Annotated in this window: 165 protein-coding genes, 2 tRNA genes and 1 other RNA gene; 58 read left to right on the top strand and 110 right to left on the bottom strand. The window is 65.0% G+C overall.

Annotated features, from left to right (window positions below; all coding sequences use genetic code 11):
• The 7 genes from GM909_RS11040 to GM909_RS11070 form a co-directional block, all read right to left on the bottom strand.
• The coding region (locus tag GM909_RS11040; protein WP_157016444.1) for a transposase at window positions 1-262 on the bottom strand (262 nt) is incomplete at its 3' end.
• 166 nt (window positions 263-428) lie between these two features.
• Window positions 429-1,163 carry a helix-turn-helix transcriptional regulator gene (locus GM909_RS11045; RefSeq protein WP_157016445.1) on the bottom strand — a complete coding sequence of 245 codons (735 nt, stop codon included), beginning with the start codon at window positions 1,161-1,163 and terminating at the stop codon, window positions 429-431.
• 15 nt (window positions 1,164-1,178) lie between these two features.
• A complete protein-coding gene (locus tag GM909_RS11050) occupies window positions 1,179-1,559 on the bottom strand; it encodes a VOC family protein (protein ID WP_157016446.1) in 381 nt (126 codons plus the stop codon).
• A 67-nt stretch (window positions 1,560-1,626) separates the two neighbouring features.
• A complete protein-coding gene (locus tag GM909_RS11055; protein WP_157016447.1) occupies window positions 1,627-2,211 on the bottom strand; it encodes a DJ-1/PfpI family protein in 585 nt (194 codons plus the stop codon).
• Window positions 2,212-2,243: 32 nt separating this feature from the next.
• Window positions 2,244-2,435, bottom strand: coding sequence for a hypothetical protein (locus tag GM909_RS11060; protein ID WP_157016448.1), 192 nt, complete (start codon window positions 2,433-2,435; stop codon window positions 2,244-2,246).
• A gap of 133 nt (window positions 2,436-2,568) precedes the next feature.
• Complete coding sequence (locus tag GM909_RS11065; RefSeq protein WP_157016449.1) at window positions 2,569-3,357, bottom strand: SDR family NAD(P)-dependent oxidoreductase; 789 nt, start codon at window positions 3,355-3,357, stop codon at window positions 2,569-2,571.
• Between the two features lie 101 nt (window positions 3,358-3,458).
• Window positions 3,459-5,366, bottom strand: a complete 1,908-nt coding sequence (locus GM909_RS11070) for a propionyl-CoA synthetase (protein WP_157016594.1) — start codon at window positions 5,364-5,366, stop codon at window positions 3,459-3,461.
• A gap of 160 nt (window positions 5,367-5,526) precedes the next feature.
• Here GM909_RS11070 and GM909_RS25755 point away from each other — a divergent pair, with 160 nt between their 5' ends.
• Window positions 5,527-5,688, top strand: coding sequence for a hypothetical protein (locus tag GM909_RS25755; protein WP_198174212.1), 162 nt, complete (start codon window positions 5,527-5,529; stop codon window positions 5,686-5,688).
• On the opposite strand, the gene GM909_RS11075 is transcribed toward GM909_RS25755, so the two are convergent.
• From GM909_RS11075 to tkt, 6 genes are all read right to left on the bottom strand, one after another.
• Window positions 5,668-6,375 (bottom strand): SGNH/GDSL hydrolase family protein, encoded by a 708-nt coding sequence (locus tag GM909_RS11075; RefSeq protein ID WP_328600454.1) that lies wholly within the window; start codon window positions 6,373-6,375, stop codon window positions 5,668-5,670. The two genes, GM909_RS25755 and GM909_RS11075, sit on opposite strands and share 21 nt — an antisense overlap.
• A 247-nt stretch (window positions 6,376-6,622) precedes the next feature.
• Complete coding sequence (locus GM909_RS11080; protein ID WP_157016450.1) at window positions 6,623-7,648, bottom strand: class I fructose-bisphosphate aldolase; 1,026 nt, start codon at window positions 7,646-7,648, stop codon at window positions 6,623-6,625.
• A 140-nt stretch (window positions 7,649-7,788) separates the two neighbouring features.
• Window positions 7,789-8,985, bottom strand: a complete 1,197-nt coding sequence (locus GM909_RS11085) for a phosphoglycerate kinase (protein WP_157016451.1) — start codon at window positions 8,983-8,985, stop codon at window positions 7,789-7,791.
• Between the two features lie 200 nt (window positions 8,986-9,185).
• Window positions 9,186-11,036: a potassium/proton antiporter gene (locus GM909_RS11090; protein WP_157016452.1), complete on the bottom strand. Its 1,851-nt coding sequence runs from the start codon at window positions 11,034-11,036 to the stop codon at window positions 9,186-9,188.
• A gap of 176 nt (window positions 11,037-11,212) precedes the next feature.
• Window positions 11,213-12,223, bottom strand: a complete 1,011-nt coding sequence (gene gap / locus GM909_RS11095; RefSeq protein WP_157016453.1) for a type I glyceraldehyde-3-phosphate dehydrogenase — start codon at window positions 12,221-12,223, stop codon at window positions 11,213-11,215.
• A 290-nt stretch (window positions 12,224-12,513) separates the two neighbouring features.
• Entirely contained in the window at window positions 12,514-14,505 is a 1,992-nt protein-coding gene (gene tkt, locus GM909_RS11100) for a transketolase (RefSeq protein WP_157016454.1), read from the bottom strand.
• A 264-nt stretch (window positions 14,506-14,769) separates the two neighbouring features.
• Between tkt and GM909_RS11105 the strand changes: the two genes are divergently transcribed.
• From GM909_RS11105 to GM909_RS11115, 3 genes are all read left to right on the top strand, one after another.
• Complete coding sequence (locus GM909_RS11105; RefSeq protein WP_157016455.1) at window positions 14,770-15,042, top strand: DUF4164 domain-containing protein; 273 nt, start codon at window positions 14,770-14,772, stop codon at window positions 15,040-15,042.
• Window positions 15,043-15,191: 149 nt separating this feature from the next.
• Window positions 15,192-15,572, top strand: coding sequence for a cell division protein ZapA (locus GM909_RS11110; protein WP_157016456.1), 381 nt, complete (start codon window positions 15,192-15,194; stop codon window positions 15,570-15,572).
• A gap of 164 nt (window positions 15,573-15,736) precedes the next feature.
• Window positions 15,737-16,000, top strand: a complete 264-nt coding sequence (locus GM909_RS11115) for a DUF2312 domain-containing protein (RefSeq protein ID WP_157016457.1) — start codon at window positions 15,737-15,739, stop codon at window positions 15,998-16,000.
• An 18-nt stretch (window positions 16,001-16,018) separates the two neighbouring features.
• Here the strand turns inward: GM909_RS11115 and GM909_RS11120 are convergent, their stop codons facing one another.
• Entirely contained in the window at window positions 16,019-17,062 is a 1,044-nt protein-coding gene (locus GM909_RS11120) for a phosphatidylglycerol lysyltransferase domain-containing protein (RefSeq protein ID WP_157016458.1), read from the bottom strand.
• Between the two features lie 63 nt (window positions 17,063-17,125).
• Window positions 17,126-18,316, bottom strand: a complete 1,191-nt coding sequence (locus tag GM909_RS11125) for a vWA domain-containing protein (RefSeq protein ID WP_157016459.1) — start codon at window positions 18,314-18,316, stop codon at window positions 17,126-17,128.
• Between the two features lie 88 nt (window positions 18,317-18,404).
• Between GM909_RS11125 and GM909_RS11130 the strand changes: the two genes are divergently transcribed.
• Both GM909_RS11130 and GM909_RS11135 read left to right on the top strand, forming a co-directional pair.
• On the top strand, window positions 18,405-18,656 hold the full coding sequence (locus GM909_RS11130) for a FitA-like ribbon-helix-helix domain-containing protein (RefSeq protein WP_157016460.1): 252 nt from the start codon (window positions 18,405-18,407) through the stop codon (window positions 18,654-18,656).
• Window positions 18,653-19,111: a type II toxin-antitoxin system VapC family toxin gene (locus tag GM909_RS11135; RefSeq protein ID WP_157016461.1), complete on the top strand. Its 459-nt coding sequence runs from the start codon at window positions 18,653-18,655 to the stop codon at window positions 19,109-19,111. Before GM909_RS11130 ends, GM909_RS11135 begins: the two co-directional genes overlap by 4 nt.
• Window positions 19,112-19,124: 13 nt before the next feature.
• On the opposite strand, the gene GM909_RS11140 is transcribed toward GM909_RS11135, so the two are convergent.
• Both GM909_RS11140 and GM909_RS11145 read right to left on the bottom strand, forming a co-directional pair.
• On the bottom strand, window positions 19,125-19,568 hold the full coding sequence (locus GM909_RS11140) for a GNAT family N-acetyltransferase (RefSeq protein WP_157016462.1): 444 nt from the start codon (window positions 19,566-19,568) through the stop codon (window positions 19,125-19,127).
• Between the two features lie 82 nt (window positions 19,569-19,650).
• Complete coding sequence (locus GM909_RS11145) at window positions 19,651-20,490, bottom strand: AAA family ATPase (RefSeq protein ID WP_157016463.1); 840 nt, start codon at window positions 20,488-20,490, stop codon at window positions 19,651-19,653.
• 142 nt (window positions 20,491-20,632) lie between these two features.
• On the opposite strand from GM909_RS11145, the gene ssrS reads away from it, so the two are divergent.
• The 4 genes from ssrS to GM909_RS11165 all read left to right on the top strand — a co-directional run bounded on the left by ssrS (window position 20,633) and on the right by GM909_RS11165 (window position 23,223).
• Window positions 20,633-20,789, top strand: a non-coding RNA gene (gene ssrS / locus GM909_RS11150) — 6S RNA.
• Window positions 20,790-20,872: 83 nt separating this feature from the next.
• On the top strand, window positions 20,873-21,454 hold the full coding sequence (locus GM909_RS11155) for a 5-formyltetrahydrofolate cyclo-ligase (RefSeq protein ID WP_407941281.1): 582 nt from the start codon (window positions 20,873-20,875) through the stop codon (window positions 21,452-21,454).
• Between the two features lie 98 nt (window positions 21,455-21,552).
• Window positions 21,553-22,377 (top strand): TIGR00282 family metallophosphoesterase, encoded by an 825-nt coding sequence (locus GM909_RS11160; RefSeq protein WP_157016464.1) that lies wholly within the window; start codon window positions 21,553-21,555, stop codon window positions 22,375-22,377.
• Between the two features lie 69 nt (window positions 22,378-22,446).
• A complete protein-coding gene (locus GM909_RS11165) occupies window positions 22,447-23,223 on the top strand; it encodes a TerC family protein (RefSeq protein ID WP_157016465.1) in 777 nt (258 codons plus the stop codon).
• Window positions 23,224-23,230: 7 nt separating this feature from the next.
• Here the strand turns inward: GM909_RS11165 and GM909_RS11170 are convergent, their stop codons facing one another.
• Window positions 23,231-24,052: an MBL fold metallo-hydrolase gene (locus GM909_RS11170; protein ID WP_157016466.1), complete on the bottom strand. Its 822-nt coding sequence runs from the start codon at window positions 24,050-24,052 to the stop codon at window positions 23,231-23,233.
• 250 nt (window positions 24,053-24,302) lie between these two features.
• On the opposite strand from GM909_RS11170, the gene GM909_RS11175 reads away from it, so the two are divergent.
• Complete coding sequence (locus tag GM909_RS11175) at window positions 24,303-25,052, top strand: YebC/PmpR family DNA-binding transcriptional regulator (RefSeq protein WP_157016467.1); 750 nt, start codon at window positions 24,303-24,305, stop codon at window positions 25,050-25,052.
• Window positions 25,049-25,342 (top strand): SelT/SelW/SelH family protein, encoded by a 294-nt coding sequence (locus GM909_RS11180; protein WP_157016468.1) that lies wholly within the window; start codon window positions 25,049-25,051, stop codon window positions 25,340-25,342. The genes GM909_RS11175 and GM909_RS11180 overlap by 4 nt, the downstream gene beginning before the upstream one ends.
• A gap of 89 nt (window positions 25,343-25,431) precedes the next feature.
• Here the strand turns inward: GM909_RS11180 and rpmE are convergent, their stop codons facing one another.
• Window positions 25,432-25,653 carry a 50S ribosomal protein L31 gene (rpmE, locus tag GM909_RS11185; RefSeq protein WP_157016469.1) on the bottom strand — a complete coding sequence of 74 codons (222 nt, stop codon included), beginning with the start codon at window positions 25,651-25,653 and terminating at the stop codon, window positions 25,432-25,434.
• 205 nt (window positions 25,654-25,858) lie between these two features.
• Between rpmE and GM909_RS11190 the strand changes: the two genes are divergently transcribed.
• On the top strand, window positions 25,859-27,661 hold the full coding sequence (locus tag GM909_RS11190; RefSeq protein ID WP_157016470.1) for an ABC transporter transmembrane domain-containing protein: 1,803 nt from the start codon (window positions 25,859-25,861) through the stop codon (window positions 27,659-27,661).
• On the opposite strand, the gene GM909_RS11195 is transcribed toward GM909_RS11190, so the two are convergent.
• The 11 genes from GM909_RS11195 to GM909_RS11245 all read right to left on the bottom strand — a co-directional run bounded on the left by GM909_RS11195 (window position 27,642) and on the right by GM909_RS11245 (window position 37,342).
• Entirely contained in the window at window positions 27,642-28,097 is a 456-nt protein-coding gene (locus GM909_RS11195) for a type II toxin-antitoxin system VapC family toxin (protein WP_157016471.1), read from the bottom strand. The genes GM909_RS11190 and GM909_RS11195 overlap by 20 nt on opposite strands.
• On the bottom strand, window positions 28,097-28,369 hold the full coding sequence (locus GM909_RS11200; RefSeq protein ID WP_157016472.1) for a hypothetical protein: 273 nt from the start codon (window positions 28,367-28,369) through the stop codon (window positions 28,097-28,099). Before GM909_RS11200 ends, GM909_RS11195 begins: the two co-directional genes overlap by 1 nt.
• Before the next feature lie 66 nt (window positions 28,370-28,435).
• Entirely contained in the window at window positions 28,436-29,125 is a 690-nt protein-coding gene (locus GM909_RS11205; RefSeq protein ID WP_157016473.1) for a nitroreductase family protein, read from the bottom strand.
• A gap of 65 nt (window positions 29,126-29,190) precedes the next feature.
• A complete protein-coding gene (locus tag GM909_RS11210) occupies window positions 29,191-30,852 on the bottom strand; it encodes an FAD-binding dehydrogenase (RefSeq protein WP_157016474.1) in 1,662 nt (553 codons plus the stop codon).
• 135 nt (window positions 30,853-30,987) lie between these two features.
• A complete protein-coding gene (locus GM909_RS11215; RefSeq protein ID WP_157016475.1) occupies window positions 30,988-32,019 on the bottom strand; it encodes a peptidoglycan -binding protein in 1,032 nt (343 codons plus the stop codon).
• A gap of 1 nt (window position 32,020) precedes the next feature.
• Window positions 32,021-33,046 carry a MotA/TolQ/ExbB proton channel family protein gene (locus tag GM909_RS11220; RefSeq protein WP_157016476.1) on the bottom strand — a complete coding sequence of 342 codons (1,026 nt, stop codon included), beginning with the start codon at window positions 33,044-33,046 and terminating at the stop codon, window positions 32,021-32,023.
• A gap of 148 nt (window positions 33,047-33,194) precedes the next feature.
• Window positions 33,195-33,884: a PAQR family membrane homeostasis protein TrhA gene (gene trhA, locus GM909_RS11225; protein ID WP_157016477.1), complete on the bottom strand. Its 690-nt coding sequence runs from the start codon at window positions 33,882-33,884 to the stop codon at window positions 33,195-33,197.
• A 91-nt stretch (window positions 33,885-33,975) separates the two neighbouring features.
• A complete protein-coding gene (locus GM909_RS11230) occupies window positions 33,976-34,776 on the bottom strand; it encodes an inositol monophosphatase family protein (protein ID WP_157016478.1) in 801 nt (266 codons plus the stop codon).
• 28 nt (window positions 34,777-34,804) lie between these two features.
• Window positions 34,805-35,368 (bottom strand): elongation factor P, encoded by a 564-nt coding sequence (efp, locus tag GM909_RS11235; RefSeq protein ID WP_157016479.1) that lies wholly within the window; start codon window positions 35,366-35,368, stop codon window positions 34,805-34,807.
• Window positions 35,369-35,732: 364 nt separating this feature from the next.
• The gene (locus GM909_RS11240) at window positions 35,733-36,686 is read right to left on the bottom strand and encodes a tetratricopeptide repeat protein (RefSeq protein ID WP_198174219.1); all 954 of its coding nucleotides are present in this window, start codon (window positions 36,684-36,686) and stop codon (window positions 35,733-35,735) included.
• A gap of 2 nt (window positions 36,687-36,688) precedes the next feature.
• The gene (locus GM909_RS11245) at window positions 36,689-37,342 is read right to left on the bottom strand and encodes a thiamine phosphate synthase (protein ID WP_157016481.1); all 654 of its coding nucleotides are present in this window, start codon (window positions 37,340-37,342) and stop codon (window positions 36,689-36,691) included.
• Between the two features lie 134 nt (window positions 37,343-37,476).
• Between GM909_RS11245 and GM909_RS11250 the strand changes: the two genes are divergently transcribed.
• Both GM909_RS11250 and GM909_RS11255 read left to right on the top strand, forming a co-directional pair.
• On the top strand, window positions 37,477-38,244 hold the full coding sequence (locus GM909_RS11250) for a sulfite exporter TauE/SafE family protein (protein ID WP_157016482.1): 768 nt from the start codon (window positions 37,477-37,479) through the stop codon (window positions 38,242-38,244).
• A 59-nt stretch (window positions 38,245-38,303) separates the two neighbouring features.
• Complete coding sequence (locus GM909_RS11255) at window positions 38,304-39,944, top strand: acyl-CoA synthetase (RefSeq protein ID WP_157016483.1); 1,641 nt, start codon at window positions 38,304-38,306, stop codon at window positions 39,942-39,944.
• Between the two features lie 12 nt (window positions 39,945-39,956).
• Here GM909_RS11255 and GM909_RS11260 read toward each other — a convergent pair whose 3' ends face one another.
• Window positions 39,957-40,529, bottom strand: coding sequence for a histidine phosphatase family protein (locus GM909_RS11260; RefSeq protein ID WP_157016484.1), 573 nt, complete (start codon window positions 40,527-40,529; stop codon window positions 39,957-39,959).
• 430 nt (window positions 40,530-40,959) lie between these two features.
• On the opposite strand from GM909_RS11260, the gene rcdA reads away from it, so the two are divergent.
• Window positions 40,960-41,487: a protease adaptor protein RcdA gene (gene rcdA / locus GM909_RS11265; RefSeq protein WP_157016485.1), complete on the top strand. Its 528-nt coding sequence runs from the start codon at window positions 40,960-40,962 to the stop codon at window positions 41,485-41,487.
• A 3-nt stretch (window positions 41,488-41,490) separates the two neighbouring features.
• On the opposite strand, the gene GM909_RS11270 is transcribed toward rcdA, so the two are convergent.
• Entirely contained in the window at window positions 41,491-42,264 is a 774-nt protein-coding gene (locus GM909_RS11270) for a sulfite exporter TauE/SafE family protein (RefSeq protein ID WP_157016486.1), read from the bottom strand.
• Between the two features lie 127 nt (window positions 42,265-42,391).
• Here GM909_RS11270 and ruvC point away from each other — a divergent pair, with 127 nt between their 5' ends.
• The 8 genes from ruvC to purH all read left to right on the top strand — a co-directional run bounded on the left by ruvC (window position 42,392) and on the right by purH (window position 47,998).
• Window positions 42,392-42,904, top strand: a complete 513-nt coding sequence (gene ruvC / locus GM909_RS11275; RefSeq protein WP_157016487.1) for a crossover junction endodeoxyribonuclease RuvC — start codon at window positions 42,392-42,394, stop codon at window positions 42,902-42,904.
• A gap of 78 nt (window positions 42,905-42,982) precedes the next feature.
• Complete coding sequence (locus tag GM909_RS11280) at window positions 42,983-43,234, top strand: AbrB/MazE/SpoVT family DNA-binding domain-containing protein (RefSeq protein ID WP_157016488.1); 252 nt, start codon at window positions 42,983-42,985, stop codon at window positions 43,232-43,234.
• Between the two features lie 2 nt (window positions 43,235-43,236).
• Window positions 43,237-43,650, top strand: a complete 414-nt coding sequence (locus GM909_RS11285; RefSeq protein ID WP_157016489.1) for a type II toxin-antitoxin system VapC family toxin — start codon at window positions 43,237-43,239, stop codon at window positions 43,648-43,650.
• A gap of 15 nt (window positions 43,651-43,665) precedes the next feature.
• A complete protein-coding gene (gene ruvA, locus GM909_RS11290) occupies window positions 43,666-44,286 on the top strand; it encodes a Holliday junction branch migration protein RuvA (RefSeq protein ID WP_157016490.1) in 621 nt (206 codons plus the stop codon).
• An 87-nt stretch (window positions 44,287-44,373) separates the two neighbouring features.
• Window positions 44,374-44,571 (top strand): AbrB/MazE/SpoVT family DNA-binding domain-containing protein, encoded by a 198-nt coding sequence (locus tag GM909_RS26280; RefSeq protein WP_328600455.1) that lies wholly within the window; start codon window positions 44,374-44,376, stop codon window positions 44,569-44,571.
• Window positions 44,568-45,605, top strand: a complete 1,038-nt coding sequence (ruvB, locus tag GM909_RS11300; protein WP_157016492.1) for a Holliday junction branch migration DNA helicase RuvB — start codon at window positions 44,568-44,570, stop codon at window positions 45,603-45,605. Before GM909_RS26280 ends, ruvB begins: the two co-directional genes overlap by 4 nt.
• A 71-nt stretch (window positions 45,606-45,676) precedes the next feature.
• Window positions 45,677-46,153 carry a tol-pal system-associated acyl-CoA thioesterase gene (gene ybgC / locus GM909_RS11305; protein WP_157016493.1) on the top strand — a complete coding sequence of 159 codons (477 nt, stop codon included), beginning with the start codon at window positions 45,677-45,679 and terminating at the stop codon, window positions 46,151-46,153.
• A gap of 228 nt (window positions 46,154-46,381) precedes the next feature.
• Window positions 46,382-47,998, top strand: a complete 1,617-nt coding sequence (gene purH, locus GM909_RS11310; RefSeq protein ID WP_157016596.1) for a bifunctional phosphoribosylaminoimidazolecarboxamide formyltransferase/IMP cyclohydrolase — start codon at window positions 46,382-46,384, stop codon at window positions 47,996-47,998.
• A 360-nt stretch (window positions 47,999-48,358) separates the two neighbouring features.
• Here the strand turns inward: purH and GM909_RS11315 are convergent, their stop codons facing one another.
• Complete coding sequence (locus GM909_RS11315) at window positions 48,359-49,747, bottom strand: MFS transporter (protein WP_157016494.1); 1,389 nt, start codon at window positions 49,745-49,747, stop codon at window positions 48,359-48,361.
• A gap of 126 nt (window positions 49,748-49,873) precedes the next feature.
• Window positions 49,874-54,658 carry an NAD-glutamate dehydrogenase gene (locus GM909_RS11320; protein WP_157016495.1) on the bottom strand — a complete coding sequence of 1,595 codons (4,785 nt, stop codon included), beginning with the start codon at window positions 54,656-54,658 and terminating at the stop codon, window positions 49,874-49,876.
• Between the two features lie 109 nt (window positions 54,659-54,767).
• Between GM909_RS11320 and GM909_RS11325 the strand changes: the two genes are divergently transcribed.
• The gene (locus GM909_RS11325; protein ID WP_157016496.1) at window positions 54,768-55,343 is read left to right on the top strand and encodes a peroxidase-related enzyme; all 576 of its coding nucleotides are present in this window, start codon (window positions 54,768-54,770) and stop codon (window positions 55,341-55,343) included.
• 7 nt (window positions 55,344-55,350) lie between these two features.
• Here the strand turns inward: GM909_RS11325 and GM909_RS11330 are convergent, their stop codons facing one another.
• The 6 genes from GM909_RS11330 to GM909_RS11355 form a co-directional block, all read right to left on the bottom strand.
• Window positions 55,351-55,965 (bottom strand): LysE family translocator, encoded by a 615-nt coding sequence (locus GM909_RS11330; RefSeq protein ID WP_157016497.1) that lies wholly within the window; start codon window positions 55,963-55,965, stop codon window positions 55,351-55,353.
• A gap of 161 nt (window positions 55,966-56,126) precedes the next feature.
• Window positions 56,127-56,417, bottom strand: coding sequence for a HigA family addiction module antitoxin (locus GM909_RS11335; protein ID WP_157016498.1), 291 nt, complete (start codon window positions 56,415-56,417; stop codon window positions 56,127-56,129).
• Between the two features lie 7 nt (window positions 56,418-56,424).
• Window positions 56,425-56,664, bottom strand: a complete 240-nt coding sequence (locus tag GM909_RS11340) for a type II toxin-antitoxin system RelE/ParE family toxin (RefSeq protein WP_235911850.1) — start codon at window positions 56,662-56,664, stop codon at window positions 56,425-56,427.
• 456 nt (window positions 56,665-57,120) lie between these two features.
• Window positions 57,121-57,196, bottom strand: a tRNA-Glu gene (locus tag GM909_RS11345).
• A 123-nt stretch (window positions 57,197-57,319) separates the two neighbouring features.
• On the bottom strand, window positions 57,320-57,715 hold the full coding sequence (locus tag GM909_RS11350) for a VOC family protein (RefSeq protein WP_157016499.1): 396 nt from the start codon (window positions 57,713-57,715) through the stop codon (window positions 57,320-57,322).
• A 12-nt stretch (window positions 57,716-57,727) separates the two neighbouring features.
• Complete coding sequence (locus GM909_RS11355; RefSeq protein WP_157016500.1) at window positions 57,728-58,123, bottom strand: fimbrial protein; 396 nt, start codon at window positions 58,121-58,123, stop codon at window positions 57,728-57,730.
• 23 nt (window positions 58,124-58,146) lie between these two features.
• On the opposite strand from GM909_RS11355, the gene GM909_RS11360 reads away from it, so the two are divergent.
• The gene (locus GM909_RS11360) at window positions 58,147-59,187 is read left to right on the top strand and encodes an RluA family pseudouridine synthase (protein WP_157016501.1); all 1,041 of its coding nucleotides are present in this window, start codon (window positions 58,147-58,149) and stop codon (window positions 59,185-59,187) included.
• Between the two features lie 180 nt (window positions 59,188-59,367).
• A complete protein-coding gene (rpoH, locus tag GM909_RS11365; RefSeq protein WP_157016502.1) occupies window positions 59,368-60,276 on the top strand; it encodes an RNA polymerase sigma factor RpoH in 909 nt (302 codons plus the stop codon).
• Window positions 60,277-60,370: 94 nt separating this feature from the next.
• Here the strand turns inward: rpoH and GM909_RS11370 are convergent, their stop codons facing one another.
• Both GM909_RS11370 and GM909_RS11375 read right to left on the bottom strand, forming a co-directional pair.
• Window positions 60,371-62,017, bottom strand: a complete 1,647-nt coding sequence (locus GM909_RS11370; protein WP_157016503.1) for a hypothetical protein — start codon at window positions 62,015-62,017, stop codon at window positions 60,371-60,373.
• A 68-nt stretch (window positions 62,018-62,085) separates the two neighbouring features.
• The gene (locus GM909_RS11375; RefSeq protein WP_157016504.1) at window positions 62,086-63,384 is read right to left on the bottom strand and encodes an adenylosuccinate synthase; all 1,299 of its coding nucleotides are present in this window, start codon (window positions 63,382-63,384) and stop codon (window positions 62,086-62,088) included.
• Between the two features lie 191 nt (window positions 63,385-63,575).
• Between GM909_RS11375 and GM909_RS11380 the strand changes: the two genes are divergently transcribed.
• Window positions 63,576-64,463, top strand: a complete 888-nt coding sequence (locus tag GM909_RS11380; protein WP_157016505.1) for a DMT family transporter — start codon at window positions 63,576-63,578, stop codon at window positions 64,461-64,463.
• A 64-nt stretch (window positions 64,464-64,527) separates the two neighbouring features.
• On the opposite strand, the gene serA is transcribed toward GM909_RS11380, so the two are convergent.
• The 16 genes from serA to htpX form a co-directional block, all read right to left on the bottom strand.
• The gene (serA, locus tag GM909_RS11385) at window positions 64,528-66,126 is read right to left on the bottom strand and encodes a phosphoglycerate dehydrogenase (protein WP_157016506.1); all 1,599 of its coding nucleotides are present in this window, start codon (window positions 66,124-66,126) and stop codon (window positions 64,528-64,530) included.
• A gap of 177 nt (window positions 66,127-66,303) precedes the next feature.
• Complete coding sequence (locus GM909_RS11390; RefSeq protein WP_157016507.1) at window positions 66,304-67,479, bottom strand: phosphoserine transaminase; 1,176 nt, start codon at window positions 67,477-67,479, stop codon at window positions 66,304-66,306.
• Window positions 67,480-67,680: 201 nt separating this feature from the next.
• Entirely contained in the window at window positions 67,681-68,376 is a 696-nt protein-coding gene (locus GM909_RS11395; protein WP_157016508.1) for an outer membrane protein, read from the bottom strand.
• A gap of 349 nt (window positions 68,377-68,725) precedes the next feature.
• A complete protein-coding gene (locus GM909_RS11400) occupies window positions 68,726-69,508 on the bottom strand; it encodes an outer membrane protein (protein WP_157016509.1) in 783 nt (260 codons plus the stop codon).
• 188 nt (window positions 69,509-69,696) lie between these two features.
• Window positions 69,697-71,049: a phosphoglucosamine mutase gene (gene glmM / locus GM909_RS11405; protein WP_157016510.1), complete on the bottom strand. Its 1,353-nt coding sequence runs from the start codon at window positions 71,047-71,049 to the stop codon at window positions 69,697-69,699.
• A 297-nt stretch (window positions 71,050-71,346) separates the two neighbouring features.
• On the bottom strand, window positions 71,347-73,284 hold the full coding sequence (ftsH, locus tag GM909_RS11410) for an ATP-dependent zinc metalloprotease FtsH (protein ID WP_157016511.1): 1,938 nt from the start codon (window positions 73,282-73,284) through the stop codon (window positions 71,347-71,349).
• A 117-nt stretch (window positions 73,285-73,401) separates the two neighbouring features.
• Window positions 73,402-74,760: a tRNA lysidine(34) synthetase TilS gene (tilS, locus tag GM909_RS11415; protein WP_235911838.1), complete on the bottom strand. Its 1,359-nt coding sequence runs from the start codon at window positions 74,758-74,760 to the stop codon at window positions 73,402-73,404.
• Window positions 74,754-75,701 (bottom strand): tol-pal system protein YbgF, encoded by a 948-nt coding sequence (gene ybgF / locus GM909_RS11420; protein WP_157016512.1) that lies wholly within the window; start codon window positions 75,699-75,701, stop codon window positions 74,754-74,756. Before ybgF ends, tilS begins: the two co-directional genes overlap by 7 nt.
• A gap of 175 nt (window positions 75,702-75,876) precedes the next feature.
• Window positions 75,877-76,383 (bottom strand): peptidoglycan-associated lipoprotein Pal, encoded by a 507-nt coding sequence (pal, locus tag GM909_RS11425; protein ID WP_157016513.1) that lies wholly within the window; start codon window positions 76,381-76,383, stop codon window positions 75,877-75,879.
• A 294-nt stretch (window positions 76,384-76,677) separates the two neighbouring features.
• Window positions 76,678-77,994, bottom strand: coding sequence for a Tol-Pal system beta propeller repeat protein TolB (gene tolB / locus GM909_RS11430; RefSeq protein WP_157016514.1), 1,317 nt, complete (start codon window positions 77,992-77,994; stop codon window positions 76,678-76,680).
• A 30-nt stretch (window positions 77,995-78,024) separates the two neighbouring features.
• Window positions 78,025-79,080, bottom strand: coding sequence for a hypothetical protein (locus GM909_RS11435; RefSeq protein WP_157016515.1), 1,056 nt, complete (start codon window positions 79,078-79,080; stop codon window positions 78,025-78,027).
• A gap of 6 nt (window positions 79,081-79,086) precedes the next feature.
• A complete protein-coding gene (gene tolR, locus GM909_RS11440; protein WP_157016516.1) occupies window positions 79,087-79,542 on the bottom strand; it encodes a protein TolR in 456 nt (151 codons plus the stop codon).
• Between the two features lie 7 nt (window positions 79,543-79,549).
• On the bottom strand, window positions 79,550-80,260 hold the full coding sequence (gene tolQ / locus GM909_RS11445) for a protein TolQ (protein ID WP_157016517.1): 711 nt from the start codon (window positions 80,258-80,260) through the stop codon (window positions 79,550-79,552).
• 269 nt (window positions 80,261-80,529) lie between these two features.
• Window positions 80,530-82,278 carry a heparinase II/III family protein gene (locus tag GM909_RS11450; protein WP_198174215.1) on the bottom strand — a complete coding sequence of 583 codons (1,749 nt, stop codon included), beginning with the start codon at window positions 82,276-82,278 and terminating at the stop codon, window positions 80,530-80,532.
• Window positions 82,279-82,348: 70 nt separating this feature from the next.
• Window positions 82,349-83,707 carry an RsmB/NOP family class I SAM-dependent RNA methyltransferase gene (locus GM909_RS11455; RefSeq protein ID WP_235911851.1) on the bottom strand — a complete coding sequence of 453 codons (1,359 nt, stop codon included), beginning with the start codon at window positions 83,705-83,707 and terminating at the stop codon, window positions 82,349-82,351.
• Window positions 83,708-83,736: 29 nt separating this feature from the next.
• Entirely contained in the window at window positions 83,737-84,765 is a 1,029-nt protein-coding gene (gene htpX, locus GM909_RS11460) for a zinc metalloprotease HtpX (protein WP_157016519.1), read from the bottom strand.
• Window positions 84,766-84,868: 103 nt separating this feature from the next.
• Here htpX and GM909_RS11465 point away from each other — a divergent pair, with 103 nt between their 5' ends.
• The 3 genes from GM909_RS11465 to GM909_RS11475 all read left to right on the top strand — a co-directional run bounded on the left by GM909_RS11465 (window position 84,869) and on the right by GM909_RS11475 (window position 87,320).
• A complete protein-coding gene (locus GM909_RS11465) occupies window positions 84,869-85,090 on the top strand; it encodes a DUF1674 domain-containing protein (protein ID WP_157016520.1) in 222 nt (73 codons plus the stop codon).
• A 75-nt stretch (window positions 85,091-85,165) separates the two neighbouring features.
• A complete protein-coding gene (locus GM909_RS11470; protein WP_157016521.1) occupies window positions 85,166-85,633 on the top strand; it encodes a thermonuclease family protein in 468 nt (155 codons plus the stop codon).
• 277 nt (window positions 85,634-85,910) lie between these two features.
• Window positions 85,911-87,320: a vWA domain-containing protein gene (locus tag GM909_RS11475; protein WP_157016522.1), complete on the top strand. Its 1,410-nt coding sequence runs from the start codon at window positions 85,911-85,913 to the stop codon at window positions 87,318-87,320.
• A gap of 308 nt (window positions 87,321-87,628) precedes the next feature.
• Here the strand turns inward: GM909_RS11475 and GM909_RS11480 are convergent, their stop codons facing one another.
• The 7 genes from GM909_RS11480 to GM909_RS11510 all read right to left on the bottom strand — a co-directional run bounded on the left by GM909_RS11480 (window position 87,629) and on the right by GM909_RS11510 (window position 96,238).
• The gene (locus tag GM909_RS11480) at window positions 87,629-88,495 is read right to left on the bottom strand and encodes an RNA polymerase factor sigma-32 (protein ID WP_235911841.1); all 867 of its coding nucleotides are present in this window, start codon (window positions 88,493-88,495) and stop codon (window positions 87,629-87,631) included.
• 281 nt (window positions 88,496-88,776) lie between these two features.
• A complete protein-coding gene (locus tag GM909_RS11485) occupies window positions 88,777-89,349 on the bottom strand; it encodes a CarD family transcriptional regulator (RefSeq protein ID WP_157016523.1) in 573 nt (190 codons plus the stop codon).
• A gap of 378 nt (window positions 89,350-89,727) precedes the next feature.
• Window positions 89,728-90,066, bottom strand: a complete 339-nt coding sequence (gene fdxA, locus GM909_RS11490; protein ID WP_157016524.1) for a ferredoxin FdxA — start codon at window positions 90,064-90,066, stop codon at window positions 89,728-89,730.
• 161 nt (window positions 90,067-90,227) lie between these two features.
• A complete protein-coding gene (locus GM909_RS11495; RefSeq protein WP_157016525.1) occupies window positions 90,228-90,611 on the bottom strand; it encodes an RNA-binding S4 domain-containing protein in 384 nt (127 codons plus the stop codon).
• Between the two features lie 10 nt (window positions 90,612-90,621).
• On the bottom strand, window positions 90,622-93,858 hold the full coding sequence (locus tag GM909_RS11500; protein WP_157016526.1) for a helicase-related protein: 3,237 nt from the start codon (window positions 93,856-93,858) through the stop codon (window positions 90,622-90,624).
• A gap of 365 nt (window positions 93,859-94,223) precedes the next feature.
• Window positions 94,224-94,946 carry an acetoacetyl-CoA reductase gene (gene phbB, locus GM909_RS11505; RefSeq protein ID WP_157016527.1) on the bottom strand — a complete coding sequence of 241 codons (723 nt, stop codon included), beginning with the start codon at window positions 94,944-94,946 and terminating at the stop codon, window positions 94,224-94,226.
• A 104-nt stretch (window positions 94,947-95,050) separates the two neighbouring features.
• Window positions 95,051-96,238 (bottom strand): acetyl-CoA C-acetyltransferase, encoded by a 1,188-nt coding sequence (locus GM909_RS11510; RefSeq protein WP_157016528.1) that lies wholly within the window; start codon window positions 96,236-96,238, stop codon window positions 95,051-95,053.
• A gap of 289 nt (window positions 96,239-96,527) precedes the next feature.
• Between GM909_RS11510 and phaR the strand changes: the two genes are divergently transcribed.
• Complete coding sequence (gene phaR / locus GM909_RS11515; RefSeq protein WP_157016529.1) at window positions 96,528-97,136, top strand: polyhydroxyalkanoate synthesis repressor PhaR; 609 nt, start codon at window positions 96,528-96,530, stop codon at window positions 97,134-97,136.
• A 40-nt stretch (window positions 97,137-97,176) separates the two neighbouring features.
• Here the strand turns inward: phaR and GM909_RS11520 are convergent, their stop codons facing one another.
• The gene (locus tag GM909_RS11520; protein WP_157016530.1) at window positions 97,177-98,763 is read right to left on the bottom strand and encodes a gamma-glutamyltransferase family protein; all 1,587 of its coding nucleotides are present in this window, start codon (window positions 98,761-98,763) and stop codon (window positions 97,177-97,179) included.
• A gap of 112 nt (window positions 98,764-98,875) precedes the next feature.
• On the opposite strand from GM909_RS11520, the gene GM909_RS11525 reads away from it, so the two are divergent.
• Window positions 98,876-99,307 (top strand): GlcG/HbpS family heme-binding protein, encoded by a 432-nt coding sequence (locus GM909_RS11525; RefSeq protein WP_157016531.1) that lies wholly within the window; start codon window positions 98,876-98,878, stop codon window positions 99,305-99,307.
• A gap of 123 nt (window positions 99,308-99,430) precedes the next feature.
• On the opposite strand, the gene rpmF is transcribed toward GM909_RS11525, so the two are convergent.
• Window positions 99,431-99,613, bottom strand: coding sequence for a 50S ribosomal protein L32 (rpmF, locus tag GM909_RS11530; protein WP_157016532.1), 183 nt, complete (start codon window positions 99,611-99,613; stop codon window positions 99,431-99,433).
• 166 nt (window positions 99,614-99,779) lie between these two features.
• Window positions 99,780-100,544, bottom strand: coding sequence for a monofunctional biosynthetic peptidoglycan transglycosylase (gene mtgA, locus GM909_RS11535; protein WP_407941285.1), 765 nt, complete (start codon window positions 100,542-100,544; stop codon window positions 99,780-99,782).
• A 131-nt stretch (window positions 100,545-100,675) separates the two neighbouring features.
• Here mtgA and GM909_RS11540 point away from each other — a divergent pair, with 131 nt between their 5' ends.
• Together GM909_RS11540 and GM909_RS11545 are read left to right on the top strand one after the other, a co-directional pair.
• A complete protein-coding gene (locus GM909_RS11540) occupies window positions 100,676-101,593 on the top strand; it encodes a polyprenyl synthetase family protein (protein ID WP_157016534.1) in 918 nt (305 codons plus the stop codon).
• A gap of 185 nt (window positions 101,594-101,778) precedes the next feature.
• Window positions 101,779-104,361, top strand: a complete 2,583-nt coding sequence (locus GM909_RS11545) for a response regulator (protein WP_235911845.1) — start codon at window positions 101,779-101,781, stop codon at window positions 104,359-104,361.
• 121 nt (window positions 104,362-104,482) lie between these two features.
• On the opposite strand, the gene GM909_RS11550 is transcribed toward GM909_RS11545, so the two are convergent.
• Together GM909_RS11550 and ispG are read right to left on the bottom strand one after the other, a co-directional pair.
• Complete coding sequence (locus GM909_RS11550) at window positions 104,483-105,340, bottom strand: lytic transglycosylase domain-containing protein (RefSeq protein WP_157016535.1); 858 nt, start codon at window positions 105,338-105,340, stop codon at window positions 104,483-104,485.
• A gap of 1 nt (window position 105,341) precedes the next feature.
• Window positions 105,342-106,586, bottom strand: a complete 1,245-nt coding sequence (gene ispG / locus GM909_RS11555; RefSeq protein ID WP_157016536.1) for a flavodoxin-dependent (E)-4-hydroxy-3-methylbut-2-enyl-diphosphate synthase — start codon at window positions 106,584-106,586, stop codon at window positions 105,342-105,344.
• 278 nt (window positions 106,587-106,864) lie between these two features.
• Here ispG and GM909_RS11560 point away from each other — a divergent pair, with 278 nt between their 5' ends.
• Together GM909_RS11560 and GM909_RS11565 are read left to right on the top strand one after the other, a co-directional pair.
• The gene (locus tag GM909_RS11560; protein WP_157016537.1) at window positions 106,865-107,647 is read left to right on the top strand and encodes a 3-hydroxybutyrate dehydrogenase; all 783 of its coding nucleotides are present in this window, start codon (window positions 106,865-106,867) and stop codon (window positions 107,645-107,647) included.
• Window positions 107,648-107,674: 27 nt separating this feature from the next.
• Complete coding sequence (locus GM909_RS11565) at window positions 107,675-108,802, top strand: patatin-like phospholipase family protein (RefSeq protein ID WP_157016538.1); 1,128 nt, start codon at window positions 107,675-107,677, stop codon at window positions 108,800-108,802.
• On the opposite strand, the gene GM909_RS11570 is transcribed toward GM909_RS11565, so the two are convergent.
• Window positions 108,796-109,386 carry a TetR/AcrR family transcriptional regulator gene (locus GM909_RS11570; protein ID WP_157016539.1) on the bottom strand — a complete coding sequence of 197 codons (591 nt, stop codon included), beginning with the start codon at window positions 109,384-109,386 and terminating at the stop codon, window positions 108,796-108,798. The two genes, GM909_RS11565 and GM909_RS11570, sit on opposite strands and share 7 nt — an antisense overlap.
• Window positions 109,387-109,508: 122 nt before the next feature.
• On the opposite strand from GM909_RS11570, the gene GM909_RS11575 reads away from it, so the two are divergent.
• The 4 genes from GM909_RS11575 to GM909_RS11590 all read left to right on the top strand — a co-directional run bounded on the left by GM909_RS11575 (window position 109,509) and on the right by GM909_RS11590 (window position 116,892).
• Window positions 109,509-109,973, top strand: a complete 465-nt coding sequence (locus GM909_RS11575) for a (2Fe-2S)-binding protein (RefSeq protein ID WP_157016540.1) — start codon at window positions 109,509-109,511, stop codon at window positions 109,971-109,973.
• A 1-nt stretch (window position 109,974) separates the two neighbouring features.
• The gene (locus GM909_RS11580) at window positions 109,975-112,251 is read left to right on the top strand and encodes a xanthine dehydrogenase family protein molybdopterin-binding subunit (protein ID WP_157016541.1); all 2,277 of its coding nucleotides are present in this window, start codon (window positions 109,975-109,977) and stop codon (window positions 112,249-112,251) included.
• A 330-nt stretch (window positions 112,252-112,581) separates the two neighbouring features.
• Entirely contained in the window at window positions 112,582-113,715 is a 1,134-nt protein-coding gene (locus GM909_RS11585; RefSeq protein WP_157016542.1) for an efflux RND transporter periplasmic adaptor subunit, read from the top strand.
• A gap of 24 nt (window positions 113,716-113,739) precedes the next feature.
• A complete protein-coding gene (locus tag GM909_RS11590) occupies window positions 113,740-116,892 on the top strand; it encodes an efflux RND transporter permease subunit (protein ID WP_157016543.1) in 3,153 nt (1,050 codons plus the stop codon).
• 9 nt (window positions 116,893-116,901) lie between these two features.
• On the opposite strand, the gene GM909_RS11595 is transcribed toward GM909_RS11590, so the two are convergent.
• Entirely contained in the window at window positions 116,902-117,858 is a 957-nt protein-coding gene (locus tag GM909_RS11595; RefSeq protein WP_157016544.1) for an NmrA family NAD(P)-binding protein, read from the bottom strand.
• A 97-nt stretch (window positions 117,859-117,955) separates the two neighbouring features.
• Between GM909_RS11595 and GM909_RS11600 the strand changes: the two genes are divergently transcribed.
• Complete coding sequence (locus GM909_RS11600; RefSeq protein WP_157016545.1) at window positions 117,956-118,843, top strand: LysR family transcriptional regulator; 888 nt, start codon at window positions 117,956-117,958, stop codon at window positions 118,841-118,843.
• Here the strand turns inward: GM909_RS11600 and GM909_RS11605 are convergent.
• Window positions 118,828-120,018, bottom strand: a complete 1,191-nt coding sequence (locus GM909_RS11605) for an MFS transporter (protein WP_157016546.1) — start codon at window positions 120,016-120,018, stop codon at window positions 118,828-118,830. The two genes, GM909_RS11600 and GM909_RS11605, sit on opposite strands and share 16 nt — an antisense overlap.
• 365 nt (window positions 120,019-120,383) lie before the next feature.
• Between GM909_RS11605 and GM909_RS11610 the strand changes: the two genes are divergently transcribed.
• Window positions 120,384-121,337: an SH3 domain-containing protein gene (locus GM909_RS11610; RefSeq protein WP_157016547.1), complete on the top strand. Its 954-nt coding sequence runs from the start codon at window positions 120,384-120,386 to the stop codon at window positions 121,335-121,337.
• A gap of 67 nt (window positions 121,338-121,404) precedes the next feature.
• Here GM909_RS11610 and pyc read toward each other — a convergent pair whose 3' ends face one another.
• The 10 genes from pyc to GM909_RS11660 form a co-directional block, all read right to left on the bottom strand.
• Entirely contained in the window at window positions 121,405-124,863 is a 3,459-nt protein-coding gene (pyc, locus tag GM909_RS11615; protein WP_157016548.1) for a pyruvate carboxylase, read from the bottom strand.
• 144 nt (window positions 124,864-125,007) lie between these two features.
• On the bottom strand, window positions 125,008-126,105 hold the full coding sequence (locus tag GM909_RS11620) for a branched-chain amino acid ABC transporter substrate-binding protein (RefSeq protein ID WP_157016549.1): 1,098 nt from the start codon (window positions 126,103-126,105) through the stop codon (window positions 125,008-125,010).
• Between the two features lie 173 nt (window positions 126,106-126,278).
• On the bottom strand, window positions 126,279-126,635 hold the full coding sequence (locus tag GM909_RS11625) for a DUF6867 family protein (protein WP_157016550.1): 357 nt from the start codon (window positions 126,633-126,635) through the stop codon (window positions 126,279-126,281).
• A gap of 108 nt (window positions 126,636-126,743) precedes the next feature.
• Entirely contained in the window at window positions 126,744-127,478 is a 735-nt protein-coding gene (locus tag GM909_RS11630; protein WP_157016551.1) for an ABC transporter ATP-binding protein, read from the bottom strand.
• On the bottom strand, window positions 127,475-128,887 hold the full coding sequence (locus tag GM909_RS11635) for an ATP-binding cassette domain-containing protein (protein WP_235911853.1): 1,413 nt from the start codon (window positions 128,885-128,887) through the stop codon (window positions 127,475-127,477). Before GM909_RS11635 ends, GM909_RS11630 begins: the two co-directional genes overlap by 4 nt.
• 14 nt (window positions 128,888-128,901) lie before the next feature.
• Complete coding sequence (gene livM, locus GM909_RS11640; RefSeq protein ID WP_157016553.1) at window positions 128,902-130,281, bottom strand: high-affinity branched-chain amino acid ABC transporter permease LivM; 1,380 nt, start codon at window positions 130,279-130,281, stop codon at window positions 128,902-128,904.
• The gene (locus GM909_RS11645; RefSeq protein WP_157016554.1) at window positions 130,281-131,210 is read right to left on the bottom strand and encodes an ABC transporter permease subunit; all 930 of its coding nucleotides are present in this window, start codon (window positions 131,208-131,210) and stop codon (window positions 130,281-130,283) included. The genes livM and GM909_RS11645 overlap by 1 nt, the downstream gene beginning before the upstream one ends.
• A 325-nt stretch (window positions 131,211-131,535) precedes the next feature.
• On the bottom strand, window positions 131,536-132,537 hold the full coding sequence (locus tag GM909_RS11650; RefSeq protein WP_157016555.1) for a 4-hydroxyproline epimerase: 1,002 nt from the start codon (window positions 132,535-132,537) through the stop codon (window positions 131,536-131,538).
• Window positions 132,538-132,558: 21 nt separating this feature from the next.
• Entirely contained in the window at window positions 132,559-133,815 is a 1,257-nt protein-coding gene (locus GM909_RS11655) for an NAD(P)/FAD-dependent oxidoreductase (protein WP_157016556.1), read from the bottom strand.
• Window positions 133,816-133,825: 10 nt separating this feature from the next.
• Window positions 133,826-134,719 carry a dihydrodipicolinate synthase family protein gene (locus GM909_RS11660; RefSeq protein WP_157016557.1) on the bottom strand — a complete coding sequence of 298 codons (894 nt, stop codon included), beginning with the start codon at window positions 134,717-134,719 and terminating at the stop codon, window positions 133,826-133,828.
• A 108-nt stretch (window positions 134,720-134,827) separates the two neighbouring features.
• On the opposite strand from GM909_RS11660, the gene GM909_RS11665 reads away from it, so the two are divergent.
• A complete protein-coding gene (locus tag GM909_RS11665; RefSeq protein WP_157016558.1) occupies window positions 134,828-135,484 on the top strand; it encodes a GntR family transcriptional regulator in 657 nt (218 codons plus the stop codon).
• 12 nt (window positions 135,485-135,496) lie between these two features.
• Here the strand turns inward: GM909_RS11665 and GM909_RS11670 are convergent, their stop codons facing one another.
• The 3 genes from GM909_RS11670 to GM909_RS11680 form a co-directional block, all read right to left on the bottom strand.
• Window positions 135,497-135,910, bottom strand: a complete 414-nt coding sequence (locus GM909_RS11670) for a hypothetical protein (protein ID WP_157016559.1) — start codon at window positions 135,908-135,910, stop codon at window positions 135,497-135,499.
• A gap of 199 nt (window positions 135,911-136,109) precedes the next feature.
• Window positions 136,110-136,436: a hypothetical protein gene (locus tag GM909_RS11675; RefSeq protein WP_157016560.1), complete on the bottom strand. Its 327-nt coding sequence runs from the start codon at window positions 136,434-136,436 to the stop codon at window positions 136,110-136,112.
• 393 nt (window positions 136,437-136,829) lie between these two features.
• The gene (locus GM909_RS11680; RefSeq protein WP_157016561.1) at window positions 136,830-138,326 is read right to left on the bottom strand and encodes a CoA-acylating methylmalonate-semialdehyde dehydrogenase; all 1,497 of its coding nucleotides are present in this window, start codon (window positions 138,324-138,326) and stop codon (window positions 136,830-136,832) included.
• 375 nt (window positions 138,327-138,701) lie between these two features.
• Here GM909_RS11680 and GM909_RS11685 point away from each other — a divergent pair, with 375 nt between their 5' ends.
• Window positions 138,702-139,583 carry a LysR family transcriptional regulator gene (locus GM909_RS11685; RefSeq protein ID WP_157016562.1) on the top strand — a complete coding sequence of 294 codons (882 nt, stop codon included), beginning with the start codon at window positions 138,702-138,704 and terminating at the stop codon, window positions 139,581-139,583.
• Between the two features lie 66 nt (window positions 139,584-139,649).
• Here GM909_RS11685 and typA read toward each other — a convergent pair whose 3' ends face one another.
• The 3 genes from typA to GM909_RS11700 form a co-directional block, all read right to left on the bottom strand.
• Window positions 139,650-141,473, bottom strand: coding sequence for a translational GTPase TypA (typA, locus tag GM909_RS11690; RefSeq protein WP_157016563.1), 1,824 nt, complete (start codon window positions 141,471-141,473; stop codon window positions 139,650-139,652).
• A 140-nt stretch (window positions 141,474-141,613) separates the two neighbouring features.
• The gene (gene qhpR / locus GM909_RS11695; RefSeq protein WP_198174217.1) at window positions 141,614-142,648 is read right to left on the bottom strand and encodes an AraC-like transcriptional regulator QhpR; all 1,035 of its coding nucleotides are present in this window, start codon (window positions 142,646-142,648) and stop codon (window positions 141,614-141,616) included.
• 72 nt (window positions 142,649-142,720) lie between these two features.
• Window positions 142,721-144,724, bottom strand: coding sequence for a copper amine oxidase (locus tag GM909_RS11700; protein ID WP_157016565.1), 2,004 nt, complete (start codon window positions 144,722-144,724; stop codon window positions 142,721-142,723).
• Between the two features lie 253 nt (window positions 144,725-144,977).
• Between GM909_RS11700 and GM909_RS11705 the strand changes: the two genes are divergently transcribed.
• Window positions 144,978-146,000: an LLM class flavin-dependent oxidoreductase gene (locus GM909_RS11705; protein WP_157016566.1), complete on the top strand. Its 1,023-nt coding sequence runs from the start codon at window positions 144,978-144,980 to the stop codon at window positions 145,998-146,000.
• Between the two features lie 18 nt (window positions 146,001-146,018).
• Here the strand turns inward: GM909_RS11705 and GM909_RS11710 are convergent, their stop codons facing one another.
• The 3 genes from GM909_RS11710 to GM909_RS11720 form a co-directional block, all read right to left on the bottom strand.
• Window positions 146,019-147,104: a site-2 protease family protein gene (locus tag GM909_RS11710; RefSeq protein ID WP_157016567.1), complete on the bottom strand. Its 1,086-nt coding sequence runs from the start codon at window positions 147,102-147,104 to the stop codon at window positions 146,019-146,021.
• Between the two features lie 206 nt (window positions 147,105-147,310).
• The gene (locus GM909_RS11715) at window positions 147,311-148,876 is read right to left on the bottom strand and encodes an alkaline phosphatase D family protein (RefSeq protein ID WP_157016568.1); all 1,566 of its coding nucleotides are present in this window, start codon (window positions 148,874-148,876) and stop codon (window positions 147,311-147,313) included.
• A gap of 162 nt (window positions 148,877-149,038) precedes the next feature.
• Entirely contained in the window at window positions 149,039-151,096 is a 2,058-nt protein-coding gene (locus GM909_RS11720) for a M3 family metallopeptidase (protein ID WP_157016569.1), read from the bottom strand.
• Window positions 151,097-151,233: 137 nt separating this feature from the next.
• On the opposite strand from GM909_RS11720, the gene GM909_RS11725 reads away from it, so the two are divergent.
• A complete protein-coding gene (locus tag GM909_RS11725) occupies window positions 151,234-151,710 on the top strand; it encodes a MarR family winged helix-turn-helix transcriptional regulator (RefSeq protein WP_157016570.1) in 477 nt (158 codons plus the stop codon).
• Window positions 151,707-152,972: a multidrug effflux MFS transporter gene (locus tag GM909_RS11730; protein ID WP_235911847.1), complete on the top strand. Its 1,266-nt coding sequence runs from the start codon at window positions 151,707-151,709 to the stop codon at window positions 152,970-152,972. Before GM909_RS11725 ends, GM909_RS11730 begins: the two co-directional genes overlap by 4 nt.
• Before the next feature lie 109 nt (window positions 152,973-153,081).
• Here GM909_RS11730 and GM909_RS11735 read toward each other — a convergent pair whose 3' ends face one another.
• The 5 genes from GM909_RS11735 to GM909_RS11755 are packed head-to-tail and all read right to left on the bottom strand — an operon-like array spanning window position 153,082 to window position 156,181.
• Window positions 153,082-153,495, bottom strand: coding sequence for a nuclear transport factor 2 family protein (locus tag GM909_RS11735; RefSeq protein ID WP_157016571.1), 414 nt, complete (start codon window positions 153,493-153,495; stop codon window positions 153,082-153,084).
• Window positions 153,496-153,554: 59 nt separating this feature from the next.
• Window positions 153,555-154,199 (bottom strand): carbonic anhydrase, encoded by a 645-nt coding sequence (locus GM909_RS11740; RefSeq protein ID WP_157016572.1) that lies wholly within the window; start codon window positions 154,197-154,199, stop codon window positions 153,555-153,557.
• A gap of 52 nt (window positions 154,200-154,251) precedes the next feature.
• Window positions 154,252-155,034: a DUF429 domain-containing protein gene (locus GM909_RS11745; protein WP_157016573.1), complete on the bottom strand. Its 783-nt coding sequence runs from the start codon at window positions 155,032-155,034 to the stop codon at window positions 154,252-154,254.
• The gene (gene pdxY / locus GM909_RS11750) at window positions 155,034-155,912 is read right to left on the bottom strand and encodes a pyridoxal kinase PdxY (protein WP_157016574.1); all 879 of its coding nucleotides are present in this window, start codon (window positions 155,910-155,912) and stop codon (window positions 155,034-155,036) included. Before pdxY ends, GM909_RS11745 begins: the two co-directional genes overlap by 1 nt.
• Window positions 155,912-156,181, bottom strand: a complete 270-nt coding sequence (locus GM909_RS11755; RefSeq protein ID WP_328600456.1) for a hypothetical protein — start codon at window positions 156,179-156,181, stop codon at window positions 155,912-155,914. The genes pdxY and GM909_RS11755 overlap by 1 nt, the downstream gene beginning before the upstream one ends.
• A 199-nt stretch (window positions 156,182-156,380) precedes the next feature.
• Here GM909_RS11755 and GM909_RS11760 point away from each other — a divergent pair, with 199 nt between their 5' ends.
• Together GM909_RS11760 and ppa are read left to right on the top strand one after the other, a co-directional pair.
• Window positions 156,381-156,890, top strand: a complete 510-nt coding sequence (locus GM909_RS11760; RefSeq protein WP_157016575.1) for a GNAT family N-acetyltransferase — start codon at window positions 156,381-156,383, stop codon at window positions 156,888-156,890.
• A 178-nt stretch (window positions 156,891-157,068) separates the two neighbouring features.
• Complete coding sequence (gene ppa / locus GM909_RS11765) at window positions 157,069-157,605, top strand: inorganic diphosphatase (RefSeq protein WP_157016576.1); 537 nt, start codon at window positions 157,069-157,071, stop codon at window positions 157,603-157,605.
• A 12-nt stretch (window positions 157,606-157,617) separates the two neighbouring features.
• Here the strand turns inward: ppa and GM909_RS11770 are convergent, their stop codons facing one another.
• The 3 genes from GM909_RS11770 to GM909_RS11780 all read right to left on the bottom strand — a co-directional run bounded on the left by GM909_RS11770 (window position 157,618) and on the right by GM909_RS11780 (window position 158,951).
• On the bottom strand, window positions 157,618-158,220 hold the full coding sequence (locus GM909_RS11770) for a hypothetical protein (RefSeq protein WP_157016577.1): 603 nt from the start codon (window positions 158,218-158,220) through the stop codon (window positions 157,618-157,620).
• Window positions 158,221-158,335: 115 nt separating this feature from the next.
• A complete protein-coding gene (locus GM909_RS11775; protein WP_235911848.1) occupies window positions 158,336-158,680 on the bottom strand; it encodes a DUF167 family protein in 345 nt (114 codons plus the stop codon).
• Window positions 158,661-158,951, bottom strand: coding sequence for a YggT family protein (locus GM909_RS11780; protein WP_157016578.1), 291 nt, complete (start codon window positions 158,949-158,951; stop codon window positions 158,661-158,663). The genes GM909_RS11775 and GM909_RS11780 overlap by 20 nt, the downstream gene beginning before the upstream one ends.
• A 224-nt stretch (window positions 158,952-159,175) precedes the next feature.
• Here GM909_RS11780 and GM909_RS11785 point away from each other — a divergent pair.
• A tRNA-Ala gene (locus tag GM909_RS11785) sits at window positions 159,176-159,251 on the top strand.
• Window positions 159,252-159,309: 58 nt separating this feature from the next.
• Here GM909_RS11785 and GM909_RS11790 read toward each other — a convergent pair.
• From GM909_RS11790 to hemC, 6 genes are all read right to left on the bottom strand, one after another.
• Entirely contained in the window at window positions 159,310-160,059 is a 750-nt protein-coding gene (locus tag GM909_RS11790; protein WP_407941284.1) for a glutamine amidotransferase, read from the bottom strand.
• A 4-nt stretch (window positions 160,060-160,063) separates the two neighbouring features.
• Window positions 160,064-160,549, bottom strand: a complete 486-nt coding sequence (locus GM909_RS11795; protein WP_157016580.1) for a tellurite resistance TerB family protein — start codon at window positions 160,547-160,549, stop codon at window positions 160,064-160,066.
• Window positions 160,550-160,729: 180 nt separating this feature from the next.
• A complete protein-coding gene (locus tag GM909_RS11800) occupies window positions 160,730-162,361 on the bottom strand; it encodes a heme biosynthesis protein HemY (protein ID WP_157016581.1) in 1,632 nt (543 codons plus the stop codon).
• A gap of 15 nt (window positions 162,362-162,376) precedes the next feature.
• Window positions 162,377-163,825 (bottom strand): COG4223 family protein, encoded by a 1,449-nt coding sequence (locus GM909_RS11805; RefSeq protein WP_157016582.1) that lies wholly within the window; start codon window positions 163,823-163,825, stop codon window positions 162,377-162,379.
• Between the two features lie 78 nt (window positions 163,826-163,903).
• On the bottom strand, window positions 163,904-164,605 hold the full coding sequence (locus tag GM909_RS11810) for a uroporphyrinogen-III synthase (protein ID WP_157016583.1): 702 nt from the start codon (window positions 164,603-164,605) through the stop codon (window positions 163,904-163,906).
• 4 nt (window positions 164,606-164,609) lie between these two features.
• Window positions 164,610-165,539 carry a hydroxymethylbilane synthase gene (hemC, locus tag GM909_RS11815; protein ID WP_157016584.1) on the bottom strand — a complete coding sequence of 310 codons (930 nt, stop codon included), beginning with the start codon at window positions 165,537-165,539 and terminating at the stop codon, window positions 164,610-164,612.
• A gap of 82 nt (window positions 165,540-165,621) precedes the next feature.
• Between hemC and tsaD the strand changes: the two genes are divergently transcribed.
• Genes tsaD through GM909_RS11840 form a run of 5 tightly spaced genes read left to right on the top strand, consistent with a single transcriptional unit; the run spans window position 165,622 to window position 169,169 of the window.
• Window positions 165,622-166,731, top strand: coding sequence for a tRNA (adenosine(37)-N6)-threonylcarbamoyltransferase complex transferase subunit TsaD (gene tsaD, locus GM909_RS11820; protein ID WP_157016585.1), 1,110 nt, complete (start codon window positions 165,622-165,624; stop codon window positions 166,729-166,731).
• Window positions 166,728-167,717: an NAD(P)H-dependent glycerol-3-phosphate dehydrogenase gene (locus GM909_RS11825; protein ID WP_157016586.1), complete on the top strand. Its 990-nt coding sequence runs from the start codon at window positions 166,728-166,730 to the stop codon at window positions 167,715-167,717. Before tsaD ends, GM909_RS11825 begins: the two co-directional genes overlap by 4 nt.
• A 34-nt stretch (window positions 167,718-167,751) precedes the next feature.
• Window positions 167,752-168,048 carry a YciI-like protein gene (locus tag GM909_RS11830; RefSeq protein ID WP_157016604.1) on the top strand — a complete coding sequence of 99 codons (297 nt, stop codon included), beginning with the start codon at window positions 167,752-167,754 and terminating at the stop codon, window positions 168,046-168,048.
• Window positions 168,048-168,473, top strand: a complete 426-nt coding sequence (locus GM909_RS11835) for an EVE domain-containing protein (protein ID WP_157016587.1) — start codon at window positions 168,048-168,050, stop codon at window positions 168,471-168,473. Before GM909_RS11830 ends, GM909_RS11835 begins: the two co-directional genes overlap by 1 nt.
• Before the next feature lie 42 nt (window positions 168,474-168,515).
• Window positions 168,516-169,169: a class I SAM-dependent methyltransferase gene (locus GM909_RS11840; protein WP_157016588.1), complete on the top strand. Its 654-nt coding sequence runs from the start codon at window positions 168,516-168,518 to the stop codon at window positions 169,167-169,169.
• Window positions 169,170-169,188: 19 nt separating this feature from the next.
• Here GM909_RS11840 and GM909_RS11845 read toward each other — a convergent pair whose 3' ends face one another.
• Window positions 169,189-169,725, bottom strand: coding sequence for a L,D-transpeptidase family protein (locus tag GM909_RS11845; RefSeq protein WP_235911849.1), 537 nt, complete (start codon window positions 169,723-169,725; stop codon window positions 169,189-169,191).
• Between the two features lie 148 nt (window positions 169,726-169,873).
• Between GM909_RS11845 and GM909_RS11850 the strand changes: the two genes are divergently transcribed.
• Together GM909_RS11850 and GM909_RS11855 are read left to right on the top strand one after the other, a co-directional pair.
• Window positions 169,874-170,557, top strand: coding sequence for a response regulator transcription factor (locus tag GM909_RS11850; protein WP_157016590.1), 684 nt, complete (start codon window positions 169,874-169,876; stop codon window positions 170,555-170,557).
• Between the two features lie 126 nt (window positions 170,558-170,683).
• Window positions 170,684-171,142, top strand: coding sequence for a cyclic nucleotide-binding domain-containing protein (locus tag GM909_RS11855; RefSeq protein ID WP_157016591.1), 459 nt, complete (start codon window positions 170,684-170,686; stop codon window positions 171,140-171,142).
• Between the two features lie 39 nt (window positions 171,143-171,181).
• Here GM909_RS11855 and GM909_RS11860 read toward each other — a convergent pair whose 3' ends face one another.
• The 3 genes from GM909_RS11860 to GM909_RS11870 form a co-directional block, all read right to left on the bottom strand.
• Window positions 171,182-171,988 carry an exodeoxyribonuclease III gene (locus GM909_RS11860; RefSeq protein WP_157016592.1) on the bottom strand — a complete coding sequence of 269 codons (807 nt, stop codon included), beginning with the start codon at window positions 171,986-171,988 and terminating at the stop codon, window positions 171,182-171,184.
• 115 nt (window positions 171,989-172,103) lie between these two features.
• Window positions 172,104-172,796 carry an outer membrane lipoprotein carrier protein LolA gene (locus GM909_RS11865; RefSeq protein WP_157016593.1) on the bottom strand — a complete coding sequence of 231 codons (693 nt, stop codon included), beginning with the start codon at window positions 172,794-172,796 and terminating at the stop codon, window positions 172,104-172,106.
• 94 nt (window positions 172,797-172,890) lie between these two features.
• On the bottom strand, window positions 172,891-174,509 hold a 1,619-nt coding region (locus tag GM909_RS11870; protein WP_198174218.1), incomplete at its 5' end, for a DNA translocase FtsK.

The following is a 174,509-nucleotide window of genomic DNA, read 5'->3' on the forward strand; positions in this document are numbered from 1 at the left end:
TGTCGGGCTCGTCCGAGCAGGCCTGGAAAAGCCGAATGAAAACATCGGCTTTGACCCAGTCGCGGTATCGCTTGAAGACCGTGTTCCATTTGCCGAAGAAGGCCGGCAGATCGCGCCACGGACTACCCGTGCGCACCACCCACAGGACCGCTTCGATGAAGCGCCGGTTGTCGCCTCCGCTGCGTCCAGGGTCGATCGGCTTACCCAGACAATGCGGCTCCATCTTCGCCCACTGGGCGTCCGTCAGTACGAATCGTTCCATCCGAAGCTTGAATCATGTTCAAGCCGCGGGTGGAATCCTGAATCTCAACAGGCCTTAGAAAAGCGTTCGCAGGCTCACCGCTTCGCGGAATCGGTTCGCCAATCTAACCCTTTGATTCGACGCAATTCCGGACGGAGAACCGGCTTCCACTTCTCCTGGAATTGCTCTAAGCTCCAGCCGCGTCGACGGAGGGGCGGCGCGTCCTGTCGGGCCCGCCGCCTTGCTGCATCTCCATGGCGCGGTAGAAATCGGCAAGCTGCTTGCCGCGCTCCGGCTTGAAGGCACGGCCGGCCGGATCCAGTTCGGCGATACGGTCGATGCGGAAGGCGCGGAAATCGCCGCGCAGTTCGCACCAGGCAACCAGCGTCCACACCTTGCCCCAGAACCACAGGCCGAGCGGGCGCACATCACGCATGGAACTGCGGCCGGCTTCGTCGCGATAATCGAGACTGAGCACCTGTCGCGCGTCGATCGCGCGCTCGATCGCATCGATCGCCTCACGATCGGCCTGGCTCACCACATAGAGCGGCGCGTGGATCTCGGTGCGCGAGATGTGGTCGCGCTCGGAATCGGGCAGCACCGCGCCGATCTTGACCAGAGCCTCTTCGGCCGAGCGGGCCATGGTCGCGCCGCCGAATGCGCGCACCATGCGCGCCCCGGCCACCAGCGCCACGATCTCGTCGCGCGTGAACATCAGCGGCGGCAGGTCATAGCCCGAGCGCATGATGTAGCCGACGCCGGCTTCGCCGTCGATCGGCACGCCCGTCGACTGCAGATCGGCGATGTCACGATAGACCGTGCGCTCGGAGACCTCGAGCCACTCTCCCAGCATACGCGCGGTGACCAACCGGCCGCCGCGCAAATGCTGTACGATCTGGAACAATCTGTCCGCGCGTCTCATGCGGAATCCTTTCGCTCATGCGCCTGATGGCGAGAACAGCCCGATGCTGTTGCCGTCGGGGTCGAGGCAGTAGGCAAATCGCCCGGCCGGAATCTCGATGACCGGCGTGACGACGCTGCCGCCATTGGCTTCCAGCCGTTCCATAGCATCCTCCAGCGGAGCGGGCACGGCGAGGTGGACGGTACTGCCGGTTCCCGGCGCCGCCGGCTTTCCCGGATAGAGATGGCCGGCACGGCCCTTCTCCTTCACGACGAACATTGATATCGGGTTGGGCCCGGGATCGTCGTCGACCAGCGTGTTCTGCAGCACCGCGGCATAAAACGCCTTGGCCCGCTCCATATCGGTGACCGGTATTTCCGCCCAGATGATGGCATGGTCGGGAACAAACGCGTTCATGCGAATTTCTCCAGGATGTTTGATAGCACACTATTGCGGCGCTCCTGACAGCCTTATGTCAGGAGCCTCACCCAGCGGCATGCTCGCTGGCGAACAGCGCGCGCAGCCGTACGATCATGTCTTCGCGCTCCGGCAGAAGCGCTTCCAGGAATTCTGCCGCGAAACTGGCCGGCGCCGAGCCCGGTGCGGAAACCACGTTGCCGTCACGAACTGCATGCGGCACATCCCGGTAAAGGCCCTGGCCGGGATAGGAATCGAGATGATCGGCAATCCAGACACGGCCATTGCTGGTGTGTCTGCGATTCTCGAGCAGCCCGGCGCGGGCCAGCGCCAATGTCCCGCCGCAGATGCCGCCGACAACGCCGCGGCGATCGGCAACGGCCCGCAGCAGCGGTGCGATGTCCGGCGCGTCGGCTGCCTGCCAACAATCCGAGCCGATGACGGCGATGGCATTGAGATCGTCATTGTCCTCCGGGCGGCAATCGCGGCAGTCGGCGAGCATCAGCCCGGATACCGAACGCACGCCCCCGCCCCCCGGCGTAAGCGCGACGATCCTGCCGCCGAACCATTCGACCACGGAGGCCGACAGGAAGCCGTATTCCCAGTCCGCGAATCCTTCGACGAAGATCATACCGACTGTCTTGCCCTTCATGTTGCCCATCTCCCTGTCGCGCTTCGGCTGCCTCACAAGGACCATTGCGAGCGACGGCGCCCGTCCAGGCGACCCCCGCGCGCGTCGGGCCAGCCGATATCCTTGCGGATATGGGCAGGGAGCTCATTGAGTATCCTTTCCGTGCGGATCTCGTCGCGCAACGCGCGCCACCGCGCGCGCTGGCCGTCAATCCGACCGAGCAGGCCACGATAGAACGGGTTCATCATCTGCCTCCATCATTTGTTCGATGAAGGCAGAATGTCACAGGCCAACTGACAACCTTCTGTCAGCACCGCTTGCGCTGCGGCAACGCCATTGCGCGCGCCGGCGCCACGAGCCCGGCTCGAAGGCTGCGCGCTATTCCGGCTTGACGGGAACCGTGTAGTTGAGCGGCAGCCGCCCGCCATCGGCGTAAATCGTCTGGCCGGTGATGTAGCTGGCGTCATCGGAGGCCAGGAACGCCGCGATCGAGGCGATCTCGGAAGGTTCGCCGACACGGCCGAGCGGCGTGCGCGACAGGATGCGATTGCGTGCCGCCGGATCCGAATTCACGCTGGACAGCATGTCGGTCATGATCGAGCCGGGGCCGATGGCGTTGACACGGATGCCGTAGGGCGCGAGCGACAACGCCATCACCTTGGTGAGCTGGTTCACGCCGCCCTTCGACACCGAATACGGCACCTGGTTGGGCAGGCCGAAGACGGCGTTGACGGACGACATGTTGACGATCGAGCCGACGGCTCCGCCTGCCTTGACACGCTCGACCATGTGCCGGGCGACGGCCTGGCCGGTCAGAAACGAGCCCTTCAGATTGATGTCCATGACGCGGTCGAAATCCTCTTCCTTGATATCGAGGAAATCGGCCCCATGCACGACGCCGGCATTGTTGACCAGGATGTCGATGTCACCGAATGTGTCGACTGCAGCGGCGACCAGATTGTGCACGTCGAGCCGCTTGGCGACGTCGGCCTTGACGAACCGCACCTCGCCGAGCGGCGCCAGATCACGCTCGGCCTTCTGGCCCTTCTGCGCATCGATGTCGGCGATGATGACCTTCGCCTTTTCCCGCAACAGCCGTTCGGCGATGGCATAGCCGATGCCGCCGGCGGCGCCCGTCACGATCGCGTTTTTTCCGTCAAGTGCCATGAAACTCTCCCGAATGCCCCGGCAACGCCGACAAGCCGCCGGCGCGCGCGGGCGGACATTGACCCCAATTGGCGCACCGGGTCAAGACGCGTCGGGCCGCCCTATGTTCCTGTTTCGCGCTCGTTCAACGCCGCGGCGATTTCGTCGAGAATTGCCGGGTCGTCGATCGTCGCCGGCGAGGTCCAGCTGTGCCGGTCGGCAATCTTCTGCATCGTGCCGCGCAGGATCTTGCCCGAGCGCGTCTTCGGCAACCGCTTGACGGTGACGACGGTCTTGAAGGCGGCGACCGGTCCGATCTTCTCGCGCACCAGCGCCACGACCTCCCGTTCGATCTCGCGGCCCGGCCGCGCCACACCGGCATTGAGCACGACGAAACCATAGGGCACCTGCCCCTTCAGTTCGTCGGCTACGCCGATCACCGCGCATTCGGCGACGTCCGGATGCTCGGCCACCACTTCCTCCATGCCGCCGGTCGACAGACGGTGTCCGGCAACGTTGATGATGTCGTCGGTGCGCGCCATGATGAACAGGTAGCCGTCCTCGTCGACATAGCCGGCATCGGCCGTTTTGTAATGGTCGGGAAATTCGGCCAGATACGCCTCGCGGAAACGTTCATCCGCGTTCCACAAGGTCGGCAGACAGCCGGGCGGCAGCGGCAATCGGATCACGACATTGCCGAGCCCGCCACGCGCCATTTCCGCCCCGGAATCATCGAGAATGCGGATGTCGTAGCCCGGCATCGGTACGCCCGGAGAGCCATGCTTGACCGGCAGCATGCCGAGGCCGACCGGGTTCTGGCTGATCGGCGCTCCGGTCTCCGTCTGCCACCAATGGTCGATCACCGGCACGCCGAGCTTCTCCTCGGCCCATTTGAGCGTCTCCGGATCGGCCCGTTCGCCGGCCAGGAACAGCGTGCGCAGGCTCGACAGATCGTATCGGCCGATATGCTCGCCCCGCGGATCCTGTCCCTTGATGGCGCGAAACGCCGTCGGCGCGGTGAAGAGCGCGGCGACCTTGTGATCGGCGATGACGCGCCAGAACGTGCCGGCGTCGGGCGTGCCGACCGGCTTGCCCTCGAACAGCACCGTGGCGCAGCCGGCCAGAAGCGGCGCATAGACGATGTAGGAATGGCCGACCACCCAGCCGACGTCGGATGCCGCCCAGAAAACCTCGCCCGGTCTTGCGCCGTACTCGTTCCACATCGACCAGTGGAGCATGACCATGTGGCCGCCATTGTCGCGCACCACGCCCTTGGGCTGGCCGGTGGTGCCGGAGGTGTAGAGGATATAGAGCGGATCGGTCGCCGCCACGGGCACGCAGTCGACCTCGACGTCTGCGTTCTTCGCCGCGGCGACGGCTTGCGCATAGTCGATGTCGCGTCCGGCGACGGTCGTGCAAGGCTGCTCCTCGCGCTGCAGGACGATGCAGTGCTCCGGCTTGTGGTCAGCCATTTCGATGGCATTGTCGATGAGCGGCTTGTAGGCCACGACGCGGCCGGGCTCCAGCCCGCAGGAGGCAAAGATGACGGCCTTCGGCCTGGCATCGTCGATGCGCGTGGCAAGCTCCCTGGAGGCGAAGCCGCCGAAGACCACGGAATGGATGGCGCCGATACGCGCGCAGGCCAGCATGGCAAACACGGCCTGCGGCACCATGGGCATATAGATGATGACGCGGTCGCCCTTCTCGACGCCCAGGTCGCGCAAGACAGCCGCCAGCGCGACCACCTCCTCCTTGAATTCGGCAAAGGAGTAGCGCTGCTGGCGTCCGGTCATCGGGCTGTCATAGATCAGCGCTGCCTGATCGGCGCGCCCGCCTTCCACGTGACGGTCGATGCAGTTGTAGCAGGTGTTGCACACGGCATCGGGGAACCAGCGCCCATAGGGACCCGAGTCGGGATCGAAGATGCGCTCCGGCGGCACGATCCAGTCTATGCCTTTCGCCACCGTGCGCCAGAAGGCATCGGGGTCGCGCTGCCAGCGATCATAGGTTTCCTGATAGTGCGACATTATGCGTTGCCCTCCCTGCAACATGACCGGCCGGTGTTCCGATCCGGGTCCGCCACGATACCCGACGCCCAGCCGGCGTCCATCCTCCATTGGACGGATTTTGACATGAGCGTCGCGCACTGATCAAAGGATATCGACCGCCGATCCGCCCAACGGACCCCGCATGACCAAGATCTTCTCCATTCTCATCGTCGCGATGATGGCGGCGCACATCATCAAGCCGCTCGGTCTGCCCGGCCTGCGCAAGCGCTCCGATTTCTGGAAGCTCGCTTTGGTGGCTCTTGGCGCCATTTCGCTGACGGTGCTACTCAGCCACGGAAACTGAATGCGGCCTGGCCCTGTCGTCCGCGAAGACGAGACCGTAAAGATGTTCCGCCCAGGCCGCATAGCCGGCACGCGAGGCGTGGAAGCCGTCACTTGAAAAGCCCGTTACGGGATCGAGCACCGACAGGCGTTCCGCCGGCACGGCGCCGCGTTCCAGGCACAGCCGCTGGCCCAGATCGTTGATCGCGCGGGCGCGCAGGTCGAGGATCGCCGCCAGCGGCGTCGGCAAGGCGGGAATGGTTGTCATGTCGATGACCGGCGACCAGACGAGGCGCGCCTGCGGCCATTTTGCGCGCAGCGCGTAGATCAGCCCGCCGAATTCGCGCTTGAAGCGGCCGAGCGTATGGAAGTTCTTCACGTCATTGGTGCCGACGGCGAGCACGATGTGGGTCCACGGCTCGGCCGCGAGATTGGGTACGACGTAGTCGCGCAGCGCGCCGGCGGTGGCCGAGTTCGCGCCGGCGGCCCGCCAATGGACCGGACGGCCCGTCTCGTCGTGGAAACGCTGCGCAAGCAGTGCCGCCAGACCGTCGCGATTGTCGTCGATGCCGACGGAGGCGGCCGAGGAATCGCCGACGACCAGCACCCGCACCGGCTCGCCGGCACCGCCGATGGTGCCGAGCGTCGCGCCGGGCGGCGGGGCGCAGGCGCTCGGTACGCAGCCTGACGGCGATCCCCTGCCAGGCATAGAGCGGAAAGGCGAGCCAGGTGAGAAGCGCAAGCAGACGGGTCACGGACATCTCCGGCAGATCAAATCGAACGCGGCGGCAGCGCCGCGGCGCCGAACGCACGGTACGGCCAGAACCGGACAACTGTCGTCCGTTCTCCGAGCGCGGCACCCAATTTGTGTAGCGCTCAGCGGCAAAAAGAAAAAGCCCGGACCGCGCGGCCCAGGCTTTCAATGTCATTGATGGATCGTTCCTGGTCCTGACGCATCAGGCGGCCTTTTCGAGCTCCCCGGTCCACTTGCCCGAAGCGGCCAGGCCGTTCATGCGGGCGCGGTGGGCAAAGGCGCGCTGGCCGGCGGCGACGTTTTCCTTTTTGCCGCCCCAGGCCGACAGCGGCGCGGCCTGCAGCGCGCGGCCATAGGAGAAGGTCAGCTTCCAGGGATGCGGGCCGATGGCGTTCATGGCGTTGAGATTGGACGTCGCCTCCTCGTCCGACTGGCCGCCCGACAAGAAGGCGATGCCGGGAACCGCGACCGGCACGGCCTGGCGGAACAGCTTGAGCGTCTTTTCGGCCACTTCCTCCGGGCTGCTCGGCTTGCCGGACTTCTTGCCGGCGATCACCATGTTGGGCTTCAGGATCGTGCCTTCCAGCTTGACGCGGCAGGCGTAAAGCTCGCCGTAAAGCTTGAGCAAGGTCAGGCGGCTGACCTCGTAGCAGGTGTCGATGTCATGCGCCCCGTCCATCAGAACTTCCGGCTCGACGATGGGCACGATGCCCGCTTCCTGGCATAGCGCCGCATAGCATGCCAGCGCATGGGCGTTGGAAGCAATGGCCGCGCCAGAGGGCACGCCATTGGCCGTGTCGATGTCGATCACGGCGCGCCATTTGGCAAAGCGCGCGCCAAGCTCGTAATACTCGGCAAGCCGCTCGCGCAGGCCGTCGAGGCCTTCGGTGATCTTGTCGCCGGGAAAACCGGCAAACGCCTTGGCACCCTTGTCGACCTTGATCCCGGGAACCGCGCCGGCGGCCTTGATGATGTCGACCAGCGGCGTGCCGTCGGCCGCCTTCTGGCGGATCGTCTCATCGAACAGAATGACGCCGGAGATGCAGTCCTTCATCGCGTCGCCGGCGCGAAACAGCATTTCGCGATAGTCGCGGCGGTTTTCCTCGGTCGATTCGAGACCGATCGTGTCAAAACGCTTCTTGATCGTGCCGGAGCTTTCGTCCGCCGCCAGAATGCCTTTGCCGTCAGCCACCATGGCGGCCGCAATGTCTTCTAGCCGTTCGCTCATTACGCGTACCTCCTGAACAGAATATCTGGCCTCTATCAGAAGGCTCGCCGAAACGGAACTGCGTGTTAAGAGCCTGAATCGATTGAAAGAAATTCAATCGGTTTAGCAATTCCAGGCGAAGCGGGAACCGCTTCTCCGGCTCAGCGCTTCAGCACTTCCACGCCGGGCAGGGGCTTGCCCTCCATCCATTCCAGGAACGCGCCGCCGGCCGTCGACACATAGGTGAACTCGTCGGCCACGCCGGCATGATTGAGCGCCGCCACGGTGTCGCCGCCGCCGGCCACCGAGACGAGCCGGCCATTGCCGGTCTTTGCGGCAGCGTATTTTGCCGCCGCCACGGTCGCCGCGTCGAACGGCTCGATCTCGAATGCGCCGAGCGGACCGTTCCACACCAGCGTCGCGGCGCGCTCGATCCATGCATTGACCGCAGCAACGGTCTCAGGTCCGACATCGAGGATCATCGCATCGTCCGCAACAGAGCCGATCGCGACGGTCTCGTTTGCCGCCCCGGCCTTGAATTCACGCGCCACCACGCCGTCCACCGGCAGGATGATGGCGCAGCCCGCTTCGGCCGCCTCGATCATGATCTGCTTGGCCGTCGCCGCCAGGTCGTGCTCGCACAGCGACTTTCCCACATCCGTGCCGCGCGCGGCAAGAAATGTGTTGGCCATGCCGCCGCCGATCACCAGCGCGTCGACCTTGTTCACCAGGTTCATCAGAAGGTCGATCTTGGTCGAGACCTTGGCCCCGCCGACGATGGCGACGACCGGCCGCACCGGATCGCCGAGGCCCTTTTCGAGCGCCTCCAGCTCGGCCTGCATGGTGCGTCCGGCAAAAGCCGGCAGATGATGCGCCAGGCCTTCCGTCGAGGCGTGGGCGCGGTGCGCGGCCGAGAAGGCGTCGTTGACGTAGATATCGCCATTGGCCGCGAGTGCCTCGACGAATGCAGGATCGTTTGTCTCTTCGCCCTTGTGGAAGCGGGTGTTCTCCAGAAGCAGGATGTCGCCGGCGGTCATGTCCGACACCGCACGCGCCGCTGCCTCGCCGATGCAGTCCTTGGCGAAATGGACCCGGCGGTCGAGCACGGCCTCACAGGCATGGGCGACCGGTTCCAGCGACAGTGCCGGATCGGGCCCGGCCTTCGGCCGCCCGAAATGCGCCAGAAGAATGACCTTGGCGCCCTTGTCGGAAAGCTCCTCGATGGTGGGAACGACCCGTTCGATGCGGGTCAGGTCGCTCACCCGGCCGTCCTTCATCGGCACGTTGAGGTCAACCCGGACCAGCACGCGCTTGCCGGCAACGTCGCCGATGTCGTCAAGGGTTTTGAAGGCGGGCATGGCTGGGTTCCTCTCGCGTGCAATCACAAAACATCGGCAATACGTCACTTCACGTTGTTTTGCCGTCAATCAATGCGCCGGATCAAGCCGTCGATACCAACGAACGACAGGCGCATCCCAAGGGCGGGCCGGACCATACATGCCGTACGGACCGGCGCAAGCGGTCAGTCGCACTGTGACGAAAGACCAGGGCCGCAGCATCAATCCTCGGTTTCCGGCAACTCGTCCTTGTGGCGCGCGCCGCGCCGCTCGCGCCAGCCGCGAAACCATTGAACGAACCGGTCGCGGATCTCGCCGGCGCTCAGGAAGACCGGCACCTTGGGCGGCGCGGCCTGCGGTTCGAAGGACAGACCCACTTCGGTGATTGCGCCCTTGTCGTTGACGTCGCGCACGATCAGCTCGACGGGGCCGATGGCCACGCGATCAGCATATTCGGCGCGCCCGCCGAGACGCTGTCTCATCAGTTCGACGATCGGCATCGCCGCTTCTTCCTCGCTCAGTTGCAGGCCATAGGCAGCGTCGAGATCGGCCGCCGGTCGTGTCGCGTCGATGGCGAAATGGCCGAAGAACTCGTCGTCGTCGGGATCGAGATCGGCCTTGCTGGCGAAAAGCCGGTCGAGCAGCCGCGGATAGCGGTCCGGCACGAAGATGTAGACATGGTCGTCGACCATCAGCCGTCCGGCATACTGGTAGGTCATCGAGCGGCCTTCGCGCACCACCAGGGAGGGACGCGCCCAGCGCGGCACGCGAACGCCCTGGGCGACCGGGCTGCCGGGTGCCACCCGGTAGGCAAGCAACTCGTGATGGGAGGAGCCGGGCAATTCGAGTTCGACCTTGTCGAGCGGGCCGGTGCGCGGCGGCACGACCAGACCGAGCCGGCGGGCCATCGGCGCCAGCGTCCAGCCCTGGATGACCAGCGATACGAGAACGATGATGAAGGCCATGTTGAAGATGGCGTTGCCATTCGGCAGCTCGGCCGTCAGCGGCAGGATCGCCAGCAGGATCGAGACCGCGCCGCGCAGCCCCACCCAGGAGACGAAGGCCGTCTCGGCGCGCGAAAAGCGGAACGGCGCCATGCACAGCCAGACCGCAACCGGACGCGCGATGAAGATCAGGACGAGGCCGAGCGCGATCGCCGGCACCGCGATGGCGCCGAATTGCGACGGCGTGGCAAACAGCCCCAACACCAGGAACATGATGATCTGCGCCAGCCAGGACATCCCGGCCTGGAAGCGCTTGAGCTGGACCGTCGAGCGGATGTCCGAATTGCCGACGATCAGCCCGGCGACGTAGACCGCCAGGAAACCGGAACCGCCGACGGCGCCTGCAACACCGAACAGCAGCAGGGCGAGCGCTATGACGAAGATCGGCGTGAGCCCGGCATCCAGCGTCAGCTTTTCGACCAGCCGCGCGATCAGGAAGCCGCCGGCCAGGCCGGCCGCCAGGCCGAGCCCCATCTGCGTCGCAAAGCCGATCAGGATGTCGACAAGCAGCACCTCCGCTTCCGGCCTGGCCCCCGACGCGATCAGCGAGACGAAGGTGATGGTGAGGAAGATGGCGATCGGGTCGTTCGACCCTGATTCGATCTCCAGCGTCGAGCGCACGCGTTCGCGGATGAGCAGATTGCCGGCGCGCAGCAGGAAGAAGACGGCGGCCGCATCGGTCGAGGAGACGATGGCGCCAAGCAGGAAGGCTTCGGGCCAACTCAGATCCGTCAGGTAGTAGGCGGCAACGCCGAGCAGCGCCGCCGTCAGCGCCACGCCTATGGTTGCCAGGGTTACCGCCGGCGCCGCCGCCTGGCGAAAGGTCGCGACCGGCGTGCCGAAACCGGAATCGAACAGGATGACGGCCAGCGCCAGCGACCCGACAAAGAAGGCGACCGCCGCATTGTCGAAGTTGATGCCGAGACCGTCGACCCCGGTAACGAGGCCGATGCCCAGGAAGATGAGCAGCAGCGGGGTGCCGAAGCGAAAGGCGATCAGGCTCGAAAACGCCGCCGTAAGCACGAGCGCCGTGCCGACCAGCGTTATCAAGTAGATCGAGTTGTCCATGCCCTCGGCGCTCCGCTCACCCTCCCCGTTGGGTTGACAAAGAGTGCGGCGAAGACAAGGCCGATTGCAAGTGCGCGAGACAAAATTTGCGCCGACCCGGCGCGATTAAGACTTTGCCATGCAACGAAAAACGCCCGGTGGTGCCGGGCGTCTCGACGTTCGATGGCGTTGCCGTGTCAGGCGATCGTCTTGCCGATCGCCGCCGCCGTGTCGGCCATGCGGTTGGAGAAGCCCCATTCATTGTCGTACCAGGACATCACGCGCACCAGATCACCGTCGATGACCTTCGTCTGGTCGAGGGCGAAGGTGGAAGAGGCCGGGTTGTGGTTGAGGTCGATCGAGACCAGCGGCTCGTTCGTGTAGGCGAGGATGCCTTTCAGTGCCCCGTCGGCGGCTGCCACCAGCGCGTTGTTGACCTCTTCCACCGTAACCTTCCTCTTGGGCACGAACTTGAAGTCGATGACCGAGACGTTCGGTGTCGGCACGCGGATCGACACGCCATCGAGCTTGCCGTTGAGCTCGGGAAGGACGAGGCCTACGGCCTTGGCCGCACCCGTCGAGGTGGGGATCATCGACATGGCGGCGGCGCGCGCCCGGTAGAGGTCCTTGTGCATCGTATCGAGCGTCGGCTGGTCGCCCGTATATGCGTGCACCGTGGTCATGAAGCCCTTTTCGATGCCGAATGTATCGTTGAGCACCTTGGCCACCGGCGCCAGGCAGTTGGTCGTGCACGAAGCATTGGAAAGGACGACATGGTCGCCGGTGATCTTGTCGTGGTTCACCCCGTAGACGACCGTCAGGTCGGCGCCCGAGGCCGGCGCGGAAACCAGCACGCGCTTGGCCCCGCCGGCAAGATGCGCCGAGGCCTTCTCCTTGGAGGTGAAGATGCCGGTGCATTCCAGGACGATGTCGACGCCCAGATCGCCCCAGGGCAGCCGGGAAGGGTCGCGCTCGGCAAGGACCTTGAAGGAATCCGAGCCGATGGCGATCTCGTCTCCGTTGACCTTCACCTCGGAGGGAAAGCGGCCATGCACGCTGTCGTAGCGCAGAAGATGGGCGTTGGTCTCGACCGGCCCGAGGTCGTTGACGGCGACGACATCAATGTCCTTGCGGCCCGATTCGTAGATCGCGCGCACGACATTGCGGCCGATGCGGCCAAATCCGTTGATGGCAACTTTGACGGTCATGGATTATCCCTTCAGAAGCTGAAGCGCGCGAAGCTGCGCGGATGCTGGTTCGGCCCGCCACGTTCACCGGGTGTCACGGCGGCAAGCGGAAGCCGCTACATAGCGGTGGCCGAACGAAGAATCCAGCCATGCGCAGGCCGCACCTGCGTCACAAGAACGCAGCCGCCTCGATCTAATCGATAATATGTCGCGGCCTCGGGGCGGGCGCCTGGCCGAGGCCGTCCGACTTCGCTCGCCGGCGCCACCGGGAATGCCGAATCAGCCTGCAGACAGGTTGATGCCCGGCATTGTCAGCCGTTGTGGAGCTTTGCTTCCACCTGTTCGACAACCGCCTCCGCGGTAATGCCGAAATGCGCGTAGAGCTGCTCATAGGGGCCGCTGGCACCGAAACCGTGCATGCCGACGAAAATGCCGTCGGGACCGATGAAGCGGTCCCAGCTTTGCCGCACGCCGGCCTCGATGGCGACCCGCACGCCTCCATTGCCGAGGATGGCAGCCCGGTAGTCGGCGCTCTGGGCGGCGAAGCGCTCCATCGAGGGAACGGAAACGACGCGGGTGGGATGACCGTTGGCCTCCAATGCGCGTTGCGCGGCGAGCGCGATCTCGACCTCCGACCCGGTGGCGAAGATCGTGACGGCCGCGTCGTCGCTGGCCGTGCCGATCTCGTAGGCGCCATAGGAGCAGAGATTTTCCTCCACATGCTCGGTGCGCAGCGCCGGCAGGTTCTGCCGCGTCAGGGCGAGCACGGCCGGCCCGCTCTGATCCTCGAGCGCCAATTGCCAGCATTCGGCGGTCTCGACCGCGTCGGCCGGACGGTAGACGCGCAGGTTGGGGATCGTGCGCAGGGCCGAAAGATGCTCCACCGGCTGGTGGGTCGGTCCGTCTTCGCCAAGTCCGATGGAATCATGCGTCATGACATAGACGACCCGCTTGCCCATCAGCGCGGAGAGCCGGATCGCCGGCCGGCAATAATCGGTGAAGACGAGGAACGTGCCGCCATAGGGAATAAGACCGCCATGCAGCGCAATGCCGTTCATCGCCGCGGCCATGCCATGCTCGCGAATGCCGTAATAGATGTAGCGGCCGGAGAAATCGTCTGCCGTGACGGGCGTGGTCTGGCTCGTCTTGGTGTTGTTGGAACCGGTCAGATCGGCCGATCCGCCGACGGTTTCGGGAACCGCGGCATTGATCACCTCGAGCGCCATTTCCGACGCCTTGCGCGTGGCCAGCTTCGGCTTGTCCTGCACGAGCTGCTTCTTGTAGTCGGCGATGGTCGCGTCGAGCCCGCCGGGCAACTGGCCGCGCATACGCCGCTCGAACTCGCCACGCAGCTCCGAATCGACGCCCGCCAGGCGCGCCTCCCATTCCTTGCGCTCCTTGACCGAGCGCAGACCGGCAAGGCGCCAATGGTCGAGAATGTCGGACGGAACGACGAAAGGTTCGGCCTCCCAGCCGAGCGCCTTGCGCGCACCGGCGATCTCCTCTGCACCGAGCGGCGAGCCGTGTGCCTTGTTGGTGCCGGCGCGGGTCGGCGCGCCGAAGCCGATGGTCGTCTTGCAGGCGATGAGCGTGGGTCGGTCAGACGCCCGCGCCGCCTCGATGGCGCTGGCGATGGCATCGGGATCGTGGCCGTCGCAGCGGATCGTCGCCCAGCCGGACGCCTCGAAGCGGGCACACTGGTCCGTGGAATCGCTCAGCGACACCGGACCATCGATCGAAATGCCGTTGTCGTCGAAGAACACGATGAGCCGCGACAGCTTGAGATGCCCGGCCAGTGCGATCGCCTCCTGGCTGATGCCCTCCATCAGGCATCCGTCGCCGGCCAGCACATAGGTGTGGTGATTGACCAGATCGTCGCCGAACTGGGCGTTCAGCATGCGCTCGGCAAGCGCCATGCCGACGGCGTTGGCCAGCCCCTGGCCGAGCGGCCCGGTCGTCGTCTCGATGCCTGCCGCATGGCCGAATTCGGGGTGTCCGGCGGTGCGCGATCCGAGCTGGCGGAAATTCTTGATCTCGTCGAGCGTGATGTCCTCGTAGCCGGTCAGATAAAGCAGCGAGTACAGGAGCATCGAGCCATGGCCCGCCGACAGCACGAAGCGGTCGCGGTCGGGCCAGTTGGGATTGTGCGGATCATGTTTCAGATAGCGGGTGAACAGCACCGTCGCGATGTCGGCCGTGCCCATGGGAAGGCCGGGATGGCCCGACTTGGCCTTCTCGACAGCGTCTGCAGAGAGGAATCGGATCGCATTCGCCATGCGGTCGTGTTTTTCGCGTGTGAACATCATCGCTCGCTGGTCGTGAAACCGACAGAATTGTGGATGCACCGGGCCAGGCGGCCCGCAAAAGCAGGCTCCACATAGCAGGTGGCGTCGCCGAGTCAACAAATCCCGACCGTGCAAATCCTGGCGCGATGCCCTTATTTCGCCGATCTCATGCAGGAATGCTGGGGACCAGTGATTCGGTTTATTGACGATGCATTCATGCTCTGCGTAATCTTTCATGCATAACGCGTTCCAAATGCGAACGATTCGGGACTGCCGCAAAAAATGACTGCGGAAGCGACACTAAACGAGACGATTGGCCGCCTCACCAAAGCCATGGATGCTCTGGAAGACGCCGTCTCTGCACGCCTCGAACAGCAACAGGACTACGCCGACGCGGATGCCGAGGTGCAGCGGATGAATGCCGACCGCTCCCGCCTGGCGCAGGAGTTGGACCAGTCCGAGGCCCGCGCCGACCGGCTCGAAGACGCCAACAAGGAGGTGTCGCGCCGCCTTGTGACGGCCATGGAAACCATCCGCGCGGTCCTTGATCGCTGAAGCGTTTGGCGTTTCTCCCGCGCCATCGGGAGATGGCGATCCTCCCGCGCCATCGGGAGTTCGCGTTTCTCCCGCGTCATCGGGAGACGGCAGGACGTTTGTCGGTTCAGCGCCCAGGGATGACGCTGTCCTGATGAAAGGAGAGGAAAATGGCGCAGATCACGGTGATCATCGACAACAAGACCTACAGGATGGCGTGCGAGGAGGGCCAGGAAGAGCATCTGGTCGATCTCGCTCAGCGCTTCGACCGCTATGTGTCCCACCTGAAAGGTTCGTTCGGAGAGATCGGCGACCAGCGCCTGACGGTCATGGCCGGCATCATGGTGATGGACGAGCTGACCGAGCTGCAACGCCGCCTCAAGGCGCTGGAGGCCGAAGTGGGCACGATGCGCAAGGCACGCGATGAGGCGACGTTGAAATCCGACAAGAGCGACACTGCAATATCGGGTGCGTTGGCCGGCTTGGCCGAGCGTATGGAGACGCTGGCGACGCGGGTCGCCGTGCGGCAGGCTGCGTCACAATCCTCCTGACGAACAGGACCGTCCTGGGGAAGCGGATCGGTTCGCCCGGGCATTTTACTGAATTTGAGCGATTGGTGGCTTGACCGGCGCGGGAGGCTGCGGCATCGAAGCGCCCGATCAACCGGCGCCGGCATTCGTGAGTCGCGTCGCAGACGAGAATTCCGGAGACTGACATGGCCGACGATATCACCAGCGAATCCAGCCAGACCATCGCCGCAGGACAGTTGCGCGCCTTCATCGAGCGCATCGAGCGGCTCGAAGAGGAAAAGAAGTCGATCGCCGACGATATCAAGGACGTCTACGCCGAACTCAAGGGCACGGGCTTCGACACCAAGGCCGTGCGCCACATCATCCGCCTGCGCAAGCAGGACCAGGCCGAGCGGCAGGAGCAGGAGGCCATCCTCGACCTCTATCTGAACGCGCTCGGCATGGCGTGACCGCCGCGGGGCCTTGCCTCAGATCAGCTTGATGAGCCTCAGGAGCGCGATCAGCGTCACGGCGCTGTATCGGCCGGGCGTGGCCACGTAGACGGGGATGTCGCGGCCGCGATAGCGGTCCTTGTAGGCCGCGATGCCCTGCAGGCTGAAGATGCGCGCATTGACCCATTTCGAGCGGTAGGCCCAGGCAAAGATCGCCCGCAGCAGCGGGTCGTCGCGCCCGGGCAGTGGCTTCGTGCGGACCATCGGCAACAGACCGAGCCACAGCGTCTCGTGGCCTTCCTCGCGAAAGCAATCGGTGGCATGGCGCATTATGCCGAGGTCGACATAGCTCGACGTCTCGGGGTAGCGACGCTTGCTGGAGGCGAGATATCCGGTCACCGCGCCGTTTCGGTAGATGGGATCGAAGGAGATGAGCGCGATCGGCTTGCCCGCCGGGTCGACCGCGAAGAAGCGCCTGACGCCTTCCTCGGGCTGCGGCAGGAAGCTGCGGTTCAAGAACCGGATCTCGCGCCTGGAGTTGACCCGCGTGCGGCGCCACTGCTGCGACATGCGCTCGATCGTCTCGGCCGGGAAATCCTCGATGGGGCGTTCCTCGACCGTAATGGCGTTCTGCCTCATCCAGCTTGTCGCGTAGCGGATCGACTTGCCGTCCTTGCCGGCGAAACTGTGTCCCGGCAGATCCAGCACGCTGTCGAGACCGAACTGGGTGATCCGGTAGCCAAGCCCCGCCAGGATCTCGGCCACCTCTCGCGAGATGCCGGCGAAGGACGGCTGGCGGAACGTCGCGATGAATTCCTCGATCAGTTTCGCCCGGTCGGCCGCGCCGGCCACGGGGTCGCCCATGGCGAATGTGTAGCCCATCTTCTGGCCGTAGGCGACGAAGCCGCGTTGATCGCCAAATGATTTCAGATAGGGCTCGGTGGCCGCCGCATAGGCGAGCGGAAAATCGCCATGGGCCACGAGATGGCTCCGCCGCTCGGCCGCGTCCAGTTCGCGATCGGGCGCGCTGATGTGGTTCTTCTCGAGGATATTGTCGACTGTTCGGCGCAGAAGTTTCATTGCCCGATCTCATAGCCGATTCATCGGCGGCAATGGAGAGGTTTTGCGACAGGCGCAGCGATTTCAGTGCTTGCGCGACAGTTCCTTCGTCGCCGCCTCGATCCCGGCGAGCGTCATCGGATACATGCGTTCGGAAAAGATATCGCGCATCATCTGGATGGAATGCGTGTAGCCCCAGTGTTTTTCCGCCACCGGGTTGAGCCAGGCGACATTCGACCACTGGGCAAGCACGCGCTGCAGCCAGACGATGCCGGCCTCCTGGTTCCAGTGCTCCACCGAACCGCCGGCATAGGCGATCTCGTAGGGGCTCATGGAGGCGTCGCCGACGAAGATCACCTTGTAGTCCGGACCGTATTTGTGGACCACGTCATGGGTCGGGATGACCTCGGAATGCCGGCGGCGATTGTCCTTCCACACGCCCTCGTAGAGACAGTTGTGGAAGTAGAAATATTCCATGTGCTTGAATTCGGCGCGCGTGGCCGAAAACAGCTCCTCGACGATCCTGATGTGGTCGTCCATCGAGCCGCCGACATCGAAGAACATCAAGAGCTTCACCGCATTGTGGCGCTCGGGGCGCGTCTTGACGTCGAGATAGCCGTGCTCGGCGGTCGCGTGGATCGTGCCGGGCAGGTCGAGTTCCTCGTTCGCACCCTGGCGCACCCAGCGGCGCAGCCTTTTCAGCGCCACCTTGATGTTGCGCGTGCCGAGCTCGACGGAATCGTCGAAATTCCTGAACTCGCGCTTGTCCCACACCTTCACCGCGCGGCGATGGCGCGATTCGTGCTGGCCGATCCTGACGCCCTCGGGATTGTAGCCATAGGCGCCGAAGGGCGAGGTGCCGGCCGTACCGATCCATTTCGAGCCGCCCTGATGGCGGCCCTTCTGTTCCTCGAGCCGCTTTTTCAGCGTCTCCATCAGCTTGTCGAAGCCGCCGAGCGCCTCGACGAGCTTCTTTTCCTCGTCCGTCAGGTGCTTTTCGGCCAGCCGCCGCAGCCACTCCTCGGGCAGGTTGGCCGCATCGACCGCTCCCTCGCCCGAAACCGCTTCCACCCCCTTGAAGACATGGCTGAAGACCTGGTCGAAGCGGTCGATATGGCGTTCGTCCTTCACCAGTGCGGCGCGCGCCAGATAATAAAAACCCTCCACGTCATAGGTGACGAGATCGGCTTCCATCCCCTCCAGCAGTGCCAGATATTCGCGCAGCGAGACCGGCACTTGCGCGGCTTTCAATTCGAGGAAGAATGGAATGAACATGGACGTGTTTTGCTTCAATGGCCCGGCGAACGCAAGATGGACGCCGTGCTAGCAAAATGCTATATACTGATGGATCGGGAGATTTGCGATGGCCAGCCTTCATGTGCGCAATATCGACGACGAAATCGTTGCCCGCCTCAAGGAGAGGGCGGCGAATAACGGCCGCTCGGCCGAAGCCGAGCATCGGGAAATCTTGAAGTCAGCCTTACTGTGGAATTCGCCTCCCGCTATCGATCGGGCGGAATGGGACAAGCGCGCCGCGCAATTCCGCGAACGACTGAAGGGCCGGCATCACACTCCGTCCGAAGTTCTGCTGCGTGAGTCGCGGGACGAACGTTGACGCAGCAGCTCGTCGTTGACGCCAGCGTCGCCATCAAGTGGGTCGTGCCGGAGGACGGGCAGGAAGAGGCCCGAGCGCTCACGCGAGACCGCCGTCTGATCGCCCCGCAACTGATCTACGCGGAATGCGCCAACATTGTCTGGAAAAAGGTCGCCCGTGGCGAACTCGGACGCGAAGAGGCCATAAAGGCCGCTCAGTTCATCGATACGTTCGAAGTCTGGACCGTGTCCATGCACACGCTCGGTCCGCTTGCCGTGGAACTTGCGCTGGACCTGGGCCATCCCGTCTACGATTGCTTTTACCTGGCGCTGGCTATCGTCGAAGATTGCAGCTTCGTCACCGCAGACATCAAATTGCATCGTAAGGTGCACACGCGGTTGCCGGCATCCGACGCGATACGCTGCGTGATGCTCGAGGCATTTGGGCCAAACCCGGATAGCATCCGCGTGGACTGAGCCGCCCGCCAACCTACCGCTGATATTTGATGAACGGCGTCAGCTTGGCGATGCGATCATAGAGTTTGCGCGCCGTCTCGTTGAAGTCCTGCGTCATCCAGTAGACGTTGCCCGCGCCCGCCGTGTCGGCCTTTTCATACACCGCCTCGATCAGCGCCCGGCCAACGCCTTTGCTGCGCGCAGCCGGGTCGGCGTAAAGGTCCTGCAGGTAGCAATTGTTCTTCACCGACCAGCAGGTGCGGTGGAACATGTAGTGCACCAGCCCGACCGGCTTGCCGTCCAGCTCCGCAATCAGCCCGTTCGGCTCATATTCGCCGTTGTCGAACAGCCGCGCCCAGGTCGTGGCATAAACCTCTTCCGGCACCGAGGTCTTGTAGAACTCCAGATAGGCCGTCCACATGCGGTGCCATTCGGCATGGTCGGCCTGTTCGAGCGGTCGGATGGTTATGTCGGTCATGATCGGCGTCTCCCGGTTGGCGTGCTCCACCGAGCCTGTTCCGACCCATTGCCGGCGCAAAGGTCCAGTTCGAACCAACCCACTATGACTGCCGGCGCGCCATGAAGGCCAGGCGCTCGAACAGGTGCACATCCTGCTCGTTCTTCAACAGCGCGCCGTGCAGCTTGGGCAGGGCGTTCTTGGCATCGGCGCGCAGGTCCTCCGGCTGAACGTCATCAGCGACGAGCAGGCGGATCCAGTCGAGCGCCTCGGAGGTCGACGGCCTCTTCTTCAGGCCCGGCACCTCACGAACCTCGTAGAACTGGGTGAGCGCGGCACGCACCAGGTTCTGCTTGATGCCGGGGTAATGGACGTCGACGATGCGGCCCAGCGTCTCGGCATCGGGGAAGCGGATATAGTGGAAGAAGCAGCGGCGCAGAAAGGCGTCGGGCAGCTCCTTCTCATTGTTCGAGGTGATGATGACGATCGGCCTGCGCTTTGCCCTGACCGTCTCGCCGGTTTCGTAGACGAAGAACTCGTTTCTATCGAGCTCCTGCAACAGGTCGTTGGGAAACTCGATATCGGCCTTGTCGATCTCGTCGATCAGGAGCACCACCTTCTTGTCTGTGGCAAAGGCCTTCCACAATTTGCCGCGCTTGATGTAGTTGGCGATGTCGTTGAAGCGCTCGTCGCCCAACTGGCTGTCGCGCAGGCGCGTCACGGCGTCATATTCGTAGAGCCCCTGCTGCGCCCTGGTGGTCGACTTGACGTGCCACTCGATCAGGTCCAGATCGAGCGCGGCGGCCACCTGCCTGGCCAGTTCCGTCTTGCCCGTTCCCGGCTCGCCCTTGACCAGAAGCGGCCGCTCGAGCGCGATCGCCGCGTTGACGGCCACCATCAGATCCTTGTCGGCGACATAGGCCGACGTTCCTTCAAATCGCATGCTTTTCAGTTGTCCCGGATTAAGGTCGGATTGTCCGGGACGTTAAGGAGCCCGGCGGCAGGGCGCAAGGGGCAGCGGATTTTTGCCGGCCACGCCGAAAGCGGTCTGGCGAAGTGTTCCCCGCGCGCCTATATTCGCCGCCGACGGTCTGCGCTTCACGGCAGGAGTAACTATTCCCCGGGGCCTTACTGATCCCAAGGGAGCTGTCCCTGCCCGGGCTCGTGGGCTCGGGTACACGGCGCCCACCTACGTTGTAGGCACCCGGGATCAACCTCTCCACCGGTCTGTGCGGATCGTCGCGTCCTTCCTCTTCGGCAACGCCGCCTTTGCCCTTTGCATGCCCCTCTGGCCTTGGCCATTCTCAGCCTGTAAGGGTGCAGGCATGATCGTTCCCGTGCGCGATATGAAAAAGCAGTTGCGCGGCGAAGCGCTCGCCCGGCGCGACGCGCTCGACGCAGCCTGGCGCATCGAGGCCTCGCTCGCCATGGCCGAAACGGCAGCGCGCGAGATCGCCGTCGAGCCCGGCACGGTCATTGCCGGCTTCTGGCCGATGCGCTCCGAAGTCGATGTCAGGCCGGCCATGTTCGCCCTTATGGAGGCCGGCGCGCGGCTCTGCCTGCCAGCGATCCTCGACAAGACGACGATCGTCTTTCGCGAACTCAAGCGCGGTGAGGAACTGATCGACATGGGTTTCGGAACCTTGGGGCCCGGCCCGGATGCCGCCGTTCTCGATCCCGCAATCGTGCTCGTGCCGCTTGCGGCCTTCGATGCACGCGGCCACCGCATCGGTTACGGCGCCGGCTATTACGACCGGGCGATCGCGCGGTTGACGGAGGGCGGCCACGCACCCCGTCTCATCGGCATCGCCTTCGATTGCCAGCACGTTGCGGCGGTCCCCGACGAGCCGCACGACGTCGTCATTCCCGAAATCCTGACCGAAAGCGGCTTGCACCGTCTCGGTTGATCCCTGTAGATGAGCCTTTCCTGCCGGAGCGGGATCGCCACCGGACGATCGCTGCCATGTCTGTCCGGCTGTTCCGTCCGGTTTCGACAGGCATGCTGATGAGGCTTCTTTTTCTTGGCGACATGGTGGGACGCACGGGCCGCACGGCGGTCTGGTCGAAGCTCCCGGGATTGATCTCCGATTTCCGTCTCGACTTCGTCATCGTCAATGGCGAGAACGCCGCCGGCGGCTTCGGCATCACCGAAGACATCTATCGCGAGACGCTGAACGCCGGCGCCGACGTGGTGACGACCGGCAACCATGTGTGGGACCAGCGCGAGGCGCTGGAATTCGCCGGCCGCGAGGACCGGTTCCTGAGGCCCGCCAATTTCCCCGCCGGCACGCCGGGACACGGTTCCGGCCTCTACGTGGCCAGAAACGGCGCCCGCGTCATGGTCGCCAACATCATGGGCCGCGTCTTCATGCACCCCGAGCTGGACGATCCCTTTCACGCCGCCGAGAAGGAACTCGCCGCCTGTCCGCTGGGCGAACAGGCCGACGCGGTGGTCTTCGACTTCCACGCCGAGGCGACGTCGGAGAAGATGTGCTTTGGCCATTTCGTCGACGGGCGCGCCAGCCTGGTCGTCGGCACGCACACCCACCAGCCGACCGCCGACCACCAGATCCTCAACGGCGGCACCGCCTATCTGAGCGATGCCGGCATGTGCGGCGACTATGATTCCTCGCTCGGCATGGACAAGGAGGAACCGCTCAACCGCTTCCTGTCGAAGGTTCCCAAGGGACGTTTCGAGGCGGCTTCCGGCCCGGCGACGGTTTGCGGACTGGCGGTCGAAATATCCGACGCGACCGGCCTTGCCGAAAAGGTCGCTCCCCTGAGGCTCGGACCGCGGCTGGAGGAAACCGTGCCGTCATTCTGGGCCTGACGTTGACCTCTAAATGAGCCCAGCCTAACTCTACGCCAGTCCCAACCCCGAGATCGAGGACATTCCGCCATGCCAATCATCGACTTTCTGGCGCCGCATTTCACCTGGCTGGGCAGCGCGGAAGGATGGGCGGCGCTCATCACGCTGGTCGTCATGGAGATCGTGCTCGGTATCGACAATCTGATCTTCATCTCCATCCTGACCAACAAGCTGCCGCAGGAGCATCAAAAACGAGCGCGCCGTCTCGGCATCGGTGGCGCGCTGGTGCTGCGTCTGGTCCTTCTGGCAACCATCTCCTTCATCGTGCAACTCACGACGCCGGTCTTCACCGCCTTTGATCACGGCTTTTCATGGCGCGACCTGATCCTGATCGCCGGCGGACTCTTCCTGGTCTGGAAGGCGACCAAGGAAATTCACCATTCGGTCGATCCCGACGACCCGAAGGACAATATGGTGGGCAAGGCGGTGAGCCTCGGCGTGGGCGCCGCGATCATGCAGATCCTGCTGCTCGACCTGGTGTTTTCCGTCGATTCGATCATCACCGCGGTCGGCATGACCAACGAGATCGCCATCATGTATATCGCCGTCATCTGCGCCGTTGCGATGATGCTGATCGCGGCCGAGCCGCTGTCGCGCTTCATCGCCGCCAACCCGACCATCGTCATGCTGGCGCTGGGCTTTCTCCTGATGATCGGCATGACGCTGATCGCCGACGGCTTCGGCGTGCATGTGCCCAAGGGTTACGTCTACGCAGCCATGGGATTCTCGGCCCTGGTGGAGGGGCTCAACATGATGGCCAGGCGCAAGCGCCGGCTCGACAAGGAAGCGCGGGAACAGGCAAAGTAGACGCAGCTCATACGCCGTCGAGAATGAGGATCGTCGGCTTCTGCGGCAGACTTTCGAGCGAGACGGTGAACGCCGGCTCGCTGCGAAAGACGACATCGAAGCCCTCGCCCATCAACGTCAGGAACTCGCCGATGGGTGTCGAATGGCGGTGCATCGGCAGCACGACCGACGAATAGAGCCGCGTGGTGATCTCGCTCATGTCGACGAGCGACTGCGTCATGCCGCCGTCGACCGGCACCATGACGATGTCGAGCCGACCGATCGCGGCGTAATGCGCATCGGTCAGATCGTGATGCAGATGGCCCAGATGGCCGATGCACAGATCGGCGACCTCGAAGATGAAGATCGAATTGCCGTCCTTTTCCATCATGTCGAAACGCCGGATGTCGGTCGGCACGTTGCGGATATAGACGTCGTCGACCATCAGCGCGTGGCGCGCCGGCCCGTCGTCGTCGGGGTTCCAGCCGCGCAGCACATGCTCGATGCCGGGATCGGGAGTCGGCGTGAAGTGGGTCCGGTGCGCCTTGTTCATCGTGACGACGCGCGGCAGCGGCGTATGGCCATAGGCGCCGGAAAAGTCGGTTGCGATGCGCACGCCGGCCGGCGTCTCGATGATGTAGGTCGAGTGGCCCGCATAGGTGATCGTCACCGCTCCGCTTTGAATGTCGCGCATGGCGGGCGCGAAGGCGGCAAAGGTGACGGACGGCAGGTCCTGCGCGATCGCCAGGCATTGCGAGGGCACCGGGGCGTCCTGCTCCTGGGCGGCGGCATGCGCAAGCGGCATGGCGAGAAACAAGAAAATCATGGCGGCGAAACGGGTGAAAGGCATGGCAGTCTCCGTCGCAGTCGGAAAGCTGCCCCATTAGGCCATGCGCGCAAGGCTGCGCGTCATCACGATTTCGCGAGGCATGGCCGGCGCGGTTCTGGACCTTGGCGCGGGAAATTATTATAAGGCGCCCCAATTCCAGGAGAAGTGGAAACCGGTTCTCCGTGCGGAATTGCGACAGATAAGTGCTAGATCGGTTCCGTCGATCCCGTGAAGCGATGAACCGATCTGGAAAACAGCGAGCAGAGGTGCCATGGCCGGCCATTCACAGTTCAAGAACATCATGCATCGAAAGGGCAGGCAGGACGCCGCTCGCTCCAAGATGTTCTCCAAGCTCGCGCGCGAAATCACCGTTGCCGCAAAAACGGGCATGCCCGACCCGGACATGAACCCGCGTCTGAGACTCGCCGTGCAGAACGCCAAGGCGCAGTCCATGCCGAAGGACAACATCGAGCGCGCCATCAAGAAGGCGAGCGGCGGCGAGGGCGAGAACTACGATGAAGTGCGCTACGAGGGTTACGGGCCGGGCGGTGTCGCGCTGATCGTCGAGGCACTGACGGACAATCGCAACCGTTCGGCGTCGAATGTTCGCGCCGCCTTCACCAAGGCCGGCGGGTCGCTGGGCGAGACGGGCTCCGTCGCCTTCATGTGGGACCGCGTCGGCGAGATCGTCTATCCGGCATCGGCCGGCGATGCGGACAAGGTGATGGAAGCGGCCATCGAGGCCGGCGCCGAGGACGTGGAATCGGATGAGAACGGCCATACGATCCTGTGCGCCTTCGAAGACCTTGGCGACGTATCGAAAGCCCTTGAAGGCGCGCTCGGAGAGGCGGAATCGGTCAAGGCGATCTGGAAGCCGCAGAACACGATTCCGGTCGATGAGGACCGCGCCCAGTCGCTGATGAAGCTGATCGGCGTGCTCGAGGACGACGACGACGTGCAAAACGTCTACGCCAATTTCGAGGTCGACGACGAGACCATGGCCAAGCTGAGCGCCGCATGACGACACCCGCGAAACCGGCCATCCGCATCACCTATTGCACGCAGTGCCAGTGGCTCCTGCGCGCCGCCTGGATGGCGCAGGAACTGCTGCAGACCTTCGGCCCCGATATCGGCGAGGTAACCCTGGTGCCGGGCACCGGCGGGGCCTTCGAGATCACCTGCAACGGCGAGACGATCTGGGAGCGCAAGCGCGACGGCGGCTTCCCCGAAGCCAAGGTGCTGAAACAGAAGGTCCGCGACATCGTCTGGCCGGAGCGCGATCTGGGGCATTCGGACACGAAGCCGGCCTGATTCCGGCCATCGCGCCGGAATGATGGTGCAGCAAAAAAACCCCGCCGGAGCGGGGCTTTTCGAAATGCCATCTGGCGCGCGAACGCGCGCTAGATGCCGAGATTGGCGAACTTGTTCTTGAACTTCGATACGCGGCCGCCGCGATCGAGGAGCGTCTGCTGGCCGCCGGTCCAGGCCGGATGGGTGCGCGGATCGATGTCGAGGTTCAGCGTATCGCCTTCCTTGCCCCAGGTGGAGCGGGTGGAATATTCGCTGCCGTCGGTCATCACGACCTTGATCGTGTGATAGTCTGGATGGATGTTCTGCTTCATCGGTCTTGTCCTGGTCCTGAGGGCCCGCGCCGCCGCACCGGCGCCTGCGGCGATGTCGCCCACTCACTAAAGCTTGAAGCCGCGGCCATTGGGGGCTACGGCTTCAAGAAACGGTCGGCGTGCCTATACATGAGCCGGCAGGGAATCACAAGACCGCGCAGCATGGCGGGCGCCCGGCCCGCACCGGGCGGAAAGAGAGGTTCCGATGGCGGCATTGCCGACCGACGGAGACACGCGAAAAAGGTCCTTGAGACCACTCACCAGCATGCTGCCCTATCTCCGGCGCTATCGCGGCCTGGTGACGGGCGCCGGTGTCTCGCTCGTGCTGGCGGCACTGGCCACGCTGTCCCTGCCGCTGGCGGTCCGGCGCATGATCGACCACGGCTTTACCGATTCCGATTCCGCGTTGATCGCCAACTATTTCTCGATGCTGATCGTGATCGCCGCCGTGCTCGCGGCGGCCTCGGCGCTGCGCTACTTCTTTGTCATCACGCTCGGCGAACGCATTGTCGCCGATCTCAGACGTGACGTCTTCGAACATGTCACCAGCCTGTCGCCGGCCTTTTTCGACCGGGTGCGCTCGGGCGAGATCGTCTCGCGGCTGACGGCGGACACGACGCAGATCAAGTCCGCGCTCGGCGCGACCGTTTTCGTCGCGCTGCGCAACATCATCCTCGGGGTCGGCGCGCTCGTCATGATGGTGGTGACGAGCCCCAAGCTTTCCCTGCTCGTCATCGGCGCGATCCCGCTGATCGTCCTGCCGCTCGTCGCCTTCGGCCGTTCGGTCCGGCGCAAGTCGCGCCTCGCCCAGGACATGCTGGCCGACGCCTCGGCCTATGCGAGCGAGCAGATCGGCGCGGTGCGCACCATGCAGGCCTTCACCAACGAACGACTGGTCACGGGCACGTTCGCCTCTGCCGTCGAGAACGCCTTCCACGCGGCGCAATCCTCCGTCCGCGCCCGTTCGCTGCTCACCTTCTTCGCCATTTTCATGATCTTCGCCTCGGTGGTGGCCGTCTTATGGATCGGCTCGCAGGACGTTCTGGCCGGTTCGATTTCCGGCGGCACGCTCGGCCAGTTCGTATTCTATGCGGTGTTTGCGGCCGGGGCGCTCGGCGCGCTTTCCGACGTGTGGGGCGAATTGAGCCAGGCCTCGGGCGCCGCCGAACGCCTGGCCGAGCTGCTGGCAGAGCAACCGACCGTCACAATACCCCCCGCCCCGCAACGCTTTCCCGTGGACGCGCCCGGCGCGCTGGAGTTCCGCGACGTCGTTTTCGCCTACCCGACGCATCCCGAACGCTCGGCCCTGCACGGGCTCTCCTTTACTGCCAAGCCCGGCGAAACGATCGCCATCGTCGGCCCGTCCGGTTCCGGCAAGAGCACGGTCTTCTCTCTCCTGATGCGCTTTTACGACCCGCAGGAGGGCGCGGTGGCGATCGACGGGATCGACCTCACGCAGGCCGACCCGCGCGTCGCGCGGCAACGCATTGCCCTGGTGCCGCAGGAAATGACGATCTTCGCAACCACCATACGCGACAACATCGCCTTCGGTCGGCCGGACGCAAGCGACGACGAAATCGAAACGGCGGCACGCGACGCGCTGGCCGACGAATTCATCCGCACGCTTCCCAAGGGCTACGCCACCATGGTCGGCGAGCGCGGCATCACGCTTTCGGGAGGCCAGCGCCAGCGCATCGCGATTGCCCGCGCAATCCTGCGCGGCGCGCCGATCCTGCTCCTCGACGAGGCGACGTCGGCGCTCGACGCCGAAAGCGAGACGCTGGTCCAGGCGGCGCTGGAACGCCTGATGAAGGATCGCACGACGCTGGTCATCGCGCACCGCCTGGCGACCGTTCTGAAGGCCGACCGCATCCTGGTGCTCGACGAGGGGCGCATCGTCGAGCAGGGAACCCATGACAGCCTGGTGGCGCAGGACGGCGTTTACGCAAAGCTCGCCCGGCTGCAATTCGAAACCGGCGCCGACGCCTTCAGGAATGCGGCGGAGTAACGGGCTGATCGGGTCGCCAATCGGCGAGCAACGTCATGCATCCCAACGACTTCGTCTTCTCGAAATGCCTTTCATCGGCGGTGAGAAACACACCGCCGCGCATAATCGCCATCGCGTGATAGATCGAGTCCTGGAGTTGTGGAGCACCTCGAGCCGGTGTCCGCGAAGTGGCGATGCGTTCGGCCTGCTTCAATTCCTCGAAATCTGGCTCAAGCAGGAGAAAGCCGACCTGCCGCAAGTCATTCAGCAATCTCATGGGAACGTCGAACGGAACCGAATAGTGCAATGCGACGGACAACACCTCATAGAGCACCAAGGTGGGTGCGATCATCTGGGTGGCGTTCTCCGCGAAATGCTCGATCGCGGACCGCGCCAGGACGCTGTCGTTTTCGTCTCTGAACAGCTTGACTAGAAGGGAGGCATCAAGAACGAACATCAGTGAGGCCGAGCGTGGCGATCGACCTGATACGCTTCGCGCTCGCGGCGCAGTCGGCGCAGCAGTTCGACGCTGTCTTCTTCGCCGCTGGACGTTCCCTGGATTTCGTCGAGGGTTTGCCTTAATCGCGCGACGGCGACCTTTCGCAATGCATCGGCAATCGCCAATTCGACAAAGCCGGAGCGCTTGCTCTTCGGAATGTCGCGGTCCAACTGCTCCTTGACGGCCGCATCGATGGAGAATGTCGCCCTTTCCTTGGATGGCTCTCTCATTTGCATACTCCACAGTAGTACAAAATCGTATGATCCTTATCACATGGCGGCCATTCCCGCCATCGCTCACAGAAACGTCGCGATCTCCGACAATGGCTTCTTTTCCGTCGCATGGGCCGGAATGGTGGCGTTCTCCTTGGGATAGCCGACGACGAGCAGGATATAGGGCTTGTCGTGCGGATCGCGGCCGCAGATCGCGTTCAGAAAACTCATCGGATTGGGCGTGTGGGTGAGTGTGGCCAGTCCTGCGCGGTGTAGGGCTGCGATGAGAAAACCGGTCGCGATCGACACGGATTCGGGCACGTAATAGTTCTTCCGCCTGACCCCGTCGGCCGAGCGGCTTTTGCGCTCGCCGAAGATGCAGATCAGCCACGGTGCCTCCTCCAGAAATGGCTTCGCGGCGTCCGTGCCGAGTGGTTCCAGCGCCTTCAGCCATTCCTCGCCGGCGCGGCCCTCGTAGAAGGCGCGCTCCTCTTCCTCCGCCGCCTGGCGGATCCGCGCCTTGATCGCCGCATCGCCGATCACGGCGAAATGCCAGGGCTGATGGTTGGCGCCGCTCGGCGCGGTGCCGGCGGCCAGGATGCACGTCTCGATGATGTCGCGCGGCACCGGGCGCGAGGAGAAATCGCGCACCGTGTGACGCGTTCGGATGTCCTCGTAAAACCTGTGCGCCCGCGCACGCATCTCCTCGACCGGCAATTCGCCATAGTCGGGCAGCGGGATCGGCCGATACGCGCTTGTCGTGCCTATGCTCATCTTATCTCCTTGTCGCGATATTGGATCGTTGGATCGTTGGATCGTTGCCGGACGCGGGGGTGGCATCAGCCAAGCCGGCTTGCGGCGTGCCGGCCGGCATTGCGGCCGGAAAAGATGCACCCGCCGAGAAAGGTTCCTTCCAGCGCGTTGTAGCCGTGGTAGCCGCCGCCGCCGAAGCCGGCCACCTCGCCGACGGCATAAAGACCGGGGATCGCCTCGCCGCTCCGGTCCAGCGCCTCGCCGTCGAGATTGGTGTGCAGGCCGCCCAGCGTCTTGCGCGTCAGGATATGGAGGCGCACCGCGATCAGCGGTCCGTTGTCGGGGTCGAGGATCTTGTGCGGCGCGGCGGTGCGGACCAGCCTGTCGCCCAGATAGGCGCGGGCGCCGCGGATCGCGGTGACCTGCGCATCCTTGGAAAACGGATTGTCGATCGCGCGGTCGCGCGCCTCGATCTGCGCCTTCAGCCGCTCGCAATCGATCAGCTTCTCGCCGGTCTTGGCGTTCATCGCCTCGACCAGATCGCGCAGGCAATCGCGGACGATGAAGTCCTCGCCCTTCTCCTTGAACGCCTCGACCGGCGGCGGCGCGCCCGCACCGCGGCGGCTTTTGAGCACCGCACGCCAGCTCCTGGCGGTGAAGTCGGGATTCTGCTCCGAGCCCGAAAGCGCGAATTCCTTCTTGATGATCGGCTGGGTCAGGACGAACCACGACCAGTCGTAGCCGGTGGCCAGAATGTACCTGAGCGTCGAAAGCGTGTCGAAACCGGGCAGGCAGGGCGCGGGCAGGCGCTCGCCGCGCGCGTCGAACCACATGGACGACGGGCCGGGCAGGATGCGGATGCCGTGGTTGGGCCAGATCGGCGACCAGTTCTTCACGCCCTCCGTATAGTGCCACATGCGGTCGGCATTGATGACTGCCGCACCCGCGGCCTCGGCCACCGCGATCATCCGCCCGTCGACGTGATGCGGCACGCCGGCGATCATCGAATTCGGGGCCGGCCCGAGACGCTCGACCGGCCAGTTCCGGCGCACCAGGTCCAGATCGCCGCCGATGCCGCCGGAGGCGACGATGACCGCGCTGGCCGGCATCTCGAATTCGGCAATGACGTCGCGGCCCGACTTTTCGCCACGTCCGACCGTCGACGGCGCCAGCACCTCGCCGGCAACCCCTTGTAGGACACCGTTGGAAAGCATCAGCCGGCTGGCGCGGTGCCGGAACTTGAACTCCACCCGTCCCGCCGCGACGTGAGCACGCACGCGCCGCACGAAGGGCTCCAACACGCCCGGACCCGTGCCCCTGGTGATGTGAAAGCGCGGAACCGAATTGCCGTGACCATCGGCGTGGCCGCCGCCGCGCTCGGCCCAGCCGACGACCGGGAACCAGCGCATGCCCATGGCGTACAGCCAGGAGCGCATCTCGCCGGCCGCGAAGTCGACATAGGCCTCGGCCACCTTGCGCGGCCAATAGTCCTCTGCGCGATCGAACTGCGCCGAGCCGAGCCAGTCCTGCCAGGCGAGCTCGCGGCTGTCCTTTATCCGCATTCGCCGCTGCTCGGGGCTGTCGACGAAGAACAGGCCGCCGAGCGACCAGAACGCCTGGCCGCCGAGGGAATTCGGCCCTTCCTGCTCGAGGATCGTCACACTGCGGCCGGCATCCGCCAGTTCCGCCGCCGCCACGAGGCCGGCGAGCCCACCGCCTATGATGATCGCATCCGCACCTTCTGCCACGGCATCCATCCCCGTTTGCAACGCATGGTAAGGGATTGGGCGGCAAGCGCAATTGGCGTCGATCTGTGGGTGGATGAACCGGTGTCAGGCGCCCTCATGGTGAGCCTGCCGAACCGCGAGAGCGTGAAGCTGCCCTCACCGCTCGGTCAGTTTGAGCTCGATGCGTCGGTTCTTCGCCCGCACTTCGGGCGTCTCGCCGGCTTCCAGCGGCTGGTATTCGCCGAAACCGGCCGCCACCAGGCGGTTCGCCGGCACGCCGTTGTCGATCAGGAACTTGACCACCGAGGTCGCGCGCGCCGAGGAAAGCTCCCAATTGTCGGCATAACGCCCCGTGCCCGAAAGCGGCACATCGTCGGTGTGGCCGTCGACGCGCAGCACCCAGCTGATCTCGGGCGGAATCTCGTTCTGCAGGTCGATGAGGGCGTCGGCGAGTTTTTTCATCTCGACCCGGCCGGCGTCGTTGAGGATCGCCGAGCCCGAGGGAAACAGGACCTCCGACTGGAAGACGAAGCGGTCGCCGACGATGCGGATGTTTTCCCGGTCGGACAGGATCTCGCGCAGGCGTCCGAAGAAGTCCGAGCGGTAGCGGTTCAGCTCCTGGACACGCTGCGCGAGCGCCACGTTCAGGCGGCGTCCGAGATCGGCGATCTTGGTGTTGGATTCGCGGTCGCGCCGCTCGGACACGTCGAGCGCCTGTTCCAGCGCGCCGATCTGCCGGCGCAGCGCGGCGATCTGCTGGTTCAGGAGCTCGACCTGGGAAAGGGCGCGCTGGGATACCTGCTGCTCGCTCTCCAGCCGGCCCTGCAAGCCGCTGATGCGGGCCTGTGCCGCCTCACCGGCCCCGGTGTCCTGCGCCAGAAGCTCTTCCAGCCGCGAACGTTCCTCTTCCGTCTCGCTCAGCGAAGCCCGCAGATTGGCGAGTTGGTCTTCGGTATCCTGGGTGTTGGAGCGCTCCAGCGCCAGAAGCTGCGTCAACTCATTGATCTGGGCGTTGAGGCGGTTGAGCACCGCGTCCTTGCCGGTGATCTCGCGGCTGAGCAGGAACTGCGCCAGCACGAAGACAGACAGGAGGAACATGATGGCCAGAAGCAGCGTCGCCAGCGCGTCGACAAAGCCCGGCCAGTAGTCGACGCCGCGCTGCGATCGCCTGGTGCGGGCGAGCGCCATGTCAGCGCGCCTCCTGGTGGCTCTTCAGCGATTCGGCGATCTTTTCCAGCGTAGCGCGGGTGGCGCGTTGTTCTTCCGATTGCGCCTCCACCCAGTCGCGCATCATCTGCTGTTCGTTGCGCATGTTCTTCACCAGCCCGGAGATCCCGTCGGCAAGCGACGCCATGGAGGCAGCGACACGCTGGTTGGAGCCGCCGGTCTCGTGCATGGCCTTCAGCCTTTCGGCCATTTCGCGCAGCTCGTCGGACGATTCGCCCTTCGTCGCGGCGGCCAGCTGAAAATCGGAACCAAGGTCGGTGACGCTCGAAAGCCAATTCTCCAGCTCCGTATAGAAGCGGTTCTGCGCCCGGCCCGCCTGCAGGTCGAGAAAACCGAGAACCAGCGAACCGGCCAGGCCGAACAGCGACGAGGAGAAGGCCGTGCCCATGCCGGCAAGCGGTGCCGACAGCCCGGCCTTCAGCGAGTCGAGCACGTCGTTAGCGTCGCCCGATGCGGGGTCGAGCGACTGGATCGTGTCGCCGATGGAGCCGATGGTCTGCAACAGGCCCCAGAACGTGCCGAGCAGGCCGAGAAACACCAGCAGTCCGATCAGGTAGCGGGAGATGTCGCGGCTCTCGTCGAGGCGCGTGGCGATCGAATCGAGGATCGAGCGCATCGACGCGGTCGACAGCGCGGTCGCCGAGGAGCGCGACAGCATCGCCTTCATCGGCGCCAGGAGAACCGGCTGGCCGGCATCCTGGCCGGTGCGGAAGGCGTTGACCCAGCGCACCTCGCGAAACAGCCTGGTGACCTGCTTGAAGGCCAGCAGGATGCCGACGGCGAGCACGCCCAGGATCAGCCCGTTCAGGCCCGGATTGGTGGCGAAGGCCGACGAGATCTGGCGATAGAGGATCGCCGCCACGAAGCCCGAAATCGCCAGGAAGATGAGCATCGACAAGAGGAAGACCTGGGGGCTCGACAGTTTGTGCGGATCGAACAGGCTGCTCTCGTCCAAGCCGTCCGTTGCCCGAGATCTGAACCATGCCATTTGCAATGCCCTCGAATTCGCTCCGCCCGGCCCGCCACGTCATCGGGACTTCCGCGCGCCGTGCGCGAAATCCGATGGCCGCCGGGCCTATGTCCCGTTGCGACTCTAATCGGAATTGTGACTAAATTGGAAGGCGCATGCAGCCATCTCATGGCCGTGCGATGACAAGAAGGTCCATCATCGCGGCCATATGGCATGCCGCGCCCGATATGACGAAGCCGTGCCACAAGGCACTCTGAAAGCGCAGTTTTTGCCAGATGAAGAAGATCACGCCGAACGAATAGACGATGCCGCCGGCAACGATCAGCCAGACGGTCGAGGCCGGCAGGACGCGGCCGATCTCACCGGCGACAGCCACACCGCTCCAGCCGATCGCCAGATAGAACACGACCGCCAGCCTGTCGTAGCGCCCGGGCAGGACGAGCTTGACCGCCATGCCGAGGCCTGCGGCAGCCCATACGACAAGGCACATGAGAAGCGCGGTCGGCATGTTCAGTTGTGCCAGAAAGGGCGTGTAGGTACCGGCGATCAGGAGATAGATGGCGGCATGATCGAAGCGCCTGAGCGCCCATTTGACCGGCGAAAGGGGCCACAGATTATAGGCGCAGGAGACCGACAGGACCGTCAGCAGCGATATGACATAAAAGACCGCCGCGGCGTATTCGCCTGTTCCGGCATGGCCGAACGACAACGCCAGCAGCGCAGCGCCGGCGGTGATCGCGAGCACGATGCCGACCGCATGCACGATCCCGTCGGCCCAGAGTTCGGCGCGCGAATAGCTGTATCGGCCCGAATAGGGCACATGAGGGCTTCGAAAAGGGCGGGAATTGTCCTCCATGGCCTCCTCCTGCCATGGCAGCGTGACATTTTTTTGAGCCCGCGGTCACAAAGCGGCCGCTGAACCAATTCCGGCAGGCGTCGATCCGGCCTCACTTGCCGGCCAGGGGCTTCCTCAACTGCTTCAGGAGTGCACGGTGGATCGCCTCGTTTCCGGCAACGATCGTGCCCTTGTCGAACATCGCCTGGCCGCCCTCGTCGTCGCTGACGAATCCGCCGGCCTCCCGGATCAAGAGCATCCCTGCTGCCGTGTCCCAGGGCGACAGGCCGGCTTCCCAGAATCCGTCGAGGCGGCCCGCCGCGACATAGGCCAGGTCGAGCGCGGCGGCACCCATGCGCCGAATGCCGGAGACCTCGCCCATGACGTTGCGCAATTCGATCAGCGCATTGCCGTGATGGCCGCGACCCAGATGGGGAATGCCGGTGCCGATCACACAGTCGACAAGTCTGCCGCGCGCCGCCACACGCAGGCGCCGGTCGTTCAAAAAGGCGCCGCCGCCGCGCTCGGCGGTGTAGAGCTCGTCCATGGCCGGATTGTAGATCACCCCGGCGACAAGCTGCCCCTGGCGCTCCAGCGCGATGGAAATGGCGAACAGCGGAATGCCGTGCAGGAAATTGGTCGTTCCGTCGAGCGGATCGACGATCCAGCGATGCTGCGGGTCGTCGCCCTCGACCACACCGCGCTCCTCCATGAGGAAGGAATAGCCCTGCCGGGCCCTGGAAAGCTCGTTGTAGATGATTTCCTCGGCCTTGCGATCGGCCTGGCTGACATAGTCGCCCGGTCCCTTGAGGGACACTTGCAGGTTCTGCACTTCGCCGAAATCGCGGGCGAGCGAGCGGCCGGCCTTGCTGGCCGCCTGAACCATGACGTTGAGAAGAGCCGAGCGGGCCATATATGTAAGTTCCCTTTTCGCCCCAGGCCTAGTCGGCGCGGCGGATGTAAGTCAGTTCACTGGTGTCGACGACGATCTTCTCGCCGGCCTCGATGAAGGGCGGCACCATCACGCGGATGCCGTTTTCGAGCACGGCCGGCTTGTAGGAGGACGTCGCGGTCTGGCCCTTGACCACCGGGTCGGCTTCGGCGATCGCGAGCGTCACCTGGTCGGGCAGCGAGATGCCGATCGGCTTTTCCTCGTAGAGTTCCACCGTCACCGTCATGCCGTCCTGCAGGAAGGCGGCGCGGTCGCCGACGAAATCCTTCTGCAGCTCAAGCTGCTCGTAGGTCTCCGTGTCCATGAACACGAGCGCTTCGCCCTGTTCGTAGAGATAGGAGAAGTCTTTCTGCTCGAGCCTTACGCGCTCCACCGTTGCGGCGGCGCGGAAGCGCTCGTTGAGCTTGGTGCCGTTGATCAGGTTTTTCAGTTCGACCTGATTGTAGGCGCCGCCCTTGCCCGGCTTGACCGCGTTGGTCTTGACCGCGACCCACAACCCGCCATCGTGCTCGATGACGTTGCCCGGTCGGATTTCGTTGCCGTTGATCTTCATGTTCACTTGATCCGGAAATTGTCTTGCATTGCGGCACCACTAGTGTCCCACACCAGCAACCTCATGATTGCAGCGTGGTTTTGGCTCTGAAATTCGTCTCGGCGCGCAATATATGGCATGTCACGAACCTCAAAACGACCACACTGGATGAATTCGCGCTTCCAAGACCATAAATCGGCCCGATAGGCAAGAGAGCGCCGCGCGGCCAGGACTGTCGAGCTGCGACTGGTCCGGGCGAATGCCTGCAGGTCCTAGAACATGTCCCGCTCAAACGGAATCGTTTGAGCGAAAGGTACATGTTCCAACATATTGATCTGGCGCGCATATCTTTGCTTCAAACGTTTCCGTTTGAAGCGAACGCGCGCTAGCGCAAGCGGTTCGCCCGCTCCAGCGCTTCTTTCTGCTCCTCCGCCGTCAGGCCCGCCAAAAGATCGTTGAGAACCGGGTCCTTCAGGCCGGCGCGGCGGGCCAGGATGTACCAGGCCGCCGCCTCGATCGAATCCGGCTCCGTGCCGAGGCCCTGCCAGTAGAGCTTGGCCAGGCGGCTTTGGGCGGCGACGTTGCCGCCATTGGCGGCCAGCTTCATCCAGCGAAAGCCGGTCTCGTAGTCGCGCGGGCCGCCGCGGCCTTCGACCAGCCAGGTCGCCAGTTCGACCTGGGCCGTGTCGTAGTTCTGGCGCGCCGCCTTGGCAAGAAGCGTCCGTGCCGCGCGTTCGTCGGCCATGCGTCCGCCGGTGCCGCGCGCCAGGACCTGGGCCATCGCATATTGGGCGTCGGCCAGGCCCAGTTCGGCCGCCTTCTCGTAATAGTCGATCGCCTTGTCGAGACCGGACGGTCCGGGTTCGCGCTCGATCGTCATCTGGGCATAATTGAACATGGCAAGCCGATTGCCGGCATCGGCCGCCTGGCCGAGCAGTTCATAGGCCCGGTCCTTGTCCTGGGACGCATATTTGCCGTCCATCAGCACCAGGGCGTATTGGAGCTGCGCTTCCGGCACGCCCTGCTCGGCCGCCTTGCCGTACCATTCGGCCGCTGCGGCCGGATCGCGCCGCACGCCCAGGCCGCGCGAATAGATCTCGGCGACCAGGGTCTGCGCGGCCGCATCCCCCTTCTGCGCCCGCGCCAGCCCCAGATTGAGGGCGGTGATATAAAGGCCGCGCTGAAAGGCGCCATAGGCGGCATCCGGCGTCTTCTGACCGAAGCGCTGCGGATCGACGATATCCACGTGGGACGGTCCGGCCCGGTCGCCCTCGGCGGCCAGGGCGGGCACCGCGTACACAAATGCCGCCAGAACGGCCGCGCCGACGAACCGCACCACGCTCACCCGACGTCTCCCGGTGTCCGCACCTCGGCATCCAGCACCGCATTGGCCCGCGCCACGGCATCAGCCGGGTCGGCGTCGGGCGCATAGACGGCCGCGCCAAGGGCGACGAAGTCGGCCCCGGTTTGCGCAACCGCCGCCGCGCTGTCGGTTGTGTTGCCGCCCATGACGACGACCGGGATCTCGACCATCTCGGCCCACCAGCGCCCGAGGGTCAGATTGCGCGGATGCGGTTCCGGCTTGTTGTCGTAGCCGAAGCGGCCGAAAAAGATGTAATCGGGCTGCAACTCGCCCAGAGCGAGCGCCTCGTCGCGCGTCTTTGCGCCGCCGGTGCCGATCATCATCTGGTGATGCAGGCGGTCGACGGCGTCGGCCACCACGTCCCGGCCGCCCTCGACATGCAGGCCGTCGGCCTTGACGCGCGCGGCGATGCGTCCCTCGCCGGTCAGCATGACGGCTATCCCCCGCTCCTGCGCCGCCGGCACGATCTTTTCGGCAAGGCGCTGGTAGCCGGCTTCCTCCATGTCGTAGACGGGCAGAATGAGCGAGGCGACGTCGCCGCCATCATAGGCGGCGGCGAGCCGCGCGGGATCGGGGGTAGGCGGCGCGATCAGCACGAGACGGCAGCGCTCTGGCGGTCTTGATTCGGTCATGGAGCTTCCGGCTTTGGCCTTCGAAAATGTTTGCAGTTTGGCATAGAGCACTCGGACGCCCTTGAACAGTCGTGGCGGCTCGGCGAATAAGGGGCACACATGCGATCAAATTCTCTCCCTCTGCCGGTTCTTCCATGGATGCCGTGATTACCGACCCCGTCTTCTATCTCGCCGCGGTGCCCGCCGTCATCCTCGTCGGTCTGGCCAAGGGCGGGCTGGGCGGCGCCATGGGTTTTCTCGGCGTGCCGCTGATGGCGCTGGTGATTTCGCCGGTCCAGGCGGCCGCAATCCTGCTGCCGATCCTGGTGGTCATGGACATCGTGTCGCTGTGGTCGTGGCGCGGCTATTTCAACCGCCAAGTGCTCGCCATCATGCTTCCCGGCGCACTGGTCGGCATCGCGCTCGGCTGGCTGACGGCGGCACTCGTCACCGCCGACGCGGTGCGCCTCATCCTGGGCCTGGTGACGATCCTGTTCGTGCTGCGCTGGCTGATGCAGAAATTTGCCCGCTCCGAAGGATCCGCATCGCCGCGCACCGGGCTCGGATTGCTGTGGGGCGCCGTCAGCGGCTTCACCAGCTTCGTCGCCCATGCCGGCGGCCCGCCCTACCAGGTCTACACCCTGCCCTTGCGCATGGAGCCGAAGATCTTCGTCGGCACCAGCGTCATCTTCTTCGCCGTCGTCAACGCCGTGAAGCTCGTCCCCTATTTCGCCCTCGGCCAGTTCAGCACGGTCAATCTTGCGACCTCGGCCGCGCTCCTGCCGCTGGCGCCGCTCGCCACGCTTTCGGACGCCTTCGTGGTCAAGCGCATGCGGGCGGAAATCTTCTATCTACTGACCTATGCGACGGTGCTCATCGTGGCGATCAAGCTGGTCTGGGACGGCGCGGCGGCCTTCGGCTGATGACGCGTCCGCAATTGGCGGATAATCTTCTTCGAAAACCAAAAGCGGAGGAAACGCCGGTGGCCAACATCTTCGATATCGGGCTCGATCGCAACGCGGCCAATTTTCAGCCGCTGACGCCGCTGAGCCTTCTCGAGCGGGCGGCCAGGGCCTATCCCGATCATCCGGCGGTGATCCACGGCACAAGCAAGCTCAGCTATCGCGACTTCTATCGACGCTCGCGCATGCTCGCCTCGGCGCTGGCGCAAAAGGGCGTCGGCAGGGGCGACACGGTGACGGTCATGCTGTCGAACACGCCGGCAATGCTGGAGGCGCATTTCGGCGTGCCGATGGCCGGGGCGGTACTCCATTCGCTCAATACGCGGCTCGACGCAGCCATCATCGCCTTCCAGCTCGACCACGCAGAGACCAGGCTGCTGATCGTCGACCGGGAATTTGCCGCCGTCGTCGGCGAAGCGCTGGAACTGGCCAGCGTCGATCCGGTCGTCATCGACTATGACGACCCCGAATATCCCGATGACGCGCCCTACTCCAAGGGCGAGCCGATCGGGTCGCTGGACTATGAAACCTTCGTGCAATCCGGCGATGCGGATTTCGCCTGGACGATGCCCGCGGACGAATGGGACGCCATCGCGCTCAATTACACCTCCGGCACGACGGGCAATCCCAAGGGCGTCGTCTATCACCATCGCGGTGCCGCGCTGATGGCCTATGCCAACACCATCCACGCGCAGATGGGCAAGCATTGCGTCTATCTGTGGACGCTGCCGATGTTCCACTGCAACGGCTGGTGCTTTCCCTGGACGCTCGCCATGCAGGCCGGCACGCATGTGTGCCTGCGCTGGGTGCGCGCCAAGGCGATGTATGACGCCATCGCCGAGCATGGCGTGACGCATCTGTGCGGCGCTCCGATCGTCATGGCGACACTGATCGACGCTCCAGAGGAACAAAAGCGCAGCTTCGCCCAGGCCGTCACCTTCAGCACGGCCGCAGCACCCCCGCCCGAACCGGTGCTGGCCGGCATGGCCGAGGCCGGTTTCACCGTGACACATCTCTACGGTCTGACCGAGACCTACGGGCCGGCCGTGGTCAACGAATGGAAAGGCGAGTGGGACGGGCTCGACAGCGCCGCCGCCACGGCGAAGAAGGCGCGCCAGGGCGTGCGCTATGCCGCGCTCGAGGAGCTTGCCGTGATGGATCCCGCGACCATGCAGCCAGTGCCCGCCGACGGCGCGACGATCGGCGAGGTGATGTTTCGCGGCAACATCGTCATGAAGGGCTATCTGAAAAACCGGGAAGCAACCGAGGAGGCGCTGGCCGGCGGCTGGTTCCATTCCGGCGATCTCGGCGTCATGCATCCCGACGGCTACATCCAGCTCAAGGACCGCTCCAAGGACATCATCATTTCCGGCGGCGAGAACATTTCCTCGATCGAGGTCGAGGACGCGCTCTACAAGCACCCTGCCGTCGCCTCCTGCGCCGTCGTCGCCAAGGCGGACGACAAATGGGGCGAGACGCCGGTCGCCTATGTCGAACTCAAACCGGGCCGAACCGCAAGCGAAGCCGAGATCATCGACCATTGCCGGAGCCTGCTGGCCCGCTTCAAATGCCCCAGTAAGGTCGTCTTCGCCGGGATCCCGAAGACCTCGACCGGCAAGATCCAAAAATTCCGCCTGCGCGAGGAAGCAAAGAGCTTGTAAGGGTCGCCAACGCTATTGCGGCGCGATGGGGCGCCAGGTCGAGAGCATGCGGCGCTCGGCCACGGCGTAGCTCCAAAAATGGCCTTGGAACGGCTGGTCGTGCCGGCGGCTGATCGACAAGCCCGACAGGTGGCACAAGAGCAGCGTTCCGACCCCGCCATGGGCAACGATCGCCACATCGCCGTCTGCGTTGGCGTCGACGATCGAGACAAAGGCGGCACGGACCCGCCGCTGGGCGTCGACGGCGCGTTCCCACCCCTGAACGCTCGTCACCGGCTCCGCAAAGAACCGGTCGGCCAGTTGCTCGAACTTTGGCGCGGGCAGGTAGCCTGTCGCGCTGCGGTCGTTCTCATTCAGACCGGGATGCACCGCGACAGGGAGACCGTGCGCCGCGGCGAGGATGCCCGCAGCTTCAATCGCCTTGGTCTCTTCGCTGGCCCAGACCGCGCCAAGGTCCTGCATCGCAGCCGACGCGGCAAAGCTCCGCATGCGCGCGATGCCCTTGTCGGAGAGATGCCAGCGCGGGACGGGCCGGCCGGGATCGACCACGACTTCGGGATGCGTGATGAAATGGATCATCCTCATGAGCGTTCCTTGTGCAATACCGCTCGTTTTTCCATGAATCCCGGCCCTGTTAACACTCCATTAAGCTTTACGTGCGTTTACTATCTTCATCCAGTGATCTGGATTCCTACTGAGCGGCCGAGCTGCTCTGTTTGACGCCTCCCTGTTAGACTCCTGAGAGCCGCTCCCATGCGGCTCTTTTTTTGTTGCGGCCTGTGCCGCACCCTGGCCGACTATCCAGCCTTTGCCGCTCCATTAACCTTCTGTTAAACACGCCCTTGCCTTGCCGGGGAAGAAGCCGCATTTTCGGCTCGGACCGGTCGGAGACCACCACCACAATCGTGTAGGTGGCGATTGACGATGCCGGCGCAGCGGCGCAGGTTCAGGTGAGAGAGCGCCTTTGCTTGTCCGCAGGACGTGCGGCGCTTCGAGGTTCAGGGATGCGCAGGCAATGAGTGAGCCGAACAGGAAAATGGCCGACACCGTCATACTGGCGGAGCACCGCGTGTTCTCCCCCTCCTTCAAGCCGCTCTACGATGAGGGCATGGCGCTCGTGGAAGAGACGGCGGAATATCTCGACGGCGAGGGCCGGGCGGCCGCGAAAACGCTGGGCCGCGGCGCAGCCACACTCTATGCCGCCGAATCGATGCGGCTGACCACGCGGCTCATGCAGGTCGCCTCATGGCTGCTGCTGCAGCGTGCGGCCAATTCCGGCGAAATGACGCGCGAGCAGGTTGCGGCCGAAAAGGTCAAGGTTCGCCTCGATACTGCCTCGGCCCAGAACGAGGCGAAGGACTGGAACGACCTCCCCGGGGCGTTCCGCGATCTCGTGGCGCGTTCGCTCAGCCTGCAGTCGCTGGTGCGGCGCATGGACGAAGAGGTCTATGGCCGCGTGACCGACGCCGCAACCGACCAGGATACGGCCAACCCGGTGTCCGACCAGATCCGGCTTCTCAACACCGCCTTCGGCCACGGCTGATCCTCACGCCGCCCAACGCGCCATCGCCCGAAACAGTGGCTCGACCGCCGGCATGGCAAGCAGCGCGGCCCCCAGGATGAGGCAGAAGGTGACGCGCCGATACGTCGTCTCGCTCGCCAGGCCGTAGAGCCGCCAGCCGCCGAGCAGGCCGACGAAATAGAGCGGCGCGGCGACGATCCCCAGCATGACGACAGACCGCTCGAACAGGCCGGCAGCCCACAGATTGCCGATCGACAGGAACTCGCCGAGCAGGAACAGGGTGAGCAGGTTGGCCCGCACCACGGCCCCCGGCAGGGTGGATGCAAGCCAGTAGAAGATGACCGGCGGGCCGGGGATGGAGGCGATGCCGCCCAGCGTGCCGGCAATGCCGCCGACCCCGAACGAGACCGGCAGGCCGCGCGGCCCGTCATAGCGCCAGCCGCCCCACAGGCCGGCGGCACAGACCAGGATGGCGATGCAGATGCACCATCTGAGCACCGTCGGATCGCCATTCTTGAGGATATAGATGCCGAACGGCAGGAACAGCGCCAGGCCGACCGCCACCGGCAGCACCTCGCGCCAGCGCGCGATCTTCATCACGGGCAGGGTCAGCGGCACGGTGGGTATGGAGTCGATGATGACGATGATGACCAGCGCCGCCTTGGGCCCGTAAAGCGCCGCCGCGACGGGAGCGACGATCATGCCGGTTCCGAAACCCGACAGGCCGCGCGCCACGCCGGCGATCGCGACGGTCGCAATCAGGATGGCAAGCGGCACGTCGAATTCGGGCAATGTCATACCAATGGTCCGTCGGCCATCATGAAGTTGCGGCAGGGCCCGAGCGAGCAGCCGGGATTTCTCGACGTTGTTTCTGATTTGTTCACATCCGGCTGGCAATGGTCCTGTAGACGAATAAGGTAGGACCATGCAGCAGGCGATTCGCATCATCGGCATCGATCCCGGCCTTCGGCGCACCGGTTGGGGCGTGGTCGAAGCGCTCGGCAACACGCTCACCTTCATCGCCGCCGGCACGGTTCATTCCGACGGCAAGGCGGGGCTCGCCGAGCGGCTGCGCCAATTGCATGACGGACTGGCCGAAATCATCCGCGACCAGACCCCGCATGAGGCGGCGGTCGAGCAGACCTTCGTCAACCGCGACGCCACAGCGACGCTGAAGCTCGGCCAGGCACGCGGGATCGCCATGCTGGTGCCGGCGCTGGCCGGACTTTCGGTGGCCGAATACGCGCCCAACTCGGTGAAGAAATCGGTCATCGGCGTCGGCCATGGCGACAAGAAGCAGATCCACATGATGGTCAAGGTGCTGATGCCCAAGGCACGCTTCGACACCGACGACGCCGCCGACGCGCTGGCCATCGCCGTCTGCCACGCCCATCACCGCCAGAGCGTGCAATCGCGGCTTGCCGCGTTGGGGGCGTGAAGCTGCCCCGGCACCCCAATGTTCTTGACATGTTCCGCAAGTTGGAATAATTCTTACGTGTAAGAATTGGAGTCGGCAATGCGCGTTACGAGCAAGGGGCAGGTGACGATCCCACGGGATTTGCGGGAGATGTTCGGCATTCACGCCAACAGTGAAGTCATCTTCGGCATTGAAGGCGGGAAGATCACCATCACGCGCCGAGACGACGAACAACGGCAGGTCGATCGCGAGGGGCTTGATCGATTTCTGGCGGCCTTGGATCGCCTCGAGGGGACCGGCGATCAGGCAATCAATGCCGATGACATCATGACGTTGACGCGGGATCGCTGAACGTGGCCACACTGGTCGACACCAATGTCCTGATCGACATTGCTGTCCGCGACCCGGTCTGGTTCAGATGGTCACGATCCAAGCTGGAAAATGTGCGCAAGCGTGGCAGCGTTATCATCAACCAGATCATCTACGCCGAGTTTTCGATGCGGTATGACACGATCGATGAGGTGGACAGCGTACTGCCCGAAGGCGAATTCTTGCGCGAAGCACTGCCATGGGAGGCAGCCTTCGCCGCATCGAAGGCCTTCATGCGCTATCGCCGTCTTGGCGGTCCGCGCGAACGAGTGCTGCCCGACTTCCTGATCGGCGGACATGCCGCCATCAGAGAGTATACAATACTGACGCGGGATCCGACCGGCTTTCGTTCATATTTTCCGGGCGTCGACGTCCTTGCTCCGGATACCCATCCATGAATCGGAGATCCGCCCATGATCGGCAAGCTGAAGGGAACGATCGACGAGATCGCAGAAGACCATTGCGTCGTCGACGTCCACGGCGTCGGCTATGTCGCCTATTGTCCGGCGCGCACATTGTCGTCCCTGCCCGGTGCGGGAGAAGCGGTAACGCTGTTCATCGAGACCTATGTGCGCGAGGACATGATTCGGCTTTACGGCTTTGCCTCCGCCCTCGAGCGCGAATGGTTCCGGCTCCTGCAGAACAAAGTCCAGGGCGTCGGGGCCAAGGTTGCGCTGGCCGTCTTGTCGACCTTGTCGGCAACCGAACTCGCCAATGCGGTGGCGCTGCGCGACGTGGCGATGGTGAGCCGGGCGCCGGGCGTCGGCAAGAAGGTCGCCGAACGCATCGTGTCGGAGCTGCGCGACAAGGTGCCTGCCCTGGCCGGCCCGACCGACGAAACGATCGCACTGAAGAGCGAGATCGGCGGCGGAGCGGCGGCGGCACCGGTGGCCGACGCGGTCTCCGCGCTCACCAATCTCGGCTATTCGCGCGACATCGCCGCCACTGCCATCGCCGCGGCGATGAAGACCGCCGGCGAGGATGCCGATTCGGCGCGGCTGATCCGGCTTGGACTGAAGGAACTGGCGCGGTGAGCATTCCATGTCGATAGGGAAATTTCTTACTATGATTATTCGAGTAGGAAATTTGCCAGATGCAAGGATCGAATCGGGATAATGGACATGGGCTACCAGTCGAAGGTGACCGTAAAAGGTCAGACGACGATCCCCCTGGAGATAAGGGAACATCTGAAGCTGAAACCCGGGGACCGGATCGAGCATCGGATTCAGGATGATGGGGTCTTGGTGAAAGCACGCAACAAGCGTGCGATCGAACTTGCGGGCATGCTGCACCGGCCCGGCTCGGAACTGCTTTCATGAACACCGATCCGCGCCTCATCTCTTCGGAAAAGCGCGGCGAGGATGTCGATGTCGCGCTGCGCCCGCAATCGCTCGACGATTTCGTCGGCCAGGCCGCAGCGCGGGCCAATCTGAAGGTCTTCGTCGAAGCCGCCAAGAGCCGCGGCGAAGCACTCGACCACGTGCTGTTCGTCGGCCCGCCGGGCCTCGGCAAGACGACGCTGGCGCAGATCATGGCCAAGGAGCTCGGCGTCAATTTCCGCTCCACCTCCGGTCCGGTCATCGCCAAGGCGGGCGATCTGGCCGCGCTCCTGACCAATCTGGAAGAAGGCGACGTTCTGTTCATCGACGAGATCCACCGGCTCAACCCGGCGGTGGAGGAAATCCTTTACCCGGCGATGGAGGATTTCCAGCTCGACCTGATCATCGGCGAAGGCCCGGCGGCGCGCTCGGTCAAGATCGATCTCGCCCGCTTCACGCTGGTCGCCGCCACCACCCGGCTCGGCCTCATCACCAATCCGCTGCGCGACCGCTTCGGCATCCCCGTCCGGCTCGATTTCTACACGGTCGAGGAACTGGAGATGATCGTGCGCCGCGGCGCGCGTATTCTCAGCCTTGCCATGTCGGATGACGGGGCAACCGAGATCGCCCGGCGCGCCCGCGGCACGCCGCGCATCGCTGGCCGGCTGTTGCGCCGGGTGCGCGATTTCGCCCATGTGGCGGGCGCGGCGACGATCGACCGCCAGGTCGCCGACGTGGCCCTGTCGCGGCTCGAGGTCGACAGCCTCGGCCTCGACGCGCTCGACCGGCGCTACCTGTCGATGATCGCGATGAATTTCGGCGGCGGGCCGGTCGGCATCGAGACCATCGCCGCCGGCCTGTCGGAGCCGCGCGACGCGATCGAGGACATCATCGAGCCCTATCTGATCCAGAAGGGCTTTATCCAGCGCACGCCGCGCGGCCGCGTGCTGGCGGCCAACGCCTGGCGGCATCTGGGATTGGAAGCGCCGCGCGATGCGGCGGCCACGCAGAGCCGCCTGTTCGAGGACGAATAGGCGCGCTTGATCGCCCGGACGCGAAATGCGATCACCGGTCGAGCGTGCGAGGCAGGACGGGACGGATCGACATGGCAGGCGCAACGGGTCGTGAAGGCGCTGAGGAGACCGGCCTTTCCGGCGTGCTCACCGATTTCGGCCATCGGCTGCACGCCCGGATCTACTATGCCGACACCGATTTTTCGGGCGTCGTCTACCACGCGCGCTATCTGGAGTTTCTGGAGCGCGGGCGTTCGGACTTCCTGCGCCTGGCCGGCGTCCACCATACCGAGCTCGCCGACGGCAGCCTCGGCGAGCGCATCGTCTGGGTGGTGCGGCGCATGGAGATCGATTTCCGCAACCCCGCCCGCATGGACGATATCGTGACCATCGACACGCGCACCGTGGACATTTCCGGCGCCCGCATCTTCATGGCGCAGGAGATGAAGCGCGGCGAGACCGTCCTCGTGACGGCGAAGGTCGAGGCCGCGATCATCGGCGAAAGCGGCCGGCCGCGCCGTTTCCCCAAGGATTGGGTCGAAGCCTTCATGCCTAAGGCGGGGCGCTGACCGGTCGCATTCGCGAGCATTTGTTTTCCTGCCCGACTGTGCTACGTCGCTGGCGGTCTCGCCCGCCCATTGCCGATGGCGGGCCGGCCAAGTCGCCAGCATGAATGCGGCAAGCGCAGCGACCGCTAATACCGACTGTGATTGGTCACGGGAACGATGCGCCAATTGAACGATCGGCGCGTCGATCCTGTCCGAACGCCGTGGAAGAAGAAGGAGCTCCGTGAGCCGATGGCCGTCGCCGCAAAGAATATCCCCGCCCCCGATCTCGTCCCCGTAAGGCGGGCCCTTCTTTCCGTGTCCGACAAGACCGGCCTCGAGGCGCTGGCGCGCGGGTTGGCCGACAAGGGTGTCGAGCTCATCTCCACCGGCGGCACGGCCAAGGCGATCGCTGCAAGCGGGCTTGCCGTGCAGGACGTCTCGGACGTGACCGGCTTTCCCGAGATCATGGACGGCAGGGTCAAAACGCTGCATCCGCTGGTCCATGGCGGTCTGCTGGCCGTGCGCGACGATCCCGAGCACGCCGAAGCCATGCAAGCCCACGGCATTGCCCCGATCGATCTCGTGGTGATCAATCTCTATCCCTTCGAACAGGTGCGCTTTTCCGGCGGCGACTACGCCTCGACGGTGGAAAATATCGACATTGGCGGCCCCGCCATGGTGCGCGCCTCGGCCAAGAACCACGCCTATGTGGCGATCGTCACCGACCCGGCCGACTATGAGGCGGTGCTGGCCGCGCTCGAGATGAACGAGGGCAAGCTGTCGCTCGAGTTCCGCAAGAAGCTCGCAGCCAAGGCCTTTGCCCGTACCGCAGCCTACGATGCGGCGATCTCCGGCTGGTTCGCCGAGACGCTCGACATCGAGCATCCCGCATGGCGCGCCTTTGGCGGCCATCTGGGTCCGCTCATGCGCTATGGCGAAAATCCGCACCAGCAGGCGGGCTTCTATCTTTCCGGCGACACGCGGCCCGGTGTGGCGACTGCCACCCAGATCCAGGGCAAGCAGCTTTCCTACAACAACATCAACGACACCGACGCCGCCTTCGAACTGGTCGCCGAGTTCGATCCGAAGCGCACGGCCGCCGTCGCCATCATCAAGCACGCCAATCCGTGCGGCGTGGGCGAGGCGGCGACGCTGAAGGAGGCCTACGCCAAGGCGCTGGCCTGCGATCCGGTCTCCGCCTTCGGCGGCATCGTGGCGCTCAACCGGCCGCTCGACGCCGCGGCCGCCGAGGAAATGGCCAAGATCTTCACCGAGGTCATCATCGCGCCGGGCGCCAGCGAGGAGGCCCGAGCCATCATCGCGGCGAAGAAGAACCTGCGCCTGCTCGTCACCGACGGCCTACCCGACCCGCGTGCGCCGGGCCTTGCCGCCAAGACCGTGTCGGGCGGGCTGCTTGTCCAGTCGCGCGACAACGGCATGGTCGACGATCTCGACCTCAAGGTGGTCACGAAACGCGCCCCGAGCGAGACGGAACTCGCCGATCTGAAGTTCGCCTTCCGCGTCGCCAAGCATGTCAAATCCAACGCCATCGTCTACGTCAAGGACGGCGCCACGGTCGGCGTGGGTGCGGGCCAGATGAGCCGCGTCGATTCGGCCCGTATCGCGGCCCGCAAGGCCGAGGACGCGGCAAAGGCCGCGGGGCTTGCAGAGCCGCAGACCAGGGGTTCGGTCGTCGCCTCCGACGCATTCTTCCCCTTTGCCGACGGTTTGTTGTCGGCGGTCGAGGCGGGCGCGACGGCGGTCATCCAGCCGGGCGGCTCGATGCGCGACGAGGAGGTGATCGCGGCGGCCGACGAACACGGCATTGCCATGGTCTTCACCGGCATGCGCCATTTCCGGCACTGAGGGACAACTGGCCACGCGATCACTCTGAGCCGCACACCCCCTCCACCACGCTGCGCGTGGTCCCCCTCCCCCGCTTCGCAGGGGGGGATCCCGGCCGACCGCAGCACTGATCCTCCCCCGTTCACGGGGGAGGGGGACCGCCGAAGGCGGTGGAGGGGGCGCACCCGCGCCGTCATCCCGGCCGAGTGAGCATCGCGAACGAGAGCCGGGACCCATTGAGCAGCACGGCCGGTCTCCGCAGAAGGAGCTGGCGGCACTGAAAGTCACTGAAACGAGAAGCGGGCCGTGCTCTACGATTTCCTTCCAATAGGTCCCGGCTCTCGCTTCGCTCGGCCGGGATGACGCCCTGGAGGCGAAATCCTACACCTTGGCTGCCGGCGCATAATCCTTGCTTTTGACCAGCGGCAGGAGGACGAGACCGACCATGAAGAGCACGATGATCGGCGTCACGCCGAGGCGCTGGGCATCCTGGCTCGAAAGGCCGAACACCTCCTGGCCGAAGAAGGCGGTGGCAAGGGCGATCGCCAGTGGCCCGATGAAAGTCGTCGCCTTGCCAGACAGCGCATAGAGCCCAAAGGCTTCCGTCACCTTCTCGCGCGGCACCTGGTCGACCAGCAGTGTGCGCGATGCGGCCTGGATCGAGCCGCCGGCCGCGCCGATCAGCCCACCGGCAATATAGAAGAGGGTGTCGGGCAGGCCCGTTCCGGCCTCCAACGGCATGAAGAAGACCTGCGCCCGCGTGGTCGAGATCACCATCAGGCAGCACAAGGTCAGGGTCAGGATCGAGACGGTGACCACCGGTTTGGGGCCGAAAGCCTGGTCGGCGCGCCCGCCGAGCCAGGCGCCGAGTGCCCCGGTGATGTTGGCCAGGATGCCGAACAGGCCGATCTCGACGATGGACCAGCCGAGCACGCCGGCGGCATAGATGCCGCCGAATGCATAGAGCGCGTTGAGCGCGTCGCGATAGAACATGCTCGACAACAGGAAGCCGAGATAGCTGCGCTCGCCCGGCAGGCGGCGGAGCGTGCCGCCGAGTTCGGCCAGGCCGCGCCGCACCGCGCCTTGCGTCGAGGCTCGGCGTTTCACGTCCGGCGTCCACAAAAACATCGGCGTGACGAACAGGATGAACCACAGCGCCGTCAGCGGGCCGGCGGCCCGGTCGCCCTCGCGCGCCGCCGTGTCCAGCCCGAACAGCGGCTCGAGCCCGAACAAGGTGCGCCCGGTCTCGGGCTGGCCGGCGAGCAGGCCGAGCACGATGATCAGCGACACGAGCCCGCCGAGATAGCCGAGCCCCCAGGCCGATCCCGACAGCCGGCCGAGTTCCGCCCGCGGCACGAGGTCGGGCATCATCGCATTGTTGAAGACGGCGGCGAATTCCATGCCGATGAGCGCCAGCCCGACCGCCAGCATGACGAAGCCGAGATGCGGCGATCCGGGCACGGCGTACCAGAGCAGGAAGCAACCAAGCACGCCGAGCGCGCCGAAGCCGAACACCCAGGGCTTGCGCGGCCCGGTGGCGTCGGCAATGGCGCCGAGCACCGGCGAAGTCAGCGCGATGGCCAGCCCGCCGAGACCCGTCGCATAGCCCCACAGCTCCTGCCCCCTGGCGGCGTCGGGCGCGACGGCGGAAGCGAAATAAGGCGCGAAGACGAAAGTGATGATGAGGGTGTGAAAAGGCTGCTGCGCCCAGTCGAACAGCATCCAGCCCAAAATGCCGCGCCGCGGGGCGCGGCCTTCCTGCTCGTCCATCTGTCCTCCGCCGGTGCCGGTCCGCCCGATTGTGGATCGGCTTACCGGAACTGGTTCCTGATCCAACGCTTTGATTTGCCGCAATTTCTCTTCGCTTCAAACGTTGCCGTTTGAAGCGAACGCGCGCTACGCCACCGTGAGATCCGCCATCAACCCGGCGGCCACGGTGAGCCGCGAGACCGAGATGTCGCCGCTTTCGGTCAACGCCAGCAGTCTCTCGCGGGTGCGCGCCACTCGCTGCCCGCCGGCGGAAATCCATTCGCCGACGGGATCGGCGGTCTTGCCGTAGCTGCCCAGAACCGCAACGGCGATGCCGCGCCGTGCCGCGTCGATCATGTCGTTGGCCCTGAACAGGGCGAGCCCGTCATAATAGTCTGAAGGCGCAACGGCGCGCGCCGCCTCCTCGATGCGTCCGATGCGGAAGGCCTCCGACACCGTCATGTAGACCTTGGCCGCGGCCACGCGATCCGCCCCGGCCGACCGGGCGACGAGGTCGATATCGGGGATCATCTCGGCAATTCCGAGCAGCGCCAGCCTTTCGGCCAGCGGCGTCGGGGCTCCGGCAGCCTGGAAGGCGCTCGCCCGCTCCTCGAGCTTGCTTCTGGTGAAGTCCGGCAACAGCTTCGGCAGCCTTGCTTCGAGCGCGCTGCGCGCATCGTGCAGAGATGCAATGCGCTCGCCGACGCTGGCCGACTGATTGCCGTTCTTGAGCTGCCAGGCACTCGCCGTGTGGATCAGGCGCCCGACCGTCAGGTAGAAGTCGAGCTGCGCCGTTCCATCAATCTTGGTATCGAGAGCGTCGATCTCACCGATGGTTTCGGGCAGGCCGAAGCCGTCGCGCACCGTGGCATAGGCCGCGACCGCCTCAGCCGCGCTGGCACCGGTGATGTCGAGCATGCGGCTGACGAAAGCCGGCCCGCCATGATTGATCGCGTCATTGGCAAGCTCGGTGGCGATGATCTCGCGGCGCAGCCTGTGCCCTTCGATCTCGCAGGCGTATTTCTTCGCCATGCGTTCGGGGAAATAGCCGAGCAGGTCGTCGGAGAAATGCGGATCGTCCGGCAGTCCGCTGGCCATGATGTCGTCGAACAGCACGATCTTGGCATAGGACAGAAGCACGCCGATCTCGGCGCGGGTCAGCGGCTCGCCCTTGGCCGCGCGCTCGGCCAGGGCCTGGTCGCCGGGCAGGGTTTCGATCGCCCTGTCGAGTTCGCCGCGCGCCTCCAGCGACGCCATCATGCGCTGCTGGTGCGGCAGGTCGGCCATGCCGCGGTGCGCGGCAAGGGAAATGGTGAGCGTCTGGCGGTAGTTGTTGGCCAGAACCAGCCCGGCGACCTCCTCGGTCATCGCCGCCAGCAGCTTGTCGCGGGCCGGCCGCGTCAGGTCGCCGGCGCGCATGGCCGCAGCCAGCCCGATCTTGATGTTGACCTCCAGATCCGAGGAATTGACCCCGCCCGAATTGTCGATCGCGTCGGAGTTGCAGCGCCCGCCGGCCAGCCCGAACTCGATGCGTGCCTTCTGCGTCAGACCGAGATTGGCGCCCTCGCCGACCACCTTGACGCCGAGCTCACCCGCCGTGACGCGGATGGCGTCATTGGTCCTGTCGCCGACATCCTGGTCTGTTTCGGCCGAGCCGCGCACATAGGTGCCGATGCCGCCGAACCACAGGAGATCGACTCCGGTCTTCAGGATGGCCCGCATGATCTCGGTCGGCGATGCCACCGTCTTGTTAAGGCCGATGGCCGCCGCGGCCTCTTCGGACAAGGTGATGGACTTCTTGGAGCGCGAGAAGACGCCACCGCCGGACGAGATCTTCGAGGCATCGTAGTCCTGCCAGCTCGAGCGCGGCAGCGAAAACAGCCGCTCGCGCTCGCCAAACGAGACCGCCGGGTCCGGGTCCGGATCGATGAAGATGTCGCGATGGTCGAACGCGGCGACGAGCCGGATCTGGCGCGACAGCAGCATGCCGTTGCCGAACACGTCGCCCGACATGTCGCCGACGCCGATGACGGTGAACGGCTCGCTCTGGATGTCGCGGTTCATTTCGCGGAAATGACGCTTCACCGCCTCCCATGCGCCGCGCGCCGTGATGCCCATCTTCTTGTGGTCGTAGCCGGCCGAGCCGCCCGAGGCGAAGGCGTCGTCGAGCCAGAAGCCGTGCGCCTGGCTGATCGCGTTGGCCGTGTCGGAGAAGGTCGCCGTGCCCTTGTCGGCGGCGACGACGAAATAGGGATCGTCGCCGTCCTGGCGCACCACGCCTTCAGGGTGCACGACCGTGTCGCCGTCGAGATTGTCGGTGATCGACAGCAGGCTGGAGATGAAATTGACGTAGGCCGCGCGGCCGGCCTCGAAGACCTCCTCGCGCGTCCCGCCCTGCGGCAGCCGCTTGGGATAAAACCCGCCCTTGGCGCCCACCGGCACGATGACGGCGTTCTTGACCTGCTGCGCCTTGACCAGCCCGAGCACCTCGGTGCGGTAGTCCTGCGCCCGGTCGGACCAGCGCAACCCCCCACGCGCCACCGGGCCGAAGCGCAGATGCACGCCCTCCACTTCCGGTCCATAGACGAAGATCTCGCGCCACGGGCGCGGCTCGGGCAAACCGGTGAGCGCCCGCGGGTCGAGCTTGAAGGCCAGCGAGGTGGCGTGTTCGTTCGCCTCGGCGAAATGATTGGTGCGCAAGGTCGATTGCACGAGGTTGAGAAAGCGCCGGATGATCGTGTCGTCGTCGAGCACAGGAACATCTTCCAGCGCTCCGGTGATGCGCTCGGCGATTGCGTCCTGCTCGCTCGCCGCCGCGCCCGCCGGCATGGCCGGATCGAAGCGGACCAGGAACAGCCGGTGCAGATCGGAAGCGATCGCCGGATAGCGGTTGAGCACCGCGGCGACGAAATCCTGGCTCTGCGGTATCCCGGCCTGCTGCAGATAGCGCCCATAGGCACGCAGGACGGCGATCTCCCGGGACCTCAAGCCGGCTGTCTGCACGAGGCCATTATAGCCGTCATTGTCGCTGGCCCCGTGCCACACCGACAGGAAGACATCTTCGAAACGCTCGCCGCCGACGGCAAGGTCGATCGCCCCGCCCTTGGTGCCGGCAAGTTCCATATCGTGGATGAAGACCTTGTCGTCGTCCTGCGAGGGGACCTCGAAGGTGCGCTCGGAAATGACCCGGAACCCCATGTTTTCGAGCAGCGGCACGCGCTGCGACAGCGAGACGGCGGCGCCGTGATGATAGATCTTCAGCGCTGCCTGCTCGTCCGGCTGTTCGGCGTGGCGGTAGAAGTCGATGGCGATCCGATTGTCGGGAGAGAGCCCCGCGATGCGGCCGGCATCGACCAGCGCCTCGGCGGGCGAAAAGCTGTTGCGGTAGGTTTCGGGAAAGCGCGTCGCCAGGGAAGCGAGTGCGCTCGACGTGCCGCTTTCGGCAATTGCCGCGCGCAGCTCGTCGTCCCAGGTGCGCACAATGTCGCGCACCGCCGCCTCGAGCATCGCCTGGGGCACTTTCGGGGTCTTCCCGCCCGAGCGTCCGATAATGAAATGCACGCGAGTCAGCGTGCCTTCGGGAAAGGCCGGGTAATAGGCCGACAGCCGCCCGTCGAAGGCGGTCTTGAGATAGTCTCCGATGCGCACGCGCACCCGCGAATCGTAACGGTCGCGCGGCACGAAGGTGATGACGGAGACGAAGCGGTCGAACTGATCGACGCGCACCAGAACGCGCACGCGCGGGCGTTCGCCCAACGCCAGCACGGCCATGGCGTGCTTGCGCAGGATGGTCGCGTCGATCTGGAACAGCTCGTCGCGCGGATAGGATTCCAGCACGTTGCTCAGCGCCTTGCCGGAATGGTCGTCACGCTCGAAACCGGATTTCGCCAGCACCGATTCCACCTTGGAGCGCAGATAGGGGATCTTGAAGACCGAGCGGGTATAGGCGGTCGAGGTGAACAGGCCGACGATGCGCAGCTCGCCCGAAAGCACCCCTTCGTCGTCGAAGGTCTTGATGCCGACATAATCGAGATAGGAACGGCGATGCACGACCGATCGCGCATTGGCCTTGGTGACGATCAGTGGCTCCGGCCCGTGCAGGAAGGCGCGGATCTCCGGCGTGGTAACTGCCGAGGCGGTGCTGCCGCGCAGCACCAGCAAATCGGGATCGGCAAGAATGCCGAGACCCGGCTTGTCGGTGCGCTCCAGGGTGCCGGCCGTCTCGCCGCCGGTATATCTGTACTCGCGCATGCCGAGAAAGGTGAAATTGTCGTCGCGCAGCCACTCCATGAAGTCGATGGCTTCGCCCACCGATTCCTGGCGCAGCGGAACGGGCTTGTAGCGGAAGTCGGAGATGGTCTGCTCGAGCCTGGCGAGCATCGGTTTCCAGCCGTTGACGGCCGCGCGCACCTGGCCCAGAACATATTCGATGCGCCCGACCAGCGCCGCTGCATCCTCGCTGGTCATCATGGGAACATGGACGTGGATGACGCTGACACGGTCGGCGCCGGATTTCACGACCGCCGTTTCCCCAGCGATTGCGCAGACGCCGTCGGCGTCATGCGTGACCAGCATGACGGGATGGGTGACGAAAAGCACCTCCGCACCGCCGCTGGCGATTTCGCCCATGACCGAATCGAACAGGAAGGGCATGTTGTCGTTGACGACGGTGATGGCGGTGAGCGCAAGCCCGTCGCGCTCGATGCCGCTGTCGCGCTCGATATCGATGACCGATTCGCCCTTGCGGTGGCGCTTGACGCACGTCTTGGCCAGTTCGGCCGCACGGGCCAGCATGGCCGGAGAATAGGCTGCCAGGTCCTCTGCAGCGGCGCGGGAAAACAAAAGCTCGTCGAACCTGGCCGCCTCGCCTTTGACGGCCTTGACCGGCGGGGCCTTCGGCCCGGTCGTTTCCTTCCCCTTGGTAGCAGCCATGTTTTTACCTCCGGCAGCTTTATCGATATCGTAGCAGACTCGGGCGTGATTGCGACCCTACGCCGCGGCACGCGAAAGTCGCACTGTGGAGAAAGGCAGTGAACAGATCATGACCAGACAGTCGGCCAAGACGACCGCTCTCGATTTGAGTCCCGCTGAAGACCTCAGCGAAGGCGTACGCGCCTATTTCGACAAATGCGAGGAAAAGTTGGGCATGATTCCGAACGTGCTCCTGGCCTACGCCTTCGACGAAAAAAAGCTGCAGGCCTTCATCGACATGTACAACGATCTCATGCTCGGCGCGTCCGGCCTGTCCAAGCTCGAGCGCGAGATGATCGCGGTCGCCGTGTCGTCGGTCAATCATTGCTACTATTGCCTGACCGCGCATGGCGCGGCGGTGCGCCAGCTTTCCGGCGATCCGGCACTGGGCGAGATGATGGTGATGAACTATCGCGCCGCCGACCTCTCCGCGCGCCACACGGCGATGCTCGATTTCGCCGTCAAGCTCACCGAGGCGCCGGACAAGATCGTCGAGGCGGATCGCCAGGGCCTGCGCGATGCCGGCTTTTGCGATCGCGACATCTGGGACATCGCCGCCACGGCTTCGTTCTTCAACATGTCGAACCGCATGGCGGCCGCCGTCGACATGCGGCCCAACGACGACTATCACGCCATGGCGCGGTAGAGCCAATTCAGTTGCGCGCCGCGATCGCCGCCGCGGCGCCGGCCATCATCGTCGCGCTTATACGATTGGCGAGGCGCATCGCCGGGGCGCTTTTCAAGAGCCGGCGCGCCTGCGCCGCCGCCAGCACCCAGGTGAGATCGATGCCGATGAGCACGACGGCCATCGTCGCCGTCAGTTCCGCCCAGCCGACGAGATCGACGGAGGCGAGGTCGATGATGGTCGGCAAGAGCGCCAGATAGAACATCATGATCTTGGGATTGCCCAGCGTTACCGCCATGCCGGCGGAAAAAAGCCGCAAGGGCGTGTCCTGGCGCGGCAGCACGCTGCCGTCCGTCGCCACCGGGGCCCGCCACATCTTCCACGCCAGATAGACGAGATAGACCACGCCGGCCCATTTGATGGCGAGGAAGAGATAGTGGAAGCTCTGCGCCACGAAGGCGAGCCCGAAGACGGCCAGCGAAAGCCAGATCGCCTCGCCGATCCACATGGCCGCAAGGAAGGGAAAGACGTCGCGGAAACCGCGCGCAATCACGCGCGCCACCAGCGCCGCGATGCTGGGGCCGGGCGAGCCGGCGGCGACCAGCAGGGCGCCGGCAAAGATCAGCAGCGATGCGGCGTCCATAATTTTCTCCTTCCTTCACAATCGGATGGTCAAGCGGAAGGGAATTCGCCGCCCGACGCAACCGGCAAGCCGTCTGACATCCGTAAACCGGTGCTTAACGCGCGTTTGCTTCAAACGGAAACGTTTGAAGCAAAGCCAGCAGGGGGCGTCCCCCCTGCTGCTCAGGCACACTCAAGCTCTTTTCGCCTTGCAAGGCCGGTATAGTCGTTCTCGTTCTGCGCTCTGGACAAATCGTGTGCGTCTTGCAGGCGCATCCAGAATTCAGCACTTACACCAAGAACCTTTTCAAGCCGTATGGCGGTGTCGGCAGTCATGCCACGGGTGCCATTAAGGAGAGTTGTTACTCGGTTTGGTGGTACATTCATCGACCTCGCAAGTTCGCGGGCGGAGATACCCAACTCGTCCAGGAATTCATATTTAAGCATCTTACCAGGATGCGTTACAGTTCTCATGTGCTGCTCACCTCCTATGATAGTCCTCGATTTTGATGTCGTGTGCCCCGTCTTCCGACCATCTGAAAACGATACGATAGCGCGAGGCGCTGCCCGATATGCGGATGCTGTATTCGCCCTTGCGATCGCCTTTAAGCGCTTCGAGATTGTTGCTCGGCGGTATCTTCAAGTCGTCAAGTCGTCCAGCCGGGCAGCATACCGCACGCGGTCCAACTTCCGCAGCGCTGCGTCCTTGATGGCTTGCCACTGCTTCGGGCAAGTGCCCTCAGTGAACAATCGCTCGGTGGCTTTATCCGAGAATCGTGCCATGGAGCGTTATATAGTACGTAACACGTAACAGCACAAGCCGGCACAGGCGGCCAGTGGCGCTGCTCCGGCTGCAGAGCAGGATTGCTGCGACACGAATTAAGCGCGAAGTCGACACTTCGTGCTGTTGCCTGGCGGCGCTAGGATAATCAGCTTGACGTCGATGAAGCCCCTGTACACAGCTGCAATTTCGCCCCGGTGGGCATCGGGCCGCCAGGACGAATGCGCCATATGTTTCACCATGGCGTCCTGGAGGTTGTCATCGGATTTCCCCTCCCATTACCCAAGAGGGATTTCAGCACGACTCGATGTGCCAGTCTACAGAGCCGTGAGCCAATGTACGCCGGTTCTTTTATTCCGGATTTTTACCTGATTGCTGTGAAGTGCTTGAATTTGCTGGTACTCCCAAGGGGAATCGAACCCCTGTTTCCGCCGTGAGAGGGCGGCGTCCTGGACCGCTAGACGATGGGAGCGCGGGCAAGCCGGGCCGATATAGGGCCTGACGTAGGCAAATGCAACAGTGCATTTGATGAGAAGTGACGCTTTTGCGACGACCGCGACAGGTCGGCTGTCACAGACCACCCCCCGCGATCTCGTTATGGCCGGTTCGGCTCGAGCAGGTCCCACAGATTGCCGTGGAGGTCGCGGAACACGGCGACGGTCCCGTAGGGCTCCTCGCGCGGCGTTTCCTCGAAGCGGACCCCGCGCGACTTCATGGCCTCGTAATCGGCCCAGAAATCGCCGGTCTCCAGAAAAAAGCCGACACGTCCGCCCGTCTGGTTGCCGATACGCGCTTCTTGCTCCTCGCTCGCCGCCTCGGCCAGAAGCAGGCAGGTGCCCTGGCCACCGGGCGGCGCGACGCGCACCCAGCGTTTGCCGCCGTCAAGCGGCGTGTCCTCCAGGAGCACGAAGCCGAGCTTGTCGCGATACCAGGCGAGCGCCTCGTCGTAACTACCCACGACGAGGGTGATGGCGCTGATCATATGGGCCATGGCAGCGCCCTGCTATTCGCCCTGCGTGACGATGTCGTAACGCCCCACGATGCGGTCCGCGGCCATGTCGTAGATAAGGATCGCCCGGCCGCCGTCTTCGAGTTCGACATTGAGCGAGATCGCCCCGCCTGCCACCGACTGGGAGACGACGCGCGCACCCTGCGGCAGCCTGATCGTGCCTTGCGCGATGCCCTCGCCGGGGGTGACCGGGATTGCCGCCGGCGCCTGGGCCGGCGCCTCGTCGCCTGACGCGGCCTTGTAGACAATCGCCGCCAGCACGGCCATAAGTCCGACCATCATGATGCCGATCGAGATCACCAGGAGCCGCACCATCTTGCGCCGCACCCGTTCCATGGCGGGGTCGAGGGGCTTTTCCTCGCCATCGCGGTCGATGTCCGCCTGTGTCATTCTGTCGGGCTCCGGGTGCTGCAATGAGCGTTCCTGATAGCGAAGGCGCTGCGCCAAGGAAAGCCCTTGTCACGCCGCCCGAAGCGGCCGGCCAGCGGCTCGACCAGTGGCTGGCGGCGGCGCTCGAAGGCGAATTGTCGCGCAGCCGCATCCAGGCGCTGATCCGCGGCGGCCATGTGACGGTGTCGGGCAGGCCGGCCCACGAGCCGAAGCGCAAGCTCGCCGGCGGCGAGACCGTCGCCGTCACCGTGCCGGAGGCCGAGCCGGCGGAACCGCAAGGCGAGGCGATCCCGCTCGACATCCTCTACGAGGACTCCCATCTGATCGTCATCGACAAGCCGGCCGGCCTGGTGGTGCATCCCGGCGCCGGCAACTGGACCGGCACGCTGGTCAACGCACTGATCGCCCATTGCGGCGACACGCTGTCGGGGATCGGCGGGGTGAAGCGGCCGGGCATCGTGCACCGGCTGGACAAGGAAACGAGCGGCGTGATGGTGGTCGCCAAGACCGACCAGGCCCATCGTGCCCTGGCCGACGCTTTCGCCGATCACGGGGCATCGGGCAGCCTGGAGCGCGCCTATTCGGCACTGGTGTGGGGCGCGCCCGAACGCATGAACGCCACCATCGACGCTGCCCTCGGCCGCTCGACCAGAGATCGCACCCGGCGCGCCGTGGTCAATGCGGGGCGCGAGGATGCGCGGCATGCCGTAACGCGCTATTCGGTGAGCGAGATGTTCGGCGGCGCGTCGCCGGAAGGCGCGTTGGCCGCCCTCGTCGACTGCCGGCTGGAGACCGGACGCACCCATCAGATCAGAGTGCATATGGCCCATATCGGCCATCCGCTGATCGGCGACCCCGAATACGGCCTGGCGTTCCGCACCAAGGCCAACCGGCTGGCGGAGCCGGCACGCTCGATCGCCGCGGCTTTCCCGCGCCAGGCCCTGCATGCGCGGCTTTTGGCCTTCGAGCACCCGGCAACCGGCGAAACGATGCGCTTCGAGACAGCTTTGCCAGCGGATATGGCAGGGCTTGTCAGGGCACTGCGCGACCTGCCCAGAAGCTGAGTTTTCAGCATTGCGAAATGTGAGTATTGTTCACTTTGACGTGACAAATCGTATCACGGCGTCAGCAAGCGTGAAATTGCCAGATTTCGCACTATATTAGGCATATGCCGTGGTGCGCTTGCGGCCGCGGTCGAGTTCGCCGGAACACCGGGAACAATCCATCGAGAGGGAGGGTGCTATATGGCCCAGACACTGCCCAGTATCGCGTCGGGAGAAGGCGGTCTTTCGCGCTATCTCGAAGAAATCCGCCGCTTTCCAATGCTTCAGCCGCAGGAAGAATACATGCTCGCCAAGCGCTACAGCGAGCATGGCGACACCGAAGCGGCCCATAAGCTCGTCACCAGCCATCTGCGGCTGGTCGCCAAGATAGCCATGGGCTATCGCGGCTACGGCCTGCCGATCGGCGAAGTGATGTCGGAAGGCAATGTCGGCCTCATGCAGGCCGTCAAGAAATTCGAGCCCGAACGGGGATTCCGCCTCGCAACATACGCCATGTGGTGGATCAAGGCGGCAATCCAGGAATATATTCTGCGTTCGTGGAGCCTTGTGAAGATGGGCACCACGGCCAACCAGAAGCGTCTTTTCTTCAACCTGCGCAAGGTCAAGGGCAAGATTCAGGCGCTCGACGAAGGCGATCTCAATCCCGAGCAGGTGGCCGAGATCGCACACCGGCTCAACGTGTCGGAAGCCGAGGTCATTTCGATGAACCGCCGCCTGTCGGGCGATGCCTCGCTCAACGCGCCGATCCGGGCGACGGAAGGCGAATCCGGCGAGTGGCAGGACTGGCTGGTCGACGAGCACCAGTCGCAGGAAGACATGCTCGTCGAGCAGGACGAACTCGAAAACCGCCGCGGGATGCTCGGCGAGGCGCTCAATGTGCTCAACGATCGCGAGCGCCGCATTTTCGAGGCGCGCCGGTTGTCTGACGACCCGATGACCCTGGAGGAGCTGTCCTCCGAGTTCGACATCAGCCGCGAACGCGTGCGCCAAATCGAGGTGCGTGCCTTCGAGAAGGTCCAGGACGCCGTCAAGGCGGCGGCCCTGCGCCAGGCGCAGTCGCTGCAGACCATCGACGCCCACGCGCACTGAGCGGCCACAGGCCGCGGCGCGCATTACAGTGCTATGAGGGCGGGCGGCAGATGCCGCCTGCCCTTTTTTGTGCACCGGGATTGGATTGCAGGGGCTACCCGCTCGTGCCGCTCTGCCAGGCCTTCAGCGCCTCGTCGAACACCTTGTCTCCGGGAATGCCCTTTTCCATCGTGAACAACGCCCGCCGGCCCGACTTGTAAACGACCGGCACGTCGATCCAGTCCTGCCGGCGCATCTGCGTCATGTTGGCCTCGACCTCCGTCTCTCCGTTGTCGAGCGCGATCAGGAAGAAGCCGTCGGCGATCTTCGCCGGAATGCCGAGCAGCGGATTGCCGGTTGCCTCCTCGGAGCTTTTCATCGTCATGCGCAGCACATTGTCGATGCCACCGTCGGCGAAGCCTTCCGGGGCCAGGAAGATGAGCTCGACGATGTGGCTGGCCGGCAGCGATTCGTCGCCATTGCGCCGTATCGTCATGCGCAACTGCAGATCGCGGCCCGGAATGGTCACCTCGGCCCGGATTGCCGGCTCGGGCGGCAGATCTCCGCCCGGCGATTCCTGCACCAGCGACCAGACCACCGAGCCATTCTCGGCCGAGCCTTCGGCAACATTGGTGCGTTCCTCGTAGAATATCGCCTTTTGCCCGACGGGCACGCCGGCGGATGTGTCCGGCGCCGCGGATGGCTCGGAAGGCGTCGAGGCCGCAACGGACGTTCCCTCGCCGATTGTCGCTTCCTCTCCTGCCCGACCCGCGTCGATCTCCGACCCGTCGGCCAGGAGCCGCTGCGTGAACTTCTCCGGCCCGTCGCTGGCCGCGCCTTCATCCTGCTGGTCGGCTTCCGGGGCGGTCCCTTCTGGCGTCGCCGGCGCGCTCTCCGGCTGCGCGCCGTCCTGGGCGGACCCCTCGTCGGGTTCGGCCGGCGGCGCGGCATCTTCCGTGTCACTGGGCGCGCCAGCGTCGTCGCCGGTGGCGCTATCCTGCTGCAGGCTGGCGACGAAATCGCCAAGGCTGTCCTTGTTGAGCCAGGCCGCATAGCCGCCGCCGGCAATGGCCAGCAGAACCAATGCAGCGATCACCCATCCGATCCGCGAGCGCCCCGGCGCGGCCGGCTCGTCGGCCGTAGTTTCAGGGCCGTTTTGCGTCTCCTGCGGCGCGGTGCCGTCGGCAGCGGCGATATCGACGGCCGCGGGCTCCTCCTCGGGCGGGATTGCCGCATCCTGCTCGGGCCAGTCCGACGCATCCACCAGCGGATCCGTCGCAGCATCGTCCGTAACTGCAAACTCGGCGCGGTCGTCCGTGGCGGCAAACTCGGCAGGATCGGTGGTTGCGCGCTCAGCGGCCGCCTCAGCGGCTTCAGCGGGATCGTCGTCCGGAACCGGCTTGAACCACGGCTCATGTCCGACCAGTTCCTGGTCGGCCACCGCTGCGGCCGCCGCATCGCCGTCATGCGCGCGATCGCTGGGCTTCGTCGTCGCCAGCTCGTGGAACAGTTCGTCGAGTTCGTTCAGCGGGTCCGAGGCGTCGGGCTGCGCCGGCGCATATTCGGCCTCGAGCGTCCGGATGGCGTCTTCGAGGGCCTGACGCTGGCGATCGGCAGCGGCCGGAGGCGGCGGCGGGTTGAGCGCCGCAAGCTTGGCCTCGATGGTGTTCCTGGCCTTCTGGTAAACCTTTTCGCGGATTTCGGGCGTTGTTTCGCCCAACCCGCCTATGGTTTTCCTCAAAACCGCTACGAAATCCGCCATTCGATGCCGACCTGCTTGTCCTTCTTGTGGCCGCGGCGAGGTTCCCCGCCAACTCCCTGTTTGTCAAACTAATCTTGAAAGGGGTCCGTCACAAGTATGGTGTCGTCGCGCTCGGGACTGGTCGAAAGCAGCGCCACGGGCGCGCCGATCAATTCTTCCACGTGGCGGACATATTTGACCGCCTGGGCAGGCAGATCGGCCCAGCTGCGCGCGCCGGCCGTCGTCTCTTTCCATCCCTCGAGCGTCTCGTAGATCGGCTCGACGCGTGCCTGCGCGCTCTGGCTCGCCGGCAGATAGTCGATCTCCTTGCCGTCCAGCCTGTAGCCGGTGCAGATCCTGATCTCGTCGAGACCGTCGAGGACGTCGAGCTTGGTCAGCGCGATGCCGTTGATGCCGTTGACGGCGACGGCCTGGCGCACCAGCACCGCGTCGAACCAGCCGCAACGACGCTTGCGGCCGGTGACCGTGCCGAATTCGCGGCCGCGCTCGCCGAGGAAGTTGCCGATCTCGTTGTCCTGTTCGGTCGGAAAGGGCCCCTCGCCGACACGCGTCGTATAGGCCTTGGTGATGCCGAGCACGTAACCGATCGCGGCGGGGCCGACGCCGGAGCCGGTGGCCGCCTGGCCGGCGATCGTGTTGGAAGAGGTGACGAAGGGGTAGGTGCCGTGGTCGATGTCGAGCAACGTGCCCTGCGCGCCTTCGAAGAGAATGCGCGAACCGGCGCGCCGCGCATCGTCGAGCACCTTCCAGACGCGGTCCATATAGGGCAGCACCTTGTCGGCGACCGAGGTCAGCTCGGCCATGGCGTCGGCATGCGAGACTTCGGCGTGGCCGAGGCCGCGGCGCAGCGCGTTGTGATGGGTCAGCAGCCGGTCGACCTTGCCGGCGAGCGTCTCGGCATTGGCCAGATCCATGACCCGGATGGCGCGCCGGCCGACCTTGTCCTCATAGGCCGGGCCGATGCCGCGCCGCGTCGTGCCGATCCTGGTGCCGGAATTGGAGGCGGCATCCTCGCGGAAACCGTCGAGTTCGCGGTGCAGGGAGAGGATCAATGCGGTGTTCTCGGCGATCCTCAGATTGTCGGGCGAGATGTCGACGCCAAGCTCGCGCAGCTTTTCGACCTCGGCCGCGAAGGCGTGCGGGTCGAATACGACGCCGTTGCCGATGATCGACAGCTTGCCCGGCCGCACCACGCCGGAGGGCAGCAGCGAGAGCTTGTAGACCTTGCCGTCGACGACCAGCGTATGGCCGGCATTGTGGCCACCCTGGAAGCGCACCACGATTTCGGCGCGTTCCGACAGCCAGTCGACGATCTTGCCCTTGCCCTCATCGCCCCATTGCGAACCGACGACCACCACATTGGCCATGGATGACTTCCTCTATCTGCAGGCCGGCCGACCATGTCGGCCGGCTGAATTGACAGGCCTCTATAGCGACCCAATGCGTCAAGTGCGACCTTTCTTTGGTCGATCAGGCCCAATTAATTCTCGTATTGGCGACATTTACACATGGCGGCGAGACTTCTACTTGCGGCACCATACGCAATCCGGGGAAGCTCATGAACCGCCAAGCCTATGTCCTGCTCATGCTGACAACGCTCATGTGGGGCGGCAATGCAGTCGCGGGCAAGCTTGCCGTCGGGCATGTCTCGCCCATGCTCCTGACGGCGGCCCGCTGGGGGTTTGCCTGCGTGGGGCTTAGTCTCATCGGATGGCGGCAGCTTGCGAAGGATTGGGCCGTCGTGCGCGCCCATATGCCGACGCTTGCGGGACTGGGCATTGTCGGCTTCTCGGCCTTCAACATCGCGCTTTATTCCGCCCTCAACTACACCACGGCCGTCAATGTCAGCATCGAGCAGGCCGGCATTCCGATGCTCATTTTCGCCGCCAATTTCATCTTCTTCCGGCTACGCGTCTCGGCCGGCCAGATCGTCGGCTTCTTCCTGTCGCTGGCCGGTATCGCACTGACCGCCAGCAACGGCGATCCGCTGCAGCTTCTGCGTCTCGACGTGAATGCCGGCGACGCGCTGATGCTCCTCGCCATCACCGTCTATGCCGGCTACACCGTCGCCCTGCGTTTCCGGCCGCAGATACACTGGCAAAGCTTCATGATCGTGCTTTCGGCCTCGGCCTGCCTGTTCACGATCCCCTTCGCCGTCATCGAATACTGGACGGGCGCCACGGTCTGGCCGAGCACGCAGGGCTGGGGCGTCATTGCCTATACGGCGATCTTCCCCTCCCTCCTGGCGCAGATCTTCTATGTGCGCGGCGTCGAACTGATCGGCCCCAACCGCGCCGGCCTGTTCATCAACCTCGTGCCGGTCTTCGGAACGCTTCTGGCGATCGTCGTGATCGGCGAGCCCTTCCGCCCCTATCACGGCGCCGCCCTGGCCCTGGTGATGGGCGGCATCTGGCTGGCCGAGTGGAGCGGACGGAAGATGGGGTAGCTGCGAGCGGCAAAGGCGCGGCCGGAACCGCGCCTCCCAATGCCTGCGATGTCCGGCCGCCGGATCAGAACCCGTTGACGTCGAACCGCAGCGGCTTGGCCGAGACGATCTGGTCGGTGGCCACCAGTTCCTCGATAACCTTTTCGGAAATCTGCTCGTCGAGATAGAGCAGCGCGATGGCATCACCGCCCTGCGTCGTGCGGCCGAGCTGGAAGTTGGCGATGTTGACGCCGTTCTTGCCGAGGATGCCGCCCAGAAGGCCGATGATGCCGGGCGTGTCCATATTGGTCGTGTAGAGCATATGCTGGCCGACCTCGGCATCGAGATTGATGCCCTTGATCTGGATGAAGCGCGGCTTGCCGTCGGAGAACACCGTACCGGCAATGGTCCGCGTCTTGCTCCTGGTCTTCACGGTCAGCTTGATATAGCCGTCGAAGACGCCGGACTTGTCGCGCTTGACCTCCGACAGGATGACGCCGCGCTCCTTGGCCATGATTGGCGCCGACACCATGTTGACGTCGGCGACCTGCGGGCGGATCAGCCCGGCCAGCGTTGCGCTGACAAGCGCCCGCGTGTTCATCGTCGTCGTCGAACCGTCGAACAGGATCTCGACCTCGCGGATCGGCTCTTCCGTCACCTGGCCGACGAATGCGCCCAGCACCTCGGCCAGCTTGACGAAGGGCTTGAGCCGCGGTGCCTCCTCGGCCGTGATCGACGGCATGTTGATGGCGTTCGTGACGGCGCCCTTGAGCAGATAGTCCGACATCTGCTCGGCCACCTGGATGGCGACGTTTTCCTGCGCCTCGCTGGTCGATGCCCCCAGATGCGGGGTGCACACGACATTGTCGAGCGCGAACAGGGCGTTCTCCGTCGCCGGCTCGACCTCGAACACGTCGACGCCCGCACCGGCCACCTTGCCGCTATTGAGCGCGGCGACCAGGTCGGCTTCGACCACCAGACCGCCGCGGGCGCAATTGATGATGCGCACGCCGTCCTTCATCTTGGCGATCGCCTCGGCATTGATGACGTTGCGCGTCTTGTCGGTGAGCGGGGTGTGGAGCGTGATGAAGTCGGCGCGGGCGAACAATTCGTCGAGCTCGACCTTCTCCACGCCGAGTTCGGAGGCACGCTTTTCCGACAGGAACGGATCGAAGGCGACGACATGCATCTTCAGGCCCACGGCGCGCATGGCGACGATGGAGCCGATATTGCCGCAGCCGATGACGCCCAGCGTCTTGCCGGTGACCTCGACGCCCATGAAGCGGTTCTTTTCCCATTTGCCGGCATGGGTCGAGCTGTTGGCCTGCGGGATCTGGCGGGCCAGCGCAAACAGAAGCGCGATGGCGTGCTCGGCCGTCGTGATGGAATTGCCGAAGGGCGTGTTCATCACGATGATGCCGCGCCGCGAGGCGGCCGGAATGTCGACATTGTCGACACCGATGCCGGCACGTCCGACAACCTTGAGATTGTCCGCCGCGGCGATCAGCTTCTCGGTCACTTTCGTCGCCGAGCGGATGGCCAGGCCGTCATACTGGCCGATGATCTCGATGAGCTTTTCCTTGTCCTTGCCGACGTCCGGCAGATAGTCGACATCGACACCGCGATCCTTGAAGATCTGGACAGCGGTTTCGGAAAGCTTGTCTGAAACGAGTACACGAGGCATGGGTGTATTCCTTGGCGCTATTGTCCTTCGCCCTTGAGGGGAAGGTGGTCGCGAAGCGACCGGATGGAGTTCTTACGGCCGGGCACGGCCTTTCGATTTCTTGGGAATGCGCGGGTGAGGACGACCCCACCCGGCTCGCATCATTCGCCAGCCTCCCCTCAAGGGGAGGCAAGGCGCTCAGGCGGCCGCCTTCAACGCCGCCTTCTGGGATGCAAACGCCCAGTCGAGCCAGGGCATCAACGCTTCGAGATCGGATGCTTCGACCGTCGCTCCGGCCCAGATCCTGAGGCCCGCCGGCGCATCGCGATAGGCGCCGATGTCATAGGCCACGCCCTCCTTGTCGAGAGCCGCGACCATGCCCTTGGCGAAGGCCGCCTGGGCGTCCTTGTCGAGGGCCAGGAACTCGTCGTCGACGATCGACAGACAGACCGAGGTGTTGGAGCGGATCGCCGGCTCGACGGCCAGATGCGCCGCCCAATCGCTTGCGGCGACGAAACGGTCGATGACGGCGAAGTTTGCATCGGCCCGGGCGATCAGCCCGTCGAGCCCGCCGGTCGACTTGGCCCAGTTGAGCGCGTCGAGATAATCCTCCACGCACAGCATGGACGGCGTGTTGATGGTCTCGCCCTTGAAGATGCCCTCGATCAGCTTTCCGCCCTTGGTCATGCGGAAGATCTTGGGCAGCGGCCAAGCCGGCGTGTAGTTCTCCAGCCGTTCGACCGCGCGCGGGGAAAGGATCAGCACGCCATGCGCGGCCTCGCCGCCCAGCACCTTCTGCCAGGAGAAGGTGACCACGTCGAGCTTGGCGAAATCGAGCTTCTGGGCGAAGGCCGCCGAGGTGGCGTCGCAGATTGTCAGGCCCTGGCGATCGGCCGGAATGAAGTCGCCGTTCGGCACCCGCACGCCGGAGGTGGTGCCGTTCCAGGTGAAGACGACGTCACGATCGAAGTCGATCGTCGCCAGGTCCGGCAGCGCGCCGTAATCGGCCTCGATGCGCCGCACATCGTCAAGCTTGAGCTGCTTGATGACGTCGGTCACCCATCCGGAGCCGAAGGATTCCCAGGCCACCATGTCGACACCGCGCGCGCCGAGCAGCGACCACAGCGCCATCTCGACCGCTCCGGTATCGGAGGCGGGCACGATGCCGATGCGGTAGTCGGCGGGAACCTGCAGCACCTCGCGCGTCAGTTCGATCGCTTCGGCGAGCTTCGACTTGCCGATCTTGGCGCGATGCGAACGGCCGAGCGCGGCATCGCCCAGCGCCGCCAGCGACCAGCCGGGACGTTTTGCACACGGACCTGAGGAAAAATTGGGGTTCGCCGGACGGAGTCCGGGCTTCGAAAGATTTGTCATTGTCGCTCTACCCTTCCAGATAGCAGCCCCTCGGTGGGGAGGGGTGGCCCACGCACGGCGATATTGGGTTGGCCGCGCGGCGTCAAGGGAAAATTCCCTGTCGCAACCGGAACAGGTGCAGGCGGACGCCCTGTTCGGGCGCCGCAAACGCAAAAAGGCGGCCCGCGGACCGCCTTTCAAATCATGTCGATGACGGCATGCTCACCACAGATCGTAGCGCAGCCCCACCTTGACCTGATGGTAGTCGAAGCCGTCTTCGACCGTCAGGGTCGACGTATCGACATAGTCCATGTCCGGCGAACTCAGATATTGATAGCCCACGTCGAGCGACAGGTTCTTCGACAGCAGGTAGCTCGCACCGGCCGCCAGCGAGTAGGCGAACTTGGTCTGCCGGTCCGAGAAGTCCGCATCGATGCCCAGTGTGGGCGAGTCGATCGTCAAGGACTGCTTCGACGTCAGCAGGCCGATACCGCCGCCGACATAAGGCGTGATGCCGGCGATGGTGCCGAGGTCGATGTAACCGTTGACCATGCCGCCCAGGACCCAGTTCTCCATCTCGATGGAATCGGTGCCGTTGTTCAGCGACCACTCGTCCCGCCCGACATAATTGAAGGTCACGTCACCGCGCAGCAGATCGTTGAAGTGGTATCCGATGCCGAGCGTGCCGCCGAAACGCTGATTGTCGGTCTCGATGCCGGCCAGGACGAAATCATACTCCGGATCGTTGACGTTGTAGGTGATGTCGCCGCGCAGATACCAGCCCGATCCGACTTCGACCGGCACATATTCGGGTGCCTCGTCAATATAGATCGGCGGCTCGTAATCCGCCGCAGCCGCCGGCGCGGCAAGGCCCGCCACGCCAAGGAGCGATATCGCAGTTTGCACAAGCAGTTTCATAGGAATCCCCCATTTGCCTGGAGCGCGTGAGCCTGCCCAGGCCCGCCCCGCCGCTGTTCCGGCAAGCAGTGTTAACCATAGTGGTTAAGTCGCGGTTAAGGATGATCGGGATGGTTGAAAAGCCGCTTTGCGAGCATCCGGCAAGAAGCAAAGGAGAAGGCCCCGCATACGGAGTCTCTGGTGCAAAATTGGTCTTTCGTCATCCTCGGGCTTGTCCCGGGGATCTGCTAAGCTGTTGATGTTCATAGATCCTCGGCACAGGGCCGAGGATGACGATGCAAATGCGGCGAGGCCTGTCGACAAACCGAGGCCCCGCACAGCCGCTATTCGATTCCAGTTCGCGAAGCGCTCAGTTGAACAGGTAGCGCACGCCGAACTTCACGTCGTGAGAGGTCAGATCGTTGAAGACGAACCCGTCATTGGGGATGTCGTAGGCCGGATCGTCGTTGAGCATCGGCCCGGTCCTGCCGTCGCCCAGGTCGACATAGCTGTAGCCGAGATCGAGGGCCACGTTGTCGGTGACCTGGAAGCCGAGGCCGGCATGCAGCGCCCAGGCGAATTCCCAGCTCGGATCGGATTCGGCCCGCGCCGCGCCGCTGCTCAGCACATTGACGTCGCGCAGATTGGAAATCGTGTTGCGCGAAGCGCCGATGCCCGCACCGACATAGGGCTTGATGCCGCCGAAGTCGCCCAGATCGGCATAGGCGTTGGCCAGAACGAGCCACTCGGACTTCTTGGCGGTGAAGTCGTTGGTCGTCGTCTCGCCGTCGACCGTCTTCCAGTCGAGCGCGTAGAAATCCGCCTTGCCGCGATATTCCACCGTGACGTCGCCGCGCAGGAAGTCGTTGAACTGGTAGCCGATGCCGGCGCCTGCCAATGGCGAGGAGGCGAAGCTGCCGCTGTCGTGCCAGCCATAGGCCTCGATCGCCGGATCGAGATAGAGATCGGAGGTGATCTCGTCGAAATCCTGGTTGGTCATGCCGAGATAGCCGCGCAGATACCAGCCGCCATGGGAGACTGGTGCCGGCGCCGGGTCGACGATCACCGGGTCGATGATGTCGGCGGCAAGTGCCTGCGACGCGCCGCCGGCCAGGATCACGCCCGCAAGGGCGCAACGTGCATATTTGTGCATAATGATTACCCCACCATATTGCCCGGCGCTGCACACGCCGGGGCCCCAAACTCTGCGGGCAAGGTGAGGGATAGAGGTTAAGGCAGGCTTAACCCTGTTTGTTCACCAAGAATCCGACGGCGACGGCCTGGGCCGCACCTGCACATGTTGGCTTGAATTCTCGTGGAGACGAATATCTGCCCGCCCGCTCAGGCGGCGGTGCGGGCGTCTGCGATCACGCCGACGATGTCGTCGACCACCTGCTCGACCAGATTGCTGTCGTCGCCCTCGGCCATGACGCGGATGAGCGGTTCGGTGCCCGAGGGTCGGATGACCAGGCGGCCGGCATCGCCCAGCCGCTCGCGCGCGTCCTTGATCGCCGCCTTGACCTGGGCGGTCTCGAGCGGCTTGCCGCCGGCAAAACGGACATTCTTGAGCAGCTGCGGCACGGGCTCGAAACGCCGGCAGACCTCGCTTGCCGGCCGGTTGGACCGCTTGACGCAGGCAAGCACCTGAAGTGCGGAGACAAGACCGTCGCCGGTGGTCGAGAAATCGGACAGCACGAGATGGCCCGACTGCTCGCCGCCGACATTGAATCCGTGGGCACGCATGTGCTCGACGACGTAGCGGTCGCCGACCTTGGTGCGCGCCAGCGACAGGCCGAGCCCGTTCACGTGCCGCTCCAGGCCGAGATTGGACATGACCGTCGCAACAAGGCCGCCACCGGTCAGCTTGCCGTTGTGGTGCCAGGTCTCGGCGATCAGCGCCATGATCTGGTCTCCGTCGACGACGGTCCCGTTCTCGTCGACGATGACCATGCGATCGGCGTCGCCGTCGAGCGCGATGCCGATATCGGCACGCACCTCGTGCACCTTCTTGCACAGGTTCATGGGATGGGTCGAACCGCAATCGTCGTTGATATTGAGGCCGTTTGGCTCGTCATTGATGGCGATGACCTCGGCGCCGAGTTCCCAAAGGGCGGCCGGCGCCACCTTGTAGGCGGCACCATTGGCGCAGTCGATGACGATGCGCAGGCCGGCCAGCGACATGGAGCGCGGCAAGGTGCGCTTGGCGAATTCGATGTAGCGGTCGTGCACGCCGTCGATGCGCTTGGCCCGGCCGAGGCCCTCAGACGTCGCCAGTTCGGCGTCGAGATCCTTGTCGAGCATGGACTCGATGCGCGCCTCGATCTCGTCGGACAGCTTGTAGCCATCGGGGCCGAACAGCTTGATGCCGTTGTCGTAGAAGGGGTTGTGCGAGGCCGAGATCATGACGCCGATGTCGGCCCTGAGCGAGCGCGCCAGCATGGCGACGGCCGGCGTGGGTACCGGTCCGAGCAGGAAGACGTCCATGCCGGCGGCACAAAATCCGGAAACGAGAGCATTTTCGAGCATGTAGCCCGACAGGCGGGTATCCTTGCCCAGAACGACCCGGTGGCGATGACTGCCGCGCTGAAAGGACAGGCCGGCGGCCATGCCGACCTTCATGGCGACCTCGCCGGTCATTGGAAAGGAATTGGCCCGCCCCCGGATCCCGTCCGTACCGAAATAGCGTCTCGACATCACACTTGTGTCCCCAAACCAGTTGTACCCCTCGGCCAGTTCTTGCACAGGCACAGGGCGGTAAAGAATCACTTTATATGAGCCGGTGTAACCGATCATTGACGCCAAATTGCGATTGGGATCAAGGTGTACAAACGGTTAAGGCAGGCTCGCAATTCAGCGCCGCAGCAGCCCTTGGCCTGCCTTGTCGACGAAGTCACGGCCGCCCCGGTTGGAGCATGTACCTTTCGCTCAAACGATTCCAACGAGCAGCCACGATGCCGGTGGCATCATGGCTTCGCGCTATGATCTAGGTCGCTAGCCCTGCGGTTGCGGCTCCATGCCCGCATCGGGCTCTTCGCCACCCTTCTTGCTCTGCTTGCGCGCACCGGTCTTGGGCACGGCGGAGCCTCTGCTGGGCGGGGTGTCGTCGCCGATATCGCGCGAGGGCCGTTCGCCCCTGATCAGCGCCAGGATCTCGTCGCCCGACAGCGTTTCGTATTCGAGCAGGCCTTCGGCGATCGCCACCCAGTCCTTCTTCTTCTTGGTCAGGATGTCGCGCGCCGTGGTATAGGCCTCGTCGATCAGGCGGCGCACCTCGCTGTCGATCTTCTGCTGGGTCTCCTGCGACATGTTCTGATGACGCGCCACCGAATGGCCGAGGAACACCTCTTCCTGGTTCTCGCCATAGGCGACCTGGCCGAGCTCGTCCGAAAAGCCCCATTGCGTGACCATGGCGCGGGCAAGCTTGGTCGCCTGCTCGATGTCGGAAGCCGCACCCGAGGTGATGTTCTCCTTGCCGAACTTCTGTTCTTCGGCCACGCGCCCGCCCATCATGATGGCGAGCCTGGAGATCATCCACATGTAGCTCATCGAATAGCGGTCGCCCTCGGGAAGCTGCATGACCATGCCAAGGGCGCGGCCGCGCGGAATGATCGTCGCCTTGTGGACCGGATCGGCCTTGGGCACGTTGAGCGCCACAATGGCATGGCCGGCCTCGTGGAAGGCGGTCAGTTCCTTTTCTTCCTGCGTCATGGCGTGCGAGCGGCGTTCGGCACCCATCATGACCTTGTCCTTGGCGTCCTCGAATTCGGCCATGGTGACCAGGCGCTTGTTGCGCCGCGCCGCCATCAGCGCCGCCTCGTTGACCAGGTTGGCCAGATCGGCACCGGAAAAGCCCGGTGTGCCGCGCGCCACGATCTTGAGGTCGACATTGGGCGCCAGCGGCACGTTGCGCACATGCACCTTCAAAATCTTCTCGCGGCCGGCGATGTCCGGATTGGGCACGACGACCTGGCGGTCGAAGCGGCCGGGACGCAAAAGCGCCGGGTCGAGCACGTCGGGCCGGTTGGTGGCCGCGATCAGGATGATGCCCTCATTGGCCTCGAAGCCGTCCATCTCGACGAGCAGCTGGTTCAGCGTCTGCTCGCGCTCGTCATTGCCGCCGCCCAGCCCGGCGCCGCGATGACGCCCGACCGCGTCGATCTCGTCGATGAAGATGATGCAGGGCGCGTTCTTCTTGGCCTGCTCGAACATGTCGCGCACGCGCGATGCGCCGACGCCGACGAACATCTCGACGAAGTCGGAACCGGAGATCGTGAAGAACGGGACATTCGCTTCGCCGGCGACCGAGCGAGCGAGCAGCGTCTTGCCGGTTCCGGGCGGGCCGACCAGCAGAACGCCGCGCGGTATCTTGCCGCCAAGGCGCTGGAACTTCTGCGGGTCACGCAGGAACTCGACGATCTCCTCGAGATCCTCCTTGGCCTCGTCGACACCGGCCACGTCCTGGAAGGTCACGCGGCCATGCGCCTCGGTCAGAAGCTTGGCCTTGGACTTGCCGAAACCCATGGCACGGCCCGAGCCCGACTGCATCTGGCGCATGAAGAATATCCACACGCCGAGGATCAGGATCATCGGCAGCCAGGAGATCAGATAGCCGAACAGGCTGTTGGAGCCGTCCGATTCGGGGCGCGCATTGATCGTCACATCCTTTTCCTCCAGCCGCTGCACGAGCGAGGAGTCGCCCGGCGAATAGGTCTGGAAGGATGCGCCGCCGTCCCGGTAGGAACCGGTAATGCGCTCACCCGAAATGGTCACCGACTTCACCCGGCCGGACGACACGTCCTGGATGAATTCCGAATAGGCGACTTCGCGCATGTTGCCACGCTGCTGCGGCGTCTGGAACAGATTGAACAGGGCAATCAGCAATACTGCGATGATCGCCCAGAGCGCGAGGTTGCGGTAATTTGGATTCATCGGCGGGTCCCATGCGCGCTCCATACGGGGCGCGCCTTCTTGTGTGGAAGTATTGGCCTTAACATAGGGAGGCCTCCGGTCCTTGCCAAGCCGGACACAGCGGTTGGGTTAAGCACATTATGCGGCATTGTGACCGGGCCAAGGCGAGGGCGGTATTTCAGCACAGTCGAAGAGGCCGGCCACAGCGGCCGCCGGGGCCATGTCGAAGCCCGGCAGGAACCGCGCCCAGGGCGCCGGCAGGCGCTCAAACAGGGAAGCGGCGAGCGGCACGATCTCCTCGGTCCCGCAGGCATCGCGCCGGCGGATAACGGGCTGCGTAGCGAGCCCGGCGCGCACGAGAGCGGGAGGCGGTCCGACGTGGTCCCGCGCCCGCGCAGTGGCGAGAACGGGACCGGCAGCCTCGATGACGGCGCCTTGCGGCAATGTCGCGTCACCGGAAAGACGATAGCGGCCGTCCCACGTCGCGCCAGGTCTGGCCGGCATCGCGCCCGTCCAGCCGGCGCGGCGTTCGCGGTACAGGAAGGTGCCGGCCTTGCGATGATCGAGAACGGCGCCGCCGAGCGTGGAACGGAATGGCCCTTGCCGCAACCGGGCCCGCATCTTTGCGGCGCGCGCGGCGTCGGCCAGATGCTCGCGTCCGCTCACCGCAGCAAGCAGGATGCGAAGGGCAAGGTCGCCGGCCCCAGCGTCCGCCTCGGAAATGGCCGGGCCGAGTTCGACCAGCCCGGGCGAAACGAGCCGCGCACCTGTCTCGATGAGCCGCGCCGCCATCCGCCCCTCGGCGACACGCGCGCCGGCCGCCTTGCCGGCCAGCACCAGCGTCTCCTCACTCTGACGCGCCGCTCTCTCTCCGCTCAACGCCTTGCGCGCCCGCGCCCGCTCGCTCGCCATGTCCGTGTTGCTCGGATCGTCGATCCAGCCAACCCCTTCGGCTTCAAGCAAAGCGCGCAGATCGGCGCGCGCGGTTTCGAGCAGCGGCCGGACGATCCAGAAGCGCCCGTCGAAAAGCGTCACGGCAGCCATCCCGGCAAGGCCGCGCCCGTCGCCGCGCCGCCGCCGCATATAAACCGTTTCGGCCTGGTCGTCGCGCGTATGGCCGGTGAGGATCAACCCGGCACCGCTATCCGCCGCCGCTTCGCCCAGCAGGCGATAGCGGGCCTCGCGCGCCGTCGCCGAAAGTGCCGCCCCGGGCTTCTCGCCTTCCCAGCGCAGCGTTCTTTGGGCAATGCCGCGGCTGGCGCATAGCGCTGCAACCTGCCGCGCTTCGTCGGCCGCTTCCAGGCGCAACCCGTGGTCCACCGTCACCGCGAGAAGCGGGACCTGAAGCGCGGTGCGTTGCAGATGGTCTTGAAGCAGAAGGAGCAGGGCGGTCGAATCGCTGCCGCCGGAAACGGCGGCAATGACGGTGCGCCCGGGGCGAAAGTCCAGTCCGTCGAAGAGCGTGGCGAATTGCGCCGCATGCGATCCGTTCAGCAACCGGCGAGCGCCTGTTCCTGCTTGACGCGATCCTTCAGGGCGGCGCTCGCGTCCGTGTAGCGCTTACTGATCTCGGCATAGGTGGCGCAGGCGACATCGCGCTGATTGAGCGCCGCCAGGGATATGCCCAGTTTCAACAGCATGTCGGGCGCCTTGCCCGAATCCGCGTAATCCTGGCTTGCCGCGAGAAAGACTTCCGCCGCATCGCGATATTGCTCCCTGCCGAGCAGCGCCTCACCCAGCCAGTAATGGGCGTCCGCCGCCTTGGGATCGTCGGGAAAGCGCTTGATATGCTCGCGGAACCCCGCCTCGGCGGTGCGATAGTCGCCCGACAGGATGAAATCATAGGAATTGCGGTAGAGTTCGTCCGGGCTGTCGGTGCGCGGCAGCGCCGCGACCACGGTGTCGTCGGTGGCCTGGCCGTTCGTCGTGCGGGCCGTGCCCGAGTTTGCGACACCCGGCAACGCGCCATCGGTCTCGATGGTGCCGCTGGTCGGATTGCCGTCGGCATCGAAGGTGACCGAGCCGAGGGTCCGGGGCGGATCGCCGCTCCCGGCACTGCCCGTTACCGCCGTCTCGTTTGCCGGCTGCTCGCTCGCCACGTCGCGCTGGCGCGATGCCGACCCGGCATCGGTGCGTTGGTCCTCCAACTGCTGCAGGCGGAACTCGTTGTCCTCCTGCATCTTTCGCACCTCGTCCTGCATCTGCAGGATCAGGAAGTTGAGCTCTTCCAGCCTGCCGTTGAGTTGGCGCACCTGCTCCTCCAGAGCGGTGATGCGCGGATCGCTGGCCTGTACCCGCACGATGGGCATTGCAGGGCCGCTCCGCGCGGTCCAGTCCGCAAGATGCCCGCCGGCAGAAAAGGTCGGACCCGCCGAGGCCTGCGTCGCCGCAAGCATGGGCATACCGACGAAAGCCAAAATCAATGACCTGAGATTCATGTCTGTCTCGCCGTGGAAATCAAATTCGGCCCCGTGGGGCCGGCTGGACCATATCAGGCAGGCCAAGTTCGGCCAAATTTTGATTTGCCGCTCCTGCTTGCCTCATGGGCTGGTCATAAACGACGAAAGGGCGGTCGTCCGACCGCCCTTTCCGGTTCGTTTCCAGTGTCGCCGATCAGCTGCCTGCGCCACCCTGGAGCACCGTCACGGCGCGCCGGTTCTGTGACCAGCAGGAGATGTTGTCACACACTGCGACGGGTCGTTCCTTGCCGTAGGAGATGGTCTTCAGCCGGCTGGCGGCAATGCCCTGGGAAACAAGGAAATCGCGCGCTGCGGCGGCGCGCCTGGCACCGAGCGCCAGGTTGTATTCGCGCGTACCGCGTTCGTCGGCATGGCCTTCGATCGTGACCGGAGAATAGTTCGGATACTGCTTCAGCCACTGCGCCTGCTTCGCCAGTGTCTGCTGTGCATCGGCCCTGACGACCGAGGAATCGGTGTCGAAGAAGATGCGGTCGCCGACATTGACGGTGAATTCCTGGGTCGAGCCGGGCGTCGCCGAGCCCAGACCCAGATCTGCCGCATTGTTGGGAACGTTGTTCTTCGAGGCACAGCCCGCAACGGTGAGCGCGGCGAACAGGGCGATGACGGCGGGAATCTTGATCAGTGCTGCGCTACGGCGCATGGCCGCCTCTCCTTCGCAAATTGGCGTTTCGTTCGAGATTCAGTAACCACATTGCGGTTAACCGAGCACCAACAAACGCGGTTAACGAATTCTTTTGGCGTCCACCCTTAGAGCATGTCCCGCTCAAACGGAATCGTTTGAGCGAAAGGTGCATGCTCCAACATATTGAGCTGGCGCGCATATCTTTGCTTCAAACGTTTCCGTTTGAAGCAAACGCGCGCTAACCGCGTCTGCTGTCGTCTGCCGTGCACCGTAGGCCCAATTGGGGCGGAAACGCGGCATCACTGCCCCAATTTACTCGAGCAGCGGCGACCAGGCAGGATCCGAGGCGAAATTGGGTGCGGGAACCGGCTGCTGGTTGCGCCCCGTCAGGTCGATGGAGTAAAGGCGCGGCCCGCCCGAGCCGGCTGCCTCGCGGAAGAACATCAAGACGCGCCCGTTGGGCGCCCAGGTCGGACCCTCCTCCAGAAAGCCCGATGACAAAATGCGCTCGCCCGAGCCGTCGGTGCGCATGACGCCGATGGCGAACTGACCGCCCGTCTGCTTGGTGAAGGCGACGAGATCGCCGCGCGGCGACCAGACCGGGGTCGAATAGCTGCCGTCGCCGAACGAGATGCGGCGCTGGTTCGAGCCGTCCGCGTTCATCACGTAGATCTGCGCGCGACCGCCGCGGTCGGAGGTGAACACGATCTGGTTGCCGTCGGGCGAATAGGACGGAGACGTGTCGATGGCGTTGGAATCGGTCAGCCGCGTCGTCGAACGGCTTCTCAGATCGAGCGTGTAGATATTGGAATTGCCGTCGTCGCGCAGCAGGCTCATGATCACCTTCTGGCCGTCGGGCGAGAAGCGTGGCGCAAATGTCATGCCCGGAAAGTTGCCGACCAGTTCGCGTTGCCCGGTCTCGATCTGCAGGAGATAGACCTTCGGCTGGCCGCTCTCATAGGACATGTAGGTGATTTCCTGGCGCGTCGGCGAAAAGCGCGGCGTCAGCGCGATCGACCGTCCATCGGACAGGTAGCGCACATTGGCTCCGTCCTGGTCCATGATCGCCAGGCGCTTCTTGCGCTGGTTCTTCGGCCCCGATTCGTCGATGAACACGATTCGCGTGTCGAAATAGCCCTTCTCGCCGGTCAACCGCTCATAGATCGCGTCGGCGATGATGTGCGCCACGCGCCGCTTGTTGGTCTGCGAGGCGAAGAATTGCTCGCCGAGCATCTGCTGGCCGGCAAATGTGTCCCACAGGCGAAACTCGACGCGCAGCCGGCCGTCGGCTTCCTGCGTCACGCGACCGGTGGCCAGCGCCTGGGCGTTGATAACCTTCCAGTCCTCGAAGCGCGGCGCGACGTCCGGATTGGAGATCTTCTCGATGAAGGCGCCCTTGTCGATGGGCGCGAACAGGCCCGAGCGGCGCAGGTCGGCGGCGACGATCTCGGATATCTCGGCGCCGGTCGCGTCGGCGGCGAGGAAGTCTGTGATGGCGATCGGCAGCGGCTCGATATTGCCTTTGTTGACGTCGATCTCGACCAGCGCCTGCGCGGGCCCGGTCAGCACGGCCGCAAAGCCGGCGACGAAGGCGGCGGCAAGAGCCAGGGGTCTGAGGGTGATCTTCATGTCAAAACCTTCTGTCTTGTCGGTCCGGGCTCAGAACATGTCGCTCGGGTCGAAATTGACCACGACCTCGGCCCAGGTCTGATATTTGTCGGAGGGCAGATTGAACGGCTCGCATTTCTGAACGGCACGCACCGCCGATTCGGCGGCGATCCGCCGGGGACCCGAACTGGCACCGCCCTTGATGACCTCCGGCCGCCCTTCCAGGTTGCCCGAGCGATCAAGGCGGAAACGCACCGAGACCTTGAGCGCGTCGGCATCGTCGACACCGGCAGGCACGTTCCAGCAGCTTCCCAGGCGCTGGCGCAGCGCGTCCATCTCGCTTTGCGAAAGCTTCTCGCCGCCTGTCGGGTTGCGGCCGCCGAGCGAGGCTTCCTGCGTCGAGCGCTTGGCGCCGCCGCCGGACGGCGTCTGCTTGTTGAGGAGGGCGGCCACCTCGTCGGCGTCGAATTCCTTCTCGTCGGATTCGGGCTTCTGGGCCTGCTTGGTGGCCGGCTTTTCGGACGTCTTGCGGTCCGGCGCCTTGGCGGTCTGCGCCTTGGGCGGCTCGGGCCGAGCCTGCGGCGCGGGCGCCGTCTGCGGCAGATGGGCGTTCTCGGCTTCGGCTTCTTCCGGCTCGGCCGCCTCCGGCGTGGGGTCGGGCGTGACCTCCTGGCGCGGCTGCGGCTGCGGCTCCACTTCCGTGGCCGGCACGGGTTCGGGCTCGTTCGCCTGCGGCTGTTCCACCTCGGGCTCCGGCGTCGGGTCGGGTGCGGGCTCCGGCGACGGCTCCGGCAGCGCCGCCGTCTCGACCGGCTTCGGCTTGGTGTCGGGAACCGGCGCAGCCTCGGTGTCGACGTCGTTCTCGCCGACCTTGCGCGCATCGGGCACGATGTCGGGCCGCTCGGTGGGCAATGGCGCCGGCGTTTCCGTCATCGGAGCCTTCTTGTCGCCGTCCTGGATCTGGGTGATCTCCTCGATGGGCACGATGTCGACCGGCAGCGATTCGACATCGGCCGCCTCGAAGGCGCGCGGCGCCTGCAGGCTCACCAGGCCGAAGCCCAGGACCACCACATGCAAAGCGGTCGATGTGACGAGGCCGATCTTCATCGCCGATCAGCTGTCCTCTTCCTGCAGCGTGACGAGGCCGAGATTGTGGAACCCGGCCGCGGAAATGCGCGCCATGACGCGCATCACCGTGCCGTAATCGGCTGATCTGTCGCCGCGCACATAGATGCGTTCCTCATATCCGGCGCGCGCGATCGCCTTCAGCTTGGCGACCACCTCGTCGATCGGAATCTCGGTTTCCTGAAGGAAGATCTGGCCCTGCGGGTTGACCGACACGGTGATCGGCTGCGTATCCGAATTGAGCGCCTTGGCCTGCGTCTCGGGAAGATCGATCGGCACGCCGACCGTCAAGAGCGGCGCCGCCACCATGAAAATGATCAGGAGCACCAGCATGACGTCGACGAACGGCGTCACGTTGATTTCCGCCATCAGGCCGTGGTGGCGTCCCCGCCGCCTGTGTCCGCGGCCGCCGCGGCCGCCCGTCTGTCCGATGGACATGCCCATGAGTGTTTCAGCCCTTTGTCGCGACTTTTTCGTCGATCTGACGTGAAAGGATGGCCGAGAACTCGTCGGCAAATCCCTCCATGCGAACGGCCAGCTTGCCAGCGTCGGATGAAAGCTTGTTGTAGGCGACGACGGCCGGAATGGCCGCCAGCAGGCCGATCGCGGTGGCCAGCAGCGCCTCGGCAATGCCCGGCGCGACGACGGCGAGATTGGTCGATTTCGACCCGGCGATCGCTTGGAAGGAGGTCATGATGCCCACCACCGTGCCGAAAAGCCCGATGAAGGGCGCCGAGGCGCCGACGGTGGCGAGGAAGCCGAGCCGTCCCTCCAGCCCCTCCATCTCCCGGGTCAGGGCGAGATCCATCGCCTTGTCGATGCGCGTCTGCAGCGCGAGCGGCGATTTGGCGCCCTTTTCGAAACTCTTCTTCCATTCGCGCATGGCGGCGACGAAGATCGACCCCATGCCGGAGGTCTTGCGCTCCGACAGCGAACGGTAGAGCTCCTCCAGCGACTGTCCGGACCAGAAGACCTGCTCGAAGCGATTGAGAGCGGCACGCATGCGGCCGAACGCGACGGCCTTGTCGATGATGATTGCCCAGGTCCAGATCGAGGCGCACAGCAGCCCGATCATGACCAGCTTGACGACCCAGCCGGCCTGCCAGAACAGCGTCCAGATCGACAGGCTTGCGGTCGGCTCTACAAGAGCGAGTGATTCCATTGACATCCTGTCCTTAAAGATTGCGAGGCGGCGGCCAGCGAAGCCCGACGCATCATCCCTGTCGAACCGGACCCGCAGAAGGCTCGATACCACCCCGATACGCCTTTTGCGGCGTTTTCCGGTTTAATCTTGGTAAAACGAAGGCGCCGCGATTTTTCCGGAAATTAACCATCTTACTCATGCAGCATCATGGTTAAGGATGAGTTAGGAAACATGCCTGCCGCATGCCGGGTCCGCAGGAGAGCGCAACGCCGGAAATCGGCTGCGAATCACTGCGCGCGATCAGCGCCCTGCTCGCCCGCATCCTCGATTTCGGTGCGCATGAAACGCCAGCGAACCTCGCTCGTCTGCGCCAACGGGACGTCGAGCACGATCTGCAGATTGCGCCGCGGGCCGGAGATTCCGGCAAAGAAGATGGACTCCTCGACCGCCGGCGCGATCTCCTCGCACGAAAAGGTCCAGGCCGGCGCGCCCTGCGCATACAGCACCAGCCGGTCGTCCGGATCGCGCATGAGCTCGGTGTCTGGATGGATATGAAAGCGGATCGCCGCCCTGTCGCGCGCGCCGGTGCGCGGCGGCTGGCCGTTGGGGCGGCGGAAACGGTCGGAGCCGCTCAACTGCCCGCCATCGCCCGACAGCGACAGCTCGCGTTCGTGCACCAGCCCGAAGGGCGCGACATAGCCGTCATGGGCGGCGGCGAAGCCCTGCGTCTCGTCACGGTCGGTGCGGCGCACGCGCACCCGTTTCGGCCCCGCGACAAGCGCCGTGCCGATGAGCCGCTGGATGCGGCCCGACGAGGTGAACCGGCAGGACGAGGTGTCATTCAGCGTTGCCGTCGAATGGGCGGCCGTCGCGCGCGCCAGGACGCGGTATTCGGCCGGCCCGTAGGCGTCCACGCCCGCATTGACGATGAAGGGCCGCCGGTCGGCCGACATCTCGAAGGAAAGGCAACCGGCGTGAGCGCCGGCCGAAACCTCGATCGCGCGCGGCATCCCGGTATCGGCGATCACGGTGGTCGTGCCGACCGAAAGGCGCTCATAGCCTGAATGCGGCGCGTGAAGCAGCGGCTGCCCGGCCGTGTCGTCGAGACGAAGGATTGCAGCAATGCGGTCGGGTATCGTCGCGCCCATGCCGTTGAAACGCGCCAGGCTGCCATCCTGGTGGCGGAAGAAGCGCAGCGCCGGCAGCATGCGGTCGGTGGCTCCGAGCAGCGCCGGCGGGGGCGTCTGGCCCTGATTGGCATAGGTCTGGCGAAGCGGCAGGAGATCGGCCAGCAGTTCCAGGACCGCCATCGGGTTGCGCGAGATATGGCCGCCGTCAGGCAGGATCTGCCGATCGAGCTCATCAGCGAGATTGCGCGTGGCGCTGCGCAAGGTGGCAGTCGAGACCGGCAGGGAAAGGGCGGCGAAGGCAAGCGCGATGCGGGCGCGCAGTCTTTCCTCGCCGTCCGGCATATCCGGCGCCATGGAGCGCAGATAGCGTATCTGCACGGCCAGCGACCTCAAAAAGGCGCGATAGAAAGAAAACTCCGCCCCCTGCAGGACCACGGTCGAATGCTGCATCCAGGCCATCACCCGGCGCGCCGTGACCGCCGGTTCCCAGGCGAGCCCTTCAATGTGTGAGCCGTGGACGGCGATCCAGTCGCCGACCAGCGCGCGGGCATTGCCGGCCGCCAGCTCGGTGCCGGCCTCGCGCAGATGGCGCAGCCAGCGAAAGCTGTTGAGCGAGCGCTTCCATGCCGCGCTCGCTTCCTGGATCTCGAAAGGCGAGCGGCCGCCGGTGTCGACCATCCGGCCGGCCAGCGGGAAACGCCCGAAATAGATTTCGCTGGCGATCTGCGGGTCGGCGAGGCGCAGGTCGGGCGGCGCGATCAGAACCCGCTCGGGTGTACGCCCGGCGAAGCGCCAACGATAGACGGGCCCGGTGCGTATGCGCCGCCGCGCACGCCGCCATATCTCCCTGGCGACAAGTCCCCACAAGCGCGGAGAATGTCCCGCTGCATTCGACAATTGCCGCATCCCTCGAACGAATTCCGCGAATAGCCTATATGATTCAACGGTCTCTGTGACACTTAAAAATGCACTGACCTCAGGCGCGGCGGCGAAACCGTGCCGCAAAGAAGCCGTCTAGGCCGGAAAGCGTCTTGTCGGCATGCGGCAGATCGGCCGGCGTCGTGCGCAGCCGACCTTCGGGATCGATGAAATCATCGCAGCCTGCGATCTCGCCGGGCTGCAGCGGATCGCTCTCCACGGCACCTGTCTCGCGAAGAAAGGCCGCCGCAAGTTCCTCGCCTTCGAGCGGGTCGAGCGAGCAGTTGGAAAAGACGATCCGTCCGCCGGGCCGCACAAAAGTCACGGCGCGTTCGAGCAGGCGGCGCTGCAAGTGCGCCAGCTTTTCGATGTCGGCGGGGCTCTTGGTCCAGGGAACGTCCGGATGGCGGCGCACCGTGCCGGTCGACGAACAGGGCGCATCGATCAGCACCGCGTCGAAGGGCCGTTCCGGCTGCCATTTGAGAAGATCGGCCTGGACGATCTCGGCATCGAGCTTCAGCCGCTGCAGATTGGCTTGCAGCCGCTTGAGCCGGTTTGCCGATACGTCGACGGCCGTGACCTTTGCCCCGGCCATGGCGAGTTGCGCCGTCTTGCCGCCGGGCGCCGCGCACAGATCGGCGACCCGCAAGCCGGCAACATCGCCGAGCATGCGCGCCGGCAGGCCCGCCGCGGCATCCTGGACCCACCACGCGCCATCGGCGAAGCCGTCGAGATCGGCAACCGCCCCGTCCAGCTTTGCCACCCTCACCGTGCCCGTCGGCAGCACGATGCCGCCGAAACGCTCCGCCCAGCCGGCCAGGTCGGCCTTGACCGTGAAATCGGTCGGTGCCTCGCTGCGCTGAAGATCGAGAATGACAGCCGCCTTTTCGGGACCATAGGCTGCAGCAAGCCGCTGGGCTAACCAGTCGGGCGCATCGGCGGTTTCGGCAAGCACCTTGGGCAACGCGCGTTCCTTGCGTCGCGCCAGTTCGCGCAGGACCGCATTGACAAGGCCTGCAAAGCGGGTCGTGCGCGGGTCGGACCGTGCGTGGCTGACCGCCAGATTGACCGCCGCGCTGTCGGGCACGTCGAGAAACAGGATCTGCGCAGCCCCGACATGCAGAATATGGGAGAGCTGCGTCGCTTTGGCAGGCAAGGGCCGCTCCAGCCTGCTCTCGATCAGTTTCGAGATCGTGACGCGGAAGCGCAGCGTCGTCGCCAGGATGGCCCTGACGAGCGACCGGTCGCGTGGTTCCAGCGCCAGATATTGCGGGTGGCCATGCTCGGCGTCGGTCAACCCGTCGAGCGGCGTCTTCGCATCGATGACGGCCGCCAAAAGGCGTGCGGCAGCCGCGCGCGCGGCAAGGCCCGGAATGTCGGGCGGGCCCGCGGCCGCGCGATCGGAGCCGTGGCGCACCTGCCGCGAACGCCGAACCGCAGGGTTCGTCACGACCACGGACCTTTCGGCCCGGTCGGGTTGCGGCTCCAGGGATCGGAACGAGCCTCTTTCGGTTTCGGATCGTTGCGCGGCCCGGCCTGTCCGCCACCCCAGGGACCAGCCTCGGGCGCGGCGGTACGATCCGGCTCGCGCGGCACGCCCCGCCCGCCATCCGGACTGTTGCCACCGGTGCCGGTTTGGCCGGCCATCTGCTGGAGCGCGGCGATGCGGTTTTCGGTGTTCGGATGGGTCGAAAACAGGCTGTCGGCCCGCTCGCCGGTCAGCGGATTGATGATGAACATGTGCGCAGAGGCCGGATTGCGCTCGGCATCGGCATTGCGGATCTGATGGGCGGCGCCGGCGATCTTGCCGAGCGCGGAGGCGAGCCACAGCGGATGACCGCAAATCTCCGCGCCGCGCCGATCGGCGGAATATTCGCGCGTGCGGCTGACCGCCATCTGCACCAGCATCGCGGCGAAGGGCGCGACGATGATCGCGATCAGCACCCCGACGAAGCCGAAGGGATTGTTGTTGTTGCGGCCGCCGCCCAAAAAGAAGGCGAAATTGCCCAGCATGGAGATGGCGCCGGCAAGCGTGGCAGTGATCGTCATGGTCAGCGTGTCGCGGTTTTGCACATGGGCCAGCTCATGCGCCATGACGGCGGCGACTTCCTCATAGGTGAGCCGCTCCAGAAGCCCGGTCGTCGCGGCGACGGCGGCGTTTTGCGGATTGCGCCCGGTGGCAAACGCGTTGGGCTGCGGGTTCTCGATCAGATAGACCTTGGGCATGGGAAGCCCGGCATTGTGCGACAGGCCGCGCACGATCTTAAACAATTGCGGCGCGCTGGCCTCGTCGACCTCGACGGCGTGGTGCATGCGCAGCACCATCTTGTCGGCGTTCCAGTAGGAAAACAGGTTCATCGCCGCCGCGATGAGAAATGCGATCATCATGCCGCCGGCGCCGCCCACGACATAACCCACCGCCATAAACAGTGCCGTCATGACGGCGATCAGCATTGCCGTGCGGATCATGTTCATCAGGATTCTCCAATCGCGCCGAAGGCTTCGCTTTTGCGCCTGCAATCCCTTATATGATGGGGAAGCCGCATGACCACTTCAATATTGCACAAGGCGCCGCAGGATGGACGAAACGAACAGGGACAAGGCCGCCAGCCCGGACAGCAGTGCCCCGGCCAGGCCGTTGCCGCCCGCCGCCCGCCGCGCGCTGGCCGAGGCGGAGGCCCGCCGGGCCGACTATCGCCGCAAGGAGACCGCCATGCCGAAGGAGCTGGGCGGACGCGGCGGGCTTGAGCCCGGCCGCTACGGCGACTGGGAGGTCAAGGGCATAGCGAGCGATTTCTGACCGATCCCGTCAGGCATGGCGCATGCCGGGACGAAACGGCTTGCATTCAATGCATTCTAGGAATAAATACCTAGAATGTCGCTAAACGCCACTCTTCACCGTCTTCTTTGTTGCGTCGCGCTGTGCGCCGCATTCTCCGGCGCAGCCGCTCCAGCCCTTGCGGCGGCGGCAAAGGGCGATTTTCCCGGCCCGGTCGAGGCGCACGTGCTGCGCATCATCGACGGCGACACGCTGGTTGCCGAAGCGACGATCTGGCCCGGCCACGTGGTCACCGCGACGATCCGCCTGCGCGGCATCGACGCGCCGGAAACACGGGCCGCATGTGAAGAGGAAAGACGGACCGCCGCACGTGCCCGCGAAGCCCTGTCCGCCCTTGTCGGCACGGGGCCGGTTAGAATCTCCAACATATCGGCCGGCAAATATTACGGGCGTGTGCTCGCCGATGTTGAAACGGCCGACGGGCGGGGCCTGACCGGCGAAATGCTGGCGCGCCGCCTTGTCCGGCCCTATGCCGGCGGACGCCGGCAGCCCTGGTGCGAATAGCTCCGCCTGTGCGGCTTCGGGACAATCATGTGCCGAAAGGATACATCGCGTGCCGTTATGGCACACATCGGGAGGCCCGACGGATGCAGGATAGGTCACGCGCCCGTTTTCCTGTCGATTTGAAGCTTCCCGCTTAATGGCGCATTTACCAGCAGATCACCGAAAATTAAATGAAGTCAAATATTTACCGCTGATTCACTGACGCCGCCCCAAAGAAGGGCAAGCACGGCAGGCATCCTGCATCGCCCGGCCGTGACGCAACGCATGGAGAGGCGGCATGTGGACAGGGCTTTCGCAATGCAAGCAACGGCTGCGGCAATTCGCACGCCGTGAAGACGGCGCCTTCGCGCCCGCGGCCGGCGCGGCGGTCGTGCTGATGGCGCTGGCGGCCGGCTTCGCCATCAACACCGCGCAGATCACCAATACGCGTTCGAACCTGCTGGCCGCGCTCGATTCGGCCGTCACTTCGACGGCGCGCGACCTCACGACGCGCGCGATCGAGCAGGAGGAAGCAGAAGAGATGGTCCGCGCCTTCCTCATGGCGAACGGCGTGCTGGGCTTTTCCGAGCAGGACCGCCTGACACTCGACTATGTCAGGATCGACCCGATCAGGCGCACCGTCGCCGCCGGCGCCAGCGTCGACATCGACTACGCCTTTCCGCTGTTTTCCATGTCCAAGTCGCAAAAGGTCAGCGTCTCGACCGAGGCGATCTATTCCGACAAGGCGGTCGAGGTGGCGATGGTGCTCGACGTGACGGGATCGATGGAAGGGCAAAGGATGCGGGACCTGAAAGTGGCCGCGAAGAACGCCGTCAGATCGTTCCTCAAAGGGCAGAACGCCGACGACCCGCGGGTGCGTGTGTCGATCGTTCCTTATGCTGCGGCGGTCAACGTCGGTTCGCTCTACGATACTGTATTCCGGGAGAAATACGGCAAGTATCAACCAGACCTGCCGCCACAGAAGGACGAACCGCTGGAACCGGCAATGGGACCGCACGACGACGATTGCACCACCGAGCGCAAGAACAAGGATCGCGAGGTCGATATTTCCGACGCGGCACCTACGACCATTCGCCAGAACAACGACGATGAAGACTATTTCGCCTGGGTCAATCGCGACGACAGGCTGGATCGCGGCGATTGCCCATCTGCCGTGGTCGTGCCGCTGACAGCCGACGTAGAAAAGCTCGTCGGCGAGATCAACGATTTCGAAGCCAAGGGCACGACCGCCGGACAGATAGGCATCCAGTGGGGCTGGTACATGCTGTCGGAGAAGTGGGCGAGTGAACTACCCACTGGCTCGAAACCGGCCGCCCACGACCCCGAGAAGGTCGGCAAGTTCCTGGTGCTTATGACGGATGGCGAATTCAACACGGCCTATGCGGGCGTGGACTACACGACGACTGACCGCTGGGGACGGACCAGAACGGTCAATGTCAATGGGCAGGAAACCAAGTCCGGCGACTATGCCGAGCGCTTCTGCGCGGCCATGAAAGACGATGGCATAGAGATATTCTCGATCGGCTTTCAGCTCGACAAATGGAGCGCCAAGCAGGTCATGCGAAACTGCGCCTCGCCCGATGAAGGCTCGATCCAGCATTATTTCGAGGCCTCCACCGGCGACGACCTCGACGACGCTTTCCAGACCATCGTCGGCAATATCGAGCGCCTGTCGCTGATCAAGTAGCGCCGCGCGAGCCCAAGCAAAAGGGCCGCCCGATGAGGCGGCCCCCGTGCTTCCGTCCATGGCGCGGCTCTGGTCCGCGGCTCCAAGGCGACCGATTCTTCGATCCCTAGATCCGCCGGCCGCGCGAAATGCACCTGATCAGGAAGACTGCTTCCCGAAAGGGCAATCCGTCGAAGCCACGCCCTGGAAAACGAAACCACTCGACATTGGATCACCTCCTTTCGATTCGTTGAACACGCACCGAATGTGGGACCGATTGCGCGGCAACGCAAGCCACCCCTTTGGTCAGTGGCGGGTACGCCTGGCCTTCAGGCGCCGATAAGCGCCATTTCGGGATGTGCCTTGATGAGGGCGCCGCGCAGTTTTTCCAGCGCCCGGCTTTCGATCTGGCGCACCCGCTCCTTGGAAATGCCGAGCGTCGACCCCAGCGATTCCAGGGTCGCGCCGTCCTCCTTCAGGCGCCGCTCGCGGATGATCTTCAACTCGCGGGCGTTGAGTTCGCGGAGCGCCGTGCGCAGCCAGCGCCTGCGCCTCTCGCGATCGATCGCGTCACCGACGATCTGATCGGGCAGCGGCTCGTCGCTGACGAAGAACTGCGCCGAAACCGTGTTGCCCTCCTCGCCGGCAACCGGCGGCAGGCTCAGCGAGATATCCGGCGTCGACAGCCGCGAATCCATCAGCGCCACATCGTCGGCCGATACACCCAGGCAAAGCGCGATTTCGTTGTGCATTTCGCCGCGCGACAGTTCCCGCCCCTGGTGCAGCCGCGCCCTCAGTTTTCGCAGATTGAAGAACAGCGCCTTCTGGCTCGAACTCGTCCCGCCGCGAACGATCGACCAGTTGCGCAGGATGTAGTCCTGGATCGAGGCGCGGATCCACCAGGAGGCATAAGTCGAAAAGCGTATGTTACGGTCCGGTTCGAAGCGCTGTGCTGCCTGCAGCAGGCCGATATGGCCTTCCTGCACCAGATCATTCATCGACAATCCGTAGCGGCGGAATTTCGCCGCCATCGACACCACGAGCCGCATATGCGCCGTAGCGATCCGGTGCATCGCCGCACAATCGTGCGTCTTCCGCCATTTCACGGCCAGTTCGTGTTCCTCGTCGCGCTCCAGATAGGGGGCGCGCATCGCTTCGCGCATCATCGACCGGCTGATCCGGCCAAGCTGCCTCATCGTCGCCTCCGCTTGCCGTGGTCCACATCACGTCCTATGCGTTCCCAGCGCTTCGCCGGCCGCGCATTTGCACCCGCCGCCGGCGCCGTCCGACGCATGGACGACCAATCGGACAATCAACGCTTTCGGGGCAACGCTTTCGGGGAAACGTTTTCGGGGGGCAAAAGTTCCTTGCCCGCCACGCGTCCACTGTGGTTCCGGCAAACGATCTTCCCATAACGAAAAAGCCCGGCCTTGATCCGGCCGGGCTTTGACAGAGAACAGAAATGGATTGGGGCTTGTTACGCCGCTTCTTCCTGCTCGGTTTCCTCGTTGTCGGCCTTGGCGCCGCGGCGCGGGCCCTTGTTGAGGTTGACTTCGATCAGGCGCACCGCCTCGGTCTCCGAGACCTTGTTCACGGCAGCGATTTCCCGCGCCATGCGGTCGAGCGCGGCTTCGTAGAGCTGGCGCTCCGAATAGGACTGTTCGGGCTGGTTCTCGGCGCGATAGAGGTCGCGCACCACTTCCGAGATCGAGATCAGGTCGCCGGAGTTGATCTTGGCGTCGTATTCCTGGGCGCGGCGCGACCACATGGTGCGCTTGACCCGGGCGCGGCCCTGAACCACCTTCAGCGCACGGTCGACATAGTCGGTTTCGGAGAGCTTGCGCATGCCGATCGACACAGCCTTGACCACCGGTACCTTCAGCCGCATCTTGTCTTTTTGAAAATCGATGACGAAAAGTTCCAGCTTGTGGCCCGCGACTTCCTGCTCTTCGATGGCGACGATCTGGCCGACGCCATGCGCCGGATAGACAATCGACTCGCCGGTCTTGAAGCCCTGCCGCGTTGCCGTCTTCTTCTGCTGGGTTGCCATACGCCTTAAACTCCTGTTTTTAACCGGCATCTGGCGGCCGGAATCGTGATTCGGCGAAGCGGGACAAACAGCACTGCAAGCGCAAGCGGACAACGCCGGAATTTGCCGGCCCGACGCACACAACATTCCGTTCTGCGCCGGGGCCAAGTCGCCTTGGTCCGGATGCGTTGTCGTACCTTTCGGTGATTAAGGCTTAAGCGCCATCAATGGACGTCGTAATACCCGCATGATGGTTGCTATATAACACAATTATGCGAAAGAATCAACAAATTGGCCGTTCAACGGCAAGTCAAGGCCTTGATGTAGCGAATCGGCCGTATACGGGCTGCCAATTTGGGACGGGAGCCTGGACCCCAAAACGAAGCACGCGGCGATGCGTCAGTCGCCTTCGCCCGGCTCGGGCGAGAAATACTTCTCGAACTTGCCATCGACGCCGTCGAATTCCTTGGCATCCTCCGGCGGCTCCTTCTTGGCCGTGATGTTCGGCCATTTGTCGGCATATTCGGTGTTGACCTTCAGCCAGTCGTCGAGACCGGGCTCGGTGTCCGGCTTGATCGCATCGGCAGGACATTCCGGTTCGCACACGCCGCAATCGATGCACTCGTCGGGATGGATGACGAGCATGTTTTCGCCCTCGTAGAAGCAGTCCACCGGACACACTTCGATGCAGTCCATATATTTGCATCGGATGCAATTGTCGGTGACGATATAGGTCATAGGGCGGCTCCAGGAACAATCCCGCAACAAATTTCGATCTGGCGGGTGAGGTATCCCCTTTGGCGGGGCCGCGCAAGAGGCGCTTTGCCGCGCCGGCCCGCTTGCGCGGAATGGTTTTCCAAGCGCATCCGGAGCAGCTGATGCCGCCGCCCGGCGGCCTTTCAGTCCGGGTCGCGCAGCCGGTCGGTTTGCCGGCGCTCCTTCTTGGTTGGCCGCCCCTGGCCCGGATCGCGCGGGGCCGACTGCGCGGTTTCGGCGTCGGTCGCCGGCCGCCGCTCGGGCGACACGTCCTCATAGAGCAGGCGCGCCTCGGTCGCCGGTCCGCGCCGCTCGCCCGCAGCCACAACGCGGTAGACGATGATGCGCCGTTCGAGCGTGATCGTCAGCACGTCGCCCGGCCGCACGGGCTGCGACGGCTGGTCGGTCTTGGCCCGGTTCAGCCGGACACGCCCGGCCTCGACCAGCTTGGCGGCAAGCGAGCGCGATTTGACGACGCGCGCGAAAAACAGCCATTTGTCGATGCGCTGACGGTCCGCCTGCGCCATCTCCGCTCCGCTATTTGGTCAATTGGTCGCGCAGCGCCGCCAGCTTGGCGAAGGGCGAATCCGGATCCATTTCGCGCGGCTTGCCGCCGCGGCCTTTCGGCGCCCCGTCCGGCCGGCCCTTGACGGCATTCCTGCCGCGCCGCTCGTCGGGGCCGTTGGCCCGCGCGCCGTCGGGCTTGCCGCCCGGCTTGCCCTTGGCCTTGCGCTGGAAACGTTCCTTGCCGCGCTTGGCCCGCCCGTCGCCCTCGCCCTGGCGGCCGCGGCCCTCCTGGCGTTGACGCGGCCGCTCGAAGCGCGCCGGGCGCCACAGCATGACCGGCTTGGGCTCTTCCGCCGCTTCGGATGCCTCGTCTTCAGCGGGCGCGGCGGGGGCTTCGGCTTCGCTCGTCGCCACCCCGGCGGTTCCATCGGGCTCGGCCGGCATCTCGGACGCGGCGTCGTCGACGTCCCGGGCGCCGGCGGATGCGGTGGAATGGGTGTCGTCGGCAGCCGCGACCTCGGCCGGGCCGCTGCCATCGGATGCCGGAGCGCTTGGCGGGGCCTCCGCCTCGGGCTCCTCTGGCGCGGCGGTTTCAGGCGACGTATGCGGCACGGCTTCCTGGTCGCCTGCCACCTCGGCACCTGTCGCACCTTCGATGGATTCGTTCGGCTGAGGCTGTTCACCGCCGGTCGATGCGGCATCTGCGGCCGCCACCGCCGTTTCGGTCGCCGCCTTGTCAGCCGCTGCCTTTTCGACTGCTGCCCTCGCCTCTTCGTCGAGGCTGTCCAGCCGCGCCTTGACCTCTGCGGCCGGCTGTGGCTCGCCGCGATAGCCCAGCCCCTTGAGGATTTCCTCCATGTCCTCGGCCGTCGCGCCCAGGATCGACATCATGGCCGGCGTAACGACGAAAGCGTTGCCGTCGAACCCGCCCTCGGGACGTGGACCGTTGCCCGGCCGCCAGGATAGGGCCGGGCGGATCAGGTCGGCCAGCCGCTCGAGGATGTCGATGCGCACGGCGCGCCGCCCGAGCAGACGATATCCGGCGAGGCGGTAGAACTGCTTTTCGAAGGTCGGATCGATCGCCAGCGAAGTGCGGCCCGATGCCAGGGCATTGACGACATCACCGAAGCCCGGATTGTCCTTGCCCTCGTTCTGCAGCGCCCAAAGAAGGGTCAGGAGCCCCGCCGGGCCGGGCTTCAGAAGCGCCGGAATGAAGATGTGGTAGGCGCCGAAGCGAACCCCGAGCCTGCGCAGCGACGCGCGTGCATCCTGATCGAGCGATTTGACCTCTTCGGCCACGTCGCGCCGGTTGAGGGTGCCGTTTTGTTCGACGAGCTGGAACGCCACCCCACGCGCCAGTCCCGAAAGCTGATCGGCGTTGCGAATGTCGAGGAAGGGCTTCAGCAGGCTCTCGATCTGATATGCGACGAAGCGCTCGACGCGCGCACCGACCTTGTCGCGCGCCGCACCGTTGAGCTGCTCGTCGGCCAGGAGCACGGCGCGCGGCTTCAGAATGTCCTCGCCGGCAACCACCGTAGCGATCGGCGCGCCGATCCATCGCAGCACGCCGTCCGAGCCCAGTGCGATATCGCCATTGGCCGCGGCGGCGAAGCGCTCGGCGCGCGATTCGAATTCCGAGGCCAGCGCCTTTTGCGCCGCTGCGCGCACGGCCTTGGCGTCCTCGCCGGCAGCAGACTGATCCGCGGTAAACCGGAATCCCTGCAACTCGCCGACATGGTGGCCTTCCACGAGGACGTCGCCGCCCGGGTTAATTTCTGCTTCCAGCATCGTATTTTCTCTCAGGCGCTTCATGAGCACGGAAGTCCTGCGGTCAACGAAGCGTTTCGTCAACCGCTCATGCAAGGCATCCGACAGTCTATCCTCTATCTCGCGCGTTTTTTCCTGCCAGTGTGCGGGATCGGCCAGCCATCCCGGCCGGTGCGAGACATATGTCCAGGTGCGGATCTGGGCGATACGCTGCGACAGGGCGTCGATGTCGCCGGCATCGGAATCGGCGCGTCGGACCTGTTCGGCCATGTAGTCTTCGTCGACATGGCCGAGGCGCACCAGGTCACGGTAGATCGAGGCGACCAGCTCGGCATGCTGCGCCGGCGCTATGCGCCTGTAGTCGGGCAGGGCACAGACCTCCCACAAAAGCTCGACATTGCGTCGCGATCCGGCCAGGGCGCGTATCTCCCCGTCATTCGACAATTGCTCGAGGGCCCGCGCGTCGACCGCCGGCAGGGCGCGCGTCAGGCCCTCGACCGGCGACGGCGCTTCGATCGAACGCTTCAGCGCCGCGAGGCTGGAAAAGTCGAATTCCGCCGTGCGCCATTGCAAAACCCGCACCGGATCGAAATCATGACCCTCGATCTTCCGCACCAGGTCGTCCTCGAACGGATCGACCCGTCCGGTCACGCCGAAGGTCCCGTCGCGTACGTGGCGGCCGGCCCGGCCGGCGATCTGGCCGAGCTCGGCCGCCGTCAGTTGCCGGTACTGAAAACCGTCGAACTTGCGGTTCTGGGCAAAGGCGACATGGTCGACGTCGAGATTGAGTCCCATGCCGATCGCGTCGGTGGCCACCAGATAGTCGACGTCGCCGGATTGGTAGAGCGCAACCTGGGCGTTGCGCGTGCGCGGCGAAAGGGCGCCCAGCACCACCGCCGCCCCGCCGCGCTGACGCCGGATGAGCTCGGCAATGCCATAGACCTCGTCGGCCGAAAAGGCGACGATCGCCGAGCGGCGCGGCAGCCGGGTGAGCTTCTTGGACCCTCCATAGGCCAGATGCGACATGCGCGGCCGGGTGACCACGGACACGCCCCTGATCAGCTTTTCCAGGATGCCGCGCATGGTGGCCGCCCCCAGAAGCAGCGTTTCCTGGCGGCCGCGCAGATGCAGGATGCGGTCGGTGAAAATGTGCCCGCGCTCGAGGTCGGCGGCAAGCTGCACCTCGTCGATGGCGACGAAGGCGGCATCGGTCTGGCGCGGCATCGCCTCGACCGTGCACACCGAATAGCGCGCGCCGGGAGGCTGGATCTTCTCCTCGCCGGTGATCAGCGCGACATTGGCGCTGCCGACCTTCTCGGCCACACGCGCATAGACCTCGCGTGCCAAAAGTCGAAGCGGCAGGCCGATGACGCCCGATTCATGCGCCACCATGCGTTCGATGGCCAGATGCGTCTTGCCGGTGTTGGTCGGACCCAACACGGCCACGACGTCCCGGCCCGACAGGATCAGCGGCGCGCTTTGATGGGGTTGTACGTTCATGAAATCGGAGACGGTTCCCTGGCGAAGGACATATTGGGGCCGAGTTCGCCAGCTTCAAGCGGGCAGAGCGATCGCACCTGTTTCGTGCAGCGGCAATTCTTACAGGAAAGGCCGCGCCGATGACAATCAAATTGGCCACATCGGCACATGGGCCGCAATGACGTTGTACGGTGAATCGGCAGACAACCGGAACGAGTCTGGAACGAAACGGCGACGAATCGCTGACTCTCGCCGATTCATGCTTTGTTCACCGCAACATATTGATCTGACTCGCCTTTTCTTACCAGATGCTGAATCCCAAAACGCAACCAGAGAGAGTCTGGACGTCGCCTCTGGCACGGCCACCCTCGGCGGTGCCTTGCCGATCAGGCGAAATATTGCCCGCCGTTCGCCGTCAGGGTCGAACCGGTGATGAAGCCGGCCTCGTCGGAAGCCAGAAACACGACGCAGCGCGCGATCTCGGCGGCCTCGCCGAGACGCCCGACAGGAATCTGGGCAACGATCTGATCGCGGACCTTTTCCGGCACCGCCATCACCATGTCGGTCGCGATATAGCCCGGACACACGGCGTTGACCGTGATGCCGTTGCGCGCGCCTTCCTGGGCCAGCGCCTTGGTGAGGCCCAGGTCGCCGGCTTTCGAGGCGGAGTAATTGGCCTGGGCGAATTGCCCTTTCTGGCCGTTGATCGAGGAGATGGTGATGATGCGGCCGAACTTGCGCTCGCGCATTCCGTTCCACAACGGGTGCGTCATGTTGAAGACACCGTTGAGATTGGTGTCGATGACATCGCGCCAATGCTGCGGCGTCATCTTGTGGAAGGGCGCATCGCGCGTGATCCCGGCATTGTTGACCAGCACCTCGACCGCACCAAGATCGGCCTCCACCTTGGCGATGCCGGCCGCGCAGGCGTCATAATCAGCCACCGACCATTTGTAGACCGGGATGCCTGTCTCGGCCGTGAACCGCTCTGCCGCTTCGTCATTGCCGGCATAGTTTGCGGCCACGCGGTATCCTGCGTCTTGCAGCTTGACGGCGATCGCGGCGCCGATGCCGCGCGAGCCACCGGTAACCAGAGCCACTCTTGCCATACGTTCCTCCCAGCTTCGGTGATTATGGAATTTGAGAGTGAGGGAATGAGGCGCTCTTTGCGGCCGGTTGTTTCCCTTGCCCTACTCCCTGATCCCCTGTTCCCTCAATTCAGCCCTTCCACGCACATCGCGACGCCCATGCCGCCGCCGATGCACAGGGTCGCCAGGCCCTTCGCCACGCCGCGACGGCGCATTTCGAACAGCAGCGTATTGAGAATGCGCGCACCCGACGCGCCGATCGGATGGCCGATGGCGATCGCCCCGCCATTGACGTTGACGATGTCGGGGTTCCAGCCCATGCCCTTGTTGACCGCGCAGGCCTGCGCCGCGAAGGCTTCGTTGGCTTCGACGAGATCGAGGTCCTCGGGCTTCCAACCGGCCTTTTCCAATGCCTTCCTGGACGCCGGGATGGGACCGGTGCCCATCACCTTCGGGTCGACCCCGGCGGTCGCCCAGGACGCGATGCGGGCAAGCGGCTTGATGCCGCGCCGAACGGCTTCTTCTTCTCTCATCAGGACGACGCCGGCCGCACCGTCATTGAGGCCCGAGGCATTCGCGGCCGTTACCGTGCCTTCCTTGTCGAAGGCCGGACGCAGCTTCTGCATCGCCTCCATCGTGGCGCCGAGGCGGATATATTCGTCCCGCTCGACCACGGTGTCGCCCTTGCGCGTCTTGACCGTCACCGGCACGATCTCGTCCTTGAACCTGCCGGCGGTCTGGGCGGCTTCCGCCTTGTTCTGCGAGGCGAGCGCGAAACGGTCCTGGTCGTCGCGCGTGATCTGGAACTCGCTGGCGACGTTTTCGGCCGTATTGCCCATGTGATAGCCGTTGAAGGCGTCCCACAGGCCGTCCTTGATCATGGTGTCGATCATCTTGTAGTCGCCCATCTTCACGCCGGCCCGCAAGTGCTGGCAATGCGGCGACAGCGACATCGATTCCTGTCCGCCGGCCAGGATGACCTCGGCATCGCCGGAAGCAATCTGCTGCATGCCGATGGCCACGGCGCGCAGGCCGGAGCCACACACCTGGTTGAGCCCCCAGGCCGTCGCCTCCTTGGGCAGGCCGGCGTTGATGGCGGCCTGGCGGGCCGGGTTCTGGCCCTGGCCGGCCGTCAGCACCTGACCGAGAATGACCTCGTCCACTTCCGCCGCCTCGACACCCGACCGCTTGAGCAGTTCCTGGATGACGACGGTTCCCAGGTCATGCGCGGACACGGCGGCGAAGGAACCGTTGAAGGAGCCCACCGGCGTGCGCGCCGCGGCTGCGATGACGATGTTGCTGGAAGCGGACATGGGCGTCTCCTTGAAAACCGAACTGTGCCGCAGCGAGCGCTGGCCGCACCTTCCAGACTTTTCTTGCCCGATCCACGGCCGAAGTCAAACCCGCAATGGCAGTCGACCAAACCACCAGACAGCGTCCGCGCGCATGCCGGGGCCGCGCAACACGCACCGGTAGCGGCGCGCCGGTTCCTGCACTGCACAAATCTCTTTCATTCGATGTGCTTTTGCGCATATCCTCGCCCGGAGGCCAAGTGGCAAGGCGTCCAACTGGGCGTTGCTTCGGCATATTCGGGAGGGTCGAGTGCCAGCAAAAGACGATACGGTGGTGATAAAGAAATACGCCAACCGCCGCCTCTACAATACGGGTACCAGCACTTATGTGACGCTGGAAGACCTGGCGGAGATGGTCAAGCGCGGGGAGGATTTCACCGTTCAGGACGCCAAGACCGGCGCCGACATCACGCATCCCGTCCTCACCCAGATCATTTTCGAACTGGAGAACAAGGACGGGCAGAACATGCTGCCGGTGTCCTTCCTGCGCCAGCTGATCTCCTTTTACGGCGATCAGATGCAGATGGTCGTGCCGAGCTTCCTCGAACAGTCGATGATCGCCTTCTCCAAGGAGCAGGAGCGTCTGCGCGAGCAGATGAAGGACGCCTTCGGCAAGTCGCCGGTGGAGATGATGAATGCCGCCTCGCCGATGAAGGCGATCGAGGAGCAGACGCGGCGCAATATCGAGCTGTTCCAGAACGCCATGCGCATGTTCACGCCGTTTCCCCCGAGCAATGGCGAACAGCCGCGGGACGCCGGGGCCGGCGAATCCGCCAACGGCGACGACAAGGCCACGGAACTGCGCGAACTGAAGGACCAGATCGCCGCCATGCAGCGCAAGATCGACCAGATGGGTTGAGCCGGCGGCGCGGCGCGGCCGGCGGTCGGTTTTTACTCTCTCACCACCCCAGCGCGCAGCCATCCTTGCGCGGATCGGAACCGCCGATCAGGAAGCCGCTGTCATGATCGATGCGGATGACCTGCCCGCCGCCATGCGGGTTTTCGGCAGCGCGCAGCGTGTGGCCGCGGGCGCCGAGTTCGCCGCGAACCTCCTCGGCAATGCCGGTCTCTGCCTCCAGCACCCCATCCTCGCCCCAGAACAGGCGCGGATCGTCGAGTGCGGCCTGCGGGTCCATGCCGTGACACAGCATGTTCGACAGCACATGCGCCTGGCCCATGGGCTGGTAGGCCCCGCCCATGACGCCGAAAGAGATTTCGGCCCGGCCATTGCGCATTGCCATCGCCGGGATGATCGTGTGCAAGGGCCGCTTGCCTGGCCCGTACTCGTTGGGATGATCGGGCTCGAGGCTGAAGCATGCGCCCCGGTTTTGCAGTGCGACACCGCCCTGCGGCGTGACGATCTTGGACCCGAAGGAATCATAGACCGAATTGATGAAGGAGACGGCGCGGCGGTCACGGTCGACCACGGTGAGATAGACCGTGTCGGAGCGCGGCGCCGGCGGCACGCGAAGCCCCGCGTTGCGCCGGTCGCGGTCGATCCAGGCGGCGAGCCGCTCGGTGTAGGCGTCCGACAGCAGGTCGGCGGGCGAGACGCGCATCGTCGCGGAGTCGCTCACCATGTGATCGCGCACCGAGTAGGCGAGACGCGCCGCCTCGATCTGCAGGTGGTGTCGGTCGGCACTTTGCGGCGGGCAGGCGCCGGCACCGCACGCCTCCAGAAGATTGAGCAGGATGAGCGCCGTGATCCCCTGCCCGTTGGGCGGGATTTCCAGGATGTCGTGATCGCGAAAGCGCGTCAAGATCGGCTCGACCCAATCGGCCGTCACCATGGCCAGGTCGGCTTGCGACAAGACACCCCCGCCCGCCTGGACGGTGTCGGCGATCTCGGCGGCGATCGGTCCTTCATAAAAGGCCTTCGCGCCCCCTTTGGCCATCGCCCGCAATGTGCCGGCGAGCGCCGGAAATCGAAAGCGCGAACCCGCCGCCGGCGCCTGCCCGCCGATCAGGCAGTGCATTGCCGCGCCCTCGTCGGCAGCCAGCGCGGCCACCTGGCGCTGCCAGTCACGCGCCACGCGGGCATGCACGGCGAAACCGTCTTCGGCGTAGCGGATGGCGTCGCCGAACAGTTCATCGAAGCCGCGCGAACCGAAGCGCTCCAGCAACGTCTCCCATGCCTTGACCGCACCCGGCACGGTGACGCTATGGGGGCCATTCTGGGGCATTTCGTCGAAGCCGGCCTCGCGCAGCCCCGCGGCGTTGGCCGCCTCAGGCGCGCGGCCCGATCCGTTCAGCCCGTGAACGGATCCGTCCGGCTCGGCGATGATGGCGAAACAGTCGCCGCCGATGCCGGTCATATGCGGTTCGACGACGCACAATACCGCCGAGGCCGCCACCGCCGCGTCGACCGCGTTGCCGCCCTCGCGCAGCACCGCGACCGCCGTCGCGGTGGCCAGGGGATGCGACGTGGCGGCCAAGCCGTTCTCGGCAATCACCGGCGAACGTCCCGGCAGGTCGAATCTGCGCATTCTTCCTCCTACCCGCTTGCGGCAGCCGCGGCGTGAAACAATATGCACACGGCCCCGCCGATCAGACCTTTGTTTCGCACAAGCCATGCCGTTGCACCAAGGGAGAAATCATATGCCACAGCTCACGCTCGCCGATGCCGGCCGGATCATCGCCGGCGCCTTCGCCAAGGCCGCCGAAGCCGGCTTCAGGCCGCTCGGAATATCCGTACTCGACGCAGGCGGACATCTCGTCGCTTTCCAGCGCCAGGATGGCGCATCGTTCCTGCGCCCGGAAATGTCTGCCGGAAAGGCCTATGGCGCGCTGGCGATCGGCGCCGGTTCGCGCCGCCTCGAAGCCTTCGCGACCGAGCGGCCCCATCTGGTCTCGGGCGTTTCGGATGTTTCGGGTGGGCGCATCGTACCGGTTGCCGGCGGCGTGCTCATACGCAATGCCGAAGGCGGGATCATTGGCGCCGTCGGTGTTTCGGGCGATACGTCCGATAATGACGAGACAGCCGCGATCGCCGGAATCGAATCGGCCGGTTTCACCGCCGATGCGGGATGAGACAGTGTCGCCGCCCTGTCGAGAGCGGCCACCGCAAAACAAAAAAGACCGGCCAGTGACCGGTCTTTTCAACGTGATCGGCTGTCGGTGACAGCACGGCCCGACCAGCGGTCGGGCGCCGGATCAGCTTTCCTTCGGCTCCAGCACCTGACGGCCGCGATACATGCCGGTCTTCAGGTCGATATGGTGCGGACGGCGCAGCTCGCCGGAATTGCGGTCCTCGACATAGGTCGGGGCCTTGAGCGCGTCGGCGGCGCGGCGCATGCCGCGCTTCGACGGGGTGGTCTTTCTTTTCGGTACTGCCATGGAACCTGCTCCATCAACTGGTCAAGGCCCATCGCGCCCTTGAACCAAGGGCCGCATTGCGACGGGCACGCAAATCTGAAAGTCGCGTGCCTATACACGCTGACAACACATTTGACCAGCACTGCCGAGAATTTTTTTGGCACAGGCGCGCAACGCGCCGATCACCTCAATCCAGGCAGCCCACATAGCCGCCTGCCCTGCTCGCCCGGCGCTCGACGATTGCCGCGACCCGGCGCATCCCGGCGCTCGGCCGGGCCGGATTGCGGGCGGCGGGATTGGGCAGCGTCACCGCCATCAAGGCCGCCTCGCGCCGCCCGAGCGCGCTCGCCGGCTTGCCGAAATAGTGCCGGCTCGCCGCCTCGATCCCGTAGATGCCCGGTCCCCATTCGGCGATGTTGAGATAGATCTCCATGATCCGCCGCTTCGGCACCACGGTGTCGAAATAGACGGCGAGCGGAAGCTCCGCCGCCTTCCTGACATAGGACCGGCCGTGCCAGAGAAACAGGTTCTTGACCGTCTGCATGGGGATGGTCGAGGCGCCGCGCGCCGGCTCGCCGGCCAGCGCGTCGTCAAGCACCGCGTTGAGCTCGCCCCAGTCGATCCCCCGATGGCGGCAGAACTGGCCGTCCTCCGACATCATCACGGAATGGATCAATACCGGCGCGACCTCGTCGAGATCGACCCATTGCCGGTCATAGCCGCGAAACGCCGCGAGGTCCCGGATCATCATGGTCGAGACAGGATGCACGGGCTGCCAGCGGTAGAGCACGCTCAGCACCAGGGGCAAGGCGGCCACGATCACCGCCGCAATCACGAGCCGGCGCAGCCAGGGGCGCCGGAACGAGGCCGATCTGCCGCGGCGGCGCGGGCGGCGGGCCGTGCGGTTTCTCCCGCCTTTCGGATCGACGACCGGGTCCCTCAAGCCGGAAATCTCCATCGCACCTGCAAACGCCGGACCCCCTCGCTCCCTGATCAACCGCATAAAGGCCTGCGGCGCGACTTGCAATGCCGCCGGCCGAAGCGCCTTGACGCTCGCGTATTTTGGCGCCATCGCTCGCCGGTATGACACAGGAAGACATGATGGCCTTCGAGGCCGCCCGCATGATGCACGCCGACGCGGTCGAAGCCGTGCTGCGCGACCTGCTCGACAGCCGCGTGCGCGACGGTGAGGTCGACCGGCCCGAGCGGCTGATGGCGGCGATCCGGCATGGCGTGCTCAATGGCGGCAAGCGGCTGAGGCCGTTCCTTCTCATCGAGAGCGCGGCCCTGTTCGGCATCGACGGCACAGCACCGTTGCGCGTTGCCGCGGCGCTGGAATGCGTCCACTGCTATTCGCTCGTTCACGACGATCTGCCGGCGATGGACGACGACGATCTGCGCCGTGGCCAGCCGACGGTGCACAAGGCGTTCGACGAGGCCGCGGCGATTCTCGCCGGCGACGGGCTCCTGACCTACGCCTTCGACATCGTGGCTTCCAACGACACCGCGCTGCCGACCGATATCCGTCTGACCCTGATCCGCGAACTGGCGCTGGCCGCCGGCCTGGGCGGCATGGTCGGCGGCCAGGCGCTCGACCTGGAGGCCGAACGCAGGCGGCCGGACGAGGAAGGCATCATTCGCCTGCAGGCGATGAAGACCGGCGCCCTCATCCGCTTTGCCTGCCAGGCCGGCGCCCTGATCGGGGCAGCGAGCCCAGCCGAGACCGAGCGGCTGGCCGAGTTCGGCTCCGCCGTCGGTCTTGCCTTCCAGTTGGCCGACGACCTCCTCGACCTGACCTCGGATGCGCAGACCCTGGGCAAGGCGACCGGCAAGGATGCGGCCGCCGGCAAGGCCACGCTGGCTTCGCTGCACGGCGTGGACTGGGCCAACCGGCAGTTGGACGGGCTGGTCGAGCAGGCGCACGACCTGCTGCAACCCTTCGGCGAGGAAGCGCGGCGCCTGCGCCTGGCTGCCTCCTTCGTCGCCGAACGCATGCACTGACCGCGCCGACACGAGCGATCGCCTTTCGGCACATGACGGACCACGGCGCCGCGCCCCGCGCGTCGAAATGCGCGCCCCGTACCGTTCGTGCAGGCGGCGCCGATCGGAATATTCGCCTGCGTTAAGCGCTACTTAATCGGATTGGCCAATTCTTTTCCCGTATCGGGGCTATGGGTATTTCGTTCATGTCTTCAGTCATCACGCGCGCCTATATGCGCGGCAGGCTCTATATCATTCTTGTCGGCTTCGTCCTGGCGCTCGCTACGGGCACCGGCGTTTTGCTGTGGAAGTCGCAGGACGCCAAGACCAATGTGAAGTTCGGCGCCGTCGTCGGCGCCATGGCCGATGCAACCGGGGATGTGCTGTATCGGAGCCTGCGCCTTGACAATGCGCGCATCGACGCCGCCGCCTCGACCGTCCAGTTCCTCGACGGGCCCGGCGGCACGCTCAGCGCCGCCTCGGAGGCTGCCATCGCCGAAAATCGCGGCGAACTGCGCGTTGCCCTGGCCCGCCTTGCCGCCGCCTATGAAGCCCTCGAACAGGCCGTCGAGGGCGAGGTCTCGATGGGCGAAAGCCAGTCGCTCACGCAGGCCGAGGAAGGCGGCGAGGCCGAGCCCGCCCGGCACGACGACCCGGCGCTGGACGCGATTGCCGGGCTGGAAGCGCCCGAGATCGTCAAGGACATCTGGAAAGGCAAGGACGGCGCGCACTCGCTGAAGCAGGATATCAGGGAAGTTCTGACCCATGCCGACCGGCTCGACATTTTTGAGGACTATTCGCAGCCGGCCGCCCAGCGCGTCTTTGCCGACCTCAAGCGATTGGCCAAGGACCGGGTGCGCCCCAACCTGACGGCGACGCTCGACCGGCTGAACGACGACATGATCCGCACATACGACGCGCTGCAATGGACGCTGATGCTCGTTGCCGGCAGCATCATGGCGGCGTCCGTCATCGTCGGGCTGCGCATCTTCGAACCGATGACGCGCCGCATTTCCAACGCACACGAGGAACTGCAAAGGGCCCATGATTCGATTGAGACAGCAAAGGAAAAGGCGGAAGCCGCCGACCGCGCCAAATCCGAATTCCTGGCCAATATGAGCCACGAGATACGAACGCCGATGAACGGCGTTCTCGGCATGGCCGAACTCCTGGCGCGCACGGAGCTCGACAACCGGCAGACGATGTTCGTCGACGTGATCGCGAAGTCGGGCAACGCGCTCCTGACCATCATCAACGACATTCTCGACTTCTCCAAGATCGACGCCGGGCAGCTCGAACTCGATCCGGCCCCCTTCACCCTGGCCGAGGCGGTCGAGGACGTCGCCACCCTCGTCTCGGCAAAGGTGGCGGAAAAGGATCTCGAACTGATCGTCAGGGTCGATCCGGCACTGCCGGCAACGGTCGTCGGCGATGTCGGACGCTTTCGCCAGATCGCCACCAATCTGCTCGGGAACGCGGTCAAGTTCACGGAGAAGGGCCACGTGCTCATCGACGTGCGTGGCGAAGAAGCCGGCGACACGGTCGAGGTCTTCGTGCGCGTCGAGGACACCGGCATCGGCATTCCCGCCGACAAGCTCGAAGCCGTCTTCGACAAGTTCGCCCAGGTCGACGCCTCCTCGACCAGGCGTCACGAGGGAACCGGCCTCGGCCTGGCGATCGCCTCGCGCCTCGTCGCCCTCATGGGCGGGCGGATGGACGTCGAGAGCACGCCCGGAAAGGGCTCCACATTTTCCTTCTCGGTCGTCTTCGACGCCGATCCGGGCGGCGTCGCGCCCAGGCCGTTGCCGGTCGACGTGACCGGCGCCCGCGTTCTGGCCATCGACGACAACCCGATCAACCGCGACATTCTCACCGAGCAACTGCGCAGCTGGGGCTTCGACAGCGCCGCCGCCACCAGCGGCGCCGAAGGCCTCGCCTTCCTGGAGCGCGCCGCCTCCGTTGGGGTGCGCGTCGACAGCGTCATCCTCGACTACCAGATGCCCGGCATGAACGGCGCCGACGTCGCCAGGGCGATCAACGAGAACCCCGCCACGCATGGCCTGCCGGTCGTGCTTTTGACGTCGGTCGATCAGGTCGACACCACGCGGCTGGCGCGCGACTACGGGATCGCCGCCCACATGAACAAGCCGGCCCGCTCGTCGGCGCTGCTGGAGACGCTGGTCTGCGTCATGCAGCGGGCGCGTACGGAGCAATTGCAGGAGACTCAGAAACCGGCGCTCCATCCACAATTGCAAAAAGACGCGGAACGGGATCGGGCCGTCGAGACCACGCCCGACAAGCACGAATCGGCGCCGCAGCGCGTTGCCGCACGCACCGAGCCCGCGCCTGCCCTCGCCGAACGGCGCATCTCCGCCGCCACACTTCAGGAGGCCGAGCCGCTCGACGTGCTCGTCGCCGAGGACAACGAGGTCAACCAACTCGTCTTCAGCCAGATCCTCAACGGGCTCGGCTACAGTTACAAGATCGCCTCCAACGGGCGCACCGCGCTCGACATGTTCCGCCGCCACAAGCCGCGCATGATGCTGATGGATGTCTCGATGCCGGAAATGAACGGTCTGGAGGCGACCCGCGAGATCCGCTCGATCGAACAGGGTATGGGCACGCGCACGCCGATCGTCGGCGTCACGGCGCACGCGCTGAAGGGCGACCGCGAAAAATGTCTCGAGGCCGGCATGGACGATTATCTCTCCAAGCCGATCTCGCCCAACAAGCTGGCGATCAAGATCGAGACCTGGCTGCAGGACGGCGAGATGGCGCACACGGCGTGAGGAGTAGGGGAGTAGGGGAGTAGGGGAGTAGGGGAGTAGGGGAGTAGGGGAGTAGGGGATCGTGGTTTCGGCCGACGACGCAAGACTCACCATTTCCCCTATTCCCCTACTCCCTTCCCCTTCACCTGTTCCGCAAGACCACGCAGGCGCCGCCCGCCCCGCGCAGCTTCTGGCAAATGACGTCCGCCTCGGCCCGCGTTTCGGCGCCGATCCTGACAGCGTAGATGCCGCGCGGTACGCCGGGCGAGCGGACACGGCTGACGACCGGCTCGTGATCGGCCAGCAATGCGGCGAACCGTCCCTTCACACGTTGCCACTGGCGAATGGCGGCGGCCCTTCTTGGGTTTCCCGCCACCTGAATGCCCCACGGTTTCACGGGAATGCTGGCCATCGGAACGGTTGCCGACCGCGTCACCGGCAGCGCCGCGCAGGCCTCCATGAACGGCTTTTCGGGGTCGAGCGGGTGGATCGTGCCGGTGTGCGACGGGTCGGCGAAGACATCCGCCGCCTCGCCCAGAATGTCGATGACATAGTTCTCCGTCTCCAAGGGGAGGAAGCCGCCGGTCTCCAGCCAGCGCGTCACCCGATACTCGCCGGCATTATAGGCGGCCGCGGCAAGGCCGAGATTGCCGAAGGCGGTTTTCAGTTCCGACAGATATTTGGCCGATGCGGGAAGCGCCTGATAGACGTTGAACGGGTCGGCAAGGCCGCGCCGGCGCGCAGTGCCCGGCATGAACTGGGCAATGCCCTCCGCGCCGGCCGGACTGACGGCGTTGGCGTCGAAGCGGCTTTCCTTCCAGATCAGCCGGGCGAAGAATTCCGGCGGCAGGCTGTTTATGCGCGCATGTTCGAGGATGAGCGCACAGACGTGACGCGCCGTCAGCGGGAGGTGGTCCGGGGGTGCCGGCGGGTCCGCAATGGCGGCAGGGGCGAAGAACAGGCTGGCCGCCGTCAGGGCGCTCGCCAACCTGAGCCACATCCTATTCTGCGGCCGCCTTGCCGCCGTCGCCGAAACGCCGCTCGATATAGTCGGCGACCATCTCCTGGAATTCCTCGGCGATCTTCGGTCCGCGCAGCGTTGCCGCCTTGCGCCCGTCGATGAAGACCGGGGCGGCCGGCATTTCGCCGGTGCCGGGCAGCGAAATGCCGACATCGGCATGTTTGGATTCGCCGGGTCCGTTGACGATGCAGCCCATCACGGCGACCTTCAGATCCTCCACGCCCGGATATTTCTCGCGCCAGACCGGCATGTTGTCGCGCAGGTCGCCCTCGATCTTCTGCGCCAGTTCCTGGAACACGGTCGAGGTGGTGCGTCCGCAGCCCGGGCAGGCCGCCACGACCGGCAGGAACTGGCGAAAACCCATCACCTGCAAGAGTTCCTGCGCCACCTGCACCTCGCGCGTGCGGTCGCCGCCCGGCTCCGGCGTCAGCGAAATGCGGATCGTGTCGCCGATGCCCTGCTGCAAGACGATGCCCATGGCGGCCGACGAGGCGACGATGCCCTTGGTGCCCATGCCGGCCTCGGTGAGGCCGAGATGCAGGGCATGATCCGAGCGCCGCGCCAGTTCGCCATAGACGCCGATGAGATCCTGCACCCGGCTCACCTTGGCCGACAGGATGATTTTGTCGCGCGGCAGGCCGATCTCCTCGGCCAGTTCGGCCGACAGGATGGCCGACTGGACGATCGCCTCGCGCATGACCTGTTCGGCCGTCAGCGGCGAGCCCTGTTCCTGGTTGTCGTCCATCAGCCTGGTCAGCAGTTCCTGGTCGAGCGAACCCCAATTGACGCCGATGCGCACCGGCTTGTCATGACGGATCGCCGTTTCAACGATCTGGGCGAACTGCCGGTCCTTCTTGTCCTTGAAGCCGACATTGCCCGGATTGATGCGGTATTTCGCCAGGGACTCGGCGCAGGCCGGGTGATCGGCCAGGAGCTTGTGGCCGATATAGTGAAAATCGCCGACCAGCGGCACGTCCAGGCCGAGCCGCATCAGGCGTTCGTGGATGCGCGGCACGGCGGCGGCAGCCTCGTCGCGGTCGACGGTGATGCGCACGATCTCCGAACCCGCCTCGTAGAGTGCTGCGACCTGGGCGACCGTCTTGTCGACATCGGCGGTGTCGGTGTTGGTCATGGACTGGACGACGATCGGCGCGCCGCCGCCGACCGTCACATTGCCGACCCTGACGCCGACCGAGCGGCGGCGCGGCTGAGCTTCATCCTGCATGTTGTGCTCTTGAGCCAATTCTCGCTTCGTCCCTGCCGCAATGCGGCATCATAGACACGATCACCCGTTCCGCCTACCGGCGTGCAACGCGCGATGTTGCTTCGCGCTCCCAGATAAGACCTATCGTCCGCCCTGGAAAGGGCAAAACGCACCCGGTCCGCCCGCACCCTGGACATATCGGCGCCATGCTTGGCTTCCATGTTGCATTGCAATATCGTCGAAAGACACTCACATGACGTTGTGAACAGTGTGACGAACCATCAGGAAAGGATGCCGCCATGCCCGCCAGGAGAACTGCGATCGTCACCGGCTCGACTTCGGGCATAGGACTGGCCATAGCCCATGCGCTCGCCGCCGACGGGTGCAACGTCGTCGTCAATTCCTTCTCCGACACGCCCGATGATCATGCGATCGCGAGCGAGATCGCAAAGTCCCACTCCGTCGAGGCTGTCTACGTCAAGGCCGACATGTCGAAGGGTGCCGAATGCCGCGCCCTCGTGGACACGACCGTCGAGCGCTTCGGCGGCGTCGACATCCTCGTCAACAATGCCGGCATCCAGCATGTCGCGCCGGTGGAGGAGTTCCCGGCGGAGAAGTGGGACGCCATCATCGCCATCAACCTTTCCTCCTCCTTCCATACGATTGCCGCGGCGGTGCCGCACATGAAGAAGGCCGGACGCGGGCGCATCGTCAACATCGCCTCGGCCCACGGCCTCGTCGCGTCGCCCTTCAAGTCGGCCTATGTCTCGGCCAAGCACGGCATCATGGGGCTCACCAAGACGGTGGCACTGGAAGTGGCCACCAGCGGCATCACCTGCAACGCGATCTGTCCGGGCTATGTGCTCACGCCGCTTGTCGAAGCGCAGATCCCCGACCAGATGAAGGCACATGACATGGACCGCGAGACGGTCATCCGCGAGGTGATGCTCGACAAGCAGCCGACCAAGGAATTCGTCACCGTCGAGGAGATCGGCGCCACCGCGGTGTTCCTGTGTTCCGACGCGGCCGCACAGATCAACGGCACGCATATTTCCGTCGACGGCGGCTGGACGGCGGACTGAGGCGCAGGCCGCCCGGAGGGCGCGAACATGACTGACAAGGCGAATGGCCGATCGGCCAAGCCGATCAATGTGGCGCTGCAGGGCGGCGGTTCGCACGGCGCCTTTACCTGGGGCGTGCTCGACCGCCTGCTGCAGGACGGCAGGCTGGATGTCGCCGCCATCTCCGGCACCAGCGCCGGCGCCATGAACGCCGTCGCCTTCGCCGACGGCTGGCTTTCCGGCGGGGCCGACGGCGCACGCCAGAAGCTGCATGACTTATGGCGCGCCGTCGCCCGCAAGGGCCGCTTCAGCCCCGTCCAGCGCATGCCGTGGGACGTCATGCTGGGCAATTGGTCGATCGAGAACACGCCCGGCTACATCTGGTGGGAATCCATCTCGCGGCTCTTCTCGCCCTATGTCGCCAACCCGCTCAACATCAATCCGCTGCGTGAAGCGGTCGAACACGAGATCGACTTCGAGCGCGTGCGCGCGTGCACGGGCATCCACCTGTTCGTGTCCGCCACCAATGTCCACACCGGCAAGCTGCGCGTCTTTCCGACCCACGAAATAACCGCCGACGTGGTGATGGCATCGGCCTGTCTGCCGCAGATCTTCCAGGCGGTGACGATCGACGGCGTGCCCTATTGGGACGGCGGCTATGGCGGCAATCCGGCTATCTATCCCTTCTTCAGGGCCAACCGGATCGAAGACGTGCTGCTTGTCCAGATCAACCCGGTCAATCGCGAAGATACGCCGACGAGCGCCACGGAAATCCAGAACAGGATAGACGAAATCACCTTCAATGCCGGCTTGCTGCGCGAATTCCGCGCCATCGCCTTCGTCAAGGAGCTGATCGCCGCCGGCCGGCTAGACCGCAAGGACTATCGCGACATCCGTATGCACCGGATCGACGCCGACGCGGCCTTCAAGGACCTGTCGGCCTCATCCAAGATCAACGCCGAATGGGCGTTCCTGAAATATCTGCGCGATCTCGGACGCACCGCGGCCGAGGACTGGCTGGAAACCGATTTCGAGCATGTCGGCCTACGCCCGTCACTGCCGCTCGACCGCGAACTGGATGACAGCCTGCGGCCGCAGCCGGGCGGAATGGGCCGGCGGGTGCGCGAATTCCTCGCCTCGCATGAAAAGCCGACGGGCATGCGTGCCGGTCACTGAAGCGACAGTTCCAGCACCCGGACAAGCCGCCGCGTGCCGACACGCCATTCGGCCGGGTCCGTCGCTCGTGCCTTCATGCCCTCCAGCCCGTCGAGCAGCAACTCGGCGAGCGTTTGCGCTGTAAGGCCGCGTGCGGCCAGATCGGTGCCACGCCGTGCCGCTTCCGTCTCGACCGCCGCGGTCAAGGCGTCGACGAAGCCGTTGCGCCAACGCTCGGCAAGGTCGGCGGCAAGTGCGTTCTTCATGTCGAGCATCTCGGCGCCGTGCGGCGAGGTGACGATCCCTTCCATCATCGCCAGGATCGCATCGTCGATCGCCTTTTCGGCCCGCTCGGCGAACGGGCCGTCGCCCGCCAGCGCAGCCTGCGCGGCCTGCGCGGAGCGCTCGAAAAGCGACGATGCGATCGCCCGGTAGATGTCGGTCTTGTTCCTGAACACGAGATAGAGCGCCGGGCGTGAGACCTCCGCCGCGCGCGCGATATCGTCCATCGTCGTGCGCTGGAATCCGTACGCCAGGAACACCTGCAACGCTCCGTCGAGGATGCGCCTGCGTTTTGCCGTCTCACCGTTGGTTGCTTGATCCATTCTGCCCAAAAATGCTTACCGCAAGACCTGTTGACAAAATGACGACATTTGTCAGACTGTCAATCGCCGCTTTTGAAGGCGCTCCTCCGCGCGCCACACAAACGACCGCGAAAGGTAACGTCATGCGCCTGACCGTCAATGGTAATGCGGTGGATATCGACGCCGACCCCGACATGCCGCTGCTTTGGGCGTTGCGCGACCTTGCCGGCATCATGGGCCCCAAATTCGGCTGTGGCATTGCCGCCTGCGGTGCCTGCACGGTGCTCGTCGACGGCATGCCGACGCGCTCCTGTTCCATTCCTGTCGGCTATGTGGACGGAGCGGTCACGACCATCGAAGGTCTCGCCGACGGCAACACGCTCGACGCCGTGCAGCAGGCCTGGATCGACGAGCAGGTGCCGCAATGCGGCTACTGCCAGTCGGGCCAGATCATGAGCGCCTATGCTCTGCTGGAAGAAAATCCGGAGCCTGCCGACGACGACATCGACCAGGCGATGGCCGGCAATCTGTGCCGCTGCGGCACCTATCCGCGCATTCGCGCCGCCATCAAGCGCGCCGCGGCAGTGAAATCCAGGGCGGGCGCCTGACATGTCCCGGCTCGGCACGATCACCCGGCGCGGCTTTCTCATCGCCGCCGCGGCAATCGCCGGCGGTGTCGCCGTCGGCTACTATTACGTCCGCGCGCCCTATCCCAACCCGCTTGAAGACGATCTCGACAGCGGCGAGGCCACCTTCAATCCCTATGTGAAGATCACCGCCGACAACGCCGTCACCGTCATCGCGCCGCGCGCCGAGATGGGCCAGGGCGTTTCGACCACGCTGGCCGCCCTCGTTGCCGAGGAACTCGGCGTCGGGCTCGACGACATTTCGGTCGAGCACGGGCCAGCGTCCTACGCCTATTACAATTCGGCCATGCTGGCCGAGGGCGGTCCATTCCCCCTCTTCGACGAGGGCATGATCGCGCAAACCATGCGCGGCGCCATGGGCGCGGCCGGCAAGGTGCTGGGCCTTCAGGCGACGGGCGGTTCCTCGTCGGTGCGCGACGGCTTCGAGCGCATGCGCCGGGCCGGTGCCGCCGCCCGCCACATGCTGACGGCGGCCGCCGCGAATGCGCTCGGCGTCTCCGCGAACGAACTGACAATCCGCGGCAAGTCGATCCTGCACGAGGTTTCAGGCCGTTCCGTCACTTTCGGCGCGGTCGCCGCCGCGGCCGCCGAGATCGACCCGCCATCGCAGATCACGCTCAAGGAGCCTGGCGAATGGCGGCTCCTGGGCAAGCCGCAACCGCGTGTCGACATGGCGGCAAAGGTGACGGGCGCGCCGATCTTCGGCATCGATGTGCACCTGCCCGAGATGCTCTACGGCACGGTCAGGATGAGCCCGCGCTTTGGAGCAAGACCGATCGAGACCGACCTTTCAAGGGCCGAGGCCATGCCCGGGGTCGTCGCCATCGTGCCGATCGACACGACATACGGTCACGGCTTCGGCGTGATCGCCGAAAACACCTGGGCCGCCTTCCAGGCCGCCGCGGCGATCGAGGTCGAATGGGGGCCGGCAGACTATCCGGCCGACGACGCGGCGATCGAAGCCGCGTTCAAACAGGCGCTTGCCTCCGGCGCGGGCGACATTCTGCGCGACGACGGCGATGTGGACGCGGCCTTTGCCGACGCGCCGGCCGAACGGGTGATCGAGGCCGACTACGCCGTTCCCTTCCTTGCCCATGCCTGCATGGAGCCGATGAACGCCACGGCACGGCTCAGCGGCGGCGTGCTCGAGCTATGGTCGCCCAATCAGGTGCCGACCCTGACGCGCCAACTGTGCGCCGATCTCGCCGGCGTCGAGATCGAAAGCGTCAATGTGCACACGACGCATCTCGGCGGCGGCTTCGGGCGGCGCGGCGAGATGGGTTTTTCCATGTATGCCACCCTGCTGGCCCGGCACGCCGACGGTCGCCCGGTCAAGGTCACCTGGACGCGCGAGGAGGACGTCGCCCATGACGTCTATCGTCCTGCGGCGCGTGGCCGCTTTCGCGCCCGTCTCGGCGAGGACGGCCTGCCCGTCGCGCTCGACATGCGCATTGCCTCGCCCTCCATCATGGCCAGCGTGCTCAAGCGCACATTCCCATCCATTTCGCCGGTCGGACCTGACAAATCGATCGTCGAGGGGTCCTTCGACCAGCCCTATTCCATCGCCGATTACCGGGTCGGCGCGGTCGAGACGCCGCTCGGCATTCCCGTCGGCTTCTGGCGATCGGTCGGCAACTCCTATAACGGCTTCTTCCACGAATGCTTCCTCGACGAGATCGCCACTGCCGCAAAGCTCGATCCGCTCGCCATGCGCCGCACCCTGATGGGCGAGCACCCCGCGGCGCTCAAGGTGCTCGACCGGCTGGCCGAGATCTCGAACTGGAGCGCGCCCGTGCCCGCGGGGCGGGCGAAAGGCATGGCCTTTACGCTTTCCTTCGGCTCATGGGTGGCCGAGGCGGTCGAGATCGCCGAGACCGGACAGGGCATCCGCATCGACAAGGTCTGGATCGTCGCCGATGTCGGGCGTGCCCTCGATCCCGCGATCATCGAAGCCCAGCTCGTCTCCGGCGCCGTCTTCGGCCTATCATCGGCCATGAACCAGGAGATCACCTTTGCCGACGGCATGACAGAGCAGTCGAATTTTCACGATTTCGACGCCATGCGCATCAACCAGTGCCCGCAATTCGAGATCGCAATCCTGGAGAACTACCATCGCATGGGTGGAGTAGGCGAGATCGCCACGCCGCCTGCCGTGCCGGCGCTCGCCAATGCGGTCTTCGCGCTTACCGGCAAGCGCGTGCGCCGGCTGCCACTGTCGAACGCGGTTGAGTTCGTCTGATGTCACGCATGCGCAAGACTGGCCGCAACGGCGAATGAATACTCAGGACCGTCGGCCCGGCAGGCACGGGATATTAAGTTCATCGCGTGTTGAACAATTAATATTCGGGCTGCGCTTGTGAAAACAGTAATCCTGTTGTCAACCATTTGTCAGGATCAATCAAACCATGAATATTTCTGGCTGTTTCAAGTCGGCACTATCGTCTAGAACTGCGCCCGCCTGCGGTAATTGTCACCCTGGCGTTGAATGGATTGTGCCGGCCACCCATATCGGAATGCGTTGTGGAAGTCGGAAGGCCCTGCCGCAAGAACCGGAGACCGGGTGATCGGAATGCCGAAAATACCCTTTCACAGATTGGCGGCTTTCGTCGTCTTGGCCGTAGCGGCGGCATGGGTCGTGACCGGTCAGTTCTCCTCTGTCGGCAGCGCCGTCGCCGTCGGCGAGGAAGATCCGGCCGCCAGCACGTCCGAGCCGCCGGCCACGCCGCTGCGCACTGTCGCTGTCGTTGCGCCGCAACACATCGACCATGCGCGCACCATCCGCATTTCGGGCGTGACCGAAGCCAACAAGCGCTCCAGCCTTGCCGCGCGCAGCGGCGGCATCATCGACACCATCCCGGTCAGCGAGGGCAGCCTTGTGAAAAAGGGCGATCTGATCCTCGCCCTCGACGCCGAGGAAAGGCCGGCGGCCGTTGCAATGGCCGAGGCTTTGGTCGCCCAGCGTGAATCCGAATATGACGCCGCCCAAAAGCTGCTCAAGAGCGGCAATATGGCGAAGCTGCAGGGCGAAAGCGCCCGCGCCGCGCTTACCGCCGCCCGCTCGCAGCTCGAAACGGCCAAGGCCGAGCTGGCGCGAAGCGAGATCCGCGCGCCGTTCGACGGCATTGTCGACCAGGTCGACGTGGAGGAGGGCAGCGCCATCCAGCAGGGTGCGGAAGTCGCGACGATCCTCAGCCTTGATCCGGTTCTCGCCGTCGGCGAAGTGAGCGAGCAAGACCTGTCGCAACTGGAGCCCGGCGCCAGCGCCGAGGTGCGGCTGGTCAACGGCCAGCGGGTCAGCGGCGCGCTGCGCTATTTGAGCCGTGACGCCTCGCCGCAGACGCGCACCTTTCGCATCGAGGTTGCCGTTCCCAACCCGGACCGCGCCATACCGGCCGGCATGACCGCCGAGATCGTCCTGCAGGCTGAAAAGGTGCGCGCCGTCAAGCTGCCGCGCTCGGTCGTCACCCTGTCGGAACGTGGCGAACTGGGCATCCGCATCGCCACGCCGGACGATACGGTCAACTTCATTCCGATCGATATTGTCGAGGACACGCCGGAGGCCCTGGTGCTGGCCGGCATCCCCGAGGATGCACGCATCATCGTCTCCGGGCAGGAGCTGGTGTCCGAAGGCGACAAGGTCGCGACCGTCGAGGCCAATGAAAGCGTCATTCGCCGGCTGGTCGGCGATGTTGCGGCCCGGTAACACGAAGGATGGGCGCTGGCTGAGATGGGCATTGTCGACTACGCCATACGCAACGTCCGGCTGACGATCTCGATCCTGCTGTTCTTCCTGATCGCGGGCACGATGGCTTATCAGTCCATCCCGAAGGAAGCCGAGCCGGACATCCAGATTCCGATCATCTATGTGAGCCTCACCTATCAGGGCATTTCGCCCGAGGATTCGGAGCGCCTGCTTCTGCGGCCCGTCGAGACCCGGCTGAAATCGATCAGCGGCATCAAGGAGATGCGCTCGACGGCCTATCAGGGCGGCGGCAACGTCATCGTCGAATTCCAGGCCGGATCGGATCTCGACCGGGCGCTGGAGGACGTGCGCAACAAGGTCGCCGACGCCGAGCAGGATCTGCCGGAAGACGTTGACGAACCGTCCGTCAACGAGGTCAACCTGTCGGAGTTCCCGATCCTCGTCGTGACGCTTGCAGGCGATGTGCCCGAACGCACGCTGACGCGTGCCGCGCGCGAGCTTCGTGACCGCATCGAGGAAATCCCGAGTGTTCTGGACGGCGCCCTTCAGGGGGCGCGCGAGGATCTGGTCGAGGTCGTCATCGACCCGATGAAACTGTCCTCCTACGGGCTGCAGCTCGGTGAGCTTGTCACCGCCGTGCACGCCAACAATGCGCTGGTTGCTGCGGGAGCGATGGAGGGCAGCGAGGGAAAATACGCCGTCAAGGTGCCTGCGCTGATCGAGACCGCGGAGGATATAGCCAACCTGCCGATCGTCGCCCAGAACAATGCCGTCGTGCGGGCGCGCGATCTCGCCACCATCCGCTCCACCTTCAAGGACGCCGAGACGATTACGCGTGTCGACGGCCAGCCGGCGATCGCCATCGAGGTTTCCAAGCGCACCGGCGCAAATCTCGTCGAAACGGTCGACGCGGTGAAGGCGGTCGCCGCGGAGTACCAGGAGCTCCTGCCGGAGGGGGCGACGATCTCCTACAGCCAGGACAAGTCGACTATGATCCGCCAGCTTCTCGGCGATCTGGAAAACTCCGTCCTGACCGCCGTCATCCTGGTCTTCATCGTCATCCTCTATGCCCTTTCGGGCCGCGCCTCACTGCTCATCGGCCTGGCCATTCCAGCCTCCTTCCTGATGGGCATCATGTGGCTGGCGCTCGCCGGCTACACGGTCAACATCGTCGTTCTGTTCTCGCTCATACTGGCTGTCGGCATGCTGGTCGACGACGCCATCATCGTCACCGAATTCGCCGAGCGCCGCATGACCGAGGGCATGCCCAAGACGGAAGCCTTCGCGCTTGCCGCGCGACGCATGGCCGGCCCGGTGGTGGCGGCCACGGCAACGCGTGTCGCCGCCTTCTCGCCGCTTCTGTTCTGGCCGGGCGTCGTCGGCGAGTTCATGAAGTACATGCCGATCACCCTGATCGTCACGCTGTCCTCCTCGCTCATCTACGCGCTCATCTTCGTGCCGGCGCTCGGCGCCCTGTTTGCCCGCCCGATGGTCGAGGAACAGCAGCGTGACGGCTGGTACATGCGCTTTGTCCATCGGGCCGTGCGCCATCCCTTCATCGTCACCTTCGCCACCATCGCCGCACTGGTCGCCGTGCCATACGCCTACGGCACATACGGCAAGGGCGTGGAATTCTTCCCCAGCGTCGAACCCGAATACGGGCTGCTCTACGTGCATGCCCGCGGCAATCTCTCGCTCGAGGAACAGGACATTCTCGTCAGCGCGGCCGAGCGGCGCATGCTCGGATGGCCCGGCATCGAGACGATCTATACCCGTGTCGGCCAGACGCGCGGCGGCGGCTTCGAGGTCGACGAGGACGTGATCGGGGTCATCCAGTACGAGTTCGTCGACTGGCGCGAACGCAAGCCGGCCAGCGAGATCCTCGACGATCTGCGCGCAGCCATGACCGGCATACCGGGCGCCGACATCGAGGTTTCGGTACCCGATGCCGGACCGCCGACCGGCAAGGCGATCCAGATCAGGCTGTCGGCCAGCGAGCCCGAAGGGCTCGACCAGGTGGCGCGCGAGACTGCGGCCATGCTGCGCACGGTCCCCGACGTGATCGACATTTCCAACGGCCTGCCGCCGCCCGGCATCGACTGGGAGCTCGAAGTCAACCGCTCCATGGCCGCCCGGTTCGGCATCGGCCCTGGATCGGTGGGCACAGTGGTGCAACTCGTCACCAACGGCCTGAAGCTGTCCGAATACCGTCCCGCCGGCGTCGACGACGCCGTGGAGATCCGCCTGCGCCTGCCCGAGGACCGGCGAACGCTGGCCACGCTCGACCAGCTCAGGGTGGAAACCCCCGAAGGCTCGGTTCCGATCTCCACCTTCGTGTCGCGCAGGCCGGCGCAGAGCACCGGCACGCTGACCCGCATCGACGGCGTGCGCACCGTGACGGTGCAGGCGGGCATTCGCGAAGGCGTGCAGGCCGACCCTGTGCGCCAACAGGTCGTGGCCAATCTCGAGGAGATGGACCTCGCCGGCCAGGGCGTGCGCTGGAAGCTCGCCGGCGAGGACGAGGAACAGCAGGCGGCGAGCGACTTCCTGTCGAAGGCCTTCGGCGCCGCGATCTTCCTCATCTTCGTCGTCCTGCTGGCGCTGCTCAACAAGTTCATCTCCGTCGGCCTGGTGCTCATGGCCGTCGTCATGTCGACCATCGGCGTGCTGCTCGGCCTCCTGATCATGGGCCAGCCCTTCGGCATCGTCATGACCGGCATCGGCGTCATTGCGCTGGCCGGCGTCGTGGTGAACAACAATATCGTGCTGATCGACACCTATGACAGGCTGCGCCGCGAGGGCTGGGACAAGCTCGACGCGGTTCTCCAGACCTGCCGCGAGCGTGCCCGGCCGGTGGTCCTGACGGCCGTGACGGCGATACTGGGCGTTCTGCCGATCGCCTTCGGCTTCAATCTCGAGCTTTTGAACCATGAGATGACGATCGGTGCGCCCTCCACCCAATGGTGGATCGCGCTGTCGAGCGCCATCGTCTTCGGCCTTGCCTTCTCGACCATCCTGACGCTGGTCGTCACGCCGTCACTGCTGATGATCGTCACGCGCAGCAACGAGTCCAGGCTCTACGCCTTTCTGCGCCGCTTCCGCCGCAAGCGCGGAAAGGACGAAGACCGGACGGCCGCAAAGACTGATGCGGCCGGCCTGCGGAAGGCGGCCGAATAGCTCAATAGCTCACGCCGCCACCCGATACGCTCCGTCGAGCTTCAGATCGGAAATCGCCTGGCACAGTGCCTCGACCGGGTCGGTTTCGGGTACTGTTCCCAGCAGGTTGGCGAGCTTCGTCCCGTCGAGCGAATGGCCTATGCGCCACAGATAGGACATGATGGCGATCTCGCGCATCATCGGCACGAAAAGGCCCGCCGTTCTCCAAAACGGCCAGGAGACGCCGCGCTTCGCCAGCGGACGGCCGACCGCCTGTTCGACAGCGCGCTTCATCTCCTCGCCGGTCAATGTGTGTCCGGCGAAATGATAGCTGTCGAAGTCCGCACACTCGGCGCGCCGTTCCGCCAGCAGCGCGAAGGCCTCGCCGAGATCGGGCAGATAGGCGAAGGCGTGCGGCAGGTCCATCGGTCCCGGCCAGACGAGAACGTCCTTGTCCAGCTTCGACAGGATGACGAGGTCGAGCCAGGCTTGCGGCCGGGTGCCGCCGTAGAAATCGCCGGCGCGCAGGATGAGCGTCTGCACGCCGGCCTTCTCGGCCTGCTCGGCAAAGAGGTTTTCCATCGCGATGCGGATCTCGGCCTTCTCGGTCGAGGCGACCTGCGGGGCGTCCTCCTTCATGCCGGGATGAACCGCATGACCGAAATTGTAGACATTGCCCGGCAGCATGTGTGTTGCCCCGGTGGCTTGCGCCGCGGCCGCGACATTCTCGGCCATCGGCAGCACCGTTTCACGCCACTCGGTGTATTGCGGATTGAGCGCATTGACGATGACGTCGGCGCCTTCGCAAGCCTTGATCAGGCCGATGCGGTCGAAGGCATCGACCTGCACGGCCTCGACCCCGGGCGCGAGCGTTGCCGCCTTGGCGCCGCGCGCCGCGCCCTTGACCCGCCATCCGCGTTTGATAAAGGCGCGCGCGGCCGCATCACCGACCCGTCCCGCTGCGCCCAGAACGATTGCTGTATTCATGTTTCTGCTCCTTGCTGACGGCTGCAAGATGGGTCATTTGAACATGAATTTATATTCGACGATTGTGCTTTCTAGATATTCACTGTTGAATAGAGCTATGAGCGATCTCGACTGGAACCTTATCCGCAGCTTCCTGGCTGTCGCAGAGGCAGGCAGCCTTTCCGGGGCCGCGCGCCGGCTCTCGGCCAGCCAGCCGACGCTCGGACGTCACATCGCCGAACTTGAGCGGGCGCTGGGCGCAACCCTGTTTCGCCGCGGCCGGGGCGGCTACGCGCTGACAGATCAGGGCGCCGTTCTGCTCGAGCGCGCGCGGCAGGTCGGCGGCCATGCCGACGCCTTCGTTCGGCTTGCCCAGGGTGCTGCGGCGAATGTCGCCGGCACGGTGCGCATTACCGCCAGCGAAGTGGTCGCGGCTCATGTGCTGCCGGACATGCTGGCGCGGTTCGCGGAGATGGAACCGGAGATCGAATTCGAAATCGTCGCCTCCAATCAGGTCGACAATCTGCTACGCCGCGACGCCGACATCGCCATCCGAATGACGGAGCCGACCCAGCTCGATCTCGTGGTGCGCAAGATAGCCGATCTGCCGCTGACGGCCTGCGCGGCCACGGCCTATCTGGATCGGCGCGGTCGCCCCTCGGCGCCGGAAGATCTGCTCGATCACGACCTGATCGGCTTTGACCGCGGCACCGAGATCATCGACGAATTCGCACGGCTCGGCGTTGTCATCGACCGTCACGCATTCCGCTTCAGAACCGACAACCAGATCGTCGTCTGGCAGGCGATCAAGGCCGGCAACGGCATCGGTTTCGCGCAAAGCTCGCTCGTCGCCCGGACACCGCAGGTCGAGGTGGTGCTGCCCGGCTTGCCGCTGCCGCGTCTGCCCGTATGGCTTGCCATGCATCGCGACCTGCGCACCAGTCCGCGCGTGCGCCTGGTGCGCGACTTTCTCTTCGACGAACTGAAGCGCTATTCGGCCGGCTGAGGTGCAAATTCGGCCGAGCGCGCCAGGCTGGCCATGAGACACACGACGACCAGCAGTACGGACAGGCCCACGAAAACCGGCCCGAAGCCGGTTCGCTCGCCGATAAATCCGATGGCCGACGGCGCGACCAGGATGCCGCAATAGCCCATCGTGGTGACGACGCTCATGCCGGTGCTCGACGACATGCCCTGCTGGTTGCCGGCCGCCGAAAAGGCAATCGGCACCATGTTGGCGATGCCGAGGCCGCAAAAGGCGAAGGCGGCGATGGCAAGGTAAGGGTTCGTCGCCAGCCCGCCGACCAGCATGCCGGAAGCGGCCACGAGGCCCGACAGGCGCAGCGTTGTCACCGCCCCCAGCCGGTCGCGCACCGTATCGCCGCAAAAACGCATCAGCGCCATGGTCGCCGAGAATGCGGCAAAGGCGAAGCCCGCCGTCGCGATATCGGCGCCGAGCGCCTTTTGCAGATGCAGCGCCGCCCAGTCGAGGATCGCCCCTTCCGGCACCATGGACATCAGCGCCATGAGGCCGATCAGGTAGACGGCCGGATTGGCCGGCAGCCTGAAGCCGGCGCGCCCGGCCGCAACCGGCCGGTCGTCCGTCACGACATGCCGCATCGCCGCAACCACGACGGCCAGGACGACAAGCGTGACGCACGCCGCATGCGCGACATGTCCGAAGGCCTGGATCGCCACGCCGCCAAGCGCGCCGCCGGCAAAACCGCCGAGGCTCCAGAAACCGTGCGAGGACGACATGATCGCGCGGCCGAGCTTGCGCTCTGCGGCCACCGCGTTGGAATTCATCGCCACGTCCATCGCGCCGATCGATCCGCCCATATAAAGCAATGCCGGCAGCGCCAACCAGACATTGGGCGCCAGCGCAACGATCAACAACCCGAACGATGCCGCCAGCGCGAAGGCCCGCAGCACTGCGGCCGAGCCGAGGCGGGCCATCAGCACCCCGCTCCACGGCATGGCAAGCAGCGCCCCGGTTCCGAAAGCAAGGATGAGGAGGCCCAGCGTCGTTTCGCCGATATCGAACCGTTCGAGAAGCACCGGGATCTGCGGCGCCCAACTGCCGATCATGAAACCGTTGGCCAGAAACATCGCCGCCACGGCCCAGCGCCCCTTGCGCGCCTGCGCCCTCGATTGGTTCGCGCTCGTATTGTTCGGTCTCATGGCCGTTGCCTGTTCCTGCGGAAAATTCGCACACCGCCTCCTCGTCGAAATGGCCCGAAGGCGAGATGATCGATCTGCAGGTTGAGGGTCGCGCGCCGAATCTCAGCATCAAGCGTGCAGGTTGGACCGTATGAAGGGCTTATCAAGGGCAAGACAATGAAAATTCTTGGGCCACGACCCCTGTCTTGTCGATCACATATGGCCGTCTGACCTATCCGCGCCACATTCGCTCGTCACGAATATGGCTAACAGATCGTTAACGATCGCTTGCGCCAGCCTTCCCCTCGGCAGCGACACACTGCGGACGGGAGGCGGAAGATCGTTGCGATCGGGTTTCAGGTCATTGTGCGGCGTGGAGATCTGCCATGAACAAGCGCTCTATTCCCGACGACGGCCCGTTTCGCGGGCGCAGCACGCATCAGGCTCTTTCGCAATTGCGCATGCGCGCCCGCGCCAACGCCGCGCACGGCCTGCGCCGCCCGGCAGTCGCCGTGGCGTTGGCGCTGACGGTGTGCGCCGTGGCTGCGGCAGGCGTCATTGCCATGACGTGGAACGGCACGAGCGAGATCGAAGCGGTGGCGTCGGCTTCGAGCCCCACCTCCACGCCGCCGGCCGCTCAACCGGTGATCCTCGTCAGCCAGCGCATGGAGGGGGACCCCGACAATCAGAACGTGGGGAAACCCGACGATCTGAATGTGGGCCAAGCCGACAATTTGAATGTGGGGCAGTCCGAGAATCGGCAGGAACGCGGGTCGCCCCGCAACGCTGGCGAAGAGCTCTCGCCGCTCGGCGCGGCCGACCCTCGCTGGAGCGATGAACAACTCCCAAATCAAGAGCTTGCGCCGGAAAAGCTGCGCGCCCTTGCGAAGACATATGATGCGGCCGCACCCACTGCGCAGGAAAAGACCGCGCTCAGCGCGTTGCGCAGCCTGACCGGGAGCCAGGACGAACCGCATGCCGACAGCGGCGTCATCGCCTATTCCTCGCGTGACGAACAGGAGCCCGTGGTCGAGATCGCCGAAACCGAAGCCGAAGCCGCTGCCCTCGAGGAGAAGCTGGAAATGGCGTCCAGCGAAATCGACACCGCGCAAACCGCCTCGATCCCGGCGGCCGGGCTCTCACCGGCCACCGTGACACGCTGGGTCAACATGCGGGCCGGGCCGGCTGACGAGGCCGAGATCCTTATGGTGGTTCCGGCCAATGCCGACGTCGAGGCCGAGAGCGACTGCAACTGGTGCGCCGTGGCCTATGAGGACAAGCGCGGCTTCATCTACAAGTCCTTCATCCGCCACGAAGACAAGGCGACCGAAACCGACTGACCGGCCGGCTACGGAACGGGCCCGTCATGCTCTGACGCACAGCGCGGACGCAGGAGCGTGCGCCGGCTCAGGCAAACACCACCAGCAGGTCCTTGGCGTCGATCTGGTCGCCAGCTTTCACCAGAACCTCGGTGATCGTGCCGTCGCGCTCGGCGTGCAGCGCCGTTTCCATCTTCATCGCCTCGATCGACAACAGAACGTCGCCCGCTTTCACTGCGCTGCCCGCGGCCGCCGCAATCGTCGAGACGACGCCCGGCATCGGCGCGCCGACATGCGCCGCATTGCCGGCCTCGGCCTTGCGCCGGAGTTGGGCGGCGGAAGACCCATGAACGCGGTCGGGCACCTTGACGCGGCGCGGCTGTCCGTTGAGCTCGAAAAAGACCGTGACCATGCCCTTGTCGTCCGTCTCGCCGATCGCCAGGCAGCGGATGACGAGCGTCTTGCCCTTTTCGATATCGACGAAGATCTCGTCGGTCGGCTTCATGCCGTAGAAATAGACGGGCGTCGGCAGCGTGGAGACCGGACCGTATTCCTCCTGCACGGCGGCGAAATCCGAGTAGACTTTCGGATACATCAGCCAGGACGAGAATTCGAACTCGGAGAGCGTGCGCCCCAGCTTCCCCTCGACCTCCTTGCGCGACGCCTCGAGATCGGCCGGCGGCAACAGCGCGCCCGGGCGCGCCGTGGTCGGCTTTTCGCCCTTCAGCGCCTTCTTCTGCAACACCTTCGGCCAGCCGCAAGGCGGTTGGCCAAGGTCGCCGCGCAGCATGGCTACAACCGATTCGGGAAAGGCGATGTCCTTTTTCGGGTTCTCGACATCGGCCACGGTCAGGTCCTGGCTCACCATCATCAGCGCCATGTCGCCGACGACCTTGGAGGACGGCGTGACCTTGACGATATCGCCGAACATCATGTTGACGTCGTGATAGGCCTGCGCGACCTCGTGCCAGCGGCTCTCCAGCCCCAGCGAGCGCGCCTGCTCCTTGAGATTGGTGAACTGTCCGCCGGGCATTTCGTGCAGATAGACCTCCGAGGCCGGTCCCTTGAGGTCGCTTTCGAAGGCGGCATACTGGTTGCGCACCGCCTCCCAGTAGAAGGATATGCGGCGGATCCATTGCGGATCGAGGCCGCTGTCGCGCGGCCCACCCTTGAACGCCTCGACGAGCGAGCCCAGGCAGGGCTGCGAGGTATTGCCCGAAAGCGCGTCCATTGCCGCGTCGACGGCGTCGACCCCCGCCTCGACCGCCGCCAGGATCGTCGCCGCCGAAACGCCCGACGTGTCATGCGTATGGAAATGGATCGGCAGGTCGGTGGCCTCGCGCAACGCCTTGAACAGCACGGCGGCGGCCGATGGCTTCAACAGCCCGGCCATGTCCTTGAGGGCGATGATATGCGCGCCCGCCGCCTCGAGTTCTTTGGCCAGCGCGACGTAATATTTGAGGTCATATTTCGCCCGCGCCGGATCGAGAATGTCGCCCGTATAGCAGATCGCCGCCTCGCACAGCTTGCCCTCGGCGATGACGGCGTCCATCGCCACGCGCATGTTCTCCACCCAGTTCAGGCTGTCGAAGACGCGGAAGAGATCGATGCCGCCGGCCGCCGCCTGGCGGACGAAGTGCTGCACGACATTGTCGGGGTAGCTCGTGTAGCCGACGCCGTTGGCGCCGCGCAGAAGCATCTGCGTGAGGATGTTGGGCGCACCCTTGCGAATCTGATCGAGGCGTTCCCAGGGGTCCTCGGTCAAAAAGCGCATCGCCACGTCGAACGTCGCTCCGCCCCAGCATTCGAGCGAGAAGAGCTGCGGCAGCGCCCGGGCATATGTGCCGGCGACACGCGCGATATCGTGCGTGCGCATGCGGGTGGCGAGCAGCGACTGGTGAGCGTCGCGCATCGTCGTGTCGGTGATCAGCACACGGACCTGCTCGCGCATCCATTTGGCAAAGCCTTGCGGGCCCATCTGCTCGAAAAGCTGCCTTGTCCCTTCCGGCGGCTCGCCGTCGATGAAGGGAACGACCGGTGCCGCCATCTCCTTGGGCGGCCGGGGCCGGTCGCGGGTTTCCGGATGGCCGTTGACGGAAACATCGGCCAGATAGTTCAGGAGCTTCGTTGCCCGGTCCTGCCGCTTGACCTGGGTGAAGAGCTCGGGCGTCGTGTCGATGAATTTCGTCGTATAGGCGTTGTCGCGGAATGCCGGGTGCCCGATGATCGCCTCGAGAAAGGTCAGGTTCGTCGCCACGCCGCGTATGCGGAATTCGCGCAGCGCCCGGTCCATGCGCTGGCAGGCTTCCTGCGGCGTCGGCGCCCAGGCCGTCACCTTTTCCAGCAGCGGATCGTAGAAACGGGTGATCACCGCGCCCGAATAGGCCGTGCCGCCGTCGAGCCGGATGCCGAAACCGGTGGCGCCGCGATAGGCCGTGATGCGCCCGTAATCGGGAATGAAGTTCTGCTCGGGATCCTCGGTCGTGATGCGGCACTGCAATGCATGGCCGTTGAGCCTGATGTCGACCTGCGCCGGCACGCCGGATTCGGCCGTGCCGATGGCCGCGCCCTGGAGGATGTGGATCTGCGCCTTGACGATGTCGATGCCGGTGACCTCCTCCGTCACCGTATGCTCGACCTGAATGCGCGGATTGACCTCGATGAAATAGAAGGCGCCCGTGTCGGCATCCATCAGGAATTCGACCGTTCCCGCGCCGACATAATCCGTCTCGTGCGCGATCTTCAGCGCATACTCGCACAGCTCTTCACGCTGCGCGGCGTCGAGATAGGGTGCGGGCGCGCGCTCGACGACCTTCTGGTTGCGCCGCTGGATGGAGCAATCGCGCTCGAACAGATGCACGCAAGTGCCATGCGTGTCGCCGAGCACCTGTACCTCGACATGGCGGGCGCGCTCGACGAGCTTTTCCAGATAGACCTCGTCCTTGCCGAAGGCCGCCTTGGCTTCGCGCTTGGCCTCGGTGACCTCGCGCGCCAGGTCATCCGCGGAATGGATCGCCCGCATGCCGCGACCGCCGCCGCCCCAGGAGGCCTTGAGCATGACGGGAAAGCCGATCTCGGCGGCCATGGCGCCGACCGCCGCCATGTCGTCGGGCAGCGGCTCGGTCGCCGGAACGACCGGCACGCCCACCTCCACGGCCAGGTTGCGCGCGGCCACCTTGTTGCCGAGCCGGCGCATTGTCTCGGGCCTGGGGCCGATGAAGGTGATGCCGCTCGCCGCGCAGGCCTCGGCGAATTCCGGGCTTTCCGACAACAGGCCGTAGCCGGGATGGATGGCGTCGGCGCCCGAAAGCTTCGCCACCCGGATCACCTCGTCGATCGACAGATAGCTTTCGATCGGGCCCATTTCCCTGTCGAGATGCGGACCACGGCCGACCTGGTAGGATTCATCCGCCTTGAAGCGGTGCAGCGCGTATTTGTCTTCTTCCGCCCAGATCGCGACGGTCTTTATGCCGAGTTCGTTTGCCGCTCTGAAGATCCGGATGGCGATTTCGGAGCGATTGGCGACAAGCAGCTTGGTGATCGGCAAGGGCAGGCTCCCATCTGGTCTGACACGCCATCAATAGCCCGAAATTGTTGCAGTGCAAACTTGGCTGTTTTCATCTTGCCGACACAAAAATGGCCCGGCGCGTTTCCGCGCCGGGCCAGATGCGTTCACGTAAGACGTGCGTGATCAGTTCACGTAGTCGTACTTGCCGTCCTTCCACTCGTAGAAGACATAGCCGGGCAGCGTCACGTCGCCCTTGTCGTCAAAGGAAAGCTCGCCGAGCACGGTCTTGAACGTGCCGGCATCAAGCGCCTCGATAACCGGGTCGAAGTCGGTCGAGCCCGCCGTCTCGACGGCGTCCGCCCATGCCTGGATAGCGGCATAGGTGTAGAGCACGTAGCCTTCCGGCTCGATGCCCTTGGCGCGGAACTTCTCGACCAGCGGCGCGGCATCCGGGTTCTTGCGCGGATCGGGCGAGAAGGTCATCAGCGTGCCCTGTCCGGCGTCGCCGGTGATGGCCCAGTACTCGTCGGTGACCAGTGCGTCACCCGAGACGAGCACGGTGTCCATGCCCTGCTGCTTCATCTGGCGGGCCATCAGGCCGGCCTCGGTGTGGTAGCCGCCGACATAGAGCACGCCGACGCCTTCGGCCTTGAGCTTCGAGACCAGCGCCGAATAGTCCTTCTCGCCGGCCGTGTAGGCCTCGTAGAGCGCCGGCTTGCCGCCAGCCGCCTCGTAGGCCGCCATGGTCGCGTCGGCGAGACCCTTGCCGTAGGCGGTCTTGTCGTGGACGAAGGCGACCTTCTTGTCACCGAAGTTTTCCATCAGATAGGCGCCGGCCACGTCACCCTGCTGGTCGTCACGGCCGCACACGCGATAGGTACCGGGGCCGGGACGCTCATCGGTGAATTTCGGATTGGTCGAGGCCGGCGAGATCTGCACGATGCCTTCCTCGGCATAGACCGTTGAAGCCGGGATCGAGGAACCGGAGCAGAAATGGCCCGCCATGAAGACGACGCCATTGCCGGCCATCTGGTTGGCAACCGCAACCGCCTGCTTGGGGTCGCAAGCATCGTCGCCGACCTCGAGCTTCAGCATTTCGCCGTTGACGCCGCCCGCCGCGTTGATGTCTTCCACGGCCTGTTCAGCTCCCGCCTTCATCTGCGCGCCGAAGGACGCGTACTGACCCGTCATCGGTCCGGCTGTCGCAATGAGGATGTCCGCATAGGCCGCCGTCGACATTGCGAAGCTGAGCGCAACCCCAGCCAAAAGTGCCTTTTTCATGATATCTCCCTTAAACACCTGACGATCGGTTGAAACCGGTGGTTGATGGTGTTTCGGCTCCCCCATCCGGCTCTGTGCGGGTGTTCCCTTCCCGCTTCTCGACATAAAAGCCCAATTCCCGCTTGAAATAAAGGCTCTCGGTCGAACTTCCTTGCGCCGTTTCGGCCCGCCATTCAACTCTGCCGCGGCGTCCAGCCAAACGGCCCGCTGCGGCCGAAAATGAACCCGTACTGGGTTGTCATCTGCGCTGCGCGCGTGAAGCGCTTGCCAGCGTAACCGATAGCAAGCAGCACGATGAGATCGACAGTATAATAGTGAAGCGTCAGCAGAGTGCCCTCAAACAGCGCGAAGTGGATGAATCGGGTCGCGGCCGCCAGGAGCACCATATAGCCGAACAGTTGCGCATTGGTCAGCCAGCTGCGCGCCGCCGCCCGTCCGGTCAGATAGGCCGCCGACCCGGCAAGCAAGACCGTGACAAGCACAAATTCGAATAATGTGACTTCCCACAAAAGGGAATTTTGATGTTCCATCGTTGCTCCCCGGATCGGTTCATCGCTTCACGGTATCGATGACCGATCCAACTCTTCTTTTGTCGCAATTCCAAACGCAGAACCGGTCTCCGCCTTCCTGGAATTGCTCTAATGCCGTCCGCCTTCCAGATAGGCCGCGCGCACCTCTTCCTTCTTCAGCAGTTCGCGCCCGGGACCGCTCATGGTGATGTTGCCGTTGACCATAACATAGCCGCGATGCGCCAGCTTCAGCGCATGGAAGGCATTCTGCTCGACCAGGAAGACGGTCAGTCCGTCATTGCGGTTGAGTTCCGCGATGACCTCGAAGATCTGCTTGACGATGAGCGGCGCCAGGCCGAGCGACGGCTCGTCGAGCAGGAGCAGCTTCGGTCGCCCCATGAGCGCCCGCGCAATTGCCAGCATCTGCTGCTCGCCACCCGAAAGCGTGCCGCCGCGCTGGCCGGCGCGCTCCTTCAGGCGGGGAAACAGGTCGTAGACGCGGCGCAGATCCTCGTCGAAATGCTCTTCGGCAACGAGGCTGGCGCCCATCTGCAGGTTTTCCATCACCGTCATGCGGCCGAAGATGCGCCGGCCCTCGGGCGACTGTGCAATGCCGAGCCGCATGATCTCATGCGTCGGCATGTTGGTGATGTCCTGTCCGTCATAGATGATCTGCCCGGCGCGCGCCTGCGGATTGCCGCAAATCGTCATCATCAGCGTCGACTTGCCGGCCCCGTTGGCCCCGATCAGCGTGACGATCTCGCCACGGTCGACATCGACGTCGACGCCGCGCAGCGCAACGATCTTGCCGTAATAGGTCTCGACCTTGCGCACGCTCAATAGGGCCTGTCCGTTGGCGCTCATGCCTTGCCTCCCTTACCGCGCGCGGCCGGCTTCGATGCCCGGCTCGTCGGTACCTCGCCCTTGGCGACGCGCTTGGAAAAGGCCGTCTTGCCGCCCTTGGCCAGCGTCCTGGCCTGCTTCACCCATTCCTCGCGCTCGATGCGGCCGGGAAATGCGAGATAGGCGCCGACCCATTCGACCTCCTTCTTCTTCCAGGCGGCAAGCTGGTCGAAATGCCAGATGCCGAGCGCGTTGAGCTTTTTCTCGCTGGCCGGCCCGACGCCCTTGATGAGCGTGAGATTGTCGGCGCCTGCGGCGCGCGGCGCTTCCAGGCCGGCAGGCCGCGTTCCGGCATGGCCCCCGGCATCGTCGGCGGGCCTTGCCGCCGCCTTGGCTTTCGGCGCGGCCTTGGCCTTAGGTGCTGCCTTCTTCCTCGCCGGCTTTCGTGTTGCGGCAGCCGCGGGCGCCGCCGCGACATGCACAACCTCCTCCACGTCCTGCTTGATTTCCGGCACGTCGATTTCGGCTTCGTCGTCGACGCCGAGATAGGCGGCGATCACTTTAGGGTCGGTCCTGACCTCGTCGGCCGCGCCGTCCGAGATCTTGACGCCGTAATCGAGGACGATGATGTGGTCGGAGATCTCCATGACCACGCCCATGTCATGCTCGATCAGGAGGATGGAGGTGCCTTCCTGCCGAATGAATTGCAGGATGCGATTGAGCTCGGCGGACTCACGCGGGTTCAGTCCCGCCGCCGGTTCGTCGAGGCACAGGAGCTGCGGATCGGTGCACATGGCCCGCGCAATCTCGAGACGCCGCTGCGCGCCATAGGGCAGGTCGGCCGCCGGGTCGTCGGCGCGCTCGATCAGATTGACGTGTTCCAGCCAGTATCTGGCCTTGTCGATCGCCGCCTTCTCCGCATTCTTGAAACCGGGGATGCCGAATATGCCGCCGACCGTGTAGGCCGAGGCGCGCATCAGCGCGTTGTGCTGGGCCACCATCAGGTTTTCCAGCACGGTCATGCCGCCGAACAGGCGAATGTTCTGGAAGGTACGCGCAACCTTGGCGATCTGCGATATCTCGAAGTCCGGCATGCGCTCGAGCAGGAAGACAGACCCCTCCGGCATGGACCGGTAGCGCAGCCCGCTGGCCGTGACCGCATCGACGGCTTCCGCCTGAAGGCCCGGTCCGTGACGCATCACGATGCGGCCCTCGGTTGGTTTGTAGAAGCCGGTGACGCAGTTGAAGACCGTCGTCTTGCCGGCGCCGTTCGGGCCAATGAGCGCGGTGATGTCGCCGCGCCCGACGTTGAACGACAGGTCGTTGACGGCGACCAGGCCGCCGAAGCGCATCGTCAGATGCTCGACCGTGAGGACGGGATCAACATCCCAGCGATTGCCAGCAGATGCGGCCGGCGTGGTCTGTTCCATTGCTGCCGTATCCATCAGTGACCTTCACCCTGCGCGACCATGTCGGCGCCAATGCGCTTCTTTTCCTTCAGCACGACGGTGGGCTCGCGCGTCGATATCAGTCCGCGCGGCTTCCACACCATGATCATCACCATGGCGAGGCCGAAGATCAGCATGCGATACTGCGTGGGATCGAAGCCCGGTCCGAAGATCTGCGACAGGAAGCCGAGATTGCGCAGCATCTCGATGCCGCCGATCATGACGACCGAGGCGATGACGACGCCGATCTGCGAACCCAGCCCACCGAGCACCACGATGGCCAGGATGATCGCCGATTCGAGGAAGGTGAAGCTCTCCGGCGAGATGAAGCCCTGCCGGGTGGCGAAGAACGATCCGGCGAAACCGCCGAACATGGCGCCGATGGCAAAGGCGGTAAGCTTGGTGTTGGTGGTATTGATGCCGAGCGACCGGCAGGCGATCTCGTCCTCGCGCAGCGCTTCCCAGGCTCGTCCGATCGGCAGACGGCGAAGCCGCATCGTCACTACATTGGTGATGATCGCGAGGATGAAGATGATGTAGTAGAGATAGATGTAGCGGTGGATGGAATCGTATTGCAGGCCGAAGAATGCCGCAAAACCGTCGTCGCCGCGTGAAAATTCCAGCCCCAGGAGGGTGGGGCGCGGAATGCCGGAGATGCCGTCCGGCCCGCCGGTGAACTGGTACCAGTTCAGGAGCACGATGCGGACGATCTCACCGAAGGCCAGCGTGACGATGGCGAGATAGTCGCCGCGCAGCCGCAAGACCGGGAAGCCGAGAATGACGCCCCAGAAGGCGGCCAGCAGTCCAGCCAGAGGCAGCGCCATCCAGAAACCGAAGCCGAAATTCTGCGCCAGAAGGGCGAAGGAATAGGCCCCGACGGCATAGAAGGCGACATAGCCGAGATCGAGCAGACCGGCGAGCCCGACGACGATGTTCAGCCCCCAGCCCAACATGATGTAGGTCATGATGAGGATGGCGAGGTCGATATACTGGCGGTCCCTGTCCGGAAAGAACACGGTGAAGAAGAAGGGCAAGACGATCGCGAAGGCGAGCAGGATACGCGACAACCATTTGCCGAGGCCGGACAGGTCGGTGCCTTCGAGGATCCCGGCCATACGCCCCGTCACCGGCTGCTTGGCCTTGAAGACGAAAAGATTGAGCGCGAGCCGCCCGGCAAAGACGACGGCGACAGCCGAAATCAGCAGGCCCCAGCGGAAGGTGAGCGTGAGACCGCCCGGCGCGATGTCCGTTCTGACGCCGAGGAAGAAGAAGCCGAGCACCAGGACCAGCAGCGCCGCCGTGCCGGCGTCACGCAGGGAATCGGCGAGCGACGACGACCGCGCCGGCGCGGGGAGCGAAGACGTGCTCGTTGCCATCAGACTTTCTCCACTTCCGGTTTGCCGAGCAGGCCGGACGGCAGGAAGATCAGCACGATGGCGAGGATCGAGAATGCCGCAACGTCCTTGTATTCAACAGTGAAATAGCCCGACCAGAAGACTTCGATCAGCCCGATCAGCAACCCTCCGAGCATGGCGCCGGGCAGTGAGCCGATACCGCCGAGCACGGCGGCGGTGAACGCCTTCACGCCGGCCAGGAAGCCGATATAGAAATCGATCACGCCATATAGCAGCAGGAACATCAGTCCGGCGACCGCCGCCAACGCCGCGCCCATGACAAAGGTGAGCGAGATGGTGCGGTCGACATTGACGCCAAGCAGCGCCGCCATCTTGCGGTCCTGCTCGCAGGCGCGCTGGGCCCGGCCGAGCGCCGTGCGCGAGATCAGCAGTGTGAAACCGGCCATCAGCACGACCGTCGACAAAATGATGATCATCTGCATGTAGGAGAGCTGAACGACGATGGGGCCGTTCTCGTTCATCCCCTCCATCAGCGTCACGCCGCCCTGGATCTGCGGCGGCAGCGGCTTGACCCGGGCGCCCTGCGTGACCTGCACGAAGTTCTGCAGGACGATCGACATGCCGATGGCGGTGATCAGCGGCGCCAGCCGGAAGGACCCTCGCAACGGGCGGTAGGCCAGCCGTTCGACCGTCCAGCCCCAGGCCGAGGTGAACAGCATGGCCACGATGAGAACGATGAGGAGGACCAACGGCAGAAAAGCGAAGCCGAAGACCGAAGTCAGGATGAGGAAGACGGCAAGAGCGATGAACGCCCCGATCATGAAGATATCGCCATGGGCGAAATTGATCATCCCGATGATGCCGTAGACCATCGTGTAGCCGATGGCGATCAACCCATAGATCGATCCCAGCGTCAGCCCGTTTATAAGCTGCTGGATGAAATATTCCATATTCTGTGTTGCTCCCCGGGAATGTCGCGCGGACGGCGCACTCCTTCGATTATTTCCCCTAGTCCTAGACCTTCGAACCGCGATTGCAATGTCAAATTTTCGCGACGCCGCCTCTGTGGACAATGCAACGTGAAATTTTGAGCAAAGCAGCCACGGGCCCGTGGACCAGCGCGCAAGCTATCACTGGCCCACTGCAATGTCTTTGCCTTGTGGCGGCAAATTTCGTCGTCATTTTGCATGATTTTCGAACAGGCCCCTCATTGTTCGTGGATCCTTGCAAAGGAAGACTGCTCCGAGCAGGTCGGGTTTGGCGTCCTTTCCCGCTTCATTTGACCACAAATCCATGTGCGAACGGGTCGCGATCATCGATGAAGATCGTGTTGTAGCCGGTGACGCGCGCCCAGCCGCCGATCGATGGCACGATGCCCCTGCGATCGCCGACGCCGACTTCTTTTTCGACCTTGCCGTGAAAGAGCGAACCGATGATCGATTGATGGACGAAGCAGTCGCCCGGCTCCAGGACACCCCTGGCGGCAAGCTGCGCCATGCGCGCCGAGGTGCCGGTGCCGCAGGGCGAGCGGTCGAGCGCCTTGTCGCCGTAAAAGACCGCGTTGCGGCCATGCGCGCCTTCGACCGTAGGCGCCCCGGTCCACAGGATATGGGAAAGGCCGGCGATCGACGGGTTCTCCGGGTGCTCGAAGCGGTAGGCCTCGTTCAGCCTCTGACGCAGCACCGGGCTCCAGGCAATCAGCTCGGACGCCGAATGGTCGGCCATGTCGCGGTAGTTCTCCTGCGGATCGACGATGGCGTAGAAATTGCCGCCATAGGCGACATCGACCTTGAGCGGCCCGAGCGCCGGGCAGTCCACCGCGAGCGCTTGGGAATGCAGGAAGGAGGGCACATTGGTGATGCGCACCTCTTCGACATGCTCACCCTCCTGACGGTACTCGGCGATAACTGGGCCGGCCGGCGTGTCGAGCCTCAGGACGCCGGGCGTCTTCGGGCGCACCAGCCTGTGCTCGACGGCGAAGGTCACGGTCCCTATCGTCCCATGGCCGCACATCGGCAGGCAGCCCGAGGTCTCGATGAACAGGATCGCGATGTCGCAATCGGCGCGCGTCGGCGGATAGAGGATCGAACCCGACATCATGTCGTGACCGCGCGGCTCGAACATCAGCCCGGTGCGGATCCAGTCGTACTCGGCCAGGAAATGCGCCCGCCGCTCCATCATCGTGGCGCCGTCGAGCAGCGGTCCCCCGCCGGCGACGAGGCGCACGGGATTGCCGCATGTGTGTCCGTCGATGCAGTGGAAGGAATGCCGCGCCATGCTGCTTGTACCCGAGCCTTTTCAGAAACGATCGGCCCTGAAGGGCGAAATGTCGATAGCCGGTGTGTCGCCAACCACCAGGTCGCGCACGATCCGCCCCGTGCCGGCGGCCTGCGTGAGGCCCAGATGGCCGTGGCCGAAGGCATAGACGACGTGCGGGGCGTCTTTTGCCCGAGCTATGACGGGCAGGGAATCCGGCAGGGAGGGGCGGTAGCCCATCCATTCGCGCCCGCCTTGCGTCTTCAGCCCCGGCAGGAAGCGCTTCGTCTTTTCCAGCATCGCTCTTGAGCGGGCGAAGTTGGGCGGCCGCTTCAGTCCGGCGAGCTCGACCGCCCCGCCGACGCGCAACCCGGTCGACAGCGGCGTCACCACGAAGCCATGTTCGGAAAAGATGAGCTGCATCCTGACGTCGAAGGCGTCCGCCGGCAGGGTCGTATTGTAGCCGCGTTCGGTTTCCAGCGGCACGCGGTCGCCAAAGCCCCGCGCGATGCGATGCGACCAGGCGCCGGCGGCGATCACCAGCTTCTGCGCCAAGAGCGTGACCCCATGCCGAAGCTGAACGGCGATCCGATCATGGGCCGGCCGCGCCAGCACCACCTCGCCGGAAACGAAATCCGCGCCCTTGGATTCGGCATGGCGCCACAGCGCCTTGCCGAGGAGTTTCGGGTCCGAAACGTTCTTCCATCCCGCAACATACCTGCCGCGCGCAAAATGATCCGACAGGCCGGGCTGATAGTCGGCCAGCCGGGCCTTATCGATGTGCTCGAATGCGAAGCCCATGCGTTCTTTCGCCTGCCAGCCTGGCAGTGCATTGCGAAAGCCGGCCTCGCTGTCATAAAGCTCGAGCGCGCCGTGCTCGTTGAGCATATGCCGGGTGCCCGATCGTTCCAAGAGCGCCATCCACTCCGCCTCGGCCAGCCCCATCAACGCGCCTTGGGCGGCCAGTCCACCCTCGTAGCGGTCGGCGAAACCGGCCCGCCAGAAGCGCACGAGCCAGGGCAGCAGTTGCGGCATGTAGGCAGGCGGAATGGACAACGGCCCAAGCGGATCCATCAGCCATTTCGGCACCTGCGCCAGCATGCCCTTTTGCACCAGCGGCAGCACGTCGGAAAAGGCGAGTGCGGCGGCATTGCCGGAACTGGTTTCCTCGCACACGCCGGTGCGGTCGATCACCGTGACGCGGCGCCCGGTCTCGGCCAGATAGGCAGCCGCACAGATGCCGACGATCCCGGCGCCGACGATGACGATATCCGTTTCGGGCTTGTCCGGCTTCGCCACGGGCGGGTCCTCAGAATGCGGGAAGCTCGGGCCGGCACGCCAGCGCGTCCTTCACGATCTTCTCGGCCGCCACACGACGCTCGCCGGCAAGCGGCTGGCGCGGCATGCGTACGCGATCGTTGGAGCCGATCGCCAACACTTCCGCAAGCTTGATGTTCTGCACCAGATAGGTCGAGACGTCGAGATCGAGCAGCGGCCGGAACCAGCGATAAATGGCCAGGGCTTCCTCGCGCCGCCCCTGCTTCATCAGCTGGTAGATCGCCACGGTCTCGCGCGGAAATGCCGTGACCAGCCCGGCGACCCAGCCGACCGCACCGACCGACAGCGCCTCGAAGGCGAGGTTGTCGACACCGGTGAAGAGGTCGTAGCGCTCTCCGAGCGCGTTGATGATCTCGGTCGAGCGGCGGATATCGTCGGAGGATTCCTTGATCGCCACGAAGCGTTCGTCGGCCGCCAGCCGCTCCATGATCGGCACCGTGACGTCGACCCGGTAGGCGACGCGGTTCGAATAGATCATCACCGGCAGGTCGCCGGCGGCCGCGACGGCCGACAGCGCGTCGACCGTCTCATCGGCATTGGTGTGATAGATCGGGCTCGGCACGATCATCAGCCCGTCGGCGCCGGCGGCGGCGGCCTGTTTCGCCATCGCGCATGCTTCGCGGGTGCCCGCTTCATTGACCGTCAGCAGGACGGGCTTGCCGGCCGCGACCCTGCGCGCCGTTTTCAGCACCTCGATCTTCTCGTCCTGCGACAGCATCGGCCCTTCGCCGAGCGATCCGGCGACGATCAGGCCGTCGCACCCCGCTTCCAGCTGCAGCGCGAAACAGCGCTCCATCTCCGCATGATCGAGGCGATCGTCCTCGGTGAATTTCGTCGTGACTGCCGGAATGACGCCTGACCACATAATTGTTACGCTCCTCTGATATATTATTGATATATCAATCCGGGCGGCTCTCTGTCAATCGATGATTCCTGATGATATATGAGAAATATATCAAATCGGAGCTCAGCAATGACGATTGCGCCGCCGCGCCACAACGAACCAGCCGCCGCCAAGGCCTATCGGGCGCTCGAACGCATGATCGTGACATTGGAGCTGCCGCCTGGCAGCGTAACGACGGAGGGCGCGCTGATCGAACAGCTCGACCTTGGCCGCACTCCGGTGCGCGAGGCCGTGCAGCGGCTGGCCTGGGACGGCCTGGTCGAGGTGCGCCCGCGGGCCGGGCTGGCGATCGCGCCGCTCGCCGCCGGCGACTGGATAAGGGTCATCGACGCGCGGCGCGGGGTCGAGGAAGTTCTCGCGCGGTCCGCCGCACGCTATGCCACGCCGGAATTGTCGATCCGGTTCAAGGACGCGGCGATGTCGATGCAGCGCGCCGTCATCAGCGGCAATGTCATCGCCTTTCTGGAAGCCGACAAGGCCCTCGACGAGGCGATGGGGGTGGCCGCCGACAATCCCTTCGCCGCGCGTCTGGCGGCACCCCTGCAGACGCACAGCCGGCGCTTCTGGTTTCGCTACCAGAGCGACAGCGGACTGGCCGATGCCGCCGAGCATCATGTGAAGGTGATCCGGGCCATTCTGGACGGCGACGCCGACGACGCGGGCAAGCAGGCCAAGCGTCTGATGGCTCTCCTGCGCTCAAATGCGGAAAAGGCGATCAGGCGCTGAGGCCCCACCGCCTCACGAGGACTTCTCGTGCCTGCCTCCGGGCGGGTTCAACCCCGCCGCCTCGTGGAGCGGCAGATTGCTTTCGAAGCCTTCCCCGACGGCCATGATACAGCTCTGGCCGGTCGTATCCGTCGACATCAAGGTCCAGCTGCCGCTTGCCGAAACGAACAGCTCCATGATCGTGGTCTCGTCCAGAACGCCGAGTGCGGTCGGAACCTCGTGGAACTGCATGTCGAGTTCGCTGGCAATGGCGTCGCGCTCGCCGCACGACACGATCTGCGGCACCGGTTGGCCGGCTTGCCCGGTCGACGGGCCGGCCGCGCGAACGCTGTCTCGCGTCTCCACCGCATCCCAGACGATCGGAACCGAATAGGCCGAGACCGGCAAGACGATGGCCGAAAAGGCAATAAGGGAGGTGCGCATCATCGACATTTCCTCCTGCCGCCCTCGTTCAGGAACGGCTTATCCGCGTGAGCAATGCGCAAGCCACGCCGCCAAGGCTCGCATCTTTCAAAAGCGCCTTCATGCGCGCCTGTTCCATCACGTTTCTGAGTCGCAGCGAAACATCGCATCGCCCCGCTCCTTTCAACCGGGCGTTGGCACCGTCGTGCCTGGCCCGCCACAATCAGCGGTCGGTGCTGACCGGCATGGCCGGCGGCTCGATATCGACCCAGGAATCGCCGGCCGCCACCAGGCATGTGCGCTTGTTGCGGTCGGTCACGATGACGGTCCAGGTGCCATCGGCAGACTTGAACAGCTCCAGCACCGCCTGATCGCCGATAAGGCCGAAGCCGGCCGGCCGTTCGTCGAAACGCTCGTCAAGCCAGGAAACCACCTCGGTCCGCGTCGTGCACGGACCGCGCTGCGCCTCGGCCGCGGTAACGAATGCGCTGGTCAGCAGGGCCGCGCCTGCTACGGCCACAATGGTGTTGAGAATTCGATTTACGTGCATCACACATCTCCTTCGCCAGCTCGTCCCGGCGAGGAAGATGTGGGGTTCAGCTTCGCGCCACCGGGATGATACAGGCCGGTTTCGACGTCGTCATCGCGTCGCTCCCTTCTGTTTTTCCGGTCTGTTCCACAGCGGTTTCGCCTCAAGGCCATACCGCTCTGTCTAGGATATGATTATGCCGTGGTGCGCCAGCAAGATATAGTCACCGAAGAGTGATTGGAGGCCATCCATTGGTCGGGCCGCGCGCCGACGCTACGCAATTGGACGGAGCGGGCGGCTTTCGCTTCCGCCCGGCCGCCGCCAATATGACGAATTCCGCGCCGTCCTTGATGCCCCGCCGCGCGCCCGCGGCCGCAAGGCGGCGAGGACGCGCAAAACAGGAAACCGTCGGGCTCAGTTCATCGTCGGGATGACGAATTCCGCGCCGTCCTTGATGCCCGACGGCCAGCGCGAGGTGACCGTCTTGGTCTTTGTGTAGAAGCGGAACGCATCCGGGCCGTGCTGGTTGAGATCGCCGAAGGACGAGGCCTTCCAGCCGCCGAAGGTGTAATAGGCGATCGGCACCGGGATCGGCACGTTGACGCCGACCATGCCGACATTGACGCGGGCCGAAAAGTCGCGCGCGGCATCGCCGTCGCGGGTGAAGATCGCCACGCCGTTGCCCATCTCGTGATCGTTGGCGAGTTGCAGCGCGTTTTCGTAGGTCGGCGCGCGCACCACCGAAAGCACCGGGCCGAAGATCTCCTCCTTGTAGATGCGCATCTCCGGCGTCACGTCGTCGAACAGGCAGCCGCCCATGTAGAAGCCGTTCTCATAGCCCTGCATGTTGAAGCCGCGGCCGTCGACGACGAGCTTGGCGCCTTCTTCGACGCCGAGATCGACATAGCCCTTGACGCGCTCCAGCGCCTGGCTGGTTACCAGCGGCCCCAGATCGGCCGAGGAATCCGTCGACGGGCCGACCTTGAGGCTTTCCACGCGCGGGATCAGCCGCTCGACCAGCCTGTCGGCCGTTTCCTGGCCGACCGGCACGGCGACCGAGATCGCCATGCAGCGCTCGCCGGCCGAGCCGTAGCCGGCGCCGACCAGCGCGTCGACCGCCTGGTCCAGGTCGGCGTCCGGCATGATGATCATGTGGTTCTTGGCGCCGCCGAAGCACTGGGCGCGCTTGCCGCTCGCCGTAGCGCGGGCATAGATATATTGCGCGATCGGTGTCGAGCCGACGAAGCCGACGGCCTTGATGTCGGGATCGTCGAGGATCGCGTCGACCACTTCCTTGTCGCCATTGACGACATTGAGGATGCCGGCCGGCAGCCCCGCCTCGACGAAAAGTTCGGCAATGCGCATCGGCACGCCGGGATCGCGCTCGGACGGCTTGAGGATGAAGGCGTTGCCGCAGGCGATCGCCGGGGCGATCTTCCACAGCGGGATCATGGCCGGGAAGTTGAACGGCGTGATGCCCGCCACGACGCCGAGCGGCTGGCGCATCGAATAGACGTCGATGCCGGGCCCGGCGCCTTCCGTGTATTCGCCCTTCATCATGTGGGGAGCGCCGATGCACACCTCGACCACCTCGAGCCCGCGCTGGATATCGCCCTTGGCATCGGCAATCGTCTTGCCGTGTTCGCGCGCCAGAAGCTCGGCCAGCTCGTCATATTCCTTGTGCACCAGGTCGAGGAACTTCATCAGAACCCGCACCCGGCGCTGCGGATTGGTCGCCGCCCAACCCGGCTGTGCGGCCCTGGCGTTTTCGACCGCCTTGCGCACGTCCTGCGCACTTCCCAGCGCGACCTTGCCGCGCACCGAACCGTCCATGGGCTGCATGATGTCCTGGCTGCGCCCGCCCGTTGCGGCGACATGCTCGCCGCCGATGTAATGCCCGACTTCCTGCATCGTCTCACTCCCTGAAGCTTGAGTTGACGCATTGTCCTGCTTTGGCAAGGCGAATGCAACGCGACTCGCAACGCATCCGATGTGCAAAAAATAAAGCGCAACTGGCCATGTTTGCCAATTTCTGCATAATAACTGGAATGTCACTTTCAGCCCTGAAACGCCGCGTTCCTTCACGCCCCCCTCTGGCCTGCCGGCCATCTCCCCCACACGGGGGGAGATTTCCTTTCAAGGATGCCCCGCCTCTTCTGCAATGTCGGCGATTGGCAATGTCAACGACGACAGCCCATCTCCCCCCTCGGGGGGGGAGATGTCCGGCAGGACAGAGGGGGCAACGTAGAGCACCGGCGTCACGCCCTTGCTCGTTCAGGACACTTCATGAACTGGGATGACGTGCGCATATTCCTCGCGGTCGCCCGCGCCGGCCAGATCCTGGGCGCTGCGCGCCGCCTCGGCCTCAACCATGCCACCGTCTCGCGGCGCGTGGCCGCGCTCGAGGAAAGCCTGAAGACGAAGCTCTTTCGCCGCCTGACGACGGGAAGCGAGCTCACCCAGGCAGGCGAACATTTTCTCGGCGTCGCCGAGCGCATGGAAGCCGACATGATCGTCGCCCGGGCCGAGATTGCCGGCGAGGGCGACGATGTCGCAGGTGTCGTGCGGATCGGCGCACCGGACGGCTTCGGCGTCGCCTTCCTGGCCCCGCGCCTCGGCCGGCTGACGGCCCGCTACCGCGATCTTGCCGTGCAGCTCGTGCCGGTGCCGCGCTCCTTCTCCTTGTCGCGGCGCGAGGCGGATATCGCGATTACCGTCGAGCGGCCGACCGAAGGCCGCCTCGTGGCGTCGAAACTCGTCGACTATTCGCTCGGACTTTTCGCCTCACGTACCTATGCCGCCGAATACGGCCTGCCGCAGTCGCGCCAAGAGCTCGCCCGTCACCGGCTGGTCGGCTATGTCGGCGACCTCGTCATCAACCCCTCGCTCGACTATGCGGGCGAATTCGCCACGGACTGGAACGCCGGCTTCCAGATCTCATCGGCCCTCGGCCAGACCGAGGCCGTGCGTTCCGGGGCCGGCATCGGCATTCTGCACACCTTCGTCGCCCGGGCGCATGACGACCTCGTGCAGGTGCCGGCCGCGCCGCCGATCCGCCGCGCCTACTGGCTCGTCTATCATGAATCGATGCGACCGCTGCGCCGCATCCAGGCCGTCTCCGCCTTTATCGGCGAGGAGGTCGAGAAGGCGCGGGCGCTGTTTGTCTGAGGCGGCCGATCACGGGCATCGGTCATCCCGGCTGGACGAGCGGGATGACACGCAGGTGTTTGGGCTCTACGCCGCGCCGACTTTCTGCTTTTCGAAGCGCTTGCGCTCATGCGGGTCGAGATAGAGCTTTCTGAGCCGGATCGACTTCGGCGTCACCTCGACCAGCTCGTCGTCCTGGATCCAGGCCAGAGCGCGCTCCAGCGTCATGCGGATCGGCGGCGTGAGCTTGACTGCTTCGTCCTTGCCGGCGGCACGCACATTGGTCAGCTTCTTGCCTTTCAGCACATTGACTTCCAGGTCGTTGTCGCGGCTGTGGATGCCGACGATCATGCCATGATAAACCTTGACGCCGGGGTCAATCACCATCGGCCCGCGATCCTCCAGGTTCCACAGCGCATAAGCGACCGCTTCGCCCTGCTCGTTGGAGATCAGCACGCCGTTGGTGCGGCCGGGCAATTCGCCCTTGTAGGGCTCGTAGGCATGAAACAGCCGGTTCATCACCGCCGTGCCGCGCGTGTCGGTCAAAAGCTCCGACTGGTAGCCGATCAGCCCGCGTGTCGGCGCGTGGAAGACCAGCCGCAGGCGGGCGCCGCCCGAAGGGCGCAACTCGACCATCTCGGCCTTGCGCTCCGACATCTTCTGCACCACCACGCCGGAATGCTCTTCGTCCACGTCGACGACGACTTCCTCGATCGGCTCCAGGAGCTGGCCGTCCTCGTCCTTCTTCATGACCACGCGCGGCCGCGACACGGCAAGTTCGAATCCCTCGCGGCGCATGGTTTCGATCAACACCGCGAGCTGCAATTCACCGCGGCCCGAGACGTAGAAGGAATCCTTGTCCGACGATTCCTCGATTTTGAGCGCCACATTGCCTTCCGCCTCGCGCAACAGCCGATCGCGAATGACGCGGCTCGTCACCTTGTCGCCTTCCGTGCCGGCAAGCGGGCTGTCGTTGACGATGAAGGACATGGTGACCGTCGGCGGATCGATCGGCTGGGCCTCCAGCGGCTGCGAAACCGCGGGATCGCAAAACGTGTCGGCCACCGTGCCCTTTGACAGCCCGGCAATCGCCACGATGTCGCCGGCCTGCGCCTCCTCGATCGGCTGGCGTTCCAGGCCGCGGAAGGCAAGGATCTTCGACACGCGGCCGTTTTCCAGGAGCGAGCCGTCACGCGACAGCACCTTGACCGGCTGGTTCGATTTCAATGAGCCCGATTCAATGCGCCCGGTGATGATGCGGCCGAGAAACGGGTTGGCTTCCAGGATCGTGCCGATCATGCGGAACGGTCCCTCACCCACACTCGGCTCCGGCACGTGGCGCAGGACCAGGTCGAAGAGCGGCGCCAGCCCGTCTTCCTTCGGCCCCTCCGGGTTCTCGGCCATCCAGCCGTCGCGGCCCGAACCGTAGAGGATCGGGAAATCGAGCTGCTCGTCGGTCGCGTCGAGCGCGGCGAAAAGGTCGAACACCTCGTTGATCACCTCGTCGGCGCGCGCATCGGGCCGGTCGATCTTGTTGATGGCCACGATCGGCTTGAGCCCCACCTTGAGCGCCTTGCCGACGACGAACTTGGTCTGCGGCATCGGGCCTTCGGCGGCGTCGACAAGCACGATCGCCCCGTCGACCATCGACAGGATGCGCTCCACCTCGCCGCCGAAATCGGCATGGCCGGGCGTGTCGACGATGTTGATGCGCGTGTCCTTCCATTCCACCGAGGTCGCCTTGGCGAGAATGGTGATGCCGCGCTCCTTCTCCAGGTCGTTGGAGTCCATGGCGCGCTCTTCGACGCGCTGGTTGTCGCGCACGGCGCCAGACTGTTTCAGGAGCGCATCGACGAGCGTCGTCTTGCCATGGTCGACATGCGCGATGATCGCAATATTGCGGAGGTTCATAGTGTGGTCTCGGAAGCTCGTTCCCGCCAGCGGTGCAGCCATGTCTGCGGGCGGTCTCGACCGCCGACGCCGCTATACTGACGAAATGTTTCGGTTGGCGCGCTCTTACAGGCATTTTCGCAAATGCGAAAGGGGAAGGTTCAATGCACCTCGCCTCGATCCGCCGCACCGCGCCGCAGCGACCGCGGCGCGCGCCCTTCGGCACGGCGAAAGGCACGCGAGAAATCGCCGGGCTGACGATAGCCCAGCCGCTCGGCAATCTCCGAAATCGGCAGCCGCGTCGACGCCACGGTGTGCCGCGCATAGTCCATGCGTACGCACTCGACCTCGCGGCGAAACTGTATCCCCTCGGCATATAGCCGTCGGCGCAATGTCCGTTCCGACATGCCGCACAGCGCGGCCACACGACGCTGGCTGATCGCCCCCTCGCCGATCAGCGACAGGATGGCAAGGCGTAAACGGGTGGCAAGGTCGGCTTCGCCGTCGGGCCGGACGGCCGGCCATGCCGGCGCGACGCCGGACAGGGGCCGGGCCAACGGCAGATCCAGCATGCGCGCGGGCAATGCAAAACGGTTCACCGCCTGGCCGTAGATGCAGGCCAGGCCGACGCTGCGGTCAAAGCCGTTGGCGCCGGCATGCGCCTCGTGCTCGAAGACGAGGCTCTCGGGCCGGAAGGAAGCGCAGGCAAAGCACCGCACGACGCCGTCGAGGAAACCGAAGGTGAACTCGACGTCGCGCGCCCGCGGCCAGATCGCCGGATCGAGCACCCGGTATTCGACGATGGCCACGGTATCGTCGACGCGCATGCGCAATAGACTGCCGGACTGCACCTGTCCGATCGCGCCGACGACCCCTGAAAGCAGATCCCCAAGGGTTGCCCCGTCGATGCCGGGAAACATGTCCTTCATCGCCCAGGGCACGAAGTCGCGGCCGAGCCGCCACGCAATACCGGGGTCTTCGCTCCCGGCTCCCGCGGCCTCGAGGAGCCGCACGAACTCACAAAGCGCGATGGCGCTGCGCCCGGTCGCCGCAGCCGGGTCTTCGAGGCCGGCGGTCCTGGCGACGGCCGCCGGATCGAGGCCCGCCGTTGCAAGATGCGGCGCCAGCCCTGCAAGCACGCGCGCATCGATGCTGCCGATCGTGCCGCCTGGTGCCATTTCGCGAGCCTCGGTCATGCGCATGGCCGCCAGCCTATCGCAATCCCGGAACAAGTGGAAAGACCCGGCAGGGCTGCCCGCACGCGAGGCTCAGGACGGGTTGCGGATCGTCATGGCCGGATTGTGGGAAAAGAAGTTGAAAGGCACCAGCGAGATCCCCTTCCACATGGTCGACATGACCGGCCAGTCCTCCATGCGCGGAACATGGTGAAAGCCCATCGTGTACCAGGTGACGATATCCGTGTCGTCGATGCTGCGATCCTGCTCGACCCAGGCCGGAAGACTGTCGGACCCATCGCTCTGAAAGGCATATTTGCCGCCCGCATAGCGCTCGTCCACGTTGTACGGCGTGTTCCAGAACGTGTAATCGATATAGGCGTTGCGCTTGATCGGAGGATCGTTGGCCGGATCGAGCGGACCGTAGGCGACGCTGTTGCCGGGCATGATCATGTAGCCCGGATGATGGCCGAGCCCGCTTTCAGCGCCCATGTTCATCACGTGATACATGGCCGGCGTTGCCGGGTTGACCTTGTAGCGGCCTTCGAGCTCGCTCGCCGCCGCCTTGGTGTCCGTCACCCACATGGAGCGCCGGGGCAGGTCGTCGGGCAACTCGGCCGGCACCAGCCCGGTGCGCATGAACGTGTTGTCCTGTCCGTCGATGTCGAAGTCGAAGCGGAAATTGAAGAAATGGTCGTGATTGGGCGCCACCAGGTTGGGCGCAATCAGCGTTCCGTAGGCGGTGTCGGTCGCAGCCGTCTCATCCTTCATCGAGGTAGAGGCGACACCCTTGACCGCATCGAGCCCGGTCGATCCGACCATGACGCGGATCGTGCCGTTCTGCTGGAAGACGTAATCGATCAGGTAGTCGTAATTGCCGACCTCGGAAGCCGAACGCACCACGAGTTCACTCGCCGGACGGCCCTCCGCCGGCACCGGGGCGTCCGGGCTCTGCGCGAAGATCTCGTAATGGCGCCATGCCGGATCGCCGATATTGCGCTCGAAGATGCATACCGCACCCGGGATCTCGGCCGGCATGCCGTCGTCGCCGTGCACCACGGCCGGCAGATAGGCGGCAAATTCGGGGCAGTCGACGCCGGGCGTCAGCGGGCTCAGGAAGATGCCGAAACCATATTCGCCGGAGTCCATATAGGTGCGCCAGTACCAGCCGGCGTCCGGATCCATGTAGGGCACGAAGACTTCCGACAGATGCGCCTGGTAGAGGACGGAGCGCGGGCCGGAGCCGTCGTTGGCCGCAATCTGCGACAGCACCACGCCCGGGCGCTTGTCGACGCGCCAGCGGAAACTCCAGATGTCCCAGGAAATCCTGGAGCCGTCGATGGAGAAATTGGCGCCCTCGGGCTGGCCGAGCATGGCCGGATTTGTCGCCTCGCGCAGCTCGATCCCGTCTCTGGCCGCAATCTCGTCCTGCGTATAGCCCCAAGGGTCCTCCGGTACGGGAACCGCCCCGGTATCGACGACCTCGACCACCTCGCCGCCGGCAAGGTCGACGACCGCGAACAAGCCTTCGATCGGCTTGGCGTAGAAGTTGGAGCCCGTCGGATTGACATAGCACGGCACCTTCATCAGCCGCTTGCCTTCTTCGGCCGCCGTGCCGAAGGAGCCTGCCGTCAGCGGCAGGCAGAAGACGTCCGCCGGCGTCAGCCCGCGCTTGTCGAGCCCGGCGACGAAATCGGGATTGCCGAGCGCCAGCTCCATCGCGCCGATGAACTCCTCGAGCAGGATCATGGTCTCGCCCGCGGCGGGCTGCCAACTCTCCACCGTCTTGTCGTTCAGATCGACGACCCCTTCGAAGACCCCCGACGAGGTGCGCACATTCACCGTGGCCCGGCGCGGTTGCGGGTCGCCTTCCTCCCAATCGAGCACCAGCGACTTGTCAGGCTCCTTGAGCTCGATCAGCGGAAACCGGCTGTCGGCGTCGGTCTTGCCGTCCGCCTTCAGGATCTCCACCACCGACTGGATTTCCGCACTCGACAGACCGTCGAGCGGATGCGAGAACGCCGGCGCCGCGAGGGCGAGCCCGGTTGCGATGGCCGTCGCCGCGCCGCAGCGCGCAAAAATGGTCTTGCAGTTCATTGCCGTTTCCCTCTGGTTTTGCGGACATGGTTTCTCGATACACCCGGTTTCTGCGACCGGTGCGCCGATCTTACTCCCATTGCCGCAGGACCGGCTTAGCATTTCCGGCCACGACAGCCTTGCTGTCGCGCGATGTCGACGAGACACGCGGTTCGGGGACACAGCGTTCAAGGGCACGCCGCTTTCAATGTCTCCCGCGATGCGTCATCCTTGCGATCAATCCCGCAACCGGCGTAACGCATCGAGGCATTCCATGAAGAAGATCGGCTTTCTTTCCTTCGGCCATTGGAACCCATCCCCCCAGTCGCAAACCCGCACGGCGGGCGACGCCCTTCTGCAGTCCGTCGACCTGGCGGTTGCGGCCGAAGAGCTCGGCGCGGACGGCGCCTATTTTCGCGTCCATCACTTCGCCCGACAGCTCGCCTCGCCCTTTCCGCTGCTCGCTGCGGTCGGCGCCAGGACCAGCCGCATCGAAATCGGCACGGCGGTCATCGACATGCGCTACGAGAACCCGTTCTACATGGCAGAAGACGCCGGTGCGGCCGATCTCATCGCCGGCGGGCGCCTGCAGCTCGGCATCAGCCGCGGCTCGCCCGAACAGGTCATCGACGGCTGGCGGCATTTCGGCTACCAGCCGCCGGAAGGTATGAGCGACGCCGAGATGGGCCGCCGGCACGCCGAGGTCTTCCTCGACATATTGAAAGGCGAAGGCTTCGCCGAGCCCAATCCACGACCGATGTTTCCCAATCCGCCGGGATTGCTGCGCCTCGAACCCCATTCGGACGGGCTGCGCGAGCGCATCTGGTGGGGCGCCGGCTCCAACGCAACAGCCGCATGGGCCGCCAAGCTCGGCATGAACCTGCAAAGCTCGACGCTGAAGGACGACGAGACCGGAGAGCCGTTCCATGTGCAGCAGGCGGCACAGATCCGGGCCTATCGCGAGGCATGGAAGGAAGCCGGCCATGAGCGGACGCCGCGCGTCTCGGTCAGCCGCAGCATCTTCGCCCTCGTCGACGACCGCGACCGCGCCTATTTCGGACAGAGCGGCAAGGAAGGTGACTCGATCGGCTACATTGACGAGAATACGCGGGCGATCTTCGGCCGCTCCTATGCCGCCGAGCCGGACGACCTCGTCAGGCAGCTCGCCGGGGACGAGGCGGTCGCGGAAGCCGACACATTGCTGCTCACGGTGCCCAACCAGCTCGGCGTCGACTACAATGCGCACGTCATGGAGGCGATCCTGAAACACGTCGCGCCGGCGCTCGGCTGGCGTTGATGGCCCAAGCGGGAGCGGTCAGCGCCACTTGCCGGCCGCGCGCAGCATCATCAGTTCGCTGATGTTTTCAAAGGTGACGTAACCCACCATGCGGTCGTCGGCGCCGACCACGGCGACCGCCGGAACCCGGCCCTCCTGCATCGCGTCGATCGCCGCCGTCAGCCACGCAGTGTCACGCACCTTCGGAATGTCGCGCACCATCATCTCGATGACCGGCTTGTCGGCGCCGTGCTCGCGCAGCCCCTCGACGAGGGCGGCCCGGGTGAGAACGCCGCGCAGATGCCGGCCGCCGTCGGTCACCGGAAATTCGTGCTGCGTCGTGCGCAGGAGCGCATCGGCGGCATCGGCAAGCCGCGCATTGGGCCGCAGCGACTCGTAGCTCGTGATCATCGCATCGCGGACCTTGACGGCCCGGGCTGCATCGCGCAGCCCGGTCGCCTGCGTCTCGGCATTGGCCGCCAGATAGACGAAGATGGCGACGAAGATCAGCAGCGGATTGCCGCCGACCAGCCCCAGGAAACCGAAGGCAAATGCCGCGATCTGGCCGATCGTACCGGCGATTTCGGTGGCGCGCACGCGCGGGTAGCGCATGGCGAGAAGCGCCCTCAGAACCCGCCCGCCATCCATCGGAAAGGCCGGGATGAGGTTGAACAGCACGAGCACGATGTTGACTGCCGCCAGCCGGGCGGCAAAGCCGGTCGCCGGGTTTTCCATCGAGGCGAGCGTGTCCGGATCGAACCGTCCGCCGAGAAACAGGAGCAGCACCGCGGCGATAACGACGTTGACCAGCGGACCGGCAAGCGCGACGACGATCTCTTCCGACGGTTTCTCGGGCATGCGTTCGAGCTCGGCCACTCCGCCGATCGGCAGAAGCGTTATGCGCGGCGTCTTGATGCCGTAGCGCCGGGCGGCAATCGCATGACCGAGCTCATGCAGCACGACGCAGGCGAAAACCGCGATGACGAAAACGATGCCGTCGGTCGCCGCAGCCGCACCGCCTGCCTGGAAATGCACGATGCCGATCCACAGCAGGAGCAGGAAGAAGGTGAGATGAATGCGCACTTCGCTGCCCGCGACGCGCCCGATGGGAAAGGACCACTGCATCGACGCTCCAACACTCTGATCTGCGCATCGCGATTCCGGGCCGATGCGCCGGCATACCCTATGTGCCAAGCTGCGCCACCGCTCGCCAATGTCAAGATCGACCGATCGCGCTCAGGTGTCGGAGGGATGGCAGGCGACACTGGCCACAAACACAATGGCGGGCCGAGGGCCCGCCATCGCTTGATCGTCGTCTACCGCGATGCCGCTCAGGCCGAGCGCATGGGATCCAGCGTGACCTTGTAGAGCTCGTTGTCGTCGCGGTCCATCAGGCGCACCGTCATCTGCTCGCTCGCGCCGTCGATGTCGACCAGGCCGAAGAACTGCAGGCCGGCAGAGGGCGGCAGGTTGGCGCCCTGTTCCTCGCTCGGCGCCTTGACGTATTTCACCTCCGGCCCGAAGGTCATGTCGAGGTCATTGGGGCCGAAGGTTCCGGCATGGAGCGGGCCCGAGACGAACTCCCAGAACGGGTTGAAATCCTGGAAGGCGGCTTTTGACGGGTCGTAGTGATGCGCCGCCGTATAGTGGACGTCGGCGGTGAACCAGACCGTGTTGTCGATGCCTGCATTCTTGATGAAGCGCAGGATGTCGGCGATCTCGAACTCGCGGCCCTTCGGCGCTCCGCCGTCGCCATTGGCCACACCCTCGATCAACTCGCCGTCGGGCACGACAAGGCCGATCGGCATGTCGCAGGCGATCACCTTCCACGTCGCCTTGGAGTTGGCCAGTTCCCGCTTCAGCCATTTCATCTGCTCCTCGCCGAGAATCTGGCTCTCGGAGGACGGCATATCCTGCATCGACTTCGAGTTGGGACCGCGATAGCTGCGCAGATCGAGGAAGAACACGTCGAGCAGCGGCCCATAGGCGATCTTGCGGTAGACGCGGCCGGGCTCGGCCGGCATGTAGCGGATCGGCGTCATTTCATGGAAGGCGCGCGCCGCACGCGAGGCCAGCACGCGAACCGACTTTTCCGTGTAGCGGTCGTCTTCCATCAGGTTTTTTGAATCCGACCAGTTGTTGACGACCTCATGATCGTCCCACTGAAAGAAGGTCGGGCAAACTGCGTTCAGCGCCCGGCAATGCTCGTCCATCATGTTGTATTTCCACTGGCCGCGATATTCGTCCAGCGTCTCGGCGACCTTGCGCTTTTCGTCGATCAGCACCGTGTTGACCCATTTGGTGCCGTCCTTCAGCTCGATCTCGTCCTGCATCGCCCCGTCGGCATAGATCGTGTCGCCGGAATGGAGGAAGAAATCCGGCGTGTGCTTGGCCATGGTGGCATAGGTCAGCATGCCGGTCTCGTCGATGCCCCAGCCCTGGCCGGCCGTGTCGCCCGACCAGGCGAAGCGCACATTGCGGCGCGAGGCCGGGGCCGTCCTGAAACGGCCGACGATCGGCTCGGAGGTGGCGTTCATGTCGGACAGATCGGCCGCGACCATGCGGTAGAAGATATCCTGGTCGGCGGGCAGGTCCTCCAGGAGCCGTTTTACGGCGAAATCGTTTTCTGGCAGTGCGTCGAGCGCCGCCAGCCTGGTCGGATTGGCAAAGCTTTCGGCGGTCGAGACCTCGAACGTCACCCTGGCCGGGCGGTCGGCGCGTGTCCAGATCATGCCCGAATTCATGTCGACATCGCCGGATTGCACGCCGTGGGTGAAGCTCGGACGCTGGTTGGCGCGCGAGTAAAACGGCATGGCAAGGCCGGACGCCCCGACGATGCCGGCGGCGCCGGCCGTCGCCAGAAGGCTGCGGCGCGTGATATTTGCAGTTGATTTCATGGCTGTCGTCCCCGGATGGCTATGAGAATGCGCGCGCAAAGTCGGCCCGCATTGTTGCAGGCCGATTGCAGGACCATGAAATATTCTTGACAGCCGACGGACGCGGCAAGGATCAGAGCATGTCCCGCTCAAACGGAAACGTTTGAAGCAAAGATATGCGCGCTAGGTCAGGCCGCGCTTCTCCATCATCGCCTGCGGATCGGGCAGGGCGCCGCGGAACGCCGTGTAGAGATCCTCGGGATCGGCTGATCCGCCCGCCGCATAGATGTGCTCGCGCAGCTTTTGCGCCAGCCCCGGATCGAACACGTCGCCGGCCTCCTCGAAGGCGGCGAATGCATCGGCGTCGAGAACCTCCGACCACATGTATGAGTAATATCCGGCGGAGTAGCCGTCGCCGGAAAAGACATGCAGGAAATGCGGCGTGCGGTGGCGCATGGCGATCGCCTCCGGCATATTGAGGCGCGCCAGCGTTTCGGCCTCGAAACGAAGCGGGTCTTCAGGGGCCTCGCCTTGCGCATGAAAGGCCATGTCGACAAGCGCCGAGGCCGTGAACTCCACCGCTGCGAAACCCGCACCGAAGGTGCGCGCGGCCTCGATCCGGCCGATGAGCTGGCGCGGCATCGCTTCGCCCGTCTCTTCGTGAAGCGCATGCTTTTCAAGGATTTCCGGCACCATCAGCCAATGTTCGTAAAGCTGCGAGGGCAGTTCGACGAAATCGCGCGAAACGGACGTGCCGGAGACCGACGGCCAGGTGACGTCGGACAGCATGCCGTGCAGCGCATGGCCGAACTCGTGAAACAGCGTGCGCGCCTCGTCGAGCGACAGAAGCGCCTTTTCGCCCCTGGCCGGCTTGGCGAAATTCATCACATTGTAGACGATCGGCTTGGCGCCCGCGCCGAGCCGGTGGCCGGGCTGCAGTGCACTCATCCAGGCGCCCGAGCGCTTGGACGAGCGATTGAAATGATCCGCCAGAAAGGTCGCGCGATGCGATCCGTCCGGATCGCGCACCTCGAAGACGCGCACATCCTCGTGCCAGGCGGCAATATCCTTGCGCTCTTCGAAAGACAGGCCGAACAGCCGCCCGGCCACGTCGAAACAGGCGGCAATCACATTGTCGAGCTGCAGATAGGATTTGACCTGCTGAGCGTCGAAATCGAAACGCTCGGCGCGCAGCTTCTCGGCATAATAACGCCAGTCCCAGCCGGCGATCGGATCGTTCTGGCCGTCGTCCGAGGCGATGCGCTGCAATTCGGCCCGCTCGGCGTCCGCCTTTTCCAGCGCCTTTTCCCATACCGGTTCGAGTAGCCCGAAGACGCGCTGCGGCGTCTTGGCCATCGTATCGTCGAGCTTGAACGCGGCAAACGAGGGATAGCCGAGCAGCCCGGCCTTCTCCGCCCGCAGCGCCAACGTCTTCGCGACGATCTCCGAATTGTCGTGCGCGCCGCCGTTCTGGCCGCGTCCGATGAAGGCGCGATAGGCCTTTACACGCAATTCGCGATGCGCCGAAAAAGCCAGGAACGGCTCGACGATCGAGCGCGAAAGCGTGACGGCGTAACGCCCTTCCTGTCCGCGCGAGGCGGCCGCCTCGGCCATCGCGCCGCGCAGGAAACCGGGCAGTCCGGCCAGTTGATCCTCGCCCAGAAAGAGCGCCCATTCGCGTTCGTCGGCCAGCACGTTCTGGCCGAAACCGGCACCGAGCGATGCCAGTTCCTCGTTGATCGCCGCCAGCCGCACCTTGCCGGCCGCGTCGAGCTTGGCGCCGGCGCGCACGAAGCGCTTCCAGGTTCGCTCCAGCACCCGCTTGGTCTCCGCGTCAAGGTCGAGCGTCTCGCGTTGCTCGTACAGCGCGTCGATGCGCCGAAACAGCGCGTCGTTCATGTAGAGCGCCGAAGCGTGCCGGGCCATCTTCGGCGCGATCTCGCGTTCGAGCGCCTGGATCGTGTCGTTCGTGTCGGCACCGGCCTTGCACCAGAAGATGGCGGCCACGCGGGAAAGGGCCAGACCGGACAGTTCGAGCGGGGCCAGCGTGTTGTCGACGGTCGGATCGTCCCGGCCGCCGGCGATGGCGGCGATCTCCGCTTCGTGCGCCGCAAGTGCCGTGTCGAACGCAGCCGCAAACGCATCCTGCGCAATCGCGTCGAAGCGGGGCAGACCGAGCGGGCCGTTCCAATCGACGATCGGATCGGCCAGGAGATCGGATTGGGAGATCTGTTCGGTCATTCGGATGCGATCCTTCTTGATGCTCGCCTATCGATTGCAGGCTCGATGTAGGCGCGCCCGCGACCCCGCGCAACTCTTGACGATCGACCCGGAAATTAATAAGTAGACCTTATTATCAGTTGTTCTTAGCAATGATCATGTCCCCATCAACCGACCCAGACACGATCGGGTTCCTGGTCGGCGATCTCTCGCGTCTTTTCCGCGCCGAGTTCGAGCGCCGCATTGCCCGCATCGGACTATCCGTAACGCCTGCCGAGGCACGCACCCTGGCCAATATCGCCCGCTGCGGCTCGATGCGCCAGCACCTGCTGGCCGAACGTCTCGGCGTCGAGGCCATGACACTTTCGGGCACTCTCGACCGGCTGGAATCGCGCGGCCTGATCGCCCGCGCGCCCGATCCCGCCGACCGCAGGGCGAAACTCGTGAGCCTGACGCAAGCGGCAGAAGACCTGCTCGCCGAGATCCGCAAGGTCAGTGCGTCCATCCGTTCCGATCTCTCCGCCTCGATGGAGGACAGCGAGTGGGAGCGGATGCTTGAGAAGCTGAAGCATGTTCGCGCGCGTCTGATCGAGCTCAAGGTACAGGCCGCGAACGAAGAAGGCGAAACCCGATGAACGCGCTGCCTCCCAGGCCGCAGCAGATCATGAGCGAGCGCCGCGTCACTTTGATCGGGGCGCTGCTCGTTGCCGTCGGCCCGATTTCGATGGCGCTGTTCACGCCGGCCATGCCGGAGATCGCGCATGCCTTCGGGACCAGCGAAGCGGCAGTGAAGATGACTTTGTCGCTCTATTTCGCCGGCTTCGCCTTCGCCCAGCTTGTCTGCGGCCCTCTGTCGGACGGGCTCGGCCGCAAGCCGGTGACCGTCGGCTTCATGGTGATCTACCTCGCCGCCAGCCTGCTCGCCCTCGTCGCGCCGAGCATCGAGGTGCTGATTGCCGCCCGCTTCCTGCAAGGCGTCGGCGCGGCCGTCGGCGTTGCGATCTCGCGTGCCCTGGTGCGCGACCTCTTCGTCGGAGAGGCCAGCGCCCGCATCATGAACATGATCGGCGTCATGCTGGCCGTCGGACCCGCCGTCGCGCCGACGCTGGGCGGGCTGACGCTCGAACTGGCGGGCTGGCACGCGATCTTCGCGCTGATGCTCGTGCTCGGTCTCGGCGTCATTGTCGCCGTGCAGTTCGGCCTGAAGGAAACCGTCTCGCCCGACATCTCGCGCATCCGGCCCCAGGCCCTGTTCTCCTCCTATCGCCGTCTTCTGGCGAACACCTACTTCCTGACGTCCAGCCTCGTCATTGCAGGCTCGGTCGGCGCCCTCTACACGCTGGCCACGATCCTGCCCTTCGTCCTCATGGACCGCGTCGGGCTGGAACCGACCGAATTCGGCATGGGCATGCTGATGCAGTCCGGCCTGTTTCTCACCGGTGCACTCGCCATGCGCCAGCTCATGCAAACCCGTTCCGCCTTCCGGCTGGTGCCGGTCGGCCTCGCCTGCATCGGCGTTGCCAGCATTGCGCTCGGCGTCGGGCTGCGCATCGCCGAGCCGACCTTTCTCGGCATTATGGGGCCGGTTGGAGTATACGCCTTCGGCATCGCCTTCATCATGCCGGCCATGACGGTCGCCGCCATGGCGCCTTTCGCGAACATCGCAGGCGCCGCTGCATCGATGCTCGGCTTCATGCAGATGGGATCCGGTCTCGTCGGCGGGTCGGTCGCGGCCCTGATCGGCGACCCGGTGCTGGCGCTTGCCACCGTCGTTCCGGCCTTCGGGGCGACAGCGATCGTTTCATGGCTGATCTGGCGCCTGCTGCCGGAGCCCGTCAGTTTCGTTCCGCATCCCGCAGCGCAAGACGAAGCCCAGGCGCACGGTCCCGGCGCTTAGAACATGTCCCGCTCAAACAGAATCGTTTGAGCGAAAGGTACATGTTCCAGCATATTGATCTGGCGCGCATATCTTCGCTTCAAACGTTTCCGTTTGAAGCGAACGCGCGCTAGAACTCGGCGCAATTCTCCGCCACGCTCGCCTGGACGCTTTCGCTGATCCGGTCGCCAGAAAGCACGAACCATTCGCGGGTCAACAGATCGTTGTCGGGAAAGTCGTAGCAGACCAGGGCGGTCACGGACCGGCCCTCCTCCTGCTCGATGCGGTGCCTGATGCCGGCACCATCGACGGCGATCTCCCACTCCTCGATGGAATCCAGGAACTCCGCCTTCGTCTGCTCGATGCCCACATCTTCCAGCCGGATGACGGCATCGTTGGCCAATAGACGGTCGAGCGCCGTCCGGTCGGCCCGGGCGAGCGCGTCATACCAACGCGACAGCACGCTTTCGGCATCCGATGCCAGGCCGGCCGCCGGAAAAACGAGCAGCGCCAGTGCCGCCAGCACAAAGCCAGTTCGATGCATGTGAACCTCCATGTCGCCCCTCGCCCGCCGATGCGCCCGGCAAGACCGTTTCCGGAACGTCAGCCCAGATCCGGGCGCTGGAAATCGCCGGTTTCGCGGTTCATCACCCAGAGTTCGCCGGTCGAGATGTCGAACCATGCGCCGTGCAGCGACAGCTTTCCCTTGCCTTCGAGAAGGCTGACGCAAGGAAATGTCCTGAGATTGGAGATCGAATAGCGGATCGAGATACGTTCGAGCGCGGTCTGGCGCTCGGCGCCGGTCATCAGGCTGTTGTCCGAAACGGCCTGCGCCGCCGGGGCCACCAGCCCCATCCATTTGCCGATGAAGTCGCCCGGCGACAGCGGCTCGGCAGACGGATCGAGCGCGGCGCGGATACCACCGCACCGGCCATGCCCCATGACCACGATGTGCTTCACCTTCAGGCTTTGCACCGCGAACTCCAGTGCCGCCGAGGTCGAATGGTGGGCGCCGTCCGGCTCGTAGGGCGGCACGAGATTGGCCACATTGCGCACCACGAACAATTCGCCCGGTCCGGTGTCGAAAATGGTTTCGGGCGCGGCGCGCGAATCGCAGCACGCGATGACCATCGTTTCCGGCGTCTGGCCGCGTTCGGCCAGTTCCCGGTAGCGGTCTGTCTCGACCGCAAAGCGGCCGCCCATGAAATTGCGGTATCCGGCAAGCAGGCGATCGGGCAAATGGCTCATGGTCTTTCGATAGCGAGGTCCGGCGTCCAAGGCAATCCTTGCTTCGCCGCCCTCAGGCCCATATCGCGACCGGAATGTCGTGCGCATCGCGGCCCGGCGGATCGGGAAAAGGGGTCGCCATACCGTTTGCGTGGCGCGCGGCAATCAGCATCACGGCGGCGGCGTCCAGCAGATCATCCTCGCCCGCCCCGCGCGGCGGCGGCGCTTCCATCACCGTCTGGTCCACGCCGCAGGCGGCAAGCAGCGTCTTGCGCTCGGCCATGCCGGCAGGGTTGACCCGGCCCTTGATCTTTTTCGGCAGGCTCATGGCACTGCCGCCGTTGAGGCGCCAGAAGGCGACCTCGGGATGCGATTCGATCAGCCGCCCGTGAAGATCGGGGCGGGCGCGCATGAGGCCGTCGACCTCCCTGATCTTGCCGAAGATGCCGAAGGCCTGGATCGAAACGCCGCGCGGCGGATCGGAGGTCTGCCGCGCCACGGCGCTCGCCCGCCGGTGCGCCGCGTACCACTCGTCGGCACCGTCGAAGGGGCCGGGCTCGGCATAGACGGCGGCCCGCGAGGGGATCGAAAAGACACTCGACTGGCGCTCGCCGAGAAACTTCCGCACCAACGCCTCCGGACCGCGCCCGCCGGAAAGCGTGTGCTCGGGCAGGCCGATCGGCATATCGACGGCAATGACGGCATCATCCGGCAGGGTGCCGATCAGTTCCGCGAAGGTGGTGAAAACAGCGGCCCGCATGGTCTGCGCGGGATCGGCGATCACCGCGACCCAGCCGCCGCGGCACCCGTCGGCCCCGACGACGACGCGCCCGGACGGCACGATCGGCCTTGTCATCAGCCCGGCTTGCCCGTGAGCGTCAATTCGCGCACCGCGATATGGCTCGAAGGCTGTGCCAGAAGCGCGGCATCGGTCTCGATCTGCAATTCGTCGCCGCCGCGCGCCACGGTGGCCTGCAGGATGTCGTAGACCGCCGCCGTCGTTTCGCCCAGCGCCGCCTCAAGGGCAAGCCCCGAGATCAAGCGGCCCAGAAGCAGCGCCGCCGTCAGATCGCCGAGCCCGTTTGGCGGGCGAGCCACAATAGGGTGATCGGCGAAGTAAGCGGCATCTGACGTCACGGCCAGATTGCCGGTCGCATCGCTGCTGCCGGCGGGCGCCGAGGTGACCACGACCGTTTGCGGCCCCAGGCTTCCGGCTGCATCGACGACCTCTGCCGGGGTTTCGACCCGGCGTCCGGTCATCCAGGCCAGTTCGTGCCGGTTCGGCGTCGCGATATCGGCGCGCGGCACCAATGCGTCTCGGATCGACGCAGCGATCGCCTCGGGCACGTAGAGGCCGCCGAGATCGCCCATCACCGGATCGCACAGATAGAGCACTTTCGGATTGGCGGATTTGACCGCCTCGACCAGCCCGGCAACGGCGCTCGCCTGCGCCGGGCTGCCGAGATAGCCCGAAATCACGGCATCGACCTCGCCGATCCAGGGCGCGTTGGCGAGATCGGCCAGCATCGCGGCAAATTTCTCGTCGTCGGGCACGATCATGGTCGATGGTCCGTGGCCGGGATGCCAGGACAGTGTCACCGTCGGCACGGCCCAGACCGGGAAGCCCAATGTTTCCAGCGCGAACACTACGGCGCGATTGCCGACGCAGCCGCGCACCACATGGCTCGAAATGGCGATCACGGAGGGGCGGCGGCCGGGCATGGGATGAACCATCATAGCTGTCCTTCGGCCAGGAGGAACAACAGCCACACAAGCAGCCCCACAAAGACCACCAGCCCCAGAACCCGGCCGATGCGCGTTCCCCACAATTCGACGCTGTCGTTGCGGTCGGCGTCGGCGGCTGTGAGATGGTTGCGCGCCTTTTTTGCCGCCCGCGCCGTGAGCGTGCTCGATGGATCGGATTCGGCTTGCAGGCGCTCGAGAATGCGCCTGGCTTCACCTGTTCTCTTGTCGTCGTCTTCCGTCATTGCTGACCCCGTCACACGGCCTCCGATTCTTAGAGTATGTCCCTCTCAAACGGAATCGGTTTTCGACGCGTCGTAACAAAGCGATAGGGCGCGCCGCACAGGCCCTCGCACGACCGGCGATCTTGCGGTGATGGCGATCACATGTGCAATCGCCGGCTTTTGATGACAGAGACTCTTGCCGGAATCGCCACCGCGGCGCTATGGTTAACAAATCATGAAGACTGCGCTGACCATAGATATCCGCCGCGCCGAGGAAACGGACGCCATTGCGATCTCCGAGGTTCACCTCGAAGCCTGGCAGGGCGCTTATGCCGGCATCATTCCGCATCGCGCGCTGCGCGCCATGATCAACCGGCGCGGGCCCGACTGGTGGTCGCGCGCCATCCGCCGCGCTTCGGCCATCCTGGTCGTCGAACTCGGCGGAGAGATCGCCGGCTACGCGACGCTTGGGCGCAACCGCGCCCGCGAACTGCCGCAGCAGGGCGAGATCTACGAGCTCTACCTGAAGCCGCAATATCAGGGCGTGGGGCTCGGAACGAGTCTCTTCGCCGCCGCCCGCGAACGCCTTGCCCGCCTCGGGCTGAAGGGGCTCGTCGTATGGGCGCTTGAGGAAAATATCGGCGCGCTCGACTTCTATCGAGGTGCCGGCGGGCGCGACATCGCCGAAGGCGTCGAGGTCTTCGACAACAAGGCATTGAAGAAGCTCGCCTTCGTTTGGAACTGACCGCCGTTTCATAACGCCCTCGATCACCCCGCGATATCCGCCTGAATCGGATCGTTGATCCCGCTTATGCCGGCCGTGCCTTGCACTGCACTGCACAAGGGGCTATCGGAACCGCGACCGTTTGCCGGCACGGCCCATGCTCCCTGCCGGCAGTTGATCCAGACAGAAGGACCATTCCATGCGCATCGACGCCATCTCGATCGGCGACAACCCACCGGACGATGTCAATGTCATCATCGAGGTTCCCGTCGGCGGCCAGCCGATCAAATACGAGCTCGACAAGAAAGCCGGCACGCTGATCGTCGACCGCTTCCTCTACACGCCGATGCACTATCCGGGCAATTACGGCTTCGTTCCGCACACATTGTCGGGCGACGGCGATCCGATCGACGTGCTGGTGTGCAATACGCGTCCGCTGGTGCCCGGCTGCGTCATCAATGTGCGCCCGATCGGCGTCCTCATCATGGAGGACAATGCAGGGCAGGACGAAAAGGTGATCGCCGTTCCCTCGGCCCACCTGACGCGCCGCTACGAGAACGTCTTCGACTATACGGACCTGCCCGAGATCACGCTCAAGCAGGTCGAGCACTTCTTCGAGCACTACAAGGATCTCGAGCCCGGCAAATGGGTCAAGATCGGCAGCTGGCATGATGCCGCCTATGCCCGCAAGATGATCGTCGAGGCGATCGAGCGCGGCAAGACCGAAAAGGCCTGACGAGAGCGCCCGTCAGGGCTCGACCCGACTGAACTCGGGCGTATGAACCCCGTCGGCGCCGACGACCAAGGGTTGGTCGGCGCCGCAGGCAAAGCGCGGCGTCTCCTCGTCGGCCATCTTGCGCGCCATGGCGTTGGCGTCCGGATTGCCGGTGGCAACAACCAGGCCGACAGCGCAGCCTTCCCTGAAATGGTGCCAGCCGACCCGCTCGACGACGAGCACTTCGGTGGTGTCGCCCTCATCCGCACCGCCGACGAACCAGCGCAGGATCGTCGCATAAGGCTCCTCGCGGTTGCCCTGGCGCCTGATGCGCCATTCGATTGTCTTTCCGAACGTGTTGAACGCCACGAAACTTTCCCAGGGCAGGGCAAGATCGCTCGACCGGGGAAAGCCGAAATAGGCCGAGGCTCGAACGTCGCTGTAGTCGATCTGGACAGGATAGCCGCGCCAGCCAGCGCAGATCATCTTGTACCAGTCGCCTTCTCCGGGCGGTGGCGCTGCAAAGACGGCACAATCCTTCTCGGGCACGAGATCGGTATATGCGCTGTAGACTTCCTCGGCGTTCACCGGCATCGATGCGATGATCAGGATCAGCCCTGAAAGCAAGTAACGCATTGCGTGCTTCCCCGCCCTGACGCGCCTGCGCCGGTCAGTCGATGGCCGGAGCTTACAGCACTTCCATCACAAGTGGAAACACACACCGTGCAAGCGTTCAACCGAACGCTGCTCATCACGACCCGGCGTTGGCCGCGGCGGCAAGTTTTTCCGCAAGCTCGGTGCTTTCTCCGACAACACGGACAGTTTTCAGGCGGCTCGTGCCGCCCGAGACCACCGACACGGTGCTTTTCGGCACGCCGAGCCATCTGGCGATCAGCTTTTCCAGCGCCGTGTTGGCCGCGCCTTTTTCCGGCACCGCGCGCACGCGCGCCTTGAGGTGGAACAGCCCGCCGCCACTGCTGGCCACGCCCTCCACGGCATCCATCGACGATTTCGGCGTGAGCCTGATGGCGATCTCGACGCCGCTCTCGACAATGCGAAAGCAGCGTATGGACCCGTCAGACGAGCGCCGGGGCAAGGGTCGTCAGGATGAACTGACGCAGGAAGAACAGGAGAAGAAGCAGAATGATCGGCGATATGTCGATGCCGCCGAGATCGGGCAGAAACCGCCTGATCGGCCTCAAGGCCGGGTCGGTGACCCGGTAGAGGAAATCGCCGATGGTTGCCACGAACTGGTTGCGTCCGTTGATGACATTGAAGGCGAACAGCCAGGAAAAGATCGCCGAAGCGATGATCAACCACCAATAAATGTCGATCGCCAAAACGACGGTCTGGATAAGCGCGAGCATGCCGGTCTCCAATCGGTTTTGCGACATGTAGCCATTGACCGGCCCGGCGACAAGCCTTGCGTTTCGTCGCCGCCCGGTCCATGGCCGGCAGTATCCAGTTTCGCCGGATCCGGCGCCAATGCCGTCGCCCATGCTGCCACGCGCAAGATTGTCTTATCGACGAGAGCCAACATCTGCTTGACAGGCCCGGGTCGCGCCTCGTAAATGCCGCCCATTCGCCGGACGGGGCCGTAGCTCAGCTGGGAGAGCGCGTCGTTCGCAATGACGAGGTCAGGGGTTCGATCCCCCTCGGCTCCACCAGGCGACTTTTTTCCTGCCAGTCAATCGAATGCAACGGGCGGCCGCCATTCCCTCTTGGCTAACCCGTCTCCAGTTGATTCTGCCCCGCCACATGCGGATGCGGGCTATGGAAGACCATGTCGAGGAGCCCGGCCAGCCAGCGCTTCAGGTGAAAATCCCAGATCATGCGCCCGCCGAGATGATCGCGGCCCGGCTGGGCGCCGGGCAGCACGAAGCGATGCGCCCCGCGCACCACCCAGCGCTGCATCATCACCCGCGTCAGCTCGGCGTGAAACTGGATGCCCCAGGCGTTCTCGCCATAGCGGAAGGCCTGGTTGGGATAGGTCGCGGCCGTCGCCAAGAGTGTCGCGCCGGACGGCAGCGAAAAGCCCTCACGGTGAAACTGGTAGACCACGTCGGGCCAATCGATCAGCGCCTTGCCCGCCTCGGTGGCCTTGAGTGGATACCAGCCGATCTCGACCTGCCCGTCGTCGCGCCCCTCCACGCGGCCGCCGAGATGGTTGACCAGCATCTGCGCCCCCAGGCAGATGCCGAGAAACGGCTTGTTCTCTTCGAGCGGCACCTTCAGCCACTCGGTTTCCCGCCGCACGAAGGCGTCGGTATCGTTGGCGCTCATCGGCCCGCCGAAAACGACGGCCCCGGCATGGTCGGCCAGCGTCTCGGGCAGATGGTCGCCCAGCGGCGGACGGCGCATGTCGAGCTCGAACCCGCTTTCGAGCAGCAGATGGCCGACCCGTCCGGGGCTCGACGTCTCCTGATGCATCACGATGAGGATTTTCGGCTTGTCCCGCTTCACCAAACGCTGCACGGCCTCAATCTCCGTCGCCCGATCCCGGCGCCACGCCGCTCGCCTCCTGGGCCTGCTGGCGCAGCGCAATCCTTTCCGGGCGTTCGACGCCGATGAGTTCGGCCACCCGCCACACCACATTGTCCTCCAGCTCGCTCAACTCGCCGTCGGCGAAGACGATCTCCCACATGATGCGAATGAATTCGAAACGTCCCTGCTCGTCGAGATGCCGCTTCAAGACGCTGGTGAAGGCATAGAGGTCGATCGCCTCGCGATCGGCCTTCTCTGCCTTTGCGACGAGCGCCGAGAGATCCTTGCCCGAAATGCCGTAGGCCTCCGACAGCGCCGCTTCCAGCCGCTCGCGCTCCACGTCCAGCCTCACGCCATCGGCATCCATGACGTGAAACATCAGCGCCGCCGCAGCAACACGCGGATCCTCGTCGGCCTCGCCGTCACGCCCCGAACCGGCACCGGGCAGGTCTCTGAGAAAATCTATGAGCCGGTCGAACATTCACACCTCGCGCATTTTGTCTCACCCGAAAAGATAGGCAACCGGCGCGCCGGAGTCACGGACGCGATTTCCAGAACCACAACCGTTGCGCCGGACTTTGTTCCGCCTGGGGGCACATGTCGCGAAATGGATTCCATTTTTCGGTACGAGCCGCTTGCCGGGGGCGATTATCAACAGAGCCTAAAACAATCTGAACCGCTCGTCCCGAGCCCGTCCATTCTTCTCCTGCTCGACGCCGGGATCGTCGGGAATAGGGGAGGGGGCCGGTTCCTCTTTTGGCTCCGCGACGCTTTCGCCGGTCTCCTTGCCTGCCCTTTCGTCCACCGTGGCGACATCGTCGCTGATCTCGCCGTCGGGCTTCTTCGGCGGCTCGTCCTTCCCGGCATCATCTTGCGGCGGCTCGATCACTGTCGCTTCTTCGACCACTTCTTCAAGCAGCGCCGGCTTGGGCTCCTCGATTTCGGCCGACAATGCAGGCTCCTCGCTTTCGTCCGGCCGGCCGTGATCCTCGATCATCGGTCCGGCGCGCTCCACCGGCGCGCGCCACTCGAAGGCATCGAGCCGGCCCGTCACGGGCGAGAAGGGCAGCCAGCGCTCCGACACCATGCCGTCGGCGACCCAGACCGGATCGCGCGGCGCGCGCAGCGCCCTGGCCAGCCATTGCCGGATGCGGCCCTGATCGCCGGTTTCCGCCTCCTCGATGTCGGCCAGCAGCAGATAGGCACCCTCGCGCGGCGCCATGCGGATGGCGCTGTCGGCTGATTTGCGCGCCATGTCGAACTCGCCGGCATCGAGCGCGGCCCGAGCCACGACGAGCGCCGATTCGGCGTTGTTCTGGCGCAGCGACTGCAGCCGGCGCGCCCGCGCCAGCCGATCGCGCACGGAATCGCCGTGGCGAGCGTGGATATAGGCATCGGCGATGTCGGGATGGGCTTGCGTGCGCCAGGCCGCCTCCAGGATCCTCGATCCCTTGCGCAGATCGTCCTGCCTGAAGAGCGCCTTGGCCGCCATCACCGCCGCCGGCACGAGATCGGGCGCCAGCCGGTTGGCCTCGATGGCCGCGTTCTTCGCCGCCAGCGGGTCGCTGTCGATCAGGTCCATCGCCTTGGCCGTCAGGAGCACCGCGCGCTTGCGCTTGCCTTCATCGGCATCGACCAGCTTGGTCGATTTCTGAACATCGAGCAGTTGCAGCGCGCCGTCCCAATCGCCCTCGGCCGTGCGCGCCTCGAGCGTAGCGTTCGATGCCCAGCCGAGCTGCGGCGCGAGTTCGCTCGCCCGTTCGGCATAATGCCGGGCGGCAGTGCGATCGCCCATGCGTTCGGCTTCCAGATAGAGGCCGCGCAGGCCGAGCACGCGCATCTCGGGATCGTCCAGCATCGCCTCAAACGTCTTGCGCGCCGCCTCATGATCGCCCTCGAGCAGCGACGTCTGGGCATCGAGCAGATGGACCAGCGGCTCCTGGTCGGAGGAGATCAGCTTGATCGCCTCGCGCTTTTTCTGCCGTGCCAGGGCGCCGTCGCCGGCCCCGGCCGCGATCATGCCCGTCGACAGGGCCTGATAGCCGCGGTCGCGTCGCCTGACACGGAAATAGCGTGCCACCAGATAGGGGCTGTTCCAGATGCTCTTGACGAGCCACCACAGGATCATCACCGCCGCCACGATCGCCGTAACGACGGCAGCGGCCGTCATCAGCGTGACCTGGTACTGATAGCCGGAAAAGGTGACGACGAGTTCGCCGGGCCGCTCGGCGAGCCAGGCAAAGCCGAGTCCGAGCGCGAATACGACGAGGAGGAAAAGGAGAATCCGAATCATGCCGCTTCCTTCGCGTCAGGACTTCAATGCGCCGGCAAGCGCCGCGTCGACCAGTTCGTCCGCCGTCATGCGCGCGCGCACCTTGGCAACGAAGTCCGCCCCGGCCGCCTTGGCAGGCTCGGGAAGCGCATCGTATTCGGCAATCGCCTTGTCGTAGTCGCCTGCCTTGATGGCCGCCTCCATGCGCGCCACGATCGCCGGCACGCTGTCGCCCTCGACATCGCCCACCGGCCGCACGCTGACCAGCGACTGGGCGCTCGAATAGAGCCGTTCGACGAAGCTGGCTTCCTCGTTCACATTCTGCGTGGAGCGGACGATGGACGAGGCCGCATCACCCGCCTCCTCGGCGATCGCCTCGCGCGTCGGCACGCCGGCGGCGGCGAGATCGCGCAGCGCCGCGATCTCCGGGCCATAGGGGGCGAGCGTCGCATAGGTCTCCAGTTCGTCCATGAAGGGCGCGCCGCGGTCGATCGCCGATTTCAGCGCCGAAGCGGCGATGGCCTGCGCCAGGCGCGGATTGTCGGCCTGCTCGTCAAGGCGGGCGGCGAGTTCGGACATGCGCGTCTCGAGCGTGGCCAGCCGTTCATCGAGACGATTGGCCCGGTCCGACTGCTGGGTGACGGACTCCTGCGCCGCCCTGGCTGCCTCATTTGCCGTCTGCACCGTATCTTCGAGGGCCCCGAGGCGTTGCTCGAGCGACTGCACGGATTCGCTGGAGGCAGCGTCGCCGGAAGCCCTATTCTCCATACGCTGCTCGATATCGTCGAGCCGGGCACCGAGCGCCGCAACCGCCTCGCCGTTTGCGCCCGGCGCCGAATCGCCGGCGGCGCTCAGCGACGCGACGGTGGATTGCAGTTCGTCGAGCGACAAGCTTACCGAATCGATGCGCGCATTGGCCGCGTCGAGCGCCGCGCTTGCGCCCTCGGCGCCGTCTCCATCGCTTTCGGCCAGCCGGCGGTCGATTTCAGCCACCTGACTTTGCAGTGCCGCCACGGCTTCACCGCCCGATCCTGCCCCGACGGACGGGACGACGCCGGAATATTGCAGCCCGGCCGCCGCCGCCAGGGCGACGATCCCTCCTGCAACACCGGCGCCGAGCGCCGGCATGCCACCGGTGCGGCGTGCCGGCCCGGCGGTCGATTCGGGCCTGGTTTTCGACGCGCCGGAACCGCCATCGCCGGGCGGGCCACCCTTCTGGCCCGGCTTCGGCTCCGTCTTGCCGGGACCGGCCGCGTCGCTTTTTGCCGGCGCGCTTTCGTCCTTGGCCGCGTCAGGCTTGCTTTCGGCATTGCCGGCCTTCGGGTCCGCCGCAGCGGCGGATTTGGCCTGCTTGTCTTGCGCGACCTTGTCGGGCTTGTCCGGCGTCTCGGCGGTATCGGCACGCGAGACCTCTTTCGGATCGAGATCGATCGTCACCGGATCGCGACGGGATTTCGAGTGCCGGGGTTTGGGCGATTGGACCATTGCTCGCTCCGCAATCTGTTGGCAGGCCGCTGGTAGCACATTGGCACGCGCGGCGCAGGCTTGTGTAGTGATTTTGCCTCAGCCTTTCGGCAGAAGCGCAAACAGCGCCTCCTCGTCCGGCCGGCCCGCAACCCGGACGCGCTGCGTGCCGAGTCGCCCCAAAGCGTCGGCCACGGCCGGCGAGAGACAAAGGAATTGTGTCTTTTCAAAGCAGGGCGCGAATTCGTCACTGCCGGCCAGGCCGGCGAGCGCGCGCGCGCCGTTCGGCGAGTAGACAAGGGCGCAATCGACCGCGCCGGCGCGCTTCAGGATCGCGGGATCAGGCGTCAGTGCGCGTGTCTCATAGGTCTCGAGCGGCGTGCAGGCATAGCCGGCCGCGGCCAGAAGCTGTTCGAATTCGCAACGGCGGGTGCGGCCGCACAGATAAAAAATGTGCGCCCCGGCGGGCAGTCTTTCGCCGATCGTCGCGGCGAGCGAGCGGCTGTCTCCGCCCGCTGCCAGAACATTCTTGAACCCGGCCTCGCCCGCGAGATCCGCCGTGCGTGCACCAACCGCGAAACACGGCGTCTGCAGCAGCGACGTTAACAGGCGCGAATCGGCATGGCGCAGCGCATTGGCGCTGGTTACCGCCACCGCATTCGGGACCGTTTCGGGCGGTGTCTGGCCGGCAAGCGGCCGTGTTTCGCTGAGCGGCATGACGAGCGGTGCATGACCGAGTGCGGCGAGGCGCCGCGCCGTCGCGCTCGCCCCGGGCTCGGGCCGCGTCACCAAAACCCGCACCGACTTATTCCCAGGTCTCGAAGAAGCTGCTGCCCGCCTTGGCCCGAACGCGCTCGCCGGCCTCACGGCCGATTTTCGCGGCGTCACCCGCCCGGCCTTCGGCCGAAATGTCGTGGCTCACGCTCCCATCCGGCGTCAGGATGAGGCCGGAGAAGGAGAGCCGGTCGCCGTCGATCCGCGCCAGGCCGGCGATCGGGGTCCGGCACGACCCGTCGAGCGCGGCGAGAAACGCCCGCTCACAGGCGAGCACGGTGCCGGTCTCGGCATGATCGATGGCGGCGAGCATGGCTTCCACCCGCGCATCGCCCGTTCGGCTTTCGATGCATATGGCGCCCTGGCCCGGCGCCGGCGGAAATTCCTCGGGCGCCATGAGATCGGTGATGCGGTCTGTCATGCCGAGCCGGCGCAGCCCGGCATGGGCGAGCAGCGTTCCGTCGACCCGCCCCTCGTCGAGCTTCTTGAGCCGCGTCTGCACATTGCCGCGGAACATGACGACCTCGATGTCGGGCCGCATCCGCCTGATCAGTGCCTGGCGGCGCAGCGAGGAAGAGCCGACCACCGCGCCCTCGCGCAAATCCTTCAGCCGTGCCGCCGTGCCGCCGATGAAGGCGTCGCGCGGGTCCTCGCGTTCCAGAAAGGCGGAAAGCCTGAGCCCCTCAGGCAACTGCGTCGGCATATCCTTCGAGGAATGCACGGCGATGTCGATACGCCCGTCGATGAGCGCTTCCTCGATCTCCTTGGTGAACAGCCCCTTGCCGCCGGCTTGCGACAACGGCCGGTCCTGGATGCGGTCGCCGCTCGTCGAGATCACCTCGACGGCGAAGGCCTCCGCCGGAAGGCCGTGCGCAGCCATCAGCCGCTCACGCGTCTCGTGCGCCTGCGCCAGGGCCAGGGCGCTGCCGCGCGTTCCGATCCTCAGTTGTGCTGTTTGCATGGGGCCATGTCCGTGCTAACTCCCGTGCCGTCTCGGGCTCGATCCGGGACCTTCCTATTCCGGAAAGGGCAGCGCTGCAAACATGGGCGCAGGCAAAGGCGAAATCAGGGTGCTCGGCATCGAGACGAGCTGCGACGAGACGGCGGCCGCGGTCGTGTCGTGGTCGCGGTCGACCGGTCCGCGCATCCTGTCGAACGTGGTGCTGAGCCAGGTCGAGGAACATGCAGCATTTGGCGGGGTCGTGCCGGAGATCGCCGCGCGGGCCCATGTCGAGGCGCTGGACGGCATCATCGAGGCCGCGCTCGCCGAATCGGCGACCGGGCTCGCCGAGGTCGACGCCATCGCCGCGACCGCCGGACCGGGCCTGATCGGCGGGCTTCTCGTCGGCCTGATGACCGGCAAGGCGCTCGCGGCCGCCACCGGCCGGCCGCTTTATGCGATCAATCACCTTGAAGGCCACGCCCTTTCCGCCCGACTGGAGGGCGATGTCGCATTTCCCTATCTGATGCTGCTCGTCTCCGGCGGCCACACCCAGATCGTTCTGGTCAAGGGTCCGGGACAATTTGAGCGCTGGGCCTCGACGATCGACGACGCACTCGGCGAAGCCTTCGACAAGACGGCCAAGCTGCTTGGACTGCCCTATCCCGGCGGCCCCAACGTGGAACGCGCCGCGGCAAACGGCGATCCGCACCGCTTCGACCTGCCGCTGCCGCTGAAAGGCGAGGCGCGGCCGGATTTTTCCTTCTCCGGCCTCAAGACGGCCGTGCGCCAGGCGGCGAGTGCGATTGCACCGCTGTCGGAAAGCGACGTCGCCGATATTGCCGCCTCGTTCCAGAATGCCATTGTCGAGACGCTGAAGGATCGCGTGGGCAGGAGCCTGGAGCGGTTTCAGGCCGAATTTGCCGACATTGCCGGGCCCGTTCTCGTCGTCGCCGGCGGTGTGGCCGCCAACAGCGCCATACGCTCCGCCCTTCTCGAGCTTTGCCGCGGGCGCGGCTTCACCTTCCTGGCGCCGCCGATGGAACTGTGCACCGACAATGCGGCGATGATCGCCTGGACGGCGATCGAGAGGATCAATGCCGGCATACGGCCGGACGCCGAGGCAATGGCGCTCGGGCCGCGCTCGCGCTGGCCGCTCGACGAGCGTGCCGCCCCGTTGATCGGCACCGGCAAGCGGGGGGCCAAGGCATGAGTGCCGGCACGGGAACGACGGCGGTTCTCGGCGGCGGCGCCTGGGGCACCGCATTGGCCGTGACGCTGGCGCGCGCCGGTGCGAGCCCGCGCTTCTGGGTGCGCGACCAGGCCGCCGCCGACGCGGTCAATCGCACCCATTTCAATCCGCAATATCTTCCGGGCATCCAACTCGACGACCGCCTGGCCGCGACGACCGACCTCGCCGCCGCACTGGAGCGCACGGACTGCGTGCTTCTGGTCGTGCCTGCCCAGGCGCTCGCCGGCTTTCTGCGCCAGGCCGCGCCGCACATCCCCGCCGGTGCACCGCTGGTTATCTGCGCCAAGGGCATCGACGCCGAAAGCGGCGATCTGCTGTCGGCGGTCTGCGAGAGCATCTTGCCGAACAATCCCGCAGCCGCCCTTTCGGGGCCGAGCTTTGCGACCGACGTGGCGGCGGGCCTGCCGACGGCGGTGACGGTCGCCGCTCGGGACGGCCATACGGCGGCAACGCTTGCCGCACGGCTCTCCACCTCCACCTTGCGCTGCTATTCCAGCGACGATCTGACCGGCGTGGAGGCGGCCGGCGCGCTCAAGAACGTCATGGCGATTGCCGCCGGCGCGGTGGCCGGCGCCGATCTCGGCGCCAGCGCCCAGGCCGCCATCGTGACGCGCGGCTTCGTCGAATTGCGCCGGATCGCGCAGTCCTTCGGCGCGCGCGCCGAAACGCTGATGGGCCTGGCGGGCCTCGGCGACCTGTTCCTGACCTGCGGTTCGGGCAAATCGCGCAATTTCGCCTATGGCCTGGCGCTGGCGCGCGGCGAGCCGCTCGACGGGCGTCCGCTCGCCGAGGGCGTGGCGACCGCCGGCATAGCGCTGAAGATCGCCCGCGAACGTGGGCTCGAAGCACCGATCACCGAGCAGGTGGCGAGGATCCTGGATGGCGATATCACCGTGCGCGAGGCGATGAACGCCCTACTCGCCCGCCCCCTGAAAAGCGAAACATGACCACGAAACAGACTGGATTTGCGGAGACCGTATGATGCTGTTTGCCCTGATCTGCACCGACAAGCCCGACCACCTTCAAATGCGCCTCGATACGCGGCCCGACCATGTGGCCTATCTCGACGGCCTGAATGCGAAGGGAACGCTGAAGGCTGCCGGACCTTTCCTCGATCCCGACGGCAAGCCGAACGGCAGCCTGGTCATCGTCGAGGCCGCCGATCAGGGCGCAGCAGAAGCGATCGCTCAGGCCGACCCCTACGCCGTCGCCGGCCTCTTCTCGTCGGTGGAAATCCGCCCCTGGAACTGGGTCTTCAACGCACCGGAGCAGGTCTGATGCAATATTGGCTGTTCAAGTCGGAACCGTTCAAGTTCTCCTGGGACATGCTCAAGGCCAAGGGAGAAACGGGCGAGGAATGGGACGGCGTGCGCAACTACCAGGCGCGCAACAACATGCGTGCCATGGAAATCGGCGACCGCGGCTTCTTCTACCATTCCAACAAGGGGCTGGAGGTCGTCGGCATCGCCGAGGTCTGCGCGCTCGCCCATCCCGATTCCACGACCGACGACCCGCGCTGGGAATGCGTCGACATCCGCGCCGTGAAGGACATGCCAAAGCCCGTGTCGCTCGACGACGTCAAGGTCAATCCGAAGCTCGCCGAAATGGTTCTGGTCAATAATTCGCGCCTTTCGGTGCAGCCGGTGCAGGCCGACGAATGGGCCGAAATCTGCCGCATGGGCGGCTTGAAAAACGAGGCCTGAGGGCGCGGCTCCGGCTGTTTCGCGCGCGAAACGATGGTTGCCATGACGCTTTCTCCTGAAAAGGCCGCCACCTTCATCCGCGCCAACACCACGCTGGCCAGTCCGCCGCATGTGCCGGAAATCCGCCTGCACCTGGCCGACGAGGCGCACGCGCTCTGGCACCGCACCGAGGATGAGCTGAACGAAATCGGCCTGCCGCCGCCCTTCTGGGCCTTTGCCTGGGCCGGCGGACAGGGACTCGCGCGCTTCGTTCTCGACAATCCGCACACGGTTTCCGGGCTGAATGTCCTCGATTTCGCGTCCGGCTCCGGCCTGGTGGCGATCGCCGCGCTCAAGGCCGGCGCGGCAGCCGTGACGGCCGCCGATATAGACCCTTTCTGCCGCGCGGCAATCGCGCTCAACGGCGAGGCCAACGGCCTCACGCCCGATTTTTGTGCCGACGACCTGATCGGCACAGATGCGGGATGGGACGTGGTTCTCGCCGGGGACGTCTTCTACGACCGGGAACTGGCCGAGCGACTGGTCGGATGGTTCGACGCGCTCGCCGCACGGGGGGCGAGCATCATTGTCGGCGATCCCGGCCGCGCCTATGTTCCGCGCAAGCGGCTTACCGAACGCGCGCGCTACGAGGTCCCGGTAACGCGGGCACTCGAAGATGCCGAAGTCAAAAAGACCATTGTCTGGGACTTCATCTGAAGCAGGTGGCGCCCGCCGTTTATCTGCAGACGCGCAACACGCTGCCCGGCCGCAAGACCTGCAGGAGCCGCAGCATGGTGCGCCGGGAGACGGCCACGCACCCTTCCGTCGGCCGGTAGCCGGGCCGCGCCAGGTGCAGGAAGATGGCGCTGCCGCGACCGCGGATCGCCGGGCGCATGTTCCAGTCGAGCACGATGCACATGTCGTAGAGGTGATCCGGCCGCTGCATGCGCTCGTGGCTCGCGCGATAGGGCAGGCGCACCGGCCGGTTGTAGTTGCGGTCGCCGGGCGCGTCGCACCAGCCGAGATCGCTTGTCTCGCGCCAAAAGGCCAGCCGCGATGGCCTGCCGGGACCGCGTCCGGGCCGGTAGTAGCCCCACAGCACCCGCATGGCGCCCAGCGGCGTCGCCCCGTCTCCCTCGCGCTTGAAGGCGGTGATTCCGCCCGCGCCGAGCGCGCAGGGAAACACCTGTCCGTCGAGCCACAGAAGCCCTTCGGCCGGCCGTCCGGGGCGCGGCCGGACCACGATCGGCAGCGGCCTGGCCGCAATTCTCACGCCTGCCTCATTGCGCTCACGAATTTTGGAGTATGATTGAACCGGCGAACAAATCACGGTGATCGGCTTTCGTAACCTGTTGGTTGCGAATAGAGCGAGTCGAGTTTTGCCCGCAATTGCGTTCTTGTGCCAGGAAACAGGATGAAAGATGACTTCACGTTCCATTCTGATTGTCGACGATGACCAGGACCTCCGCGAGACGCTCGTCGAGCAATTATCGCTCTACGAGGAATTCCGCGTAATCCAGGAAGCAACAGCCGGCAAGGGCATACAGACGGCGCGCGGCGGCCTGATCGATCTGCTCTTGATGGATGTCGGGCTGCCCGACATGGACGGCCGCGAAGCGGTGAAGATCCTGCGCAAGGGCGGCTTCAAGGCGCCGATCGTCATGCTGACGGGCCAGGACACCGATTCGGATACGATCCTCGGCCTGGAGGCCGGCGCCAACGACTATGTGACCAAGCCCTTCCGCTTCGCCGTCCTGCTTGCCCGCATCCGCGCCCAGTTGCGCCAGCACGAGCAGAGCGAGGACGCGACATTCGTCGTCGGCCCCTACACCTTCAAGCCGAGCCAGAAGCTGCTTCTGGATCAGCGCGGCGGCAAGGTGCGGCTGACGGAGAAGGAAGCCGCCATCATCAAGTACCTCTACCGCGCCGACCAGAAGGTGATCACCCGCGACGTCCTGCTGGAGGAGGTCTGGGGCTACAATTCCGGCGTTACCACGCATACGCTCGAAACTCATGTCTACCGCCTGCGTCAGAAGATCGAGCGCGATCCTTCCAATGCGGAAATTCTTGTGACAGAAAGCGGCGGATACAAGCTCGTCCCGTGAGTCGGCAAAGTGCGCGCCGCGGGCGCGTGATCGCGCGACATTGGAATCGCGTCAAATCAAAGGGTTGGATCGGCAAACCGATTCCGTAAAGCGGGGAGCCGAACCAGGGGAGCCGGGAAGACCTGAATGGCGCTCGATGACGATATCGGCATTCTGACCGGCGTGGAATTGTTCGAGGTTCTGTCGCAGGAGCAGCTTCGCCTTCTTGCCTTCGGCACCGAACGTCTGAGACTGCCGCCGGGGCGCGAGCTCTACCGCGAGGGCGCGCCGGCCGATTGCGCCTTCGTCGTCATCCAGGGACAGGTGACGCTGTTCACCGAACAGGACGGCCAACGCATCGCTCTCGCCTCGCACGGCAAGGGTTCGGTGCTCGGCGAACTGGCGCTGATTGCAGAGACGACGCGGCTGACCGGCGCCATGGCCGAAACCGAGGTCGAGCTGATGCGTCTCAACCGCACGCTGTTCCGGCGCATCCTGGAGGAGTATCCGGATGTCGCGGCGGCGCTGCATCGCCGGCTCGCCCAGCGTTTCGCAGAGATGACGGAGTCGATCGGCAATCTGGCGCCGAAATTCTCGCAGGACTAATTTTTGCCCGCCCGGCTCGGCACAGGATGCGCATGCGGCCTATTCGAAGCCGAATCGCGCGATCACCGGCACATGGTCGGAGGGTCGTTCCCAACCCCTGGCGGATTTCACGACCTCGATGCCCGTCAGATCGGCTGCCAGATTGGCCGACGACCAGACATGGTCGAGCCTGCGGCCGCGGTTGGAGGCCTCCCAGTCGCGCGCCCGGTAACTCCACCAGGTGTAGATCTTTTCCGGCGCCGGGATGTGCTGGCGCATGAGGTCTGCCCATCCGCCATGCGCGCGCATCGCCTCCAGCCCCTGCGTTTCCACCGGCGTGTGACTGACGATCTTGAGAAGTTGCTTGTGCGACCACACATCGGCCTCGAGCGGGGCGATGTTCAGGTCGCCCACCAGGACAGACGCCGACTCGCCGTCGAAGGCGGCCGGCACGCCGCGCATTTCCTCGATGAAGTCGAGCTTGTGGCGGAATTTCGGATTGACCTGCGGATCGGGCTCGTCACCGCCCGCCGGGACGTAGAAATTGTGCAGCAGAATGGTCTTGCCACCGGCCTTCAGACGCGTGGCGACATGCCGGCGGTCGCCCATGGCGCAGAGATCGCGCTTTTCCACCGTCTCGAGCGGCCGGCGCGCAACCGTCGCGACGCCGTGATACCCCTTTTGTCCGCTGACGGCGATGTGGTCGTAGCCCAGCGCGCGGAAGGCCTCGAAGGGGAACAGATCGTCGACGCATTTGGTTTCCTGCAGGCACAGGACGTCGGGACGGTGCTCGGCGAGAAACCGCTCCACCAGCGGCATGCGCAAGCGCACGGAGTTGATGTTCCAGGTGGCGATCGAAAATGACATGGAGATATCCGGTCGGGAAACGCGGCCGGAAATTGGCAGGCTTGCGACGCCGTGACAAGCCGCACGGAACACGATAGCGCCGTGCGGCCGTTCTTCCACAGGTTTGGTGTGCAGCTTATCTGCGGCGCTGCTGGCTGAGTGAGTTCGGGCTGGTGTTCACCACCGCATAGTCGATCTCGAAGACCGACGGGTCGAACGTCACGCCCTGCTTGACGTTGAAGATCATCACCGTCGTGTCCTGGCCCTTGGCGTCGGTGATCGTCCACTGCCTGAGCTCATAGGTCTTGGGATCGAACATCATCCTGATGGTCGAATTGCCGAAAACCGAGCGGTCGTGCAGCTTGATCGTCGTCAGGTCGGCCTCCTGACGCACTTCGCTGACCTTGTTGCTGGACAGGTCGATGTGATCATCGAGCAAGAGCTTCAGCGGCGTTTTCGACAGCGGATAGAGATCCCACGTCCTGAGCTTCTGGTTGTTCAGGACCACCGAGGTGCCGTCGGCGATCACACGGAAGCCGGAAGGCTCTTCATAGTTGAAGCGGATCTTGCCCGGACGCTCGATATAGAACTTGCCGCCCGTCTGCTCGCCGCGCGGACCGAACTGCACGAACTCGCCCATCATGGTGCGGACGTTGGAAAAATGGTTGGCGATCTTCTGCGCCGCCGCCATGTCGGCGGCCGCCTCGGCGCGCACCGCCATCGCCGGCACCATCGTGCCGGCCGCGCCGAGCAGCATGATCCCCATTGCCGTGGCCGTCGCGCCCCGACGAAGGAGGCGCAAAGGGGCGAATGGAATGGCATTGGTCATTGCGATTCTCCTTGCCTGATGCGGGCGTCCTACTCCCGGAGTTGGGCCTTAGTTTGACTGCATCCGGCGGCAGGCTGCGCGACGCGTCGCACGGTCACATCTTGTCGTCTTCCGTCGGCACGAGGATCTCGCGTTTGCCGGCATGGTTCGCCGCGCCGACGATGCCCTCCTGCTCCATGCGCTCGATGATCGAGGCGGCGCGGTTGTAGCCGATGCCGAGCCTGCGCTGGATGTAGCTGGTCGAGGCCTTGCCGTCGCGCAACACCACCGCCACCGCCTGGTCGTAGGGGTCGCCGCCGTCGTCGGAACTGCCACCGCCCCCACCGGGGCCGCCACCATCGTCCTCGCCGTCGTCCTCCGTGACGGCGTCGAGATATTCCGGCACGCCCTGCACCTTCAGATGAGCGACCACCTGCTCCACCTCGTCGTCGGAGACGAACGGCCCGTGCACGCGCTGAATGCGCCCGCCGCCGGCCATGTAGAGCATGTCGCCCATGCCGAGCAGCTGTTCGGCCCCCTGCTCGCCCAAAATGGTCCGGCTGTCGATCTTCGAGGTGACCTGGAAGGAGATGCGGGTCGGGAAGTTGGCCTTGATGGTGCCGGTGATGACGTCGACAGACGGGCGCTGCGTGGCCATGATGACATGGATGCCGGCCGCGCGCGCCATCTGCGCCAGCCGCTGCACCGCGCCCTCGATGTCCTTGCCGGCGACCATCATCAGGTCGGCCATCTCGTCGATGATGACGACGATGAAGGGCAGCGGCTTGAGATCCAGTTCCTCGGTTTCGTAGATCGCCTCGCCCGTATCGCGGTCGAAGCCGGTCTGCACCGTGCGGGTGATCGGTTCGCCCTTCTTGATTGCCTGGGCCACGCGCTGATTGAAGCCGTCGATGTTGCGCACCCCGACCTTCGACATCTTACGGTAGCGATCCTCCATCTCGCGCACCGTCCATTTGAGCGCGACGACCGCTTTCTTGGGGTCGGTGACGACGGGTGAGAGCAGATGCGGAATGCCGTCATAGACCGACAGTTCCAGCATCTTGGGATCGATCATGATGAGCCGGCACTGGTCCGGCGTCATGCGGTAGAGGATCGACAGGATCATCGTGTTGATGGCGACCGACTTGCCCGAGCCGGTGGTCCCGGCCACCAGCAGGTGGGGCATCTTGGCAATATCGGTAATGACCGCCTCGCCGTTGATCGTCTTGCCGAGCGCCAACGCCAGCTTGGCCTTGGACTGCTCGAAATCGCGGCTGGCCAGGATCTCGCGCAGATAGACGGTTTCGCGCTTGGCGTTGGGCAGCTCGATGCCGATGGCGTTGCGCCCCGGCACGACCGCCACGCGCGCGGCGATCGCGCTCATCGAGCGGGCGATGTCGTCGGCCAGGCCGATGACGCGCGACGACTTGATGCCCGGTGCCGGCTCCAGCTCGTAGAGTGTGACCACCGGTCCGGGACGCACATGGATGATCTCGCCCTTGACGCCGAAATCCTCCAGAACGCCTTCCAGAAGCCGCGCATTCTGCTCCAGCGCGTCCTGCGACAGGCTCGCATCGCGCGTCACATTCTTGGCCTCGGCGAGGAAGTGCAGCGCCGGCATTTCGAACTCGCCGGTGCCGATGAACGAAGGTTGCGCCTCGCGCTGGACGCGCGCGCCCTGGGTCGGCCGCGGCGCCGGCGCCTCCACACGGGCCGCCTCGCGGCCGGCCGCCG

Origin of the sequence: Mesorhizobium xinjiangense (assembly GCF_009749525.1) — a bacterium.
In the GTDB taxonomy this organism is placed as follows: domain Bacteria; phylum Pseudomonadota; class Alphaproteobacteria; order Rhizobiales; family Rhizobiaceae; genus Mangrovimarina; species Mangrovimarina xinjiangensis.

Coding starts and splice junctions, on each gene's coding strand:
- GM909_RS11045 (WP_157016445.1), bottom strand. CDS start 1,163: ATGAGACGCGCGGACAGATTGTTCCAGATCGTACAGCATTTGCGCGGC.
- GM909_RS11050 (WP_157016446.1), bottom strand. CDS start 1,559: ATGAACGCGTTTGTTCCCGACCATGCCATCATCTGGGCGGAAATACCG.
- GM909_RS11055 (WP_157016447.1), bottom strand. CDS start 2,211: ATGAAGGGCAAGACAGTCGGTATGATCTTCGTCGAAGGATTCGCGGAC.
- GM909_RS11060 (WP_157016448.1), bottom strand. CDS start 2,435: ATGAACCCGTTCTATCGTGGCCTGCTCGGTCGGATTGACGGCCAGCGC.
- GM909_RS11065 (WP_157016449.1), bottom strand. CDS start 3,357: ATGGCACTTGACGGAAAAAACGCGATCGTGACGGGCGCCGCCGGCGGC.
- GM909_RS25755 (WP_198174212.1), top strand. CDS start 5,527: ATGACCAAGATCTTCTCCATTCTCATCGTCGCGATGATGGCGGCGCAC.
- GM909_RS11075 (WP_328600454.1), bottom strand. CDS start 6,375: ATGCCTGGCAGGGGATCGCCGTCAGGCTGCGTACCGAGCGCCTGCGCC.
- GM909_RS11080 (WP_157016450.1), bottom strand. CDS start 7,648: ATGAGCGAACGGCTAGAAGACATTGCGGCCGCCATGGTGGCTGACGGC.
- GM909_RS11085 (WP_157016451.1), bottom strand. CDS start 8,985: ATGCCCGCCTTCAAAACCCTTGACGACATCGGCGACGTTGCCGGCAAG.
- GM909_RS11090 (WP_157016452.1), bottom strand. CDS start 11,036: ATGGACAACTCGATCTACTTGATAACGCTGGTCGGCACGGCGCTCGTG.
- gap (WP_157016453.1), bottom strand. CDS start 12,223: ATGACCGTCAAAGTTGCCATCAACGGATTTGGCCGCATCGGCCGCAAT.
- tkt (WP_157016454.1), bottom strand. CDS start 14,505: ATGTTCACACGCGAAAAACACGACCGCATGGCGAATGCGATCCGATTC.
- GM909_RS11105 (WP_157016455.1), top strand. CDS start 14,770: ATGACTGCGGAAGCGACACTAAACGAGACGATTGGCCGCCTCACCAAA.
- GM909_RS11110 (WP_157016456.1), top strand. CDS start 15,192: ATGGCGCAGATCACGGTGATCATCGACAACAAGACCTACAGGATGGCG.
- GM909_RS11115 (WP_157016457.1), top strand. CDS start 15,737: ATGGCCGACGATATCACCAGCGAATCCAGCCAGACCATCGCCGCAGGA.
- GM909_RS11120 (WP_157016458.1), bottom strand. CDS start 17,062: ATGAAACTTCTGCGCCGAACAGTCGACAATATCCTCGAGAAGAACCAC.
- GM909_RS11125 (WP_157016459.1), bottom strand. CDS start 18,316: ATGTTCATTCCATTCTTCCTCGAATTGAAAGCCGCGCAAGTGCCGGTC.
- GM909_RS11130 (WP_157016460.1), top strand. CDS start 18,405: ATGGCCAGCCTTCATGTGCGCAATATCGACGACGAAATCGTTGCCCGC.
- GM909_RS11140 (WP_157016462.1), bottom strand. CDS start 19,568: ATGACCGACATAACCATCCGACCGCTCGAACAGGCCGACCATGCCGAA.
- GM909_RS11145 (WP_157016463.1), bottom strand. CDS start 20,490: ATGCGATTTGAAGGAACGTCGGCCTATGTCGCCGACAAGGATCTGATG.
- GM909_RS11155 (WP_407941281.1), top strand. CDS start 20,873: ATGATCGTTCCCGTGCGCGATATGAAAAAGCAGTTGCGCGGCGAAGCG.
- GM909_RS11160 (WP_157016464.1), top strand. CDS start 21,553: ATGAGGCTTCTTTTTCTTGGCGACATGGTGGGACGCACGGGCCGCACG.
- GM909_RS11165 (WP_157016465.1), top strand. CDS start 22,447: ATGCCAATCATCGACTTTCTGGCGCCGCATTTCACCTGGCTGGGCAGC.
- GM909_RS11170 (WP_157016466.1), bottom strand. CDS start 24,052: ATGCCTTTCACCCGTTTCGCCGCCATGATTTTCTTGTTTCTCGCCATG.
- GM909_RS11175 (WP_157016467.1), top strand. CDS start 24,303: ATGGCCGGCCATTCACAGTTCAAGAACATCATGCATCGAAAGGGCAGG.
- GM909_RS11180 (WP_157016468.1), top strand. CDS start 25,049: ATGACGACACCCGCGAAACCGGCCATCCGCATCACCTATTGCACGCAG.
- rpmE (WP_157016469.1), bottom strand. CDS start 25,653: ATGAAGCAGAACATCCATCCAGACTATCACACGATCAAGGTCGTGATG.
- GM909_RS11190 (WP_157016470.1), top strand. CDS start 25,859: ATGGCGGCATTGCCGACCGACGGAGACACGCGAAAAAGGTCCTTGAGA.
- GM909_RS11195 (WP_157016471.1), bottom strand. CDS start 28,097: ATGTTCGTTCTTGATGCCTCCCTTCTAGTCAAGCTGTTCAGAGACGAA.
- GM909_RS11200 (WP_157016472.1), bottom strand. CDS start 28,369: ATGAGAGAGCCATCCAAGGAAAGGGCGACATTCTCCATCGATGCGGCC.
- GM909_RS11205 (WP_157016473.1), bottom strand. CDS start 29,125: ATGAGCATAGGCACGACAAGCGCGTATCGGCCGATCCCGCTGCCCGAC.
- GM909_RS11215 (WP_157016475.1), bottom strand. CDS start 32,019: ATGGCGCTCGCCCGCACCAGGCGATCGCAGCGCGGCGTCGACTACTGG.
- GM909_RS11220 (WP_157016476.1), bottom strand. CDS start 33,046: ATGGCATGGTTCAGATCTCGGGCAACGGACGGCTTGGACGAGAGCAGC.
- trhA (WP_157016477.1), bottom strand. CDS start 33,884: ATGGAGGACAATTCCCGCCCTTTTCGAAGCCCTCATGTGCCCTATTCG.
- GM909_RS11230 (WP_157016478.1), bottom strand. CDS start 34,776: ATGGCCCGCTCGGCTCTTCTCAACGTCATGGTTCAGGCGGCCAGCAAG.
- efp (WP_157016479.1), bottom strand. CDS start 35,368: ATGAAGATCAACGGCAACGAAATCCGACCGGGCAACGTCATCGAGCAC.
- GM909_RS11245 (WP_157016481.1), bottom strand. CDS start 37,342: ATGACCGAATCAAGACCGCCAGAGCGCTGCCGTCTCGTGCTGATCGCG.
- GM909_RS11250 (WP_157016482.1), top strand. CDS start 37,477: ATGGATGCCGTGATTACCGACCCCGTCTTCTATCTCGCCGCGGTGCCC.
- GM909_RS11260 (WP_157016484.1), bottom strand. CDS start 40,529: ATGAGGATGATCCATTTCATCACGCATCCCGAAGTCGTGGTCGATCCC.
- rcdA (WP_157016485.1), top strand. CDS start 40,960: ATGAGTGAGCCGAACAGGAAAATGGCCGACACCGTCATACTGGCGGAG.
- GM909_RS11270 (WP_157016486.1), bottom strand. CDS start 42,264: ATGACATTGCCCGAATTCGACGTGCCGCTTGCCATCCTGATTGCGACC.
- ruvC (WP_157016487.1), top strand. CDS start 42,392: ATGCAGCAGGCGATTCGCATCATCGGCATCGATCCCGGCCTTCGGCGC.
- GM909_RS11280 (WP_157016488.1), top strand. CDS start 42,983: ATGCGCGTTACGAGCAAGGGGCAGGTGACGATCCCACGGGATTTGCGG.
- ruvA (WP_157016490.1), top strand. CDS start 43,666: ATGATCGGCAAGCTGAAGGGAACGATCGACGAGATCGCAGAAGACCAT.
- GM909_RS26280 (WP_328600455.1), top strand. CDS start 44,374: ATGGGCTACCAGTCGAAGGTGACCGTAAAAGGTCAGACGACGATCCCC.
- ruvB (WP_157016492.1), top strand. CDS start 44,568: ATGAACACCGATCCGCGCCTCATCTCTTCGGAAAAGCGCGGCGAGGAT.
- ybgC (WP_157016493.1), top strand. CDS start 45,677: ATGGCAGGCGCAACGGGTCGTGAAGGCGCTGAGGAGACCGGCCTTTCC.
- purH (WP_157016596.1), top strand. CDS start 46,382: ATGGCCGTCGCCGCAAAGAATATCCCCGCCCCCGATCTCGTCCCCGTA.
- GM909_RS11315 (WP_157016494.1), bottom strand. CDS start 49,747: ATGGACGAGCAGGAAGGCCGCGCCCCGCGGCGCGGCATTTTGGGCTGG.
- GM909_RS11320 (WP_157016495.1), bottom strand. CDS start 54,658: ATGGCTGCTACCAAGGGGAAGGAAACGACCGGGCCGAAGGCCCCGCCG.
- GM909_RS11325 (WP_157016496.1), top strand. CDS start 54,768: ATGACCAGACAGTCGGCCAAGACGACCGCTCTCGATTTGAGTCCCGCT.
- GM909_RS11330 (WP_157016497.1), bottom strand. CDS start 55,965: ATGGACGCCGCATCGCTGCTGATCTTTGCCGGCGCCCTGCTGGTCGCC.
- GM909_RS11335 (WP_157016498.1), bottom strand. CDS start 56,417: ATGAGAACTGTAACGCATCCTGGTAAGATGCTTAAATATGAATTCCTG.
- GM909_RS11350 (WP_157016499.1), bottom strand. CDS start 57,715: ATGGCCCATATGATCAGCGCCATCACCCTCGTCGTGGGTAGTTACGAC.
- GM909_RS11355 (WP_157016500.1), bottom strand. CDS start 58,123: ATGACACAGGCGGACATCGACCGCGATGGCGAGGAAAAGCCCCTCGAC.
- GM909_RS11360 (WP_157016501.1), top strand. CDS start 58,147: ATGAGCGTTCCTGATAGCGAAGGCGCTGCGCCAAGGAAAGCCCTTGTC.
- rpoH (WP_157016502.1), top strand. CDS start 59,368: ATGGCCCAGACACTGCCCAGTATCGCGTCGGGAGAAGGCGGTCTTTCG.
- GM909_RS11370 (WP_157016503.1), bottom strand. CDS start 62,017: ATGGCGGATTTCGTAGCGGTTTTGAGGAAAACCATAGGCGGGTTGGGC.
- GM909_RS11375 (WP_157016504.1), bottom strand. CDS start 63,384: ATGGCCAATGTGGTGGTCGTCGGTTCGCAATGGGGCGATGAGGGCAAG.
- GM909_RS11380 (WP_157016505.1), top strand. CDS start 63,576: ATGAACCGCCAAGCCTATGTCCTGCTCATGCTGACAACGCTCATGTGG.
- serA (WP_157016506.1), bottom strand. CDS start 66,126: ATGCCTCGTGTACTCGTTTCAGACAAGCTTTCCGAAACCGCTGTCCAG.
- GM909_RS11390 (WP_157016507.1), bottom strand. CDS start 67,479: ATGACAAATCTTTCGAAGCCCGGACTCCGTCCGGCGAACCCCAATTTT.
- GM909_RS11395 (WP_157016508.1), bottom strand. CDS start 68,376: ATGAAACTGCTTGTGCAAACTGCGATATCGCTCCTTGGCGTGGCGGGC.
- GM909_RS11400 (WP_157016509.1), bottom strand. CDS start 69,508: ATGCACAAATATGCACGTTGCGCCCTTGCGGGCGTGATCCTGGCCGGC.
- glmM (WP_157016510.1), bottom strand. CDS start 71,049: ATGTCGAGACGCTATTTCGGTACGGACGGGATCCGGGGGCGGGCCAAT.
- ftsH (WP_157016511.1), bottom strand. CDS start 73,284: ATGAATCCAAATTACCGCAACCTCGCGCTCTGGGCGATCATCGCAGTA.
- ybgF (WP_157016512.1), bottom strand. CDS start 75,701: ATGAATCTCAGGTCATTGATTTTGGCTTTCGTCGGTATGCCCATGCTT.
- pal (WP_157016513.1), bottom strand. CDS start 76,383: ATGCGCCGTAGCGCAGCACTGATCAAGATTCCCGCCGTCATCGCCCTG.
- tolB (WP_157016514.1), bottom strand. CDS start 77,994: ATGAAGATCACCCTCAGACCCCTGGCTCTTGCCGCCGCCTTCGTCGCC.
- GM909_RS11435 (WP_157016515.1), bottom strand. CDS start 79,080: ATGAAGATCGGCCTCGTCACATCGACCGCTTTGCATGTGGTGGTCCTG.
- tolR (WP_157016516.1), bottom strand. CDS start 79,542: ATGGGCATGTCCATCGGACAGACGGGCGGCCGCGGCGGCCGCGGACAC.
- tolQ (WP_157016517.1), bottom strand. CDS start 80,260: ATGGAATCACTCGCTCTTGTAGAGCCGACCGCAAGCCTGTCGATCTGG.
- GM909_RS11450 (WP_198174215.1), bottom strand. CDS start 82,278: ATGCGGCAATTGTCGAATGCAGCGGGACATTCTCCGCGCTTGTGGGGA.
- htpX (WP_157016519.1), bottom strand. CDS start 84,765: ATGAACATGATCCGCACGGCAATGCTGATCGCCGTCATGACGGCACTG.
- GM909_RS11465 (WP_157016520.1), top strand. CDS start 84,869: ATGGACGAAACGAACAGGGACAAGGCCGCCAGCCCGGACAGCAGTGCC.
- GM909_RS11470 (WP_157016521.1), top strand. CDS start 85,166: ATGTCGCTAAACGCCACTCTTCACCGTCTTCTTTGTTGCGTCGCGCTG.
- GM909_RS11475 (WP_157016522.1), top strand. CDS start 85,911: ATGTGGACAGGGCTTTCGCAATGCAAGCAACGGCTGCGGCAATTCGCA.
- GM909_RS11480 (WP_235911841.1), bottom strand. CDS start 88,495: ATGAGGCAGCTTGGCCGGATCAGCCGGTCGATGATGCGCGAAGCGATG.
- GM909_RS11485 (WP_157016523.1), bottom strand. CDS start 89,349: ATGGCAACCCAGCAGAAGAAGACGGCAACGCGGCAGGGCTTCAAGACC.
- fdxA (WP_157016524.1), bottom strand. CDS start 90,066: ATGACCTATATCGTCACCGACAATTGCATCCGATGCAAATATATGGAC.
- GM909_RS11495 (WP_157016525.1), bottom strand. CDS start 90,611: ATGGCGCAGGCGGACCGTCAGCGCATCGACAAATGGCTGTTTTTCGCG.
- GM909_RS11500 (WP_157016526.1), bottom strand. CDS start 93,858: ATGAACGTACAACCCCATCAAAGCGCGCCGCTGATCCTGTCGGGCCGG.
- phbB (WP_157016527.1), bottom strand. CDS start 94,946: ATGGCAAGAGTGGCTCTGGTTACCGGTGGCTCGCGCGGCATCGGCGCC.
- GM909_RS11510 (WP_157016528.1), bottom strand. CDS start 96,238: ATGTCCGCTTCCAGCAACATCGTCATCGCAGCCGCGGCGCGCACGCCG.
- GM909_RS11520 (WP_157016530.1), bottom strand. CDS start 98,763: ATGCGCAGATTCGACCTGCCGGGACGTTCGCCGGTGATTGCCGAGAAC.
- GM909_RS11525 (WP_157016531.1), top strand. CDS start 98,876: ATGCCACAGCTCACGCTCGCCGATGCCGGCCGGATCATCGCCGGCGCC.
- rpmF (WP_157016532.1), bottom strand. CDS start 99,613: ATGGCAGTACCGAAAAGAAAGACCACCCCGTCGAAGCGCGGCATGCGC.
- GM909_RS11540 (WP_157016534.1), top strand. CDS start 100,676: ATGACACAGGAAGACATGATGGCCTTCGAGGCCGCCCGCATGATGCAC.
- GM909_RS11545 (WP_235911845.1), top strand. CDS start 101,779: ATGTCTTCAGTCATCACGCGCGCCTATATGCGCGGCAGGCTCTATATC.
- GM909_RS11550 (WP_157016535.1), bottom strand. CDS start 105,340: ATGTGGCTCAGGTTGGCGAGCGCCCTGACGGCGGCCAGCCTGTTCTTC.
- ispG (WP_157016536.1), bottom strand. CDS start 106,586: ATGCAGGATGAAGCTCAGCCGCGCCGCCGCTCGGTCGGCGTCAGGGTC.
- GM909_RS11560 (WP_157016537.1), top strand. CDS start 106,865: ATGCCCGCCAGGAGAACTGCGATCGTCACCGGCTCGACTTCGGGCATA.
- GM909_RS11565 (WP_157016538.1), top strand. CDS start 107,675: ATGACTGACAAGGCGAATGGCCGATCGGCCAAGCCGATCAATGTGGCG.
- GM909_RS11570 (WP_157016539.1), bottom strand. CDS start 109,386: ATGGATCAAGCAACCAACGGTGAGACGGCAAAACGCAGGCGCATCCTC.
- GM909_RS11575 (WP_157016540.1), top strand. CDS start 109,509: ATGCGCCTGACCGTCAATGGTAATGCGGTGGATATCGACGCCGACCCC.
- GM909_RS11580 (WP_157016541.1), top strand. CDS start 109,975: ATGTCCCGGCTCGGCACGATCACCCGGCGCGGCTTTCTCATCGCCGCC.
- GM909_RS11585 (WP_157016542.1), top strand. CDS start 112,582: ATGCCGAAAATACCCTTTCACAGATTGGCGGCTTTCGTCGTCTTGGCC.
- GM909_RS11590 (WP_157016543.1), top strand. CDS start 113,740: ATGGGCATTGTCGACTACGCCATACGCAACGTCCGGCTGACGATCTCG.
- GM909_RS11595 (WP_157016544.1), bottom strand. CDS start 117,858: ATGAATACAGCAATCGTTCTGGGCGCAGCGGGACGGGTCGGTGATGCG.
- GM909_RS11600 (WP_157016545.1), top strand. CDS start 117,956: ATGAGCGATCTCGACTGGAACCTTATCCGCAGCTTCCTGGCTGTCGCA.
- GM909_RS11605 (WP_157016546.1), bottom strand. CDS start 120,018: ATGAGACCGAACAATACGAGCGCGAACCAATCGAGGGCGCAGGCGCGC.
- GM909_RS11610 (WP_157016547.1), top strand. CDS start 120,384: ATGAACAAGCGCTCTATTCCCGACGACGGCCCGTTTCGCGGGCGCAGC.
- GM909_RS11620 (WP_157016549.1), bottom strand. CDS start 126,105: ATGAAAAAGGCACTTTTGGCTGGGGTTGCGCTCAGCTTCGCAATGTCG.
- GM909_RS11625 (WP_157016550.1), bottom strand. CDS start 126,635: ATGGAACATCAAAATTCCCTTTTGTGGGAAGTCACATTATTCGAATTT.
- GM909_RS11630 (WP_157016551.1), bottom strand. CDS start 127,478: ATGAGCGCCAACGGACAGGCCCTATTGAGCGTGCGCAAGGTCGAGACC.
- GM909_RS11635 (WP_235911853.1), bottom strand. CDS start 128,887: ATGGAACAGACCACGCCGGCCGCATCTGCTGGCAATCGCTGGGATGTT.
- livM (WP_157016553.1), bottom strand. CDS start 130,281: ATGGCAACGAGCACGTCTTCGCTCCCCGCGCCGGCGCGGTCGTCGTCG.
- GM909_RS11645 (WP_157016554.1), bottom strand. CDS start 131,210: ATGGAATATTTCATCCAGCAGCTTATAAACGGGCTGACGCTGGGATCG.
- GM909_RS11650 (WP_157016555.1), bottom strand. CDS start 132,537: ATGGCGCGGCATTCCTTCCACTGCATCGACGGACACACATGCGGCAAT.
- GM909_RS11660 (WP_157016557.1), bottom strand. CDS start 134,719: ATGTGGTCAGGCGTCATTCCGGCAGTCACGACGAAATTCACCGAGGAC.
- GM909_RS11665 (WP_157016558.1), top strand. CDS start 134,828: ATGACGATTGCGCCGCCGCGCCACAACGAACCAGCCGCCGCCAAGGCC.
- GM909_RS11670 (WP_157016559.1), bottom strand. CDS start 135,910: ATGATGCGCACCTCCCTTATTGCCTTTTCGGCCATCGTCTTGCCGGTC.
- GM909_RS11675 (WP_157016560.1), bottom strand. CDS start 136,436: ATGCACGTAAATCGAATTCTCAACACCATTGTGGCCGTAGCAGGCGCG.
- GM909_RS11680 (WP_157016561.1), bottom strand. CDS start 138,326: ATGCAGGAAGTCGGGCATTACATCGGCGGCGAGCATGTCGCCGCAACG.
- GM909_RS11685 (WP_157016562.1), top strand. CDS start 138,702: ATGAACTGGGATGACGTGCGCATATTCCTCGCGGTCGCCCGCGCCGGC.
- typA (WP_157016563.1), bottom strand. CDS start 141,473: ATGAACCTCCGCAATATTGCGATCATCGCGCATGTCGACCATGGCAAG.
- qhpR (WP_198174217.1), bottom strand. CDS start 142,648: ATGACCGAGGCTCGCGAAATGGCACCAGGCGGCACGATCGGCAGCATC.
- GM909_RS11700 (WP_157016565.1), bottom strand. CDS start 144,724: ATGAACTGCAAGACCATTTTTGCGCGCTGCGGCGCGGCGACGGCCATC.
- GM909_RS11705 (WP_157016566.1), top strand. CDS start 144,978: ATGAAGAAGATCGGCTTTCTTTCCTTCGGCCATTGGAACCCATCCCCC.
- GM909_RS11710 (WP_157016567.1), bottom strand. CDS start 147,104: ATGCAGTGGTCCTTTCCCATCGGGCGCGTCGCGGGCAGCGAAGTGCGC.
- GM909_RS11715 (WP_157016568.1), bottom strand. CDS start 148,876: ATGAAATCAACTGCAAATATCACGCGCCGCAGCCTTCTGGCGACGGCC.
- GM909_RS11720 (WP_157016569.1), bottom strand. CDS start 151,096: ATGACCGAACAGATCTCCCAATCCGATCTCCTGGCCGATCCGATCGTC.
- GM909_RS11725 (WP_157016570.1), top strand. CDS start 151,234: ATGTCCCCATCAACCGACCCAGACACGATCGGGTTCCTGGTCGGCGAT.
- GM909_RS11730 (WP_235911847.1), top strand. CDS start 151,707: ATGAACGCGCTGCCTCCCAGGCCGCAGCAGATCATGAGCGAGCGCCGC.
- GM909_RS11735 (WP_157016571.1), bottom strand. CDS start 153,495: ATGCATCGAACTGGCTTTGTGCTGGCGGCACTGGCGCTGCTCGTTTTT.
- GM909_RS11740 (WP_157016572.1), bottom strand. CDS start 154,199: ATGAGCCATTTGCCCGATCGCCTGCTTGCCGGATACCGCAATTTCATG.
- GM909_RS11745 (WP_157016573.1), bottom strand. CDS start 155,034: ATGACAAGGCCGATCGTGCCGTCCGGGCGCGTCGTCGTCGGGGCCGAC.
- pdxY (WP_157016574.1), bottom strand. CDS start 155,912: ATGGTTCATCCCATGCCCGGCCGCCGCCCCTCCGTGATCGCCATTTCG.
- GM909_RS11760 (WP_157016575.1), top strand. CDS start 156,381: ATGAAGACTGCGCTGACCATAGATATCCGCCGCGCCGAGGAAACGGAC.
- ppa (WP_157016576.1), top strand. CDS start 157,069: ATGCGCATCGACGCCATCTCGATCGGCGACAACCCACCGGACGATGTC.
- GM909_RS11770 (WP_157016577.1), bottom strand. CDS start 158,220: ATGCGTTACTTGCTTTCAGGGCTGATCCTGATCATCGCATCGATGCCG.
- GM909_RS11780 (WP_157016578.1), bottom strand. CDS start 158,951: ATGCTCGCGCTTATCCAGACCGTCGTTTTGGCGATCGACATTTATTGG.
- GM909_RS11795 (WP_157016580.1), bottom strand. CDS start 160,549: ATGTTCGACCGGCTCATAGATTTTCTCAGAGACCTGCCCGGTGCCGGT.
- GM909_RS11800 (WP_157016581.1), bottom strand. CDS start 162,361: ATGATTCGGATTCTCCTTTTCCTCCTCGTCGTATTCGCGCTCGGACTC.
- GM909_RS11805 (WP_157016582.1), bottom strand. CDS start 163,825: ATGGTCCAATCGCCCAAACCCCGGCACTCGAAATCCCGTCGCGATCCG.
- hemC (WP_157016584.1), bottom strand. CDS start 165,539: ATGCAAACAGCACAACTGAGGATCGGAACGCGCGGCAGCGCCCTGGCC.
- tsaD (WP_157016585.1), top strand. CDS start 165,622: ATGGGCGCAGGCAAAGGCGAAATCAGGGTGCTCGGCATCGAGACGAGC.
- GM909_RS11825 (WP_157016586.1), top strand. CDS start 166,728: ATGAGTGCCGGCACGGGAACGACGGCGGTTCTCGGCGGCGGCGCCTGG.
- GM909_RS11830 (WP_157016604.1), top strand. CDS start 167,752: ATGCTGTTTGCCCTGATCTGCACCGACAAGCCCGACCACCTTCAAATG.
- GM909_RS11835 (WP_157016587.1), top strand. CDS start 168,048: ATGCAATATTGGCTGTTCAAGTCGGAACCGTTCAAGTTCTCCTGGGAC.
- GM909_RS11840 (WP_157016588.1), top strand. CDS start 168,516: ATGACGCTTTCTCCTGAAAAGGCCGCCACCTTCATCCGCGCCAACACC.
- GM909_RS11850 (WP_157016590.1), top strand. CDS start 169,874: ATGACTTCACGTTCCATTCTGATTGTCGACGATGACCAGGACCTCCGC.
- GM909_RS11855 (WP_157016591.1), top strand. CDS start 170,684: ATGGCGCTCGATGACGATATCGGCATTCTGACCGGCGTGGAATTGTTC.
- GM909_RS11860 (WP_157016592.1), bottom strand. CDS start 171,988: ATGTCATTTTCGATCGCCACCTGGAACATCAACTCCGTGCGCTTGCGC.
- GM909_RS11865 (WP_157016593.1), bottom strand. CDS start 172,796: ATGACCAATGCCATTCCATTCGCCCCTTTGCGCCTCCTTCGTCGGGGC.